This window comes from Nocardia sp. CA-136227 (genome assembly GCF_050955695.1).
Taxonomy (GTDB): domain Bacteria; phylum Actinomycetota; class Actinomycetes; order Mycobacteriales; family Mycobacteriaceae; genus Nocardia.
In genome coordinates, this window is record NZ_CP192081.1 from 1,434,850 (window position 1) to 1,665,535 (window position 230,686).

The 230,686-nt window shown below is 68.9% G+C and carries 193 protein-coding genes, 2 tRNA genes and 3 pseudogenes (2 of these 198 running past the window's edge); 104 read left to right on the forward strand and 94 right to left on the reverse strand.

What is annotated here, in order from left to right:
• Positions 1-136 carry the 5' portion of an AraC family transcriptional regulator gene (locus ACQP06_RS06500; RefSeq protein ID WP_433671181.1) on the reverse strand. It extends 875 nt beyond the left edge of the window, so 136 of the gene's 1,011 nt are visible here — the first part of the coding sequence; it begins with the start codon at positions 134-136; the stop codon falls past the left edge of the window.
• A gap of 70 nt (positions 137-206) precedes the next feature.
• Here ACQP06_RS06500 and ACQP06_RS06505 point away from each other — a divergent pair, with 70 nt between their 5' ends.
• From ACQP06_RS06505 to ACQP06_RS06520, 4 genes are all read left to right on the forward strand, one after another.
• Positions 207-1,697, forward strand: a complete 1,491-nt coding sequence (locus tag ACQP06_RS06505; protein WP_433671182.1) for a flavin-containing monooxygenase — start codon at positions 207-209, stop codon at positions 1,695-1,697.
• Between the two features lie 119 nt (positions 1,698-1,816).
• A complete protein-coding gene (locus ACQP06_RS06510) occupies positions 1,817-2,338 on the forward strand; it encodes an Rv3235 family protein (RefSeq protein WP_433671184.1) in 522 nt (173 codons plus the stop codon).
• A gap of 134 nt (positions 2,339-2,472) precedes the next feature.
• Positions 2,473-2,814: a histone-like nucleoid-structuring protein Lsr2 gene (locus tag ACQP06_RS06515; protein ID WP_213561466.1), complete on the forward strand. Its 342-nt coding sequence runs from the start codon at positions 2,473-2,475 to the stop codon at positions 2,812-2,814.
• A 238-nt stretch (positions 2,815-3,052) separates the two neighbouring features.
• Entirely contained in the window at positions 3,053-3,250 is a 198-nt protein-coding gene (locus tag ACQP06_RS06520; RefSeq protein WP_357095852.1) for a hypothetical protein, read from the forward strand.
• 16 nt (positions 3,251-3,266) lie between these two features.
• Here ACQP06_RS06520 and ACQP06_RS06525 read toward each other — a convergent pair whose 3' ends face one another.
• A complete protein-coding gene (locus tag ACQP06_RS06525; protein ID WP_433671186.1) occupies positions 3,267-3,509 on the reverse strand; it encodes a hypothetical protein in 243 nt (80 codons plus the stop codon).
• A 126-nt stretch (positions 3,510-3,635) separates the two neighbouring features.
• On the opposite strand from ACQP06_RS06525, the gene ACQP06_RS06530 reads away from it, so the two are divergent.
• Both ACQP06_RS06530 and ACQP06_RS06535 read left to right on the forward strand, forming a co-directional pair.
• Complete coding sequence (locus tag ACQP06_RS06530) at positions 3,636-6,215, forward strand: ATP-dependent Clp protease ATP-binding subunit (protein WP_433671188.1); 2,580 nt, start codon at positions 3,636-3,638, stop codon at positions 6,213-6,215.
• A 46-nt stretch (positions 6,216-6,261) separates the two neighbouring features.
• Positions 6,262-6,765 carry a PaaI family thioesterase gene (locus ACQP06_RS06535; RefSeq protein ID WP_433671189.1) on the forward strand — a complete coding sequence of 168 codons (504 nt, stop codon included), beginning with the start codon at positions 6,262-6,264 and terminating at the stop codon, positions 6,763-6,765.
• A 14-nt stretch (positions 6,766-6,779) separates the two neighbouring features.
• Here the strand turns inward: ACQP06_RS06535 and ACQP06_RS06540 are convergent, their stop codons facing one another.
• From ACQP06_RS06540 to glpK (ACQP06_RS06555), 4 genes are all read right to left on the reverse strand, one after another.
• Positions 6,780-8,204, reverse strand: coding sequence for a WGR domain-containing protein (locus ACQP06_RS06540; RefSeq protein WP_433671191.1), 1,425 nt, complete (start codon positions 8,202-8,204; stop codon positions 6,780-6,782).
• Between the two features lie 105 nt (positions 8,205-8,309).
• Positions 8,310-8,780 carry a hypothetical protein gene (locus ACQP06_RS06545; RefSeq protein ID WP_433671193.1) on the reverse strand — a complete coding sequence of 157 codons (471 nt, stop codon included), beginning with the start codon at positions 8,778-8,780 and terminating at the stop codon, positions 8,310-8,312.
• A gap of 254 nt (positions 8,781-9,034) precedes the next feature.
• A complete protein-coding gene (gene glpD, locus ACQP06_RS06550) occupies positions 9,035-10,711 on the reverse strand; it encodes a glycerol-3-phosphate dehydrogenase (protein WP_433671195.1) in 1,677 nt (558 codons plus the stop codon).
• A gap of 54 nt (positions 10,712-10,765) precedes the next feature.
• Complete coding sequence (glpK, locus tag ACQP06_RS06555) at positions 10,766-12,295, reverse strand: glycerol kinase GlpK (protein WP_433671197.1); 1,530 nt, start codon at positions 12,293-12,295, stop codon at positions 10,766-10,768.
• A 173-nt stretch (positions 12,296-12,468) separates the two neighbouring features.
• Between glpK (ACQP06_RS06555) and ACQP06_RS06560 the strand changes: the two genes are divergently transcribed.
• From ACQP06_RS06560 to ACQP06_RS06570, 3 genes are read left to right on the forward strand one after another with little or no spacing between them, the layout of a single operon-like run.
• Positions 12,469-13,233 carry an IclR family transcriptional regulator gene (locus ACQP06_RS06560; protein WP_433671199.1) on the forward strand — a complete coding sequence of 255 codons (765 nt, stop codon included), beginning with the start codon at positions 12,469-12,471 and terminating at the stop codon, positions 13,231-13,233.
• Positions 13,234-13,258: 25 nt separating this feature from the next.
• Positions 13,259-14,773: a glycerol kinase GlpK gene (gene glpK / locus ACQP06_RS06565; protein WP_433671201.1), complete on the forward strand. Its 1,515-nt coding sequence runs from the start codon at positions 13,259-13,261 to the stop codon at positions 14,771-14,773.
• Positions 14,774-14,783: 10 nt separating this feature from the next.
• Complete coding sequence (locus tag ACQP06_RS06570) at positions 14,784-15,617, forward strand: DUF72 domain-containing protein (RefSeq protein WP_433671203.1); 834 nt, start codon at positions 14,784-14,786, stop codon at positions 15,615-15,617.
• Between the two features lie 54 nt (positions 15,618-15,671).
• Here the strand turns inward: ACQP06_RS06570 and ACQP06_RS06575 are convergent, their stop codons facing one another.
• Positions 15,672-16,670 (reverse strand): acyl-ACP desaturase, encoded by a 999-nt coding sequence (locus ACQP06_RS06575; RefSeq protein WP_433671204.1) that lies wholly within the window; start codon positions 16,668-16,670, stop codon positions 15,672-15,674.
• Between the two features lie 291 nt (positions 16,671-16,961).
• Between ACQP06_RS06575 and ACQP06_RS06580 the strand changes: the two genes are divergently transcribed.
• Together ACQP06_RS06580 and fadD32 are read left to right on the forward strand one after the other, a co-directional pair.
• Positions 16,962-18,206 (forward strand): KasA/KasB family beta-ketoacyl-ACP synthase, encoded by a 1,245-nt coding sequence (locus tag ACQP06_RS06580; protein WP_433671206.1) that lies wholly within the window; start codon positions 16,962-16,964, stop codon positions 18,204-18,206.
• 109 nt (positions 18,207-18,315) lie between these two features.
• Positions 18,316-20,196 (forward strand): long-chain-fatty-acid--AMP ligase FadD32, encoded by a 1,881-nt coding sequence (gene fadD32 / locus ACQP06_RS06585; protein ID WP_433671208.1) that lies wholly within the window; start codon positions 18,316-18,318, stop codon positions 20,194-20,196.
• Between the two features lie 64 nt (positions 20,197-20,260).
• On the opposite strand, the gene ACQP06_RS06590 is transcribed toward fadD32, so the two are convergent.
• On the reverse strand, positions 20,261-20,830 hold the full coding sequence (locus ACQP06_RS06590; protein ID WP_433671210.1) for an NADPH-dependent FMN reductase: 570 nt from the start codon (positions 20,828-20,830) through the stop codon (positions 20,261-20,263).
• A gap of 223 nt (positions 20,831-21,053) precedes the next feature.
• Between ACQP06_RS06590 and ACQP06_RS06595 the strand changes: the two genes are divergently transcribed.
• Positions 21,054-22,196 (forward strand): lipase family protein, encoded by a 1,143-nt coding sequence (locus tag ACQP06_RS06595; RefSeq protein ID WP_433671212.1) that lies wholly within the window; start codon positions 21,054-21,056, stop codon positions 22,194-22,196.
• A gap of 61 nt (positions 22,197-22,257) precedes the next feature.
• On the opposite strand, the gene ACQP06_RS06600 is transcribed toward ACQP06_RS06595, so the two are convergent.
• Both ACQP06_RS06600 and ACQP06_RS06605 read right to left on the reverse strand, forming a co-directional pair.
• A complete protein-coding gene (locus ACQP06_RS06600) occupies positions 22,258-23,328 on the reverse strand; it encodes a YeiH family protein (protein WP_433673253.1) in 1,071 nt (356 codons plus the stop codon).
• 85 nt (positions 23,329-23,413) lie between these two features.
• Entirely contained in the window at positions 23,414-23,548 is a 135-nt protein-coding gene (locus tag ACQP06_RS06605) for a hypothetical protein (protein ID WP_433671214.1), read from the reverse strand.
• 168 nt (positions 23,549-23,716) lie between these two features.
• On the opposite strand from ACQP06_RS06605, the gene ACQP06_RS06610 reads away from it, so the two are divergent.
• The gene (locus ACQP06_RS06610; protein WP_433671216.1) at positions 23,717-25,444 is read left to right on the forward strand and encodes a GMC oxidoreductase; all 1,728 of its coding nucleotides are present in this window, start codon (positions 23,717-23,719) and stop codon (positions 25,442-25,444) included.
• A 71-nt stretch (positions 25,445-25,515) separates the two neighbouring features.
• On the opposite strand, the gene ACQP06_RS06615 is transcribed toward ACQP06_RS06610, so the two are convergent.
• Both ACQP06_RS06615 and ACQP06_RS06620 read right to left on the reverse strand, forming a co-directional pair.
• Positions 25,516-26,493 carry an NAD(P)H-dependent flavin oxidoreductase gene (locus ACQP06_RS06615; protein WP_433671218.1) on the reverse strand — a complete coding sequence of 326 codons (978 nt, stop codon included), beginning with the start codon at positions 26,491-26,493 and terminating at the stop codon, positions 25,516-25,518.
• A 56-nt stretch (positions 26,494-26,549) separates the two neighbouring features.
• On the reverse strand, positions 26,550-27,800 hold the full coding sequence (locus ACQP06_RS06620; protein WP_433671220.1) for an oxygenase MpaB family protein: 1,251 nt from the start codon (positions 27,798-27,800) through the stop codon (positions 26,550-26,552).
• A gap of 105 nt (positions 27,801-27,905) precedes the next feature.
• Here ACQP06_RS06620 and ACQP06_RS06625 point away from each other — a divergent pair, with 105 nt between their 5' ends.
• On the forward strand, positions 27,906-28,553 hold the full coding sequence (locus ACQP06_RS06625; RefSeq protein ID WP_404204776.1) for a hypothetical protein: 648 nt from the start codon (positions 27,906-27,908) through the stop codon (positions 28,551-28,553).
• 15 nt (positions 28,554-28,568) lie between these two features.
• On the opposite strand, the gene ACQP06_RS06630 is transcribed toward ACQP06_RS06625, so the two are convergent.
• The 4 genes from ACQP06_RS06630 to ACQP06_RS06645 all read right to left on the reverse strand — a co-directional run bounded on the left by ACQP06_RS06630 (position 28,569) and on the right by ACQP06_RS06645 (position 48,932).
• Positions 28,569-29,243, reverse strand: coding sequence for a DUF6875 domain-containing protein (locus ACQP06_RS06630; protein WP_433671222.1), 675 nt, complete (start codon positions 29,241-29,243; stop codon positions 28,569-28,571).
• On the reverse strand, positions 29,240-46,213 hold the full coding sequence (locus ACQP06_RS06635; RefSeq protein WP_433671224.1) for an amino acid adenylation domain-containing protein: 16,974 nt from the start codon (positions 46,211-46,213) through the stop codon (positions 29,240-29,242). The genes ACQP06_RS06630 and ACQP06_RS06635 overlap by 4 nt, the downstream gene beginning before the upstream one ends.
• Before the next feature lie 204 nt (positions 46,214-46,417).
• Positions 46,418-47,287, reverse strand: coding sequence for an SDR family NAD(P)-dependent oxidoreductase (locus ACQP06_RS06640; protein WP_433671226.1), 870 nt, complete (start codon positions 47,285-47,287; stop codon positions 46,418-46,420).
• Positions 47,288-47,309: 22 nt separating this feature from the next.
• Positions 47,310-48,932 (reverse strand): GMC oxidoreductase, encoded by a 1,623-nt coding sequence (locus ACQP06_RS06645; protein WP_433673254.1) that lies wholly within the window; start codon positions 48,930-48,932, stop codon positions 47,310-47,312.
• A gap of 185 nt (positions 48,933-49,117) precedes the next feature.
• Here ACQP06_RS06645 and ACQP06_RS06650 point away from each other — a divergent pair, with 185 nt between their 5' ends.
• Positions 49,118-50,326, forward strand: coding sequence for a cytochrome P450 (locus ACQP06_RS06650; RefSeq protein WP_433671228.1), 1,209 nt, complete (start codon positions 49,118-49,120; stop codon positions 50,324-50,326).
• On the opposite strand, the gene ACQP06_RS06655 is transcribed toward ACQP06_RS06650, so the two are convergent.
• Entirely contained in the window at positions 50,319-51,182 is an 864-nt protein-coding gene (locus tag ACQP06_RS06655) for an oxygenase MpaB family protein (RefSeq protein WP_433671230.1), read from the reverse strand. The two genes, ACQP06_RS06650 and ACQP06_RS06655, sit on opposite strands and share 8 nt — an antisense overlap.
• 131 nt (positions 51,183-51,313) lie before the next feature.
• Here ACQP06_RS06655 and ACQP06_RS06660 point away from each other — a divergent pair, with 131 nt between their 5' ends.
• Positions 51,314-51,937, forward strand: coding sequence for a TetR/AcrR family transcriptional regulator (locus ACQP06_RS06660; RefSeq protein ID WP_433671232.1), 624 nt, complete (start codon positions 51,314-51,316; stop codon positions 51,935-51,937).
• Between the two features lie 7 nt (positions 51,938-51,944).
• Here the strand turns inward: ACQP06_RS06660 and ACQP06_RS06665 are convergent, their stop codons facing one another.
• The 3 genes from ACQP06_RS06665 to ACQP06_RS06675 all read right to left on the reverse strand — a co-directional run bounded on the left by ACQP06_RS06665 (position 51,945) and on the right by ACQP06_RS06675 (position 56,212).
• Entirely contained in the window at positions 51,945-52,580 is a 636-nt protein-coding gene (locus tag ACQP06_RS06665; RefSeq protein WP_433671234.1) for a hypothetical protein, read from the reverse strand.
• A gap of 135 nt (positions 52,581-52,715) precedes the next feature.
• Positions 52,716-54,515: an alkyl/aryl-sulfatase gene (locus ACQP06_RS06670; protein ID WP_433671236.1), complete on the reverse strand. Its 1,800-nt coding sequence runs from the start codon at positions 54,513-54,515 to the stop codon at positions 52,716-52,718.
• 8 nt (positions 54,516-54,523) lie between these two features.
• A complete protein-coding gene (locus ACQP06_RS06675) occupies positions 54,524-56,212 on the reverse strand; it encodes a SulP family inorganic anion transporter (RefSeq protein WP_433671238.1) in 1,689 nt (562 codons plus the stop codon).
• A 207-nt stretch (positions 56,213-56,419) separates the two neighbouring features.
• Between ACQP06_RS06675 and ACQP06_RS06680 the strand changes: the two genes are divergently transcribed.
• From ACQP06_RS06680 to ACQP06_RS06705, 6 genes are all read left to right on the forward strand, one after another.
• Complete coding sequence (locus tag ACQP06_RS06680; RefSeq protein WP_433671240.1) at positions 56,420-56,962, forward strand: TetR/AcrR family transcriptional regulator; 543 nt, start codon at positions 56,420-56,422, stop codon at positions 56,960-56,962.
• Positions 56,963-57,066: 104 nt separating this feature from the next.
• Positions 57,067-57,924 (forward strand): metal-dependent hydrolase, encoded by an 858-nt coding sequence (locus ACQP06_RS06685; protein WP_433671242.1) that lies wholly within the window; start codon positions 57,067-57,069, stop codon positions 57,922-57,924.
• 31 nt (positions 57,925-57,955) lie between these two features.
• Entirely contained in the window at positions 57,956-58,837 is an 882-nt protein-coding gene (locus ACQP06_RS06690; RefSeq protein ID WP_433671244.1) for a metal-dependent hydrolase, read from the forward strand.
• A gap of 16 nt (positions 58,838-58,853) precedes the next feature.
• Positions 58,854-60,425 (forward strand): flavin-containing monooxygenase, encoded by a 1,572-nt coding sequence (locus tag ACQP06_RS06695; RefSeq protein WP_433671246.1) that lies wholly within the window; start codon positions 58,854-58,856, stop codon positions 60,423-60,425.
• On the forward strand, positions 60,422-61,312 hold the full coding sequence (locus tag ACQP06_RS06700) for an SDR family NAD(P)-dependent oxidoreductase (RefSeq protein ID WP_433671247.1): 891 nt from the start codon (positions 60,422-60,424) through the stop codon (positions 61,310-61,312). Before ACQP06_RS06695 ends, ACQP06_RS06700 begins: the two co-directional genes overlap by 4 nt.
• On the forward strand, positions 61,309-62,352 hold the full coding sequence (locus tag ACQP06_RS06705; protein ID WP_433671249.1) for a 2Fe-2S iron-sulfur cluster-binding protein: 1,044 nt from the start codon (positions 61,309-61,311) through the stop codon (positions 62,350-62,352). Before ACQP06_RS06700 ends, ACQP06_RS06705 begins: the two co-directional genes overlap by 4 nt.
• 17 nt (positions 62,353-62,369) lie before the next feature.
• Here the strand turns inward: ACQP06_RS06705 and ACQP06_RS06710 are convergent, their stop codons facing one another.
• Together ACQP06_RS06710 and ACQP06_RS06715 are read right to left on the reverse strand one after the other, a co-directional pair.
• Entirely contained in the window at positions 62,370-63,572 is a 1,203-nt protein-coding gene (locus ACQP06_RS06710; protein WP_433671251.1) for an amidohydrolase, read from the reverse strand.
• Positions 63,569-64,807 carry an MFS transporter gene (locus ACQP06_RS06715; RefSeq protein WP_433671253.1) on the reverse strand — a complete coding sequence of 413 codons (1,239 nt, stop codon included), beginning with the start codon at positions 64,805-64,807 and terminating at the stop codon, positions 63,569-63,571. Before ACQP06_RS06715 ends, ACQP06_RS06710 begins: the two co-directional genes overlap by 4 nt.
• Before the next feature lie 172 nt (positions 64,808-64,979).
• Between ACQP06_RS06715 and ACQP06_RS06720 the strand changes: the two genes are divergently transcribed.
• The 6 genes from ACQP06_RS06720 to ACQP06_RS06745 all read left to right on the forward strand — a co-directional run bounded on the left by ACQP06_RS06720 (position 64,980) and on the right by ACQP06_RS06745 (position 71,348).
• A complete protein-coding gene (locus tag ACQP06_RS06720; RefSeq protein WP_433671255.1) occupies positions 64,980-66,200 on the forward strand; it encodes a serine hydrolase domain-containing protein in 1,221 nt (406 codons plus the stop codon).
• A gap of 234 nt (positions 66,201-66,434) precedes the next feature.
• Complete coding sequence (locus ACQP06_RS06725) at positions 66,435-68,150, forward strand: thiamine pyrophosphate-binding protein (RefSeq protein WP_433671257.1); 1,716 nt, start codon at positions 66,435-66,437, stop codon at positions 68,148-68,150.
• Positions 68,147-68,806 carry an SRPBCC family protein gene (locus ACQP06_RS06730; RefSeq protein WP_433671258.1) on the forward strand — a complete coding sequence of 220 codons (660 nt, stop codon included), beginning with the start codon at positions 68,147-68,149 and terminating at the stop codon, positions 68,804-68,806. The genes ACQP06_RS06725 and ACQP06_RS06730 overlap by 4 nt, the downstream gene beginning before the upstream one ends.
• Before the next feature lie 2 nt (positions 68,807-68,808).
• A complete protein-coding gene (locus ACQP06_RS06735; protein ID WP_433671260.1) occupies positions 68,809-69,825 on the forward strand; it encodes a 3-oxoacyl-ACP synthase III family protein in 1,017 nt (338 codons plus the stop codon).
• 12 nt (positions 69,826-69,837) lie between these two features.
• Positions 69,838-70,842, forward strand: coding sequence for a pyridoxal phosphate-dependent aminotransferase (locus tag ACQP06_RS06740; protein WP_433671261.1), 1,005 nt, complete (start codon positions 69,838-69,840; stop codon positions 70,840-70,842).
• Positions 70,842-71,348, forward strand: a complete 507-nt coding sequence (locus ACQP06_RS06745) for a MarR family winged helix-turn-helix transcriptional regulator (protein WP_379278945.1) — start codon at positions 70,842-70,844, stop codon at positions 71,346-71,348. The genes ACQP06_RS06740 and ACQP06_RS06745 overlap by 1 nt, the downstream gene beginning before the upstream one ends.
• A gap of 6 nt (positions 71,349-71,354) precedes the next feature.
• On the opposite strand, the gene ACQP06_RS06750 is transcribed toward ACQP06_RS06745, so the two are convergent.
• The gene (locus ACQP06_RS06750) at positions 71,355-72,086 is read right to left on the reverse strand and encodes a hypothetical protein (RefSeq protein WP_433671263.1); all 732 of its coding nucleotides are present in this window, start codon (positions 72,084-72,086) and stop codon (positions 71,355-71,357) included.
• 101 nt (positions 72,087-72,187) lie between these two features.
• Entirely contained in the window at positions 72,188-72,898 is a 711-nt protein-coding gene (locus ACQP06_RS06755; RefSeq protein ID WP_433671265.1) for a Mut7-C RNAse domain-containing protein, read from the reverse strand.
• A gap of 332 nt (positions 72,899-73,230) precedes the next feature.
• On the opposite strand from ACQP06_RS06755, the gene ACQP06_RS06760 reads away from it, so the two are divergent.
• Positions 73,231-73,629: a hypothetical protein gene (locus ACQP06_RS06760; protein ID WP_433671267.1), complete on the forward strand. Its 399-nt coding sequence runs from the start codon at positions 73,231-73,233 to the stop codon at positions 73,627-73,629.
• A gap of 63 nt (positions 73,630-73,692) precedes the next feature.
• Here the strand turns inward: ACQP06_RS06760 and ACQP06_RS06765 are convergent, their stop codons facing one another.
• On the reverse strand, positions 73,693-73,827 hold the full coding sequence (locus ACQP06_RS06765; RefSeq protein ID WP_433671269.1) for a hypothetical protein: 135 nt from the start codon (positions 73,825-73,827) through the stop codon (positions 73,693-73,695).
• Here ACQP06_RS06765 and ACQP06_RS06770 point away from each other — a divergent pair.
• From ACQP06_RS06770 to ACQP06_RS06800, 7 genes are all read left to right on the forward strand, one after another.
• Entirely contained in the window at positions 73,826-75,349 is a 1,524-nt protein-coding gene (locus ACQP06_RS06770; RefSeq protein WP_433671271.1) for a condensation domain-containing protein, read from the forward strand. The genes ACQP06_RS06765 and ACQP06_RS06770 overlap by 2 nt on opposite strands.
• A gap of 50 nt (positions 75,350-75,399) precedes the next feature.
• Positions 75,400-76,743: a glycosyltransferase gene (locus ACQP06_RS06775; RefSeq protein WP_433671272.1), complete on the forward strand. Its 1,344-nt coding sequence runs from the start codon at positions 75,400-75,402 to the stop codon at positions 76,741-76,743.
• Positions 76,740-77,714, forward strand: a complete 975-nt coding sequence (locus ACQP06_RS06780) for an ATP-binding cassette domain-containing protein (RefSeq protein WP_433671274.1) — start codon at positions 76,740-76,742, stop codon at positions 77,712-77,714. The genes ACQP06_RS06775 and ACQP06_RS06780 overlap by 4 nt, the downstream gene beginning before the upstream one ends.
• Positions 77,711-78,544, forward strand: coding sequence for an ABC transporter permease (locus ACQP06_RS06785; protein ID WP_433671276.1), 834 nt, complete (start codon positions 77,711-77,713; stop codon positions 78,542-78,544). The genes ACQP06_RS06780 and ACQP06_RS06785 overlap by 4 nt, the downstream gene beginning before the upstream one ends.
• 13 nt (positions 78,545-78,557) lie before the next feature.
• The gene (locus ACQP06_RS06790; protein WP_433671278.1) at positions 78,558-79,910 is read left to right on the forward strand and encodes a hypothetical protein; all 1,353 of its coding nucleotides are present in this window, start codon (positions 78,558-78,560) and stop codon (positions 79,908-79,910) included.
• A 93-nt stretch (positions 79,911-80,003) separates the two neighbouring features.
• Complete coding sequence (locus tag ACQP06_RS06795) at positions 80,004-81,011, forward strand: AurF N-oxygenase family protein (protein WP_433671279.1); 1,008 nt, start codon at positions 80,004-80,006, stop codon at positions 81,009-81,011.
• Between the two features lie 91 nt (positions 81,012-81,102).
• A complete protein-coding gene (locus ACQP06_RS06800) occupies positions 81,103-82,605 on the forward strand; it encodes a flavin-containing monooxygenase (RefSeq protein ID WP_433671281.1) in 1,503 nt (500 codons plus the stop codon).
• Between the two features lie 75 nt (positions 82,606-82,680).
• Here ACQP06_RS06800 and ACQP06_RS06805 read toward each other — a convergent pair whose 3' ends face one another.
• Entirely contained in the window at positions 82,681-83,388 is a 708-nt protein-coding gene (locus tag ACQP06_RS06805; protein ID WP_433671283.1) for a hypothetical protein, read from the reverse strand.
• Between the two features lie 61 nt (positions 83,389-83,449).
• Complete coding sequence (locus ACQP06_RS06810) at positions 83,450-85,009, reverse strand: carboxylesterase/lipase family protein (protein WP_433671285.1); 1,560 nt, start codon at positions 85,007-85,009, stop codon at positions 83,450-83,452.
• A 67-nt stretch (positions 85,010-85,076) separates the two neighbouring features.
• Between ACQP06_RS06810 and ACQP06_RS06815 the strand changes: the two genes are divergently transcribed.
• The 3 genes from ACQP06_RS06815 to ACQP06_RS06825 are packed head-to-tail and all read left to right on the forward strand — an operon-like array spanning position 85,077 to position 89,275.
• Complete coding sequence (locus ACQP06_RS06815; protein ID WP_433671287.1) at positions 85,077-86,375, forward strand: ROK family protein; 1,299 nt, start codon at positions 85,077-85,079, stop codon at positions 86,373-86,375.
• A 30-nt stretch (positions 86,376-86,405) separates the two neighbouring features.
• Positions 86,406-87,755 carry a M20/M25/M40 family metallo-hydrolase gene (locus ACQP06_RS06820; RefSeq protein ID WP_433671289.1) on the forward strand — a complete coding sequence of 450 codons (1,350 nt, stop codon included), beginning with the start codon at positions 86,406-86,408 and terminating at the stop codon, positions 87,753-87,755.
• The gene (locus ACQP06_RS06825) at positions 87,752-89,275 is read left to right on the forward strand and encodes a YfcC family protein (RefSeq protein ID WP_433671291.1); all 1,524 of its coding nucleotides are present in this window, start codon (positions 87,752-87,754) and stop codon (positions 89,273-89,275) included. Before ACQP06_RS06820 ends, ACQP06_RS06825 begins: the two co-directional genes overlap by 4 nt.
• On the opposite strand, the gene ACQP06_RS06830 is transcribed toward ACQP06_RS06825, so the two are convergent.
• Positions 89,272-89,856, reverse strand: coding sequence for a TetR/AcrR family transcriptional regulator (locus ACQP06_RS06830; RefSeq protein ID WP_433671292.1), 585 nt, complete (start codon positions 89,854-89,856; stop codon positions 89,272-89,274). The genes ACQP06_RS06825 and ACQP06_RS06830 overlap by 4 nt on opposite strands.
• Before the next feature lie 67 nt (positions 89,857-89,923).
• Here ACQP06_RS06830 and ACQP06_RS06835 point away from each other — a divergent pair, with 67 nt between their 5' ends.
• Positions 89,924-91,240: a family 1 glycosylhydrolase gene (locus tag ACQP06_RS06835; protein WP_433671293.1), complete on the forward strand. Its 1,317-nt coding sequence runs from the start codon at positions 89,924-89,926 to the stop codon at positions 91,238-91,240.
• A 15-nt stretch (positions 91,241-91,255) separates the two neighbouring features.
• Here the strand turns inward: ACQP06_RS06835 and ACQP06_RS06840 are convergent, their stop codons facing one another.
• Both ACQP06_RS06840 and ACQP06_RS06845 read right to left on the reverse strand, forming a co-directional pair.
• Positions 91,256-92,248 carry an LLM class F420-dependent oxidoreductase gene (locus tag ACQP06_RS06840; protein ID WP_433671295.1) on the reverse strand — a complete coding sequence of 331 codons (993 nt, stop codon included), beginning with the start codon at positions 92,246-92,248 and terminating at the stop codon, positions 91,256-91,258.
• 104 nt (positions 92,249-92,352) lie between these two features.
• Positions 92,353-92,817 carry a MarR family winged helix-turn-helix transcriptional regulator gene (locus ACQP06_RS06845; protein ID WP_433671297.1) on the reverse strand — a complete coding sequence of 155 codons (465 nt, stop codon included), beginning with the start codon at positions 92,815-92,817 and terminating at the stop codon, positions 92,353-92,355.
• Positions 92,818-92,899: 82 nt separating this feature from the next.
• Between ACQP06_RS06845 and ACQP06_RS06850 the strand changes: the two genes are divergently transcribed.
• Complete coding sequence (locus tag ACQP06_RS06850) at positions 92,900-93,223, forward strand: rhodanese-like domain-containing protein (protein ID WP_433671298.1); 324 nt, start codon at positions 92,900-92,902, stop codon at positions 93,221-93,223.
• Between the two features lie 27 nt (positions 93,224-93,250).
• Here ACQP06_RS06850 and ACQP06_RS06855 read toward each other — a convergent pair whose 3' ends face one another.
• The gene (locus ACQP06_RS06855) at positions 93,251-93,835 is read right to left on the reverse strand and encodes a TetR/AcrR family transcriptional regulator (RefSeq protein WP_387307930.1); all 585 of its coding nucleotides are present in this window, start codon (positions 93,833-93,835) and stop codon (positions 93,251-93,253) included.
• Between the two features lie 100 nt (positions 93,836-93,935).
• On the opposite strand from ACQP06_RS06855, the gene ACQP06_RS06860 reads away from it, so the two are divergent.
• Together ACQP06_RS06860 and ACQP06_RS06865 are read left to right on the forward strand one after the other, a co-directional pair.
• Positions 93,936-94,766, forward strand: coding sequence for a CoA transferase (locus tag ACQP06_RS06860; RefSeq protein WP_433673255.1), 831 nt, complete (start codon positions 93,936-93,938; stop codon positions 94,764-94,766).
• Between the two features lie 5 nt (positions 94,767-94,771).
• A complete protein-coding gene (locus ACQP06_RS06865) occupies positions 94,772-95,932 on the forward strand; it encodes an acyl-CoA dehydrogenase family protein (protein WP_433671300.1) in 1,161 nt (386 codons plus the stop codon).
• Positions 95,933-95,982: 50 nt separating this feature from the next.
• Here the strand turns inward: ACQP06_RS06865 and ACQP06_RS06870 are convergent, their stop codons facing one another.
• Together ACQP06_RS06870 and ACQP06_RS06875 are read right to left on the reverse strand one after the other, a co-directional pair.
• A complete protein-coding gene (locus ACQP06_RS06870; protein ID WP_433671302.1) occupies positions 95,983-97,209 on the reverse strand; it encodes an MFS transporter in 1,227 nt (408 codons plus the stop codon).
• Entirely contained in the window at positions 97,209-97,859 is a 651-nt protein-coding gene (locus ACQP06_RS06875; RefSeq protein ID WP_433671304.1) for a GntR family transcriptional regulator, read from the reverse strand. Before ACQP06_RS06875 ends, ACQP06_RS06870 begins: the two co-directional genes overlap by 1 nt.
• A 152-nt stretch (positions 97,860-98,011) precedes the next feature.
• Here ACQP06_RS06875 and ACQP06_RS06880 point away from each other — a divergent pair, with 152 nt between their 5' ends.
• The gene (locus ACQP06_RS06880; protein ID WP_379278953.1) at positions 98,012-98,473 is read left to right on the forward strand and encodes a PaaI family thioesterase; all 462 of its coding nucleotides are present in this window, start codon (positions 98,012-98,014) and stop codon (positions 98,471-98,473) included.
• Positions 98,474-98,535: 62 nt separating this feature from the next.
• Here the strand turns inward: ACQP06_RS06880 and ACQP06_RS06885 are convergent, their stop codons facing one another.
• Together ACQP06_RS06885 and ACQP06_RS06890 are read right to left on the reverse strand one after the other, a co-directional pair.
• Positions 98,536-98,919, reverse strand: coding sequence for a hypothetical protein (locus tag ACQP06_RS06885; protein ID WP_433671306.1), 384 nt, complete (start codon positions 98,917-98,919; stop codon positions 98,536-98,538).
• A 124-nt stretch (positions 98,920-99,043) separates the two neighbouring features.
• On the reverse strand, positions 99,044-100,276 hold the full coding sequence (locus tag ACQP06_RS06890; protein ID WP_433671308.1) for a cytochrome P450: 1,233 nt from the start codon (positions 100,274-100,276) through the stop codon (positions 99,044-99,046).
• A 209-nt stretch (positions 100,277-100,485) separates the two neighbouring features.
• On the opposite strand from ACQP06_RS06890, the gene ACQP06_RS06895 reads away from it, so the two are divergent.
• A complete protein-coding gene (locus tag ACQP06_RS06895; protein WP_433671310.1) occupies positions 100,486-102,063 on the forward strand; it encodes a carboxylesterase/lipase family protein in 1,578 nt (525 codons plus the stop codon).
• A 734-nt stretch (positions 102,064-102,797) separates the two neighbouring features.
• On the opposite strand, the pseudogene ACQP06_RS06900 reads toward ACQP06_RS06895, so the two are convergent.
• Positions 102,798-102,992 (reverse strand): annotated as a pseudogene (locus ACQP06_RS06900) (MerR family transcriptional regulator); the annotation flags it as partial.
• Between the two features lie 117 nt (positions 102,993-103,109).
• Between ACQP06_RS06900 and acpM the strand changes: the two are divergent.
• Positions 103,110-103,415 (forward strand): meromycolate extension acyl carrier protein AcpM, encoded by a 306-nt coding sequence (gene acpM / locus ACQP06_RS06905; protein WP_433671312.1) that lies wholly within the window; start codon positions 103,110-103,112, stop codon positions 103,413-103,415.
• Positions 103,412-103,612 carry a hypothetical protein gene (locus tag ACQP06_RS06910; protein ID WP_433671314.1) on the forward strand — a complete coding sequence of 67 codons (201 nt, stop codon included), beginning with the start codon at positions 103,412-103,414 and terminating at the stop codon, positions 103,610-103,612. Before acpM ends, ACQP06_RS06910 begins: the two co-directional genes overlap by 4 nt.
• Positions 103,613-103,688: 76 nt before the next feature.
• Here the strand turns inward: ACQP06_RS06910 and ACQP06_RS06915 are convergent, their stop codons facing one another.
• Positions 103,689-104,138, reverse strand: a complete 450-nt coding sequence (locus tag ACQP06_RS06915) for a DUF4189 domain-containing protein (protein WP_387307915.1) — start codon at positions 104,136-104,138, stop codon at positions 103,689-103,691.
• Between the two features lie 213 nt (positions 104,139-104,351).
• On the opposite strand from ACQP06_RS06915, the gene ACQP06_RS06920 reads away from it, so the two are divergent.
• Positions 104,352-104,633, forward strand: a complete 282-nt coding sequence (locus ACQP06_RS06920; protein ID WP_433671315.1) for a hypothetical protein — start codon at positions 104,352-104,354, stop codon at positions 104,631-104,633.
• 58 nt (positions 104,634-104,691) lie between these two features.
• Positions 104,692-104,889 (forward strand): hypothetical protein, encoded by a 198-nt coding sequence (locus ACQP06_RS06925; protein ID WP_433671317.1) that lies wholly within the window; start codon positions 104,692-104,694, stop codon positions 104,887-104,889.
• A 27-nt stretch (positions 104,890-104,916) separates the two neighbouring features.
• On the opposite strand, the pseudogene ACQP06_RS06930 reads toward ACQP06_RS06925, so the two are convergent.
• A pseudogene (locus ACQP06_RS06930) lies at positions 104,917-106,421 on the reverse strand (lipase family protein).
• 265 nt (positions 106,422-106,686) lie between these two features.
• On the opposite strand from ACQP06_RS06930, the gene ACQP06_RS06935 reads away from it, so the two are divergent.
• On the forward strand, positions 106,687-107,262 hold the full coding sequence (locus ACQP06_RS06935) for a TerD family protein (protein WP_433673256.1): 576 nt from the start codon (positions 106,687-106,689) through the stop codon (positions 107,260-107,262).
• On the opposite strand, the gene ACQP06_RS06940 is transcribed toward ACQP06_RS06935, so the two are convergent.
• The 6 genes from ACQP06_RS06940 to ACQP06_RS06965 form a co-directional block, all read right to left on the reverse strand.
• Positions 107,244-108,065: a PLP-dependent cysteine synthase family protein gene (locus ACQP06_RS06940; RefSeq protein WP_357090701.1), complete on the reverse strand. Its 822-nt coding sequence runs from the start codon at positions 108,063-108,065 to the stop codon at positions 107,244-107,246. The two genes, ACQP06_RS06935 and ACQP06_RS06940, sit on opposite strands and share 19 nt — an antisense overlap.
• Before the next feature lie 125 nt (positions 108,066-108,190).
• Positions 108,191-108,985, reverse strand: coding sequence for an SGNH/GDSL hydrolase family protein (locus tag ACQP06_RS06945; RefSeq protein ID WP_379272376.1), 795 nt, complete (start codon positions 108,983-108,985; stop codon positions 108,191-108,193).
• A gap of 76 nt (positions 108,986-109,061) precedes the next feature.
• Complete coding sequence (locus ACQP06_RS06950; RefSeq protein ID WP_433671319.1) at positions 109,062-109,499, reverse strand: nuclear transport factor 2 family protein; 438 nt, start codon at positions 109,497-109,499, stop codon at positions 109,062-109,064.
• 172 nt (positions 109,500-109,671) lie between these two features.
• Positions 109,672-111,435 (reverse strand): oleate hydratase, encoded by a 1,764-nt coding sequence (locus tag ACQP06_RS06955; protein WP_433671321.1) that lies wholly within the window; start codon positions 111,433-111,435, stop codon positions 109,672-109,674.
• Between the two features lie 46 nt (positions 111,436-111,481).
• The gene (locus tag ACQP06_RS06960; RefSeq protein ID WP_433673257.1) at positions 111,482-112,336 is read right to left on the reverse strand and encodes a 3-hydroxyacyl-CoA dehydrogenase; all 855 of its coding nucleotides are present in this window, start codon (positions 112,334-112,336) and stop codon (positions 111,482-111,484) included.
• Between the two features lie 2 nt (positions 112,337-112,338).
• Positions 112,339-112,986, reverse strand: coding sequence for a TetR/AcrR family transcriptional regulator (locus ACQP06_RS06965; protein ID WP_433671323.1), 648 nt, complete (start codon positions 112,984-112,986; stop codon positions 112,339-112,341).
• 109 nt (positions 112,987-113,095) lie between these two features.
• Between ACQP06_RS06965 and ACQP06_RS06970 the strand changes: the two genes are divergently transcribed.
• The gene (locus ACQP06_RS06970) at positions 113,096-115,384 is read left to right on the forward strand and encodes a molybdopterin-dependent oxidoreductase (protein ID WP_433671325.1); all 2,289 of its coding nucleotides are present in this window, start codon (positions 113,096-113,098) and stop codon (positions 115,382-115,384) included.
• On the opposite strand, the gene ACQP06_RS06975 is transcribed toward ACQP06_RS06970, so the two are convergent.
• The gene (locus tag ACQP06_RS06975) at positions 115,353-116,255 is read right to left on the reverse strand and encodes a LysR family transcriptional regulator (protein WP_433671327.1); all 903 of its coding nucleotides are present in this window, start codon (positions 116,253-116,255) and stop codon (positions 115,353-115,355) included. The genes ACQP06_RS06970 and ACQP06_RS06975 overlap by 32 nt on opposite strands.
• A gap of 94 nt (positions 116,256-116,349) precedes the next feature.
• On the opposite strand from ACQP06_RS06975, the gene ACQP06_RS06980 reads away from it, so the two are divergent.
• Positions 116,350-117,585 (forward strand): MFS transporter, encoded by a 1,236-nt coding sequence (locus tag ACQP06_RS06980; RefSeq protein WP_433671329.1) that lies wholly within the window; start codon positions 116,350-116,352, stop codon positions 117,583-117,585.
• 157 nt (positions 117,586-117,742) lie between these two features.
• Positions 117,743-118,834 (forward strand): TerD family protein, encoded by a 1,092-nt coding sequence (locus ACQP06_RS06985; RefSeq protein WP_433671331.1) that lies wholly within the window; start codon positions 117,743-117,745, stop codon positions 118,832-118,834.
• A gap of 6 nt (positions 118,835-118,840) precedes the next feature.
• Here the strand turns inward: ACQP06_RS06985 and ACQP06_RS06990 are convergent, their stop codons facing one another.
• Together ACQP06_RS06990 and ACQP06_RS06995 are read right to left on the reverse strand one after the other, a co-directional pair.
• Positions 118,841-120,085 (reverse strand): TerD family protein, encoded by a 1,245-nt coding sequence (locus tag ACQP06_RS06990; protein ID WP_433671333.1) that lies wholly within the window; start codon positions 120,083-120,085, stop codon positions 118,841-118,843.
• 57 nt (positions 120,086-120,142) lie between these two features.
• Complete coding sequence (locus tag ACQP06_RS06995; RefSeq protein ID WP_433671335.1) at positions 120,143-120,841, reverse strand: haloacid dehalogenase type II; 699 nt, start codon at positions 120,839-120,841, stop codon at positions 120,143-120,145.
• 46 nt (positions 120,842-120,887) lie between these two features.
• Between ACQP06_RS06995 and ACQP06_RS07000 the strand changes: the two genes are divergently transcribed.
• The 7 genes from ACQP06_RS07000 to ACQP06_RS07030 all read left to right on the forward strand — a co-directional run bounded on the left by ACQP06_RS07000 (position 120,888) and on the right by ACQP06_RS07030 (position 133,236).
• Positions 120,888-121,751, forward strand: a complete 864-nt coding sequence (locus tag ACQP06_RS07000; RefSeq protein ID WP_433671336.1) for a class I SAM-dependent methyltransferase — start codon at positions 120,888-120,890, stop codon at positions 121,749-121,751.
• Between the two features lie 146 nt (positions 121,752-121,897).
• Entirely contained in the window at positions 121,898-127,945 is a 6,048-nt protein-coding gene (locus ACQP06_RS07005; RefSeq protein WP_433671338.1) for an amino acid adenylation domain-containing protein, read from the forward strand.
• Between the two features lie 155 nt (positions 127,946-128,100).
• Positions 128,101-129,099, forward strand: a complete 999-nt coding sequence (locus ACQP06_RS07010) for an alpha/beta hydrolase (RefSeq protein ID WP_433671340.1) — start codon at positions 128,101-128,103, stop codon at positions 129,097-129,099.
• Between the two features lies 1 nt (position 129,100).
• The gene (locus tag ACQP06_RS07015) at positions 129,101-130,000 is read left to right on the forward strand and encodes an SDR family NAD(P)-dependent oxidoreductase (protein WP_433671341.1); all 900 of its coding nucleotides are present in this window, start codon (positions 129,101-129,103) and stop codon (positions 129,998-130,000) included.
• Positions 130,001-130,016: 16 nt separating this feature from the next.
• Entirely contained in the window at positions 130,017-130,937 is a 921-nt protein-coding gene (locus ACQP06_RS07020; RefSeq protein WP_433673258.1) for a ferritin-like domain-containing protein, read from the forward strand.
• Positions 130,934-132,400, forward strand: a complete 1,467-nt coding sequence (locus ACQP06_RS07025; RefSeq protein WP_433671343.1) for a flavin-containing monooxygenase — start codon at positions 130,934-130,936, stop codon at positions 132,398-132,400. Before ACQP06_RS07020 ends, ACQP06_RS07025 begins: the two co-directional genes overlap by 4 nt.
• Before the next feature lie 71 nt (positions 132,401-132,471).
• Positions 132,472-133,236 carry a MerR family transcriptional regulator gene (locus tag ACQP06_RS07030; RefSeq protein WP_433671345.1) on the forward strand — a complete coding sequence of 255 codons (765 nt, stop codon included), beginning with the start codon at positions 132,472-132,474 and terminating at the stop codon, positions 133,234-133,236.
• Here ACQP06_RS07030 and rplL read toward each other — a convergent pair whose 3' ends face one another.
• The 3 genes from rplL to ACQP06_RS07045 are packed head-to-tail and all read right to left on the reverse strand — an operon-like array spanning position 133,237 to position 134,435.
• Entirely contained in the window at positions 133,237-133,620 is a 384-nt protein-coding gene (gene rplL / locus ACQP06_RS07035; protein ID WP_357287961.1) for a 50S ribosomal protein L7/L12, read from the reverse strand.
• Between the two features lie 42 nt (positions 133,621-133,662).
• A complete protein-coding gene (locus tag ACQP06_RS07040) occupies positions 133,663-134,052 on the reverse strand; it encodes an acyl-CoA thioesterase (protein ID WP_433671347.1) in 390 nt (129 codons plus the stop codon).
• Positions 134,052-134,435, reverse strand: a complete 384-nt coding sequence (locus tag ACQP06_RS07045; protein WP_357287965.1) for an acyl-CoA thioesterase — start codon at positions 134,433-134,435, stop codon at positions 134,052-134,054. Before ACQP06_RS07045 ends, ACQP06_RS07040 begins: the two co-directional genes overlap by 1 nt.
• A 114-nt stretch (positions 134,436-134,549) precedes the next feature.
• On the opposite strand from ACQP06_RS07045, the gene ACQP06_RS07050 reads away from it, so the two are divergent.
• From ACQP06_RS07050 to ACQP06_RS07070, 5 genes are all read left to right on the forward strand, one after another.
• On the forward strand, positions 134,550-135,527 hold the full coding sequence (locus ACQP06_RS07050; RefSeq protein WP_433671349.1) for a GlxA family transcriptional regulator: 978 nt from the start codon (positions 134,550-134,552) through the stop codon (positions 135,525-135,527).
• A complete protein-coding gene (locus tag ACQP06_RS07055) occupies positions 135,524-136,255 on the forward strand; it encodes a DJ-1/PfpI family protein (protein WP_433671351.1) in 732 nt (243 codons plus the stop codon). The genes ACQP06_RS07050 and ACQP06_RS07055 overlap by 4 nt, the downstream gene beginning before the upstream one ends.
• A gap of 20 nt (positions 136,256-136,275) precedes the next feature.
• Complete coding sequence (locus ACQP06_RS07060; RefSeq protein WP_433671353.1) at positions 136,276-137,469, forward strand: cytochrome P450 family protein; 1,194 nt, start codon at positions 136,276-136,278, stop codon at positions 137,467-137,469.
• 111 nt (positions 137,470-137,580) lie between these two features.
• On the forward strand, positions 137,581-138,585 hold the full coding sequence (locus ACQP06_RS07065) for a saccharopine dehydrogenase NADP-binding domain-containing protein (protein ID WP_433671355.1): 1,005 nt from the start codon (positions 137,581-137,583) through the stop codon (positions 138,583-138,585).
• Between the two features lie 11 nt (positions 138,586-138,596).
• Positions 138,597-139,445 (forward strand): NAD(P)H-binding protein, encoded by an 849-nt coding sequence (locus tag ACQP06_RS07070; RefSeq protein ID WP_433671357.1) that lies wholly within the window; start codon positions 138,597-138,599, stop codon positions 139,443-139,445.
• Positions 139,446-139,451: 6 nt separating this feature from the next.
• On the opposite strand, the gene ACQP06_RS07075 is transcribed toward ACQP06_RS07070, so the two are convergent.
• The 6 genes from ACQP06_RS07075 to ACQP06_RS07100 all read right to left on the reverse strand — a co-directional run bounded on the left by ACQP06_RS07075 (position 139,452) and on the right by ACQP06_RS07100 (position 146,426).
• Positions 139,452-140,633, reverse strand: coding sequence for an N-acetylglucosamine-6-phosphate deacetylase (locus tag ACQP06_RS07075; protein ID WP_433671359.1), 1,182 nt, complete (start codon positions 140,631-140,633; stop codon positions 139,452-139,454).
• A gap of 230 nt (positions 140,634-140,863) precedes the next feature.
• Positions 140,864-141,664 (reverse strand): DUF1460 domain-containing protein, encoded by an 801-nt coding sequence (locus ACQP06_RS07080; protein WP_433671361.1) that lies wholly within the window; start codon positions 141,662-141,664, stop codon positions 140,864-140,866.
• Between the two features lie 33 nt (positions 141,665-141,697).
• Complete coding sequence (locus ACQP06_RS07085) at positions 141,698-143,188, reverse strand: AIM24 family protein (protein ID WP_433673259.1); 1,491 nt, start codon at positions 143,186-143,188, stop codon at positions 141,698-141,700.
• Between the two features lie 174 nt (positions 143,189-143,362).
• On the reverse strand, positions 143,363-143,539 hold the full coding sequence (locus ACQP06_RS07090) for a hypothetical protein (RefSeq protein ID WP_357090651.1): 177 nt from the start codon (positions 143,537-143,539) through the stop codon (positions 143,363-143,365).
• A 55-nt stretch (positions 143,540-143,594) separates the two neighbouring features.
• Entirely contained in the window at positions 143,595-144,884 is a 1,290-nt protein-coding gene (locus ACQP06_RS07095; RefSeq protein ID WP_433671363.1) for a glycosyltransferase 87 family protein, read from the reverse strand.
• Between the two features lie 126 nt (positions 144,885-145,010).
• Positions 145,011-146,426 (reverse strand): nucleobase:cation symporter-2 family protein, encoded by a 1,416-nt coding sequence (locus ACQP06_RS07100; RefSeq protein ID WP_433671365.1) that lies wholly within the window; start codon positions 146,424-146,426, stop codon positions 145,011-145,013.
• Between the two features lie 408 nt (positions 146,427-146,834).
• On the opposite strand from ACQP06_RS07100, the gene ACQP06_RS07105 reads away from it, so the two are divergent.
• Genes ACQP06_RS07105 through xdhC form a run of 3 tightly spaced genes read left to right on the forward strand, consistent with a single transcriptional unit; the run spans position 146,835 to position 151,466 of the window.
• Positions 146,835-148,265 carry a xanthine dehydrogenase small subunit gene (locus ACQP06_RS07105; protein ID WP_433671367.1) on the forward strand — a complete coding sequence of 477 codons (1,431 nt, stop codon included), beginning with the start codon at positions 146,835-146,837 and terminating at the stop codon, positions 148,263-148,265.
• A complete protein-coding gene (gene xdhB, locus ACQP06_RS07110) occupies positions 148,262-150,652 on the forward strand; it encodes a xanthine dehydrogenase molybdopterin binding subunit (protein ID WP_433671368.1) in 2,391 nt (796 codons plus the stop codon). The genes ACQP06_RS07105 and xdhB overlap by 4 nt, the downstream gene beginning before the upstream one ends.
• The gene (gene xdhC, locus ACQP06_RS07115; protein ID WP_433671370.1) at positions 150,645-151,466 is read left to right on the forward strand and encodes a xanthine dehydrogenase accessory protein XdhC; all 822 of its coding nucleotides are present in this window, start codon (positions 150,645-150,647) and stop codon (positions 151,464-151,466) included. Before xdhB ends, xdhC begins: the two co-directional genes overlap by 8 nt.
• A 59-nt stretch (positions 151,467-151,525) precedes the next feature.
• On the opposite strand, the gene ACQP06_RS07120 is transcribed toward xdhC, so the two are convergent.
• Complete coding sequence (locus ACQP06_RS07120; RefSeq protein WP_433671372.1) at positions 151,526-153,142, reverse strand: FAD-binding protein; 1,617 nt, start codon at positions 153,140-153,142, stop codon at positions 151,526-151,528.
• Positions 153,143-153,254: 112 nt separating this feature from the next.
• Here ACQP06_RS07120 and ligD point away from each other — a divergent pair, with 112 nt between their 5' ends.
• Positions 153,255-154,220 (forward strand): non-homologous end-joining DNA ligase, encoded by a 966-nt coding sequence (ligD, locus tag ACQP06_RS07125; protein ID WP_433671373.1) that lies wholly within the window; start codon positions 153,255-153,257, stop codon positions 154,218-154,220.
• Here the strand turns inward: ligD and ACQP06_RS07130 are convergent.
• Together ACQP06_RS07130 and ACQP06_RS07135 are read right to left on the reverse strand one after the other, a co-directional pair.
• Positions 154,217-154,864, reverse strand: a complete 648-nt coding sequence (locus ACQP06_RS07130) for a response regulator transcription factor (RefSeq protein WP_357090636.1) — start codon at positions 154,862-154,864, stop codon at positions 154,217-154,219. The genes ligD and ACQP06_RS07130 overlap by 4 nt on opposite strands.
• Positions 154,861-157,134 (reverse strand): sensor histidine kinase, encoded by a 2,274-nt coding sequence (locus tag ACQP06_RS07135; RefSeq protein ID WP_433671375.1) that lies wholly within the window; start codon positions 157,132-157,134, stop codon positions 154,861-154,863. The genes ACQP06_RS07130 and ACQP06_RS07135 overlap by 4 nt, the downstream gene beginning before the upstream one ends.
• A 281-nt stretch (positions 157,135-157,415) precedes the next feature.
• Between ACQP06_RS07135 and ACQP06_RS07140 the strand changes: the two genes are divergently transcribed.
• Positions 157,416-158,831, forward strand: a complete 1,416-nt coding sequence (locus tag ACQP06_RS07140) for a lipase maturation factor family protein (RefSeq protein ID WP_433671377.1) — start codon at positions 157,416-157,418, stop codon at positions 158,829-158,831.
• Here ACQP06_RS07140 and ACQP06_RS07145 read toward each other — a convergent pair.
• Positions 158,752-159,642: a hypothetical protein gene (locus ACQP06_RS07145; protein WP_433671379.1), complete on the reverse strand. Its 891-nt coding sequence runs from the start codon at positions 159,640-159,642 to the stop codon at positions 158,752-158,754. The two genes, ACQP06_RS07140 and ACQP06_RS07145, sit on opposite strands and share 80 nt — an antisense overlap.
• Positions 159,643-159,708: 66 nt before the next feature.
• Entirely contained in the window at positions 159,709-161,901 is a 2,193-nt protein-coding gene (locus tag ACQP06_RS07150; RefSeq protein ID WP_433673260.1) for a phosphocholine-specific phospholipase C, read from the reverse strand.
• A gap of 321 nt (positions 161,902-162,222) precedes the next feature.
• Between ACQP06_RS07150 and ACQP06_RS07155 the strand changes: the two genes are divergently transcribed.
• Positions 162,223-162,696 (forward strand): GtrA family protein, encoded by a 474-nt coding sequence (locus ACQP06_RS07155; RefSeq protein WP_433673261.1) that lies wholly within the window; start codon positions 162,223-162,225, stop codon positions 162,694-162,696.
• A gap of 4 nt (positions 162,697-162,700) precedes the next feature.
• On the opposite strand, the gene ACQP06_RS07160 is transcribed toward ACQP06_RS07155, so the two are convergent.
• From ACQP06_RS07160 to ACQP06_RS07175, 4 genes are all read right to left on the reverse strand, one after another.
• Positions 162,701-163,033, reverse strand: coding sequence for a transglycosylase family protein (locus tag ACQP06_RS07160; protein ID WP_433671381.1), 333 nt, complete (start codon positions 163,031-163,033; stop codon positions 162,701-162,703).
• A gap of 69 nt (positions 163,034-163,102) precedes the next feature.
• Positions 163,103-164,557 carry a flavin-containing monooxygenase gene (locus ACQP06_RS07165; RefSeq protein WP_433671383.1) on the reverse strand — a complete coding sequence of 485 codons (1,455 nt, stop codon included), beginning with the start codon at positions 164,555-164,557 and terminating at the stop codon, positions 163,103-163,105.
• A gap of 80 nt (positions 164,558-164,637) precedes the next feature.
• The gene (locus ACQP06_RS07170; RefSeq protein WP_433671385.1) at positions 164,638-166,497 is read right to left on the reverse strand and encodes a glycoside hydrolase family 5 protein; all 1,860 of its coding nucleotides are present in this window, start codon (positions 166,495-166,497) and stop codon (positions 164,638-164,640) included.
• A gap of 105 nt (positions 166,498-166,602) precedes the next feature.
• Complete coding sequence (locus ACQP06_RS07175) at positions 166,603-167,553, reverse strand: LysR substrate-binding domain-containing protein (RefSeq protein WP_433671386.1); 951 nt, start codon at positions 167,551-167,553, stop codon at positions 166,603-166,605.
• A gap of 236 nt (positions 167,554-167,789) precedes the next feature.
• Here ACQP06_RS07175 and ACQP06_RS07180 point away from each other — a divergent pair, with 236 nt between their 5' ends.
• The gene (locus ACQP06_RS07180; protein ID WP_433671388.1) at positions 167,790-168,332 is read left to right on the forward strand and encodes an SMI1/KNR4 family protein; all 543 of its coding nucleotides are present in this window, start codon (positions 167,790-167,792) and stop codon (positions 168,330-168,332) included.
• Positions 168,333-168,342: 10 nt separating this feature from the next.
• Here the strand turns inward: ACQP06_RS07180 and ACQP06_RS07185 are convergent, their stop codons facing one another.
• Positions 168,343-169,281 carry a tyrosine-protein phosphatase gene (locus ACQP06_RS07185; protein ID WP_433671390.1) on the reverse strand — a complete coding sequence of 313 codons (939 nt, stop codon included), beginning with the start codon at positions 169,279-169,281 and terminating at the stop codon, positions 168,343-168,345.
• Positions 169,282-169,323: 42 nt separating this feature from the next.
• On the reverse strand, positions 169,324-170,799 hold the full coding sequence (locus ACQP06_RS07190) for a glycoside hydrolase family 5 protein (protein ID WP_433671392.1): 1,476 nt from the start codon (positions 170,797-170,799) through the stop codon (positions 169,324-169,326).
• Between the two features lie 196 nt (positions 170,800-170,995).
• Between ACQP06_RS07190 and ACQP06_RS07195 the strand changes: the two genes are divergently transcribed.
• A complete protein-coding gene (locus ACQP06_RS07195; protein ID WP_433671394.1) occupies positions 170,996-172,534 on the forward strand; it encodes a cellulase family glycosylhydrolase in 1,539 nt (512 codons plus the stop codon).
• A gap of 174 nt (positions 172,535-172,708) precedes the next feature.
• Positions 172,709-173,461 (forward strand): hypothetical protein, encoded by a 753-nt coding sequence (locus ACQP06_RS07200; protein ID WP_433671395.1) that lies wholly within the window; start codon positions 172,709-172,711, stop codon positions 173,459-173,461.
• A gap of 61 nt (positions 173,462-173,522) precedes the next feature.
• Here ACQP06_RS07200 and ACQP06_RS07205 read toward each other — a convergent pair whose 3' ends face one another.
• Positions 173,523-173,741, reverse strand: a complete 219-nt coding sequence (locus ACQP06_RS07205) for a hypothetical protein (protein WP_433671397.1) — start codon at positions 173,739-173,741, stop codon at positions 173,523-173,525.
• A gap of 315 nt (positions 173,742-174,056) precedes the next feature.
• On the opposite strand from ACQP06_RS07205, the gene ACQP06_RS07210 reads away from it, so the two are divergent.
• A complete protein-coding gene (locus ACQP06_RS07210; protein ID WP_433671399.1) occupies positions 174,057-174,764 on the forward strand; it encodes a hypothetical protein in 708 nt (235 codons plus the stop codon).
• Between the two features lie 86 nt (positions 174,765-174,850).
• The gene (locus tag ACQP06_RS07215) at positions 174,851-175,855 is read left to right on the forward strand and encodes an alpha/beta hydrolase (RefSeq protein WP_433671401.1); all 1,005 of its coding nucleotides are present in this window, start codon (positions 174,851-174,853) and stop codon (positions 175,853-175,855) included.
• 402 nt (positions 175,856-176,257) lie between these two features.
• Here the strand turns inward: ACQP06_RS07215 and ACQP06_RS07220 are convergent, their stop codons facing one another.
• Positions 176,258-177,202, reverse strand: coding sequence for a LysR family transcriptional regulator (locus ACQP06_RS07220; RefSeq protein ID WP_433671403.1), 945 nt, complete (start codon positions 177,200-177,202; stop codon positions 176,258-176,260).
• Positions 177,203-177,434: 232 nt separating this feature from the next.
• Between ACQP06_RS07220 and ACQP06_RS07225 the strand changes: the two genes are divergently transcribed.
• The 3 genes from ACQP06_RS07225 (at position 177,435) to ACQP06_RS07235 (ending at position 179,868) form a co-directional block, all read left to right on the forward strand.
• A complete protein-coding gene (locus tag ACQP06_RS07225) occupies positions 177,435-178,334 on the forward strand; it encodes a tyrosine-protein phosphatase (RefSeq protein WP_433671405.1) in 900 nt (299 codons plus the stop codon).
• A 71-nt stretch (positions 178,335-178,405) separates the two neighbouring features.
• Positions 178,406-179,146: a spermidine synthase gene (locus ACQP06_RS07230; protein WP_433671407.1), complete on the forward strand. Its 741-nt coding sequence runs from the start codon at positions 178,406-178,408 to the stop codon at positions 179,144-179,146.
• Between the two features lie 293 nt (positions 179,147-179,439).
• The gene (locus ACQP06_RS07235) at positions 179,440-179,868 is read left to right on the forward strand and encodes a hypothetical protein (protein WP_433671409.1); all 429 of its coding nucleotides are present in this window, start codon (positions 179,440-179,442) and stop codon (positions 179,866-179,868) included.
• Here the strand turns inward: ACQP06_RS07235 and ACQP06_RS07240 are convergent.
• Complete coding sequence (locus ACQP06_RS07240; protein ID WP_433671411.1) at positions 179,858-181,126, reverse strand: YncE family protein; 1,269 nt, start codon at positions 181,124-181,126, stop codon at positions 179,858-179,860. The two genes, ACQP06_RS07235 and ACQP06_RS07240, sit on opposite strands and share 11 nt — an antisense overlap.
• A 246-nt stretch (positions 181,127-181,372) precedes the next feature.
• A tRNA-Leu gene (locus ACQP06_RS07245) sits at positions 181,373-181,454 on the reverse strand.
• A gap of 390 nt (positions 181,455-181,844) precedes the next feature.
• Between ACQP06_RS07245 and ACQP06_RS07250 the strand changes: the two genes are divergently transcribed.
• The gene (locus ACQP06_RS07250; protein ID WP_433671412.1) at positions 181,845-191,183 is read left to right on the forward strand and encodes a fatty acid synthase subunit beta domain-containing protein; all 9,339 of its coding nucleotides are present in this window, start codon (positions 181,845-181,847) and stop codon (positions 191,181-191,183) included.
• 184 nt (positions 191,184-191,367) lie between these two features.
• Positions 191,368-191,790, forward strand: coding sequence for a holo-ACP synthase AcpS (acpS, locus tag ACQP06_RS07255; protein WP_326311540.1), 423 nt, complete (start codon positions 191,368-191,370; stop codon positions 191,788-191,790).
• A gap of 20 nt (positions 191,791-191,810) precedes the next feature.
• On the opposite strand, the gene ACQP06_RS07260 is transcribed toward acpS, so the two are convergent.
• Complete coding sequence (locus ACQP06_RS07260) at positions 191,811-192,449, reverse strand: TetR/AcrR family transcriptional regulator (RefSeq protein WP_357284577.1); 639 nt, start codon at positions 192,447-192,449, stop codon at positions 191,811-191,813.
• A gap of 337 nt (positions 192,450-192,786) precedes the next feature.
• On the opposite strand from ACQP06_RS07260, the gene ACQP06_RS07265 reads away from it, so the two are divergent.
• The gene (locus ACQP06_RS07265; protein WP_433671415.1) at positions 192,787-194,070 is read left to right on the forward strand and encodes a hypothetical protein; all 1,284 of its coding nucleotides are present in this window, start codon (positions 192,787-192,789) and stop codon (positions 194,068-194,070) included.
• Positions 194,071-194,164: 94 nt separating this feature from the next.
• On the opposite strand, the gene bcp is transcribed toward ACQP06_RS07265, so the two are convergent.
• Positions 194,165-194,638: a thioredoxin-dependent thiol peroxidase gene (bcp, locus tag ACQP06_RS07270; RefSeq protein ID WP_433671416.1), complete on the reverse strand. Its 474-nt coding sequence runs from the start codon at positions 194,636-194,638 to the stop codon at positions 194,165-194,167.
• 142 nt (positions 194,639-194,780) lie between these two features.
• Here bcp and ACQP06_RS07275 point away from each other — a divergent pair, with 142 nt between their 5' ends.
• Entirely contained in the window at positions 194,781-195,005 is a 225-nt protein-coding gene (locus ACQP06_RS07275; RefSeq protein WP_357090596.1) for a DUF3618 domain-containing protein, read from the forward strand.
• Positions 195,006-195,093: 88 nt separating this feature from the next.
• Here ACQP06_RS07275 and ACQP06_RS07280 read toward each other — a convergent pair whose 3' ends face one another.
• The gene (locus ACQP06_RS07280) at positions 195,094-195,399 is read right to left on the reverse strand and encodes an excalibur calcium-binding domain-containing protein (RefSeq protein WP_357284238.1); all 306 of its coding nucleotides are present in this window, start codon (positions 195,397-195,399) and stop codon (positions 195,094-195,096) included.
• Positions 195,400-195,717: 318 nt separating this feature from the next.
• On the opposite strand from ACQP06_RS07280, the gene ACQP06_RS07285 reads away from it, so the two are divergent.
• A complete protein-coding gene (locus ACQP06_RS07285; RefSeq protein ID WP_433671417.1) occupies positions 195,718-196,182 on the forward strand; it encodes a MarR family winged helix-turn-helix transcriptional regulator in 465 nt (154 codons plus the stop codon).
• 34 nt (positions 196,183-196,216) lie between these two features.
• Here the strand turns inward: ACQP06_RS07285 and ACQP06_RS07290 are convergent, their stop codons facing one another.
• A complete protein-coding gene (locus ACQP06_RS07290) occupies positions 196,217-197,275 on the reverse strand; it encodes a crotonase/enoyl-CoA hydratase family protein (protein ID WP_433671419.1) in 1,059 nt (352 codons plus the stop codon).
• Between the two features lie 61 nt (positions 197,276-197,336).
• Positions 197,337-197,651 (reverse strand): hypothetical protein, encoded by a 315-nt coding sequence (locus ACQP06_RS07295; protein ID WP_433673262.1) that lies wholly within the window; start codon positions 197,649-197,651, stop codon positions 197,337-197,339.
• Between the two features lie 188 nt (positions 197,652-197,839).
• On the opposite strand from ACQP06_RS07295, the gene ACQP06_RS07300 reads away from it, so the two are divergent.
• On the forward strand, positions 197,840-198,697 hold the full coding sequence (locus tag ACQP06_RS07300) for a GNAT family N-acetyltransferase (RefSeq protein WP_433671420.1): 858 nt from the start codon (positions 197,840-197,842) through the stop codon (positions 198,695-198,697).
• 16 nt (positions 198,698-198,713) lie between these two features.
• Here ACQP06_RS07300 and ACQP06_RS07305 read toward each other — a convergent pair whose 3' ends face one another.
• Positions 198,714-199,160 (reverse strand): MarR family winged helix-turn-helix transcriptional regulator, encoded by a 447-nt coding sequence (locus ACQP06_RS07305; protein ID WP_433671421.1) that lies wholly within the window; start codon positions 199,158-199,160, stop codon positions 198,714-198,716.
• 79 nt (positions 199,161-199,239) lie between these two features.
• Between ACQP06_RS07305 and ACQP06_RS07310 the strand changes: the two genes are divergently transcribed.
• From ACQP06_RS07310 to ACQP06_RS07320, 3 genes are all read left to right on the forward strand, one after another.
• Entirely contained in the window at positions 199,240-199,614 is a 375-nt protein-coding gene (locus tag ACQP06_RS07310) for a cupin domain-containing protein (RefSeq protein WP_433671422.1), read from the forward strand.
• A gap of 96 nt (positions 199,615-199,710) precedes the next feature.
• Positions 199,711-200,532: a thioesterase family protein gene (locus ACQP06_RS07315; RefSeq protein ID WP_433671424.1), complete on the forward strand. Its 822-nt coding sequence runs from the start codon at positions 199,711-199,713 to the stop codon at positions 200,530-200,532.
• A gap of 56 nt (positions 200,533-200,588) precedes the next feature.
• Complete coding sequence (locus ACQP06_RS07320) at positions 200,589-201,338, forward strand: ZIP family metal transporter (protein ID WP_433671425.1); 750 nt, start codon at positions 200,589-200,591, stop codon at positions 201,336-201,338.
• A 9-nt stretch (positions 201,339-201,347) separates the two neighbouring features.
• On the opposite strand, the gene ACQP06_RS07325 is transcribed toward ACQP06_RS07320, so the two are convergent.
• Positions 201,348-202,103, reverse strand: a complete 756-nt coding sequence (locus ACQP06_RS07325; protein WP_433671427.1) for an EI24 domain-containing protein — start codon at positions 202,101-202,103, stop codon at positions 201,348-201,350.
• 56 nt (positions 202,104-202,159) lie between these two features.
• On the opposite strand from ACQP06_RS07325, the gene ACQP06_RS07330 reads away from it, so the two are divergent.
• Positions 202,160-202,807, forward strand: coding sequence for an NUDIX hydrolase (locus ACQP06_RS07330; protein WP_433671429.1), 648 nt, complete (start codon positions 202,160-202,162; stop codon positions 202,805-202,807).
• Between the two features lie 2 nt (positions 202,808-202,809).
• Here ACQP06_RS07330 and ACQP06_RS07335 read toward each other — a convergent pair whose 3' ends face one another.
• Positions 202,810-203,688, reverse strand: a complete 879-nt coding sequence (locus ACQP06_RS07335; RefSeq protein WP_433671431.1) for a LysR family transcriptional regulator — start codon at positions 203,686-203,688, stop codon at positions 202,810-202,812.
• A gap of 242 nt (positions 203,689-203,930) precedes the next feature.
• On the opposite strand from ACQP06_RS07335, the gene ACQP06_RS07340 reads away from it, so the two are divergent.
• Positions 203,931-204,875, forward strand: a complete 945-nt coding sequence (locus ACQP06_RS07340) for a LysR family transcriptional regulator (RefSeq protein ID WP_433671432.1) — start codon at positions 203,931-203,933, stop codon at positions 204,873-204,875.
• A complete protein-coding gene (locus ACQP06_RS07345; RefSeq protein ID WP_433671434.1) occupies positions 204,872-205,018 on the forward strand; it encodes a hypothetical protein in 147 nt (48 codons plus the stop codon). Before ACQP06_RS07340 ends, ACQP06_RS07345 begins: the two co-directional genes overlap by 4 nt.
• 111 nt (positions 205,019-205,129) lie before the next feature.
• On the opposite strand, the gene ACQP06_RS07350 is transcribed toward ACQP06_RS07345, so the two are convergent.
• From ACQP06_RS07350 to ACQP06_RS07365, 4 genes are all read right to left on the reverse strand, one after another.
• Entirely contained in the window at positions 205,130-205,699 is a 570-nt protein-coding gene (locus ACQP06_RS07350) for a hypothetical protein (protein WP_433671435.1), read from the reverse strand.
• A 122-nt stretch (positions 205,700-205,821) separates the two neighbouring features.
• On the reverse strand, positions 205,822-206,220 hold the full coding sequence (locus ACQP06_RS07355; protein WP_433671437.1) for a PPOX class F420-dependent oxidoreductase: 399 nt from the start codon (positions 206,218-206,220) through the stop codon (positions 205,822-205,824).
• Positions 206,221-206,325: 105 nt separating this feature from the next.
• Positions 206,326-206,934 (reverse strand): hypothetical protein, encoded by a 609-nt coding sequence (locus ACQP06_RS07360; RefSeq protein ID WP_433671439.1) that lies wholly within the window; start codon positions 206,932-206,934, stop codon positions 206,326-206,328.
• Positions 206,931-207,812, reverse strand: a complete 882-nt coding sequence (locus ACQP06_RS07365) for a hypothetical protein (protein ID WP_433671440.1) — start codon at positions 207,810-207,812, stop codon at positions 206,931-206,933. Before ACQP06_RS07365 ends, ACQP06_RS07360 begins: the two co-directional genes overlap by 4 nt.
• A 259-nt stretch (positions 207,813-208,071) precedes the next feature.
• Between ACQP06_RS07365 and ACQP06_RS07370 the strand changes: the two genes are divergently transcribed.
• The 3 genes from ACQP06_RS07370 to ACQP06_RS07380 are packed head-to-tail and all read left to right on the forward strand — an operon-like array spanning position 208,072 to position 211,477.
• Positions 208,072-208,809 (forward strand): vWA domain-containing protein, encoded by a 738-nt coding sequence (locus ACQP06_RS07370; RefSeq protein WP_357090559.1) that lies wholly within the window; start codon positions 208,072-208,074, stop codon positions 208,807-208,809.
• Between the two features lie 8 nt (positions 208,810-208,817).
• Positions 208,818-210,338 (forward strand): protein phosphatase 2C domain-containing protein, encoded by a 1,521-nt coding sequence (locus ACQP06_RS07375; protein ID WP_433671442.1) that lies wholly within the window; start codon positions 208,818-208,820, stop codon positions 210,336-210,338.
• Between the two features lie 11 nt (positions 210,339-210,349).
• Positions 210,350-211,477 carry a hypothetical protein gene (locus tag ACQP06_RS07380; protein ID WP_433671443.1) on the forward strand — a complete coding sequence of 376 codons (1,128 nt, stop codon included), beginning with the start codon at positions 210,350-210,352 and terminating at the stop codon, positions 211,475-211,477.
• A gap of 29 nt (positions 211,478-211,506) precedes the next feature.
• Here ACQP06_RS07380 and ACQP06_RS07385 read toward each other — a convergent pair whose 3' ends face one another.
• The 4 genes from ACQP06_RS07385 to ACQP06_RS07400 form a co-directional block, all read right to left on the reverse strand.
• Positions 211,507-212,919 (reverse strand): serine/threonine-protein kinase, encoded by a 1,413-nt coding sequence (locus ACQP06_RS07385; RefSeq protein ID WP_433671445.1) that lies wholly within the window; start codon positions 212,917-212,919, stop codon positions 211,507-211,509.
• Positions 212,920-213,007: 88 nt separating this feature from the next.
• Complete coding sequence (locus ACQP06_RS07390) at positions 213,008-213,232, reverse strand: hypothetical protein (RefSeq protein WP_433671446.1); 225 nt, start codon at positions 213,230-213,232, stop codon at positions 213,008-213,010.
• A gap of 45 nt (positions 213,233-213,277) precedes the next feature.
• The gene (locus tag ACQP06_RS07395) at positions 213,278-215,890 is read right to left on the reverse strand and encodes an AAA family ATPase (RefSeq protein ID WP_433671448.1); all 2,613 of its coding nucleotides are present in this window, start codon (positions 215,888-215,890) and stop codon (positions 213,278-213,280) included.
• A 131-nt stretch (positions 215,891-216,021) separates the two neighbouring features.
• On the reverse strand, positions 216,022-216,888 hold the full coding sequence (locus tag ACQP06_RS07400; RefSeq protein WP_433671449.1) for an IclR family transcriptional regulator: 867 nt from the start codon (positions 216,886-216,888) through the stop codon (positions 216,022-216,024).
• A gap of 192 nt (positions 216,889-217,080) precedes the next feature.
• On the opposite strand from ACQP06_RS07400, the gene ACQP06_RS07405 reads away from it, so the two are divergent.
• The 4 genes from ACQP06_RS07405 (at position 217,081) to ACQP06_RS07420 (ending at position 219,107) form a co-directional block, all read left to right on the forward strand.
• Positions 217,081-217,515: a YdeI/OmpD-associated family protein gene (locus tag ACQP06_RS07405; RefSeq protein ID WP_433671451.1), complete on the forward strand. Its 435-nt coding sequence runs from the start codon at positions 217,081-217,083 to the stop codon at positions 217,513-217,515.
• Positions 217,516-217,615: 100 nt separating this feature from the next.
• Positions 217,616-218,095 carry a hypothetical protein gene (locus ACQP06_RS07410; protein ID WP_433671453.1) on the forward strand — a complete coding sequence of 160 codons (480 nt, stop codon included), beginning with the start codon at positions 217,616-217,618 and terminating at the stop codon, positions 218,093-218,095.
• Between the two features lie 134 nt (positions 218,096-218,229).
• Positions 218,230-218,685 (forward strand): hypothetical protein, encoded by a 456-nt coding sequence (locus ACQP06_RS07415; protein WP_433671455.1) that lies wholly within the window; start codon positions 218,230-218,232, stop codon positions 218,683-218,685.
• Between the two features lie 26 nt (positions 218,686-218,711).
• Positions 218,712-219,107 carry a nuclear transport factor 2 family protein gene (locus tag ACQP06_RS07420; protein ID WP_433671457.1) on the forward strand — a complete coding sequence of 132 codons (396 nt, stop codon included), beginning with the start codon at positions 218,712-218,714 and terminating at the stop codon, positions 219,105-219,107.
• Positions 219,108-219,306: 199 nt separating this feature from the next.
• Here the strand turns inward: ACQP06_RS07420 and ACQP06_RS07425 are convergent, their stop codons facing one another.
• Positions 219,307-219,642 (reverse strand): hypothetical protein, encoded by a 336-nt coding sequence (locus ACQP06_RS07425; RefSeq protein WP_433671459.1) that lies wholly within the window; start codon positions 219,640-219,642, stop codon positions 219,307-219,309.
• A 109-nt stretch (positions 219,643-219,751) separates the two neighbouring features.
• Positions 219,752-219,994: a hypothetical protein gene (locus tag ACQP06_RS07430; RefSeq protein WP_379277485.1), complete on the reverse strand. Its 243-nt coding sequence runs from the start codon at positions 219,992-219,994 to the stop codon at positions 219,752-219,754.
• A gap of 135 nt (positions 219,995-220,129) precedes the next feature.
• Here ACQP06_RS07430 and ACQP06_RS07435 point away from each other — a divergent pair, with 135 nt between their 5' ends.
• The 5 genes from ACQP06_RS07435 (at position 220,130) to ACQP06_RS07455 (ending at position 224,663) form a co-directional block, all read left to right on the forward strand.
• Positions 220,130-221,293 carry an IS30 family transposase gene (locus ACQP06_RS07435; protein WP_433671461.1) on the forward strand — a complete coding sequence of 388 codons (1,164 nt, stop codon included), beginning with the start codon at positions 220,130-220,132 and terminating at the stop codon, positions 221,291-221,293.
• A gap of 116 nt (positions 221,294-221,409) precedes the next feature.
• Entirely contained in the window at positions 221,410-221,859 is a 450-nt protein-coding gene (locus ACQP06_RS07440) for a hypothetical protein (RefSeq protein WP_433671463.1), read from the forward strand.
• A gap of 60 nt (positions 221,860-221,919) precedes the next feature.
• A complete protein-coding gene (locus ACQP06_RS07445) occupies positions 221,920-222,318 on the forward strand; it encodes a DUF4870 domain-containing protein (RefSeq protein ID WP_433671465.1) in 399 nt (132 codons plus the stop codon).
• Positions 222,319-222,412: 94 nt separating this feature from the next.
• Positions 222,413-222,925: a DinB family protein gene (locus ACQP06_RS07450; RefSeq protein WP_433671467.1), complete on the forward strand. Its 513-nt coding sequence runs from the start codon at positions 222,413-222,415 to the stop codon at positions 222,923-222,925.
• A gap of 319 nt (positions 222,926-223,244) precedes the next feature.
• On the forward strand, positions 223,245-224,663 hold the full coding sequence (locus ACQP06_RS07455) for a serine/threonine-protein kinase (RefSeq protein WP_433671469.1): 1,419 nt from the start codon (positions 223,245-223,247) through the stop codon (positions 224,661-224,663).
• A gap of 7 nt (positions 224,664-224,670) precedes the next feature.
• Here ACQP06_RS07455 and ACQP06_RS07460 read toward each other — a convergent pair.
• The 5 genes and pseudogenes from ACQP06_RS07460 to ACQP06_RS07480 all read right to left on the reverse strand — a co-directional run bounded on the left by ACQP06_RS07460 (position 224,671) and on the right by ACQP06_RS07480 (position 230,177).
• A tRNA-Lys gene (locus ACQP06_RS07460) sits at positions 224,671-224,746 on the reverse strand.
• 110 nt (positions 224,747-224,856) lie between these two features.
• Complete coding sequence (locus ACQP06_RS07465; protein ID WP_433673263.1) at positions 224,857-226,665, reverse strand: acetyl/propionyl/methylcrotonyl-CoA carboxylase subunit alpha; 1,809 nt, start codon at positions 226,663-226,665, stop codon at positions 224,857-224,859.
• 816 nt (positions 226,666-227,481) lie between these two features.
• Positions 227,482-228,009 (reverse strand): annotated as a pseudogene (locus ACQP06_RS07470) (FAD-dependent oxidoreductase); the annotation flags it as partial.
• Positions 228,010-228,062: 53 nt separating this feature from the next.
• Positions 228,063-229,520 carry a purine-cytosine permease family protein gene (locus ACQP06_RS07475; RefSeq protein WP_433671471.1) on the reverse strand — a complete coding sequence of 486 codons (1,458 nt, stop codon included), beginning with the start codon at positions 229,518-229,520 and terminating at the stop codon, positions 228,063-228,065.
• A 225-nt stretch (positions 229,521-229,745) separates the two neighbouring features.
• Complete coding sequence (locus ACQP06_RS07480; RefSeq protein WP_357090526.1) at positions 229,746-230,177, reverse strand: MarR family winged helix-turn-helix transcriptional regulator; 432 nt, start codon at positions 230,175-230,177, stop codon at positions 229,746-229,748.
• A gap of 134 nt (positions 230,178-230,311) precedes the next feature.
• Between ACQP06_RS07480 and ACQP06_RS07485 the strand changes: the two genes are divergently transcribed.
• Positions 230,312-230,686 carry the start of an alkene reductase gene (locus ACQP06_RS07485; protein ID WP_433671473.1) on the forward strand. The gene runs 699 nt beyond the window's last position, so the window shows 375 of its 1,074 coding nt (coding positions 1-375); the start codon lies at positions 230,312-230,314; its stop codon lies beyond the right edge, outside the window.

Here is a 230,686-nt window from a genome sequence, read left to right on the forward strand (position 1 = left end):
CGGGGACCAGCAGATCGTCGGTGTCGAGGGCGGCGACCGGCAGGCCGCAGGCGAGCGCCAGCTCCTCGGCGTTCCCGCCCAGCTCGGCCACGGTGGCGCGGAATCCGCGCAGGCCCGCGGATCTGATCACCGACATGTCGTCCAGGATCAAATAGTTGTCGCGTAGTGTCAAGAAACCGAATCCCGAGCCCAACAGACTGGAAGTCATGAACGCCGCGCAGACCCCCGCTGAACACCTCGACGTCGTCATCGTCGGAGCCGGGCTTTCCGGCATCGGCGCGGCGTACCGGCTCCAGACCGAGCAGCCCGGCCGCAGCTACGCCGTCCTCGAGGCGCGCGACGCGCTCGGCGGCACCTGGGACCTGTTCCGCTACCCGGGCATCCGCTCCGACAGCGACATGTTCACCCTCGGCTACCCGTTCAAGCCCTGGCGCGACGCCCAGTCCATCGCCGACGGGCCGTCGATCCTGCGCTACATCACCGAGACCGCGGCCGAGAACGGCATCGACCGGCACATCCGGTTCGGCACCAAAGTCGTTGCCGCCGAATGGAACAGCGGCGAGTCCCGCTGGACCCTGACGCTGGAGCAGCGCACCGGCGACCAGGTGGAGCACCGCACCCTCACCTGCGGCTTCCTGTACTCCTGCTCCGGCTACTACAACTACGACCAGGGCCACAACCCGGTGTTCCCCGGCATCGACGACTTCGCCGGCACCGTGGTGCACCCCCAGTTCTGGCCCGAGGACCTGGATTACGCGGGCAAGCGGGTAGTGGTCATCGGCAGTGGCGCGACCGCGGTCACCCTGGTCCCGGCCATGGCCGAGCAGGCCGAACTGGTGACCATGCTGCAGCGCAGCCCCACCTGGATCTCCGCGGTCCCCGGCCGCGACAAGGTGGCCGACCGGATCCGCGAACTGCTGCCCGCCGATCTGGCCCACCGGCTCATCCGCACCAAGAACATCCTGTTCAACATCGGCTTCTACCAGTACTGCCGCCGCCGGCCCGAGGCCGCGAAGAAGCTGCTCACCGGGCTCACCACCCGGATCCTGAAGGACGAGGCCCTGGTCGCCGAGCACTTCACCCCCGACTACAACCCGTGGGACCAGCGCCTGTGCGCGGTGCCCAACGCCGACTTCTTCAAGGCCATGCGCAAGGGTCAGGCCGAGGTGGTCACCGATCACATCGAAACCTTTGTGCCCGAAGGTATCCGGCTGAAGTCCGGCAAGGTGATCGAGGCCGATGTGGTGGTCACGGCCACCGGCCTGCAGCTGCTCGCCTTCGGCGGCATCGACCTGGTGGTCGACGGGACCCCGGTCGCGCTGTCGGAGCAGTTCGTCTGGCAGGGCACCATGCTCACCGGGGTGCCCAACTTCGCGGTCTGCATCGGCTACACCAACGCCTCCTGGACGCTGCGCGCCGACCTCACCTCGCGCCTGGTGTGCAAGGTGCTCGGCTACATGGAACGCAACGGCTACACCGCGGTGGTCCCGGAGCCGGACCGCGCGCTGCGCGAACGGCCGCTGCTGGATCTCGCGTCCGGTTACGTCCAGCGATCGATCGGCGATTTCCCGCGCCAGGGCGACCGCAATCCGTGGACGGTCCGTCAGAACTATCTGCTCGACACCGCGACCGTCATGCGCACGGATCTGAGCAAAACCCTGCGTCCGGTGGCCGCCAAGGAGTTGCAGCGGGTGTGACGCTGGTCTCACCGGCATCACCGGGTGCGAAGTTCGCGTCCGGCCGGTGGGCTACCCCTACCCGTGCGATTCTGTGTGGCATCCGAACGCGGGGTAGGGGAACTCGAGGGGGAGCAGCGATGGGTACGGAGAGCGGATTTCTGCTGCCCGCACCGGGATTCGAGCCGCCGTTGCCGTCGTCGCGGCGGCCGGGCGGTGGGGCGCCGGGGTGCCGGGCGCGGGTGGGCTCCGAATCGGCGGCGCGGGCTTCGCGCCCGGCCGGTCTGCAACGGGTTTTGCGGTCTTCGCACCCTGCGAATTCCGGGCGGAGTGACGAACGCAACACCGGCGCAGGGCAATTCGCCCGAACCGCCCTGCGATCGGCGCTCGAGGTGTTGGATGGTCGGCGGCCGCCGGGGCAGTTGGCCCCGCTCGCGGAACCCGCGGTCGTGGCCGCGGTGCGCACCCTCGCGGGCGGGCGCGGACTACCCGGGCGTGAGCTCGGGACCGCCACCCTCACCAGGGTCGATGTGATCATGACCGGGACCGCCGGCGGCGAGGTTTGCGCGGCCTACGATCGGGGCGGGCGGCATTTCGCGCTCGCGGCACGCATTGTCCGCGGTCGTTCCGGGTGGCGCTTGGCCGCATTCCGGGTGTGCTGAAGACCGGAGGGTCTCAGCGGTAATAGCTGAATTGTCTGGTGGCACCGAATTCGATTCGCGCCTGGTTTGAATCCTGCATCCCGCGGGATTAGCATTTCGGCGAATAGCGGCACCTACACGTGGAAGGGCAGTCCATGGCGAAGAAAGTCACCGTAACTCTGGTTGACGACTACGACGGCGAATCGAAGGCCGACGAGACCGTCTTTTTCTCGATCGACGGCAACGACTTCGAGATCGATCTGTCGAACAAGAACGCCGGTAAGCTGCGGGAAGCCCTGGAGCCGTGGTCGGAGAAGGCCCGCAAGGTGGGTCGTTCCAAGCGCAAGGTGGCCGCCGGCGGCCGTACCCGTCCTGCGGTGGACCGCGAGGAGAGCACCGCGATCCGGGAATGGGCGCGGGCGCAGGGTCATCAGGTTTCCTCGCGTGGTCGTATCCCGGCCGAGATCGTCGAGGCTTACCAGCGCGCCAAGAATTAGCCAGCGCAAATCCGAGCGCGGGAAATTCGGCGGGCTGATGGGCCGGTTGGCAGCGGCTTCTGACATATCGGGCCAAAACTGACAAATCAGGCCATTAGCTCTCCTGGATTTCTCGCGACAATCGGCGCCGTCGCTATGCGCGGCGACCGCACGGCCACCACCCCGGTCGAAAGTGAACAACAGGTGTCAGGGAGAATGCTTCCGAACAGAAGCAACCTGAGTTCTAGGGGTGATCGTTGTGGGCGAGACCGGTATCGAGCCCGAAAGCACCGGCATGTACGTCGATCGGGACGGTGACATGTGGGAAAAGCGGGATGACGGCTGGCATCTGATGCTGCAGCGCGGGGTGGCGGTGGACCCGGCCTCGTTCTGGGACTGGACCGAGGGCCACGTCCGCGACTACGCCCCGTTCCTCCAGGTACTCGCTGCCCGTTGAGGGCCTTCCTCGCACGCTAGCCCGGCGCCAACGCGCCGCTGAGATGGTCGTAGGCCACCTGCGCGTGCAATCGCACTCCGATGACGAACGTGTCGTCGTCGGCGTAGAAGCGCGGATACCCGATGTAGCCCTTGGGATATGGCGTGACGTGGAAGCCGAACGCCATGGTCGGGGTGCTCGTGGAGGTGTTGCCGCCAGCGCACCACCGTGCGGCCACCGCGGCCGCGCGCGTATCGAGATCTCCGTAGAGGTCGCTCATCGGGGCCGAGGCTACTACTGTGGTCACCGAGTTCGCCATCCGTTAGCTGACGCGTCGGCAGGCTCGTTGTCATTCCGAGTCCTACCGGGTCTGCCGGGGCGTCGCCCGAAGCCGCGAGGTGACCGCATGACGCAGGGCTGGCCCAGTTCGATGGATTCCTTCGACGATATCTTCGACCGCTTCTTCGGATCCGGAATGTCACGCCGGCCACCGGTGCAGCGCATCGACCTGACCCGATTGCTGAGCGAGAGCGCCAAACAGGTCGTCGACACCGCGCGCCAGGCCGCCCACGACTGGGGCAGCACCGAGATCACCCCCGAGCACCTGCTCTACGCGGCCGCGGCCGTCGAGCCGGCGCGCAGCATCATCGCCGAGATCGGCCGCGACCCCGAACAGCTGCGCGAGCACATGCGCACCGCGGCGGGCAGCGGCGCCGGCGCGCACGGCGACGACCACGCCCTGGCCCTGAGCCCGGCCGCCAAGCTGGCCCTGCGCAATTCGCAGCGCAGCGCCGCCGAGGCGGGCAGCAGCTACATCGGACCCGAGCACATCCTGCTGGGCATCGCGGGCCTGCACGACAGCGCGGCCGCCCAGGCCCTGGCGGGCGCGAAGATGCCCGCGGCCACCGGGGGCCCGACGGCCAAGGAGCCCTCCGACACCCCGACGCTGGACGAGTACGGCCGCGACCTCACCGCGGAGGCCCGCGCGGGCCAGGTCGACCCGGTGGTCGGCCGCGCCGAGGAGATCGAGCAGACCGTCGAGATCCTGTCGCGGCGGCGCAAGAACAATCCGGTGCTGATCGGCGATCCGGGCGTCGGCAAGACCGCCATCGTCGAGGGCCTGGCCCAGCGCATCGTCAACGGCGACGTGCCCGCCACGCTGGCCGACCGCCGCGTGGTCGCCCTCGACGTGAGTTCCATGGTGGCGGGCAGCAAATACCGCGGAGAATTCGAGGAACGGCTCACCAAGGTGCTCGACGAGGTGCGCGCGCACTCCGACGAATTGGTGGTGTTCATCGACGAGCTGCACACCATCGTGGGCGCCGGCGGCGGTGGCGAGGGTTCCATGGACGCGGGCAATATGCTCAAGCCCGCCCTGGCCCGCGGCGAATTGCACGCCATCGGCGCGACCACCATCGACGAGTACCGCAAATACATCGAGAAGGACGCGGCGCTGGAACGCCGTTTCCAGCCGGTCATGGTGTCCGAGCCGTCGGTGGCCGACACCATCGAGATCCTGCGCGGCCTCGCCGACGTGTACGAGGAGCACCACCAGGTCCGCTATCTGGACGAGGCGCTGATCGCGGCCGCCGAACTGTCCGACCGCTACCTGACCGACCGGTTCATGCCGGACAAGGCCATCGACCTGATCGACCAGGCCGGTGCCCGCGTCCGATTGCGCACGCGCACACCGGATCCCAAGGTACGCGAGCTGGAAGAGCAACTGGCGCACCTGAATCGGGAGAAGGACGCCGCGGTCAAGGGCGAGGACTACGAGAAGGCCAACAAGATCAAGGCCGAGATCGCGAAGCTGGAGCGGAAGACCGCCGACGAGGTGGACCGCACCGAGATCCCGACGGTCACCATCACCGATATCGCCGAGGTGATCTCGCGCCGCACCGGCATCCCGGTCGCCGACCTCACCACCGAGGAACGCGCGAAACTGCTGAAGCTGGAACAGGATCTGCACCAGCGGGTGATCGGCCAGGAGGAGGCCATCGTCGCGGTGGCCGAGGCGGTACGCCGCGCTCGCGCCGGGCTCAAGGATCCCAACCGGCCGATCGGCTCGTTCCTGTTCCTGGGCCCCACCGGCGTCGGCAAGACCGAACTCGCGAAGGCCTTGGCGGCCGCGGTGTTCGGCGACGAGGACCGGCTCATCCGCTTCGACATGAGCGAGTTCCAGGAGAAGCACACGGTGGCCCGGCTGGTCGGCGCCCCGCCCGGATACATCGGCTACGACGACGCCGCCCAGCTCACCGACAAGGTGCGCCGCCAGCCCTATTCGGTGATCCTGTTCGACGAGGTCGAGAAGGCGCACCCGGATGTGTTCAATGTGCTGCTGCAGCTGCTCGACGACGGCCGGGTCACCGATTCCAAGGGCCGCACCGTCGATTTCAAGAACACCATCGTCATCCTGACCAGCAATATCGGGTCCGATCTCATCCTGTCCGCCAAGGACGGTGACCTGGATTCGATCAAGCCGCAGCTGGAGGAGCGACTACGCAAGCAGTTCCGCCCGGAGTTCCTCAACCGGCTCGACGAGCAGATCATCTTCCACCGCCTCGACAAGAACCAGCTGCGCACCATCGTCGGCCTGGTGCTCGACGGCACCCGCCGCCGGCTGCACGCCCAGGACATCGCCCTGGATGTGTCCGACAAGGCCATGGATTGGCTGGCGGACACCGGGTATCAGCCCGAGTTCGGCGCCCGGCCGCTGCGTCGCACGGTGCAGAAGGAGCTGGACAACGCCCTGGCCAAGAAGCTCCTGGAAGGCGCCCTGGCTCCCGGCGACACCGTGCGCATCGACGCCGACGACAACGGGTTGAACATCCAGGCGTTGCACCACAGCGGCGGCAAGAAGACCGACGCCAAGATCACCGAGGAATCCATCCTGAGCGTCGGCAAGAGCGGCAAGAAGAGCGCCGACGGGCACAGCAAGAACGGGGTGAAGCCGTCGCGCGGGAAGTCGGCGTCGGGCAAGAACTGACCCCGGGGCTTGCGCGTCCGACGTGAACCTGCGTTAACTTTCAGGTATGGAGAACGATCGCGACGCCGCGCCGTTGCCCCTCGGCGACCTGTTCGCCGAGGGGCCCTTCCCGCCCCATCACCCCGGCTGCTTCGGCTGCGGCCCGGCCAATCCGGCCTCCCCGACCATGGCCTTCGAACGCCACGGTGACCTGGTCCGCAGCACTTTCGTACTGGACGAGCGGCATCAGGGCGCGCCCGGCGTGGCGCACGGCGGCATCGTCTCCGCCGCCCTGGACGAGGCCTCCGGTTCGGTGCTGATGCCGCTGCGGCTGCCCGCCGTGACCGTGAAACTCGAGGTCGACTTCAAGGTGCCCGTCCAGCTGCACCGAGAATTGACGGTCACCGGGAAGCTGGTCGGCCGTGAGGGTCGCAAGCTGTTCATCCACACCGAGCTGACCGACGGCGACACCGTGGTCGCCATCGGCCGCGCGATCTTCGTCGAGGTGAACGCCGCCCACTTCCACCGTTTCGGTGCGACGCCGGGCGAATTGTCCAGCGTCGGAGCCTGATTCGGGATTTCGGCTCAGCGCAGCCGGCGGATGTCGCCCCGCACCCGGTAGAACCCGCCGCGCGCCGACTCGGTGACCGCGTCGACCACGTAGCGCGCCCCCGCTTCGCGAACCTCCCTGGGGAACTGCACATTCCAGCCGCGCTGGTACCCGGCCGAGAGCACGTGCACGCGGAGGTTGCCGTTCTCCTGGACGCATTCGACCACGATGCCGTCCCCGGCGTCCGCGATCACCTCCACCGTGGAGCTGGGCACCACCGCGGAGATCTCCGGTGCCTTGATCGACAGCGTCTGCGGCAGCACGCCCAGCTCGGCGTCGCGGATGGCCGCTTCGCTGACATCCAGGCAGGCCAGGGTGCCGTTGGTGGTGACCAGGTAGAGCTTCTCGTCGTGGTACTGCATGGAGTACGCCGAGCCGCAGCCGGTGGCGAGCTTCCACAGCCGGTTGCCCGCGGCGTCGAAGCAGTACACCGACGAGTGGTTGTCGCCGGCGAACACGAAGCGCCCGTCCGGTGACGTGGCGCAGGAGAAGACGGCCGCGTCGCACTGGTAGGTGCGTTCGGCCTGCCCGTCCTTGGCCACCATGCGCACCTGCCGGGTGCCGGTGCCGGCGTACACGGCGTCGTTCTCCTGCCAGCCGAACAGCACCGCGCCGCCGGTGCCGACCTGCCAGCGGGTGTCACCGGTGGCCAGGTCGTAGGTGGTGACGCCGTTCGAATGTCCGTGGTACACACCGGATTCGTCGATGCGCACCATCCAGCCGGAGTCGCCGGTGCTGCGCCGCGTCCACAGCGATTCCTCCTCGTGGTCGATGACGGTGAGCCCGCCCTGCCGGTCGGAGACGCCGAGGATGCCGTCGTGGATGTCGAGCCAGTAGATGTCGACATTGGCGGCGATGTCGTAGGCCGCGCGCGGCACTTTGCCGGTCAGGTCGTAGACGCGGCCGTCGTCGCAGCCCGCGTAGATCCAGAAGTCATCGGCGACAATGCATTTCACCGCGTCGGGCAGCCGGAACCGGCCGGTCACCGTGCCGTCGGGGGTGAGGGTGAAGACGTCGCCGTGCTCATTGCCGACCCAGCAGCGCTCGTCGTCGACGAAGATGCCGAACGCCGCCGCGCCGGAGTCGAAGCTCCACAGCACCGGGGCCTTCTTGGCGGTGGAGCGCTGACTGACGATGGCGCGCCGGGTGACCGGCCGCGCCGCGCGGGCGCCCATCACCGCGGGCGCGTAGCCCTTGCGCATCTTCTCGCCGACCTTCTTGGCCGCCGCCGCGCGGGCCTTGTCCGCCGTCGGGAACGAACTCACCTGTCGTTGCCCGGCGTCGCCGATGCGCCCGTACCGGATCGTCACCTGCGTCCCGGTCACGATGACCTCGTAGAACTTGTGTGCCGTACCGCTGTCCTGGGACAGTTCCAGGTACGTGGTCTCCCCGCCGCTCATGTCTTGCTCCAAGATTCACGTTCAACTCGATGTGCGGCGAAAACTAACAAGGCCCACCGACATTCGGCGTTCGCCGAGGTCGATGGGCCCGTGCGGCGTTCGGGGCTACAGATACAGCTGGGCGACGAGGCCCGCGAGCGCGCCGCCCACGAGGGGGCCGAGGACCGGCACCCACGCGTAGCTCCAGTCGGCGCTCTTGACGTTCGAGGTCACCGGGTCGCCGGGGCTGTCCTCGACGACGCGCCGGGCCGCGCCGCTCGCGCTGACCCCGGCCGGAATCCGTTCCGGGACAGCGTGCGCCGAGTGGCGGGTGGGCAGCAGCGCGTAGGCGATGCGGGGCCCGAGGTCGCGCTTGCGACCCTCGTCGGGCTCCTCGTCGAAATGCGGCTTGTAGGCGATGTAGGCGGCGTACACGCCCGCGAAGACGGCGATGCCCCACCCGAAGCTGATCAGCAGCCAGCCGCCGTCGAAGCCCTTCGATTTACCCAGCACAACATTGGCTACCACGCCCGCGCCGAACAGGATCAGGATCCCGGTGCCCAGGGCCTCGCTGACAAAAATAGAGCTGAAGTCCATTGATTCGCCTCTCGATCGGCGTCCGGTGCAACTCTGGACCCGACTCTACGGTCTCCAGTTCAGCAAACCTCTGGAAACACGCTAGAGGGGTGGGCCCGGCACGGGCAAGGGCGAACGTCCTGTGGATCGGTGAATCGAAATACGCAACGCCGTGCCGGAAACTGTTTCGGCACGGCGCTTTTCGTGAACGAGAATGCGGTCTTTCACCGCGCGGGAAGACTCCCCGCGCGGTGTCGGAACCATCGGATCCGTCGTCAGCCGACGGCGATCATGCGGGCCGCGTTGGCCGCCTCGTCGTCCTTCGCCTCGTTGGCGGCCAGTTCGGCGTGCACGCGGTCGAAGTACCGGTTGATCTCGGCATTGGTGCGCTCGTCGTCCCACTCCAGGTACGGGGCGATGAGCCGGGCGATCTCGCGCGCCGCCTTCAGTCCGCGATCGGGCACCTCGATGGAGATGCGGGTGCGCCGGGTGAGCAGGTCGTCCAGGTGCAGCGCGCCCTCGTGGGTGGCGGCGTAGACGGCTTCCGCCCCCAGGTAGTCCTCCGCGCCCGGAATCGGTTCGGCCAGTGCGGGAACCGCCGCGATGAGGTCGAAGATCTCGTCGGTCAGCGAGCCGTAGCGGCCCAGCAGGTGGGTGACGGTCTGCTCCGGCAGCCCGGCGGCCGCGGCCACCTCGGGCACCCGGTCGAGCAGTTCCTGGTAGCCGACCGCGCCCAGGATGGGCAGGTTCGCGGTCACCGAGGGTGCGACGTCGCTGCCCAGGCGTTCGGCGGCGGCGTCGACCACGTCGGCGGCCATCACCCGGTAGGTGGTGTACTTGCCGCCCGCGATGACGAACAGTCCAGGGGCGGGCTCGGCCACCGCGTGTTCGCGCGAGAGCTTCGAGGTCTCCTTGGACGCGCCGGTCATGAGCGGCCGCAGGCCCGCGTAGGTGCCGACGATGTCGGCACGGGTGAGTGGTTCGCGCAGCAGCGAATTGACGTGGTCGAGGATGTACTGGACGTCCCCGGCGGTGGCGGTCGGGTGGTTCTTGTCCAGCGACCAGTCGGTGTCGGTGGTGCCGATGATCCAGTGCTCGGCCCACGGGATGACGAACAGCACCGACTTCTCGGTCTTCATGGCGATGCCGGTGCCCAGGTCCAGCTTCTCGCGCGGCACCATGATGTGCACGCCCTTGGACATGCGCACGTGGAACGGGAACTCCACGCCGGTCATCTTGATCATGTCGTCGGTCCACACGCCGGTCGCCGAGATCACGGTGCGGGCCCGGATGCTGTGCTCCAGACCGGTTTCCAGATCCACGACCTTCGCGCCGGCGATCCGCTCACCGTCGCGCAGCAGGCCGGTGACCTTGGTGCGGGTCAGGACGGTCGCGCCGTGCTGGGCCGCGGTGCGCGCGATCATCATGGTGTGGCGGGCGTCGTCGACCTGCGCGTCGTAGTAGCGGATGGCGCCGGTCATGGCGTCTTCCTTGAGCGCGGGCGCCAATTCCAGTGCGCGGGAACGGCTCAGGTGCTTGTGCATCGGCACCGAGCGCGCGCCGCCCATGGTGTCGTAGAGGGCGATGCCCGCGCCGATGTAGAAGCGCTCGTAGTGCTTCTGCAGCGGGAACAGGAACGACACCGGGTGCACCAGGTGCGGGGCCAGCTTGTTGAGCAGCAGGCCGCGTTCCTTCAAAGCCTCACGGACCAGGGCGAAGTCGTACTGTTCGAGGTAGCGCAGGCCGCCGTGGATGAGCTTCGAGGACCGGCTCGAGGTGCCGGCGGCGAAGTCGCGCGCCTCGACCAGGGTGACGGACAGCCCGCGCGAGGCGGCGTCGAGGGCGGCGCCCGCTCCGGTCACTCCACCACCGATCACGAGCACGTCGATTTCGGTGTCGCCGAGCGAATCAATCGCCCGGGCGCGGTAGGCGGGATCCAGTTGTGCGGACACGAAACGCTCCTTGCTATCGGTAATTTCAGGCTTGTGATGGGGGCCGGTCACCGCTCAGTCCTCGTCGTCGTCGAGGTCGACCCAGTCGAGGGTGCGGGACACGGCTTTGAGCCAGCGCGCGTAACCCCGGCGCCGCTGCTCCTCGGTCATGGTGGGTTGCCAGTTCTTGTCCTCGTGCCAGTTGGCGACGAGTTCGTCCGTGCTGCTCCAGAATCCGACCGCGAGCCCGGCGGCATAGGCCGCGCCGAGCGCGGTGGTCTCCGAGACCACCGGTCGCGAGACCGGGACGCCGAGGAAGTCGGCCTGGATCTGCATGGCGAGTTCGTTGGCGGTGACGCCGCCGTCCACGCGCAGCGTGTCGAGGGTGACGCCGGAGTCCTGCTGCATGGCCTCGACCACGTCGCGGGTCTGGTAGCAGATGGATTCCAGTGTGGCCCTGGCGATATGGGCATTGTTGCTGTAGCGCGACAGGCCCACGATGACGCCACGGGCGTCCGCGCGCCAGTAGGGCGCGAACAGGCCGGAGAAGGCGGGCACGAAGTACACGCCGCCGTTGTCGGAGACCTGCCGGGCCAGCGCCTCGACCCGCTCCGCGCCGGAGATGATGCCGAGCTGATCGCGCAGCCACTGCACGGCCGAGCCGGTGACGGCGATCGAGCCCTCCAGCGCGTACACCGGTTTGTCGTCACCGAACTGGTAGGCGACGGTGGTGAGCAGCCCGTGCTTGGAGCGCACGATCTCGGGACCGGTGTTCAGCATGAGGAAATTGCCGGTGCCGTAGGTGTTCTTGGCCTCGCCGGGCCGGAAGCAGACCTGGCCGACGGTGGCGGCCTGCTGATCGCCGAGCACGCCCGCGATCCGCACCTCGCCCTTGAACGGGCCATTGGGGTTGGTGGTGCCGAAGCTCTCGGGATCGGCCGAGGGCGCGATGCGCGGCAGCATGCTCCGCGGCACGTCGAACACCGCGAGCAATTCCTCGTCCCAGTCCAGGGTTTCGAGATCCATGAGCATGGTGCGCGAGGCGTTGGTGGGGTCGGTGATGTGGACACCGCCCTGGACGCCGCCGGTGAGGTTCCAGATGATCCAGGTGTCGGGCGTCCCGAAGAGGGCGTCACCGGCCTCCGCGTCCTCGCGGACACCGGGCACATTGTCGAGGATCCACTTCAGCTTGCCGCCGGAGAAGTACGGCGCGGGCGGCAGTCCGGCGCGTTCGCGGATCAGATCGCCCTTGCCCGCCTTCTCGACCTCGGCCACGATGCGGTCGGTGCGGGTGTCCTGCCAGACGATGGCGTTGTAGTAGGGGCGTCCGGTGCGGCGGTTCCACACGATGGTGGTCTCGCGCTGATTGGTGACGCCGACGGCGGCCAGGTCGCTCGCGGTGAGACCGGCGCCGGCCAGGGCGCTCTTGATGACGGTGCGGGCGCGCTCCCAGATCTCGTCGGGATTGTGCTCCACCCAACCGGCCTGCGGGAGGATCTGCTCGTGTTCGAGCTGATGGCGGGCAACCACATTGCCGCCGTGGTCGAACACCATGAAGCGCGTGGAGGTCGTGCCTTGATCGATGGCTCCGACATACTGCGTCATCGCGGTCCTTTCGGGAAGCTCGCCATTGAGTCCGATATCCCTGGTGGAGAGGGTGGAACCGGTGCGTATCCGGGCCGATGTCAACGCTACGAAGTGGAACGTCGTCCGCACAGGGGACGCGTTCGACAATGCCGAACGGTTAGCCGGCGGGTTACGGCTGATAGGTTTCAAGCGTGCCGGGACCGATTCAGTCGATCGAGCGCGCCGCGGCCATTCTGCGGCTGCTGGCCCGCGGTTCCGGGCGGATGGCGGTCGGCGAGATCGCCGCGGCGCTCGGCCTGGCCAAGCCCACCGCACACGGCATTCTCCGGACCCTGCAGGGCGTCGGATTCGTCGATCAGGACCCGGTCAGCGGCAAATACCTGCTGAGTCCGGCGCTGCAGGACCTCGGGGCCGGGCACCTGGACGCCAATGAACTCCGCTCCCGCGCGATCAATCGGGCCGACGCCCTGGCCGCGCGCAGCGGTGAATCGGTACGCATCGCCGCGCCGGTGGAGGGCGGCGTGGTGGTGGTCCACCACGTCTTCCGGCCCGACAACACCGAGCAGGAACTCGCGGTCGGCGAGGAGTTGCCGCCGCACGCGACCGCGCTGGGCAAGGTGCTGCTGGCCTACGACGGCGACCTCGCCGACGGCATGCGCGACGGCGCGCTGCCCGCCCTGACGCATCGCACCATCACCGATCCGGCGGCGCTGCGGCGGGCGATCACCGAGGTCCGGCGCGCCGGATGGGCGGGCGATATCGGCGAATACCGTTCCGGCGAGGCGAGTGTCGCCGCGCCGATTCGCTCCCGGGGTGGTTTGGTGGTCGGAGCCATCGGCATCACCGGGCCGATCGACCGGCTCTGCGACGGACAGCTGCGCATCCGGTCCGCACCGGTCACCCAGGTCCGCGACGCGGCGACCGCGGTCTCCCGGGATCTCGGTGGCGCGCAATGACTTTCCCCGACAGGAGCAGTCACGCATGACGCAGCGGTTCGTGCTCGCCATCGACCAGGGCACCACCTCGACCCGGGCCATCCTCTTCGATCAGCGCGCCCGCCTGAGCGGCGTGGCGCAGCGCGAACACCGCCAGTACTACCCGCGGCCCGGCTGGATGGAGCAGGATGCGGTGCAGATCTGGCGCAATGTGGAGCGCATCGTGCCCGCGGCCCTGCGGGATTCGGGCATCACCGCCGATCAGGTGGCGGCGGTGGGCATCGCGAACCAGCGCGAGACCACCGTGGTGTGGGACCGTGCCACCGGCGTGCCGGTCGCCCGCGCCATCGTGTGGCAGGACGTGCGCACCGAGGACCTGGTCGAGCGCATGCGGGAAACCCCTGGGGCGGAACGCATCCGGGAACTCTGCGGCCTGCCGCTGGCCACCTACTTCGCCGCGCCCCGGCTGCGCTGGCTGCTGGACCGCACACCGGGTCTGCGGGATCGTGCCGAACGCGGCGAGGTGCTTTTCGGGACCATGGAGACCTGGCTGATCTGGAACCTCACCGGGGGGCCGGACGGGGGAGTGCACGTCACCGACGTCACCAATGCCGGGCGCACGCTGCTGATGAATCTGGCCACGCTGCAATGGGATTCGGAGCTGTTGCGGTTCTTCGACATTCCGCGGGCCATGCTGCCGGACATCCAGCCGTCCACCGGTGACTTCGGGACCGCGGCGCAGGTGCTGCCCGGCGTGCGCATCGCGGCGGCGCTCGGTGACCAGCACGCGGCGCTGTTCGGCCAGACCTGTTTCGCGCCCGGCGAGACCGAATGTACTTACGGCACCGGTGGATTCCTCTTGATGAACACCGGCAAGGAGCTTGTGCGGTCCGAACACGGGCTGCTCACCACCATCGGCTACCAGGTGGGTCCGGAACCGGTGTACGCCCTGGAAGGCCCGATCGCGGTGACCGGCTCGCTGGTGCAGTGGCTGCGCGACAATATCGGCCTGATCGCGAGCGCTCCCGAGATCGAAACCCTCGCGGGCACAGTGCAGGACAATGGCGGCTGCTACCTGGTGCCCGCCTTCTCCGGCCTGTACGCGCCGCACTGGCGCAGCGACGCGCGCGGGCTGCTCATCGGGCTCACCTCGTACATCACCAAGGGGCACATAGCGCGGGCCGTGCTGGAGGCGACGGCGTGGCAGACCCGCGACGTGCTCGAGGCCATGAACGCCGACTCCGGGCTCCGGGCCGCGTCGCTGCGGGTGGCGGGCGGCATGACCTCGGACAACCTGCTCATGCAGATCGTCGCGGACGTCCTCGACATCCCGGTGCTGCGGCCGATCGTGGCGGAGACGGTGTCGCTGGGCGCGGCCTACGCGGCGGGCCTGGCGGTCGGTTTCTGGCCGGATCTCGAGGGCCTGCGCCACAATTGGCGCGTCGCGGCCCAATGGCTGCCGCGCATGGACCCCGCGCTGCGCGCCGAGGAGTACGACAACTGGCGGCGGGCGGTGGAGCTTACCTTCGGTTGGCTGCGCCCCAAGAAGCCCTTGACCTAACGTGGCAGGTATGCGGCTCTACGTCGGTTGCGCAATGTGGACACACCCGGACTGGCAGGAGAAGCCGATACCCCCGGCCGAACGCCTGCGCACCTACTCCTTCTGGTGCAACGCGGTGGAGGGCAACACCACCTTCTACGCGGTCCCGCAGCGCCGCACCGTCCAATCCTGGGCCCGGCAAACCGATCCCGATTTCCGGTTCGTCATGAAGCTGCCCCGCACCATCACGCACGACCGCCGCCTCACCGGCGTGGACGACGAGATGTCGGGCTTCCTCGACGCCATCGAACCGCTGGGCCGCCGCCTGCACGCGTTGTGGATCCAGCTGCCGGGCTCGTTCACCAACCTGACCGCGCTGGCCGACCTGCTCCAGGCCATCCCGTCCCACTACCGCTGCGCCGTGGAGGTGCGCCACCCTGCCTTCTTCGAGAACCAGCGCGCCACAGCGCAACTCGAAGCGGTGCTGAACGCGGCCGGGGCCGAGTGGATCCCTTTCGACACCACCGTCCTGTTCGCCGCCCCGCCCACCAGCGCCGCCGAGTACGAGGCGTCGTCGAAGAAGCCCAACAACCCGCGCCGCACCCGCGCGCTCACCGAGTTCCCGATCGTCCGCTATCACGGCCGCGACGACGCCGCCGCCACCGTGGCGGGCTGGCAGCCGTGGATCGACACCACGGTCGACTGGCTGCGGGAAGGCCGTTCCCCCACGGTGTTCATCCACACGCCGGACAACGCGGCCTCCCGGACCCTGGCCCGCCGCTTCCACGCCGAGGTGGCCGCGCGCGTGCCCGATCTGGCGCCCCTGCCCACCCCCGAACCCACCGATCCGATGACGCTGTTCTGACGGGCCGGCGGCACCCGGCGGACGTCGTCCGGCCACCGTGTGCCGCCGGGTGATTCAGCCGATCAGCAGCGGCGGGTTGCCGGTGCGCCGGGCCTCGCGGGCCAGCGACTTGTCCCGCTGTTCCTCGAATCGGACGACGTCCTTCTGGAGCTTGTCCAGGTACACCCCGACCTCGTTGCGGCGGCGGTCGCCCTCGGGCCCGAAGTCGTTGCGCTCGAAGATGCTCCACTTCTTGAGGTTGGGCAGCAGCACCTCCTCCAGGTGCTGGCGCAGATCGTAGATGCCGTGCTTGGCCATCAGCACGCCGTTACGGCGGAAGTTGGGCATCCCCAGGCCGGGCATCTGGAAGCGGAGCACGACATTGGCGATGGCCTCCATGGCCTGGTCCGGCGAGAGGTCCAGGGCCGCGCCGCACATATTGCGGTAGAAGATCATGTGTAGGTTCTCGTCGGCGGCGATGCGCTGCAGCATGCGGTCCGCGATGGGGTCGTCGCAGGCTTTGCCGGTATTGCGGTGCGACACGCGCGTCGCCAATTCCTGAAACGTCACATAGGCGACGGAATGCATGAAACCGGCATCGGCGGGCACGTAGTCGGTTCCGGAGTGTTTCTTGATCAGCTGGGCGGCGTTGTAGCCGCTCGTCATGTGCGTCATCCGCGCCTGCTCCAGCGCCACCGGATCCACGCCCCGGGTGACCACCAGGTAGTCCCGGATCACGATGCCGTGCCGGTTCTCCTCGGCGGTCCAGCGGCCCACCCAGGTGCCCCAGGGGCCGTCCTGAGAGAAGTTCTCGGCGATTTCCCGGTGATAGCTGGGCAGATTGTCCTCGGTGAGAAGATTGGTGATCATTGCCGCCTTGGCGACTTCGCTGAGAGCCGACTGTTCCGGCTGCCAGTCCGTGCCGTCCATAGCTGCGAAGTTGCGACCCTGGTCCCACGGGACGTAGTCGTGGGGGTGCCAGTCCTTGGCCATCGATAGATGGCGGTTCACGTTCTGCTCGGCAATCGGTTCCAGCTCGAGGAGCAGCTCCAACTGCGTGAGACTCCTGGCCACGATCGTATGCCCTCCCTTGAAATGGCTCGGCACTGCGGGAATGATGCTCGGGAGATCCGGCGATCGGCCGCCGTGTCGAGTAGGACTCTGGGATTGAAAGGGATGCCCGCGTGTCGCTTAATGGGACTGGTCGGCTTCGCCTCGGATAATCTAGCCCAGTTCGCCGAATATTGTCTTCATCACCCGCCGGAGTCTCTACAGCCGGGCCCGCTCGTCAGTTTCCACCTGCCCTTGACAGCCCACGCGGATCGAGAACCGATTCGCCGAAGCATTGCTACGGAGAGTGTGAACATGCAGACGCCCAACCGCCGGAAATACCCCAGTGTCGTCGTCACCTCCCTGGCTGCGACCACCTCGATCGCGGGAGACGTCGACTCGACGTGGAAGGGGCTACTCAACGGCGAGAGCGGGATCGACGTCCTCGAGGACAGCTTCCTCGACGACTTCGGCCTCCCCGTCCGGATCGGCGGGCACCTCAAGGTGTCGCCCACCGACCAGTTGTCCAAGGCGGAGGCTCGCCGCCTGTCCTACGTCGAGCAGATGGCCGTGGTGCTGTGCCGCGAGGTCTGGGCCAACGCCGGATCCCCGGAGGTGGACAAGGATCGCCTCGCCGTCTCCATCGGCACCGGTCTCGGCGGTGCGGAGATGCTCATCACCACCCGCGACAAGCTGATCAACGGCGGCTACCGGAAGGTGTTGCCGCACACCGTGCAAGCCGTCATGCCGAACGGCGCGGCCGCCTGCGTGGGTGTCGAATTGGGCGCGAGGGCTGGCGTGTCGACGCCTGTTTCGGCGTGTTCGTCCGGTTCCGAGGCGATCGCGAACGCCTGGCGCACGGTCGTCATGGGCGATGCCGACATGGTGGTCACCGGGGGCGTGGAAGGTTCCATCCAGGCGCTGCCCATCGCGGGCTTCTCCATGATGCGCGCCATGAGCACCCGTAACCACGACCCCAAGGGCGCCTCCCGCCCCTTCGACATGGAACGCGACGGGTTCGTCTTCGGTGAGGCCGGGGCGCTCATGGTGATCGAGACCGAGGAGCACGCCAAGGCGCGCGGGGCCACCATCCACGCCCGCATCATGGGCGCGGGCATCACCTCCGACGGGTTCCACCTGGTCGCCCCCGATCCCGAGGGCACCGGCGCGGCCCGCGCCATGAGCCGCGCGATGGAGTTCGCGGGCCTGGCCAAATCCGATGTCACGCATATCAATGCGCACGCCACCGCCACCCCGATCGGGGATACCGCGGAGGCCAACGCGATTCGGCAAGCGGTCGGCAATCATGCCGCGGTGTACGCGCCCAAGTCCGCGCTCGGACATTCGATCGGCGCGGTCGGTGCGCTGGAGTCGGTCATCACCGTGCTCAGCGTGCGGGACGGAATCATCCCTCCCACACTGAATCTCGAGAATCAGGACCCGGAGATCGACCTCGACGTGGTGAAGGGCCAGGCTCGGCCGGGACGCTACGAGTACGCGCTCAACAACTCGTTCGGCTTCGGCGGGCACAACGTCGCCATCGCTTTCGGCAGGTACTGACCCTCTGCTAGAGTCCCGAAGCCCCCAGCTACATTCGGGCTTTCGTGTCGATCTTTGTTCGGTGTCACTGCGCGGTTCTGACGGACCGCGAGCTGAAAAAGGATAGGGAATGATCGGCGAGACCTTCGATGACTATCTGGACGAGCACGGCCACATCAAGATCCCTGACAACCAGACCATGGTCGACCTGGTCGACAAGCATGCCGCGGCCAACGGGGACGAGCTCGCCTACCGCTATATCGACTATTCACGCGAACGCGACGGGGAGTACCACGACATCACGTGGAACCGCTTCGGCGTCCGGCTGCGCGCGGTAGCCGCCCGGCTGCAGCAGGTCACGCAGCCGGGGGACCGCGTCGCCATCCTGGCGCCGCAGGGCCTGGACTACATCGTGTCGATGTACGCCTCGGTGTACGCGGGCAATATCGCGGTGCCGCTGTTCGATCCGGACGAGCAGGGCCACACCGACCGGCTCCACGCGGTGCTCGAGGACTGCAACCCCGCGGCCATCCTGACCGTCGGGTCGGCCGCGGCCGGGGTGCGCGAGATCTTCAAACACCTGCCCGCGCCGCAACGTCCGCGCATCATCGCGGTCGAGGCCATCCCGGACGGGGTGGGGGAGAGCTGGGTGCGCCCGCACCTGCAGATGGACGACGTCGCCTACCTGCAGTACACCTCCGGATCGACCCGCACCCCCGCCGGTGTCGAGATCACCCACCGGGCGGTCGGCACCAACCTGCTGCAGATGATCGACGCCATCGGCATCACCGAGAAGGCGCGCGGCGTCACCTGGCTGCCGCTGTTCCACGACATGGGGCTGCTGACCGTCATCCTGCCCACCCTGGGCGGCAAGTACATCACCATCATGTCGCCCAGCGCCTTCGTGCGCCGGCCGCACCGCTGGATCAAGGAACTGGCCGCCCAGGAGGACGGCGCCGAGATCTTCGCCGCCGCACCCAATTTCGCCTTCGAACACGCGGCGGCGCGCGGATTGCCCAAGCCCGGTGAGGAATTGGACCTGTCCAATGTCATCGGCCTGATCAATGGCAGCGAGCCGGTGTCGGTGACCTCCATGCGGAAGTTCAACGACGCCTTCGCCCCCTACGGCCTGCCCAAGACCGCCATCAAGCCCTGCTACGGCATGGCCGAGGCCACCCTGTTCGTCTCCGCCACCAAGCGCGAGGACGAGGCCCGCACGGTCTGGGTGGACCGCACCAAGCTCAATGCCGGGCGCATGGTGGAGGTCGACGAGCACGCGGACAACGCTGTGTCCCAGGTGTCCTGCGGGTACGTGGCGCTATCGCAGTGGGCGGCCATCGTGGATCCGGAGACCGGCGCGGAGAAGCCCGACGGCGAGGTCGGCGAGATCTGGCTGCACGGCGCGAACATCGGCCGCGGCTACTGGGGCCGTCCCCAGGAGAGCGAGGCCACCTTCCACAACCGGATCGTCGCCCGCCAGCCCCGGAGCCACGCCGAAGGCGCCGAGCCGGAGGCGAACTGGATGCGCACCGGTGACTTCGGCGCGTACTACGACGGCGAGCTGTTCATCACCGGCCGGGTCAAGGACCTGGTCATCGTGGACGGGCGCAATCACTACCCGCAGGATCTGGAGTACTCCGCCCAGGAGTCCAGCACCGCGCTGCGGCCCGGATTCGTGGCCGCCTTCTCGGTCGCGGGCGACCAGCTGCCCGGCGAGCTGGTCACGGTCAACGGCTCGGATCCGGCCACCGGCGCCGAGCAACTGGTCATCGTGGCCGAACGCGGAACCGGCGCGGCCAAACTCGATCCGGAGCCGATCACCGAGACCGTGCGGGCGGCCATCGCCAAGCGGCACGGTGTGACCGTCCGAGACCTGCTGCTGGTGCCCGCGGGGTCCATTCCCCGCACCTCCAGCGGCAAGATCGCGCGCCGCGCGTGCAAGGCGGCCTATCTGGAGGGCACCCTCCGGGGCGGCCATCGCCAGCAGGCCTTCCCCGACCACGTCGACTGATTCCGGCGCGCGTTGCCGAGGGGCACACCGGTGGTGGTGTGCCCCTCGGCGTGTCCGGGGGTGTTCAGGTGTCGAGCCGGACCGTGGTCGCGGAATCGGCGGGGCGGGCGGCGTGTTCGGCCAGCGCGCGGGCTGCGGCGTTCAGGCGGGCGCGGGCCTCGGTGTCGGTAACCGATCCTTCCGGTCCGACGGCGCTCTGCAGAACCGTGATTCGGCCGCACGCCGCCTCGACCAGTTCGGCACCGACATAGCCGAGCACCGTGCGCAGCGTCGCCACCGCCGCCTCGCCGCGGCCCTCGTAGGCGACGTTCACATAGGCGACCGGCTTGTCGCTGAGATCGGCATTGCCGACCGTCCACTCCAGCAGGTTCTTCAGGCTGCCGGGGATCATGCCCGCGTATTCGGGGGTGCAGAACAGCACCGCGTCGACCTCGGCGAACTGCCGGTGCAGGTCCTCGACCACGGGCGGTTCGGGATCGGCGCCGGGCACGAAGGCGGGCAGGTCGAGCAGGCCCCCGTACCGGACGGCCACGAAATCGGATCCGGCGTCGGCCGCTATGGTGCGCAGCGCGGCGGTATTGGTCGAGGCCTCACGGGTGCTGCCGGAGACCAGCAGGATGCGTGGAATGGTCACGGCTTCGGCAACCCGCGGCGGGGCCGGAGTATTTCGGGTGATCTGGACGGTTGTCTCGTATGCGCCGTCCCACCGACTGGGAGTTGTTGTGACAACAGGTGTCGTTATCTCGCATAGTGGGTATGGTTTCGATCAGCCGGACTGTCCGGGACAGCTGATGCCCCCTGGATCCGGTTGTGCGACAACTGCATAACGCGAGTTAGTGCGAGAAGGGCAGGCAACGATGACTGCGAACGCCAACCGCTTCGATGAGGCGGCGGTCGGTGCGTTCGGACCCGGCAGACTGCTGGCCGCCGAACCGATGACGGCGAGAATGCTGCCCGGACTGAAACTGCCCGCGCGCGCCTGGCGCATCAGCTACACCTCGACCACCGCCACCGGAGCTCCGACGCAGGTCAGCGGCACCGTCCTGGTTCCGAACACGCCGTGGCGCGGTCCCGGCCCCCGCCCGCTCGTCGGCTACGCGGTCGGCACCCAGGGTTTGGCGAGCACGGTCGCCGCCGCCTCCTGGCAGCTGCGCTTCGGCGTCGAATACGAGTCGGTCTTCCTGCGTGTCGCCCTGAATCGCGGCTGGGCCCTGGCCGTCACCGACTATCCCGGACTCGGCAATCCCGGCCTGCACCCGTACGTGATGGGCCGTGCCCTCGGCCCCGCTGTCCTGGACAGCGTTCGCGCCGCGCGGCATGTGACCGGAGCGGACCTGGATCCGGACGGTCCGGTCGGCATCTACGGCTACTCCGAGGGCGGCAATGCCGCGGGCTGGGCCTTGCAGCTGGCGCCCACCTACGCCCCCGAGCTGCGGATCGCGGGCGGCGCGGTCGGCTCGGCCCCCGCCGACATGCTCGACATGGTGAAGTTCCTGGACGGCACGCCCGCGGCGTTCCTCCTCTTCTACGGCGTCCTCGGCATCGAGGCCGCCTACCCGGAACTGAACGTCCTGCGGCACCTCAACACCCAGGGCCGCGCCCTGGCCGCGCTGTTCCGCCGCACCCACATCGCCGCCGCCGGCCTGCTCGGCGTCGGCGCGGGCCTGCTGGTCCCGACCCGCGTCTCCACCTACTGCCACCGCCTGCCCTTCGAGGTGCCCGAGGTGAAGGCCCGGCTGCTGGAGAACCGGCTCGGCGGAATCGCGCCCACCGCACCGGTGCTGGTCGCGGGCGGCACCGCCGAGCAGGTCATCCCGTATCCGCAGGCCGTGCGGCTGGCGGAGGACTGGACGGCGCTCGGCGCGGACGTCACCATGCGAACCCTGAAGGGCCGCGAGCACATCGGCGGCGCGATGGCCTTCGCCGGACCGGCCATGCGCTTCCTGTCCGAGCGGCTCGCCGAAGACGCCGCCGCGCCCGCGCTGCAACGCGGCGCGTAATCCGCGACATCGCGAAGGGCCGGGATCCGCATCGGATCCCGGCCCTTCGTCATATCCGGTCTCAGCCCGCGACACCCCAGTGCAGGACGCGCGAGGTGAACAGCACCAGCCCCAGCGACACCACCGCGACCGTCACCAGCCCGACCACCGCGACCACGAGCGGCCGCCAGCCGGTCCGGGCCAGCTCACGAATATTGGTGTTCAACCCGACGCCCGCGAAGGTCAGCAGGAACGCCCACCGAGACACATTGGCCAGGTTGGTCGTCTGCTGCTTGGACAGCCAGTGGAAGGTGGCCACCGCCGACACCGCCAGGAAGCCGAGCACGAACTTCGGGAACTTGGACCACACGAACGCCGCCTTGGCCCGCACGCCCGGCGCGATCGCATCGGCCTCGCCCCGCGCGGCCCAGTAGGCCGCGAATCCCAGCACCACGAACCCGATCAGCGCGTTCCGCGTCGACTTCACCAGCACCGCGACCTTGCCCGCCTCATCGGAGAACAAGTACCCGGTGGCCGTGGTCTCGGCCGTATTGTCGACCGCCAGACCGGCCCACAACCCGAACTCGTGATCACTGAGCCCGATCGCGTGCCCGAGCGGCGGCAGCGCGAACAGCGCGACCGCGCCGAGCGCCAGAATCGCCGCGATGGCATAACCGACCTCGGAGTTCCGCGCCCGAATCGCGCCCTTCCCCGCGATGATCGCCGACACCCCGCAAATCGAGGTGCCGATGGCCAAGAGCGACCCGAGCTTCCCCGACAGCCCCAGCCACCGTGCCACCGCGAGAATGATCGCCCCCGACACCGTCATATCGATCAGGATCTGCAGAAAACTGGTCCCACCCAGCTTCGCCACATCCCCGAGCACGAACCGCGACCCCAGCGCCACGATCCCGATCTTCAGCCAGAACTCGTACGTCCCCACCCCCGGCCGGAAGATCGGATGCAGCCCAACGGTATTGGTGATCACCAGCCCGATCAGAATGGCCCACAGCACGAACTCGATATCGGGAACAGTCCAATGCTGATGCTTGGCGGCACTGTTCCACCAGATCTGCGCATACTTCCCGAGCACGCCGACCGCGATCAGCAGCACTACACCCGGAACGTAACCGAGCAGCCGCGCGAGCGTCAGCGGCCCCGAAGGCTGATCGAATTCCTCCGCACCGGAACCGGATCCGACCTTCTCACCCGTGTTGACAGCGATGTCACTCATCCCGTCACCACGGAATCTTCGGCAGCACGCCGAGCACAGCGAGCGCGACCACCACGCCCGACACGATCACGGACCACCAGTCGGCCCCGAGCCGCCCGAGGGCATCCAGCCTCGACGACGGGGGAGTGGGACTGTTCACCAGGAACCTCCAGGTCATAACGCGATACAGCGTCGTGAACTATGAGCCCACCGGAGGTTTTCGGACACCCTTGCACTCGCCCTGATTCCAGGTCTTGTGGCCGAAAGTGTGGATTTTGTGGCCGTCGGTCTGTCATGTGGTCATATCCGCTGGTCGTAGCGTCGGGGTATGCGATTCGACTACGACGTCATCGTGATCGGCTCCGGGTTCGGGGGCAGTGTGAGTGCGCTGCGGCTGACCGAGAAGGGGTATCGCGTCGGCGTGATGGAGGCCGGGCGGCGGTTCGAGGACCATGAGTTCGCGAAGACGTCCTGGCGGCTGCGGCAGTATTTGTGGGCTCCGGCGTTGGGGTGCTTCGGGATTCAGCGGCTGGCGCTGTTGAACGACACGTTCGTGATGGCCGGGGCGGGGGTGGGCGGTGGCTCGCTGGTGTACGCCAACACGCTGTACGAGCCGCCGGACAAGTTCTACGCGGACCGGCAGTGGGGGCACATCACCGACTGGAAGAGCGAGCTCGCGCCGCACTACGACCAGGCCAAGCGGATGCTGGGGGTGACGGCGAATCCGGCGACCACGCCTGCGGACCGGGTGCTGCGGGACGTGGCGGACAGTATGGGGATCGGCGACAGTTATCAGGCCACGCCTGTCGGCGTCTTCTTCGGCGGGGCCGGTCGGCGTCCGGGTGAGGATGTGCCGGACCCGTTCTTCGGCGGGGCCGGGCCGAGCCGGCGCACCTGCACCCATTGCGGCGAGTGCATGACGGGGTGCCGGCACAATGCCAAGAACACCCTGGTCAAGAACTATCTGTATCTGGCCGAAAAGGCAGGGGCCGTGGTGCATCCGCTGACCACGGTCACCGATGTGCGGCCGTTGAACGGCGGCGGGTACGCCGTGGAGACGGCGCGCACCGGGCGGCTGTTCCGTAAGCAGCGGAGCGAATTCACCGCCGAACAGGTGATTTTCGCGGCCGCCTCGCTGGGCACGCAGCGCCTGCTGCACCGGCTGCGGGACAAGGGCTCGCTCACCGGGATCTCCGATCGGCTCGGTTATCTGTCCCGCACCAACTCCGAGGAGCTGCTCGGCGTGCGCAGCCGCGACCCGCAGGCGGACTACACCAAGGGCGTGGCGATCACCTCCTCGATCCACCCCGACCACGACACCCACGTGGAACCGGTTCGATATGGCAAGGGCAGCAATGCCTTCGGCGTCATGAGCACCCTGATGGTCGACGACGAGGGCGATACCCCGCGCTGGCGGCTGTGGCTACGGGCGGCCCGCCGCCACCCCCGTGACGCGGTGCGGGTGCACAATTCCCGCCACTGGTCCGAGCGCACCATCGGCCTGCTGGTCATGCAGTCGGTGGACAACTCCATCACCACCTACACCAAGCGCGGGCCCTTCGGCCGCCGCATGACCACCAAACAGGGTGACGGCCAACCCAACCCGACCTGGGTACCGGCCGGACACGAGGTCGCCCGCCGGGTCGCCGACGCCGTCGACGGCATTCCGATCGGCGCGAGCTCGAGCATCCTCAAGATTCCGATGACCGGTCATTTCCTGGGCGGCTGCGCCATCGGGGACTCGCCCGCCACCGGCGTCGTGGACGCCTACCACCGCCTCTACGGCCACCCTGGCCTGCACATCGTCGACGGCTCCACCATCTCGGCGAACCTCGGCGTCAACCCGTCGCTCACCATCACCGCCCAGGCCGAACGCGCGATCTCCTTGTGGCCCAACAAGGGTGAGCCCGATCCCCGCCCGGAGCCGGGTGCGGCCTATCGGCGGATCGACCCGACCGCACCGCGCAGTCCCGTGGTCCCGCCCACGGCCCCGGCCGCGCTGCGCCTGCCGATCGTGGAGATCACGATGCCCCGGGTCGACGTGCCGGGGATATAGCTTCCGGGAAGCGAGAGTTCCGGAAAACACGAAGGGCGGGCGCGAAACATGCGCCCGCCCTTCGCATTCGATCAGAGCGCCAGCAGACGCGCCTTGGCCTCGTCGTACTCGCGGATCAGCCGCTCGACCAGGTCGGCGGCCGGGAGGACCGCGTCGACCGAGCCGATGCCCTGGCCCGAGCCCCAGATGTCCTTCCACGGCTTGGCGCCGGGCGTGGTCGAATCCGATTCGCCGGTGCCGAAGTCCATGGCCGACGGGTCGGACTGGCCCAGGTTGTCGGGGTCCATGCCCGCGGCGGTGATGCTGCCGCGCAGGTAGTTGCCGTGGACGCCGGTGAACAGGTTGGAGTAGACGATGTCGCCCGCGGCGGAGTCGACGATCATCTGCTTATAGCCGGGGACCGCATTGGCCTCGTCGGTGGCGATGAAGGCGGAGCCGATGTAGGCCAGGTCCGCGCCCGCGGCCTGCGCGGCCAGGATGGACCGGCCGTGCGCGATGGACCCCGACAGCAGCAGCGGCCCGTCGAACCAGTCCCGGATCTCCTGGACCAGCGCGAACGGCGACTGCGGCCCGGCGTGCCCGCCCGCGCCCGCCGCCACCGCGATCAGGCCGTCCGCGCCGCGCTCGACGGCCTTGTGCGCGAACACATTGTTGATGATGTCGTGCAGCACGATGCCGCCGTAGGAGTGCACGGCCTCGTTCACGTCCGGGCGCGCGCCCAGCGAGGTGATGACGATCGGCACCTTGTGCTCGACCACCGTGGCCAGGTCCTCGTCCAGCCGGTCATTGCTCTTGTGCACGATCAGGTTCACCGCGTAGGGCGCGGACGGCCGGTCCGGATTGTCGGCGTCGTGCTTGGCGAGTTCCTCGTTGATCCGCACCAGCCACTCCTTGAAGAGCGACTGCGGGCGCGCGTTCAGCGACGGGAACGAACCCACGATGCCGGCTTTGGACTGGGCGATCACCAGTTCGGGCCCGGACACGATGAACATCGGGGAGGCGACCGCGGGCAGGCGCAGGCGCGAGGACAGGATGGGCGGCAGGCTCATGAACCAGATTCCTTCATCAAGGGGTTACCCGACGAACCTTACTCGTCGGTAATAACTCACGCCGCGCGGGTTTCGGCCAGCCGGTCGTGGCGGGCGTAGCTGTGATCGGGCCGGTTCGCGCGCACGATCCGGGCGTGCATGCGCTCGGTGATCCGGCGTCCCACGGTCTCGCTGAGCCGGGTCGCGCCCGGGATGATCCGGCGCGGAACCTCCAGCGCCCCATTGATCCCCGCGGTGGCGAAGATGGCCGCCATGAAGAACCGGCTGCGCGGCATCTCCAGGAAGTCGGCATTGGTGCGGCCCACCATGATTCGGCCGTAGGACGCGGCGTAGAGGGTGTAGGCCCGGCTGATCAGGCGGGAACGCAGGTCGCGGCCGTCGAACCCGTAGATGCTGCCGAGCGCCGAGATGAGCGCCTTGGACAGTGCGCGCGAATCCTCGTCGGGCAGGAATTCGTAGTCGGCTTGCAGCCACAGCAGCCGCCAGGTGTCGGTCTCGTCGGCCGGCACGACCTCCGGGTCGAGTCCGATCAGATGCCCGACGTAGCGCCACAGGTGGTAGACGGCCGCTTTCTCCTTGCGGGAGAACGTGAGTCCGACGGTATTGCAGCCCGCGATGGTGGCCAGCGAGAAGAGCATGAGGGTGCCCGCGGTCAGCGACTGGTTCACCGGCTCGTCCCACTGCTCGTAGTCCCAGTCGGGCCGCTGCTTCATTCCGGCGCGGACCTGCGCGTGCATGATCCGCACCCGCACCGTGTTCTTGAACCCGGGCGCGAACCGCTCGAGCCCGCCGCGCGCGGTGGCGTCCATCCACCAGCCCACGGTCTCGGCGACCCGGCGCGGGGCCATGTTCCGCGCGGACAGGCCGCCGGTGCCGATCAGCACCTTTCCTGCGCGGGAGGCCAGATAGCCGCCATTGAGCGCGAACATGGACAGCGCCAGATTGGTCGCCCACGGACCGACTCGTCCGCTGACCCGGGCGGCGAGGTCCAGCTTGTCCCGGTCGAGCCAGAACGGCAGCGAATCGAGTTGTGCGAAAAGGGCTTTCAGTTCCGTGGGTGCGTCGGGCACCTGGTCGATGCCGCGTTCCAGGGCCGTCTCGAACATGGCCCGGCCCTGTCCGGTGGGCAGTCGCTTGAACATGGCGACCACGTCGTCGGCCAGCGGATCGCCCAGGGCGGTGAATTTCCGGTACGCCGCCTGCTGTTCGGGGGTGGGCCGGATATCGCCGGGGCCGAGAACCTTGACCCCGAAGTTGAAGGGGAACTCCCGGAAGATCACCGGATCGGGCAACTCGGAACGCGTCATTGCGTGCCTCCTGGGTGCACTGAGTTTCTGGTGAAGGATGTCACCAGAACTTTGGTGATAGTCTTCACCAAACTGTGGGGGCATGGCAAGAGACAGGGCGAAACCGTGGAAACACCTCGTGGGCGCTACGCCGGGCTCAGCGCGGACGAACGCCGGAACCAGCGCCGCGAACGCCTGCGCGAGGCCGCCCTCGAAGCCATCGCCGAGGAGGGCATCGCCGGTCTGAAGGTGCGCGCCCTGTGCGCCCGCGCCGGTCTCAACGACCGCTACTTCTACGAGACCTACGGCCACACCGACCGGCTGCTGTTCGAGCTGGCCGACGAGCAGCTCGCCGAGGTCGTCGGCGCGGTCATGACCGCCATCACCACCGCGCCCGCCGACACCCGCGTCCGCCTGCGCGCGGTGGTGGAGGCCGGGATCACCGCCATCGCCGACCATCCGGCCCGGCGCCGGCTCACCATCGACATGCAGCTCACCGACGAATTGCGGCACCGCAGAACCGAACTCGTCAATGTCGTCGCGAACGTCATGCTCGACCAGGGCCGGGAACTGCTCGGCGAGGAGGCGGTCGCGGGCCTGCACGCCGAGCTGTCCGCCCGCACGGTCGCCCACGGCGGCCTGGAGATCCTCACCGAATGGCTGCGCGGCGAACTGGCCATCGACCGCGCCCAGCTCGTCGACTTCCTGGTGGCCATGATCCTCACCGCCGCCGAGATCACCACCACCGTGCAACGCGAAATGGCCGCCGGCTGACGATGTTCGGAGCGATCAGTTGGCGCTCTGCTGATCGTCGGGTGTCTGGACGAGCTTGTCGGACATGGCGCTGGCGATGAACTTGGGGATGCCGGGGGCGAAGATCTGCAGGTAGAAATCCATCCAGTCGTGGCGCGAGTTGAGGAACGGGAAATCGGTGGGCGCCATGTAGCGGATGGCGAGCATGGGCAGCGGCGCGTCGAGGGCCGGGAACGACGGATTGTGCAGCCCCGGAACGGTGCAGCCCGGATAGAACTGCCCGAGCATCAGACCCTGCTGGACGAACTTCGTCTTCTGGTCGTGCTGAACGGATTCGATGTCGGTGTACTCGGTGAGGTCGGGGAACACCGCGAGGACGGCCTTGAGTCTGGAATCGGGTTCCTTCAGGGGCGGCAGGGAGGGGAAGAGGTCGTACAGGTCGGCGATGATCTCGCTGATCCGCGAGCGGTCGATCTCACGGCCGGTGATGAACGCCGCCCACAGGGAATTGATGGTGATGGCGTGGCTGGTGTAGGGGCAGACCGCGCCCGGACGGCCGAGGTCGGGGTGGGAGTGACACAGGTAGTCGACCATCCACCGGCGCAGTTCGCCCGCACGTGGATACACACCGTTCCCCGCTGCGATATCGGGGTCGAACAGGTTGACTGGTTCGACGCCGGAACGTGTTCCGACGAATCGGTCGGTGTTCATGATCGGCTTGTCCTTGCTGGTGTTTGTGACTCTGTGGGGACAGTGCGGGTGGACCGGAAGTGCTCGGTGAGCACGAAGCCGATGGCGCGCAGCGCCTCTCGTTCGGTCATCCGTTCGTGCCGGACGGGAATCCGATGCTCGATGATTCGCCCGGTGACGTGGTCGGCCCAGGCGTGTGCGGGCGAGGATCCGTCGCCGGGGTCGTCGTCGGCGCCGAAGTAGATCAGCTCGCCGTCGAACGATCCCGGCCGATGCTCCCAGGTGAGGTCGATCAGCCGGGTGTAGTCGTGTTGCAGGCGCACGACGTGCTCGGCGGTCACCGCGGTGAAGAGTCCGCCCTGCTGGTGCAGCAGCTCGGTCGCGGCGTCGACGGTCAGCTCGGTGGAGCCGTCCGGAACCGCGATGCCGCCGAACTCGGTGAGCATCGTCGCCACCGACGGTGTCGGAGCCCGCACGCTGTCGGCCGAGACGACGCGGGTGTCCATCATGGCCAGGGTGGCCACGGACTCGCCGGCGCGGCGGAGCTGGACGGCCATCGCGTGCGCGATGGTGCCGCCGAGCGAATAGCCGAGCAGATGATAGGGACCGTGCGGTTGGACGGCCCGGATCTCCCGCACGTAGCGGTCCGCCAGCTCGTCGAGGGTCTCGAACCGCACGGTGGGATCGGACAGCGCCGGGGATTGCAGCCCCAGGACGGGACGGTCGGGATCGACGTACTGCACCAATCCGCTGAAACCCCACGCCAATCCGATCGCCGGGTGGACGCAGAACAGTGGCGGTTCGATGCCGTCCGCGCGCAGGGGCAGCACGACCGCGAGCGCCTCGGCGAGATCCCCTTCGCCGGCCTCCGGTCCCTCGCGGCCGTCGCGGCGGTTCTCGATGCGGCGGGCCAGCGCTCGCGGTGTCGGATCGGTGAACAGCCACTGCAGTGGCGCGGTGACACCGGTCGACTCGGCGAGCAGCGCGACCAGTCGGGTCGCGGCCAGCGAGTTGCCGCCGAGCGCGAAGAAGCCGTCGTCGACGCCGACGCGTTCGGTGTCGAGGGTTTCGGCGAAGGCCGTGCAGACGGCGACCTCGATCGGGCTGGAGGGCGGGCGGTACGGGGCCCGGCGCAGGTCGGGGACCGGCAGGGCGTTGTAGTCGAGTTTGCCTGTGGCCGTGAGCGGTAACCGGTCGAGCGTGACGATGGTGGTCGGGATCATGTGGGTCGGCAGTCGGGTGGCGAGGTGCCTGGTCAGCACCGCGGCATCCGGCGTGGAATGCGGGGCGGGCACCACATAGCCGGTGAGCACGTCGCCGCCGCCCGGCCGGGCGTGGACCGCGATCGCCGCCCGGGAGACGTCGGGGTGACCGCGCAACGCGGTTTCGATGTCGCCCGGTTCGATGCGATGACCGTTGAGCTTGATCTGGAGATCGCTGCGGCCCAGGTACCGCAGCCGCCCGTCGCCGTTCCACATGACCAGATCACCGGTCCGATACATGCGCGTCCCCGGCGGCCCCCACGGGTCGGGCACGAATCGGGCTGCCGTGAGGGCGGGTTGCCCGTGGTAGCCGCGGGCGATGCCCGGTCCGGACAGATACAGTTCGCCCGCCACTCCGGGCGGAACCGGGCGCAGCCCGCGGTCCAGGACCACGGCCGAGAACCCCAGGCCCGGGCCGCCGATCAGCGGCGCCCTGTCCGTCATCGTGGTCACGGCGGTGTCGCCGCAACTGAAGATGGTGGTCTCGGTGGCCCCGTACGTGTTGATCAGCGTGCGGCCCGGGACCCATCGGTTCACCAGATCCGCCGGGCAGTTCTCGCCGCCGAGGATCAGGGTGCGCAGGGAGTCGAGTTCGCCGGCGGGCAGGGATTCGAGCACGGTCGGTGTGAATGCCGCATGCGTGGCCCGCGCGGCCGTGATCCGTTCGGCCAGTTCGGCGCCCGCGACCGCTCGCTCCGGCGCGACCACCAGGGTGGCTCCGGCGGCGACGGCGCAGACCCATTCGAGGATCGAGACGTCGAAGCTCGGCGAGGCCGCGGCCAGCATGCGAGACGAGGAGGTGAGGCCGAACCGCTCCCGTGCTTCGGTGGCCAGGTTCGAGAGCCCGGCATGGGTGACCATGACGCCCTTGGGGATTCCGGTGGAACCCGAGGTGTAGATCAGATAGGCGGGATGCTCGGGCCGGAGCGTGGCGGTGCGCTCGCCGTCGTCGATCGCGGTGGCGCGCGCGAAGGCCGCCTTCGTGGCGAATCCGGGACTGTCGAAGCTGAGCCACGGGGTGGTGTCCGGCAGTTGGTCCCGATAGGACTCGGCCGTCAGCCCGACGATCGGGCCGGCGTCGGCGAGGATGTCGCCGATCCGGTCCAGAGGCTGGTCGGGGTCGATCTGGACGAAGGCCGCACCGGTCTTGGCGACCGCCCAGATGGCGATCATGGCGTCGGGGGAGCGCGGGAAGCCCACGGCCACCAGCGTTTCCGGTCCGGCTCCGGCGTCGATCAGGATGCGCGCCCACCGGTTCGAGGTCTCGTCGAGTTCGCGGTAGGACAACACCTCGCCGTCGCAGATCACCGCGTCCGAGCGGGAGTCCGCCGCGGCCGCCAGCAGCTGCGGCAGCGTCGAGGTCGGCGCGCTGGGCCCGCCGCGCACGGGGGCCAAGTCGGCCAGCTCCTCCGGTGACAGCAGCGGGACGCGCAGGAGCGGGAGATCGATGTCGTCGGTGATGGCGTCGAGCACCCGCCGCACCCGGTCGGCGAGGGCGTCGATCTGCTGCCTGCTGAACGAATCGGGCAGGTATTCGAAGGTCAGCTGCAGTCGGGCGCCGAGATGGGCGATCAGGCCGAGCGGGTAGTGCGCGGCGTCGCGTCCGTGCACGTCGAGGACGTGCATCCCGGCGATGTCGGTGTCCTCGGACAGACCTGCCGTGTCGACCGGGTAGGACTCGAAGACGGTCACGGTGTCGAACATCGCGCCGGCCCCGGCCGCCTGCTGGATCCGGGCGAGGCCGAGGTGGTCGTGGTCGAGCAGCCCGGATTGTTCGGCCTGGATCCGCCGGAGCAGCTGGGCGAGGGTTTCGCCGTAGTCGAGCCGGACGCGGACCGGCACGGTGTTGACGAACAGGCCGACCATCGATTCGATGCCGGGGAGCTGCGGGGGGCGTCCGGAGACGGTGGCGCCGAAGACGACGTCCTCGCGCGCGGTCGCGCTGGCGAGCACGATCGCCCAGGCCGCGCGAACGATGGTGTTGAGGGTGGTCTCCTGCCGGTGGGCCACGGCGACCAGGGCCGCGGTGCGGTCTTCGCTCAGCCGCACCCGGACTTCGCGTGCGGCGTCGGTGCCCCGGTCGCTGTCCGCGCGGGCCAGCAGCGTCGGCTCGGTGACGCCCTCGAGCGCCCGGGTCCAAGCCGCTTCCGCCGCTTCCTGATCCCGGGTTTCCAGCCACGCCAGGTAGTCGCGGTAGGGGCGGGCCGGGGGCAGCGCGGCGGGGTCGCTGTCGGCGGCGTAGAGGATCAGCAGTTCCCGGATCAGCAGTGGGGTGGACCAGCCGTCGATCAGGATGTGATGCATGCTCAGCAGCAGCGTGTACCGCTGCGGCGAGGTGTCGACCAGGGTGAGTCGCAGCAGCGGCGCGGCGGTCATGTCGAAGTGCCGGTCGGCTTCCATGAGCTGCTCGAGCGCGGCCGCGGCGTCGGCGCGCTCGGTGAGGTCGATCCTGGTGAACGGTACGTCGACTCGGCGGTGGACCAGCTGCACCGGTTCGCCCGTGCCGTCGCGCGCGAACGAGGTGCGCAGGTTCGGGTGTCGTCCGATGAGGGTCTGCGAGGCGCGGCGCAGCCGGTCCGCGTCGACCTGTCCGCCGAGTTCCATCCGGAGTTGCACGATGTAGTCGTCGCGGGCGCCGTCGGCGAGCTGGGCGTGGAACAACAGACCCGCCTGCAGCGGCGTGAGCGACCAAATATCTTCCAGCTCAGGGTATTCGGCCTCGATTCGGTCGATCGCGGGCTGGTCGAGGTCGACGAGGTCGAGGTCGGAGGGCGTCAGCCCGCCCGCGCCGGGCCGGGACGCGTGCGTCGCGAGGGCGGTCACCGCGTCGCTCCACAGTTCCGCGAGGTCGGTGACGTCGTCGGCGGTGATCAGCCCGGCCGGGTAGTCCCAGGCGGCGGTCAGGGCGGGTCCGTCCGGAGTGTCCATGACGGCCGCGTTGATGCCCAGCACGGCCGCGGCCGACGCGTCGGGGGGCTGCGCACCGCCCGCGGCATCGGCGCCGGCGGGCATCCACCCGAACTCGAGCGCCGCCTCGGGAATCGTGTCGAACCGGCCGAGATAGTTGAAACTCACCTGGGGGTCGGGCAGTGCGCCCAAGACGCGGGCGCTCTCGGCGTTCAGGTAGCGCAGCAGCCCGTAGCCGGTCCCGTCGCCGGGGACCCGCCGGAGTTGTTCCTTCACCGACTTCATGACCGCCCCCGCGGTTGCTCCCGCGTCGAACGCGTCATCGATGTCGATGTCGGACAGGTCGATTCGCACCGGGTACGTGGTGGTGAACCACCCGACCGTGCGAGTGAGGTCGGCGCCGGGCAGCGTGGTGTCGTCGCGGCCGTGGCTCTCGAGGGTGAGCAGCGTTTCGGTGATGGTTTCGCCGCGGCTTCGACGCCACCGGGTCAGCGCCAGGGCGAGCGCGGCGATCAGGGCGTCGTCCACCTTGCCGTTGAACGCGTGGGGCAGGGCGGTGAGCACGGCCCGGGTCACCGTGGCGGGCAGCGTGACCTGGACGGTGGCCACGGTGGCCTGCTTGTCCACCGCCGGGTCGAGCGGGCGCGTCCCGATCGGTGGATCGGCGGCGGCGAGCGTGGCACGCCACCGGTCGAGTTCGTCGAGATTCGCGGCGGCGGTGTCGAGGGCGTGCGCCCAGCGGCGCATGGACGTACCGACGGGCGGGAGCTGCGGCGGCTGCCCGGCGGTCACTTGGCCCCCGGCGACCGCGAAGTCGGGCACGAGGATCCGCCAGGACACGCCGTCCACCACCAGGTGGTGGACGACGACCAGCAGCCGGCCGGGACCGGCGGCGCGGTCGAACCAGACCACTTGCAGCACAATGCCTTCGGCGGGGTCGAGACGCTCGGCGGCGGCTCGCGCCTCCACATCGGCGATCACGGCGAACGCGGCGCTGTCCGGCTCCGCCTCCACCGACACGTGCCGGATCAGGTCGGCGGCGGACACCCCGGTCGGCCGCACCTCCACCGCCCAGCCCGACGGATGCGCGGGATCGGGCGCCAGCCGGGCCCGCAGCATGTCGTGATGGTCGAGCACGGCCTGCACGGTCGCCTCGATGACGGTCCGGTCGACGCCGGTCGGCAGGGTGAGCATCACCCACTGGCAGAAGGACTCGAATCCGCCGCGCTCGAACATCCAGCACATGATGGGCGTCAACGGCATCGGCCCCACACCCCCGCCGGGCAGTTCCTTCGGAAGGGCGACGCTGTCGCGGACGGCGATCCGGGCCAGTCCGGCAACCGTCTTGCGCTCGAACACCTCTCGTACGGAGAGCGTCAGACCGGCCGCCTTGGCCCGGGTGACCAATTGGATCGACATGATGCTGTCGCCGCCGAGCGCGAAGAACGAATCGTCGAGCCCGATCGTGTCGATCCCCAGGACTTCCGCGAACAGCCCCGCGAGCGTCTTCTCCGTCTTGGTGACCGGCGCCCGGAATTCGACTCGGCCCGTGCTGAAGTCTGGTTCGGGCAGCGCGCGGCGGTCGATCTTGCCCGTCTCCGTCGTCGGCAGCGCGTCGAGCACCATCACGGTGGCGGGCACCAGGTGCGAGGCCAGGCGCTGCCCGGCGACCGTGAGGATTCCGACCGGGTCCAGTTCGGCGCCGGGTTCGGGCACGACGTACCCGATCAACCGATCACCGGCGGACCCGTGGTGCACCGCCGCCGCCGCGCGGGCCACTCCCGGACAGGCCAGCAGTCCCGATTCGACCTCGCCGAGTTCGATCCGGAAGCCGCGAATCTTGACCTGGAAGTCCGTCCGCCCGACGTAGTCCAGCGTCAGACCTCCCTCCGGCAGCCGCAGCCACCGCACCAGGTCCCCGGTCCGGTACATGCGCTGCCCGGGGCCCGCGAACGGATCGGCGACGAACCGGGACGCGGTCAGACTGGTCCGGTTGCGGTATCCGCGCGCCAATCCCGGTCCGGTGAGGTACAACTCGCCGACGACTCCGACCGGCACCGGACGCAGCCACGCGTCGAGCACGATCTCGCCGACGCCGCGGATCGGTCCGCCGATGGTCGCGGTCTCACCCGGCACCATCGGCGCGCCCGCGTCGGTCTGGATGGTGGCCTCCGCCGGACCGTAGGTGTTGAACAGCTTCCGGCCCGGCGCCCACCGCGACACCAGGCCGGGCGGGGGCGCTTCGCCGCCGATCACGACCGTCCCGAGGTGCCGCAGCCCGGCCGGGTCGACCGTGCCGAGAGCGGTGGGAGTCAGCGCGGCGTGGGTCACCGCGTGCTGCGAGATGAGCTGCGCCAGTTCGATTCCGCCGAGGACCGCCGGCGGCGCGATGACGAGGCGTCCGCCGGACGCGAAGGCCCAGAGGAGTTCCAGGATGGCCGCGTCGAAAATGGGCGACGCGGCGTGCAGCACCCGCGCGCCCGGCCCGATGTCGAACCGCGAGCACTGCTCGGCCGCCAGGTTCGCCAACCCCCGGTGCGAGACCACCACGCCCTTGGGCACTCCCGTCGAGCCGGACGTGTAGATCACGTACATCGGATGGTCGAGTCGAACCGGGCGGATACGCTCGGCATCGGTCACCGGCAGCGCGGGTGACCGCGCCACCTCCGCCGCGAAGTCCGGGTCGTCGAGGACCAGCCACCGCACCGAGCCGGGCAGCCGATCCTTCCACTCGGACAGCGTGATTCCGACCGCCACACCGGAGTCGGCGAGCATGTGCTCGACCCGTTCCCCGGGCGTGCGCGGATCCACCGGGACGAATGCCGCCCCCGACTTCGCCACCGCCCATACCGCGAGCACCGACTCGTAGCAGCGCGGCAGTCCGATCGCGACATTCGTCTCCGGTCCGGCGCCGAGACCGATCAGTGTGCGCGCCAAACGATTCGACTCCATATCGAGTTCGTCGTAGGTCCACTGCCGGTCCCCGCACTCCACCGCCACCGCACCCGGATCCCGGGCGTGCGTGGCCGCGAGCAGTTCCGGCAACACCCGCTCCGGTACCGCGGGATCACCCGAGACCGGTGCCAGCTCGCGGTATTCCCGTGGCGCGAGCAGATTCAGCCGGGCGAGCGGCACGTCCGGGTCGGCGGCCAGATCGCCCAGGACGTCCAGGATCCGATGCAGGGTCGCCGCGATCGTGTCCCGGTCGAAGAACTCGGGCAGGTACTTGATCACCAGGTGCAGTCGCTCGTCGACGCGCCCGACCACGCCCATCGGATAGTGGGCCGCGTCGGAACCGGTCATGTCGACCAGCCGCATGCCGGCGATATCGGTGTCCGCGGTCAGCCCGTAGCGGTCGATCGGGAAGGACTCGAACACCGTCATCGTGTCGAAGACCGCCCCCGGCCCGACCACTCGCTCGATCTCGGCCAGCCCGACGAATTGGTGATCGAGCAGCGCCGCCTGCTCGGCCTGGACACGGTCGAGCAATTGCCCGACCGTCTCACCGGCGTCGAGGCGAACACGCACCGGCACCGTGTTGACCAGCAGCCCGATCATCGATTCGACGCCCGCGAGCTGCGGCGGCCGCCCGGAGACCACGGCGCCGAACGTCACGTCCTTCCGAGATGTCAACGCGCCCAGCACGATCGCCCACGCCACCTGGATCATGGTGTTGAGGGTGATGCCGCGGGACCGCGCGCGGCCGATCAACGCGGCGGTCTCCGCCTCGCCGAGTTCGCCTGACAGCTCCCGTGATTCGGTGTAGCGGCGGCCGGGATCGGGTGCGGCCACCAGGGTCGGCTCGTCGGCGCCCTCGAACGCGCGCGCCCAGGCGTCGAGCGCGGCGGCCGGGTCCTGCCGGGCGACCCAGGTCAGGAAGTCCCGGTACGGACGCACCTCCGGCAGCACGGTGGTGTCGCCTTCGGTGGCGTAGAGGACCAGCAGCTCCTTCAGGAGCAGCGGCGTCGACCAGCCGTCGAGCAGCAGGTGATGGTTGGTCAGCACCAGCCGGTACCGCTCGGGTCCGATGGTGGCCAGCATCCAGCGCAGCAGCGGGGGACGGGCCGGGTCGAACCGGGTGGTGCGGTCGGTGGTCAGGAGCCGCGTCCACTCGCGCTCGCGGGCGTCGGCGTCCAGCCCGGACAGGTCCGGTTCCGACCAGGGCGCCTCGGTGGCGGCGTCGTCGACCACCTGCACCGGTTCCGGGTCGGTGACGAACGCGGCGCGCAGGTTCGCGTGCCGGTCGAGCAGCAGTCGCGTGGCCCGCCGCAGCCGCTCCGCGTCGACCCGGCCGTGCAGCTCGAGCACCAGTTGTGTGATGTAGGCGTCCACCGACTGCTCGGACACCAGCGCGTGGAACAGCAGACCCTGTTGGAGCGGCGCCAGGGGCCAGACGTCGCTCAATGCCGGATACCGGTGCTCGAGTCCCTCGATGTCGGATTGCCCGAGCTCGGCCGTCAGATCCGACGGCGTCCGTCCACCGCTCCCGGCGCGGCGGACATGCGTCGCCAGCGCGGTCAGTGCCGAACGCCAGTCCTCCGCGATCTCACGCACCGTGTCGGCGGTGAGCGCCCCTGCGGGGTGCGACCAGATCGCCTGCAGCCGGGGCTCTTTCGTGTCGTCGAGGACCGTGACTTCGATGTCGAGGGCCGCGGTCGCCGGCATGTCCGGGGGCCGGGTACCGGGGAACTCCGCCTCGGCTGTCCCGGTGGCGACGCGGCCGCGGTAGGTGAACGCGATCTGCGGCGGCACGGTCGCGAGGGTTGGTCCGGCGTCCTCGTCGAGATACCGCAGCAGGCCGTAGCCGATCCCCTGGTCGGGGATGGCGAGCAGTTGTTCCTTGACGGACTTGACCGCGGCCGCCAATGCGGGCCCGCCCGTGTGGGCCTCGTCGAGATCGATGCCCGACAGGTCCAGGCGCATCGGATAGCTCGTGGCGAACCAGCCGACCGTATGAGCCGGATCCGAGCCCGGCGCAACGTCTTTCGCGCGGCCGTCGCCTTCGAGACGGATCGTGACGTCCGCGGCGGCTGTCGTCCCGTGCTCGCGCCGCCATTTCGCGATCGTGACCGCCAGCGCGGTCAGCAGCCCGTCGTTCACACTGCCGTGGAAGGCCGCGGGCACGGTGGTCAGCAGGGTCTCGGTCACGTCGGGGTCCATGTCGATCCGGACGGAGCGGGTGGTCGCGGCCACGTCGATCGCCGGGTCGAGGGGCCGTGTTCCGAGCGGTGGATCTTCCCCGGCGGTCATCGCTCGCCAGAGTTCGAGCTCGGTGGCGCGTTCCGGTCGCCGGGCCGCCTCGACCAGCCCGTGTGTCCAGCCGCGCATGGACGTTCCGGTCGGGGCCGGATCGGGTGGTCCGCCGGAGTCGCTCGGCGTCCACGCGGCGGTGAGATCCGCCGCCAGCACCTGCCAGGAGACGGGATCGATCGCCGAACGATGAACCACCAGCAGCACGGTGCCCGGTTCGGCGGAGCTTGCCGGGTCGAACCAGACCGCCTGCGTGACGATCCCGGCTCCCGGATCGAGCCGGTCCGCGGCGGCCTCCAGCTCTGTCGCCGCCAGCGCACGGAGTTCGCCTCGCCCCAGCCTCGCTTCCGTCGGTACTCGCGCGATGAGGTCGTCTGCGCGAATCATTCCGGTGGGCAACACCTTCCAGGACCACTGCCCGTCGCTACCCTGGTTCAGTCGCGTACGCAGCATGCCGTGCCGATCGAGGACCGTCTGCACGGCGTCGGCCAGCCGCCGCCGGTCGATCCCCTCCGGCAGTGGCAATATCATCGCCTGGGCGAAGCGGGCGCACGCGGACCCCGTCCGTTCGAGTAGCTCTCGCATGATCGGTGTCAGCGGTAGCGGGCCCACGTCGGGTAGTTCGGCCGAGAGCTGTGTCACGGTGTCACTGTCACGGGTGGCGACCAGGGCGAGTCCGGCGACGGTCTTGCGCTCGAACACATCGCGTGGCGAGAACACCACGCCCGCGGTCCTGGCCCGGGTCACCAGCTGGATCGACATGATGCTGTCGCCGCCGAGGGCGAAGAAGGAATCGTCCGCGCCGACCCCGTCCGAGCCCAGGACGTCCGCGAAGCAGCGGGCGATGATCTGCTCGGTCGGTGTCGCGGGCGCTCGGAAAGGCTTGTCCGGAGCGAACACCGGCTTCGGCAACGCCTGCCGATCCAGCTTCCCCATCGGCGTCAACGGCACCCGATCCAGCACCATGATCGACGCCGGAACCATGTAGGACGGCAACCGGTCGCCCAGATACTCGGCCAGCACCGACGGATCGATCGAACATCCCGGTGCGGCAACGACGTACGACACCAGCGACTGCGCCCCCGACTCGGCCTGGCTGCCGACGGTCACCGCGTAACTCACCGCCGCGTGCGCCGCCAGCGCCGCGTCGATCTCGCCCAGTTCGATGCGCAGACCCCGGATCTTCACCTGGAAATCGGACCGACCCACGTGCTCGACCGTCCCCTCGGGCGTCCACCGAGCCATATCCCCGGTCCGGTACATCCGCTCGCCCGGCGCCCAGGGACATGCGACGAAACGTTCCGCCGTCGCGCCCGCCCTGCCGTGGTATCCGCGCGCCAGACCGGCACCCGCGAAATACAACTCGCCCGCCACGCCGACCGGAACGGGCTGCAGCCGCTGGTCCAGGATCCACCCCGACACACCACGAATCGGAGTACCGATGGTCACCACCTCGTCAGCCGTCAACGGGGTGCTCAGCGTCGCGACAATGGTCGTTTCGGTGGGCCCGTAGCTGTTCAGCATGGCGTGGTCGACACCCCAGCGCCGCACCACGTCGGTGCCGTAGTCCTCGCCACCGACCGCCAGGTGGGTCAAATCCGGTAGCGGCCAGCGGGTGTGGTCGATGGTCGAGAGCGTGGACGGCGTCACGAAGACATGGCTGACCCGTTCGCGGGCGATCAGGTCGGCGAGTTCGTCACCGCCGTAGACGTCGCCGGGCGCGATGACCATGGTGACGCCGCAACCCAGCGACAGCAGCAGTTCCAGGACCGAAACGTCGAAGCTCGGTGAGGCCATATGCAGTGTGCGCGAATCGGATTCGACACCCATGGCCTCCCGGTGCACGATGGCGCAGTCGTACAGTCCGCGATGCGTGACTTCGACGCCTTTGGGCAGTCCGGTCGATCCGGAGGTGTAGATGACGTAGGCGAGATCGTCGACCCGCAGTGGACGTGTCCGTTCGTGGTCGGTGATGGGTCGGCCATCGGCGGCGTCGGTGCGGTCGAGGTTGTCGGGTGTCAGCCAATCGATTCCGTCGGGCAGCCGGGTGCGCACGGACGGCACGGTCACCCCGAGGACCGCCCCCGACTCGGTCATCATGTGCATGATGCGGTCCCTGGGATGACCCGGATCGATCGGCAGGAACGCCGCACCCGATTTCGCGATCGCCAAGACGGTCAGTACCGAGTCCAGGGACCGCGGCATCCCGATCGCGACGATGTCCTCCGGGCCGACACCACGGCGAATGAGTGATCGTGCCAATCGATTCGAACGCTCATCCAGCTCGCGATAGCTCATCAGCTGTCCCGCGAACACGATCGCCGTGGCGTCGGGATCCCGTGCGGCCGCCGTGGTCAGCAGGTCCGGCAGCGTGATCGGCGCCGCCGCGACCGCACCGCTGTGGCTCAGCAGATCGACGCGCTCGGCGGGCTCGAGCACCTCGATCGCCCCGACCGGAATCGTCGGATCGGCGACCACCGACTCCAGAATCCGGATCCACCGGTGGATGAGGGAATCGACCGTCGCGGCATCGAACAGGTCGGTGGCATAGGTGACCGCCACCGTCATGCCGCCGCTGTCGTGGTCCGGCGAGAGGATGAATTGCAGGTCGAAACGGGACGCGGTGCCGGGCAGGTCGACCACCGACAGTTCGAGACCGGGGAGTTCCAGCGTCACCGGTTCCAGGTTCTGGAATGCCAGCAGCACCTGGAACAACGGATGCCGAGCCTGGGACCGCTGGGTGACCAGCTGGTCCACCACCTGCTCGAACGGGATATCGGCGTGGTCGAACGCATCCAGATCCACCCGCCGGACCCGGCCGAGCAGATCGGCGAACGACCGCCCCGGATCGACCTCGGTCCGCAATACCAAGGTATTGACGAACATGCCGACCATATCGTCGAGCGCCGCCACGCCGCGCCCCGCGATCGGGGTGCCGACCGGTACATCGGTGCCGCCGCTCATCCGTGCCAGCAACACCGCCAACGCACCGTGCACCACCATGAACAACGTGGAATCGTGCTGCCGAGCGCAATCCTCCAACCCCTGGACCAGGTCGGTGCTCAACGAATAGCCGACGGTAGCGCCACGATTCGACATGACCACCGGCCGCGGCCGATCGAACGGCAGCGGCAGTTCCTCGATCACTCCGTCCAGGGTCGCGGTCCAGTAGCGAAGTTGCCGGGCGCTCAGCGACTCCGGTTCGTCCGGCGAACCGAGCACGTCTCGTTGCCAAAGTGCGTAGTCCGAGTACTGGACGGACAGCGGTGTCCACGACGGTGTTTCACCGCGCAGCCGGGCGGCGAAGGCCGTCGCCACATCGCGCGCCAGCGGCGCCATCGAGAAGCCGTCCGCGGCGATGTGATGCACCACGACGGCCAGCAGGTATTCCGGTTCCTCGGCGTCGGCCACCCGGAACAGCCGGGCGCGCACCGGCGCCCGGGTGCTCACATCGAAGCCCTCGGTGACGAATTCGGTGACCGCCGGGATCAATTCGCCGAACGGCACCGTCGTCAGCTCGGGATCCGAGTCCAGGTGATCGACGGATTCGACCACCTGGATCAGGACGCCGTCATGGTCCGGGTACCGGGTGCGCAGCGACTCGTGTCGGGTCAGCACGTCGATCATGGCCTGTCGCAGGGCGTCGATGTTCAGTTCGCCACGCAGCCGCAGGACGATCGGCATGTTGTAGGCCCCGGAGGCGGTGTCGTACTGGTTGAAGAACCACATGCGTTGTTGCGCCGGGGCCAACGGCACCAGGTCGGGGCGCGGACCGGCGATCAGCGGTGGGCGGGGCCGCCGACCCGGCGCGGTCTCCTGCTCGATGCGGGTGGCCAGTTCGGCGGTCGTGGCCGCCTCGAACAGCAGCCGCACCGGAATCTCGGCGTCCAGCGCGGCGCCCAGGCGCGCCGCGACCCGGGTCGCGACCAGACTGTCCGCGCCGAGCGCGAAGAAGGAGTCGTCGACGCCGATGGTGTCGATGTGGAGCACATCGGCGAAGGTCTCGGCGATGAGACGTTCGATCGGTGTTCGCGGCGCCCGGTAGGGCTTGTTGTCGGCGAACACCGGTTCGGGCAACGCTTTTCGATCGAGCTTGCCCGTCGGCGTCAACGGGATCCGGTCCAGCACGACGATCGCGGCCGGAACCATATAGGGCGGCAGGTGATCGGCGAGATGGTCCGCCACGAGAGCGGTATCGATCGTATGGCCGGGCGCGGCGACGACATACGAGACGAGCTGCTGAGCTCCCGAATCGGCGTGATGGCCGATCGTGGTGGCATAACCGACGCTCGGGTGACCCGCGAGCACGGTGTCGATCTCGCCGAGCTCGATACGCAGACCACGGATCTTGACCTGGAAATCCGATCGCCCCAGGTGCTGGACCGCACCGTCGGCCGACCAGCGGACCACATCCCCGGTCCGATACATGCGCTCGCCCGGCAACCACGGACATGCCACGAACCGCTCCGCCGTCAACCCTGCCCGGTGGTGATATCCCCGAGCCAGGAGACCACCGGCGACATACAACTCACCCGCCACACCGACCGGCACGGGCTGCAATCGCTGGTCGAGTATCCAGGCGGAGACGCCGCGGATCGGCCGGCCGATCGTGACGAGCTCACCCGCCGCCAAAGCGGCCAGCGTGACCGCGATCGTGGTCTCGGTGGGCCCGTATTCGTTGAACAGCAGACGGGTTCCGCTCCACCGTTCGACCAACTCGGTGCCGTAGTCCTCGCCACCGACGACCAGATGCCCCAGATCCGGTAACGCCCAACGGGTGTGGTCGATGGTCGAGAGCGTCGAAGGCGTCATACACGCGTGGCTGACGTGTTGGCGATCCAGGAGTTCGGCGAGCTCGTCGCCACCGAAGCTGTCGCCGGGTGCGACGACCAGCGTCGCGCCCGCACACAGCGCCAACAGCAGTTCCAGTACCGAGACGTCGAAGCTCGGTGAGGCCAGATGCAGTGTGCGGGAAGATGGTTCGATGCTCAGGGCATCCCGGTGTTCGACGGCGCAGGAGTGCAGTCCGCGATGGGTGACGGCGACGCCCTTGGGCAGCCCGGTCGATCCGGAGGTGTAGATGACGTACGCGACATCGTCGGCCCGCAGCGGGCGCACCCGATCACCGTCGGTAATCGGCCGATCGTCGCCATCGTCGAGGTACTCCGTTGTCAGCCAGTCGATGTCATTGGGTGAACGGGCGCGGGCGACTGCCATGGTCAGGCCGACCGCCGCCCTCGAGTCGGTCAGCATGTGGGCGACGCGTTCGACCGGATGGCCCGGATCGATCGGCAGGAAGGCGGCCCCCGTCTTGGCCACCGCCCACACTGCCAGCACCGATTCGGCGGAACGCGGCATGGCGATCGCGACGATGTCCTCTGGACCGATGCCCCGCTCGATCAGCTTCCGCGCCCACCGATTCGAGCGTTCGTCCATCTCCCGGTAGCTCGCTTCCCGCCCCCCGGCGACGATCGCCGTCGCCTCCGGATCCACCGCGACCGCGGCGGCCAGCAGTTCGGGCAGGGTGATCGGCGCGGCCGCGGGTGCGCCGCGGCGGGTCAGCAGATCGGCGCGTTCGGCGGATTCGAGCACGTCGATCGCCCCGACCGGAATCGTCGGATCGGCGACCACCGACTCCAGAATCCGGATCCACCGACGGACAAGGGAATCGATCGTCGTGGCATCGAACACGTCTGTAGCGAAGGTGACCGCGCCGGCCGTGTCGCCGTCACCGTCGGGCGTAGACAGGTTGAATTGCAGGTCGAAGTCGAACATTTCGCTGACCAGGCCAACTGCCAGCAACACTTGGCACAGGGGATGTCGCGACAGCTGCTCCGCCACTTGTCCGAACGGAATATCGGCATGGTCGAAAGCGCTCGCATCCACCTGCCGCACCCGGCCGAGTAATTCGGCGAACGATTCCCGTGGATCGATTTCGGTCCGCAACACCACGGTATCGCCGATCGCATCGTCGACCGGTGTGCCGACCGAAATATCGGTGCCGCCGCTCATTCGCGCCAGCAACACCGACAACGCACCGTGCACCACCGTGAAGAACGAAGAATCATGCTGCCGTGCACAATTCTCCAATCCCCGCACCAATTCCGTGCCCAGGGAGAAGTCAGCGATCGCATGCTGATTCGACATCACCGCCGGGCGTGGCCGGTCGAATGGCAATGGAAGCTCTTCGGGCAGATCGGCGAGCGTCTCACGCCAGAACGCCAGATTCTCACGGCGGCGGCGGATCCCGGCGCCCTCGGCGGCGCTGCGGGGGTGGACCTGCCCGAGCTCGGCGTCCGATGCGGCGGCGAACTCGTCGAGGAACTCCGCGAATCCGGTGCCGTGTGCCGACAGTTCGTGGTCGGTGTAGAGGTTGGGATTGGCCAGGAACTGGAGGATCGTGCGCGGCGGATCCCCGGTCCGATACACATCGAGCAGCAGATCGTCGACCGGGCCGGAGCTGAGGATATGGAACTGTCCGGTCACCGAACCGAATTGCAGCTTGTGGTCGAAGAGCATGACGTTCACGACCGGGCCCGCGAAGCGCCGCTGGGCGCCAGGGATCCCCAGGGCGGCGCGAATGTCGGTGAGGCCGCACCGCTGGTGCCGCAACACGCCCACCAGATCGGACTGCACCCGCAGCGCCAGCGTCGCGACGGTGTCGGCCGGCTCCAGGGCGATCGGCAGCGGCGCCACATTGACGAAAACCCCTGCGGATCGCCGCAGCACGGCGGTCGTTCGACCCGATACCGGAATGTTGACCAGGACCTCGTCGCGGCCGGTCTTCCGGGCCAGGTAACAGCCGAACGCGGCGATCACCAGCGCGGCCGAGCTCGTTCCCACCGCATTCGCCGCACGGTCGATCCGCTCCATCGTCGTCGCCGGTAGGTCGGTGATCGAGACGGCGCTGTCCGCGCACGCGGGTGCCTGTCCGGCGGCCAGACTGGACTCCTCGCCGACGCCCGCGAGCCGGGTCGTCCAATAGGCCTGGTCGTCGGCGAATCGCTTCGACTCCCGGTAGCTGCGATCGGCCTCGTACAAGGCGCGGATGTCCGCGGGCTGATTGGGTTCGGCCGGTTCGCCCCGCACCGCCGCGGTGTACAGCGCCGCGATCCGGTTCACGTTCATCATCGCGCCGTAGCCGTCGAGCGCGACGTGATGACACCGGCTGTACAGCAGATAGCGCTGCTCTCCCACCTGCACGATCGCCGTCGCGACCAACATGTCCCGGGTCATGTCCAAGGGCGCCGTGTACTCCCGGCGCATCCACTCCAAGCCCGCCGCGATCGGATCCGGTGCGTCCCGGACATCGATCAGCGTTGTCTCGTAGCCGAGTGTCGGGTCGTACACCAGATACGGCGCACCGTCGGTCTCGACCAGTCTCAGATACCCCGATTGGAACTCGTGACCCGCTCGAATCGCTGCCGTGCGCAGCGTTTCGATGTCGAGGTCGCCGTCGAACTCGATAAATTGTGCCTCGGATATCGGCACATCGGGACTCAATTTCTGGGCCAGCCACAATCCCTGCTGACCGGTGGACAGCGGTATCGGCTGTGGTCGCGGTGCAGTCATGGTTTCCCTCGAGCTTCGACCGCGCATTATTCGCGCATTACTTACTGCAAAACCCCGACCGCCGACAGTATATGCCCAGCGGTCATAGCTGTATACGAACCAGCTCCGCGGTTGGTTCTGGCTGGAAGGGCGTCGATTTGGTCGATGGCAACGATTCGGCGACATTTGGTCTTCGATCGGACCACCGAATCAATGTCTGTTCATTCAGCGTTGGAGCCGATGCTCCATGAAGCGCTGGACCCGATCGCGGTGGACCGCGGACCAGGCCTGGACCCGCACCGCCCACCAGGGCGCCACCTCACCGGGTTTGACGGTGACGGCGTGCGCGATGAGGTCGGAGGCTTCGTCGACGGTCAGGGCGGGGATCCGACGGAAGTCGGTGGGGGCGCTCATCCTGGTGTGGACCAGTGGCATGTAGACCGAGGTGGTGCTGACGCCGTCGGCGGCGATCTCCGCGGCGACGCTGCGCAGCCAGACGTCGAAGGCCGCTTTCGAGGCGCCGTAGGCCGACCAGCGCGGACTCGGCGGCATGAGCACGCCCCAGGTGGAGACATTCACGATGTGCCCCCGCCCGCGTGCGCGCATGGCGGGCAGCAGGCTCAGCAGCAGCCGCACCGGGCCGAGGTAGTTGATGTCCATGGTGCGGGTGAAATCGTGGAAGCGGTCGTAGGACTCGGCGATCGGGCGGCGAATCGACTTGCCCGCGTTGCTGATTACGACATCGATGTGCCCGTGCTCGGCCAGCAGCGTCGCGCCGAGCAGGCCCACGGCGTCCATGTCGGTCAGGTCGGTCGGGTACACGTGGGCGACCCCGCCCGCGGCCGTGATCTCGGTGGCCAGCCGTTCCAATTCGGTCCGCGAACGCGCTACCAGCAGCACCTCCGCCCCCGCCGCGGCCAGCTTGCGCGCACTGGCCTTGCCGATGCCGTGCGAAGCCCCGGTCACCAGCACCACCTTTCCGGTGACAGCCGTCCGCAACGACTCCTCGGCGGGCCGGAATGTCGGGTACAGCAGCCGGATCGCCACCCGCTCGGCGCGCGAACGCCGACGGTGTGGGACCGGAGTCTCCTCCACGAGTCGACTGTATCGCTCGGGGCTATCCCCCGGCACCGATGATCTTTTCGATATTGCGCTCCGCCAGCGCGGCGATCGTCAGTGAGGGATTGACAGTTCCGGTGCTGCCGGGCACCGCCGCGCCATCCATCACATAGAGGTTCCGGTATCCGCGCACCCGGCCGTATTCGTCCGTCGCGCGTCCGATTACCGCGCCGCCCAACGGGTGTGCGGTGATCGAGGCGTTCGCTTCCAGGTCGGGTCGAGCGATCGGCTCGCAGTGACAGGTCATGGAGTCGTTGACCTCGCGTGCCCGGGCGAGATACCCGGCGGCGCCGTCGACCGGCCAGAGCAGATCCACGCGCCCGTCGTCCGCGTAGACGAACCGGCCACGGGTGTCGTCGAGCACCATGCCCAGCGATCCGAGCAGGCCGGTGTCGAAGGGCGTGGTGCCGGGGATGAACCAGCTCTCCAAGGACACGGGCGCGCCCCTCTCGTCCAGGATACGGCTCGCGGAGGGCGTGCCCTGGGTGCCAACTTCGAGCGTGGTGAGCGGCCGGGCCAGGGCGACATCGCCGTTGCTGCCCCAGCCTTCGCCGACGTGCTCGTTCAGGTTCGGCAGCGCGCCGGTCGCCCGGGCTCGCACCAGGAGTTCGGAGGTGCCGACCGAGCCTGCGGCCAGGAACAGCATGTCGCAGGTCAGCGTCCGGGTGCGGAGCGCTTCGCCGGTCGGGGCGAGGGTGGTCACCGTGACGGCGTAGCGGCTCGGCTCCGCGGCGATGGCGTCCACGCGCTGGCCCGGGTAGATCCGGGCGCGGCCGGTGTCCTCGGCCCAGCGCAGGTAGTTCTGGTTCAGATCGAACTTCGCGCCGTTGGAGTTGCCGAGGTCGGAACAGCCCACCGTCGCCGACGGCAGCGATCGCCCCGCCAGCTCGTCGCGGATGATGTCCCACCGCCAGGTGCCGTCGAGGGGCTGCGGCGAGTATCCGGCCGCGCGGGCCTGTTCGTCCCAGGCGCGGGAGTGCGCGAACGCGGGGGAGCGGAAGATGTCGTCCGGTATCGGGCTGGGCCGCAACATCTCTCGAACCCTGGGGTAGTAGATGTCGTGCATCTCGCGGTAGTCGACCACGCCGCGGAACACGTGTTCGAAGAATCGCTGTTCCGGCGCGATCATCACCCCGGTGAACACGACCGAGCCGCCGCCGACACACGCGGCGCGCCATACGTCGATCCCCGGGTAGTTGCACACGTCGAGGACGCCGCCGAACGAATCGACGGCCACCGGGATCCGGGGCGCCCCGGTGAAGCTGGTGCGATGCCAGAAGCCGCGGCCGTCGGGAATCGTGTCGACGGCGAAGATGTCGCGCCACGGATCGTTAGGCCAGCGTGATCCGCGCTCGAGTACCGCGACATCGATCCCTGCCTGCGCCAGGCGCAGTGCGGTGACCGCCGCCCCGAACCCTGATCCGACGACGATCGCGGGTACGTGATCGGGCGGATCGGGCAGCGGCGCGAAGATCTCCGGCACCAGCGCGCGGTAGATCGGCGTATTCGGGCTCTGACCAGCAATATCCGCGCGCGCGACGGACGTGGCCGAACCGGTGCTCGCGAGGCCCAGCAACGCCGCGGCCGAGCCGACGCCCGCGAGGAAACGGCGCCTGTCCATGGCGCGCCGGTCGCCTGATCCGACCGTCATACCAGCGCCTGTGGCAATCTCATAGCGAATCATTATCATAAAGAGCAGGTCAGGGGGTGAGGTGACAGATGTTGACTCGCACATGGACTCGGTGGTTGCTCACACACGGCTTTCTGCGGACCTACCTCCGGTGGTCGGCGCGCCGGGGTGAACCCTTGGGAAACCTGGCCTTCGGGTCGGACCGCCTGCTCGGCTCGTCGCCGTATCTCGAGGAGATCCGGCGGCGGGGTCCGATTCCCCGGATGTCGGGTGTGTACATCACCACCGATTACGAGGTGTGCCGAACCATCCTTCGCGACCGCAGCTTCGGCGTGGTCACGCCCAATCATCCAGGTCTGCCGAAGCCGATCCGCTGGATGCTGGCCAAAACGGATCTGGGACTTCCGAACCTGGGGGAACCGCCCTCGATGCTGGTGACCGATCCGCCGGATCACACCCGATATCGACGCACCGTCGGGCAGGCTTTCGGCCCGAAGGCGATCGCGACCCTGGAGCAGCGCATCGCCGAGGTGGCCGATGACCTGATCGATCGCCTGGAATCGAAGCCTCGGCCCGATCTGATCAGCGATTTCTCCGCGCAGATGCCCGTCACCATCATCGCCGAGATGCTCGGGCTGCCCGCCGACATGCATTCGACCCTGCTGAAGTGGGGCGACTCCGGTGCACCGCTGCTCGAGCGAGGTCTGGACTGGAGCACCTACCGTGACGCCATCGAAGACCTGGTGGAGGTCAAAGAATACTTCGATCGGCACCTCGACGGGCTCGGCGACGAACCGGGCAATGACGTGCTCAGCATGCTGGTGACAGCCGGCGACATGACCCGCCGTGAGCAGGTGGCCAACGCGGCCCTGCTGCTGGACGCCGGATTCCTGACCACCATCAACATGCTCGGCAATGGAATCGCCCTGCTGGCAGGCAATCCGGACCAGCTGGAACAGCTGGCCGCGCAGCCGTGGCTGTGGCGCAACGCGGTCGAGGAGATCCTGCGCTACGACGGTCCCGTGCGGATGACCGGCCGGGTCGCGAACTGCGACGTCGACCTCGATCATCAGCGGATCCCATCGGGTTCCCTGGTCCTGCTGTCCCTGGCCGGCGCCAACCACGACCCCGCGGTCTTCCCCGACCCCCACCGATTCGATGTGACCAGAGACAATGCCGCGGAACATCTTTCGTTCGGCAGCGGAATCCACGGCTGCCTGGGATCCCGGCTGGCCCGGCTGGAAGGCTCCATCGCGCTGCCCGCCCTCTTCGATCGCTACCCGAACCTGCGCCTGGACGGCCCACCGATCCCGCACCCCCTGCGCAACCTGCATGCCTACCGCTCCATGCCCGTCGAGCTGGGTGTGGGTAGGGCCGCTAGTTGAGGCCCTGCTCGGCGGCCCGGATCTTGCGATAGACGCGCCGGTCGTAGCGCAGCGGCCGGGGGAGCAGCGGCCACGCGGTCCGGACCGTGCCCGCGAAGACCCGGAAACCGAACTCGTCCAGTCGATTCCAGTCGATGCCCAGGATCTCCCGGCCGCGCTCGGGCATCATCGCCGCGAGCAGCCAGACGTTGAATTCCATGAAGGGCCGCCGGATCACCGCCCACGCCCAGGTCGGCACCCCCGGTACCGGGGGGATCGGGAGGCCGGCCGCCCGTAGTGCGAAGTCGGTGGTCTCGTTGGCCTCGAGCTCGTCTGCGAGCATGTGCTCCCAATATGCCTGGAACTCTTCGTAAGTCCCGAACACCGGCTGCATCGAGAGCCCGTAGCGCTCCCACCAGGTGACGCCCTCGGCCCAGAGCTGCTGTTTCTGGTCGTCCGTCAGCGGGGTGCCGAAGTGCTCGTTCATGGCCATGACGGCCTCGACGAAGGTGACGTGCGTCCACCAGAAGACGTCGGGATTCAGCGCGTGGTAGCGCCGGCCGTGATGGTCGACGCCCTTGATGTCGCGGTGGTAGTCGCGCACCCGTGCGGCCGCGGCGGATTCGGGCGGGTCGTAGATGGAGTCCTCGATCCGTGGCACCGAGCGCAGCAGCCGATCCCACGGGTCGTCGAAGAAGTTCGAATGCTGTTGCAGCGCCGCGGAAACGGCGGGGTGCATGTTCTGCAGGGTGCCGGAGCGCCCGAAGAACAGTTTGAGGCGATGGTCGCCGAAGTACTCCCACAGCAGTGAGCCGGGGCCCAGGGGCGCGCCCCGCGGAACGATTGTCGGCTGCTCGATCTCTGCTGCGCTGCTCATGGCACGGCCTCCACGTCATTGGGAACTCCTGCCAAAGAGTGCAACACATTGTCTCTCTTTGTCGCAAGACTATGCGACAAATTGTGTCGTACTGTCGCAACCGACTAGACTCCGGTCAGGAGGTGCGCCCGGTGGAATCCCCCTTGTCGTTGCAGGCTCTGCTCACGGCCGTCGAACCCGACGACGCCGTGGACACCCGCATCAAAGAGGCCGCCCTGGAACAGTTCTCGCTGGTCGGCATCCGCCGGACCAGCGCCGACGACATCGCCAAGCGGGCCGGGGTGAACCGGGCCACCCTCTACCGGCGGATGGGCGGGCGCGAGGAGATCACTCGGGCCGCGTTCGCCCACGAGGTGCGTCGGACCCTGGCCGAGATCGAGCGTGGGATCGGGGATATCGCCGATCCGCTGGAACGCCACACCCGTGGCTTCGTCGTCACCGTGACCACGCTGCGCGACCATCCGCTGCTGCGGCGGCTGTTCGCCGTCGATCGTGACGAGGTGCTCGGCTGGCTCACCCTCGAGGCCGGTGAGATTCTCGGTATAGCTACCGTGTTCGTGACCGAGCAGGTGGGCGCGGCGCGGGCGCAGCTCGGACTGTCGGGGGACGACCAGACGGAGTTCTACGCCACCACCATTGTGCGGCTGATCCATTCGCTGGTGCTGACCCCGGACGCCCCGCCGCTGCTGGACTCGGAGGAGCGGCTGCGCGACTACGCCGTCCGCTACCTCCAGCCGTTGTTGACCGCGCCCTGACTTCGATTCACTCGGCGGCGAGATGCTTTCGCCGCGAGACGATGTGGATGCCGACCACCAGGGCCCACGCGGGCAGGACCCAAGCGATGCGGATCTCCGTGGTCACCGCGATCAGCATGAAAAGCGCCGCGGCCATGGACAGCAGGCTCAGCCAGCGCGGGAACGCGCCGGTGACGCGACCGAGATTGGCCAGGGAGAGCATGAACACCGCGGAGATGCGCGGTGCGATGACGGTGATCAGGGTGATGCCCAGGCCGTGGCTGGCCGGGTAGGCGTCCGCGGCGATCGCCGGGCTCGCCTGCTGGGCGAGGGTGGCCGGCACCGCGAAGGCGGCCACCGAGGTGAGCAGCAGTGCGATGAGGAGCACTCCGCTGCCGAGGAAGACCGTGGCGAACAGCTGATCTTCGCCGGTGCCGAGGCGGCGCCGGAGGGTGCCGATGAACCACAGCAGCGCGATCGACGCCACCACCATGATCAGCACGACGGCGGTGAGCCGGGTGCGATGACCGGACTGGGAGAGCCACTGCTCCACGGTCGCGTGATCGGCGCTCCAGCCGGGCATGCCGCGCAGCAGCTCCACCCCGACCAGCGTCAGGATCGCGAATACGATTCCGGTGAAGCCCATGGCTTCGATCGAGGCCATGCGGCCGGTTCCCCGTGCGGTTGGCGCCGTCACCTTGATGTCCTCGCTTCTTGTCGGTTCGGGTGAATCCGGTTTGGGTGAAATCCCGTCCGGATCGTGTCGGAGCTGGTCGATGCGATCCGGACGGCCGCAGTATCAGGGGGTGACGATCGCGAAATCGGGATCGGATTTGTCGAGCAGTCCGGTGAGCCGCTTCCACACCGTCGTGTCGCCCTTGGCCTGTACGTTGTCGAACGAGCCGGTGCCGATCAGTTGCAGCAGGCCGAGCTTGGTGAGGGTCACGTCCAGATCCGAGGTGTGGTCCCGGGTCGTGGGGTAATGGATCAGCGCCCCGTGGCTCAGTTCCATGCGGTAGTTCTCACCGCTGTCGGTGAAATGCCAGCTGATGCTGAACTTTTCGGACCAGGCCCGCTCGCCCACGACATTCAACGAGAGAGTGTCGAAGAGCTGGGTGATGCTCATCGCCTTCGCCATCTCGGGGCTGGGCGTGAGCAGGGTGTGGGGGATGGGGTTGCGCAGTTCGAACGCGCCAGTGAGGAAACAGTTGCGCCAGGTGGCGTTTTCGGACCCGTAGGCCAGGCGTTCCAGGATCAAGGCGAGCGCCTTCTTCGCCTCGGCGTGGGACGGGTCGGCGAAGACCGCGTGACTGCCCAGTTCCGCCGCGAACCGCAGGTCGCCAGAGCTCGCGAACTCCTTCACTTTGGCCACAGTCGCGTCCACACCGCCGAGCAGCTGCACGTACCGAGTGGCCTGTTCCTGTGGCGGATGCATCCACAGGTGTGCCGGGTTTGCGTCGTACCAGCCGAGGTAGCGCTGGTAGATGGCCTTCACATCGTGGCTGATCGAGCCGTAGTAGCCCCGGTTGTTCCACTGCGCCGCCAGATCCGGCGCGAGCGGGAAGTCCTCGGCGATCTCGCTGCCGGTCTCGCCCTGGTTCATCCGGCGCACGGTCTGGTCGTGCAGGTAGGCATAGGTGTCGCGCTGCTGGGTCAGGAACTCGACGAGGTTCTCCCGGCCCCAGGTCGGCCAGTGATGCGAGGCGAAGACGACGTCGGCGCGCTCGGCGAACAATTCGATGGCCTCGGCGATGTAGCGCGACCACATGCGCGAGTCCCGAACCTGCGCGCCGCGCAGGGTCAGTATGTTGTGCAGGGTATGGCAGGCGTTCTCGGCCATGCACAGCGCGTTACGGTCCGGGAGCAGGAAGTTCATCTCGGCGGGGGCCTCGGTGCCGGGCGTCATCTGGAAGATGAACCGCACGCCGTCGATGTCCTCCTCCTGCCCGGTCGCGGTGATGTCGAGGGTCGGTGGCAGCAAACCGAATTCACCTGCCGACGCGATCGGGCCCAGGCCCATGCCGACCACGCCTTCGGGGTTACGCGGCAGGTTCGCGCCGGAGTAGTACATGCCGCGGCGCAACATGGCGGTGCCGGCGTACACGTTCTCGGAGATGGCGTGTTCCATGAAATGCTCGGGCGCGATGATCGGCACCGTGGTGTCCGGGTCGACCACGCCGAGCACGCCGCCGAAGTGGTCCGCGTGCGGGTGGGTGTAGATCACCGCCCGCACCTCGCGGTCGCCGCGATTCGCGCGGTAGAGCCCCAGCGCGGCGGCCGCAGTCTCCGTGCTGACCAGCGGGTCGACGACGATCACGCCGTTGTCGGACTCGATCAGGGTCATGTTCGAGATATCCAGGCCGCGAACCTGATATACGCCCTCGCACACCTCGTACAGGCCGTGGATGGCCGTGAGCTGGGACTGCCGCCAGAGGCTGGGCGGTACGGTGTCCGCGCCCTTGCCCTTCAGGAAGTCGAAGGAGTCGGCGTCGTACGCCGTGCCGCCGTTCTTCGCCGGAATCACACCTGGTATCAGACGGGCGATGAGTCCACGCTCGGCGTTCTCGAAATCGGTGCGGTCAACGGGTGCTGCTGTCATGTGTCACCTCACTGTTGGGTTTTCCGACTCTCGATCCAGTTGGTTCCGAGGTCGACGGCCTTGGCGACGGGCCCGAAGATTTCGGGTTCGGCCGCGACGATGCCGCCGACGCCGAGTTCGTCGGTGAGCCCGGTGTGCTGCAGGACCCGCGCCAGTTCCGGCTCGACGCCCGCGAGCACGAGTCGTCCTCCGGCGGTGTGCAATTCGCGGTTGTAGCGTTCGAGCAAACGCAGGATGGCGGAGGAGGGGATGTCGGGCATGGCGCGCAGGACCAGCACCAGCACCGCGTTCCGGGCCTCGGAGACATCGGGCAGGGCGGCTTCCAGGCGGGGGAGTTCGGCGAAGAAGCTGGTGCCGCGGTAGTCGAGGACGGTGACCTCGCCGGGCGGAAGAGCTTGCGGCACAAGCGAAGTACACCAATTGCCCGCCTCGTTGCGAGTCAGCCCGACCAGTTGCACCTGTCCGGCCGCCTGCACGCAGTACAGCAGCAGCGACAGCATCGCGCCGATCACGATGGCCTGCTGCAATGGCAGCTGGGTGGTGGCGGCGAAGGTGGCGATCATGGCGGCGGTGGACAGCTTCGAGGTGCGGGCCACCAGTTTGATGTCGTTGACCTTGCCCCAGATCAGCTCGCCGCCGACGACCAGGATGAGCCCGCCGATGACCGGCATCGGGATGCGCTCGGCCAGGCTGCCGCAGACGACCACCACCAGCGCCAGGAAGACGCCGGAAATGATGCCGGCCCAGCGGGTTCGGGCTCCGACCCCGGCCGCGACGCCGGTCCGGGACAGTGAGCCGCCCGACGGCAGCGAGGAGAACAGGCCGCCGCCCAGATTGGCGATGCCCTGGGCGGTGAAGTCGGCGTTGACGCTCGAGCGGCTGCCGTCCGGGTTGGGCATGGACGGCGCGACACTGGCGGCCTGTGCCAGCGCGACCAGCGCCACCGACAGCGCGCCGGCGGCCAAGTGCGGCACGGCGTCCCAGTTCGGTAGCGACAGCCCGGGCAGCGCGCCGGGGATGCTCGCGATATCGGAGACGAGTTCGACGTCGGTGCCCAGGATCGCGACGGCCACGCTGACCACCACCATGGCGACCAGCAGCGCGAGGGCCTCGATCCTGGGTATCAGCCGGGCGACCGCCCAGACCAGGATGGTGCCGACGGCGACCCAGGTGGCCGAGGACTGCCAGTGCCCGATGCCGGTGAGCCAATTCCATACCTGCACAAGCTTGTTGTGCCCGGGCGGCTTGTAGCCGGTCGCGTCCTCGAGCACGCCGGTCATGATCTGCAGGGCGATGCCGGTGGAGAAGCCGACCATGACGGCGTTGGACACGAAGCTCATGACCACGCCCAGGCGCAGCACGCCCATGAGCACCATGACCACGCCGACCAGCAGGGTCAGCGCGGCCAGATTGCCCGCGTCGTGCGGATCGAGTCCGGCGGTGGCGATGGCGGATTGGCCGGTGAGGGCGATGGCGCTGGTCAGGGTGGTGACCATGAGGACGGTGGAGGCGGTCAGCGAGCCCAGGATGGGTGGCACCACGCCCGCGTAGAGTCCGGCCACCGGATTGAATCCGGCGATGGAGGCGTAGGCCATCCCCTCGGGGATGCTGAACAGACCGGTTGCCATACCGGCGGTGACATCTTTGGTTGTTGGTTTGCCAATGCGTTGCCGAATACGTGTCACGCTTGCGCCCACGCGTGTGTCTCCTCGCTGCCCGATCAGCCGTCGACAAGCTTGAACCCAGATCAAGTAGAACGCGCCGCACCGCGTCCGGAAACAGCCTTACATAGACAGGGCGAACTTCCGGCAAATTGAGACCGGTCTGTTGCTCAGATTGACCCCTGGACGAATCCGGACGTACGTCTCAGGATGAGACCTGATCTTCACCGGTGAGGAGTGGGCATGGTGGCCGAGCAGCGCGTGGACTGGCTGACGGGTGGGGTGCGGCGATCGGTCGCCTCGGATCGGATCGTCGTGGTCGCCTCGGAACTGTTCCAGACGCGGGGCTTCGACCGGGTGGGCATGGATGATGTCGCGGGGGCCGTCGGCTGTTCGCGGGCAACGCTCTATCGGCACTTCCCCGGCAAGGCGGCACTGTTCGACGCGGTCATGGCCAAGTCGGCGGTGGGGGTCGCCGAGCGGGTGGCCGCGACCGTGCGGCGCTACGAGGGTTCGCGCCGGATCGTCGAGGCGATCCTGGCCTCGGTGGCGGCGGTGCGCTCGGATCCGGTGCTGGCCAAGGGATTCGCCGGCACCCGGGCGGGCGGCAGTGACGGCGCGTTCGCCAGCTCGCCGGAACTCGGACGGATCGCGACCCTGCTCACCGGCGTGGCGCCGGATGACGAAGCGGTGCAATGGATTGTGCGCATCGTGCTCTCGCTGCTGACCTGGCCGCTGGCCGATGCCGCGAGCGAGCGGCGGATGGTGGAGCGCTTCATTCGCTGAAACCGGGCCCGGACGGGCCCTTGTCTACTGTCTGGGACAGTTCTACACTTGGTATATCGAACACGCGGTACTAGGTACTTCGTGTCGCACCAAGGATGGTCCAGATGGCGAATACCCTTCCGGCGCAGACCTATCCCCGGGCCCGCCGCATCAGATTCCGATTCGATCGCGCTTCCAGCGACAAGTACTTCATCGAGAACGACATGGTCTACAGCCATTTCGTGGCCGGCATGTCCGGCGGCTTCCCGGCGGGGGAGGAGTCCTTCATCCGCTCGGTTCGCCGGGTGGCCGACCGGGTCACCGATCCGGTGCTGAAGAAGCGGGTGACCGGCTTCGTCGGACAGGAGGCCATGCACGGCCTCGAGCACCGCAAACTCAACGAAAAGCTGGTCGAGCTGGGCTATCCCATCGCCTGGCTGGACTCGCCACGGGCGGTCGAGCGCATGCGGTGGATCGAGGAGCGGGTGTCGCCCGAGGTGCACCTGGCCATGACGGCGGCGGCCGAGCACTACACGGCGGTGCTGGCGCAGCGCATCCTGTCCAGCGATGAGATCCAGGCGATTCCCGGCGATCCGGAAGTCTGGAATCTGCTGAATTGGCATGCGCTGGAAGAACTCGAGCACAAGTCGGTGGCCTTCGACGTCTTCCGTGCGGTCGGCGGCAGCGAGCGCACCCGCATCGCGGTCATGCTCGCCATGTACTCGCTCACGCTGCCGCTGACCTATGTGACGCTGGCGCTGGCCGTCGGGCGCGATCCGGTCGCGCGGCAGCAGCCGATCCGCGTGGCGCGCGAGGCGTATCGGCTGTTCACCGGTCCGGTCTTCCATCGGCTCATGCCGGAGCTGGGCAAGTATCTGCGCCCCGGCTTCCACCCAGACGACATCGACACCTCCGCCCTGCTGTCCCGGTGGCAGTCAGAGCTTTTCGGCGACGGCGGCCAGCTCGTCGACCACCTGAAGTAGTCACAACTCCATTGCCAGAAAGGACCGGCCAATGACGATCGGTCGGCAGGACTCCACGTCCCTCATGCCCTACCCGAAGGTGCGGCGCATGCGTTTCCGGTTCGGCGATCCCGAGCCGATGGCGCACCAATTCGTCCGGGGCGACATCCCTTTGACGCATCTGATCGCGGTGCTCTCCGGCGCGTTCCCGCCGGGCGAGGAATCGTTCATCCGCTCGGTGCGCAAATTCTCCGGGCAGGTCACCGATCCGGTGCTCAAGAAGCGGGTGGCCGGGTTCATCGGACAGGAAGCGGTGCACGGACAGCAGCATCGGCGGTTGAACGAGCAGCTGGTCGAGAACGGCTTCCCGATCGTGCGGCTGTTCACCTTCACGCCGGGCGCGCTGCGCGAACTCGGGGTGATGGCGATCGAGAACGCGGTGCCGCCGGAGGTGCATCTGGCGTTCACGGCCGCGGCCGAGCATTACACGGCCACACTGGCCAAACGGATTCTGAGCAGCCAGGAGATCCAGGACATTCCGGGGGATCCGGAGGTGTGGCATCTGCTGAACTGGCACGCCTTCGAGGAACTCGAGCACAAGTCCGTGGCATTCGACGTCTTCCGGGCCACCGGCGGGACCGAGGTCGTGCGGATCGGGGTGATGGCGGGGATGTACGTGTTCACCATCCCGGTGGTGTCGCTCGGCGTGCTCGCCTCGATCCTCAGCGATCCGCGCAGCTGGCGGCCGTGGCAGGTGGCGCGGCAGACGGTGCGGCTGGCGCGCGGGCCCATCGTGAAGGGCCTGCTGAAGGAGATGCGGCCCTATATGCGGCCGGGCTTCCATCCCGACGACATCGACACCGACGCGCTGCTCGCGCAGTGGCAGCGAGAGCTTTTCGGCGCGGACGGCGAACTGTCCGACCGCATCGGCTGAGCCGGAGGAGACCGACATGGCAACACAGCGCGGTGGCACGGGTGCGCCGTCCGCCGTCCGGCCCGACCACGAGGTCATCGTGGTCGGCGCCGGATTCGGGGGCATCGGCAGCGGAATCGCACTGCAACGGAGGGGAATCCACGATTTCGTGATCGTGGATAAATGGGATCGGGTCGGCGGCACCTGGCACGCCAACACCTATCCCGGTGTGGCGGTGGATATTCCGTCGTTCATCTACAGCTTCTCCTACGAGCAGCGCGGGGACTGGTCGCGGATCTTCGCGCCCGGCACCGAGCTGCGGGACTACGCCGAAGGCATGGTCGACAAGTACGGGCTGCGGGAGAAGCTGCGGCTGAACACCACCATCATGGCGGCCGACTTCGACGACCGGAACAGCTTGTGGCGCTTGCACACCGATGGCGGTGAGCAGCTCACCGCGCGCTACATCGTGCTGGCCATCGGCGGGCTGGAACGGCCCAAGATGCCCGACATTCCCGGACTCGACGACTTCGGCGGGACGCTGGTGCACACGGCGCTGTGGGATCACGATGTCTCCCTGGCAGGGAAGCGGGTGGCGGTCATCGGCACCGGAGCCACCGCGCTGCAACTGATTCCGGCGATCGTGGACCAGGCCGAGCATCTGACCGTGTTCCAGCGGACGCCGATCTGGGTGTTCCCGAAGAACGACGCCGAGGTCGGACCGCTCGGGCGGATGGTGTTGGGCAATACCCGGATTCGCACCGCCTTGCGGCTGGCCGGAAATTTCGGCACCGAGGTCGCCATGAGCGGCATGGTGGCCGGACCGGCCTGGCTGACCTCGACCATGCGCCTGGCCGCCGAGGCGCCGATCCGGCGCTGGATGCGGTCCCAGGTCCACGATGCGGACCTGCGGGAAAAGCTCACGCCGCGTTACGGATTGGGCTGCAAGCGGCCGTCCATGTCCAATGACTACCTGCGGACCTTCAACCGGCCCGACGTCAGCCTGGTCACCGACTCCATCGCGCGGATCACCGAGCGCGGGGTGGTCACCGTGGACGGCGCCGAGCACGAGGTCGATGTGCTCGTCTGCGCCACCGGGTTCAAGCTGTGGGAGAAGGGCTCGATTCCGCCGTTCCCGGTGCGCGGGCGTGGCGGGCAGGATCTCGAGAAGTTCTGGGACGAGCACCGGTACCAGTCCTACCAGGGTGTTTCGGTGCCCGGATACCCGAACTCGTTCACCATCACCGGGCCGTACGGGTTCGTGCTGGGTTCCTACATCTGGATGATCGAGGCCACCTCGGCGCATCTGGCGCGGGTCATCGCCGAGTCCAAGGCGCGCGGCACCACCGAGGTCGAGATCCGGCAGGAGGTGCACGACGAGTACTTCCGGCAGTGCCTGCGGCGGCAGCGGAAGAACTTCCTGTTCACGCCGGTGTGCGAGGGCTCCAACACCTACTACCTCGACAATCACGGCGATTCGCCGTTCCGGCCGTCCACGCACGGCGAGATGTACTGGCAGAACCGGCATTTCGATCTGGACGTCTACCGCTACACGGTGGGTGCGCCGGTCGCGGCCGAGACGGTCGCGCTCTCGGAGGAGGTCTCGTGAAACTCAATGCCATCGATCCGAAGCTGGTGGTGGTCACCGGCGCGGGCGGCGGGATCGGGCGGGCGACGGCACTGCGGTTCGCGCGCATGGGATCCCAGGTGATCGTCTCCGATATCGACAAGGACGCGGCGCTCTCGACGGTGGCGCTGATCCAGGCCGAGGGTCGGCGGGCGATCGCCGCCCAGCTCGACGTGACCGATCCGCACGCGTGGGCGGCCTTCGCCCGGGACGTGCACGCCGACCACGGCGTGCCGGACGTGCTGGTCAACAATGCCGGAATCCTGGTCAGCGGGGCGTTCCTGGATCTGGAACCCGACGACTGGGAACTGCAGCTGGACGTGAACCTGCTCGGGGTGGTGCACGGCTGCCGGTCGTTCGGGCGGCTCATGATCGACGAGGGCAAGCGCGGGCACATCGTGAACATCGCCTCCGCGGCCGCGTTCACGCCGACGCCGGTCATGTCGGCGTACTCGGTGTCCAAGGCCGGGGTCAAGATGCTCACCGAATGCCTGCGGCTGGAGTTCGCGCCGAAAGGCGTGGGGGTGAGCGCGATCTGCCCGGGCGTGATCAACACCGATATCGCCCGGCACGCCACCGCGGTGGGGGTGGATCCGCGGCTGGTGGAGCGCGGACAGCAGCTCACCGCGCAGATCCAGGAGCTGGCCGAACGCCTGCCGTTCTCGCCGATGAGTCCCGATCTGGTGGCGCGCGCCGTGGTCCGTTCGATCCGCTACGACCTGGCGGTGGTCCCGGTCCGCACCGAGGCGTGGCTGGGCTACTTCATGCTGCGGTTGGCGCCGGGCGTGAATCGTCGCATGACCCAGGCGCTGTCGATGGACCGCATCCAGGCGGCCGGTGAGCTGGTCTTCGGCAGGAGAGCGCCGTGACCGCTCGCGCCCACCAGCTGAAGGTGCGTGAAGTCATCAGCGAGACCGCCGACGCGGTCTCGCTGATCTTCGATATCCCCACCGACCTCACCCCCCGCTTCGCCTATTCCCCCGGCCAGTACTTGACCCTGCGCGTCCCCAGTGACCGCACCGGGTCCGTGGCCCGCTCCTACTCCCTGTCCAGCAGCCCCCACTGCGACGAGCGGCCCACCGTCACCGTCAAACGCACGCCGGGCGGCTACGCCTCGAACTGGCTGTGCGACAACGTCTCTCCCGGCGACATCCTCACCGTCCTCGAACCCGCCGGCGCCTTCGTCCCCCGCGCCTGGACCCACGACCTCCTGCTCTGCGCCGCCGGCAGCGGCATCACCCCGATCATCTCCATCCTGAAATCCGCCCTCGCCCTGGGCTGCGGCGACATCGTGCTCCTGTACGCCAACCGCGACCGCGGCTCCGTCATCTTCGGCCCCCAGTTACAGGACCTGACCCGCCGCCACCCGGGCCGCCTCACGGTCACCCACTGGCTCGAATCCGACCGCGGCCTCCCGACCCCCCGCGCCCTCGCGACCTGGGCCCGCCCCTACCGCCGCCACGACGTATACCTCTGCGGCCCAGCCGGATTCGCCGCGACGGTCCGCCAGGGCCTGGGCCAACTCCGCATCCCCGACCGAGTCATCCACCGCGAGGACTACCGCTCCCTGACCGACAACCCCTTCGAACACCACACGCCACTCACGACCACCCCACAATCCGTCGACCCGACGGCCGCCACCGTCCGAGTCGACATCGACGGTGAATCCCACACCCTCCCTTGGCCCCGCACCGAGAAACTCCTCGACGTCCTCCTCGCCCACGGCATAGACGCCCCCTACGTCTGCCGCGAATCCGCCTGCGCCACCTGCGTCTGCACCGTCAGACAAGGCCGCACCCGCATGCTCCAGAACGAATCCCTCATCGAGGAGGAACTGGCCCAAGGGCAAACCCTCGCCTGCCAAACCCTCCCCGAATCCGACGACCTCCACATCTCCTTCGACGAGTAGACCGGCCGCGGTACCCGTTACGGGCGGGTGAGTTCGGCGCGGGCCGCCGTCAGCATGGTGGTGATGGCGGCGGGGAGGGCTTGGGCGGGGTCGGGGGCGAAGTGGGGAGAGTGGTTGGAGGGGTAGTGGGGTGGGAGGGCGGATTCGGTGAGCATGTAGTGGAGGTCGTCCTGGGTGAAGCGGGCGGGGTCCATGCCGCCGATGTGCCAGAAGACGGAGGGGACCTGGGCGGCGGTGCCGAAGGCGCCGAAATCCTCGCTGCCGGTGATGGGGTTCTGCATGGGCATGACGGGGAGGTCGGCGGCGGTGAGGGCGGCCAGCACGCGTTCGGTGTCGCCGGGGGTGTTCTCGGTGACCGGGAAGTGGTCGTAGAACTCGACTTTCGGTTCCTGGGGCGCGCCCGCGGCGGCGGCCTCGGCCTCGGCGAGGCGCTGGATGCCCTCGATCAGGCGGGCGCGGGAACCGTCGGTGAAGGTGCGCAGGCTGAGCAGGACCTCGGAGCTGTCGGCGATGATATTGGGGCGGGTGCCCGCGTGCAGCGCCCCGGCGGTGAGGACCGGGGTTGCGGCGGTGGCGGTCTGGCGTGCGGTCAGCGCCTGCATGCGCACCACGAAGGTGGCCGCCATGAGCAGCGGGTCGATGGCGGTGTGCGGCTGGGAGGCGTGGCCGCCCTTGCCGAGGAAGGTGATGCGCACCGAATCCGAGGCGGCCATCAGGGTGCCCGGGCGGCTCAGGATCAGGCCCGCGGGGAGCGGGCCGACATGCTGGCCGAGCACGATGCGCGGCTTCGGGAACCGGTCCAGCAGACCGTCGTTGAGCATGCCCTGCGCACCCGCGCCGGTCTCCTCGGCGGGCTGGAACAGCGCGACCACGGTGCCGGGCAACGGATTCGCGGACAGTTCCGCGCACGCGCCCAGCAGCGCGGTCACATGCACGTCGTGGCCGCAGGCATGCATCACCCCGGGCACGGTGGAGGCGTAGTCGAGGCCGGTCTCCTCCTGCACCGGCAGACCGTCCATGTCCGCGCGCAGCCACACCACCGGTCCGGGCCCGCTGTGCAGCACCCCGACGACGCCGGTGCCGCCGACGTTCTCGGTCACCTCCCAGCCGGGCAGCGCGCGCAGCTCGTCGGCCACCAGTCGCGCCGTGGCCCGCTCCTCACCCGACAGCTCGGGGTGGGCGTGCAGATGCCGGTAGACCTGCTGCCAGTGCTCGATCATGGGAGACGCTCCTTCGACGGGACGGCCGCCGCGGCGCGCCGGGACACCATCGTCCGGAACGCGTCGGCGGTTTGCGGAACCACCAGCGCCGCCAGCAGTGCCAGCAGCGGCCCGATGGCCATGGATTCGAAAGCCGTTGTGTACGAAACATGATCGGTGATGACCCCGAAGGCGAGCGGGCTCGCCACGCCCGCCAGCTGCCCGCCGAAGATGATCACGCCGGTGGCCGCGCCGATGTAGACGCTGGGCAGCGCCCGCAGCGGCACCGAGAACGCCGGCATGTACGCCAGCCCCGCGACCAGGCTCATCAGCACGCCGAGCACCACGAACAGCGGGAACGATTCCGCCCGCGGCAGCGCGAACAGCATGGCGGCGGTGAACGCCATGGCGGGCACCACGATCACCCGCGGCCGTCCGCCGAGCCGATCCGAGAGCCGCGCCCCCAGCACCACCCCGGCCGCCGCGGCCAGCGTGGTCGGCACCGCCGCGAAAGCGATGCCCGCCATGGAGATTCCACGCTGCTCTTCCAGGAAGGTCGGCGTCCACGCGGTCACACCCCACACCAGCACGTCGTAGCCGAAGAACATGACCGCGAAGCCGAGCAGCGCGGGGGAGAACAGCACCGAGCGGCGTTCGGCCGCGGTGACGGCGGGCGCGACCGGAATCTCGTCCTGGGTCAGCGGTTCCGGCATCCACCGCCGCCAGGCCAGGATGACCGCCACCCCGAGCACCGAGATGACCGCGAACATCACCCGCCAGCCCACCGTGGGCAGCAGTACGCCCGCGATCACCGCCGCCAGCAGCAGGCCCGCCGCGTTGGAGGAGTTGGTCCAGCCGGCGGCCGTGGTGCGCTGATCGGGATGGCTGCGTTCGGCGAGCGCCTTGATGGCCGCCGCCGGGAACACGCCCTGCACCAGACCGAACAGGAAGCGAATGGCGAGCAGCACGCTGAACGACCAGGCGAGCGCGGTCAACCCGGTGAAGATCGACCAAGCGGTCAATCCGATGATCCCCACCCGCAAGGCCCCGTACCGATCCGCGAGCAGACCCCCGGGCACCTGGATGATCGCGTACGCGACGAAGAACACCGACACCAACAACCCCTGCTGCGTGTGGTCCAGCCCCAGGTCCGCACCGATCGCCGGCAACGCGAAATTGATCACGGTCCGATCGATGTAGTCGACAACCCAGGCCGCGAACAGCAGCATGACGGTTATCCGTGTGGTGCGCGGCATCAGGCCCCTTCACAACGGGAGTGGCTGCAGGCCACAGTGGCCCCCGAATCCGAGAATAGGGGCGATTTGCCCGATATTGCCATAAGAACCGGGCCCCGCGACCGGCCCGGCGGCGGCTGACCCGCCGAGGCCGCTACCGGCCCCGAAGCCGGTCCCCGTAGGCTCGCCGACGATGAGCGAGACGATGACGCACGGGTACGTGGCCGAGGGCTACGGCCGGGTCGCCGACGCCTTCCGGCGCAATTTCCGGCACGGCGAGATCGGCGCGGCGGTCGCGGTCTTCGACGGCGACACTCCCGTGGTGGACCTGTGGGGCGGCTCGCGCGACCCGGTGCGCGGACTCCCGTGGGAGCGCGACACCATCGCGCCCGTCTTCTCGTGCACCAAAGGCGTCGCGGCGCTGATCCTTGCCATGCTCGTCTCGCGCGGACAGCTGGACTACGACGAGCCCGTGGTGCGGTACTGGCCGGAATTCGCGGCCCACGGCAAGGACGAGGTGACCGTCCGCCAGCTCATCGATCATCAGGTGGGCCTGCACATCCTGCGCGACACCCGGATGACCCTCGACGACCTGCACGATCTGGACGGCGTGGCCGCGGTCCTGGCTGCTCAGCGTCCCGGGTGGGCGCCGGGCACGCGGCAGGGCTATCACCCGGTCAGCATCGGGCTGTATCTCAATGAACTGGTGCGTCGCGCGGACCCGGCCGGGCGCAGCATCCGGATGTTCCTCGCCGAGGAGATCTCCGGTCCGCTGGGCGTCGATTTCACCCTCGGCCTGGACGCGGACCTGGGCGGCGACCGGATCGCCCACCTGACCCGCACCACCGGCCTGGACCTGCGGCACGAGCGGAACCTGCCCTGGAATCAGGCGATTCCGGCACTACTGCGCCGCGGTCAGCTCTTCCGCGCCCTGTCGGTGCCGGAACTGGGGATGCCCGAGGATTTCGTGCGCCCCGAGGTCATGTCGGTCGAGCTGCCCGGCAGCAATGGCGTCGGCTCGGCGCGCGGCCTGGCCCGCATCTACGCCGCGGGCCTGACCGGCGAACTTCCGATCGCGCCGGAGGTGCGGGCCCGCATCGCGGACCCCGGTCCGGTGCCCGCGTCGGACGCGGTGCTGCGCACCCCGACCCGATTCCACCTCGGCTTCCGGAAGTCGTGTCCCGCCTTCCCCTTCGGCTCTCCCGACCACCGCGCTTACGGCACGCCCGGTCTGGGTGGTTCGCTCGGTTTCGCCGATCCGGCGACCGGACTCTCCTTCGCCTACGTCCCCAATCGGCTGGGCCTGACCCTCAATGGCGACCGGCGCTGCCTACGCCTGGCCCGCGCGGTGTTCGACTCCTCGACACGCCGAACGGGCACGCGCACTGAACCGCGGCGAACCGCCGATCGTTGATCCGGATGAACCGGCCTCCGAGCCGGTAGCCGTCCAGATGCAGTCCGGATTTCCCCCTGTGCCCGGACCGGGGCCCCGCCGGGACATCCCCGGTGGGGCCTTCGCATGGCCAAAACGCCTGTACAGCAGCATCTTTCGGGCAAGTGTGTGACCTGAGACACATTGATCGAGTTCGTTCCGGCCGGATACCTTGTGTGCGATGTATCGCGGACAAGGCAATACGAACGGGGGATCGTGACCCAGAGCGAACACGCGGCCCGAACCGTCGCCGACCTCATCGTCGAACGGCTCGCGATCCACGCCGACCACGTCTTCGGCGTCGGCGGGGCCAATATCGAGGACGTCTACGACGCCCTGCACCGGCATCCGGAACTCACCGGCGTCATCGCCAAACACGAGTTCGGCGCGGCCACCATGGCCGACGGGTACGCCCGCGTCACCAACCGGCTCGGTGTCGTGGTGGCGACCTCCGGCGGCGGTGCCATGAACCTGCTTGCGGCCCTGGCGGAATCGTTCGACTCGCGGGTCCCGGTCCTGGCTCTGGTGGGTCAGCCACCGCTGGGGCTGGAGGGCCGGGGCGCCTTCCAGGACACCAGTGGGGTTCCCGGCCGCATCGACGCCGAGCAGCTCTTCGCCCAGGTCGCCCGCTACTGCGTGAAAGTTCGGCGACCGCAGGACATCTTGCTGGAGCTCGACCGGGCGATCGCGGCGGCGCTGGCCGGTGGCCCGGCTGTCCTGCTGCTGCCCAAGGACGTTCAGGCGACTCCGCTCGTCGAGGGCGACGAGGTGACTGCCGAACCGCAGGATCGGGGAAGCGACACTGCCGCAGCGCAATCCGACGATCGAGCGCCGCTGCCCGATGACGTCGTGGACCTGCTGGCATCACTGCCGCAGGGGAGTTCCGCGGTAGTCATCGCCGGACCCGAGGTCGCCGCGGCCGACGCGCGTGCCGAACTGGCGACCGTGGTGCGGGCCCTCGAAGCGACGGTCCTGGTCACCCCGGACGCGAAGGACGCGTACTCGAACGCGGATCCCCGCTTCGCCGGTGTGGTCGGCGTGATGGGTCATCCGAACGCCGCCCGCCTGGTGTCCGAGGCGGAACTCTGTCTGCTGGTGGGAGCCCCGCTCTCGCTCACCGCCCGCGCCGGACTGGACGCCGCCCTCGCCGTCTGTCCACGGGTCGTATACCTGGGCATCGAGCAGCCTTTCGTCCCGGTGCACGCCGAGGCGCGTGGTCCGCTGGTCGCCGCGCTGCGCGGTGTCGCGAACTCGATCCACGGGCCAGAGGGCGCGCACCTCGTGCCGGGATCCGCTGGCGCACAACCCGATCGCCTGCCTCTACCCGAGTTACCCGTGCCGCCCGCGTCCGGACCCGGCGTCCGGTACCGCCCCGCCGTGGCGGCCATCGAAGCGGCACTGGATCCCGGCACCGATGTGGTCGCCGACGCCGGGAACACCGGCGCGGCCGTCGTGCACCACCTCGGAATCCCGGAGGGCGGACGGTTTCTCATCGCGCTGGGCATGGGCGGCATGGGCTATGCGTTCGGCGCCGGGATCGGCTGCGCGCTGGGCCGGGGCCGCCGCACTGTGGTGATCGCCGGGGACGGAGCGTATTTCATGCACGGCCACGAGGTGCACACCGCGGTCGAGTACCAGGCGCCGGTCACTTTCATCGTGTTCAACAACAATGCCCACGCCATGTGCGTGACCCGCGAGCAGGTCTTCTACTCCGGCGAGTACAGCTTCAACAGATTCCGCGCGTCGGAGATCGGCGCGGGCGTCGCCGCCCTGTTCCCGGAGCTCCCGGCCTGGACCGCGCGCACCCTCCCCGAATTCGAGCAGGCCCTGGACAAGTCGCGGGCAATACCGGGACCCGCGTTCATCGAACTGCAGTGTGACCCGGACGAGATCCCACCTTTCGCACCGTTCCTGAAGGAGTCTTTCGCATGACCGAGACCGTCGCCGACGAGCCGATCGAAGTCCCGGAGCTGGACGTGCCGGGCGTGTACCGCATCGAGACCACGGCCCTCAAGGAGGGCATGCCGCTGGTCCTGGACATGACCCGCGCCGTGTATCCGCACGACGAGATCTACGGCCAGTACTGCACCGTCACCGAATACGTGGCCGCGCCGCCGGACGAGGTGTACGCCTACCTGGCCGACACCCGCAGCCTGTGCGAATGGACGTACAGCATGCGCGGTTTCGAGCGCACCGCCGATCCCGAGGTGTGGGTGTCCGACGACCGCATCGGCTCGCACACCCGCATCTTCACCCGCACCGTCGCCAACCCCGAGGCCCGCACCGTCGACTACCACTGCGCCTGGGACCAGGCCGACCACCTGTGGATGGTCTATCTGATGCGCGTGGTGGACGCGCGGGTGGTGCTGAACAAGCCGGGTTCGGTCGTCACCTGGACCAATTGCCACCACCCCTTCTACGAGGACAACGCCTACCCCGAGTCCGCGCCCGAGGGCCGCCCGGTGTGGGTCGGCGACTTCTGGCACCTCTTCGCCGCCGGGCACCTGCTGGAACTGCGCAATCTCAAAGCGATCTGCGAACACCGGCATGCCGCCGGGCAGCCGATCAAGCCGGAATGGATGGACTGATCATGAGCGCCGACACCGTGAGCCTGCTCGACGTCGCCGGGTATCTGCCCGAGACCATCGTCTCCGCCGACTATTTCGCCCAGTACGCCGACCCGGACGAGGTCACCTCGAACCTCATGTTCAAGGCCCCCAAGTTCCGCCGCCACGTCGCGGCGGGCGAGACCCCCGCCGATATGGCCGAGCGCGCGGTCGCCCCGATCCTGGAACGGCACGGCCGGGACGTGTTGCGCGGCATCGACATTCTGATCGTGCACACCCAGCTGCCCGATATCGGCATCGTCGGCAGCGGCGGGGAGGTGGCGGCGCGGCTCGGCATCGCGCCGGAGTGGCTGATCGATCTGCACAACGGCGGCTGCGCGTCGTTCGTATACGGCATGAAGCTGGCCCGACAGATCCTGCTGTCCTCGGACGCCCGCTCGGCGCTGGTGGTCACCATCCAGAACGTGGCCGGTCAGGTCTTCACCCAGGAGCAGGTGCGCGGCAAGGCGCAGGCCGCCATTCCGGGCGACGGCGCGGGCGCGGGACTGCTGGTGAAATCCGGTGATTCGCCGATCCTCGATATCGAGACCCGCCACCTGCCCGAATTCGCCGGGCAGATGACCGTGATCGCCGACCCGCCGCGCCGCTACTGGGAGGCCGGCAGCGGCGAGATGCACGTCGGCTTCACCGAATCCAAGATCGCCAAGGTGCTGCAGCGCGGCAACCGGCTGGTCCCCGAGGTCGCGTCGGCCGTGTGCGGCCGGATCGGCGTGCCCACCCAGGACCTGGACTTATTGGTCACCAATCAACCCAACAGAGCCTTCCTGCGCAATTGGCGAGACGCCCTGCAACTGCCGCAGGAACGGCATCCCGACACCTTCGACGACTGCGGAAACCTGTTCGGCGCGGGCATTCCCGTCACCTTCGACCGCGCGGTCGACGAGGGCCGGGTGCCGGCCGGATCGCTGGTTATGTTCGCGGGCTTCGCGCACGCGGGCGATTTCGCGGGGGCCGCCGCCCTCCGCTGGGGCGGACGCTGAGGGGGCGGCGCCGTGAGCCCCCTGGTGACGGCCGGACATCGGCTGCAGCTCAACGAGATTCCCTACGGCCCGCCGCCCTCGGTGCAGGAGGCGCTCAGCGCGGCGCTGGCCTCGGCCAACCGGTATCCGGAATTCCTGCCGCGCCGTCTGCCCGGGCTGATCGCCGAACGGCTCGGCTGCCCGCCGGATCGGATCGTGGTGGGCGCGGGCGCGACCGGCGTGATCATGCACATCGTCCAGGAATTCGGGGCGGGGGGCGCCGAGGTGGTGATGGCGACGCCCACCTTCGACGGATTCCCCATTCTGACCAGCATGGCGGGCGGGCGGCCGATCGCGGTGCCGCTCACCGATTCCGGGTGCCAGGATCTCCCGGCGCTGACCGCCGCGGTGACGGAGAGAACCCGGCTGCTGGTGGTCTGCAGTCCGCACAACCCCACCGGAACCCTGGTTCCGGCAAGGGAATTCGAGGATCTCCTGAGGGAAGTTCCTGACACCGTCACCGTAGTACTCGACGAGGCGTACGTGGACTTCGTGTCGGGCGCCGATCGCATCGATGTGTTCGATCTGTTGGATCGACATCCGAACCTGCTCGTCCTGCGCACCTTCTCGAAGGCGTACGGTCTGGCCGCGCTACGGGTCGGCTACGCGCTCGGGGCCCCGCGGCTGATCGCGCGAATTGCCCGCTGGCAGTTGCCTTTCGGCATGACCGCGCTGGCCGAGGTGGCGGTGCGGGCCTGCTACGAGGCCGAATCCGAGATCGAGGCGCGGGTCGCGACCCTGGCCGCGCACCGCGACCGGCTCACCACCGGACTTCGCGCGCTCGGCCTCTCGGTGCCCGACAGCTACGCCAATTTCTCCTATCTGACCCTGCCCGGTCCCGAGGCCGATCGGGTCGCGACCGCGCTGGCGGGCGCGGACATCCACGTCAAGTCCTATCCCACCGGTATCCGCATCACCGTCGGCGATCGGGCGGCCACGGACGCCGTGCTCGCGACTGTGCGCAGTACAGTGCAGTAATGCAAGAACATCCGCCTTCCGCACCCGCTGGGGCCGGAGCGGACGAGGAGATCGATTACGCGCTGCTCTCGCTCAATGCCCAGCTGTGCTTCGCGCTGTACTCCACATCGCGATCCATGACCGCCGCCTACCGGCCGTTCCTGGACGATATGAACCTGACCTACCCGCAATACCTGGTGCTGCTGGCGCTCTGGGAGCGTCCCGGTATCGCCATGAAGGACCTGGGCGAACAGGTACACCTCGACTACGGCACGCTCTCGCCGCTGGTCCAGCGACTGCAGGCGCGCGGCCTGGTGGAGAGCGTGCGCAGCGCCACCGACGGCCGGGCCGTGGTCCTGCACGCCACCGAGTCCAGCCGCGAACTCCAGCAGGGCGCGCAGCAGATGATCCGCACCGTGCTGGATCTGGTGGGAGTTCCGGTGGAGGACATCGAAGTCCTGCGCGACCAGGTCAAGGCCCTCGGCGCGCGCCTGGACGCCGCCGCGGCCGCCGCCCGCGCCCGCTGACTCCCGTCACCGCACGGAGTCGGCGAGCGGATGGCGCTCCACGCTGAAGTAGGTCTTGTCCTGGCGCAGCAGCCAGTCCGGGCCGACGAAGTAGCGGGCGGCGTCCGGATCGCCGAAGCCCAGGTAGCGCAGCCATGCCACGGCGGTGCCGGACGAGCGATAGGCGTCCGTCCCGTCGACCGGCGAGAAGTGTCTCACGCCACGGGCATTCGCGATCCAGGCCGGGGCGTTCCAGCAGATCCCCAGGGCCAAACCGGCGGCGGGGACATAGGCCAGCGAGTTGAACCACTCGTAGGGGATGGTGACGACGAAACCCTGGCTCGCCCATTGCCGCGCGAGTCGGTCGTACATGCCGGGATTGGCGTCGATGCCGCCGGTCAGCACGATCAGCGGGGCACTCGGCAGCTCGGCGATATCGGCGGGGAAGTAGGTGTTCACGCCGGCGGGGGAGTCGAGGCCGTTGGGGAAGGCCGCGGTGCAGGTCAGGTCGTCGGTATTGCCGAAGATGTGGACGGCCACGTTCTGGACGAAGCCGACGATCGACGCCTGGCACGGACCGACCTGCGCGTTCGTCGCGACGGGATGCGGTCCGGTGCCGCCGTAGCGGGCCTGGGCCGTCGGTTCCGGACCGGGCGGCTCCTCGGCCGAAGCCGTTGCGGCCGTCCATGATCCGGCCGCCGGCACGAACGCCGTGAGTGCTGCTGCGAGCGCGCGCCGACCCACCCGAATCCTCCGCATCGAGGTCCCTCCGTTCCCTGCACCATCCGAGCTGTGTGAGACCGGTCAGTGTCAGAGGAGCGTAAGCGAGTGTGGCGCAGGACACAACAGTCCTGGATCGATCAGGCGAATTTGGCCAATGCGTCCGCCACGATGGCGTCCAGGCGCGCGTGGTGCGCGCCCTTCCAGTAGGTCTGGCCGCAGTCGACGCACTCGGCGAAGGTGTCGTAGCTCTGGCCGGTGTTGTCGGGCAGGCGGTCGCGGACCGTGGCCGGGTCGGCGGGGCGGAGCGCGCCGTTGCAGGAGGTGCACCGGGTCCATGGGGCCAGCCGCGGGGCGAAGCGGGACAGGATGTCGTCCAGCTGCTCGGCGGGGTGATGGCTGTAAACGTAGGCGCCGGAATAGATTTCGCGGCGGCGCAGCAGGCCGCGGTCACGGGAGAGCAGGACCCGCTGCTCGGCGGCGGACCGGGAGGCCAGCGCGGCGTCGCCGATATCCGGATTCTCGTAGGCCGCATCGATTCCCAGCAGGCGCAGGCGGCGCGCCAGGGTGCCCAGGTGGATGTCGAGCAGGAAGCGCAGCGGCTCGGCGCACACCTGTGGGCGGGCCACGGCCGATACGGTGATCTTCTCACCGCCGCGCGGAATGTGGCCGGTGGCAACGGATTCGCCGTCCACCAGGACCGTCCCCACCTCGGTGAGCGGCACGCCCAGCGACTCCACCACGTGCCCCAGCGTCGAGGTGCCGTCCACCCGGACCGGCGTGCGGTCCCGTTGACCGACGAACACGCGCAGCTCCGGCGCGAACTCGACGGTGATTTCCCCTGCGTTCACCAGCCCAGGATCCCAGAAATCGGGTACCCGCGAGCAACTCGTTTTCCGCCCGGGCCGTGGCAGCGGTCGGCGGCCGAATGTGAAGTGGAGGCGAATTTCACCGGTGCAGTGGCCTGAAGCACAGGGGAAGGGTGTGAGAACAGTCCGTTAACCAATTGTTTGCGATCAGGCTGGTTGCGAAGTTGGTCGGTTGATGATTTTCTTGGGTTCGCAGGTCATCTACCCATCGGGTGAAAATCCTCGGCAGCGTCGCCAATCACAATTCGGACCTGCCTGCCCAAGTCGCCGCTCTCGGCGCGCTTGTCCTGATGAAGGTGAAAGGAAATCGGGCCATGTCTGCATTCCGATCCGCTCGTGCGGCCGCAGTCCTGCTGGCGGGAATCGCCGCTCCCCTGCTCGTGCCCGTCCTGGCTACCGCCGCACCGGCGGGCGGTGACACCCCCGCTGGTGTGAGCCCCGCCCCCGAACAATCGATATTGCCGCAGCTCGGAACCGGTAGCGCCGCCGTGGGCACCGGGTCCGCCACCGCCGCCGGACTCGCCGGGGCGCTCGGCACCGGCAGTGCCGCGGCCGGCAGCCTGGCCGGGCTGGTGCCCGGACCCGGGTCGGTGCTCGGTCTGCTCGGCACCGGCAGCGGCGCGGTCAGCGGGTCCGCCCAGGCGGGTGGCACCGCGGCTCAGGCCCTGGGTTCGGGCAGCGCCGCAGCGGGCGCCGGATCCGCCGCGAAATAGTGCTCGACAGCACAGTGGGCGGGGGGATTCCGATGTGCCGCATCACCGTCGAGCGGTATATCACTATTCAATAGCTTCCAATTCGCCGGATAGCTCATAAACGGGTTCGATCGCGCTGGTTTGGCGCACCGTGAATTCTCTACGGAAATCGAACGGCCGCACCGGCACCGGCGAAGTCTCGATGAGGGAGACGGTCATGGATTACACCCACCTATCCGAATTCGCGGTGCGCCCGGGCGCGCTCACCCTGTGGCGGGCCGAACTGGCCCCCGGCGCGGCGTGGACCGCCGACGTCCGGCCCCTGACCAGCGTGCACGTCCACCACTGCCGGGCGACGGACGCCGCGGACCCGCGGCCGGGCCGGGGTCGCTGGATCGGAACCATCTTCGAAATGGACGCCCCGTTCCACGCCGCGCACTGGCGCGAGACCGCGCGCCGCTGGCACGCCCGCCACGAGGGCCTGCGCACCACCCTGGCCCGTCACGACGTCCCCGAACCCGAGCGGCTGGTCTGCGCGGCCGCCGACGTCGACGTCACCGCCGAGCCGATCCCCGGCATCACCGGCTCGGGCGCGATCAACGAATACCTCACCGCCACACTGGAATCGAGACTCTCGCCGCTCCAGTGGCCGCACTGCCTGCTCGCCACCGTGGAGCACGCCGACACCGGCGACTTCACCGTCCTGGTGGCCGCCGACCACTCCGTCCTGGACGCCTACTCGCAGGCCATCGTCATCCTCGAACTCCGCGCCCTGTACGCCGAGGTCACCCGCGGTGAGCCGCCCCGCGAATCGCCGACCTTCGGCAGCGCCGCGGACTTCGCCCAATGGGAACGCGACACCGCCGCCGCCCTCACCCCCGATTGCGAAGCGGTCCGCTACTGGCAGCGCTTCCTCGACGGCTCCGGCGGCATGCTGCCTCGCTTCGAACCGGCGATTACCGCCCAGGGCCGGGCGAGTGCGATCGCCATCGGGGGGACGGGGACGGTCGTCGGCGGGCTCGCGGCGCTCCCTCAGACATCCGTGTCGCGAAAGCTGTTGTCGCTCAGTGAACTCGAACACGTCGAGCGCGCGGTGACCGAGCGCGGCCACCGCCTGTCGGTGGCGGTCTTCACCGCGCTCGCCATCGCCTACCGCCGCGCGTTCGGCTACATCTCGCTGCGCGCCGTCATGCCGATCGCCACCCGGCCCGACCTGCGCTTTCTCGAATCCATGGGCTGGTTCGTGAACGTCGTCCCCCTCGACCTCACCCTCGCCCCCGACCTGGACCTCGACAGCGCCCTGGAGTCCACCCGCACGGTCCTGCGCCGCTCCCGCACCGCCAACGACGCCACCTGGACCCGCGTCCTGGAACTCCTGAACTGCGCCGACCAACCCCGCTTCGGCATCTCGTTCCTCGACATCCGGGCCCTCCCCGACCACGAGCTCGTCGAATCCCTGCGCGGCCACACCCTCCGCGCCGAGTCCTACTCGCCCGACGAGGTCTTCTTCTGGATCGTCCGAGCCACCGACGGCCTCCGCCTCTCCACCCGCTTCCCGGCCACCTTCCCGGAGGTCGAGATGGACCGCTTCCTCGCCGAATTCACCCGCGCCATGCGCGAATTCGCCGGTACCGGTGACCGAACGGCCACCGCACGAGCGCCTTTCGCGCTCCCGCCGGCCGTGCACGACCGCGCGTCCGCCCCCGCATCCTTGCGGGTCCCGGCTCCGGCGCAGGTGTGACGCATGCGCGCGCCTGGCGACATTTCGAGCAACCGGACGAGGAGGGCGTCATGAGGATTCTGCTCGCCTTCGCCGGTAGTCGGGGCGATGCCCAGCCCGGCGTGCTGCTCGGCCGGGAACTGCTGGGCCGCGGTCATGACGTGACCATGGCGGTATCGCCGAATCTGGTCGAATTCGCCGAGCGCCACGGTGTTCCGGCCGTGCCGTTCGGTCTCGACAGCGACGTACTGCTGCGCACCCAGCGGGATGATCGGCGCTTCCGGCACCCGAACCCGGTCCAGCGCGTGCGCGCCGTGCTGGATCTGCAACGTCGCGGATTCGTCGAGGCCGCGGCGGATCTGCTCGCCGTCGCGGGTGGGCACGACTTGCTGGTGACCGGCATGGCGGGTGAGGAGGCTGCCGCCGAAGTCGCCCGCCACCAGGGTGTTCCGCTCGCGGCCGTGCATTTCTTTCCGATCATTCCCAACGGCAGCGTCCCGGTGGTGCCGTCGGGGTGGGGTAAGCGGATGCCGCCCACCGCCAACCGTGCGGGCTGGCGGGCCCTGACCGCGGCTCGTGCTCGCGCGCTGGCTCCCTGTGCCGGGGCGTTCCGCGAGTCGGCGCTCGCGGCGCGGCGGCCCGGGCTCGGCGCACCGGCGTATACGGCGATTCAGGCCTACGACGCCGCGCTGTTCCCAGGGCTCGCGGACGAACTGTGTGGCGTGCCGTTCACCGGGTTCCCCGTTCCTGCCGACAACGGTGCCGCACAGCATGGTCCGCAGTGGCCCGCGCCGGGAACGAGCGCGGTCGAGGAACGAAGCACCGGCCTGGGAGCCGAGCTGTTCGAGTGGCTGATCGCGGGTCCCGCCCCGGTATACGCGGGTTTCGGGTCCATGCCGGTGGCCGAACCGGTGGCGTTGGAGTCGCTGGTCCGGGAGGTCGGACGGCGGCTCGGACGGCGGATATTGCTGGTGGGACCCATGTTCCGGGGCCGGATCGGTGACCAGCTGGCAGTGGTGGATCAGGTCGACCACCGGGCGGTGTTGCCGCTGTGCGACGCCGCTGTCCACCACGGGGGAGCGGGGACCACGGCAGCCGTGCTGCGGGCCGGGGTGCCGTCGGTGATCTGTTCGGTGCAGGCGGATCAGCCGTACTGGGGCAGGCAGCTGGAGGCGCTCGGGCTGGGCGCGACCGCGCCGTTCGCGGGACTGACCGCGAATCGACTGGAGCGGTTGCTGATTCGCGCGACCACGCCGGAGGTTCGCCTGCGGGCCGCCGCCTACGGTGCGCGGTTCCGGGACGACGGCGTGCAGCGGGCGGCGGATGTCGTCGAATCGCTGTCGCCGGAGAGGCCACGGCCAGTGCTCGATACAGGGGAACCATCGGCTTCGACCATGATCGGAGGTGCGCGATGAGCGGTGAGATCGCCATCGAGACACGGGGACTCGGAAAGAGCTTCGGATCCATGACCGCGGTGGACGCCGTCGACCTGAAGGTCCGGGCGGGCACGGTGTTCGCGCTGCTCGGGCCCAATGGCGCGGGGAAGACGACCACCGTGCGGATGCTGGCCACCCTGCTGCGGCCGTCACGCGGCACCGCAACGGTTTTCGGGCACGATGTCGTGTCGCAGGCCACCGCGGTGCGGTCGATGATCGGCCTCACCGGCCAGTACGCGGCCGTGGACGAGAACCTGACCGCGTGGGAGAACCTGCGCCTGTTCGGGCGGCTGCTCGGCCTCGGCCGGCGCGGAGCGCAGGACCGGGCCGCGGAACTCCTCGACGAGTTCGAGCTGACCGCCGCCGCCAACCGCCGGGTGGGATCGTTCTCGGGCGGCATGCGGCGCCGACTGGATCTGGCGGCGACGCTGATCACGGTGCCGCCCTTGATCTTCCTGGACGAGCCCACCACCGGCCTGGACCCGCACACTCGCGAGCGCATGTGGTCGGTGGTTCGCGGCCTGGTCGGCCGCGGCGCGACCATCCTGCTCACCACGCAATACCTCGAGGAGGCGGACGCCCTCGCGGACCGGATCGCCGTCATCGACCACGGCACCGTGGTCGCCGAGGGCACGGCGGGGGAGTTGAAGTCCTCCATCGGCGAGGAGATGCTGCGCCTCGACCTGGCCGATCCCGCCCAGCGCCCACTCGCCGACGCGGTCGCCGAAAGACTCACCGGCACAACGCCTCTGCACGGCGACAACCCCGCCACCGTGACGGTGCCGCTCACCGATATCGGCGCCGCCGCCGACATCGTCGCCGCCTGCCGCGACACCGGGATCCGCCTGCGCGGCTTCGGGGTCGAACGCCCCGACCTGAATTCGGTGTTCCTGGCGCTCACCCGGCGCCCGGCCCGCACCACGCCTCCGGCCGAAAGGCGGACCGCATGACCGTCCTGTCCGACACCCCGGTGCTACTGCACCCCACCGCCCGCATCGCCCGGCAGCCGCGCCTCACCCGGGTCGGCCTGCGCGCGGGTCTGGCGCAGTCGCTGTTCATGGCCCAGCGCGGCCTGCTGACCTTCCGGCACAGCCCGCAGCTGCTCTACGACGCCGTGCTGCTGCCGATCGTGGGCCCGCTGCTGTTCGGCAGCGTCTTCGGCAAGGCCATCGCGGGCAGCCTGGACGCGTACCTGCCCACGCTGATTCCCGGTGTGCTGGTGCAGATCGTGCTCACCTCCTCGGTCGCCATGGGCGTCCAGCTCTCCGAGGACATCCGCTCCGGCGTCTTCGACCGCTTCGTCTCCATGCCGATCGCCCGCTTCGCGCCGGTGGCCGGCGGCCTGCTGGCGGGGGCGACCCGCTACGTGATCGCCGCGCTCATGGTGCTGCTGGTCGGCTTCGGCATGGGCTACCGGCCGGACCACCCGCTGGGCCTGGTGGCTGGCGCGGCCCTGGTGGTGTTCGCGACCACCGCCATGAGCTGGCTGTTCGCCTTCATCGGCGTGACCGTGGCCAAACCCGCCGCCGTGCAGGGCATGTCGATGCTGGTGCTCACCTTCGCCAGCTTCGCCTCCAATGCCCTGGTCCCGGAGGCGGCCATGCCCACCTGGCTGCGCCATGTCTCCGACTACAACCCCGTCTCGCATCTGGTGGCGGCGGTGCGCACCCTGGCCGAGTCCGGTTCGGTCGGCTCCGACTTCGCCTGGTCGGTGGGTTCCGCGCTCGTCGTCGCGATCGTGTTCGCGCCCTTGACCGTTCGCACCCTGCGTGCCCAGTGATCCGGAGACCGTCATGCCCGCAGTCCTGAACCGGCTCACCGCCGACGACGACCTGTTCCTGAAACTGCACGACCTGTACGGCAACGCGTTGGTCAACCAGCTGGCCTGGCGCTTCGACGAACCGCTGGATCCCGGTGCGCTGGAAGGCCTGCACGCGCACCTCGCCCACGGCTTCCTGGCGCGGCGGGTGATGACCACGTCGGTGCCCTTCGCCCGGCCGTGGTGGGTTTCGGCCACGACGGCGGAACCGCTCGCCGTGCGACAACAGCCGGTACCCGAAACAGGTGTCCTGGATTGGCTTTTCGAACAGAGTCAGGTGGAGTTCGACCCGGTGGCGGGCCGGGTGTGGCGACTGTCGGCCGCGCCCACCACCTCCGGGGGCACCCTGCTGTCCCTGGTCACCTCGCACGTGGGCGCGGACGGCGGCGCGGTGCTCTACGCGCTGGGTGACGCGCTGCGCCGCCTGGACGCCGGGGACACACCGGATATCGCCACGAGTTCGGGTCGTCTGGTGGGTTCGATCCCCACCGGTGGCCTGTTCCGCGCGCACCTGGCCGACGCCGTCGGCCAGGTGCGCGCCGCCGCCCGCGGTATCCGCGCGGCGATCAAAGCCCGCGACGTCCGCGAGCCCGACCGCAACCCGCGCCCCGCCGAACCGCGGCTGCCGCTCCCGGAACGCCACTCCGCCGCCGACCTCGTCGTGGAAGTCGATGCGGCCGAATGGAATGCCGTCGCCGCCGCCCACGACGGCACCGACAACGGCCTCATGGTCGGCGTCGCCGTCGGCCTGCTCGGCCGCAGCGGCCGCATCGAGGACGGCGCAGCGGTCCGCGTCGACATTCCGCAGTCCCTGCGCGGCCTCGACGATCCCCGCGGCAATGCCACCACCGGCCTGCCCATCGCCGTCTCCTACCGCAAGGGCGAGCGCACCGACCTGCGTCAGGTCCGGACCGCCGTCAAACAGGCGGCCCGCGCCTACTCCGATCCGGCCACCACCCCCGCGCTGCAACACCTCCAGCCGGTCCAGATGATGCTGCCGAAGTTCGTCCTGGGCTTCTTCTCCCGCACGGCCAAGGCCCCGGAATGCCTGTGCACGAATCTCGGCGAGACCGGTCAGGGCGTGGCGACCATCGCGGGGGTGCGCGCCCGCTCGGTGCTCATGCGCCCGGTTGTCTGCACCGCCGACACCGATCTGTTCCGTCGCGTGGAGGTCGGCCTGAACCTGTCCTGGTCGAGCGACGGCGACACCGTAACCCTCGCGATCACGGGTGCGGATCCGGATCGCTTCCCGACCCGGGAAGCCCTTCGCGACCTGGTCGGAGACGAATTCGAGGTATGGGGACTGCGTCCTCGCTGCTGGAACTGAACCCTACTGGTCGGTACCTGTTGACGCGGCGCCAATGTACGCGTAACCATGGATTACAGATACTTAGGTCCATTTCCGAAAGAGGCTCTGACAATGACGTCAGCACACGCGACGGACGACCCCACGGTCGCGCTTGCCCGGCAGTACGCCGACAAGCTCATGCTGCTCTCGCAGGGGTCCGTCGACAAGAATTTCGATCCCTTCACCGATATCGATTGGGACCACCCCGATTTCGAGGTCAAGGCCGACGACAAGCGCTGGATCCTGCCCGTCTCCGGTGACATGTTCGCCCGGCATCCCTGGTATCAGGCCCAGTCCGAGGCGCGCAAGATCGCCATCGGCCTGTGGCGGCAGGCCAATATCGCCAAGGTCGGCCTGCAGTTCGAGACCCTGCTCATCGGCGGCATGGTGCAGCACACCTTCAAGCTGCCCAATGGCTCGCCGGAGTTCCGGTACTGCACCCACGAGGTCATCGAGGAGTGCAACCACACCCTGATGTTCCAGGAGATGGTGAACCGCATCGGGATCGACGTGCCCGGCATGAGCACGATCCTCAAGCAGCTCACCTACCTGGTGCCGCCGCTGGCCTCGGTCTTCCCGAACCTGTTCTTCATGGCGGTGCTGTCGGGCGAGGAGCCGATCGACCACATCCAGAAGGCGATCCTGCGCGCCGGTGAGGACATCCACCCGATCATGCGTGGCGTCATGGCGATTCACATCGCCGAGGAGGCCCGCCACATCTCCTTCGCGCACGAGTTCCTGGAACACCATGTGCCGCAGGCGAACCCGTTCGACAAGTTCGTGCTGTCGCTGGCCTTCCCGATCGTCATGTGGATCGGCGGACGGGCGATCCTGGTGCCGCCGCGCGCCTTCTTCGAGGAGTTCGGCATCCCGCGCGAGGTTCGCAAGGAGGTGTTCTTCGGCTCCGCCGACTCTAAGGAGGCGTTCGCGGGCTTCTTCGGTGACGTGCGGTCGCTGGCCAAGAAGATCGGGCTGATGAACCCGGTGTCCAAGCGGGTCTGGAACGCCCTCGGCATCGGCGGTCCGAGCACCCGCTACCGGTCGGAGCCGGATCGGCCGGGCCAGGTCCGCGCAGCCTAGCCCGACCGGTTGTAGACGTTACCGGAAATAACATGTAATACTCGGTACGCCCGGACGCCGGTGTCCGGGCGCGACCAGAAGCGAGTTCCCCATGACGCGGCATGTCGACGTACTGATCATCGGCGCGGGCCTGTCCGGTATCGGCATGGCCTGCCACCTGACCAGGGAGAAGACCGGGCGCAGCTACTTGATCCTGGAGCGCCGGACCGCCATCGGCGGCACCTGGGACCTGTTCAAGTACCCCGGTATCCGATCCGACTCGGACATGTACACCTTCGGCTACGGCTTCCGGCCCTGGCACGGCACCAAGGTGCTCGCCGACGGACCGCACATCCGCCAGTACATCGAGGACACCGCCGCCGAATACGGCGTCACCGACCACATTCGCTTCGGTCGCAAGGTCACCAAGGCGTCCTGGTCCAGCGACGACAGCATCTGGACCGTCGAGGTGCTCGACGAGCGCACCGGCGAGACCGAGACCTACACCAGCGACTTCTTCATCGGCTGCACCGGCTACTACGACTACGACACCGGCTACCGGCCCACGTTCCCCGGCGAGGAGAGCTTCGGCGGCCGGATCGTGCACCCGCAGCACTGGCCCGCGGATCTCGACTACAAGGGCAAGAAGGTGGTCGTGATCGGCAGTGGCGCCACCGCCATCACCCTGATCCCGGCCATGAGCAAGGACGCCGCGCACGTCACCATGCTGCAGCGTTCGCCCACCTACATCGCCGCGCTGCCCGCCGACGACCCGGTCGCGGTCGGCTTCAAGCTGGCCAAGATCCCCGCGGCCATCGCCTACAAGGCGGGCCGGGCGCGCAATATCGGACTGCAGCGGGCCAGCTACCAGCTCTCGCGCACCAACCCGAAGCTGTCGGCCAAGCTGATGCTGGCCGCGGTGCGCGCGCAGGTCGGTCCCAAGATCGACATGAAGCACTTCACCCCCAGCTACAACCCGTGGGACCAGCGCCTGTGCGTGGTGCCCAACGGCGACCTGTTCAAGGTGCTGAAGCGGGGCGAGGCGTCGATCGCCACCGGCACCATCGAGACCTTCACCGAGAAGGGCATCCGCCTGTCCTCGGGCGAGGAGCTCGAGGCCGACATCGTGGTCAGCGCGACGGGTCTCACCGTGCAGATGCTCGGCGGCGCGGCGCTCGAGGTGGACGGGCAGACCCTGGCCACCCGGGATCTGGTGGCCTACAAGGGCGCGCTGCTCGGCACCGTCCCGAACATGATGGTGATCCTCGGCTACACCAACGCCTCCTGGACCCTCAAGGCCGACCTGGCCGCGGAGTACTTCTGCCGCCTGCTGAACCACATGCGCGACAACGGTTTCAGCGAAGTGGTCGCGGTGCCCGAGGAGGGCGACCGGTCCGAGGCGTCGCTCATGGGCGGCGCGCTGACCTCCGGCTACATCCAGCGCGGTGACGGCGTCATGCCGCGTCAGGGCACCCGGGGGCCGTGGCTGGTGATCAACAACTACTTCCGCGACCGCGCCATGCTGCGCAAGGCTCCGCTGGAGGACGGTGTGCTGCGGTTCCGCCGCGGCGCCCGCAAGGCGGCTCCGGTCGCGGCCGAAACCCGTTCGGCCTGATCGGATTCCGGATCTCGAACCCGGCCGTGCAGGGTGCGGCCGGGTTCGTCATTTTCCGGGACCGGGTGGGTGGCCCTAGACCGGCTGGAAGCCGCTGCCCACGCCCTTGCCGGCGTCGACCGCGGCGCGCACGGTGTCGAACGCGACGGCGATGACGGGGGAGTGCAGCGGATTGTTGGCGTCGGTGCAGCTGAATCGGAGATTGCGGGTGTCGCTGATCAGCGGCGCGGAGATCATGCCGACCAGCCTGTCGCCGCTGGTGACCGGCGCGCCCGAATCGCCGTAACTGGAGCAGGCCTGCTCCAGCAGCCCCACCGGGCTCGACGTCCACACCACGCCGCAGGCGTGCCCGCTGGTCCGGCCGTTCTGGCACACCACGCTCCAGGCGGGCGGCGTCGGCGCGAACCCGGCGATGGTGGTGCCGTCGAACGAGCGCAGCGGGGTGACCGCGGCCGGATCGAATTCGATGACCGCGTAGTCGAGTTGCGCGTCCGCGGCGCGGACCACCCCGACCACCCCGGCGTCGGGGAACTGCTCGCCCTGCACCGGCGTGCCGGCCTCGGCACAGTGCCCGGCGGTGAAGCCGACCAGTCGCCCGGCGGCGTCGTAGCCGATGGTGGTCAGACTGCACTTGGCGGTGTGGCCGCCCTTGCCCAGCACCAGACCCGAACCGCCGCCCAGCGCGGCCTGCGTGTCACCCGGCGCGGCCTGTGCGGCCGGGACGGTCGGCAGCCCGCAGGCCACGGCCACCGCGGCCGGTGCGATCCAGCGCTTCACCTGCATTGACCGACCCACCTATCAACGATTCGACTAGACGCGTATTGCTCCACGGTAGCCCGCGGGTTCAGCGCAGCCAGATCGGGCGCTGTGCGGCGAAGGGATCGGACTGGACGTGCGGCGAATTCGACCAGATCATGGTTTCGCGCCGGTCGAGAGTGTAGCGGGGCCAGTCGGCGCCCGGGTCGGCGTTGCTGATGAACGCGACCCACGCCCGGTGGATCGCGTCGGCCAGCGCCTGTGGCGGATGCTCGCCGGTCACCGTGGTCACGCCCTGGGCCTGCAGCAGGTCGAAGACGAACGGGACGTCGAGGCAGTGGAAGGACATGCCCTGGAACTGGGAGGCGTTCGAGGTCCAGGTGAATTCGTAGAGCCAGGTCGGCTGCCCGTGGCCGGCCCGCATCTCGGCCACCCGGTAGGACGGCATCCGGATCACGGCATCGCTCTGGGCCTGTCCCGCAAGCTGATTCGCCGACAGCCCCGGGTAGGCGAGGTGCCAGTCGGCGGCATGGGAGGCGTCGAAACCGAGCGCGCCCAGCGCGGCGGGCAGCGTGGTGTCGGTGACCGGCGGTCGTTCGCCGGTCAGCGGCGCGGCATTGAACTCGTGGGCGGTGAAGCCCAGCATGAGTGGAACATCTTGGTCCGCACCGGATTTCAGCACCTCGGCGCTGGTGGCTGGGATGAGCGTGCCGTCGGCCCACGGGGCCAGGCCGAGCAGGGTGGCGGCGCTGCTGTCGGGTCCGGGCATGCGCAGCTTGTCCTCGAGGTCCTGCAACCCGGACTTGCTCAGGTCCCGCAGCGCCGCGGCGGTGGCGGGCAGGCCGGTGCGCTTGGTGAACAGGGCCGACATGGCCAGCGCGGTGGCGCGATCATTGGGCTGGGTGACCGCGCCGGACTCCGAAATACCCGCGCGGAAAAGGCCTTTCGCGGACGGGGTGTTCATGAGCGCCCACACCGCGCCGCCGCCGGCCGACTGGCCCGCGATCGTCACCTTCGCCGGATCCCCGCCGAACGCGGCGATATTGTCGCGCACCCAGGCCAGCGCGGCGATCCAATCCAGCACGCCGCGATTGTCGGGGGCATCGTCGAGATGCAGGAAGCCTTCGATGCCCAGGCGGTACCCGACCGACACCAGCACCACGCCGTCGCGATTGAACGCCGCGCCGTCGTACCAGGGGCTGGCCGGGCTGCCCGCCACGAACCCGCCGCCGTGAATCCACACCAGCACAGGCAGTTTCGCGTCCGGATCCGGCTTCGGGGTGAACACGTTCACCGTGAGGATGTCATCTCCGGGAATCGACGGCTCCGGAATCGCGGTCACCTCGGACAACTGCTTGACCTGAGCGGTCGGACCGTACCTGGTGCAGTCCCGGGTCTCGGCCCACGCGGCGGCGGGCACCGGCGCGGCGAACCGCAGCGCGCCCACCGGCGGCTGCGCGAACGGGATGCCGAGGAAGGCGGCGCCGGTCTCCCGCCGCACCCCGCGCACCGCTCCCGCCGCGGTGGTCACGACCACCGTCTCCGTCGACTTCTCGGACTCCGACGTCCCGCGCGCGCACGCCGCCGTGAAGGCCAGCGCCCCCGCTCCGAGCAGCAGAGTTCGTCGTCCGATCCGTTCCACGCCCATGCCAACCTCTGATCCCGAATTAACGTCAACACTTGAAATAATTATCTGACACCATAATCTCGATCCCGTGGATCCCACACCGCCCACCCGACGGCCCGCTACCCCCGGCGGCCCGACCGTGTCGCCCCCGACCGACGCGGCCGCCATTCGCCGTCGCAACCTGGGGCTGGTGTTGCGTCACCTCGCCGACCACGGCCCCTGCCCGCGCACCGAGGTGGCCGCCGCCACCGGACTGGCGCACGGATCGGTCACCGCCCTCGTCGCCGATCTCGCCGACCGCGGCCTCGTCGCCGAGGACGACGCCCAGCGTTCCGGCACCCGCGGCCGCCCCGGCCGCCCGCTGCGACTGGAAGCCGGTCGCGCCGCCGTGGCCGCCGTCCAGGTCACCTCCGAGCAGCTCCGCGTGGCCGTCTGCGACCTCGCCGGAAGCATCATCCGGCGCGACACCGTCGCGCACGACCTGGCCCCCGGCGCACCCGACGCCATGGCCGCCGCCATCGCGTCCATCATCGCCCGCGCCGCCGCCACGCTCCCCGACTCGGCCCCTGTCCCCGTCCTCGCCCGCGCGGTGATCGCCATGGCCGGCCCGGTCCTCGACGACCCCGGCCAAACCGTGGTGGTGGCACCGAATTTCGGCTGGCTCGAATCGGTCCCCCTGCGCGACTTGATCGCCGCCCACCTCCCGCCCCCCGCCGTGGCGGTCGACGTGATCAACGACGCCAATGCCGCCGCCCTCGCCGAATTCCACGCCCGCCCTCACGATTCCCGCGGCCTGGTCCTCATCGAGGCCGGCACCGGCATCGGCGGCGGCGTTGTCCTCGACGGCCGCATCCACACCGGCAGCCACGGCATCGCCGGCGAGCCAGGCCACGTCCCGGTAGCCATGAACGGCCCCGACTGTGTCTGCGGCGCCCGCGGCTGCCTGGTCACGTTCGCGGGCCCCGAAGCCGTTCTCGAGTCCGCCGGCCTCACCGCTCTACTCCACGGCCAGGGTCTGCAAGCCGCCCAATCCGAACTCGTGTCGATGCTGAGACAGTCCGAACCCCAAGCACTCTCGGCAATGGACGTCGCCGCCGCTGCCATCAGCACGGCGATTCTCTCGATCACCGCCCTCCTCGATACCGACGAAGTCGTCCTCGGCGGCCTGCTGGCGGACTGGTTCCCTTGGATCGCGCCGACCATCGAGAATCATCTCCGTGGCCGCCGGGCCCTGGCTCCCACGCTCGGACTTCGGATCGCACCGGCGGTGCTCGGCGACGATGCCATCCTCGTCGGTGCCCTCGGCTTCGCCCGCCGCGCGGTCCTGGCCGACCCCGCCGTGGTCCCGCCGCTGCCGATCCTGCGTGTCGCTGAAGATTCGCGGTGAACTGACGGCGGGTGGTGGTTCGATGACGGAATGGACCTGCGCCAGGATCTGAGCGGTACTGTCGACGGACTCATGCCGGAGTTGAAAATACTGCTCGGGCAGCTGGTCGAGATCCCGTCCATCGCGTTCCCGGACTATCCGAAGGAGAATGTCCAGCGGGCGCACGATCTGGTCGCCGAGGAGTTGCGGAAGTCCGGGGTGGGGGAGATTCGGGTGTTGGATCTGCCCGACACCTCGCCGGTGGTCTACGGGCGGATTCCGGCTCCGGAGGGGGCGCCGACCGTGCTGTTGTACGGGCATTACGACGTGCAGCCCTCGGGGGATGAAAGTCTTTGGCACACACCGCCGTTCACGCCTACCGAGAAGGACGGGGCGATCTACGGGCGGGGTGCGGCGGACTGCAAGGCCAATGTGGTGGCGCATATCGGGGCGTTGCGGGCGTTCGGAGGTAGGCCGCCGGTGGGGGTGACGGTGGTGATCGAGGGGCAGGAGGAGTACGGGTCGGTCTTCGACGACTATCCGGCCGAGCATCCGGAGTTGTTCGCAGCCGACGCGTTGTTGATCTGCGATGCGGGCAATATTCGCGCGGGGCAGCCGACATTGGTGACCGCTCTGCGTGGGGTCGCGGATGTGTTCGTGGAGGTGCGCACGCTGGCCGCGCCGGTGCACTCGGGGCAGTTCGGCGGTGCGGCGCCGGATGCGCTGCTCTCGTTGATCGCCGCGTTGGCCACCCTGCACGACGCGGATGGCAATGTCGCGGTGCCGGGGCTGCGTCGCGATAACTGGTCGGGCGCGAACTACACCGACGCCGAATTCGCTCGGGTGACGGGGATGCAGCCGGGGATGCCGTTGCTCGGGACCGGTCCGATCGGCGAGCGGATCTGGTACGGCCCCGCGATCACCGTGATCGGGTTGGACGCCCCGCCGACGAAAACCGCTGCGTCCGCGGTGGTTCCATACGCCAAGGCGTACCTGAACGTGCGCGTGCACCCCGAACAGGACCCGGCCGAGGGGCAGCGGGCCGTCATCGAGCATCTGAGGAAGGCCAAGCCGTTCGGCGTCGAACTGGAGGTGACCGGCGGCGATATCGGCACCGGATTCGCCGCGCGCACCGACGGTCCCGCGTACGCGGCCATGGGGGAGGCCATGACCAAGGCGTGGGGTGTCGATGCCGTCGATTCGGCCATGGGCGGTTCCATTCCGCTGACCAATTCCATGGCCGCCGCCAATCCCGGTTCCGAGGTGCTCATGCTCGGTGTCGAGGATTCCGAATGCAATATGCACGGCTTCAACGAGCGGGTGCTGCTGAGCGAGTTGCGGAATGTGGCGCTGGCCGAGGCCGAGTTCTTCCAGCTCTTCGCGGACCGGATGCGCGAATGAGCGAGACCGCGACGATCGAGGACACTCCGAAGCCCGTGCGGCACAAGAAGAAGCGCGGGTTCCCCTCCACGTACACGATCCTGGCCGGGGTCACCCTCGCGGTGTGGCTCGCGGCCTTCGTGATTCCGCCGGGCGCCTACGACCTGGACGCGCAGGGCCGTCCGATCGCGGGCTCCTATCACCGCATCGCGGAGGCCAAGGAGTTCTCGGCGTGTATCCGGGACCTGTTCCTGGCTCCGGTGAACGGCCTCTACGGCATTCAGGACTCGAAGACCTCGCAGGTCGCCCCGGATCTGAGCGGCTCGCTCTACGGTGCGGCCGCGGTGTTCCTGTTCGTGCTGGCGGTGGGCGCGTTCATCACCGTCGCCTTCGCCACCGGCGCACTGGACAGCGGGATCGGACGCTTGGCGTTCAAGCTGCGCAACCGGTCGATCCTGCTGATCGTCGGCATCATGGTGGTGTTCGCGATCGCCGGCACGGTCGAGGGATTCGCCGAGGAGACCCTGGGCTTCTACGCCCTGCTGGTTCCGTTGACCCTGGCCCTGGGCTACGACCGCATGACCGCGGTCGGCGCGATCATCTCGGGCGCGGGCATCGGCGTGCTGTGTTCGACGGTGAACCCGTTCGCCACCGGCACCGCGTCCTCGGCGGCGGGCATCGCCATCGGTGACGGCATCGTGCTGCGCCTGGCCATGCTGGTGGTGCTGACGACGGTCACCGTCGCCTACGTGATCTGGTACGCGCGCCGCGTCAAGGCGGATCCGAGCAAGTCGTGGTCCGGCTGGCAGCCCGGCGACAGCGAGGTGAAAGCCGATGAGCACGAACCGGATCCGATGACCCGCCGTCAGGTGGCGGTGCTGTGGCTGGTCGGCGTCACCTTCGCGTTCATGATCTTCTCGATCATCCCGTGGGGCACCGTCATCAAGGGCCCGGACGCGAAACCCTACAGCTGGGAACTGGGTTGGTACTTCCCGGAACTGACCGCCCTGTTCCTGCTCGGCGCGATCGTGGTGGGCCTGGTGGGCGGCCTGGGCGAGGCCAAGATGTCGGAGAACATCGGCAAGGGCTTCAGCGATTTCGTGGGCGCGGGCTTCGTCATCGTGCTGGCCCGCGGCGTCACGGTGATCATGAACAACACCCAGATCACCAGCACGGTGCTGCACGCGCTGGAGGGCGTGGTGTCGGGCACCTCGTCGGCGGCGTTCGCGGTGGCGGTGTTCCTGGTGAACGTGCCGCTGGCGTTCCTGATCCCGTCCACCTCCGGGCACGCCACGCTGGCCATGCCGATCATGGCCCCGCTGGCCGACTTCGCGCACGTGCCGCGGTCGCTGGTGGTGACGGCCTGGCAGTCGGCGTCGGGCTGGGCGAATCTGGTGACGCCCACGACCGCGGTGGTCACCGGCGGTATCGCGCTGGCCAAGGTGCGCTACGACCGCTACGTGAAGTTCATCGTTCCGCTGATGGGCATCCTGTTCGTGCTGATCTGCGTGTTCCTGGCGATCGCGGCCTGGCTCGGCTAGCCGACGTCGGGCTCGACGCCGGTGAACTGAGTCCAGCACTGCCGCAGGTAGAACTCCATGTCGATGGTCGGGTCGATGAGCCATCGCGCCTGCAGGCCGTCGGTGAGAGCCATGAACGACGTCGCCATCACGTCGGGGTCGACGGTGGACGGGACCTCCCCGGCGCGCTGCAGCCCGCGGATCAGTTCGGCGAAGGCGGCGGTGCCGAGTTCGTAGTGCACCCGCATGTATTCGTGGGCGGGATGATTGGGGTCGGCGGCCGCGGCCTGCATGTGGGTGAAGAGTTCGATGAGTCCGGGGACCTGGGTGTTGTGGCGGATGAGCCGGATCAGGGCCTCGGGCGTGGCCTCGTTCAGATGGGCGGCGGCGTCGACCTGATCCCGTTTGAGCAGCACCGCGACGAACAGTTCCTCCTTGGAACCGAAGTAGTGCAGCAGCCCGCTCTGGCTCAGCCCGACGGCCTCGGCCAGTTCGGCCACCGAGGTCGCGAGGAAGCCGCGTTCCGCGATGGTCTTCAGGGCGGCTTCGAGGATCTGCTCCCGCCGTTCGATGCCCTTTCCGTAGGGTCCGCGTTTCGCCATCGCTCGAGTCTAAGGGGATTGTGAGAGATCCTTGTTCGTCAAAACCGAGCAGTGTACGGTTTTCGTCATGCGATTCCGCCGCCCCACCCTCGCCCTGCTGGTCATGGCCGCCTCCGCTGGAATGACCGTGACCGCCGCGCCCGCGTTCGCCCGGCCCGAGCCGCCCGCGCGGATCGCGCCGCTGGGCCCGGATTTCCTGTGGGGCGTCGCCAATTCCGGGTTCCAGTCCGAAGGCCACGCGCCGGACAGCAACTGGTCGCGCTACGCCGCCTCCGGGCGGACCGAGGACACCTACCGCGACTCGATCGACTTCTACGACCACTACGAGTCCGATATCGAGCTGGCGCGGCAGCTCGGCGTGAAGGTGTACCGGATCAGCGTCGAATGGGCGCGGGTGCAGCCCCAGCCGGGGGTGTGGGACGAGAACGGACTTCGCTTCTACGACAAGGTGATCGGCGCCATCCGGGCTGCCGGAATGCGGCCCATGCTCACCCTCGACCACTGGGTGTACCCCGGCTGGGAGGCCGATCGCGGCGGCTGGAGCAACCCGGACATCGTGTCGGACTGGCTCGCCAACGCCCGCACCGTGGTGGATCGCTACGCCACCGCCGACCCGCTGTGGGTGACGTTCAACGAACCGACCATGTACATGCTCAACGAACTCCGGATGGGCAATGTGTCCGCGGCCGCCATGCCGGTCATGCAGGATCGAATCGCGCAGGCGCACAACGCCGTCTACGACTACATCCACCGGGTACAGCCGGGCGCGATGGTCACCAGCAATGTCGCCTACCTGCCGAGCGTCGAAGACGCGGTGGACGGGCCGCTGATGAGCCGGATCGCGGCCAAGCTCGACTACATCGGGATCGACTACTACTACGGCATGTCCCCGGACGCCCTGTACTCACCCGACATCGCCTCGATGTGGAAGAACCCGCTCCAGCCCGAGGGCATCTACTACGCGCTGGACCACTACGCGCGCACCTTCCCCGGCAAGCCGCTCTACATCGTCGAGAACGGCATGCCCACCGAGAACGGCGCGCCCCGCGCCGACGGCTACGCCCGCGCCGACGACCTGCGCGACACCATCTACTGGGTCCAGCGCGCCAAGGCCGACGGCATGAACGTGATCGGCTACAACTACTGGAGCCTCGCCGACAACTACGAGTGGGGTTCCTACACGCCGCGATTCGGCCTCTACACGGTCGATGTCGAGACCGATGCGACGCTCACCCGCCGTCCCACCGACGCGGTTCCGGCGTACACCGCGATCACCGGCGCGGGCGGCGTTCCCGCCGACTACCGCCCGACCCGCGAACCCGAGACCTGCTCGCTGCTGGACGCGCCGTCGAGCTGCACCGACCCGGTCGTGTTGCCGCGCTGACCCGCTCGTCGTGCGTCAGCGCAGCGCGGGAATCACCTCGCGCTCGAACAACTCCGCACCCGAGGTGTCATAGGCGGTCTCGGGGAAGTAGTGGATGGAATACCCCAGCCCCAGATCCTTGACCTGCGAGAGCCGTTCGACGATCTGCTCGGGCGTGCCGACGGCGGGGGAGTTGCGGAACAGATCCTTCACGTGCTGGGCCGCGCCCTCCGCGCCGACGAACGGGGTGAGCCGGGACTCCAGCTGCGTCAGCCGCTCCTCGACCTCGGCCTCTGTCGCGCCGACCAGCGTATTGAAGTTGGAGCTGCGGGTGATGGCGTCGAAATCCGTTCCGACCGCGGCACAGTGGCCGCGCAGCAGCTCCGACTTCTGCGCGAAGGTCTCCGGGTCGCCCGCGAAGTTGGTGTACTGCGCGTACTTCGCGGCGATCCGCAGCGTCACCTTCTCACCGCCGCCCGCGACCCAGATCGGAATCCCGCCCTCCTGCAGGGGCAGCGGCCGCACGATCGCGCCGTCCACCTGGTAGTGCTTGCCCTCGAGGGTCGCCGTACCCGTCGTCCAGGCCTGCTTGAAGATCTGCACGCCTTCGTCGAGCCGGCCCAATCGCTCACCGGCGGAGGGGAATCCGTACCCGTAGGCGCGCCATTCGTGCTCGTACCAGCCGCCGCCGATGCCCATCTCCACGCGTCCGCCGGAGATGAGGTCCACGGTGGCGGCGACCTTGGCCAGGTAGGCCGGGTCGCGGTAGCTGATGGCGGTGCACATCTGCCCCAGCCGGATTCGCGAGGTGCTCGCGGCCAGCGCCGACATCAGCGTCCACGCCTCGTGCGTGGCCTCCTCGGTGGGCACCGGGACGGTGTGGAAGTGGTCGTAGACCCACAGCGATTCCCAGGCGTCCCCGGAATCCGCGCGCGTGGCCAGGTCCCGCATCACTCCCCACTGCGCGGCCGGGTCGATGCCGACCAGGTCGAGCCGCCAGCCCTGCGGGATGAAGATGCCGAAGCGCACGAGATGTCTCCTCTGTTCGAATCCGGTCCGATCGAATCGATTCCGGCATCCACTGTTCCCGTCACCCCGCCCGGCGGCAACCGTTCTGTACAGCCCGCGCCGAACTACCGCGTGCCGCCCTCTGGTCCGGCGATATCGGCCGGGGCCAGCACTTTCCGCAGCGCGGACGCGACGGTCTCGAGCTCCTTCGCGTCCAGCTTCTCCCCGAAGCGCCGTTCGATGCCCGCGAGGTAGTGCGGCGCGGACGCCCGGAATCTCCGCCGGCCCTCGTCGGTGATGGCCACGAACGCCGACCGTCCGTCGTCGGGATTGGCTTCGCGCCGGACCAGCCCTTGCATCTCCATCTCGGTCACCAGCCGGCTCACCCGGGTGCGGCTGAGCACCACCCGCTCACCGAGATCGCTCATCCGGAGCCGGTGCGGCGCATCGAGTTCCAGCAGGACGTCGTACCAGCTCAGCGGTAGACCGGTGGCGTGGCGCAGTTCGGCGTCGAGCTCGGGCACGAGCAGGGCGTGGACCTGGAGCAGGGCGGCCCAGGCGTGCACGGCCGGATGGGATCGGGAGGACACCGCCCCATCTTAACCGGTTGCGTGCGCGCACACCTAAGTAGTAGCGTGCACACGCACATAAAATTCCGTGAAAGGAACTCCCATGACCGCACTCATCACCCGCGAGGAACTCGCTCAGGAGATCGCCGCCGGAACCGTCACCGTGCTCGACGCCCTCGGCGGCGTGTACTACGAGAAGGCGCATCTGCCCGGCGCGCTCGCGCTGATCGAGGCCGACGTGGAAACCGAAGCGCCGCGCCTGCTTCCGGACCGCGCCGCCGCCATCGTCACCTACTGCTCGAACGCGGCCTGCCCCAACAGTCAGAACGTGGCGACCAAGCTGGAACGGCTCGGCTACACCAATATCCGCAAGTACCGTGACGGCATCCAGGACTGGACCGACGCGGGCCTGCCCGTCGAAAGCTGATCGGCCCCCGGGGAATCCGCCGGGGCCTCAGTCTTTGACGGTGATCGACAGCCGGGGCCGGGTGGGGTTGTCGGGGGAGACCCGCTCCCAGACGGCGTCCAGCATCGGGGCCAGCAGCAGTTCGCCGAACTGGCGCAGCAGCACGGCGACGATCTGGTCCGACTCCGGCTTGTCGGTCGAGGCCAGACCCGCGGCGCGGAGTCCGGCGACCTCGCTGCGGGTCAGTTCGACCACCGCGTCCAGCAGGTGGATGCGGGTCTCGGAGGGTTCGAGCAGCGACCGGCGGATGTAATTCACCACGGCGGGGTTGGCGTGCAGCATGTTCCGCACCGCCTCGTCGCGGGCGGAGGCGACCTCGGCGTGGGTGCCGGTCGGCGGGATCGAGGCGACGGCCTGTGCGAAGTATTCGACGACCAGTTTGTCGACCGCGTCGCGCAGGCCGTCCTTGGTCTTGAAGTGGTGCTGAACCAGTCCGAGGGTGACGCCGGCCTCGGCCGCGACCGCGCGCAACGACACCCGGGAGTCGCCGTACTGGGCGAACAGGTCCATGGCGGCATTGCGGATCCGGGCCTTGGCGGTCAGGTCCTCATTGGTGGCTCGTGGGTTCAGCATCGCCCCTCAATTTAGCGGTTCCGGGCCGTGTGCCCGGCAATTGATGCGATTGACCGGTTCACGATACAACTGTATCGTTCGCGATATGGAGGAACCAACGCTGCGGCCTCTCGCCGGAGTCGAAGTCGTGTCCCTGGCCGTCAATCTGCCCGGCCCCCTGGCCGCCGCGCGGCTGGCCGAGCTGGGCGCGCAGGTGGTCAAGGTGGAGCCGCCGACCGGTGATCCGCTGGCCGCCGCCGCGCCGCAGTGGTACGAGCACCTGGTCGCGAGCCAGCAGGTCGTCACCCTCGACGTGAAGCAGGACGCCGACCGCGCCAAGCTCGACGAGCTGCTGGCCACCGCCGATCTGCTCATCACCTCCATGCGGCCCTCCGCCCTGGCCCGCCTCGGCCTGGCGCAGCCGCAGCAGCGCTTCCCCGAGCTCTCGCTCATCGAGATCGTCGGCCACGCCGACGAACCCGAGGTCCCGGGCCACGACCTGAATTACCAAGCCGTGCACGGCACCCTGACCCCGCCGCACATGCCGAAGGTCCCGATCGCCGACATGCTCGGCGCGGAGCGCGCGGTGTCCACCGCCCTGGCCGCCCTGGTACGCCGGGCGACGACCGGTGCGGGACAGCCGTATCGGGTCGCCCTGGAGGAAGCCGCGGCCCGCGCGGGCGACGCCGTGCGTTACCGCCTCATGGGCGACGACGCGGTACTGGGCGGCGCGTTCCCCGGCTACGGCATCTACGAATGCGCCGACGGCCACGTCGCGCTGGGCGCGGTGGAGCCGCACTTCTTCCTGGGCGCGCTGGCCACCTTCGGCGCCGACGGGACCCACGAGGCCTTCGAGAAGGCCTTCGCCGACAAGACCATCGCCGAGCTCGAAGCCATCGCCGCTCGGGAAGACCTGCCGCTCAACGGCATCCGACGCAACAACGGAGAGTGACACCGATGTCCGAACTGTTCCCCGACTATCGGCCCACCTGGGAGACCGATCAGCACCGCGAGCTGCGCAAGCACGCCGCGGAGTTCTTCCGCAAGGAGGCCGTGCCCAATCGCGAGCGCTGGACCGCCCAGCACATGGTCGACCGCGAGTTCTGGAACAAGGCCGGCGCCGCGGGCCTGCTCGGCCTGGACCTGCCGGAGGAATTCGGCGGCGCGGGCGGCGATTACGGCATGCAGGCCATCGTCCAGGAAGAGCTGGTCTACGCCCACGACAATGGCTTCGGCTTCTCCGTGCACTCGCCGATCGTGTCGCACTACGTCTACAACTACGGCAATGACGAGCAGCGCGCGAAGTGGCTGCCGGGCATCATCAGCGGCGACCTGGTGCTGGCCATCGCCATGACCGAGCCGGGCACCGGATCGGATCTGCAGTCGGTGCGCACCACCGCGATCCGCGAGGGCGACCACTACGTCATCAACGGCTCGAAGACGTTCATCTCCAACGCCACCCACTGCGACCTGCTGGTGATCGTCGCCAAGACCGACCCGTCCAAGGGCGCGGCGGGCGTCTCGCTCATCGTGGCCGAGACCGAGGATCTGCCGGGCTTCGAGCGCGGCCGGGTGCTGGAGAAGATGGGCCAGCACGCGCAGGACACCCGCGAGCTGTTCTTCTCCGATATGCGCGTCCCGGTGGCGAATCTGCTGGGCGCGCAGGAGGGTCTGGGCTTCTACCAGCTCATGGAGCAGCTGGCCCGGGAGCGGCTGATCATCGCCAGCCTGTGCTCGGCGCTGGCCGAGGCCGCGGTGCTGGAAGCGCTGCGTTACTCCAAGGAGCGCGAGGCGTTCGGCCGCCCGATCGGCAAGTTCCAGCACAACGCCTTCACCCTGGCCGAGGTCAAGACCGAGGCGCTGGCCATCAAGACGCTGGTGGACTACGCGATCCAGCAGTACATCGACGGCAAGAACGACCCGTCGACCGCGTCCATGGCCAAGCTGTTCGCCGCGGAGACCTGCGACAAGGTGGTCGATCGCTGCCTGCAGCTGTTCGGCGGCTACGGCTACATGATGGAGTACCCGATCGCGAACATGTACACGGGTTCTCGCGTGAACCGCATCTACGGCGGCACCAGCGAGATCATGAAGGAGATCATCTCCCGCTCGCTGTGAGGCGGGGCCCGGCGGCGGGCGGTTGGGGGCCGCCGCCGGGACATCCGAGTTCAGGCCGGCCGGGACCGGCTCACAGTGGCCAGGCACACCGCGCAGGCGGCGGCGAGGACGCCGAACATGGCGGGGTAGCCGACACCGAGGCCGTTGTGGCACACCGCCATCAGGGCCGGGACGCCGAAGCCGAGGTAGCTGACCGCGTAGAACACCGCGGTCAGCCCGGCCAGGTCGTCGGGGCGGGCCATGCGCTCGATCTCCAGCAGGCCCGTGACCAGGCCGCTGCCGAATCCCATGCCCAGGGCGATCGCGGTCAGCACGGTCAGCCACAGGGTGAGGGTGGCGGAAGCGGCTGCGGCGAGCAGCATTCCGAGGATGACCAGGCTCAGCGCCAGCAGCGGCAGCCGCAGGGAGCCGGGTCGATCGATCTTGCGCGCCACCGACTGGATACCGAAACCGCAGCCGAGGGTGATCACGGTGATCAAGGCGGAGAACGCGATCGGGGCGTCGTGCACCTTGGGCATCATGAGCGTCGGCATGATGGCGTACGCCGCCGCCGACGAGGTGAACAGCCACAGGCACACCGGCAGCGCGATGGTCCGGAAGCGGTGATGCGCACCGACGGGGACCTTCAGATCGTCGAGGAGTCGTCCCGGATTCACCTGCGGCACGATGGTTTCCGGCGCGCGGAACAGCAGCACAGCGGCCGCCGCGCACAGCGTCACATTGATCAGATAGGCGAGCGAGTCCGGCCACGGACCCCACTGCGCCAGCACGCCCGCCACGCCCGCGCCGACGCCGAAGCCGCCGGTGAGGCTCATGGCCGAGCGGCGCGCCCCGGTGCCGGAGGCGGTGCCGGCGGTGAACGGCGGCTGCGACAGCTCCTTGAGCCAGCTGCTGCCCACCGCCATGGCCAGGCCCAGCGCGATGCCGCACAGCACCCGGCCCGCGGAAAGCATGGGGACCGAATGGGATCCGAAGGCCAGCAGCGTCGAGCCGGTAGCCGCGATGAACGGCGCGGGCCGCATGAGCGGGCGGCGGCCGTAGCGGTCCGACAGCGGGCCGCCGATGAGCAGCGCGGGCACGATGCCCAGCACGTATTCGAACAGCAGCAGGTCGACGGTGGTGACCGGCAGCCCGTCGCGCTTGTACATGACCAGCAGCGGCGTGAATTCGTTGCCGCCCCACGCGATCGCGAAGATGGCCGTCGCGACGGCGAGCCACGCCTTGGGGTGCGTCCCAAGTCGGGTGGGGCGGGTTTCGAGGGTGGTCAGGGTCGCCATCACAGGCCCCTCGGGGTGACGCCGTGCACGTCGGTGAGGTGTTCGGCGAGGGCCTCGGCGAATCCGGCGCCGTCGGCGGCGTCGATCAGATCCGTGAGGCGGGTGTGCTGCTCGATGATGCGGTGCGGGTTGGTCTCGCCGCGTTGCAGCGCGACGCTGTTCATCCGGCGCTGCCGTTCGCGCAGCGAGTCGTAGAAGCCGATGAGCAGCGGGTTGTCCGCGGACACCACGTATTCGCGGTGGAAGTCGGCGTCGGCGATGGCGAATTCCTCGAGGTCGCCGGCGTCGGCGAGTTCGCGCTGGCGGTCCAGGGATTCGCGCAGCCGGGGGATGAGGCCCGCGCGGGCGATGCGGGTGAGCGCGTCCACCGCACCGGTTTCCACGATGTAGCGGGCGTGGATCACGTGGTCGGCTTCGTGCGAGGGGACGGGCACCACGAGGGCGCCGCGCTTGGGGTAGAGCCGCATCCAGCCCTCGGTCTCGAGCCGCAGGAAGGCCTCGCGGACGGGGGTGCGGGAGGTGCCCAGCTCGCCGGCCATCTCGTTCTCGCTGACCAGCTCCCCGCCGGGGAGGTCGCCACTGAGTATGCGTTCCTTGATTTCGCGGTAGGCCCGCTCGGCGGCGGAGAAAGTCTTGGACACGACTTGCATACTAGAGGTGTCGTGGGATGATTTGCCTGGATGTGGCGGGTTTCACGGACTGTGATGAAAGAGTTGCGCGGTAACCCTCTCACGCGGAATGATTCACCTTGTTGGCAGCACGTCAGTAAGTTGCCATTAACTTCTGGGACGAGGAGGTCCGCATGGCGAACGATGCCCCCGCGCTGAACGAGGTCGTGAACGGCGGTCTGGAGTTCACGATTCCGATCGCGCACAAGATGGGGGTGCGGGCCGAGGAGGTGCGCCCCGGGTTCGCGGCCACCACGGTCCCCATCGAGGGCAACGGCAATCACTTCGGCGTCATGTACGCCGGTGTGCTGTTCACGGTCGCGGAGATCCTGGGCGGCGCGATCGCCATCTCCAGCTTCGACACCGCCAAGTACTTCCCGTTGGTGAAGGACCTGCACGTGTTCTTCCGCAAGCCCGCCGCCACCGATGTGCGCGCCGAGGCGTCGCTGTCGGAGGAGGAGATCGCGCGGATCACCGAGGAGGCCGACGCGAAGGGCAAGGCCGACTTCACCCTGACGGCGAAGGTGACCGACGCCAATGGCGTGGTCGTCGCCGAGACCGAGGGGCTGTACCAGCTGCGCGCCCACGGCAAGTAGGCCGCGAAAAACGATCGAGCCCTGGGAATCGCTCCCGGGGCTCGATCGTTGTCGGCCGCCGATCAGGCGACGATGATCCAGCCCTTGCAGCCGGTGCCCATGCTGCCCGGCCAGTCCGAGCCCGACACCTCGAACGGGATGGCGCCCGGCATCGGGGTGCCCAGGTCGACGGTCGTGGTGACCGCGCCGTAGGTGTCGGGCAGCGGGGTGCGCTTCCCGGCCATATCGATCTTGGCGTCGTCGGTGAAGTTGCTGGAGGTGGTGATCTCCAGCGTGGTGGGCGTGAACGAGTGCGCCAGCAGCGTGGTCTGGCCGCACAGGCCCTTGGCGTAGTCGAGCGTGATCTTCTGCGGCGCGACGTCGGCGGCGGCCGGCGCGGCCAGCGCACCGGACAGGGCACACGCGGTTGCCGCCAGGGTGATGCGGCGGACGTAGACGGTCTTCACGAACAAAACCCCTTTCCTGTGGTCACAGCTGTGGATCCCCCCTGATCGATCGACGACGATCATGCCGTGACCGCGCCCCCGGCACGCGGCGGACGCGCGGAAGAATCCGGGCGAGTCCGCGGCCTCAGGTGTTTCGGATGTGGAGGCGCAGCGGCAGGGTGCGATGGCGGCGCACGAAGATGCTCGGAAACCACTGCGGCGGGGCGTCTTCGACGAGGGTGAACGCGGTGGTGCGTTCCAGCAGGGCGGTGAGCGCGGCGGTGGCCTCCAGCTTGGCCAGCGCCGAGCCGACGCAGAAGTGGATGCCGCGCCCGAAGGCGAGATTGTTGGCGCCGCTGCGGCGGTCCAGGTCGAGGGTGTCCGGATCGTCGAAGCGGGCCGGGTCGCGATTGGCGGCGCCCCACTGCAACAGCAGGTGGCTGCCCGCGGGAATCTCGATGCCGCCCAGCGCGGTATCGGTGGTGACATGCCGATGATGGCCTCGGAACGGCGATTCCAGGCGCAGCGCCTCGTCCAGGAAGGCGGGCAGCAGGGCGGGTTCGGCGCGCAGCTCGTCCTGGAGATCGGGGCGGGTGGCCAGCAGGCGGGCGGCATTGGCGATGAGGCCCGCCGTGGATTCGCCGCCCGCGCCGACGAGTTGGACCAGGATCAGCACGGCCACCACGTCGGTGATCTCCCCGGCCGCGCAGGCGCGGGCCAGCACGCCGAGCAGGTCGTCGCCCGGGTCGCGCTGGGCGGCCGCGAATTCGGTGTGCAGGTAGCCGGTGAGTTCGGTGGCGGCGGTGACCAGGTGTACGAAACGGTCCGAGTCCACCACGCCACCCAGCATCTCGGTGCTGTCGTAGGCCCAGGTGAGCAGTTGCGGCACAGCGGCGTCGGGGAGTCCGATGATGTCGGCGACGAGTGCCAGGGGGAGGCGGTCGGCCATGCCGGTCGCCCAGTCGATGCGATCGCCGTGCAGTTCCTCGGTCCACAGGCGGTCCACCAGTTCTTCGGCGGTCGGTCCGAGGCCGCGAATCCGCTTGGCCAGCAAGGGTTGCACCAGTTTGCGCTGTGCCTGGTGGCTCGGGTCGTCGGCGGTGGCGAGCACATGGACGGCCTGGCCGCCGCCGTCCATGTCGAAGGTGACGGGCGGCTGCCCCTCCTGTCGCAGGAGTGCGCCGGTGAGGTTCGAGGAGAACTCGTCACCGCGATTCACGGCTTCGGTCACCAGATCCCAGGACGTCACCAGGTAGAAGTCGGTGCCCGGGATGCGGTAGACAGGGGATTGCTCGCGCAGCCGCCGGTACAGCGGGTAGGGGTCGTCGATGTGCGCGGGATCGAACACATCGAGCGCATCGGGGGAGGTGCGGGTCATGGGGCCACCGTCGTCCCGACCTGAATCGAGTGTCAACAAGCGTCTCGCCGTGAGACGGATTCGCGGCGCGGACTCGTCCGTACGCAGGAGTTTTCCCGGTTTCGTGAGACTTCGGACCCCCGTCCGGACCGGCCGACTAGTATCGAACGACTACGCGATAGCGCTTGCTGGCCCAGGAGGCTCGGGTGATCGTGCGTGCACAGGGGTGGATGAGGCGGGGATCCGGCGCGGTGTTCGCGGCGGTGGCGCTCTTGGTGGTGATCTTCGCGGTGAACGGCCCGGTGGCGCGGGCGTATTCGGGGCCCGCTCCCGATACTGTCACCATCGATAGTGGTGCGTTGCACGGTGTCTCGACCCCGTCGTATCGCCTGTTCAATGGAATCCCTTACGCCGCACCGCCGGTCGGTGCGCTGCGCTGGCGGCCGCCCGAGCCGGTCGCGCCGTGGCCCGGAGTTCGTGAGGCTCGCGATGCGGGCCCGAACTGCGCCCAGCCGACCGGGTTGGGCGGCCTGCGCACCACCGTCGAAGACTGCCTGTACCTCAATGTCTGGACGCCGCCGACGCTCCCCGCCGACGGCCGCGCCCTGCCCGTCATGGTGTGGATCCACGGTGGCAGCCTGCAGACCGGCACCGGAAGCATGTACGGCGCAGCCCCTTTGGTGTCCCAACCCGACGGTGACGTCATCGTCGTCACCATCAACTATCGCCTCGGGCTGTTCGGCTTCCTGGCCGCCTCTGCCCTGGACGACGGTTCCGGCTCCGGCGACTACGGCCTCATGGACCAGCAGGCCGCCCTGCGCTGGGTTCACCGCAATATCGCCGCGTTCGGCGGCGACCCCGATCGCGTCACCCTGGACGGCGAATCGGCCGGCGGCGTCTCGATCTGCGCCCACATGGCCACCCCGTCCTCCAAGCCCCTCTTCCAGGCCGCCATCCTCCAGAGCGGTCCGTGTGCGAGCCAATCCCTCCCGGACGCGGAGGCCGAAGGCGACGCCTGGGCCGCCGCCGCGGGTTGCCCCGCCACCGACGACGCGACCTGCCTCCGCACCCTCTCACCCGACATCCTGGTGGACCGCGGCCCCGACGACACCAATATCGTCCACGGCAACGCCTACCTCCCCGAAAGCCCGCTGACCCTGCTGAAATCCGGTGGCATGTCCCGCATTCCCACCTTCGTCGGCTCCAATCACGACGAGGTGGCCCTCTGGGTCTGGATCAAATACGGCATCCCCCTCGGCCCCGTCATGACCGCCGCCGACTACCCCCGCCTCCTCGCCGCCAAGATCCCCGACCTGACCCCAGCCCAAACCGACCAGGTCATCGGCGAATACCCCCTCACCGACTACCCCCAACCGGCCCTGGCTCTCACCCGAGCCTGGACAGACCAACTCGTCTGCAAACTCATCTCCCAGGTCTCCGACCTCTCCCACCACAACCCCACCTACGTCTACGAATTCGACGACCGCGGCGCCTTGGCCCCACCCAGCACCTTCCCCATGGGCGCCTACCACGCCGCCGAACTCCCCTCCCTCTTCGACCTGGTCCAAGCCGGCTTCGCCCTCGACGGCGTCATGACCCCACCCCAACGCCGCCTCCAATCCGACATCCGCCGCTACTGGACCCGCTTCATCAACACCGGCACCCCCGACCCCGCCACCCTCCCCGCCATCCCCCAATACACCCCCACCACCCCCACCTTCCTTTCCTTCCGCCCCACCGGAAACCAGTTCTCCACCACTTTCGCCACCGACCACCGCTGCCCCTTCTGGAACACCCTGTTCCAATAGGCCATGCGTACGGGCTCTTTCAGTCCTATTCGGCCCTTGCCGCTGACGTCTCGGCCAGTGCGGTGTACAGCCAGTCGTGGGCGCGGCCGATCGTGACTCGGGGGCCGAGGAGTTGGTCTGTCAGGGACCAATAGCGGTGGATTCGGGGGGTCGGAGTCGGTTGCGTCGCGTAAGAGGTGTTCGCGGAATTGTCGGGTGTCGCGTTCGCCGCGGGCGGTGGCGTGGGCGGTGACGAATCGGTCGAGTTCGTTGCCGGAGTGCGGGGGGATGCCGTCGGCTACGAGGGGCACGACGTCGATCATTATCTCGCCCATCTCGTGGTAGAGGGCTCGCGGGTCGCGGATCAGGTCGGGGCGATCTCGCCAATATTGGTGTCGGACTGCGTTGTTCAGGTCGGGGCTGGAGGCGAGGGCGGCCAGTTCGGCGTAGGTGACGACCTCGTCGACTGATGGGTCGGTGGGCGGTTCGGGGACGTTCCAGCACACCCAGCCGTCGCTGTCGGACCGCGGAATCGGTGTGAGAATGCGATGCCAGAAGCGAATGAGGCTCTCGTGCAACGCATTACCGTCCTGGGCTGCGGCCAATAGTGCGAGCCGTTCGGCGCGTTGTGCCGGGGCGGCCGCCTCCATGGCCCGTACCGATGCGCGACGCCAGGCCAGTGAGCTGAATTCGATATCGAGCTTGGCGCTTTCGGCGGCGATGGCCTCTTCCATCGACTGTTCTCCGCGCAGCACGCCGGTGATCGAGTCCAACCCGAGTCCGAGTGCCCGTAATCGCCGCAGCAGCAGCAGTCGTTCGGTCGCGCTGTCGGCGTCGAACATTCGATGTCCGCCGCCGCTGCGCTGGGATTCGAGAATGCCTTCGTCGCAGTAGAACCGGATTGTGCGCACCGACAGCCCCGAGTTGCGCGCCAATTCCCCGATGCTCATGAGCGCAGCGGGCTTTGTGTCGTCCGTCACAAGTTCTTGAACCTCCACCCCACTGGAGCTTTTAGCGTACTGGCACTGCCGTTCAGGTATGTGTCGTCACAGCGAGGAGAGTGTTTCGTGGCCAGCACGCAGGAAGAAATTGTCAGCGGGATCGCGGAGATCGTCGAAGAGGTGACGGGAATCGATGCGTCCGAGGTGACGATCGAGAAGTCCTTTGTCGAAGACCTGGAAATCGATTCGCTGTCGCAGGTGGAGATCGCGGTCCAGTTGGAGGACAGGTACGACGTGAAGGTCCCCGACGAAGACCTCGCCGGCCTGCGGACCGTCGGTGACGCGGTCGCGTACGTCCAGAAGATGGAGGCCGAGAAGCCGCAGCTCGCTGCGGAAATGGAGGCGAAATACAAGGAAGGTCAGGCGAATTGAGCGATCCACGGGCCGACTACCCCACCCGATGGATTGTCGGCTGGGCGCTACACCCGCAGGGCCATGGCACCCGACTCCTGCTGACGCAGACAGGTTTCGACATCGAGGACCGCCGCCAGAAGATGGCCCGCAACGCCGTCGAACGCAGCTGGAAACGACTCCTGCTGCCCCGCCTCGGCCAGGTGATCCTCCACTGACCTCGACCGGCTGACATCCGGTGTCGCAGGCGATCGCGCCGCCTGCGACACCGAACTGTCCCGAGGACTCGAACCCCTAACCAGCGTTAGCGGTGCAAACCACCTTGCTGATCCCCGTCGCCGACAGATCCGCCGACCCGACATTCGCCAGCATCGCGGGCGGGTAGTACTGGGAGAGGCTCTCGTAAGCGCTGCGCAATGCGGTCGCGCGATCGCGCCCCGTGCCGGTGCCCACCGCGAGATTGTCGGTGTCGTCATTGCGATACACCAGCGCGCCACACCCGTTCGCCCAGGTGATCATCACCTGGCAGTCGGTGGCCCCTTCCCACCCGCACTGATCCAACGCCTCGGCCATCGCCGCGTCCGCGCTCGGCGCATTCACGCTGCTGCCATAGATCCAGTTGTCACCGCTGAACGCGATCGACCCATACAGTCCGGCCGCATCAGCGGTACCCGCACCGATCGCCGACCCCGCCGCAAGACCAACCGCCGCGACCGCGACAACGGCCTTACCCATGAACTTCATCTAACTCTTCCCTCTTCGAACAAGCACCAACACAAACTTGACGAATCATGTCCGATCGCCCCGAATTCGCCCAATGCATATCGGACATAACGCCCATACCTCCACCGGCGATCCTCGCCGCCGCCCGGCACGGGATGATCTGATCGCCTCATGGAGAAGTTCGACGCATGGCTCGACTAAATCCGTGATGACAGCGACGAATTCTCGTACCGCGTGATCTATTCCGCCTATCTGAAGGCCTCGAGCGGCTTCGAGTCCCAAGGCGTCGAGTCCTCGAGCCGACGACTCCCCGACGGTGGTTATGAGATCCGCGCAGGTCGAACATCGATAGTCCTGGCCGACGACGCCGAGCGGGAGGCCCTGGCCGCCTACATGGAGCGCCGCTACTGTGGCGACCGCTACCCGAACATGCAAGCCTGGGAAAGTCAGCAACACGACTGGTACGTCGAAGACCTCCACAACTGGACAAGCGACGGCTGGTCCGGCCCCGGTTGACCAGCCCGCCTGGCTCGACCGGCTGCTGGCGCAGGGGTATTCGGGGCTGGCGGAGCCGATGATCGATGCCGATGATCAGATGGCTGCCATGTTGGCCGCCATTGCCGTGCGGGTGACCGCGGCTCCCGGCTTCTATCGGGGGACGGGAAGTGCCGCAATACCGTTCATCACGTTCGGTCCGGTCACTCTTACCGCGGAAGACGGGACGAGTTCGACCTTCCGGAATGATATCGAGGTGGAGTCCGCCGCGGAATGAGGGCGGCGTGACTCCGCCGTCGAGGGGTCAGATGCCCAGGAAGGTGCGGACGGGGCCGGTGAGGATGCCGGTGGTGAGGGCGTCCAGGGCGGCGGGGTCGGTGGCGGTGGTGGGGACGGTTCGGGTGTCGCAGGTGGGGTGGGCGGTGGGGGTTTCGGCTTGTTGTTGGAGCCAGGCGAGGGCGGCGGGGGCGCCCAGGAACCATTCGCCGGTGTGGGCGGAGGCGGGCATGGCGAGTTGTTCTCGGCGGTAGGTGACGGGGGTGCCGGCGGCGCAGTAGGTGGCGACCAGGGTGTCCATGCTGGTGATGAGGCTGCCCTCGTCGTCTATGGCGTTGTAGATGTAGAGGGGGTGGTGGGGGCGGTGGCGCCCAGGGCGCGTTCCTCGAGGGCGGCGTTGATGGCGGGGTCGGTGAGGATCTGCTCGATGGGTTCGGTGAGGAACTGGTCGGCGTCGAGACCGAGGCTGGACACCATGTTCTGGGGTGTGCAGTTGTCGGCGGCCTCCGCGATCTTCTGTTTCCCAGCGGGAGTGAGGTAGCGGTTCATGGCGGCGGTGAACGCGGGGGAATCCTGCATGACGCCCATCAGCGCGACAGGAAACAGAAGATCGCGGAGGCCGCCGCCGACGGGCGTGCCGTTCATGGCGAGCATCGCGACACGAGGGTCGGCGACCGGTGCGCCGGCTGCCGTCCCGACCAGATTCAGTTCGGGCGCGTACCGCGGCTGTTCCTGTGCGGCCCAGGTGCTCGCGATGCCGCCACCGGAGTAGCCCCACAGGAGCGCGGGGGTGCCGGGTCCCGACAGGGCGGCCGGTTCGAACGCCTCGACAGCCCGAATACCGTCCAGCACGGTGTAACCGGGCTCCTTCGGCGTCGAGTAGTGGTTGTCGACGCCACCGAAGTCCGGCACCGAGACCGCCCAGCCGCGAGCCAGCCCGGCGGCGATAAACGCGGTCTCACCGGACATCGTGGTCAATTGCAGCGGACCGGATTTCGACGGATCGATCCAGGGGACATGGCCCTGGAACAACGCCTGGGACGGCTGGCACTGCGGCGCGATCGCGTCGGTCATGTTCTGGAACGACAGCAGTGCCGTCGGCCGAGTCGTGTTCGCGGTCTTCAGGACCGTCGTCACCGCGGCATAGGGCTGACCGTTCGCCGCGGTGGTCCGATACAGCAACTGCCACGCCTGGACCGGCCACGGGACCAACTGTGAATAGCTGGCTTGGATCGGTCGCACGCGGAGGATCGTCCCGGGCTGTTGCGTCGCATAATCTTCGGGCGGCGTGTAGAAGGAGTCTGCGGTATTGGGTACCGCCGACGCCGGTGCCGCCATGACGCTCGTGGCCCCCATCAAGGCTGCGATCGGTATCGCCACTCGCGCGAATCGCGTGAAAAATGTTGTCCGGTAATGATATTTACGGCTCGACGACATCGGCCACCTCCCCTTCGGCGCTCGAACTGTAACAGGTTTCAATTCGAACCGGGTTGCTGTTCGCGAGCGTTTCGAAGGACTGCCGGACGAGTACATTCGAGGAGTGACGCTCGGTATGGGGGAGCCGTTGGCGGGCGCGCGATTGCGGGCCGCGATCCGGGAAGCGCATGCCGAGGCGATGCGGGCGGTGGCGGCGGCGGAGCCGGGGGAGCCCGCGGTGCCCCGGGATCTGATCGAGTTACTGGCGTTGCAGCGGCGGGTGGCCGTGATCGCCGAGCAGCTGGACGCCGAATCGGTGGCTCTGCGGGTGCGACGCGAGGACGATTGGGGATGGGATCGACTTCGGAGGGAAGGTAGTTCGATGAGTGTCAGTCTGGCCAAGGGTGGGAATGTCTCGCTGTCGAAGCAGGCGCCGAATCTGACGAAGGTTTCGGTGGGGCTGGGGTGGGATGTGCGCAGCACCACCGGGGCCGATTTCGACTTGGACGCCAGCGCCATGGCGTGCGGGCCGAATCAGCGGGTGGTGTCGGACAAGCACTTCGTGTTCTACAACAACCTGCGCTCGCCGGAGGGGACGATCGAGCACACGGGCGACAACCTGACCGGCGCGGGGGAGGGCGACGACGAGGTGATCAATGTGGACTTGGCGGCCATGCCGCCCTCGATCACGAATATCTTCTTCCCCGTATCGATTTACGAGGCCGAGGCGCGGCGGCAGGCGTTCGGGCAGGTCCGGAACGCGTACATCCGGGTGGTGGACGCGGTCACGGGGACGGAACTGGCCCGGTTCGATCTGACCGAGGATGCCTCCACCGAGACGGCCATGGTGTTCGGGGAGTTGTACCGGCACGGCGCGGAATGGAAGTTCCGGGCGATCGGGCAGGGGTACGCGTCCGGATTGGGCGGAATCGCACGGGATTACGGCGTCAACGTCTGACCCTGCTTCAGGCCGGAGTCCGGTAGCAGCGTGACCACGCGGGCTCGCGGACCCAGGCGAAGCCCCACGCGGATGGCCGCGACCACATTCGCGCCGGAGGAGTTTCCGGCGCGCAGGCCCTCCTCGCGGGCCAGCCGATGCGCCATGGCCTCGGCCTCGGGACTGGAGACCGGCACCACCTCGTCGACCAGGGTCGGATCCCACAGGGGCGGAGGATAACCCAGGCCGATGCCCTCGATCCGGTGCTCACCGGGCGGGCCGCCGGACAGCACGGGCGACTCGGCGGGCTCCACCGCCACGACGTGGATCCGCCGCTGCTTGTGATAGCGGAGCAGCGCGGCGCTGCCGCGGAGCGCGGCGGCACTGCCGACCGCCTGAACGAACGCGTCCACCCGGCACTCGGTCTGCGCCCAGATCTCCTGCCCCAGACCGTGATAGCCGGTGATGGCGTCGGTGTTGTTCAGGTGATCGGGCCAGAAGGTGCCGGGCTCCCGGCTCACTCGCTCGGCCGCGGCGGTGGAGTCGACCAGTCGCAGCCGGTACCCCTTGGCCGCGCACACCAGCCCGAGCGCGGAACCACTACTGCCGCGCGCGTATTCGACCACCGTGTCACCGGGTCGCAGCCGCCCGTCCCGCTCGGCCACCGCGATCATGGCCTGGGCGGCCCGATCCTTCATGCTGCCGGACGGATTCTGTCCCTCGAGTTTCACCAGGATCTCCGCGCACCCCTCGGGCGTCACCCGGTGCAATCGCACCAGCGGAGTATTGCCGATCGCCGCCAAGACGTTGTCGCCGATGAACATGATCCGCGCCGACCCTTCCCGGGCCCCGACTGGGCTCAGGTTCGATTGTCCGGCAGCGGGGCAGGCCCGCGGGCCGGATCGGCGCAGGTTCGGCCCGCGACGAGGATCAGGCGTGCGCTGGAGGTTCAGTGCGCGAGCGGCGCGCCGATCACCGGCAGCGGCTGCGGCCGCTTGGCGACCCGCTGGTCACCGGAGGAGATTCCCCGCAGCCGGCGCATGGCCCACGGCCCCAGCGCGGTTGCCGCCCACTCGAGTTCGGCCGCCATCGACCGCAGCAGCCCCTGCTGAGGCAGTGCGGGAATGAGCGGACGGGTCCAGGTGTCGTCGGAGCCGGGCAGCCGCAACGCCTCGGCCATGGCCTCGGCGATGCGCTGATGCCCGAGCGGACTGGCGTGCAACCGGTCGGGACTCCACAGCCGCGGATCGGTGACGACGGCGTGATGCCCGGTCTCCGCGATCAGGACCCCGTGCCGCCGGGCCGCCGCCCGCAACCGCTCGTTGAGGATCGACACCCGCCCGCGCAGCGGCCGGGCCAGCGGAATCGTCTCGGCGACATCGGGAAAGGTCAGGGTGGCCACCACCGCGCCGGTCGCGGTGAGCGCGGCGAACATCGCCTCGACGTCCGCGACGATGGCGTCCGGATCGAAGTTGGGGCGCAGCAGGTCGTTCATGCCCGCGAGCACGGTCGCCAGATCGGGCCGCAGCGACAGCGCCGCGTCCAACTGGTCGGCCCGGATCTGCCCGGCCAGCTTCCCGCGCACCGCCAGATTGGCATACGACAGGCCCGGATTGGAGGCGGCCACTCGCTCGGCCAGCCGGTCCGCCCAGCCCCGCAGGCCGGTCCGGTCGTCGCCGTCGCCGACGCCCTCGGTCTGGCTGTCGCCGAGCGCGACGTAACGGGTGTAGGTGCCATCGGTCATGGCGGATCGGCCTTTCGGTGACTGTCCGTGGATCATCCCAGGAAACCGGCGGCTACGGCGGCCCCCGCGAACACGTTCACGCACCCGCCGCCTGGCGTTCGGCCGCCGCCGCCTCCCGTTCGATTTGCGCGACGGCCTCGGCCTGGATCTGCGCGAACTGGGCGGCCATGGCCTCGGCCAGCGCCTGCGCACCGGAGAGCGGGCGAACCATGACGGTGAACTCGTCGATCTTCCCGTCGGCGTCGAGGTGCAGGAAGTCGCACCCGGTGATGCGCTTGCCCGAGACCGTCGTCTCGAACACCAGCGCGTGATCGGCGGCGTCGGGCGCGCCGATCTCCTTCACGTACCGGAAGTCCTCGAACACCCGGAGCACCCCGCGCAGGATGGCCGCGGTGATGGCCTTACCCGGGTACGGCTTGAAGGCGACCGGGCTGGTGAACACGACATTGTCGGCGAGCAGCGCTTCGATGGCCGCGGCATCGCGGGCCTCGACGGCCTGACGGAACGCGTGCATGATCCCTCACATCCTGGTAGTCAAATCATTGCCTATTGATTCGAACGGTAGCTCGTGGCCGCATGAACTGTCCAGGGTTCATATAGACAATTAGTTCACTATCCAGCTCGCGGCCGGGTGTGGAGACGACGACGGCCCGATCCCCTGCGGAACCGGGCCGTCGCGGCGGGCGCTATGTGCCGATGACCCCGTACCGGGTCAGCAGCTCGCCGATCTCGTTGTTGCCGAGCCGCTTCGCCACCCCGCGCCACAGCAGCTCCGGCCCGGGCAGGTCGATCGGATCGCCGTCGCGCAGCCGGGTCATGGCGGTCAGCAGCGTGCGGATGTCGTAGGTGGAGTTGAACACCTCCGGCACACCCCGCTCGATGTCGAGCAGCTGATACGCCGCCTCCATCCCGGTGCGCACCGAGTACTCGGTGGTGAAGATGCAGTCTCGGCTGGTCTCCGCGAACTGCCCGATGAACGCGAAGTTCACCGAACCCGCGGGCACCACGTCGGGCCGGTCACCGGCCTTGCGCGGCATGAAGAAGGCGGTCACGTACGGCATCATCACCGGCACGCAGCGCGCCGCCTCCGCCGCCAGTTCGGGGATGTCGGACTCGGGCACGCCCAGGTGGTACAGCCATTCCTGGGTGATCTCCTCGCCGGTGCACTCCTGCATGGTCTTCTTCACGTAGTCGCCGGGCTTGTCGGCGAACAGCGCGTACACCCAGACCACGATCTGATCCTTGGGCTGCTGCTTGAAGTGCGGCTGCCGGTTCACCGTCCAGCTCATCAGCCAGCTGGAGTCCTTCACGGTGACGATGCCGCCGGTGACGACCTTGCCGCTGAAGGGATCTCGCTTACAGATCTTCTGAATGTATTCGGGGATGCGCTGATCCAGCGTGGTGACGGTGGCCGACTCCCACTTGGTCTCGGGGATATGCGACCCGAACACGTCCGGCCGCCCGAAAGCCTCGTCCTTGGCCGCGATGCGCCGCCACAGATCCCACGCCGGGGCCGGGCCCTCGTTCAGCTTGGCCGGCGTGTGCTGGTCGCCCTCGTCGGAGTTCTCGGTCAGCGACCCGATGGTCATCAGCAGCAGATCGTCCGGACCCAGATCCACCCCGCCGTCGACGCCCTCGGAGGTCCAGTGAATCCGGGTGGCCTGCTTGCGATCCCCGCTGATCTCGAAGTCGACGTCGGTGACGGTGGTGTCGAACTTGAACGTCACGCCCTGGTCCAGCAGCCACCGGTACAGCGGCAGCACCAGCGACTCGTACTGGTTGTACTTGGTGAACTTCAGCGCCGAGAAGTCCGGCAGCCCACCGATGTGGTGCACGAACCGGTGCAGGTACAGCTTCATCTCCAGCGCGCTGTGCCAGTCCTCGAAGGCGAACATGGTGCGCCAGTACATCCAGAAGTTGCTCTCGAAGAAGTCCTTCGAGAACACCTCGTTGATGCGCTTGCCCTCCATCTCCTCCCGGGTGGCGAGGAAGATCTTGGTGACGTCCTTCTGCGCCTTGTCGTTCAGCGTGAAGAGGTTCTTGGTCTGCGCACTCTGCCCGCGATCGACGGTGGCGCGCTCCAGCGAGAAGTTCGGGTCGTCCTTGTTGAGCCAGTAGAACTCGTCGAGCACGCTGGCGTCCTCGACCTCCAGGGACGGGATGGACCGGAACAGGTCCCACAGGCATTCGAAGTGGTTCTCCATCTCGCGGCCACCGCGAATGACGAAGCCCTTCTTCGGTTCCTTGATGCCGTCGAGCGCGCCGCCGGGGATCTTCAGCTCTTCCAGAATGGTGATCTTGTCACCGGGCATCCGGCCGTCGCGGATGAGGAAGGCCGCGCCGGACAACGAGGCCAGACCCGACCCGACGAACCAGGCCGTCTTGCCGTCCACGCCCGCGGGCTTGCGGGGTCGCGCGAAGGCTTCGTAGTTGCCGCTGGTGTACTCCATCAGAACTCCTGTCCCTTGGGGATCGGTCCGGAAAAACGGTGTGCGCCTAGGCCGTGTACTTGTAGAAACCCTCTCCGGTGGCGATGCCGAGTTTGCCCTTGTCGATGTAGTTGTCCTTGAGCCACTGCGCGATTCGCTGCCTGGTGGCGTCGCCGCTCATCAGGATGTTGTAGGGCGTGGTGAGCCCGATGATGTCGAGGATCTGGAACGGCCCGGCCGGAGCGCCGGTGCCGATGCGCCAGGTCTTGTCCACCGCCTCGGGCTCGGCGTAGCCGCCCTCGGCGAGGTTCATGGCCGCGTTGAGCAGCGGCACCAGCAGCGAGTTGAGGACGTAGCCCGCCTTCTCCTTGTGCAGTTCGATGGGCACCATGCCGATGGCGGAGGCGAAGCCCACCACCGCCTGATAGACGGCCGGATCGGTGTCGTCGGTGCCCATGATCTCGGCGGTGTTGAAGTGCCACACCTGATTCGCGAAGTGCAGCGCCAGGAACCGGTCGGGCCGGCCGGTGAAATCCTTGATGGCGCTGGGCAGCAGGGTGGAGGAGTTGGTGGCGAAGATGGTGCGCTCGGGGGCGAGCTTGCCCAGCTTCTCGTAGATCTCCTGCTTGAGCGAGAGCACCTCCGGCACCGCCTCGATCACCAGGTCGGCCTCCGAAACCGCCGCGCCCAGATCGGAACTGAGCGCGATGCCCGCCGCGGTCGCCTCGGCCTCGCCCGCGCCCGGCACCTGCTCGCGGTAGGTGGCGGCCAGTTTGTCGAAGCGTCCGCGGGCCGCGGTCAGCGCCGCGTCGTCGATGTCGTAGCCGGTGACGTCGAAGCCGCGGAACGCGGTCTGGAACGCGATCTGGGAACCCAGCACTCCGGTGCCGAGCACGGTGACCTTGCGGATCTCGATGCCCATTGTCATTGCCTCCCTGTGGATGTGAAGAATCCGGTGATTATCTGTGTGATCTGCGCCCGCAGATCCGCCATGGCGTCGTGCCCGGGGTGCGCGCCGGTGGACGGCCGGGCCAGGGCCAGATGCAGCACCGCGAAGACGCTGCGACCGGCTACTCGCGCCTGCTCCTCGACCTGCTGCGACCCCGTCGCGCCGGAGTCGGCGACGAGCCGTTCGGCGATCATGGACTCCAGCCGGGCCACCAGGGCCAGGCCCTCGGAGCGGTACTTGTCGGTGGGTGAGCCGAAAAGCAGTTCACGCTGGTAGACGATGGTGTTCTCGGGCCGTTGCGCGGCGGTCCGCAGCAGCGGGCCCAGCATCTCGCACACCGCCGCGACGGTATCGGCCTGCGCGCGAGCCTGATCCGCGCCGACCTCCAGCGCGGTGCGCAGCTCCTCGTTGTAAACCATCAGCAGCAGTTCGCCTTTGGTGGCCGCGTAGCGGAACAGCGTGCCCGCCGCGATATCGGCGCGATCGGAGATCTGCTGGGTGGTGACCCGGTCGAAGCCCTGTTCGGCAAACAGGGTCGCGGCCGCCTCGAAGATCCTGGACTGTTTGTCGTGCATCTCGCGTTGCCGTCGTCCGACATGCGCCGATGTGGCCGTCGTGGCCATCCGACACCTCCAACCCTACCTGCGTAACTGAGTGGACTCAAAAATGAGCGTACTCCGAGCTACCGATTGCGCAACCCCGCCCCGACCGGCCGGGCGTATGTTGAGGGGCATGGCCACGCACCTCACCCACTGGGGCGTTCTCGAAGCGGACAGTGACGGCGAACGGCTGACCGCGGTCCGCCCGTGGCGCGCGGACCCCGAACCCACTCCGCTCATCGAGAATGTCGCCTCGGCTCAGCATCATCCGGCTCGCATCGACCAGCCCTATGTGCGGCGCGGCTGGCTGGAACACGGCCCCGGGCCCGGGCCGCGCGGTGCGGAGGAGTTCGTGCCGGTCTCGTGGGAGACCGCGCTGGATCTGCTGGCCGGTGAATTGTCCAGGGTGTACCGGGAATTCGGTGCGGGCGCGGTCTACGGCGGCTCCTACGGCTGGGCCAGTGCGGGCCGATTCCATCACGCGCAGAGCCAGGTTCACCGATTCCTGAACTGCCTCGGCGGCTACGTTGCGCACCGCAACAGCTACAGCCTGGGCGCGTCGACGGTGTTGCTGCCGCACATCCTCGCCGATATGGGCACCATCATGTCCCGGGCCACCACCAAGTCGGTACTGGCCAGGGAGGCCGAGCTGATCGTCTCCTTCGGCGGACTGTCGCCGAAGAACGTCGTCGTCTCGCCCGGCGGGGTCTCCAAGCACAATGGCCGCGGCTGGATCGAGACCGCGCACACCAACGGCTGCCGCTTCGTCACCATCGGCCCGCTGCGCGACGACAGCCCGGCCGAGGCGCACGCCGAATGGATCGCGTCCCGGCCCGGCAGCGATGCCGCGCTGATGCTCGCGCTGGCCCAGGTGCTGGATACGGAAGGGTTGGCGGACAACGCTTTCCTGGACCGCTACACCGTCGGTTACGACCGCTTCCGCGACTATGTGCGCGGCGCGGAGGACGGCATCGTGAAGGACCCGGAGTGGGCCGAGCCCATCACCGGTGTTCCCGCCGACCGGATTCGCACCCTGGCCCGCGAGATGGCCGCCGCCCGAACCCTCGTCACGGTGAGCTGGTCGCTACAGCGGGCCCGCTACGGGGAGCAGCCCCTGTGGCTGGGCGTGGTGCTGGCCGCCATGCTCGGTCAGATCGGTATGCCCGGAGGCGGATTCGGCCACGGCTACGGGTCGGCCGGGAATGTCGGCCTGGCCGTGCGGGTCACCTCGCCGCCGAAACTGCCGCAGGGGCGCAACGCGATCCACGACTTCATCCCCGTCGCGCGCATCGCGGACATGCTGCTGAACCCGGGTGAGCCGTACGAGTACAACGGCGAGCATCGCACGTATCCCGCCATCCGCCTGGTCTATTGGGCCGGCGGCAACCCCTTCCATCACCATCAGGACCTGGCCCGGCTGCGCACCGCGTTCGGCCGCCCGGACACCGTGGTGGTGCACGATCCGTTCTGGTCGGCCACGGCCCGGCACGCCGACATCGTGCTGCCCTCGACCATGACCATCGAACGCGACGACTACGGCTCGGGCGAGGGTGACCGCTACCTGTTCCCGATGCCCGCCCTGACCCGGCCGCACGCGCAGGCCCGCGATGACTACTGGATGTTCGGCGAACTGGCCGAAAGGCTCGGCGTCGGTAAGGAATTCACCGAGGGCCGGACGGCCGGGGAATGGCTGCGCCACCTCTACGACGAGTGGCGCGACCGATTGAGCGCCCGCGGTCACCAGATGCCCGACTACGACACCTTCTGGGCCGGGGAAGCCCTGGACCTGCCGATCGAAGCCGAGGAGCACGTGGCCTTCGCCGACTTCCGCGCCGACCCGGACGCCCACCCGCTGCACACCCCGAGCGGGCGGATCGAGATCTTCTCCGAGACCATCGCGGGCTTCGGCTACGACGACTGCCCCGGCCACCCGGTGTGGCTCGAACCGGACGAATGGCTGGGCGGCCCGCTGGCGGCCCGGTTCCCGATCCAGTTGGTGGCCAACCAGCCTCGGACCAAACTGCACAGTCAGCTCGATATCGGCGCGCACAGCCAGTCCTCGAAGATCCAGGGTCACGAGCCGGTCCGGCTGCACCCGGACGACGCGGCCGCGCGCGGTCTCGCCGCGGGCGACATCGTCCGGATCTTCAACGATCGCGGCAGCTGCCTGGCCGGGCTGGAGATCAGCGATTCGGTGCGCCCCGGCGTCGCGCAGTTGTCCACCGGCGCCTGGTACGACCCCGACCCGGACGACGCCACCTTCTGCCGCCACGGAAACCCCAACGCCGTCACCCGGGATCGCGGCGCCTCGCGCCTGAGCCAGGGGTGCACCGGCCAGTTGTCGCTGGTGGAGATCGAGCGCTACACGCAGCCGCTCCCGCCGTTGACGGTCACCGGCCCGCCCTCGATCGCCCGGCCCTGAGCGCGTCGCCGGTGCCGGTCAGCGCGCCGATGACGGTGCGCGCCGCATTGGACGGCGTGCGCGCGGCCGCGTGCCCGACGCACAGTCGCCAGGGCAGCGGATACGGCCGGTAATCGGCGAACGGGACGCCGGGGGAGAGCCGCGCGACCGACAGCGGGATCAGCGCGACCCCGAAATCCTTGGCCGCCAACTCCAGTGCGAACGCCTGATCGGCCACCTCGATGACCGGGTAGCGGCCCGGGAACAGCTCGTCGGCGATGGTGCGGATGCCCCAGCCCGGCGGGAAGTCGATGAACCGCACCCCGTGCAGGTCGGCGGCGTGGAAGGGACGGCCCGCCAGCGGATGCCCGGGCGCGGTGCACAGCACCAGCGTCTCCTCGGCGATGAGATGGGTGGTGAGGCCGGGGAATTCGTCGCTCATGCCCGCGAGTAGCGCCAGTTCGAGCGAATTGTCCAGCAGCCCGGCCACATTGCCGGCCATGCCGGAGATGCTCTGGCGCATCCGCAGGGTCACCTCCGGATACCGCCGGTGCAGTTCGGCGATGATGCCCGCCAGGTCGATGTTGTGGATGTTCATCAGATTGCCGACGACCACCTCGCCGCGGATCTCCCCGCGCGCGGCGTCGATGGCATCCACGATGTCGCCGCGGGCGCGCAGCAGGGTGCGGGCGGGCGCGACCATGGCCCGGCCCGCGACGGTCAGCTCGAGGGTGCGCGGGGTGCGGTCGAACAGGCGCACCCCGAGTTCGTGCTCGAGTTTGGCGACGCTGGTGGAGACCGCCGACTGCACCAGGTTGAGGTGGCGGGCCGCGGCGGTGAAGGACCGGTGGTCGCAGCAGGCCAGGAAGCACTCGATCTGACGCAGTTCCATGGGTCGAGCCTAGCCCTGTCATCTATTCGATAGATGGCAGTATCGAAAACCATCGCTTTTATAGATCGGAATCCCGCCTCACGATGAATCGGTGATGGTTTCCACGCTCCGCGCCCAGATGCCCGCACCGATCGCGCCCGAGACGTCCGCGACGCTGACCCGGACGACGGTGCTGGTGTTCGCGGTGACCGCGGGCTCCTCGGCCGCGGGCAACTACTACCTGCAACCCCTGCTGCACCAGGTCGCCGGTGACCTGAAGGTGTCCACCGCGAGCGCGGCCCTGCTGGTGAGTGCGGCCCAGATCGGCTACCTGTGCGGCCTGGCGTTCCTGGTCCCGCTCGGCGACTTCCTGCGCCGCCACCGCATGGTGCCGGTGCTGCTGCTCGCCTCGGTGGCGGCCCTGCTGGTGTCGGCGTTCGCGCCGAACTACGCGGTGCTGGTCGCCGGTGTGGTGGCCACCGGGGTCGCGGCCTCGGCGGCGCAGGTGGTCGTGCCGTGGGCCTCGGCGCTGGCCGATCCGGCGCGCCGCGGGCAGGTGGTCGGCACCGTCATGAGCGGCCTGCTGCTGGGCATCCTGTTGTCGCGCGTGCTGGCCGGAGCGGTGGCGCAGCTGGGCGGCTGGCGCGCGGTGCTGCTGGTGGCGGCCGGATTGCAGGTGGTGATGGCGATCAGCGTGTACCTGCTCGCGCCCGCCACCCCGCGCGCGGCGACCGGGGAGAGCTATCCGCGGGTGCTGGTGTCGATCCTGGGTCTGATCCGCCGCCACGCGGTGTTGCGGCAGCGCATGCTGCTCGGCTTCATCCTGATGGGGAGCTTCTCGCTGGTGTGGACCGCGCTGGCGTTCCAGCTGTCCGGCTCGGGCGGAAGTTCGTACCACTACGGCGAATTCGTGATCGGCCTGTTCGGCCTGGCGGGCGTGGTCGGGGCGTTGGGCGCGCCGGTGGTGGGCCGGCTGGCCGACCGCGGGCACCTGCGCCGCGTCACCACACTGACCTGGCTGGTGTTGCTGGCCAGTTGGGCGCTGGTGATCTGGGGCGGGCACAACGTGGTGGCGTTGATCGCGGCGCTGGTGGTCTTCGACTTCGGTATCCAGGGCGCGCATCTGACCAACCAGTCGGCCATCTACACCCTGGATCCGGCCGCGCGCAGCCGCCTGACCACGGCCTACATGGTCACCTACTTCCTCGGCGGCGTGACCGGATCGGTGACGGCCGGGGCCGCGTTCGAGGCGGGCGGCTGGACGCGGGTGTGCGAGATCGGTGTGGCCGCGACCGTGGTCGGCCTGGTGCTGTGGGCGGTGTTCGCGCTCCGTCCGCGGCTCGCCCACTGAACATGCGACCGATTCACCCTGTGGCATACAACGATTCGCCGGAAGATGGCCAAATGTCCACATATGCCCCAGGGTTCGCGCGCACAGAGTGCCACGCGCGAAACAGATATGGGTTCGTTTCATCCGGGTGACCGGCCGAACCCATAGAGTGGTGAGCGTGGCCGCACTTCTCACCCAAGGGCAGACCGGTGAACTGGGCGTCTCGGACATCACCGTGACGGTGCACTTCAGCGCGGGAGTCGATCTCGCCGCGCTGCTCCTGACCGATCGCGGTGCGGTACGCGACGATACCGACCTGATCTTCTACAACCAGCCCACCGGCCCCGGCATCCAGCTGGTGCCCGGGCAGCACGCCGTCGCGGTGAATCTGAGCGCCGTGCCGCCGGGCGTGGCCCATATTCGCATCGTGGCCAGCCTCGACGACCGCGACAGCCGCTTCGGCGACCATCCCGCCCCGCACATCGGCATCGCCGACGATCGCGGAAACCCGCTGTACGAGTACGTGATCGACGGCCTCGGCAACGAGACCACGGTGGCGGCGGTGGACCTGGACCGCGGCGAGGACGGCTGGTACGCCCGTGCGGTCGGCTTCGGCCACCCCCGCGGCTTCGCGGCGCTGGTCGCCGATCACGGTGTGTCCATCAGCAATTCACCGAACGCGGCCCGGCCCGCCGCGGTGATCGCGCCGGTCATGAAGTCCGGCGACACCGTGGCCCTGCGCCGGCAGGGGCAGGACCTGAGCTTCGTCAAGATGGGCCTGGGCTGGGATCCGGTGCACGTCCAGCACAAATGGGGTTCGCGGCCGGTCGAGATCGACCTGGACGCCTCGGCCCTGGTCTACGCGGGGCACGATCTGATCGACGCCGCCTACTACGGTCAGCTCGTCACCAAGGACGGCGCCATCCGGCACTCCGGCGACAACCTGACCGGTGAGGGCAAGGGTGACGACGAGACCATCACCGTGGACCTGACCCGGATCGGCCCGCAGGTCACCGCCATCGTCTTCGTCATCACCTCCTACGCCGGCCACACCTTCGAACGGGTCCGGAACGCGTTCTGGCGCTTGACCGACGGCACCACCAGCACCGAGCTCACCCGCTCCAACCTGAGCTCGGGCGGCGCGCACACCGGCATGGTGGTGGCCAAGGTGCATCGCGAGGACGGCATCTGGAAGGTGTCGGCGCTGGGCCACCCGATCGAGGCCGGGCACCCGGTCGAAGCGGCCTCCCAGGTGGTCGGATTGCTGTGAGCCGGTTCAGTCCACGGTGATGAACCGGCCCAGCTGCGGCACCGCCTCGCCGGGGTGCTTGGCCTGGAAGCCCTCGCCGATGGCCTGCAGTTTCCATTCGCCGCCCGAGCGGAACACCTTCGCCATGGCGATGGCCGTGAACGGCATGCCGCCCGCCAGCGCGTAGCGGGCCAGCTCGGCCTGCGTGGTGTCGTCCACCAGCCGGCAGTAGGCATTGCTCACCTGCTCGAAGGTGTGGCCCTGGTAGGAGGTGACGATGAAGAGCAGCGTATTCACATGGCGCGGAATGCGACTCAGGTCGACCAGGATCACCTCGTCGTCCCCGGCCGCGCCCTCGCCGGTCAGGTTGTCGCCGGAGTGCCGGATGGACCCGTCCTTCGAGATCAGCTGGCCGTAGTAGGCGACGTCCACCAGGTGCCGGTCGGCGAACATGGCCACCCAGGCGTCCAGGTCGATGTTCGCGGCGCGGCGGCCGAACAGTCCGCCCTGTTTGGCGGGGTCCCAGCCCAGGCCCATGCGGATGCGGGTGAGCGCGACCCCGCCCTCCTTGCGCAGCGTGACGCGTTGGCCCTTGGACAGATTCACCGGCTTGGCGCCCGAGAGCCCGCCCTCCGTGGGCTGCGGCGGATAAGGGGCCGGCTGGGTGCGGTCGGCCGGTGTCGGCGGGACCGGTGGCGGAGCGATCGGCGGCGGGTAGGCCGACGGCGGCGGTGGGGGAGCGACGGGCGTCGACGCGGGCCGCGGCGCGTCCTCGACGGTCACGCCGTGATCGCTGACCAGGGCCGCGAATCCGCCCGCGTACCCCTGTCCGACCGCCCGCACCTTCCAGGCGCCGTAGCGCCGGTACAGCTCGATCGCGATGACGATGGACTCGCTCTGCAGGTCCTCGATCTTGTACTCGTAGAGCGCGTTTCCGCCCGGGTCGGACACCACCGCGATCGGCGGGGCGATCCGCCCGAAGGTGGCCCCGGTCCCGTCGAGGGTGATGACCGCCCGGATCTGGGTGATCTCGGCGGGCACCTGCGCCAGTGAGACCGCCAGGTCGGCGGGCTGCCCGGCCACGCCATTGCGTAGCCGCACTCCCGGACCGGTCGGTTGGTTGTAGAACACGAAGTCATTGTCCGAGCGCACTTTCCCCTGCTCGGTCACCAGCAGCGCCGACAATTCGGCGGTGGCCGCCACCCGGACGGAGACCACCACCTCCGCCGCGGCCAGTGCGCCGTTCTGACCCTTCACCAGTGTTGTGGACAAGGCCGATCCTCCCGTATCGAAAACGCCCACCTGCCACTCTAGGAGACCGATCGGCGCTCAGCAGGCGAGCTGGTCGGCCAGATCCAGGAAATCCACGGCATTGATATCGAACTCGGCGGAGAACTCGGCATCGGCGAGCGCGGGGTCGCCGTATTCGAGCGGCCGGGCCACGAACGCGGTCCGGAAACCGAGCTCGCGCGCGGCCCGGATGTCGTACTTGTGGCTGGCCACCATCATGATCTCCGACGGCTCCAGGCCCAGGTAGCGGGCGGCCAGGCCGTAGGTGCGCGGATCCGGCTTGAACGCGCCCACCATCTCGGCGGCGAAGACCGCGTGCCAGGGGAGGTCGCCGTGGCGCGTAATCTCCACCACCGCACTGACATCGGCATTGGACAGGGTCGCGAGGGTGAAGTTCGCGCGCAGGCGGCGCAGGCCGGGGACGGTGTCGGGCCAGGGATCCAGCCGCGCCCAGGCGCGGGCCAGGTCGTCGCGGGCGGCGAGCTTCAGATCGATGGCCTCGGACTCGAGCAGCGGGTCGAGGGTCTTGCGGTAGATCGACGCCACGCTCACCCACCCGCTGTCCGCGGGCTGCCGGGAGGTCTCCGCGAAATAGGCCGCGCGCCAGTCGTTCACGAACTTCCCCCAGTCCTGGTCCGGGCTCAGCTCCCCGGCGGCCGCGACGGCGGCCCGCACGATGGTCGAGTGGAAGTCGGTGGCGGTTCCCTGGACATCGAACAGCAGTGCTCTAGGCCTCATCGCGTTCACGGCGAAAGCCTACGAGATCGGTTCTAGGCTGGCGGGCATGGAGATCGGTCGGGCCAGCAGAACCGCCTTGGCGACCGCGTACGCGCGCGCCTACCACCAGCTCTCGGGCGAACCACGGGTCTTCACCGATCCGCTGGCGGCGAAGATCGTGGGCGTCACCGCCGAGCGGATCGCCGATCTCGACACCGCGACCCTGGACCGGCCCGGCGGTGCGGACACCCGGCAGCGGATCCGGCGCTATTTCCTCGCCGCCCGGGCTCGATTCGCCGAGGACGTGGTGGCGAACGCGGTCGCGGCGGGAACCGAGCAGGTGGTGATCCTCGGGGCGGGGCTCGACACCTTCGGATACCGCCATCCGTATCCGGGACTGCGCGTGTTCGAGGTCGATCACCCGGACACCCAGAACTGGAAGCGCGACATGCTCGCGCAGGCCGGGATCGACATCCCCGAGTCGCTCACCTTCGTGCCCGTGGATTTCGAAACCGATACGCTGGCAGCGGGTTTGGCCGCCGTCGGCTTCGACCGCGAGCGGTCCGCGGTGTTCGTGTGGCTCGGCGTGGTCATGTACCTGACCCGGCCCGCCATCGAGGACACCCTGCGTTTCATCGCCGGACAGGGACGGCCGGTGCACCTGGTGCTGGACTACCTGAGCAGCGGCAGCACCGACGAGGAACGCGCGTCGGTCCGCGAGCGCGCCGCCCGGATCGCCGCCATCAGCGAGCCCTGGCTCAGCTACTTCGAGCACGAGGACATCGAGGCGCTGCTGCGGTCCTGTGGCTTCGACACCGTCGAGGCGCGGCCGCTGGCGGAGCTGTTCACCGACTACCTCGGCGAGCCGCTCGCGGGCCTGCCGGTCCGGCGCCGGCCCGCGCCACTGCTGCACGCCGCGGCCGGGGCGTGAGCCACCGCACTCGCCCGTTTGCCCGGCATTTGCGCTGGTAGCCTCGGCGCGGGGGCGCTCGACCGATGTATTGCCCGATCAGCTCCGGACCGGTAATCAGTTCGCTCGGGTGGGTACGCGAGTCGAGGCTTTGAAGGTAGGAACCGGTGACCGTCGATCTTCCCGCGGCACGCCGGGCGCCGGGTCCCGGCGGCCGAAGACGGGTCCACACGCTGCCGCGTCTGCTGGCCGCCGCGGTCGAGAGCAGACCGGACGGCATCGCCCTGCGCGCGGGCGGACGCTCGCTCACCTATGCCCGGCTCGACGCCTACTCCACCCGGGTGGCCCGGCTGCTCATCGCCCGCGGACTCGGTCCCGGCGACCGCGTGGTGCTGGCGCTGCCGCGTTCGGCCGAGGCCGTCGTCGCGGTCTGGGCGGTCGCCAAATCCGGGGCGGCCTTCGTGCCCGTCGATCCCGCCTACCCGCCGGACCGGGTCGCGCACATGCTCGCCGACGCGGGCGCGGCCTGCGGACTCACCCTCACCGCCACCCGCGAGCGGCTCGGTGACGGACTCGACTGGCTCGAACTCGACGCCCCGGACTGCCGCGCGGAACTGGCCGACATCTCGGCCGAACCACTGCACTACACCGACCGCACCCGCCGCGTGCACGGCGACGACATCGCCTACGTCGTCTACACCTCCGGTTCGACGGGCCTCCCCAAGGGCGTCGCGGTCACCCACACCGGATTGGCCGGGCTCTGCGGCGAACTCACCCGCCGCTTCCGGGTCGCCCCGGATTCCCGCACCCTGCACTTCGCGTCGCCCAGCTTCGACGCGGCCGTCCTGGAACTCCTGCTGGCCGTCGGCTCGGCGGCCACCATGGTCGTCGCGCCCGCCGACTGCTTCGGCGGCCGCGAGCTCGCGGAGCTGCTGCGGGCCGAGCGGGTGACCCACGCTTTCATCACCCCGGCCGCGCTGGCCGGGATCGATGCCTCGAATTTGCCGGACCTCGCGGTCGTGGTCGCGGGTGGTGAGGAATGCCCGCCCGATCTGGTGGCCCGCTGGTCACCGGGGCGCGGGTTCTTCAATCTGTACGGACCCACCGAGACCACCGTCGCCGCGACCATCAGCGACCCGCTCACCAGCGCGGACACCGTCACCATCGGCGGACCCATTCCCGGCGTGACCGCCCTGGTGCTCGACGCGCGGCTGCGGCCGGTGCCGACCGCAGTGGCCGGCGAGCTCTACCTGGCCGGGCCGGGGCTCGCGCGCGGCTATCACCGGCGGGCCGGGCTGACCGCCGCGCGCTTCGTGCCGCACCCGAACGGCAAGGGGGAGCGCATCTATCGCACCGGAGACATGGTGCGGTGGGTGCTCGGTCGGGACGGGGTGCCGGGACTGCAATATCTGGGGCGCAACGACTCCCAGGTACAGATCCGTGGCATCCGGGTGGAGCTCGACGAAGTCGACGCGGTGCTGTTCGCCCACGAATCCGTCGCTTTCGCGACCACGCTGGTGCGACGGCTGCCCAGTGGAGTCGATGGGCCGGTGTCGTACGTTGTGCCCCTCCCCGGCACCGATATCGATGCCGCCGCGCTGACCGACTATGCGCGGCAACAGCTTCCGCGCCACGCGGTGCCGGCCGCCATCACGGTGCTCGACAGCCTTCCGCTGACCCCGTCCGGGAAGCTGGATCGCGACGCGCTGCCCGAGCCGGTCTTCGCCGCCCGGCCGAACCGGCGGGCCCTGACCGCGACCGAGCGGGAGGTGGCGGCGGCCTTCACGGAGCTGCTCGGTGTCCCGCGAGTGGGAGCGGTCGACGACTTCTTCGACCTCGGCGGAAACTCCTTGCTCGCCACGAGATTGGCGGGACGGCTGGGAGCGGGCCGGGCCGTCCGGGTGCCCGTGCTGCTGGTGTTCGAGCATCCGACGGTCGCGGCGCTGGCGGCGGCCATCGACGGGCTCGGCACCGGTGATCGGCCCGTGCTGACCTCGGCCCGACGGCCGGAGACGCGGGTCCCGCTGTCGCTCGCGCAGCAGCGCATGTGGTTCCTGGCACGCCTGGATCCGGAGTCGGCGGCCTACAACATTCCGTTCGCGCTGCGATTGACCGGGGAACTCGACGTGGCCGCGCTCGCGTGGGCCCTGCGGGACCTGGTCGAACGGCACGAGGCCCTGCGGACCGTCTATCCCGAGGACGGTGGCGACGGGTATCAGGACATCCGCCCGGCGGACGCCGTGCCGGTCGACCCGGTCGCGGCCGACTTGACCGAGTCCGGAGTGCGGAGCGAACTGATGGCTCTGGTGGGCACGGGGTTCGATGTCACCGCGGAGGTTCCGCTACGGCTGCGGCTGTTCCGGATCGCGGAGCGGGATCACGTGCTCGGGGTGGTCATCCACCATCTGGCCGCCGACGGCTTCTCCATGGTCCCCTTGACCCGCGACCTCATGACCGCCTACGCCGCCCGCACCCGGGGCGTCGCCCCGGACTGGACACCGCTGCCGGTGCACTACGCCGACTACGCGGTGTGGCAGCGCGAATTACTCGGCGCGGCAGACGATCCCGGCTCGCTGCATGCCGAACAGCTCGGTCATTGGCGGACCGCGCTCGCGGGATTGCCGCCCCTGCTGGACCTGCCCGTCGACCGACCGCGCCCGGCGGTCGCCTCGCATCGCGGTGCGGCACAGCACTTCCGGGTGGACGCTATCCTGCATCGGGCGGTGGAGGAGCTGGCCCGCTCCCGGGGCGTCTCGCTGTTCATGGTGGTGCACGCCGCGCTCGCTGTCGTCCTGGCGCGGCTGGCCGGAGTGGACGATGTGGCCGTGGGCGCGCCGGTGGCGGGCCGCGGGGAACCCGAACTCGACGATGTCGTGGGCATGTTCGTCAACACCCTGGTCCTGCGCACCCGCATCGACCCGGCCGAGCACTTCACCGACCTGCTGGACCGGGTGCGTGACACCGACCTGGCCGCCTTCGCGCATGCCGAGCTGCCCTTCGAACGGCTGGTGGCCGCACTGGATCCACCCCGCACCCAGGCCCATCACCCGCTGTTCCAGGTGGCGCTGTCGTTCCAGAACTTCGGCGACCAGGTGCTGCGACTGCCGGGGCTCACCGTCACCGGAATCGATCTCGGCGAGACGGTGTCACCGATGGATCTCCAGCTGACCGTGGTGCCGCAGCAGGATGCCGAAGGTCCTGCGGGACTGCACTGTTCGTGGCGGTACGCCACCGACCTGTTCGACGAGAGCACGATCGTCCGGCTCGGCGCGCGGGTGGTCGCCGTGCTCGCCGCCATCGCCGCCGATCCGCACGCACCCGTCGGCGACCTGCCCTTCACCGATCCCGCCGAACTCGCGGCCCTGCCGACGACGGGTCCGCGGCGCGAGGTGCCGCAGAGGTTCCTGTTCAGTGGCTTCACCGATCGGGCGGTGCGCACTCCCGAACTGGTGGCCGTGACCGATGACGGCACCGCGCTGACGTACGGCGAACTCTTCGAGCGGTCGAACAGGTTGGCGCGCAAGCTGATCGCGTCGGGCGTCGGACCCGGCACGGTGGTCGGCGCGGCCGTGCATCCCGGATCCGATCTCGTGATCTGCCTCTACGCCATCGTGCAGGCGGGCGGCACGTATCTGCCGATCGACCCCGACCAGCCCGCCGAACGCACCGCCGACATGCTCGCCACCGCGGAGCCCGTCTGCGTTGTGACCGCCGATCTCGTGAATGCCCCGGAGCTGGAGAGCTTCTCACCCGCACCGATCACGGACGCCGACCGGTCGCGGCCACTGCGCGAACAGGACCTCGCGTACCTGCTCTTCACCTCCGGGTCCACGGGCCGCCCGAAAGGCGTCGGCATCTCGCACGCCGCCATGGCCAACCACATCGCCTTCCTCACCGCCGAATACGGTCTGTCCCAGAGCGATACCTACATCCAGCTGGTGCCGAGCACGTTCGACGCCTCCCTCATCGGCTACACCGCCCCGCTCGCCGTGGGCGGTCACCTGGTGGTCCCGTCGACCGCTCGTCGCACCGATCCGGACCACCTCGCGGACCTCCTGATCCGGCATCGAGTGACGTCTTTCCTCACGGTCCCGTCCCTGCTGCGAGCGCTGCTGGAGTTCGCGCCCGACGGCGCGCTGTCCGGCCTGCGGGTGGTGTGCGTCGGCGGCGAGCCCCTGCCCGCCGAGCTGATCGCGCGGTTCCGGGCCGCGAGCCCGGCCCGGTTGCACAACCTCTACGGGCCCACCGAGGCGACCATCTCCATCACCGGAGCCGATGTGACCGACCACGACGGCGGCCCGATCTCCATCGGTGCGCCGCACTGGAATTCCCGCGCCTACGTGCTCGACGCCCGCCTGCACGCGGTGCCGCCTGGCGCACCCGGGGAACTGTACGTCGCGGGCACGCAGCTCGCCCGCGGCTACCTCGGCCGCCCCGCGGGCACCGCCGACCGCTTCGTCGCCGACCCCTTCGGCGGGGTGGGGGAACGTATGTACCGCACCGGCGACCTGGTCCGCCGCACCCGCGATGGTGGACTGGAATACTTGGGCCGCACCGACTTCCAGCTCAAACTGCGGGGTCAACGGCTGGAGCCGGGGGAGGTGGAGGCCGCGTTGCGCGCCCACCCGGACGTGGCCGAAGCCGTGGTCGCCATCCGCCGGGAGCGGCTCGTCGGATACCTGCGCGCCGTCACCGGTACCACCCCGTGCCCGGACGAGGTTCTGGCAGCGGCCCGAAAGCGGCTGCCCGGCTACATGATTCCCTCGGACCTCCTCGTCCTGGATGCCTTCCCGCTCGGCTCGACGGGCAAGCTGGACCGCGCCGCCCTCCCCGACCCGGAACCGTCGTCGCGGGCGTACACCGCGCCGGAAACAGCCGACGAACACGCGGTCGCGGACGTCTTCGGCGCCGAACTGTGTGTCGAGAAGGTCGGACGCGACGACGACTTCTTCACGCTGGGCGGAAACTCCTTGTCCGCCATCCGGGTCCGTGCCGCACTGGCCGGCCGGCTCGGCCTTCACGTGCCACTCGCGTACCTGTTCGCCCACCCGCGCGTCCGGGATCTGGCGGCCGCCTTGCGGGCGGAAACACCCATGGTCGGCGCCGGACCGGACCCGGTGGCGGACGCCGTGCTGGATCCGGAGATCACCGCGGCCGGTCTTCCGCCCCGCCGTCCGGGCTCGCGGTCGGCGGTACTACTCACCGGCGCAACGGGTTTCCTCGGCAGCTTCCTGCTCCGGGAGCTGCTCGAACGAACCTCCGCCACCATCCACTGCCTCACCCGTGCACCCGGCGTATCCGAGGCTCGCCGCCGCGTCGTCGCCAATGCCGACCGCTTCGGCATCGACCTCGTCCCGCACATCGATCGAATAGTTCCGATCCCAGGCGATCTCGCGCAGCCCGGTCTCGGCCTGAGCGCGAACCAGTTCACCGACCTGGCCGAGCGGATCGACGCGATCTACCACAACGGCGCGCTCGTCAACCACCTCGAACCGTATGCCCGCATGCGCGCCGCCAATGTCACCGGCACCGCCGAGATACTCCGGCTGGCCGCCACACACCACGTCACACCGGTCCACTACATCTCCACGGCCTCGATCTCGAACGGCCCGCTCCCGGACGGCGTGCCCGGCTATATCGCCACGAAATGGGTTGGAGAACAGTTGGTTCGAGCCGCCGCCGAGCGCGGTGTGCCGGCCCGCGTCTACCGTCCCGGCCTCATCACCGGCGATTCCCGGTGCGGCGCGGCCGGGGCCGACGACGCCTGGTGGACGATGCTGCGCGCCATGCTGGTCCTCGGCCTCACCCCAGAGCTGCCCGATGCCGAGGTCGCCATGGTGCCCGTCGATCAGGTCGCCGCCGCGATCGTCTCCGCCGCCCGGAAACCGGCCGAACCCGGTGGCGTCGAAACCGTCACCCTGCTGCCCGCCCGGACGGTGTCCCTCACCACCGTGCGAGACGAAATCCTCTATCACGGTTACCGTCTCGCCCCGGTGGCTCCGGCGGAGTTCGCCGCCGCCCTGCTCACGGCGGCCGAACGGCCGGACGCCGACGCCCGTCTGGTGCGCGCGGCCGCCCTCAGCGTCAATTATTCGGCCGAGGTCACCGGAATGGCCGCGCGCGATCCCCGATCGTCCTGTCCGGGAGTCGATCGCCCCATCCTGGCCCGCTACCTCGACTACTACGTGAAGACCGGTTTCCTGCCCCCGCCCTAGTCGGCGAGCGGGTGCAGCTCGACAACCGTTCGAACGCCGTAGCCGAAAAGTGCCAGGTCGCAGGGCCTTGTTGTGACAGGGCTCACTATACAGATGACTAGGACGTTACTAATGTGCCATTGACAACTGGCACATTGAATCGCGATGCTGTGCCCATGAGGACGAGGTCAACGGCGACCTTCCCGCCGGCGGCGGTCCCCACCCGGGCGGCGACGCGGACGCGACTCGCGGCCGCGGCGTCGGTGGTGGGGGTACGCCAGGTCAATCGGTGGTTGCCGAACAATCGAATCGGGATCGATGCCGGGCGCGCGCTCATCGCCGCGATCATGGCGGCGGGCGGACCCACCCCGGCGGGGACCTCGGTCACGCCGGTGCGCTCCGGCGGCGTGCGCGGCGAATGGGTCCGCGCCGCCGGTGTGCGGCACGGTGATCGGGCGGTCTACTACCTGCATGGCAGCGGCTACGTGGTGTGCTCGGCCAAGACCCATCGCGGACTCGCGGCCCGGCTGTCCAAGGCCACCGGGCTGCCGGTGTTCGTGGTCGACTACCGGCTCGCGCCCGAGCACCCGTTCCCCGCGGCCGCCGACGACGCCGCGGCGGGCTACCGATGGCTGCTCGAACACGGGTATCGCGCCGGCGATCTGGTGATCGGCGGCGACTCGGCGGGCTGCCATCTGACCCTGGACCTGCTGTTGCAGAACGCGATCGACGGCACCGCGCAGCCCGCGGGCGCGTTCATGTTCTCGCCGCTCATGGATCCCACCCTCACCCTCGCCGAACGCCGCGACCGGGTGCTGCCCGATCCCATGGCCCCGGCGCGCACCGGGCGTCGGCTCATCGAGCTGTACACCGCCGCCGAGCCCGCCGATTCGCCGCGACTGCGGCTGACCATTCCGGCCGGGACCGTGCTGCCGCCGCTGTTCGTGCAGGCCAGCGCGGGGGAGATGCTCGCCGACGACGCCCGCCACCTGCGCGACATGGCCGCCGCGGCGGGCGTGCCGTGCGAACTGGAACTGTGGCCCGGGCGCATCCACGTCTTCCAGGCCCTGCCGCTGCTGGTGCCCGAGGCCGGGCCCGCCCTGCGCCGCGCCGCGGGATTCGTGACCTCGGCACTGGCGCAATCGGATTCGACTATCGGAAAGCGGGTGGGCTGACATGTGGCCGATCGACGAGGTGATGTTCGCACTGGGCGGCAAGCGCCGCTCCCAGCGCGCCGAGGCCGTGGTGACCGGCGCGGGCAGCGGGATCGGGCGCGCGTTCGCGCTCGAGATCGCCGCGCGCGGCGGTGAGGTCGTGTGCGCGGACATCGACAAGGACCGCGCGGACGAGACCGTGCGACTCATCGAGAGCACCCACGGGCGGCCCGCGCACGCGGTCTTCTGCGATGTGTCCCGGCGCGAGGACGTGGAGAGCCTGGCCCTGCACGCGGAACTGCTGTTCGGCGGCGCGCCGAGCTTGGTGATCAATAACGCGGGTGTCGGCATCGGCGGAAAACCGGTGGGCGACATCGGATTCGGCGACTGGGAATGGGCGCTCGGCATCAACCTGTGGGGCGTCGTGCACGGGTGCGAGATCTTCGCACCCCAGCTGCGCGCGGCCGGACGCGGCGGCATCATCAATGTGGCCTCGGCCGCGGGCTTCGCCGCCGCGCCCGGCATGGCCGCCTACAACGTGTCCAAGGCGGCGGTGGTGTCGCTGTCGGAGACCATGGCCGCCGAGCTGGCGGGCAGCGGGGTCGCGGTCACCGCGCTGTGCCCCACCTTCGTGCGCACCAATGTGGTGACCGACGGCCGGATCACCTCGGGCTCTTCCCGATTGGCGGACGGGCTCATGCGCTGGACCGGGTTCTCGCCCGAGTCGGTGGCCCGCACCACCCTCGACGCCCACGACCGGGGCGCGCTGTACGTGCTGCCGCAGCTGGACGCCCGCGTGGTCTGGCACCTCAAGCGGCACTTCCCGGCCCTCTACACCCAGGCCCTCGGCGTCCTGAATCGCGTGCTGCCGCAGCAGGACGCGGCGGCGACCGGCACGAACCTCCAGAAGACAGGAGTCTGACATGTCCGCGAAAACCATCTCCTTCGACTTCGACAACATGCTGGCCAAGATCAAGTCCAAGCAGTGGGCGCTGGCCGACATCGACTGGGACGCACCCGGCGCCGAGCTCATCGACCCGGCCCTGCACGCCAAGCTGAAGCCGTTCATGGCCGATCTCATGTGGATCGAGAACGTCGGCGCGCGCGGCTTCGCGGCCATGGCCAAGAAGGCCCCGACGCCCGCGCTGGCCGAGATCTACCGCTACTTCCACGCCGAGGAACAGCGGCACGCCAATGCCGAACTGGCGCTCATGCGTCGCTGGGGCATGCTCGAGGGCGACGAGATCCCCGAGCCCAATATCAATGTCAAGCTGGTCATCGACTTCCTGGACAAGTACTCCGACGGCATGTCGCTGTCCTTCCTGGGCACCGTCATCCCCATGCTCGAGGTGGCCCTCGACGGCGCGCTGATCAAGTTCGTCACCGACGAGATCGCCGACCCGGTCGCCCAGGAGGTCTTCAAGAAGATCAACAACGACGAATCCCGGCACCTGGCCACCGATTACGCGGTCATGGAGCTGCTCGGCCACGCCAGTGCCCGCAAGCTGGCCATCGACCTGGTGGGCGGCTGGATCAAGCCGTCGCTGTTCATCGGGCTGCTCAGCTACATCCCCCTGCTGAACAAGATGCGCGACAATATCGTCGAGATGGGTGTGAGCGAGGAGAAGCTCTACGCCGCCATGGCCCGCTTCAAGCAGGTCGGCGAGCGCGCGCCGATCGTCAACCGGCTGCCCATGTACCGGATCGTGAAGATGCACTCCGACTGGGTCGTCAACCGCGACAACCCGTATCACCTGTTCGCGGACGCCATGGTCAAGGTCACCGGGGCCATCCCCGACCGCCTGCTGCCCACGCAGCCGACCTGGTCCAAGGAACTCACCTACGAGCCTGTCGCATGAGCGCCGTGAGCAAGCCACTGGACGTGGCGATCATCGGAGCCGGATTCGCGGGCATCGGCGCGGCCATCCGCCTGCGGCAGAAGGGGATCGGCGACTTCGCGGTCTTCGAGCGCGGCGACCGGGTGGGCGGCACCTGGCGTGACAACACCTATCCGGGCGCGGCCTGCGACATTCCGTCGCGGCTGTACTCCTACAGCTTCGCCCCGAACCCGGACTGGTCGCGGACCTACTCCGGCAGCGCGGAGATCCTCGGCTACATCGACACCATGGTCGCGGATTCGGGCATCGCCCCGCACATCCGCTTCGGGCACACCGTGACCGGCATCGTGTTCGACGACGAGACCGGGCTGTGGACGCTGTCCTTCGGCGCGGGGCGGCGAAAAGTGCGGGCGCGCACCGTGATCCTCGCCTCCGGCCCGCTGTCCAACGCCGGGTTCCCGGATATCGCGGGCATCGACGACTACGAGGGCCACAAGATCCACAGCGCCCGCTGGGATCACGACTACGACTTCACCGGCAAGAAGGTGGCCGTGGTCGGCACCGGCGCGAGCGCCGTGCAGATCATCCCGGAGCTGGTGAAACAGGCCGCCTCGGTGAAGGTCTTCGAGCGCACGCCCGGCTGGGTGCTGCCGCGGGTGAACCGCCGCACCAACGGTCTCACCAAACAGGTGTACCGGCAGCTGCCGGTCACCCAGTCGCTGGCCCGCGAGGCCTGGTTCTGGGGCCACGAGTCGGTGGCGCTGGGCGTGGTGTGGAATACGCCGCTGACCCGGGTCGTCGAATCGGTCGCCTTGATGCACCTGCGTTCCCAGGTGCGTGATCCGTGGCTGCGGCGGCAGCTCACCCCCGATTTCCGGGCGGGCTGCAAGCGGCTGTTGATGAGCAGCGAGTACTACCCGGCCCTGCAGGCCGACAACTGCAAGCTCATCACCTGGCCGATCGCGGAACTATCGCCGCACGGCATCCGCACCGCCGAGGGCATCGAGCATCGCTTCGACTGCATCGTGTTCGCCACCGGATTCGAGGTGTCCAAACAGGGCGCGCCGATTCCGGTGACCGGGCGCGGCGGCCGGGTGCTGGCCGACGAATGGCGCGGCGGCGCATACGCGTTCAAGAGCGTCACGGTCGCCGGATACCCCAATCTGTTCCTCACCTTCGGACCGAACTCGGGGCCGGGGCACAATTCGGCGCTGGTCTACATGGAGGCGCAGATCGAATACCTCACCGACGCCATCAAGATCGTGCTCGATCGCGGGCTGCGCACGCTCGAGGCCCGGCAGGATCGGCAGGACCGCTACAACCGCGGCCTGCAGCGCCGGTTGACCGCCACCACCTGGAACTCCGGGTGCAGCAGCTGGTATCTCACCGAGGACGGGTTCAACGCCACCATGTACCCGGGCTTCGGCAGCCAATACGCCCGGCAGCTGGCCAGGGTGGAGCTGACGGATTTCCACCTGCGCTAGTGTTCCGAACAGCTGCGCTAGTGTTCTGGCGGAGACGGGGGTCGCCGGCGGAAGGGACGGGAACAGGACGAATGGCGGAGTACCGCATCGACGATCTCGCCCAGGCCGCCGGCACCACCACGCGCAATGTGCGCGCCTATCAGGAGAAGGGGCTGCTGCCCACGCCCACCCGCCGCAGCGGGCGCGCGCTCATCTACGACGACACCCACCTGGCCCGGTTGCGCATCATCGACGCGCTGCTGCAGCGTGGGTTCACCATCGCCCACATCGCCGACTTCATCACCAGCTGGGAGACCGGCAAGGATCTCACCGAGATCCTCGGGCTGCAGAGCGCGGTCACCGACACCTGGGGCAAAGCCGAAGAGCCGGTGGCGATTCCGCGCGAACTGGTGGACACCTTCTTCGGTGACACCGACGAGCATCAGGTCGACTCCGACCAGCTGGCCCGGCTCGAACAGCTCGGCATGGTGCGGCTGCGTGACGATACCGTCGAGCTCGCCCGGCCCGAACTGCTCGGCATCTTCGCCGATCTCAGCTCCTACGGATTCGGGCTGCCCGCGCTCATCGACCTGCACGCGGCCATCGCCGAGCGACTCGAATCGATCGCCCGGCTCATGGTGGTGGCGGCCAAGGACCATATCGTGGCCGCGCACGGACCCGGATGGCTGCCCGAGACCGATGCCGAGATCGCCGAAACCGCCGGGATGCTCAAGCATTTCCGGGAACTCGGGACCCGCTCGGTGCACGACAGCCTCGATCAAGCCCTCGACAAGGTGCTGCAGGCCGAACTCGGCGAGTACCTGGAAGCGGCCGCCCGCCGCCACGCGCAGGAGTGATCAGCGCAGGGCGGCGCGGGCGCCGGCCGCCTCGAGCTTGATCCGCGCGGCCTCGGCGGCGTCCTTGTCGACCTTCTCCAGCACCGCCTTCGGCGCGGCCTCGACCAGGTCCTTGGCCTCCTTGAGACCCAGCCCCGGGATGATCTCCCGCATGGCCTTGATGACCTGAATCTTCCTGTCTCCGAAGGATTCCAGGACGAGATCGAACTCATCCTGTTCGTCGGCCGCCTCGGCCGGCGCCGAATCCGCGGCGACCTGGACGGCCACCGGGGGCGCGGCGCTGACGCCGAACTCCTCCTCGAACGCCTTGAGGAACTCCGAAAGTTCCAGCAGCGTCATACCTTTGAACACGTCGAGCAATTCGACGACGGTCATCTTGGCCATGATGTAACCCCTTGCAACGCTGACCAGGCGATACAAGTAAGTCTAAGCGCCGGGGACCGCCAAGGTCATCAGATATTCGCGCTCCCCGCGTGTCAGCGGGCGTGGCGCGCCGTCGGCGATGGCGACCAAGGTGGAAGTCGCGAAAAGATAAAGGAATTCGCCGTCGCGCACCTCGTGCCGCAGGGTGAACGAGGTGGTGCCGAGCTTCTCCACCTGGGAGGTGACGGTCACCGGCGCGGCCCGGAAGACCAGCGGCATACGGTAGCTCAGCCGCTGACCCGCCACCACCACGCGCCACGGACCGCCGTCGGAGTCGTAGCGGTCCAGCAGATCCGCGCGCGCCTCGTCGAGGTACTGGGCGAAGACCACATTGTTGAGATGCTGCTGCGCGTCCATATCGGTACGGCGCAACTGGATGTCGTAGGTGTGCATCAGGCCTCCAGGTCCTTCAGGAGCACGCGCTGGTCCTCGGGCAGCGCGCGGGACCGCTGGGTCTCCTGGTCGAAGGCGACCATCGTGCACACCGCCGTCGAATACACCACGTCGTCGTCGCGGATCTCCTGCTCCAACACGAACGAGGAGGTGCCGACCCGGCTCACCCAGGTCTCGATCCGCACCGGATCGGGCCGGTACCGCAGCGGCGTCAGATAGTCGATATCCATCTGCGCGACCACGTTCGCCCCGCCGAACCCCTTCTTCCAGAACAGATCGATCCGGGATTCCTCGAGGTAGCGCAAATGCGCGGCATTGTGCACGTGCCCGTCGGCGTCCATATCGGACCACCGCAGCGGGCACTGGAAAAGGTGTCGGGCCACCCCGCATTCATATCAAGCGGACGGCGGCGGCAACCTCGCGGCCATCGCCGCGATGGCCGAATCTGCAAGAGTCGTGGCGTTGACGCCGTCGCCCGCGGGCCGCAGGCTGAGGGCATGCGGGTGGTGCTGATCGTGGTGTTCGACGGGTTCCAGCTGACCGATCTGGCCGGGCCCGCGGACGTCTTCTCCGGGGCGGCCGCCCTGCTCGGCGACGGCGGCGGCTACCGGGTCGAACTGGCCGCGGCGCAGGCCGGTCCGGTGCGGTCCTCGTGCGGCATCGAGGTGACCGCGCGGCACGGGCTCGACACCTGGACCGGACCGCTGGACCTGCTGCTGGTGGTGGGCGGGCTGGCCTTCTGGGCGGCGTCCGGCGACGCCGAACTGGTGGCCGGGATCCGCCGGGTGGCCGCGGTGGCCGACCGGGTGGGCTCGGTCTGCTCGGGCACCTTCCTGCTGGCCCGCGCCGGACTCCTGGACGGCCGTCGCGCCACCACCCACTGGGCGGGCGGCGAGCTGCTGGCCCAGCAGTTCCCGGCCATCACCACCGAACCCGACCGCATCTACGTGCGCGACGGCCCGATCTGGACCTCGGCCGGGGTGACCGCGGGCATCGACCTGGCCCTGGCCATCGTGGCCGCCGACCACGGACCCGAGCTGGCCCGCGAGGTCGCGCGCTGGATGGTGGTGTACCTGCACCGGCCCGGCGGGCAGAGTCAGTTCAGCGCACCGCTCACCGGCAATTCGCCCCGGCGCGATCCGCTGCGCGAACTCCAGGTGTGGATGGAGGAGCATCCGGCCGCGGACCTGTCGCTGCCCGCGCTGGCCCTGCGGGTCGGCATGAGCACGCGGCACTTCTCCCGCGTCTTCGCCGGCGAGACCGGGACCACGCCCGCCCGCTATGTGGAGCGGGTGCGGATCGCCGCCGCCCGGCGCCTGCTCGAGACCACCGACCAGCCCATGGACCGGGTCGCCGCCGCGGTCGGACTGGGCAGCCCCGAGACCCTGTACCGAATCTTCCACCGCCACCTGGGCATCCCCCCGGGCGAGTACCGCGCCCGATTCAAGAACTCCGAAGGAGAGCGTGTCTCATGACATTCCAGATCGCCATCGTGCTCTATCCCGGCATGACCGTGCTGGACGTGGTCGGACCCTACGAGGTGCTGCGCGGCATCCCCGACAGCGAGATCCGGTTCGTCGCCGGGGAAGTCGGCCCGGTAGTGGCCGACAGCGGGGTGCTGGCGCTGGGCGCGACCCACACCTTCGCCGAGACGCCCGCACCCGATCTGGTGCTCGTCGGCGGTGGGGAACAGGGCACCACCGGCGCGATGGCCGACCGCGAGCTCATCGACTGGCTGCGGGCGGTGCACCCCACGACGCAGTGGACCACCTCGGTCTGCACCGGATCGCTGATCCTGGCCGCCGCCGACATCCTGCGTGGTCAGCCCGCCACCACCCACTGGCTCGGGCAGCCCGCGCTAGCGCCCTTCGGCGCCGAGTCGCGGCCGCACGACCGCATCGTGCACAGCGGCAAGATCGTCACCGCCGCAGGCGTTTCCGCGGGCATCGACCTCGGACTGTGGCTGGTCGGCCGGATCGCGGGGGAGGAGCGGGCGCAGATGACCCAGCTCTACATCGAGTACGACCCGCACCCGCCCTACGACACCGGCCACCCCGACAAGGCGAGCCCCGACCTGCTGCGCAAGACGCGCCTGCTCGCCACCAAACGATCGGCCAAGCCGCGGGTGCCGCTGGAGGTGGCGACCGCCGTGTGGCGGCTGACCCTCAACCGCATGCGGGATCGGGCCGCCGCCAAACGCTGAATTCCCGTACCGTCGGAAGGGTGACCGAGCTGCTCGGCGATCACTTCTTCGCCAATCCGCATGCGTACTACCGGCTTTGGCGCGAGGACGGGCCGGTGCTGCGGGTGCGGTTCGGGGACGGCGTGGAACGCTGGCTCGTCATCGGCTACGAGGAGGCCCGCGCCGTGCTCGCGGATCCACGGCTGCGCAAGGACATCGACCTCCTCGAATCGGTGATCGCCCGCAAGCACACCGGGCCCTGGGAGGGGCCGCGCACCCACGACGGGCTGCGGCACATGCTCAATGCCGACCCGCCCGACCACACCCGGTTGCGGCGGGCGGTCTCGCAGGCGTTCACCGCGCGGCGGGTGGCGGCGCTGCAACCGGTCATCGAGCAGACGGCGCGAGAACTGCTGGACGCCATGGCCGATCGCGACGAGGTGGATCTGCTGCGGGCCTTCGCGGTACCGCTGCCCGTCGCGGTCATCTGCCACCTGCTGGATGTGGACATCGAGGACCAGGGCACCTTCCGGGAATGGACCAAGGCGCTGGTCGGCACCCTGGAGCCCGGGGTGGACCCGGCCCGGGCGCACGGCGAGATGGTGGCCTTCCTGCGGGACCTGTTGCGGCGCAAACGGGCAGAGCCGGGCGAGGACCTGCTCTCGGTGCTGGTCACCGACGCCGACGCCCGCCTCGACGAGGGCGAACTGATCGGGATGGCGCTGCTGCTCCTGGTCGCCGGGCACGAGACCACGGTGAACCTGATCGGCAACGGCATGCTGGCGCTGCTGCGCGACCGGCCCTGGCTGGACCGGCTGTGCGCGGCCCCGGAACTGATCCCCGCCGCCGTCGAGGAATTCCTGCGCTTCGACGGGCCCGTCGACCTGGCCACCCTGCGGTTCACCGCCGAGCCGATCACGGTCGGCGACACCGTCATTCCCGCGGGCGAACTGGTCGTGGTGGCGCTCGCCGCGGGCAACCGGGACCCGCGCCACTTCACCGACCCGCACCGCCTGGACCCGCTGGCCGAGCACGTCGCGCACCTGGGCTTCGGCCACGGCGTCCACTACTGCGTCGGCGCGCCGCTGGCCCGGCTCGAGGCCCGGGTCGCGTTCACCCAGCTGCTGGACCGGTTCCCGGACATCGAGCTGGCCGTGGACGATGCCGAGCTGCGCTGGCACCCGAACCCGGTGATCCGCGGCCTGAAGCGACTGCCGGTGCGGCTGCGGAAGTAGATCCGGGGCAGGAATTTCCGGCCCGCGAGCGATGAATTTCGGGCGGCGGTGAGGTCTATACCTGTGAACAGACGTTCGAGTTCACCGTCGAGTCAAAAGAGTTGATCTTTCATGACCGTATTCGCCATCTACGGGGCCACCGGTCACACCGGCCGCCTCGTCGCCGCCGACCTCATCGCACGAGGGAAGGAAGTCGTTGTGTCCGGGCGCGATCCGGATGCCCTCGCCGCCCTGGGCCCCGCGCGGGTCATGCCCGCCGCACTCGATGATCCGGCGGCCTTGCGGGCGCTGGCCGAGGCCGCCGACGTGATCATCCACTGCGCGGGGCCCTTCGCCACCACCGGACTGCCCGTGGCCACCGCCGCCGTCGAGGGCGGCTGCCACTATGTCGACCACGCCGTGGAGGTGCACCACGTGAAGCGGCTGTTCGACGACTTCACCGAACCCGCCCAGCGGGCCGGGATCACCATGATGCCGAGCGTGAGTTTCTATGGGGGACTGGGTGATCTGCTCGCCGGGGCCGTCGCGCGCGCAGCATCGGGCATCGACCGGATCACCGTGGCCTACCACGTCACCAACTGGATGATGACCCACGGCGCGGTGGAGACCGCGCGACTGCTGTTCGCCGACACCGACCGCATCGGCTACGAGGACGGGCAGCCCCGATACGGATTCGTGGAACCGCGGCAGGCGATCTTCGCGTTCCCGCCGCCGGTCGGACCGCGGCCCATGATCGCGCCGGTGCCGTTCCCCGAAGCCGTCACCGTGCCCCGGCACACCCGCACGAAAGCGGTGGAGGCGCAACTGACCGCGCATACCTTCGCCGAGGACCAGGCCTTCACCAGTGAGCAGGTCGACCCGGCCGCCCGCGCCGACAGCCGCTTCATGATCGCCGCCCAGGTGCTCGCGTCCGGCGGCTCGGTGTCCGGGACGCTGACCGGGCGAGACCTGTGGTCGGCCGCCGCGCTGGCCTCGGTGGAGGCGGCGGTGCGGCTCACCGAGGGCGCCGCCAAGAGCGGAGTCGCCAGTCCCGCCGAGGCTTTCGAGGCCGTCGGCTTCCTGCGGGATCTCGCCGCGCGCGGGGCCTTCGAACTCCGGTTGCCGGAACACGCGTGAGGAGCACGACCATGGAACCGATTCTCGTCACCGGCGCGGCCGGGGGCAGTCAGGGCGGCACCGGCCGTCGCGTCGCCGAGATCCTGGTGCGGGAGGGCCTGCCGGTGCGCGCCTTCGTGCACCGCGACGACGGCCGCGCGGCCGAGCTGAAGGACCTGGGCGCGGAGGTGGTCACGGGCGATCTGCGCGAGATCAGCGCCGTGACACCCGCTCTCCAGGGCGTGCGCCGGGCCTACTTCACCTACCCGGTGACCGCCGGAATGCTGGACGCCACCGCGGTGCTCGCGGCCGTCGGCAAGCAGGCCGGGCTGGAGCGGGTGGTCGCCACCTCCCAGCTCGGCTCCGATCCGCAGGCGGGCACCCCGCACATGCGGCGGCACTGGGTGGCCGAACAGGTCCTCGACAATGCCGGGATCGGCGCGGTGCACCTGCGGGCCGCGGTGTTCTTCGAGAACCTGCGGGTGGCCATCGGGGACCGGGGTGAGCTGGCGCTGCCGCTCGGCTCGCCCGACACCGTGCTGCCGCTCATCGCGGGCGCGGACGTGGCGGGCGTCGGGGCCGGGGTGCTGCGCACCGCGGGCCCGGTGGATCCGGTGCTGTGGCTGGCCGGGGAGATCATGACCGTCGGCGAGGCCGCCGAAATACTCGGCGTCCCTTACCGGAACGTGGATCCGGCCGAATGGTCCGCGTGGGCCATGACGGTGTACCGCGACGAAGTGGCCGTGGAACACCTGACCCACCTGTGGACCATGTTCGCGGCCATCGGTTCCGGGCACGAGCTGTTCCGGGTCACCGAATCCATCGAGCGCTTCACCGGGCGACCGCCGATCACCCTGCGGGAGTTCACCGCCGGGGCCTGAGGCCGGTCAGGCCAGCCAGCGTCCGCGCCGCAGCACCCGGCGCAGGCCCAGCTGGTCGTCGAGCACCACGGCGTCGGCGTACATGCCGGGACGCAGGTCGCCGACGTCGCCGAGGCCCGCCGCGTCCGCGGGGGTCGAGGTGACGGCGGCGACCGCGTCGTAGAGCGGGATGCCGCAGTCGCGCACCGCCCAGCGCAGGCAGTGCAGCAGCGTCGCGGTGCCGCCCGCCAGCGAGCCGCCCGGCACCCGCGCCACCCCGTCGGTCACGGTGACCGGGCGCGGCCCCAGCCGGTACTGGCCGTCCGGCATGCCCGCCGCCTGGGTGGCGTCGGTGACCAGCACCACCCGGTCGGGGGCGGTGGCGAAAACGAGTGCGCCGAAACCGGAGTCGACGTGCACGCCGTCGCCGATCACCTCCACGAACGCCTGTCGCTGGGCCGCCGCCACCAGGCCCGCCGCCACCGGGCCGGGCGCGCGGTGATGTAGCGGCGGCATGCCGTTGGCGAGATGGGTGACCAGGGTGCCGCAGCCCTGCGGGCTCAGCGCCGCCCGGAAGCGGGCAAAACTCGAATCACTGTGCCCGACCGCCACCACCACGCCGCTGTCGGCCAATTGTTTGGCGGCGGTATCGAATCCGGGGCGCTCGGGGGCCAGGGTCATGACCCGCAGCTGACCGTCCGTGGCATGCAGGAGGCGGTCGATGAGCTCCGGGTCGGGATCGGTCAGATAGCCGAGATCGTGTGCGCCGCAGCGGGTCTGCGACAGGAACGGGCCCTCGATGTGGACACCCGCGATCACGCCGTCCGCAGCGAGCCGGCGCAGCACGGCCGCCTGCGCCACCATCGTGTCGGGGGCCGCGGTCACGATGCTGGCGAGCACGCTGGTCGAGCCGCGCCGATGATGGAAAGCAGCGGCCTCCTTCGCCTCGGTCGCGTCCTCGGTGTCGAAGCGATATCCGAAACCGCCGTGCGTGTGGATGTCCACCAGACCCGGCACCACCGTGCCCGCGTACACCGGCGGCAATTCCCTGTGTGTGGTGGCCCATTCGGTGGCGGGCCGGACCGCGGCCACCCGCTCACCCCGCACGGTGATCACACCGTCCTCGAGCACACCGGCGCGGGTCACCACGCGGCCGCGCAATTCCAGGCCCCGCCGACCGCTCGCCAGACCCGTTGCCGCGTCAGCCATCACGCCACACCCATCAGCTCAGAATGACCGATCGCGGGACGGTGCGCGGGTGTTCGGTCCTGTCGATTTCCTGTTCAAACGAATCACATTCGGGCGGTCGCCGCGTTAGATTCGAGAGATACCAATCATTCGGCCCGAAATTCCGCTCTCGGCAACACTTTCGATTCAGCAGACGGCGAATTGAGGGGCGTCGCCTGCTCTCGCACCCGCTGAATCGGGCGCCACCCGATTCAGATGGGTCGCAGCACCACCAGGCCCGGGACCGTGGTCAGATACTGGGTCAGCGGGGTGTCGACGACCTGCTCGTTCGCGGCCAGCGAGGACGCGTTGCGGAACATCGGCCCGTTCGGGGTGTCGATGAAAATGCCCACGTGGGTGACGTCCAGGCCCGCCTCATCGGTGTACGCGCCCAGGAAATCGCCGGTGCGAAGTTTTCCGATCACCGTATTGTCGACCGCCGCGGCCGGCACGAAAGCGATGTCGCGGTCCACCATCGGCAGGCCCGGGAGATAGTTGCCGCCATCGGCTTTCGCGTTCAGATGCTTGGTGACGGTGACCGCTGCGGGGGTGAGGCCGCGCGTGATATCGGTGGCGGCCGTGCGGTTCACCGTCGCCCAATCGGTGAAGAAGTGCTTGCGGCTGGTGAATTCCACCCGGGAATCCGCGTAGCGGGTGGCCACCAGGTTCCGCACGAACTGGGCGCGGTCGGCCGAACGGCTCAGCGCGTCCACGTAATCGAGATAGGTGAAGCAGTCGACCCGGCGGAAGTCGACCACCAGCTGCTCGGCCCGGGTGGCCGAACCGATCAGCATGTTCGCCCCGTACGGGGTGCCGAGGAAGCGGGCGGACAGTTGCGCGATCGCATCGGTCCGGGCGCCCGGGATCGAGTTGCGCAGCGCGAGCAGCTCGTCCAACTGCCGGGAGGTGGACTCGTCCAGCCCTGGTTCGGCCGGCGCGGCCAGCGCCTGCGGCACCGCCAAGGCCGAAACCAGCGTGACCAGCATCAGCAGTAGCCGGGTCAGTGTGCGCACGAGCCCTCCCTCGGAACGAGACTGCCCCCGACGCTACCCCAGCAGCCCGCCCAGCAACCCGCCCTGCTGTCCGGCTTCCTGTCCGCCGCCGGTCCCGCCGATGAATCCGCCCGGCGGCAGCTCCGACGGCTGCACGATCACGAAACCGCGACCCGAGAACGAGAGCGTCAGGCCCTCACCGGTGCTGCGGCCGATCAGGCGGGCGAAACCCATGGAGTCGTTGCGCTTGATCCCGGTCTGCAGACTCGACGACCACGCCACCGCCGCCTGCGGGTCGGCGTAGGTCGGCTGATCGACGTTCAGCACCACCGGCTGGCCGTGCGTGGTGATGGCGATCCGGCCGCGACCGGTGAACACGCAGTTGAAGAACCCGGCATTGCTGGCATAACCGGCCGCGCCCTGCACCCGCTGGATGTTGTACGACAGCGAGGAGTCGAAGGCCAGCACGTTCGCGCCGTTGATGGTCAGTCCGTCGGTGCCGTCCAGATCCACGACGTGCACATCGGCGGCGGCATTGGCCAGGAACAGATCCCCGCGCCCCTGCACCTGCATGAGCGGCACGCCCTCACCGGTCAGCCGCTGCTGGATGGCCCGCCCGATCCCGCCGGACCCGAGCGCCTTGAACCGCAGATCACCCTGATAGGCCACCATCGACCCGGCCCGCGCCAGCGTCTCCCCGTCCACCGCGACGCGAATCATCTTGCCGCCCTGCTTCTGGATGCCGAGACCGCTGACCTCGGCGTGTTGCGGATTGAACAGCTCGCTCTGCACGGGCGGAACTCCTTGTGATGCGGGGGGATTCGGAACGGGGGCCGCCGGCGGATACGCGGGCGGCGAGAAGGACTGCGGGGCGGCGGGCATCGGCTGCGGAGGCGGCATCGGCTGCTGGTACGGCTGCGGCGGCACCGGCTGCTGATAGGACGGCGCGGGCACGGGCTGCTGGTAGGGCTGAGCGGGCATGGTGGGCGGCGGCATCTGCTGCGGCGCCGGGTTGGGCTGCGTCGGCAGGTAACCCGCGGGCTGGGGCGGCGCCGCGAAGCCGGCCGCCGGGGGCGCCGGCGCGGGTTCCGGTTCGTCGTCGATGTTCACCCCGAACGCCGCGGCCAGACCCGCGAGCCCGTCGTCGTACCCCTGGCCGACGGCGCGCACCTTCCAGCCGTCCCCGCGCCGGTAGATCTCGACGCACACCACGGCGGCCTCGCTGGTCAGACCGTTCATCGGGAATGTCAGTGTCCCCGCGTCGGATCCGATGGTGGCGGTCAGCGAGCCCGCCGCCCCGGCGAAGGTGGCGGGCCCGCTGCCGTCGAGGCTGGCGGTGATGGCGATCTTGTCCACGTCGGCGGGCAGCGCGGCGGTCATCACGTCGACCATGTCGCCCGCGCCGCGGCCGTGCCGGTACACCACGCCGGGGCCCACCGGCTGGTTGAAGAAGATGAAGTCACCGTCGGACCTGACCCGCCCGTCCGCGCCCAGGAGCAGCGCGGACACGTCGACCGCGACGGAGCAGGTGACGGTGACCGTCATCCGGTCGGCGGGCGCGGGCCGGTTCTCGCCGCGCGCGAGGGCGGTCACCGGTGTCCTCCGCGGTGGGCGCGGACCCGTTCGGGCGATAGACGATTCACGGCATCCAGTGTGTCGAAACTCGGCCGCCAGGGCCATCCGGGGATACCCGGACTCCGCGTGGCGTCCGGTGCGTCGTCAGGCCGCGCGGTCCGTGCGCTCGGTGTGGTCCGGGCGCGGCAGGTCGGCCTCGTACTGGGCGCGGTGCAGCGCGCAGCGGTATTTCGGGCCCGGCTTGATGTAGGCGGGGTCCAGCCGCTGGGTGAAGCTGAGGTTGTCACGCCGCCAGCAATCGATGCACATCGGCTCGGTCATGGCGTCCTCCTCTGTCATCGCTTCCGCGAAGGGTATGCGGGAGAGGGATTCCCACTCACGGCCTGTTTCGGATATAGGTCCGGGCACTCTTGCGTAACGGATGCGGCCTGTTTGCCGACCGGTCGGTTGCTTTATGGGTGTCACGGGCGCGCCGCACGGACGCGATCAGACATCCCGCGATCACCGCGTACACGATGATGTAACAGTTCAACAGGATCGGGGAGATCGGCCACGACGGCGGGAACAGGAACCAGCCGACCACCACCCAGGTGTCGGTCCAGTGGTAGGCCCACGCGCCGGTCGCCACGTAGACGCCGCCGGCCGCCGCCCACCAGCGCGGGTCCGACACCGCGCGATGCACCAGGTAGACGAACAGCGGCAGGAACCACACCCAGTGGTGATTCCAGGAGAACGGCGACACCACGCACGAGGTCAGGCCCGCGAGTGTGACGGTCAGCAGCTTCTCGCCGCGCCGATAGAGCTCCGCCGCGAGCAGCAGCCCGCCGATCGCCACCGGCGCGGCCAGCAGCAGCCACAGCCATTGCGGCACTTGGCCGCCCGTGAAGTGCGCGATCGTGCCGCGCAGGGACTGGTTGGCGGGCTGGGTATCCGGGGCGATCCGGTTCGACTGGAAGAACGTGCGGGTCCAGTACTGCCGGGAATCCGAGGGCAGCACCGCCCCGGCGAGCCCGATGGTGAACACGAAGGTGGCCGCGGCCATCACCGCCGCCGCCCACTGCCGCAACACCACGAACTGCGCCACGAAATACAGCGGCACCAGCTTGATCCCGGCGGCCAGCCCGACCCCGACCCCGCGGATCCGGCTGTTCGGCGGGCGCGAGAAGTCCCACAGGATCAAGGCCATCAGCACCAGGTTGATCTGGCCGTAGTAGAGGGTGGTGCGCACCGGCTCCAGGAACATGCAGGTGGCCGTGAGCAGCGCGCTCAGCCCGGCCAGCCGCCAGGTCAGGCGGTAGCCGAGCACCCGCCAGCACAACAGGACGCACCCGTAGAGCACGCAAATATTCAGTGCCAGCCAGGTATTCGTGACGGACGCCCACGGGATGGCCAGCATCGGCAGGAAACTCAGGGTGGAGAACGGGGTATAGGTGAACGACAGCCCGCGATGGGTGGTCTCGGTGTAGAGGGGATGCCCGTTGTAGATCTTCCAGGCGCCGTCGCGGTAGACGTGCACATCGAAACCGCCCGCCAGGAAACCCACCTGGTCCAGCCAGGGGTCGACGGTGGTGAAGATCAGTGCCAGGGACAGCGCCGCGCCGCAGGCGAGCACCCACGCCGTCGTCCGATTCCACGGTCGCGGTGGCGCACCGGAATCGCTCGCCACCGCTTGGTCTTTCGATCTGACCGCACCGTCTTTTGTTTTAGCACCGATCAACACCCAACCCACCTCAGATGTGCGATACCCCCTCCCGGATGTTCTGAACCCTACCGGCAGGGTTTGATGGTTTCGTCACACCACGGTCCCGCCCGGCGGAACCGGTCGTTTCCCCGCGCCCCAGTGGTTGAAGACCAGGTTCAGCACGAAGACCACGATCACCGCCGAGGTGATCGGGCTGCCCGCGATCATCTGGAAGTCGGTGGGGAACTGCTTGTAGATGTTCGGGGCGACCGCGGGCAGCAGCGCCACCGACAGGGTGACCGCGATGATGAGCATATTGCTGGTGCCCTCGAACTGGACCTTGTGCAGAATCCGCAGGCCGACCGCGGTGACCATGGCGAACATGACGGTGGCCGCGCCGCCCACCACCGGACCCGGCAGCGCCGCCACCACGCTGCCCACCTTCGGCACCAGGCCCAGCGCGACCAGCATGCCGCCGCAGGCCGCGACCACCCAGCGGCTGCGCACCCCGGTCAGGCCGACCAGGCCGACATTCTCGGCGAAGGCGGTGTCGGGAAAGGAGTTCATGAAGCCGGCCAGCACCGCGGAGAAGCCGTCGGCGGCCAGACCGCGCGCCAGATCGGGCGGTTCGAGCTGCTTGTCCACCATTTCGGCGACGGCGACCATATCGGCGGTGGACTCGGTGAAGGTCACCAGCATGACCACGCACATGGAGATGATCGCGCCCAGATGGAACTCGGGCGCGCCGAAGATGAACGGCCGGGACACGGCGAACCAGCCCGCCGACCCCACCCCGGACATGTCCACCAGATGCATGGGCACCGCGACCAGCGTGCCGATCGCGACGCTGAGCAGCACGGCCAGCTGGCTGACCAGACCGCGGCCGAACCGGTGGATCACCACGATCAGCGCGATCACCAGACCGGCCAGCGCGATATGCGAGATCTGGCCGTAGTCGGCGGCTTTCGGGTCGTCTCCGGCGATCAGCCCGGCGTCCGCGCCGATCAGCGACAAACCGATCACGCAGATCACGCAGCCCGACACCAGCGGCGGGAAGAAGCGCACCACCATGGCGAAGAAGCGGGCGATGATCAAACCGAACACGCCCGACACCAGGATCGCGCCGTACACGGTCGGCAGCCCGGCCTCGCCGCCGCCGAACTCCTGCGCGATCAGGATCATGGGCGAGACCACGGTGAAGGTCGCGCCGGCGACCACCGGCAGCCGCACACCCATGATGCGGCCGATACCGACCGCCTGGATGATGGTGACGATGCCCGAGACGAGCAGATCGGCATTGACCAGCAGGGCGATGGTGTGGGCGGGAAGCTTCAGCGCCCCGCCGACGAGTAGCGGCACCGCGACCGCGCCCGCGTACATGATCGCCAGATGTTGCAGGCCCAGCAGGAAGAGCTTGGGTGGCGGTGGTATCTCGTCGACGGGGTGACGGGCCTTGACGAGTCCGGTGGCGGCATCGATTTCGGATTTACGGGAGGGGCGCACTTTTGCGAGAAAGCGCATTTGCATGACAAGCCTCCTGGAACACGTGGATCACCGGCCGGGGGAGGCCGTGACCACGAACCGAATGATGGCGCAGGAAATACCGGGTCCGCAGCGGATTGTTCGATTGTCCAGCCGGTTCGGCGTGGCTCCCGGCCGCCTTCGTATTTTCCTACAGAATCACACGGTCAGCGGCGTCCCGTGTTGACCGAATATCCCGCCGGACGTAGGTTCAGGCCACATAACCCGTGGTCACAGACAGGAGGCGAGCGGATGTCCACCAACTCCGATCTGCGTCGCCTGGCTCACCGCACCGCGTGGGTGCCCGGGCGCGTCGCCCACGGCTGCTGAGCCGGCTTTCTCGACGAGCGGAATTGATCCGCCGACACTGGATAGTGCACTCGACGACGAAAGCGGCCGGCAATGGCAATTTTCATGACGGTGAACGGAAAATCGACACCGATTTCTCCCGCGGCGACGCACACCACCCTGCTGGACTTTCTCCGGGAGCACGGGCTCACCGGATGTAAGGAAGGCTGTGCGGAGGGTGAATGCGGCGCGTGTTCGGTCCTGGTGGCCCGGCCGGGCCGGATCGAGCCGACCGAATGGGTGGCGGTCAACGCCTGTCTGACCCCGGCCCTCGCGCTGGAGGGGCAGGAGGTCGTCACCGCGGAGGGGCTGGGCACCGTGGCCGCGCCGCATCCGGTGCAGCGGGAGCTGGCGGTGCGCGGGGGCTCGCAATGCGGTTACTGCACACCGGGATTCGTGTGCAGCATGGCCGCCGAGTACTACCGGCCGGATCGGACGGTCACGGACGACGTGTGCGCGCACGGCGAGACCGGGCCCAATGGCTTCGATCTGCACGCGCTGAGCGGGAACCTGTGCCGCTGCACCGGCTACCGGCCGATCCGCGACGCCGCCTACGCGGTCGGCGCGCCGGCTGAGGACGACGCCCTGGCCCGGCGGCGCGAGGCCGACGCGCCGGAACCGGCGGCGACCGACTTCAGTTCCGAGGGACGGCGATTCGTCCGGCCCGCATCGCTGGCCGAGGCGCTACGGCTACTGCGCGACCATCCGGACGCCACCGTGCTCGCGGGCAATACCGACCTGGGCGTCGAGGCGAATATCCGTGGGCTGCGGGCGGAGTACACGCTGGCCGTCGACCGGCTCCCCGAATTGCGCGAGCTCTTGATCGGCGCGGACCGGATCGAGCTCGGCGCGGCGCTGACCCTCACCGAGCTCGAGCGCGGGCTCGCCGGACGGGTGCCGCTGCTGTCGGAGTTGTTCCCGCAGTTCGCTTCTCGGCTCATCCGCAATGCCGCCACGCTGGGCGGCAACCTCGGCACCGGATCGCCCATCGGCGACGCGCCGCCGGTACTGCTCGCCCTGGAAGCCTCGGTGGTGCTCGCGGCTGCCGAGGGGGAGCGGGAGGTCGCACTCGCCGACTACTTCACCGGGTACCGGAGTTCGGTGCGGCGGCCCGGGGAGCTCATCCGTTCGGTGCGCATCCCGCTGCCGCTCGCGCCCGTGGCCGCCTTCCACAAGATCGCCAAGCGCCGGTTCGACGATATCTCCAGTGTGGCGGTGGCTTTCGCGCTCGATATCGACGACGGTGTGGTGCGCCGGGTCCGCATCGGGCTGGGCGGCGTGGCCGTGACGCCCGTGCGCGCCTACGCGACCGAGGCGGCCCTCGAAGGGCGGCCCTGGACCGAAGCCGCCGTCGCCGCGGCCTCGGACATCCTGCACGGCGAAGGCACACCGCTCGACGATCACCGCGCCAGCGCGCGATATCGCAGCGCGATGCTGGGCGAGAGCCTGCGAAAACTGTTCTTCGACACCACCGAGACCGAGGGGGTGCTGTCATGAGTCACCTGTCGCAACGACCCGACGATCCGGTCGTGGGGATCGCGCTCCCGCACGAGAGCGCCGCCCTGCACGTCACCGGGACCGCGCTCTACACCGACGACCTGGTGTACCGCACCAAGGATGTGCTGCACGCCTACCCGGTGCAGGTCCCGCACGCGCACGCGCGGATCACCGCCCTGCGCACCGAGCCCGCGCTGCGGGTGCCCGGCGTGGTGCGGGTGCTCACCGCCGCCGACGTGCCCGGCCTCAACGACGCGGGCGTCAAACACGACGAACCGCTGTTCCCCGACGAGGTCTGCTTCCACGGCCACGCCGTGTGCTGGGTGCTGGGCGAGTCCCTGGAAGCCGCGCGGCTGGGGGCCGCCGCGGTGGAGGTGGAGGTCGAACCACTGCCGTCGATCATCACCATCGAGGAGGCGGAGGCCGCCGGGAGCTTCCAAGGCGTACAACCCGAAGTCCGCTGTGGCGACCTGGAAGCCGGGTTCGCCGCCTCGGCGCACATCTTCTCCGGGGAACTCCTGTTCGCCGACCAGGAACACTTCTATCTCGAAACCCACGCCGCCCTGGCACAGGTCGACGAGGCCGGGCAGGTGTTCGTGCAGTCGAGCACCCAGCATCCCTCCGAGACCCAGGAGATCGTGGCCCACGTGCTCGGGCTGCACAATCACGAGGTCACCGTCCAATGCCTGCGCATGGGCGGCGGATTCGGCGGCAAGGAGATGCAGCCGCACGGCTTCGCGGCCATCGCCGCGCTCGGCGCGACCCTCACCGGACGCCCGGTCCGGCTGCGGCTCAACCGGACCCAGGATCTGACCATGTCCGGCAAGCGGCACGGCTTCCACGCGCGCTGGCGGGCCGGGTTCGACGCCGACGGGCACGTGCTGGCCCTCGACGCCACGCTGACCTCGGACGGCGGCTGGAGTCTGGACCTGTCGCAGCCGGTCCTGGCCCGCGCGCTGTGCCACGTCGACAATCTGTACTCGATTCCGAACGCGCGCTTCCGCGGTCGCATCGCCAAGACCAACAAGCCGTCCAATACGGCCTTCCGCGGATTCGGCGGACCGCAGGGCATGCTCGTGATGGAGGATCTGCTCGGGCGGTGCGCGCCGCTGCTCGGCCTGGACCCGCGAGAACTGCGCCGCCGCAACTTCTACCGCCCCGGGGAGCGCACGCCCTACGGGCAGGAAGTGCGCCACGCCGAGCGCATCGCCGAGACCTGGGATCAGGTGCTGGCCAACGGTGAGATCGATTCCCGCACAAGGGAGATCGCCGCCTTCAACGCGTCGCACCGGCACGTCAAGCGCGGGCTCGCGATCACCGGCGTCAAATTCGGCATCTCGTTCAATATGACGGCCTTCAACCAGGCCGGGGCGCTGGTGCTGATCTACAAGGACGGGTCGGTGCTGATCAATCACGGCGGCACCGAGATGGGGCAGGGCCTGCACACCAAGATGCTGCAGGTGGCCGCCACCACGCTGGGCATCCCGCTGCACAAGGTGCGGCTGGCGCCGACGCGAACGGACAAGGTGCCCAACACCTCCGCGACGGCCGCGAGTTCCGGGGCCGACCTCAACGGCGCGGCGGTGAAGAACGCCTGCGAGCAGCTGCTGGAACGGCTGACCCGGGTGGCGGCGACGCGGCTGGGCGTCAACGCCTCCGATATCCGGATCGCCGACGGCGTCGCCCGCGCCCTCGGGGCCGGTACCGACGGGGTCGCGTGGGAGGACCTGGTGCGCACCGCCTACCTGCAGCGGGTCCAGTTGTCGGCGGCCGGTTTCTACCGCACCGAGGGCCTGCACTGGGACGCCGAGACCATGCACGGGTCGCCGTTCAAGTACTTCGCCTACGGGGCCGCGGCCACCGAGGTGGAGGTGGACGGGTTCACCGGCGCGTACCGGATCCGCCGGGTCGACATCGTCCACGATGTCGGCGACAGCCTGTCCCCGCTCGTCGACATCGGCCAGATCGAGGGCGGTTTCGTGCAGGGCGCGGGCTGGCTGACCCTCGAGGACATTCGCTGGGACACCGGCGACGGACCTGGGCGCGGCCGGCTGCTCACCCAGGCCGCCAGCACCTACAAGCTGCCGAGCTTCTCGGAGATGCCCGAGGAGTTCAATGTCAGCCTGCTGGCGCACGCGCACGAGGAGGGCGTGGTCTACGGGTCCAAGGCGGTGGGGGAGCCGCCGCTCATGCTGGCGTTCTCGGTGCGGGAGGCGCTGCGGCAGGCGGCCGCCGCCTTCGGACCGGAGGGCGTGAGCGTGGAACTCGCCGCGCCCGCCACCCCGGAGGCCGTGTACTGGGCGCTCGACGCGGCGCGACGCACCGGCGAATCCGCGATGGAGACAGGCGAATTCGCCGCCGGGGAAAGCGTGCCCGCCGGTGCCTGACCTGACCTGGGTGACGGCCGTCGCGCGACTGCGCGAACGCCGGGAACCCGGTGTGCTGGTCACCGTGGCGACGGTGCGTGGCCACGCGCCCCGCCGCGCGGGCGCGAAAATGGTGGTGGGACAGAGCGATACCTGGGGTTCGATCGGCGGCGGCAATGTCGAGGCCGTCGCCGTCGAACGCGCCCGTGAACTGATCGCCCACCTGCCCGCCGAACCCGAGCTGATGGATTTCGCCCTCAACGACAAGGTCGTCAACCAGCACGGCGTGCAGTGCTGCGGCGGTACGGTGACCGTCCTGCTGGAACCGCTGCCGGTACCTCCGGCCGTCGCGATCTTCGGGGTCGGCCACGTGGGCCTGGAACTGGCCCGCATCCTGGCCCGCCACGAACTGGACCTGCACCTGATCGACACCCGGCCGGACATGCTCGCCGCCGGTCGGCTCGCGGCCCTGGACGACGCCATCGCCGTGATCCACACCCACCGCGTCGCGCTGCTGCCCGAGGAGGTGCTGGGCCACCTGCCGCCCGGCACCCACGTCCTGATCATGACCCACGATCACGCCGAGGACGCCGCGCTCTGCGACGCCGCCCTGCGCACCGACGGGCTGGGCACCATCGGGTTGATCGGGTCCCCGGCCAAATGGGCGCGCTTCACCAAGCGGCTCACCGCTGAGGGCGGGCACCCGCCGGAAGCGTTGGCGCGCATCAAGACGCCGATCGGGCTGGCCGACATCACCGGCAAGGAGCCCGCGGTCATCGCCGTCAGTGTCGCGGCGGATCTGTTGCGCGCCTTCGAATCCGACACGACCGACTGAGCCCGGAGGCGGTCACCGGCGGGCGGCCTCGTCGAAAGTCCGGGACCCGCCCGCACCCGTCAGTGAGTGGCGGCGAGCTCCACGCTGTGGGTGCCCGCGCGGCGGCCGGAGAAGACACAGTCGGCCAGCGACAGACCGCTCACGTACGAGTTCGAGCACACGCCCACCGCCGCTCGTCCCGCCGCGAACAGGCCCGGGATCGCCGCGCCGGATTCGGTGCGGACCGCACCGGTCTCCTCGTCCACCACCAGGCCGCCGAGGGTCAGCATCGGCATCGGGTAGGTGAGCCGCGCCTTGAACGAGATGTCCAGCAGCGTGAAGGGTCCCGAGTGCAGCGGGCGGCGCAGATCGTCGGGCTTGCCCATCGGATCGGGCAGCGACTGCTCGATGGCGCGATTGTGTGCGTCCACGGTCTTGCGCAGCGCCGCCGGTTCGATCCCGGCGCGGGCGGCGACCTCCTCCACGGTCCGGCCGCTCACGCTGCCGACCCGCAGCAGCCGCTCGGCCTGCATGCGCTGGAACCACACCGACTGCTCGGGCAGCTGGCGGCGCGCCTCGGTGAGCAGCCGGGCATCGGCCAGCAGCCAGGCCCGATTGCCGGGGCTGGTCGCGATGGCCGCGCCCAGGGCCGCGCCGTAGCGGGATTCGTCGATCATGCGCTGTCCGTTGGCATCCACGGCGATCGCACCGAAGAAGGCGCTCGGCGGGGCGATGAAGCGCCAGGTCGACAGCACGTCCATGCGATCGGTGGCCGCGCCCGCGGCCTGGGCCATGGCGATACCGCTGCCGTCGTCTCCGGCTGTGCCCAGCGGCAGGCCCTCGGCCCAGGGGTAGTCGGGGGCGTGCTTCCCGACCATCTCGCCATTGGCGATGAAGCCGCCGGTGGTGAGGATGACACCCGAGCGCGCCTGAATGCGCACGGGCACACCGTAACGCCGCTCGATCCGGGCCAGCAGCGCCTGCACCGCCTTGCGCAGACCCTGGTGGTACACACCGGGTTTCGCCGAGATCTTGGCCAGCGCCGCGAACCGGCGTCGCACGGCCGGCGGGGCGCCGGCGATCGTGGTGGCCTCGATGCCGACCACCCGGCCGTCCTCGATCACGAGACTCGTTGCCCTGGTGCCGGTCTGGACCCGGACCCCGTGCTTCGCGGCCGATGTGGCGAGCGGTCCGAACAGCTTCTTGCCCGACACCCCGCGCCCGTGCGCGCGATGCCCGCGCTGCCGCGGCTTCGCCAATTCCCGGAAGCCGCCGGAGTTCTCGCTGCCCGAGTAGTACAGGTAGTAGTCGTCGGTGGGGTAGGAGGTCTTGAACGGGCACAGCGACGCCTCGAACGGAACCCCGTGTCCGGTCAGCCAATCGATGAGCGCGGGCGATTCCTCGCAGAACCGCCGCAGTGTCTGCTCGCTCACCGTGTCGCCGACCTCGGCCCGCAGGTAGGCGAGCATGTTCTCGACATCGTCCTCGACGCCCGCGGCCTGCTGCACCCAGGTCCCGCCGCCCGCGTACACGATGCCGCCGGAGAGCGCGGTCGCGCCGCCGCCCAGGTAGCGGTCCAGCGCGAGCACCTCCGCTCCGGACTCCCGCGCGGCCAGTGCCGCCGCGACACCCGCGCCGCCGTATCCGACGACCACCACATCGGCCGAAGAGTCCCAGGTCCGCACCGTTGCGACCACCTTCCCGAGCGAAGAAATACCCAGCGCCGAGAACTATAACTTGTTCTAGTTCGGCGGGTGGTTCGCGGCGAGCCGGTCGCGGCTGACCGAAATGCCGGTTACCGTCGGACAGATGGCCGGCAAGTCAGCCGCCCCGGCGATCGAGCTGCCGGTCGGCGAACACACGGTGCGCGTGTCCAATCCGGATCGGGTCTACTTCCCCGAGACCGGAGCCACCAAACTGGATCTGGTCCGGTACTACCTCAGCGTCGGCGACGGCATCGTCAACGCGCTGCGCGACCGGCCCTGCATGCTGCACCGCTTTCCCAAGGGCCTGCCCGGCGGCAAGGTTCACCAGAAGCGGCTGCCCGGCGGCGCGCCCGACTGGATCCCCACCGTTCAGCTCTACTTCCCCCGCTATGGGCGCACGGCCGACGAACTCTGCGTGGAGAAGCTCGCCGACGTGATCTGGGCGGTGCAGATGTCGACCGTCGAATTCCATCCCTGGAACTCCCGGCGCTTCGACACCGAACTCCCCGACGAATGGCGCATCGACCTGGACCCTATGCCCGACTGCCCGTGGTCGCGGGTACGGCGGGTGGCCGGGGTGGTGCACGAGGTGCTCGACGAGCTCGGCGCGGTCGGCTGGCCGAAGACCTCCGGCGGCAAGGGATTACACGTCTACGTCCGGATCGCGCCGGAGTACGGCTTCCAGGACGTGCGCCGCGCCGCGCTGGCCTTCGCCCGCGAGGTGGAGCGCCGCGCGCCCGCCGACGTCACCACCGCGTGGTGGCGCAAGGACCGCGATCCCGCGCACCTGTTCGTCGACTACAACCAGAACGCCCGCGACCACACCATCGCCGCCGCGTACTCGGTGCGCGGCGTCCCCGAGGCGACGGTCTCGACTCCGGTGCGCTGGAACGAGATTCCCGACATCCACCCCGGCGACTTCACCATGAAGACCGTCCCCGCCCGCTACGCCGACCTCGGCGACCTGCACGCCGGCATCGACGAGGCGGTCTTCGACCTCGCGCCCCTGCTGGAGTGGGCCGACCGCGACAAGATCGACGTCGACCTCGACGCGGACACCGGCGACTAGAGCTCGTCGGTGCTGATCAGCCCGTCGCGGATGGCCCGGGCGACCAGGGCGGCCTTGGTCGGGGCGGAGCGGCCCACCGCGGCGTACTTGGCGCGGATGCGTTCGAGGTGGGTGTTGACCGTGCCCGGCGTGATGTAGAGCTGTTGCGCCACCAGGGCTTTGGACTCGGTCTGGAACCAGGCGAGCAGGACCTCGCGTTCGCGCTGGGACAGTTTCGGGCGGTCGTCGCCGTCGGTGCTCATGGCCCGGGCCATGGTCGGGCTGAGGTAGGGCCGCACCTCGGCGGCGGCGTGCAGGGCGGCGATCAGGTGTTCGCGGCCTTCGGTTTTCGACAGGTAGGTGACCGCCCCCAGGTCCAGGCAGTCGCGGACCAGATGGGGTTCGGTGTGCTGGGAGTAGACGACCACGCGGTGGCCGCGCGCGCAGATGGTGGCCAGCGCGTTCAGATCCGGTGCGCGCTGGTCGAATTGGAGATCCAGGACGATGGCGTCCAGGTCGCCGCGATCGGGGCCGGTGGCGGCCAGGAAGGCCGCCGGGTCGGCGTGGTCGGCGGTCACCTCGAGCCGGGGTTCGGCGGCGGCGCACCAGCCGCGCACGCCGTCGCGGATCAGCGGGTGGTCGTCGACGATGGCGATGCGGATCATCGGGCGTTCTCCAGCTCGAAGCGGTGATGCAGTCGCGCCCACAGCAATTCGCCGGCGGTGACGACCTCGGTGTGCACGGCGCCGGTGGGGTCGGCGGCCGCGGTGGACAGGGCGGACAGGCGGTCGACGGTGTCGGCGGGGCAGTCGCCGAGCGCGCTGACCGTGCAGCCGGTCGCGTCGGTGGTCACCACCACCCGGGCCCGGGAACGACTGGCGTCCAGCATGATCCGGGTCGCGGCCACCAGGTGCCCGCGCACCGGGTCCGGGAGTTCGCGGCCGGGTTCGGGACGGGCGTCGGCCTCGGCTTCGACGGTGACCGCGACCCCGCGCCGCTCCGCCGCGTCGATGCCGCCGCGCAGATCGGCCAGCAGCGGATGGCCCAGGCCGTCCTGCTGGGTGAACAGGCGGCGCAGGCGCGCGTACTCGGTGCGCGCGGCGACCTGCACCGCGGGCTCGGCGGGATCGAGGGTGCCGTCGGCCAAACCCCGCAGTAGCGGCGTGAATTCGCTCAGCAGTTCTCGGTAGCGGCGCAGGCATTCCTGTTCGGTCATGTGGCCGACCGCGTCGGCGGTGCGGTGGCGCAGGCGTTCCCGGTGCAGGGCGGCGGCGTCGCGGGCCACGCGGTCGAGGGTCGCGGCGAAGCGGGCGGTGAGGAACTGCAGGAAGAAGATGGCCGCGGTGTGATACCCCAGCACCCGCAGGCTGTCCAGGCCCGGCGCCCGGACCAGGACCAGCGCGCACACCAGCACCCACCAGGCGGTCAGCGCGGTCAGCGACAGTCGCGGCGACAGCCGGAAGCCGAGCGCCACCACCGTCCAGCCGGACGCGCCGATCGACCAGTTCGCGCCCGCCAGTACGGCATTCGCGGGCAGCAGGGCGATCAGGGTCAGCGAGGCCGCGATCGCCAGCGCCATGAGCGTGAGCGTCACCGATTCCCGGCGGCGCGGGATCAGCGCGGCCAGCGCGCATCCCACGTTCACCGCCACCAACGCCGCGTTGACCGCCGCCGGGGGTGTCGCCGCCGCATCGGTGAGGGTGGACTGCAACAGGGTGTCGGCGACCGCGACGCCGACGATGCCGTACCCGAAACTGCGGCCCAGCCGTTCGATGCCCGCGGCCGGGGCGTCGAACGAGTGCTCCTCGGCGGCACCGGGTTCGGTGGTCGGCCAGCTCAGCCGCACCCGCGTCCCGTGGCCGGGGCGGCTGGTGACCTCGGCGTCGCCGCCGACGGCCCGCATGCGCTCGATGATCGAATGGCGGATGCCGTATCGGTCCTCGCCGGGGACGCCGTCGAAGCCGACGCCGTCATCGGTGATCACCAGCGCGCCCGGCCCGGCGCCGATGTCGACGGTCGCGGCGCGGGCGTGGCGATCGACATTGGTGAGCGCCTCACGGACGGCGGCCGTCACCGTCCACGCGAGGGTGCCGCGCACGGGCAGCGGGCCCGGGGTGCGCAGGGTGAGCGGCGTCGCGCAGCCGTTGCTCACCTCCCGCAGCAGGACCGACAGGTCGGCCCGGGTGTCGTCGCCGGGCAGCGGAATCCCCGAATCCAGCACGGCCAGATCGCGGGCGGCCTGCCGGGCGATGCGGTCCCGATCCCCGGCCGCGCCCTGCCCGACCATCAGCAGGGTGGCCGCGGCGGTGTCGTGCATGACGGCCCACTGCTCGCGTTCGTAGCGGCGGCGCGCGTCCGCCACCTCACTCGCGATCCGGGCGTCGGCGGCGGCGGTCACGGTCTGGTCGTGCACGGTGGCCGCGCCCAGCACCACCCGGCGCACCCCCACGGCCAGCAGCCACTCCACCAGCAGGTAGCCGACGGTCAGATCGGAGAGGAAGTTCCACGGGGTGAGCCCCGGCGTGGCGCGATTGGCGTAGTAGAGCAGCAGCAGGACCAGACCGGTCACCGCCGCCGACACCCGCACCCGCTCCGCGATTCCGACCGAGATCACCGTTGCCGCCACGACCTTCACGTCGATGAGGTCTCCGGTCCCGATTCCGGACGCGGCCACGCTGGTCGTCCCCAGAAGGTAGATGGCCACCACCGCGACATCGGCCGCGGTCCACCCGGGCCCGAGCCGGCGACCCCACAGCCGGCTCGCGGACCACACCGCCAGCCCCAGCGTGACCGCCTGCCCCAGCCCCGGCTCGACCGCCCCACTCGCCAGATGCACCACCGTCAGCAGCAGGCAGGCGGCGTGCCGGAACCGGACGGCCAGCCACGTCGCCTCCTGCGCGACCGCGGCGTGGGTCGGGTCGGCTTCGCGCAGCACCCGGTCACGGTACCGAACCGGATTCGGCCCAGCATCCCATCCCTTCCGGGGGCACGGGTGTCCGTCGAACACCCGACAGACAGACCCGTCCGACTACGGAATCGTGGAGGGCGCGGCAAGGGGTGCGAGGGTCCGTACCGCTGCCGTGGCCGCGGCCGTTGGCGGGCGGGGAGTCAACGGCCGCCGGGTCACCCGGGCCGGTGCGCGCGAGGGATGACTACGCTTCTGAGTAGGAGCGGACTAGCCCGGCTGAGGCGACACACCGGCGCAGGAGGCGCGGGATGGAGTGGTTCAGCGCACCGGAATACTGGCTCGCGCGACAGGTGGTGACGCGCGGGGTGGCCTTCGTCTATGTGATCGCCTTCGTGTCGGCGGCCCGGCAGTTCCGGGCGTTGCTCGGAGAACACGGCATGCTGCCGATCCCGCGCTGGGTCGCGCGGCGGTCGTTCCGGGCGACGCCGAGCATCTTCCACCTCTATTACTCCGACCGGTTCTTCGCGGCCGTGGCCTGGGGTGGCGCGGCGGTGGCGGCGGCGCTGGTGTGCGGGGCCGCGGATCTGCTGCCGCTGTGGGCGGCCATGCTGGTGTGGCTGCTGCTGTGGGTCCTCTACCTGTCGATCGTGAACGTGGGGCAGGTCTGGTACTCGTTCGGCTGGGAGTCACTGCTGCTGGAGGCCGGATTCCTGGCCGTGTTCCTCGGCAACGACCGGGTCGCGCCCCCGGTGCTGGTGCTGTGGCTGGCGCGCTGGCTGGTGTTCCGGGTGGAATTCGGGGCCGGGCTGATCAAGATGCGCGGCGATCGGTGCTGGCGTGACCTGACCTGCCTGTACTACCACCACGAGACCCAGCCGATGCCCGGTCCGCTGAGCTGGTTCTTCCACAATCTGCCCCGGCCGTTGCACCGGGTCGAGGTGGCGGCCAATCACGTGGCCCAATTGGTGGTGCCGTTCGGACTCTTCGCTCCGCAGCCGGTGGCGAGCATCGCGGCGACGATCATCATCGTCACCCAGACCTGGCTGGTGCTGTCCGGGAACTTCGCGTGGCTCAACTGGCTGACCATCATCCTGGCGTGGGCGGCGATCTCGAATTCCGCCGCGGCACGGGTGTTCCCGGTGTCGACGCCGAGTAATCTCCCGGAGTCTCCGCTCTGGTTCACGGTGCTGGTGTTCGCGTTCACCGGCGTCACGCTGACGCTCAGCTACCTGCCGGTCCGCAATATGCTGTCGCATCGGCAGCGAATGAACGAGTCCTACAACCCCTTCCACCTGATCAATACCTTCGGCGCGTTCGGCGTCATCGACCGCATCCGCTACGAGGTGGTCATCGAGGGCACCGACGAGGCGGTCCTCACCCGCCACACCCGGTGGCGCGAATACGAATTCAAGGGCCAGCCCGGCGATCCGCGCCGCATGCCGCGCCAGTTCGCCCCGTACCACCTGCGCCTGGACTGGCTGCTGTGGTTCGCCGCCCACTCCTCCGCGTACGCGCGACCCTGGTTCGAGGGCTTCCTGCGCCGCCTGCTGCGCAACGACCGCGACACCCTGCGCCTGGTGCGCCGCAACCCGTTCCCGGACGACCCGCCACGGCACGTCCGGGCGCTGCTCTACGAGTACCGCTTCACCGGCCCACGGGAACTGCTCGAAACCCGGGCCTGGTGGGTCCGCGACGTGGTCGGCTCGTACGTGCCGCCGCTGTGACCGCCCCCGGCTCCCTGAGATGGGTTGAGCCCCGGACGATTTCGGCCTCCCGCCAGATGGCCGGGCGCAGGGTGTCCGGGTCCGCCGGCGCATCGGCACGCGAAAGCACTTGCGCGCGAGCCCGACCGGCGACGCTCACCATCGGGCGGAAGCGGCGGAAGATCTGGATCTCGCCGTCGTAGCCCCGGTCGTAGGGGCCGAGGTAGGTGTAGTCGGTGCCGTACGGGCCGGACGCGTCCAGGCCCGTGGCGCTCAGCGCCCACGCGCGGGCTTCGTCGGGAGTGGACGGGGTGAGCACGACCAGCCCGTGACTGCGGGTGACCCGGCCGCGATGCTCCCGGTGGCGATACCGGCTCCACCAGTCCTTGAGGGCGGCCGGTTCCAGGGTCCGGTCCAGCCCGAAGGTCTGCCAGCGCACGGTGCCCTCCGGCTTCGCGAACGGCAACCGCCGCTTCAGCTGTCCCGCGATCCGGTCGTCGAACGGCGTGCACCAGCCCGGCACCAGCAGGATCGGATCGGGCGGTTCGGCATCGAACGGATTCGGCGTGAGGAAGGCCTGATCGATGAGTACGACGGTCCCCGGACGCGCCTGATACGACAGCCCCCACAGCAACCGCCCCAGCAGCCGGGAACCGTGATCGTCCGAGAGCACGTGCCAGGTCTCGTGGAATCGGTTGGTGCTGAACCGCGCATGCGTCCCGGGTCGCAAGGTGATCACCGTGTGGGCACGACCGGGCGACCGCACCACGTGGCGGTGCAGTTTGAGGCCGTCGGTGACGGATCGGGCGGTACCCGTGCGCTGTTGCTTCATCGGTTCTATGACGCCATAGCGGTCGAGCCCGGATCAACCGGATTTCGGCTAGCCGCCCCCTATCGATCACGCGGTGGTGCCGGCGCTGCCGTTCTCCAGGTGACCGGCGAAGTGCCTGCGCCAGTTGCCGTTTCCGGACGCGGTCAGGGTCAGGTCGTACCAGCCCTGATCGAGCGGGGCGGTGATGTCACGGGTGGCTCCCGCGTCGACCGTGGTGCGGGAGCCGCCGGCGTCGATCGTCGCCGCAGTGGAACCGGAATTGCGCACGGTGACAACGAAAGTGGGACTCGAGGCCGTGCCGCCGATGGCCGCGGTGGCGGTCAGCGCGGCGTCACCGTCGCCCGAGGCCTCGGCGAGGAAGCCGTTGGGCGCGTGCACGGCGAAGTCGTAGGCGCCGCTCACCGGGAAACGCTCCTCGGCGGTCGCGCCGGGGGCGACGACCGTCTGCCGGATCGAATTGCTTTGGTAGGCATAGGTTTGGAAGGGCATGGGAACCGAGCCCTGATTGCCGAAGCGGACGGTCGCGGAGGAGCCGGAAACCTCGATCGAGGCCAGCGGCTGATAGGGGAGGGGCCGGGCCTTGGCGCGGCCGGGCTCCTGGGCGGGCATCTGCTGACCGCCCGGCGACGGCGGGACCGGCTTGGGCAGGTTCTTCTGCCCGGCGGCCCGGGCGCGCTCGGCATTGGCGTCGGGCAGCGTGGGGATGCTGGTGTCGCGGCGGCTGAAATCGAAGCAGCTGGTGAGGTCGCCGCAGACGGCGCGCCGCCAGGCCGAGATATTGGGTTCGGCGACACCGGTCCAGGCCTCGAGGAAGCGCAGTACCGACGTGTGGTCGAACACTTGGGAATTCACGTATCCGCCGCGGCTCCACGGGGAGATGACCAGCATGGGGACGCGCGGGCCGAGGCCGATGGGGGCGTTGCCGCTCAGCCCCGAGGCCGCCTTGGTGATCAGATTGCCGATGTTCGCCGAACCCGAGCTCGACCCCAGCGTCGCCGACCCGGAACTCAGGTCGCCGCCGATATCGCCCGCCGCGGGCAGGATCTCGTCGGGGGTGCCGGGTGGCGCGGTCGGGGGCACCATGTGGTCGAAGAAGCCATCGTTCTCGTCGTAGTTGACGAGCAGGACGGTGGACTCCCACAGTTTCGGGTTGTCCCACAACGCTTTCAGGACGCGCTGGATGTAGGCCGCGCCGTCCGCGGGACGGTACGCGGGGTGCTCGGAGTAGCCGGCGGGCGCGACGACCCAGGACACCTGGGGCAGATTTCCGGCGGCGCAGTCCGAGATGAACCGCTGCAGAACGTAATCGATATCGCTGCCGTCGACCCCGGACGGCGGGGGCGTCATGCCGCCCGCGGTCACCATGGCGCGGTCGGCCAGCTGCCGGACGGCGGGATCGGAGGATTTCGCGGCATTGTGGTAGTTCTGGAACAGCCACAGCGGGTTGTCGCCGTAGTCCGCGAGGAACGGGCCGCCGCTGTGCGAGTCGGCGTACACCTGCCACGAGATCCCAGCCTGCTGAAGGCGTTCCGGGTAGGTGGTCCAGTGGAAGGCGGGCCGGTAGTCCGGCGGATTGGACACCGCGGGCCCGCCCGCGCGCCCGGCCGGGTCGATGGTGCCGGTCCAATGGTAGAGCCGGTTCGGGGTGGTCGGGCCCTGGATCGAACAGAAGTAGTGGTCGCAGATGGTGAACGCGGACGCCAGCGCGCGATGGAACGGGATGTCGGCCTCGGTGAAGTAGCCCATCGTCATCTTGGACTTGGCCGCGATCCACGAGTGGTACGCGCCGTCGGCCCACGCCACGTGGGTGGTGTTCCAGTCGTGCGCGAGATCGCCCATGTCCTGGCCGTCCACGCGGGTGGTGTCCACATGCCAGGGCAGCAGGAACCCGGTGCTGCTGAAGGCATCCGGCTGCTGGAAGGCGTTCCGTTCCGCGGCGCCGCCCGACCCGCTGCTGCTCCCGGTGCCGGATCCGCTGCCGCTCCCGCTGGCCGAACCGCTCGCACTGCCGGTGCCCGCCGACCCACTGCCCAGGTCGGTGCCGAGCCCGCCGGCCAGCGCCGCGTCCATGGCGGCCTGCAGCACCGGGTTGTAGCCGCCCGCGGGCAGCCGCACGGCGCGCTTGTCGCCGAAACCCCGGACACCGCTCATGGTTCCGAAGTAGTGGTCGAAGGACCGGTTCTCCTGCATCAGGATCACCACGTGCTGCACCTGATCGAGGCTGCCCGAGCGGCCCGGTTCCGCCAGCGCCTCCGCCATGCCCTCGGGCAGCCCGGCCACGCCCGCCGCACCCGCCGCGCCGGCGGCGAGCATGCCGCCCAGCACCTTCCGCCGATTCGCGGTTCCGAATCCACGCCCCATCAGGAATCTCCATTCAGCATGCCGGTCGACACTTCCGACTCACGTCCCGTCGAGGTCTCGGGGACGCGCCGAAGGATGCTATGGCACAGCGAGATCGCGCGGAAACACTGATTTCCGAGCGATTGACAAGCACAGGTTGTCGATGGCGAATCGGCCAGCGGAAGTTGGTCCACTGATCATCTTCGGGACATGCGGGGGTGTCAGGGTGGCCGGGTGGGTATGCAGACACAGCCGCGACCGGCGCGCCTGGTGCGCTGGTTCCACGCGCTGTGCGACGGGGCAGTCGCGCTACTGCCGGCCCGGCTGCGCCGCTTCGTGGCCCCCACCTTCGTCGGCTATCTGCTGGTGAGCGCCTTCACCTTCGGCGTGGACCTGCTGCTGCTCACCGCGCTGCACTCGGTCGCGCCGCTCCCGGTCGCGGTGACGGTCGCCTACTGCACCGCCTTCGGCCTGAGCTACCTGCTGAACCGGGTCCTGAACTTCGAATCGCACGCGGCGGTGGGCCCCCAGCTGGCCCGCTACATCGTGGTGGTGGTCGTGAACTACCTGGCGTTCATCCTCGGCGTGACGAGCGGCGTCGCGGCGCTGGGCGTCGACTACCGGATCGCCCGCATCGTGGGCAGTCTCGGCGAGGGATTGTTCATGTACGCGTCCATGCGCTGGATCGTCTTCCGGACCAAGGCCGCCGGGTAGCGGTTCAGAGGAAGGCGCCGCAGGTGGGCCAGGCGCCCGGACCCTGCCGGGCGAGGACGCGTTCGGCGACGCGGATCTGTTCCGCCCGGGTGGCATCGGCCGGATTCCCCCTGCCGCCGTATGCCCGCCATGTGCTGGGGCTGAATTGCAAGCCGCCGTAGTATCCGTTTCCGGTGTCGGCGGTCCAGTCTCCGTCCGCCTCGCACTCGACCACGGCGTCCCAGTCGTGCCGTGGCCGGGCCTCCGCTGTGGCGGATAATGCGCAGGTCAATGCTGTAAGGCCCAGTGTGAGAGCGAGGGTGCGAACGGGTCTTCGAAACTCGTGCTGTCCGATCATGGCGTATCTCCGCCCTGGTAGACGAACGCGCGGGCAACAATCAGACGATGGTAACTGAAGATTCGCTCATTATTGGAAATTGAAGTCCGCGGGATCCGGTTCGGCCAGCATCGACTCCATGGTGGCGCGGTCGAACGGCAGCAGGTCGATACTGCCGCCCTCGGTGAAATACCAGGAGTTGCAGCCGGTGTTCCACACCGTCGGGCCCATGGCCGCGGCCACCTCGGACTCGAAGCGCTCGGTCGCCGCCTCGGTGACCTCCACGGTGTCGAATTCGCCCGCGCTCCACCGCTGGATCCAGCGGGTGATGTAGCGCGCGGTCACCTCGGCGGCGTGGTGCAGCGGGATCGAGCCGGTGGGGGAGTGCGGGCCCAGCACGGTGAACAGGTTGGGGAAGCCCGGGATCGCGGTCATCCGGTAGGCGCGCGGTCCCTTGGCCCAGGCGTCGTCGATCGAGACGCCGTCGCGGCCGGTCAGATTCATCGGCCGCATGTAGTCGTGGGCGCGGAAGCCGGTGGCCAGCACGATCACGTCGACCTCGTGGTGACGGCCGTCGGCGGTGCGGATGCCGGTCGGGGTCACGGCGTCGATGCCCGTGGTGACCAGCTCGGCATTGCGGGCACGCAGGGCCCGGTAGTAGGTGCCCGACAGCACCTGGCGCTTGCACAGCGGCTCGTAATCGGGGGTGAGCTGTTCGCGCAGGCCCGGTTCCGTGACCTGCGTGCGCAGGCTCATGCGCGCGTACCCCTGCACCGCGCGCCGCCGCCAGCTGGGCCGGGTGACCACGTCGGTGAACAGCCGCGCGCCGGTCATTCCCGCTTGGTAGAGCGCGCGATTCACCTGCGGCAGGCGCTTGAGGGCTGCGCCCACCAGCGCGGGCTGCGGCAGCCACATCGGGGCCCAGATCACCCACTGCGGGCTGCGCACGAAATGCGTGATGCGCTCGGCCTTCGGCTGGAGCGCCGAAACCACCTGGACGCCAGTCGATCCGGTGCCGAGCACCGCGATCCGCTTGCCGTCGGTCGCGACGGTGTCGTCCCAGCGCGCGGTGTGCACGATGGGGCCGGTGAACTCGCCCAGGCCGGGGATGTTCGGCACGGCCGGATGATGCAGGACGCCGGTGGCGGCGATGACGAAATCGGCGGTGTAGGTGCTGCCGTCTACCGTCTCGACCTGCCATTCGGAGCCGGAGAAGGTCGCGGCGACCACTTCGGAATTCACTCGCACGTGCGGTCGTAGCTCGTACTGCTCCACCACGTCGGCGAGGTATCCCTGGATTTCCGGGCCCGGTGCGAAGATGTGCGACCAGTCCGGCTTCGGCGCGAACCCGAACTGGTACAGCTGCGAGGGCACGTCGCAGGTCAGGCCGGGATAGCGGTTCCAGTGCCAGACGCCGCCGACGTCGGACCCCTTCTCCAGCATCACGAAGTCATCGAACCCCTTGCGCTGCAAGGTGATCGCGGTCGCGATTCCGGACACGCCGGCCCCGATGATCACGATCCGAGGCTGCCGCCGCGTGCCCATCCCAACCTCCTTGTTGGATACCCCAGGAATTCAAATACTGACGGTATTTGGAACTCCCGGGGTATGTCAACCGGCGGCCGCTACGTCAGCTTGCGGCAGTACAGGGCGTCCGGATGGCCGCCGCGGGCGTTGGCCCAGGAGAACGCGATGCCCGCCGCGTACTCGTCGGCGTTGCACTGGCCCTTGTACCAGCCGCTGGCGTAATCGCCGCCCTCACCCGAGGCCGGGCGATTGTCGCCGCGGTCGTCCCACACGGTCCGGCCCGCCCCGGCCAGCGCGCGCCGGGCGGGGGCGCACAGGATGGCGGACATGCCGTCGCCGCGCAGGCTGTAACCGATCATGAATTGACCTTCGGTGCACTGGTACTTGGTGAATCCGCCCGCCCAGTCCGTCGTCACCTTCTCGCTGGAGACCTTGGTCGCCGAGGTGCCGGGTTGCCAGAGGTCACCCTCGGTGGCGTTGGTGCACAGGCCGCCCTGCCCGCGCGAGCTGATACCGATCAGCCGCTGGTCGTCCGGACAGACCAGTTTGTGGGCACCCGAATCCCAGTCGGCGGCCGCGCGCAGTGACGCGTTGTGATCGTCGTGGATGGCGTTGAGCATCGACCAGCTGCGCACCGGCGCGATCTGGCCGGTCTGTCCCGCCGCGTCCAGCAGCCGCCGCACGTGCGCGCCCCGCCAGTCGTCGCTGTCCATCACGCTGCGCTTGCTGCCGTCGGTGTCATAGCGGAGCAGACCCCAGTCGTTGCCCTTGTCCTGATGCTGGAACCCGACGATCGGCCAGTACGCGAAGTCCAGGTCGCGGTCGATCAGATAGTCGACCATATTCGGGAACCACGCCTGGTCCGCACCGGTCGCACCCTTGCCGATGCCGAACTCGCTCACCCAGACCGGCGCGGTGAAGTGCTTGTCCGGTGTGGTCGCGATGGACCCGGCCAGCTCGTCCATGGACTTGAACAGGTCACTGCGGGACATGTCGCGGAAGCGCGGATCGTGGGTCTCGCCGCCGCTGATGCCGCTGCCGCCGGTGTGGTTCGGGCCGATGTAGCCGTAGAAATGCGCCGCGTAGACGACCTTGTGCGACCGGATCAGCGTTTCCGAGAGCGTCTTGACCGGCTTCAGCATCGGGCGCTCGTGCCAGGTCAGGTCGGTGGGGATGCCCATCCAGTTGAGGCCCTCGACCATGATGAGCAGATTCGGGTTGGCGTCCTTCAGGATCCGGTCACCGGCCTCGTGCGCGGCGGCCTCCCAGTCGTGGCCGTCGCCCATGCCCCAGTTGGGGTTGTCCCAGGTGTCGCGACGTACCTCGTTGCGCAGGTCCGCCCCGATGACGCCCGGATCGCCCTTGTAGCGGGCGGCCATGAACGCCCAGTCGCTCACCCACTTGGCGGTGTCCTGCCCGGAATTCCAGCGCTCGTTGCCGTCCACCGCACAGCACCACCGCGTGGAGGTGGTGTGGTTGTTGAGGATGACGCCGAGCCCGGCCCCGGTCAGCGCCGCGACCGCCCGGTCGTAGACCTCCAGCGGTTTGAGCCCGTTCAACGCCGGATTGGCGGTCAGGCCCTTGACCGGACGGCTGTCGGTGATCATCTCGTTGGAGAAGGGCAGCCGGATGCTGTTGAGGCCCAGCTCCTTGAAGTCCCCGACGATCTTGTCCAGCGGCACTCGATCCAGGCCCAGCGGGGCGCGATGCCCGGTCTCCTGGGAGAAATTGTTCGCCGGATCCTCGTCGTCGCCGCTGCCGGTCCAGGTGCCGCTGGAGCCGTGCCAGTTGCCGGACTTCAGCTTCACCCGATTGCCGGACTCGTCGACGATGTAGCGGCCTCGGGTGTTCAGCGGGCCTTTGAGACCGGCGGGCGCGGCCTGCACGACCGGTTCGAGATGAACGGCCGGGGCCATCAGCAGCCCGGCGGCCAGTAGTAGAACAGTGAAAACCCTCATCGGCCCTCGAATTCTCTTGCTTAACGATTGCTGAGAAACGTTAGTTCGCAAGGAAATCGAGGAGAAATCAGTGTTTCTCGGACTTTGACAAGATTCGATTGTCAATCAGAGGTGCGGCGGCACCGTGCAATCCGTGAAATCCGGTTTTTCCAGTTGGGTGACCAGATCGGGATGGGTGTCGCGAACGCATCGGGCGACCTCGACGAACGACCGGACCAGCGCGGATTCGTGGGCGGTGCGCCAGCCGACCGCGACGTCATTGGGCTGGACATCGGCGATCGGCAGCAGGCGTACGCCCGGGAAGGGGATCCAGCGCGCGCAGGCCACGGTCAGCACGACGCCGACACCGGTCGCGACCTTGTGTAGTTCCTCCAGCAGGGAGTTCGACCGGGACACCACCGGCGCCGGGGTTCCGCTGCGGTAGGAGTCCAACTCCCAGAACGCGTTCCACACCGGATCGGTGGTGGCGGCCCCGAGGATCGGCTCCTCGAGCAACTCATGGGCGAACACCTGCTGACGGTTGGCGAGTCGATGTGTGGTCGGCACCATCACCATGAGCGGTTCGGAGAACAGGGTCTCGAACTGCACGCCGTCATCGATGAACGGCCTGCGGGCGAATGCGACATCCACCGACCCGCTGGCCAGCCCCGCCGAGGGATCCTCGTAGGTGAAGTGTCGCAACTCCACAGTGATCCCCGGATGGCGTTGCCGGAAGGCCGACAGGATCGGCTCGGTGAGGGTCAGTGCCGCCCCCTCGAGCGCGCCCAGCACCAGGCGGTCCTGTTCGCCGCGGTGCACCGAGCGGGCCCGCTCGACCGCCACGTCCAGTCCGGTCAGCGCGCCCCGCACATCGCGCAGGAAGACCGCGCCGGCGGCGGTCAGTTCGACATTGCGGGTGGTGCGGGAGAACAACACCATGTCCATCGCGTGTTCCAGCTGTTTGATCTGGGTGCTCAAACCCTGCTGCGAAACGTGTAATCGCTGCGCCGCGCGGGTGAAACTCAGCTCCTCCGCGACAGCGATGAAGTATTGCAGCTGGCGGGTGTGAACTTCCATGGCGCGCAGTCTAGATTGACTTTCCATCCAGGTGGAAGCTTTTCCGGAAGCCTCCACGGTCATTGACAAATCGGGGTTGTGAATCGCCGCCTCGGAATGATTTCTCTTCCGCACCACCATGCACTACCGTTTACCGGGCGTTCACCGCGGCCGGAATAGGAAGTATTCAGTATCCCATTCGCGCTCCGGTTCCCTTGCACATTTGTTCCTGAGCGATCCGGTAGCGGAGGAAGCCTGTGACGAATTGGAATGCCCTGGTGGGCAAGCTGTTCACCCTGCAGTGCGACGTCGCGGAGCGCCTCGGCGAACCGGACCTGTCGGCTGCCCCCAATCCGCCCGCCACCGACGCCGAGATCGACGCGGCCGAGCAGCGGCTGGGCGTCTCCTTCGACGCCGCCTACCGCGACTTCCTGCGGTGTTGTGACGGCTGGTCGCGGTTCGGGAACATCCACCTCTTCGGCGCCGGCGAACTGGCCACCTCCGAGAAGTGGCGCCGGGCTTCGGCGTTCGCCGAGGTCTACTTCGCCACCGCGGCTTCGGGCTCGCTGGTCGTGCCGCAGGGCTACCGGCGCGTCGTGGTCGGGAAAACCGCTGTGCCGCAGCGCTTCATCGTGATGCTGTTCCCGGTTCGGCCGCCGCGCGGCGCCAATGCCTGCTGGGACTGCTTGTCCGGCGCGGACCTGTGTTACCCCGGCTTCGGCGTGTGGGCGCGAGAGGAAGCCGCCGCGATCTCCAACGCGCTGTGCGAGGAGATCGCGGACGAGCGTTGCCTGCGCTGACCCGGCCGGATCAGACCAGCAGCTTCGCCCGCAGCGCGTCGATGGTGGCCTGATCCAGGCCCAGCCCCTCGCGCACGTACTTGTCGACACTGCCGTAGAGCCGGTCCACTTCGGCGAAAGCGGCGTGCAGCCAGGACAATTCGACGGCGTCCGGGTTGCCGAGCTCGGTATTGCTGGCCAGGAAGTCGGCGTTCACCACATCGCGCGGCACCCCGAGCAGGGTGAGCAGCACGGCGGTCGCCCAGCCGGTGCGGTCCTTGCCGTCCATGCAGTGGTACATCGTCGCGCCAGTGTTGCCCGCGATCGAGCGCAGCAGCGTGCCGAAGGCGACGTCGGAACCGTGGAAGTTCACCATGAACGGGTACTGGATCGACAGGCCCATGTTCGAGGAGCCGTTGATCAGGCCGTCGATCACCGCGCGCCCCAGCGTAATCGGCGGGAGCTCGTGGAAGCCGATGCCGCTGTCGAAGCTGACCACGTCGGCGACCTTGTAGGTCGCGCCGGTCGGCACCCGGTCGGGCGCGCTGCTGCGCTCGGAACCATTGCGCAGGTCCACGTCCAGGGTCACCCCGGCCGTGACCAGCTTGGCCAGATCGGCGTCGGTGAGCTTGTCGATGCGGTTGGTGCGGAACACCACGCCGGAGCGCACCGTGTGGCCGTCCGTCGTGCGGTAGCCGCCGATATCGCGGAAGTTGCGCGCTCCGTCCAGCCGGATGGCGGTGACGGCGGGGGCGGGCAGCGTGGATACCGGGTCGTCGACCTTGGCCGAACCCGAATCGGCAGAGCCCGAGGAGCCGAAACTCCCTGAGCCGGAACCGGATCCGGATCCCGAGGCGATATCGCTCGGCTGCGCGGTCGCCGGCGCGGCGCCCAGGGCCGCGCCCAGCGCAATCAGACCGGCCATGGCGACAGCCGCGGTATCGGCGCGGAGCTGCTTGTGTGAAGACACAGAGGACCTACTAACTGTGGGGAGCGCCGGGACCGGGCTCCGTCAGGACTGTTTGATCGAGTACGCGCCGACCGTGGTGCCGATCAGCTGCCAGCCGCCCTCCACCTGGGTGAGGGTGAGGTCGGAAACGTTGGTGGACTGGACATTCGGGCGCGCGGTGCCGGGGTACCAGGCTTCCACGCGACCGGTCCCGGTGCCGGTGAAACCGGTCGCCGTCACGGTGGCGAGAGTGCCGGGCACCGCGCGCGGATACGCGCGCGACACCGGGCGGGCGTAGCCGGGAGCCAGGCCCAGCGGAACGCCGGAGGGGCAGTCGATGCGGTTCAGGTTGCCCTGCACCTTGTTCGTATTGCCGTCACGCACGCTGTGCGGATCACCGCACGCCTGCTTCCACGACCACCAGGTGCCGCCCACGCGGTTCGCGTTGAGCTGGTCGATGAACCGATCCACCTTGGGCGCATCGGAACTCGGGTCGCCGAACCAGCCCCATTCGCCCGTCCACAGGGGCGCTTTGTATTTGGCGGCGGCGTCCAGGCCGATCTTGAAGCCCAGTTCGATGCTCGGGAAGGCGTTGACGATATTGATGGATTCGCTGTACAGGTGCGGGGAGAACACCGCCAGCGGATCGGTGATGTACTTCGCGGGCGGCGTGGCGTCGATCCCGAGGGCCGACCAGATGGCGGACGGCTCGAAGATCGCCAGGTGCGGCGCGCTGCCGTGCTCGGCCTGCCGGATGGCCGCGATCACCCGCTGATAGAACTTGCCGAGCTGGTCCGCCGCCGAAAACGGGTCGCGCAAACCGGGATTGGGCTCGTTGAGCAGGTCGTACCCGGCGATCGCGGGCTCGTCCTTGAACTCCGCCGCCAGCTTGGCCCAGGTGTTCACCAGGTGCCCCTGGATGCCCTGGGTGTCGTCGTAGAAGTTCTGGAAGGAGCGCGCCACCGCCGGCGCGGTCTCACGGACCCCGCCGAAATTGCAGGTGGTCCAGCCGTCGGTGAGGGTCGCCCATGCGGGCGCGCCGTCCCAGCCGATGCCGGGCTTCATGAAGATCGGGCAGCCCTGGCCCTTCGGCGTGCCCACGGCCTTGCCCCACGCGTCCTGGTGCATGTCCAGCACGGTGTAGATGCCGTTCGCCTTGGCGTCGTTCACGGCCGTGTGGATCCGGGCCAGGTACGCCTGGTCGAACGCGCCCGGCGTCGGTTCCAGCGCGGACCAGGCCAGGTTCAGCCGGACCACATTGAAGCCGAGGGCCGCCATCTGCTCGAAGTCGGTGTGATCCAGCGGCGCGGCGGTCGGCAGCGGCTGATCGTTCTGCGCGTAGTCGTTGAGCTGATTGACATTCGTGCCGCGCAACAACACCGTGCGACCGGTGACATCGGTGATCACGCCGTTCGAGACGGTGAGTTGAGGCAGGGTCCACCCGCCGGGTTCCGCGGCGGCATCGGGCGCCTGGTGCGCCGCGATGCCGGTGAATGCGAGAGCCGCCGCGGCGACCGGGGCCAGTACTCGGCCTCTCATCAGCATATGAACCTCTTCGTGAATGAACAGTGCGGCGTCTCGTCCGCGGGGCTGCCGGTCGGCCGCACGAAAAACCTAGCGGGACTGCGGCAGCGAGTGGAAACAGTAGTTCCCCGGCGATTGACAAGGTCAGCTTGTGAATGAATGGGAGAATTGGGTTGAACTTCTCTTCTTCGGTGCCCTAGCGTCTCCCGGCGTGCGCAGACGCTATTCGACATCCATCATTTCGCTCGTCGCCGCCGCGATTCTGTTCGCTGTGACGCCGGGTGTGCCGGGGTCGTCGCTTCCGGCCGCCGCGGCCGCGACCGACAGCCTCCCGGCGTTGCATATCGACGGCTCCCGATTCGTCGACGAGAACGGTCGAGTCGTTCTGTTGCACGGCGTGAACAGCGTCAACAAGGAACCGCCCTATTTCGCGCCGGAAACCACGATCACCGCCCAGGACGCGGAGCTGCTGTCCCGGCACGGGTTCAATACCGTGCGTCTCGGCGTCAACTTCGACGGGCTCATGCCGACCGAGGGCGTCGTCGACACGGCCTACCTGGACCGGGTCGCGGCCGCCGTGGACATGTTGGCGCAGTATGGAATACACACCGTCCTCGACAACCACCAGGACGGGTTGTCGAAGATCTGGGGCGGCAACGGCTTCCCGGAATGGGCCATCCACGCCCGGCCGGCCGCCGGTGAACCCAACCCCGGCTTCCCCCTCAACTACCTGATGCCCACCATGAACGCGGGCTGGGACGAGGTCTGGAACAACACCTACGGCGCCCTCGACTACCTCGGCCAGGCCCTCGCCGCGCTCGCGGACAAGATGAACGGCCATCCGGGCGCGCTCGGGCTCGAACTGCTCAACGAGCCGTGGCCCGGCACCGCGTTCCTGTCCTGTTTCCCCAACGGCTGCACTGGATTCGACGCCAAGTACCAGGCCGCCATGCAGAAGCTGACCGACGCGGTGCGCGCCCGCAACGCCGGCCTGATGGTGCTGTGGGAACCCAATGTCACCTGGAACGAGACCATGCCCAGCAATCTGGGCAAGAATCCGCCGATCAGCGCCCCGAACATCGTGTTCGCCCCGCACGACTACTGCATCCCCAGCCAGATGGCCATCTACAGCGGCCTGCCCACCTTCCTGCGCGGTCTGTGCCCACTGCAGCAGGGCAAGACCTGGGGCAATATCGACGCCTTCACCCACCGCACCGGAATCCCCTCGCTGGTCACCGAATTCGGCGACGGCGACGCGACGGTGCTGAGCAACACCCTGATCAATGCCGACGACCGGTTCATCGGATGGCAGTACTGGCAGTACGGCGCGGGCCGCGGCGCCGACCCGTTCCTCGGCGAGATCGGCAACCAGCTGGTCCGCACCTATCCACAGGCCACCTCCGGCACCCCCGGCCGCATGATCTTCGACCCGGCCACCGGTGACTTCGCCTACCGGTACACGCCGCGGGCCACGGGCAAGCCGACCGAGATCTACGTCTCGGATCTGCACTACCCCAACGGATATCAGGTGCGGGTCGACGGCGGCACGGTGACCTCGGCGCCCGGTGCGCGCGTGGTGACCGTCGAGGCGAACGGCTCCACTCCGGTGTCGGTCTACATCAACCGCCCCGGTTCGAAGGGCGCGAGCGTGCCCGACGGCCCGGTGGGCACCGGCTCGGCCTCGGGCTCCGCGTCGGGTTCGGCCAGCGGCTCCGGCGGCTCGGGCTCGTCCTCCGGCTCGGGCTCCTGATTCGTACCGGTATCCGGCAATTCACCGAACCGATTGACACCCAGACATTGTTAGTGGCTTCGAAATTGTGATTTCTCTTGTCTCCCAATGTGTCCTAGCGTTTTCGGTGCGTTCTGGTACGGAATGCCGAGGCCGAAAAGGCTTTTCGCATTCGCGAGTCCGAGGAGTACACCCATGAAATCCACTCTTGTCACCGCAGCCGCTCTCGCGCCCCTGGCGCTGCTGCCGCTCGGCCTCGCGGCGGGCCCCGCTCAGGCGGATCCGCTCCCGACCACCATCAATTTCCAGTGCCAGGCCACGCCGCCGATCGGCGGCGCGCAGACCTTCACCATGGCCCTCGGGGTGACCGGCGCCGCGCCGAGCACCGCGAAGACCGGTGACGCCGTGGCGATCACGCTCACCCCCGCGGCCATGCAGGTCCCGGCGACCGTCTCCGGGCACCCCCTGCGCAGCATTCGCGGCATCAAGCTGATCATGCCGGTGCCGGCCGATTCGACCTACGTGTCGTCCTCGGTATCCGGCGGCACGGTCACGGCGACCGTCGCCCAGTCGGCGGGCAAGATCACCCTCAACGCCCCCGGCTCGACCGCGGCGGGTGCGACCTTCACCCTGCCCGCGGTGACCGTCAACCTCACCGCGTCCGCCGTCGGCACCCTGACCAGCACCATCGCGGGTACGAGCTACGACGATCCGGGCCTCACCTTCACCGCCTCGGTGGACTCCGGAACGATTCTCGGCGCGGTGGACGTGCCGGTGAAGTGCTACCCGAGCCCCGCGCCGACCCTGACCACGACCACCGTGTCCGCGGGCACCCCGGGCGGCAATCCCGGCGGCACCCCGGGCGGTGACTCCGGCTCCGGCAGCCTCGGCTCGGGTTCCGCGCAGCTTCCGTGGCTGCAGACCCTGACCGGTTCCGCCGGCTCCTAGCCCGAGCCGCACCGAAAAGGCCCGGAATCAACGGTTCCGGGCCTTTTCGTCGTGCGCTGTGTTACTTGCTGGAGCCGGTACCGCCGAGCAGCGAGGTCAGGGCGTTGAGCGGGGCGGGCAGGTTGCTGCTGCCGGAATTGCCGCCGCCGGGCGTTCCGCCGACCGTGATCGAGGGACCCTTGGTGGTGTCGCTGTCGACGACGCCCCAGGTCGCCTGGGAGTAGGCGATCCCGGTGGTCAGGGGGGTGCCCGCGGCGGTGTTTTTCACGGCTCGTCCCATGGCGAATTCCCTTGTGTCTCTGGAACTTCATTCGACCGTGAGCCTTTTCGCTCACGCCGGAAAATGCTAGGACGGTGCAGGTCGCGTGAGAAATCACAATTCACGGTTCGTCTACAACCTGTCGTTGTAGTTCGTGGCAGGCTGCGGGCCGGCACGGTGGCGATTCACAAGCCAGGGTTGTCAGTGGTCCCGAAATTCGGATTTAAGTTCTCTTCCGTTGTGCTCTAGCGTTTCTCGGCGTGAGCGAAAGCTCGAATTCCCCACCGGCTCACTAGCTATCGGTTCCGCGCTCGGCCGGAACTGCTGGAAGGAATCATGAGTAAGACCCCGAAATTGGCTGCCGGAGTCGCGGCGGCCGCATTGGTGATGTCGGGGGCGGGTATCGCGCTCGGCACCGCGCCCGCCACCGCCGATACGCCGTCCTGTGAGCAGTCGAAGCATGTGGACTACAACCCGGGCATCTCCAGCGTCTGGATCACCCACACCTACGACAAGTCGGTCGACATCAAGACCGCCGCGGCGGGCACGCTGGTCACCTACTCGCTGCGGGTCGGTACCACCAGCATCGGCAACCCGTACATCAACGGCATCGTGGACTTCCCGCCGCCAGGCTTCGAGAAGCCGGTCAAGGTCGTGGTCACGGCGTATCACTTCGGGCAGGGCGAGCAGCCGGCCGAGGTATCGCCCGAGCCGGACAACGGTGGCTGGCGGGTCAACAGCACCGGGTGGTTCGTCAACTCCGGCAACCCGGTCACCGCCGCCTTCACCTACCGGGTGCCCGCCTCCATCACCGATGGACAGACGGTCCTCAGCGGCGGCATGCAGGTCCACGGCACCGTCGGCTCGGGTTCCGAGCAACCGAGCATGGGCGTGTGCTTCACCGGTCGCGGCGCGAATCCCGGTGAGGCCCTGCTGGGCAGCCTCGACCAGGGCGGCTTCGGTTCCTCGCAGAACGGGCTCAGCTCCACCGGGTCGGTCAGCGACACCATCGCCAATGTGATCCGGCGCCTGATGGGCAGCTGAGTCACCGGCTCGAAAACCCCTGGGCCGCGGTGTGCGCGCGGCCGCCGCGGCCCAGGACCTTTCATCGCTTCCCCGAGGAGTCAGTGGTGTCGCCCTGGCGGACCGTATCGTCGCTCGTTCTCTCGTGTGCCGCCGCCGCGGCTCTGCTCACCGTCGCCCCGGGCGTCTTCCAGGTCTCGCGGGCCGATGTCGCGTCCCATCTGGACCACATCGATCGCGCGGGACAGCGGCAGCAGATGTTCTACGTGTATTCGGCTGCCATGCAACGAGTTATACCGCTGCAGGTGATGGCCGCCGCGAAGCCCAACGCGCCGACGCTGTATCTCCTCAATGGCGCCAGCGGCGGAACCGATATCACCAATTGGTACAGCCGGACCGACATCGCGGCGTTCTTCTGGGAGAAGAACGTGAATGTGGTGACGCCCGTCGGCGGTGAATTCTCCTATTACACCGACTGGCAGCGTGACGATCCGAAGATCGGGCGCAATCGGTGGGAGACCTTCCTGACCCGGGAACTGCCGCCCATCATCGACGCGACGCTGCACGCCTCGGGCGTGAACGCCATTGCGGGCGTATCCATGTCGGCCACCTCGGCGCTGGATCTGATCTCCGCCGCACCGGACGTGTACGCCGGGGTCGCCGCGTACAGCGGGTGCGCCTCCACCTCCGATCCGGCCGGCCGCGCCTACATCCGGCTCGTGCTCGCGCGCGGCGACGCCGATCCCAAGAACATGTGGGGCCCCGACGACGATCCGGCCTGGCGCGCCCACGACACCGTTCTCAACGCGGACAGCTTGCGCGGCAAGGCCATCTACCTCGCCAGCGGCACCGGTCTGCCCGGCCCGGCCGAGTCCCTGGGCGCGCAGCCCACACCGGACCAGGTCATCACCAAGGCGAACCAGATGGTGCTCGGCGGACTGATCGAGGCCGCCACCAACTCCTGCACCCATCAGCTCGCCGATCGCCTTGCGGCACTCGATATCCCGGCCCAGGTCGACTTCCGGCCCGTCGGCACCCACACCTGGGCCTACTGGGAGCGCGACCTCCACAATTCGTGGCCGCTGCTCGCCGCCGCGCTCGGGGTGGACTAGCGCCGTTCACCGGGGCTGATCCCACAGCTTCGCGCAAGGCAGGCAGGGCGCGGGCCGGATCTCGATGAATCACTTGTATCGGTGGATCGACAATTGTCGATTGTCAGTGTTTTCCGTCAAAAGAAGGGGCGGTGCCGGGTCGCCCTGATGTTCGACTCGGCACTGCCCCTTCGATATCGCGCGTGAAGCGCGATGATCTACTTTCCAGCGGAACCGCTGAAGAGCTTCTTGGTCAGCTCCGAGATGAGAGCGTCCAAGAGGAAGTTGGCGACGGAACCCATGTGTTCTTCTCCTTCAGATGTTTCCAGAATGAGCTTTCGCTCACGCCGAGAAACGTTATGCGACAGCGGAAAAGAACTGAAATCAATTGTTCTGGATTATCGACAAGCGGAAGTTGTTGATTCAGGACGACATCGCGGGCACGGCATGATGAAGCTCCTGCAAGCGCGCGACCAGGTCCGGGTTCTCGTCGCGGACCCGGCGGGCCACCTCGACGAACGAGCGCACCAGCGGGCTCTGGTTGCCCGCACGCCAGCACACCGCGACCTCGTTCGGGGCGGCGTCGGTCACCGGAATCACGCGCACGCCAGGCCATTTGATCCAGGCGGCGCACGGGACCGTCATGGCGATGCCCATGCCCGTCGCGACCTGGTGTAGTTCCTCGAGCAGCGTCTTGACCGGGTGGACGACCGGGGCGGGACGGCCGTCGCGGTGGGACTCCAAGCGCCAGAAGGCATTCCACACCGGGTCGGCGGGGCCGGAGGTCAGGATCGGTTCGTCGAGCAGTTCCGCGGCGCTGACCTCGGTGCGGGCGGCGAGGCGGTGGCGGGTCGGCAGCATGGCCATCAGGGGCTGGCGGAACAGCGGCTCGAAGCGCAGGCCGTCATCCACGAAGGGGCGGCGCACGAACGCCACGTCCACCTCGCCGTTCGCCAGTCCGGCCGACGGGGTCTCGTAGGTGAAGTGACTCAGCTCGATGGTGACCTCGGGGTGCCGTGCCCGGAAGGCGGCCAGGATCGGCTCGGTGAGGGTGAGCGCCGCGCCCTCGAGGCAGCCCAGGACCAGTCGGTCGTGTTCGCCGCGGTGCACCGCGCGGGCTTCCTCGAGTCCGGAACTCAAGGCGGCGAACGCATTTCGGACATGCTTCAGGAACGCGGCCCCGGCGGCGGTCAACTCCACCTGCCGGGTTGTTCGGGAGAACAGGGTGACGTCCATGTCGTGTTCGAGCTGTTTGATCTGGGTGCTCAGGCCTTGCTGGGAGACGTGCAGTCGCTGTGCGGCGCGGGTGAAGCTCAGCTCCTCCGCGACCGCGACGAAATACTGCAACTGCCGGGTGTGGACCTCCATGCGGGAAGTCTAGGCAGGTCAGGCGACTGAAATGGGTGGTTTTACCAAAGCTTCGGAGAACATCGGCAAATTTGCGGCAGTACTGCAAGCGCTCATAGGCGTCACCGCGACCTCGAACCAGGGGATGTCCCACTGAACGAGACCGGCCGGACTGTTCTCTGTCTGGTTTCCGCTGGTTCACTCCGCCCGCGTAGATCTGTCGGCGATCAACACGCGATTAGGAGTGAGTCAGTTGTCAGTTTCGTGGCGTCGTACCGCCGTCGTTGTCGCGCTCAGCGGTGGGCTGCTGGTCAGCCCGCTGCTCGGAAACCTGGCCGGCGGTGAGCTGTCGGCGCTGCCGGCCGCCGTCGCCAAGCCCAGCCAGGATCAGGGCGCCGACGCCCCCCGCCTCGCCAGCGTCGACAACTTCCGCGACGTCGCCGGCACCGGCGCGGGCTACGACGCGCAGGGCAGCCATCGCGTCAACAAGGGCGTCTTCTACCGCTCCAACGCGCTGACCCCCAACGACGCCGACCTGGCGACCCTCACCGGCCTGCACCTCGGCACCGCCTTCGACCTGCGCACGAGCGGTGAGATCGCGGCCAAGCCGGACCGCCTGCCGACCGGCACCTCCTACGTCAACATCTCGATCCTGAGCGGCGACCTGTCCGGCTCCATGGGCAACCTCACCAGCCCCGAGGCCGCCCGCGAGGCCATGCGCGCCCTCAACCGCCAGTTCGTCACCGGCGCCTACGAGCGCGCCCGCTTCGCCGACCTACTGACCCAGCTCGCCGACCAGCAGGGCCCGGCCGTCTTCCACTGCACCGCCGGCAAGGACCGCACCGGCTGGACGTCCTACCTGCTGCTCAGTCTCGCGGGCGTCGACCAGCAGACCATCATGAACGACTACCTGCTCACCAACGAGTACTCCGCGAAGTCCATCGCGGCCACCCTCGCGCAGATCACCGCCGCCAAGGGCGCCGGCGCGGCCGCCGTCTACCAGCCGCTGCTGGGTGTCGAGGCGAGCTTCCTGCAGGCCGGAATCGACCAGCTCACCGCCGATTACGGCTCGGTCGACAAGTACCTGAAGGACGGGCTCGGCCTGAAGGGGCAGACCATCGAGCAGCTCAAGCACAAGCTGATCCAGAAGTAGGGCTCCGGCTCCGGCGGGTCCCCCGAGGCAGCGCTGCGGGGGACCCGCTTCGGTCCTGCGATCATGTACCGATGAGTAACCGGTCACGGGACGTGCGGTTCGGGCGCGCCGAGCTACGCGCCGACGCGGAACGGCCGGGCGGGTGGCTGCTGACCGTCAACGGCATCGCCCAGTCCTACATCGACCTGGACGACCCGACCTATCTCGAACTCGAGTACGTCCGCTACTTCGGATACGTGGTCGACTCCCTGGAACCCGCCGACGCACCCCTGGACGTGGTGCACATCGGCGGAGGCGGCTGCACCTTCCCGCGCTACCTCGCGGCCGTGCGGCCCGGCTCCCGCCACCTGGTGATCGAGGCCGACGAGGCGCTGGCCGAATTCGTCGACGAATGCCTCGGCCTGCGCTCGGTGCCCGGCCTCGACCTGCGGCTCGGCGACGGACTCACCGAAATCTCCACCCTGCCAACGGCTTCCGCGGATGTGGTGGTGGCCGACGCCTTCGAAGGCCTGCGGATCGCCCAGGGCATCACCGGCCCCGCCTTCACCGCCGAGGTGGCGCGAGTCCTGCGCCCGGACGGCCTCTATCTCCTGAACCTGGTCGGCACCCGCCACCATTTGGACGACATCCGCGCGGCCTTCCCGTACCGGGCAATGCTCGACGGCGACGTCTTCGCCGGATACACCGGCAACCAGGTCCTGGCGGCCAGTCGCGTCCCGCTGCCGCTCGAATCCCTCTATCGGCAAGCGGAACACGCATTTCCGCCGGTGCGCGTCGCGGCCGAAGCTCCCGACCCGCTGCCCGGGCGGTGAGCCACCTCACAGGGTTTGCTCCGACTTCGGGGGACACAGCTTTACAGTCGGTCATCGAAACGCCATCGCCGCGTCACCGCCCCGGCACCCGCGATCCCGAGACTATTCCTCGCACCCGGTGCCGGTCGTCGAGCCTCCACTTCGCCCGGTGTCCGCTCTCGACGCGACACCTCCGTTCATGCCCTCGCGTCGGCCACGGACCGCGGACACCTTCGGCACCGGGTGCAACCCCTACCGTGCGTCCGGAGGTCCCGATGTTCGAATCGTGTTGTTCCCCACGTGAATCGGCTCACGTGCTCCGCGCCCGCTACGGCCTACCCGTCGAGCTCTACGCCGACCGGCCCCTGCTCACCCTCGGCGCGGCCGTCGAAGCCCTGACCCTCCCCGAACCACTCGGCCGCCAGGTCCTCGACCGCCTGTCCGAGCTGCCGTCCACGCCCGTGATCGCCGACCCGCGCGACCGCCACTGGACCTTCCTGGTCGCCCCGCCACTCCCGAATCACCGTGTACCCCAGCGGCTTCGCACCTTCCTCCAGGGCTACTCGGTGACGCTCCCCGCGCCCGGCACCCGAATCATGTTGCCCACCAGCGACCAGCCCGGCGGCTGGCATTGGGCCGACGAGCCGGAACCGGGCGGACTCCGCCTGCCCCACCGCGCCGTGGTGCTGTCCGCGGTCCGCCTGGCGATTCTCGAAGGCCCGCTGTCCCGCCTCACCGGGTAGCGGTCGGCGACTTCCAGTCCGCCGGAAGGTGTCCCAGGCGGACGCGCTGCGGGTGGTCGCCGACCGGCACCGAGGTGATCTTCGCGCCGGTGGCGAAGTCGATCGCGGTGACCTGGTCGGCGGCGCTCTCGGAGATGAGGCACGCCTTCCCGTCGCCGCTCACGGTGGCCCAGTACGGCTTGGCGGCGGGGATCAGCGGACCCGCCGACAGATCGGCGAGGGTGACGACGGTGGCGTAGTCGTCCATGGTTCCCGCGACGCACAGCTTCTTGCCGTCCGGGTCCATCGAAAGCCCGTGGTGGCGTGAGTCGTTGACCCAGGTCGTGCGGTCCGGGCTGGTGGCCGGATTCCTCGGCAGCTCGGCGACCCGCAGGATCTTGTCGGCGGCCACGTCGTATTCGAGGAAGCCGTTGAAGAACGACACCTGGAAGTAGAGCTTCGACTCGTCGGGCAGGAACGCGACCGGGCGGATGGCATCGGACAGGTCCTTGCGACCGAACGCGTCCAGCCGCTCCCGCATATCGATGGTCCTCACCACCCGATAGGTGGCGGCATCGGCGACGGTGATCTTGCGATCCCCCTTCGTCCAGTCCAGCAGCGGATCGTCGAACGGCGTGTTCACATCCCCGATCGCCATGTTCCAGATGGTCCCGTCCTTGGCGAAGACGTTCTCGTGCGGCTTGTCGCCGGTCGGGAACCGCCCGAGCTCGACCCCGGTCTCGATGTCCAGCACATGCACGACATTGCCGGTCGAAGCCGACACCGCGACCCGCCGCCCATCCGGCGACACCGCCATGTGATCAGCACGATTCCCCGACACCGCGAACCGCCACTTCACCTTTCCGGTCGCGCTGTCGACGGACACCACATCGGCGAAACTCGGCCGCGACGCCACCACCGCCGACCCGTCCGGCGTCGTATACATGTCATCGACGTACTGGTCGTGCCCCTCGCCAACGGTCAGCCGAATCCCGAGAAAGTAAGCCAGCTTCACCGGATTCAGATAGATCTCCCGCAGCCGCTCATCCTTGTCCGGAATCAGGTCGATCGACCCGATCTTCCCGAAATCCCCACGAGCCCTGATGATGTCGGCCGTCCCCTGCCAATTGCTACCGACCAACATCACCTCCCGCAATCCAGGATCCGCGCTCGCGGGCGCGATCCCCGCGCCGACTGATGCCGCGACGACTGCCGCGGCCAGGCCGGCCGCCTTGCGCCGCATGCGGCCGCGTCGTGAGGTGCGGGATGGAACTCGCATGGAACGCCCTTCGGTTGCGAATCTGGGTGCGGGTAAGGCTATTCGGTCCCCGATATTCCAGCCCGGGAAAGTTCGTGACGGAAGGCCTTTTCCGGTCGGGGAGGGGGCGGGACCGGACAGGGGCGGACGAGAGCCGCAAAGGGTTTGCTGATTGGTTGCGGTGTCGTGCGCGGAGATCGTTGGCTAACCCGGTGATTCGGGCAAAGTGGACGTCCCGGCCGGGGGTGGCCGGGACTGCGGAATGTGTGCGCGAGGCGGGACTTGAACCCGCACGTCCTAGGACACCAGAACCTAAATCTGGCGCGTATGCCAATTTCGCCACTCGCGCTAACGGTACGACCGTCCAAACTTTACCGGGTCCAACGGGGATCGCGAAGCATCGGGGACGTGTGGCGTACTGGTCGGTAACCTCACCTGCGATTATAACGATTTGATAAATGCCAATGTGAGGGAGGCTCACGTTTCCTACACCGGCGTAACCGAGCTCACCAGCGGCTTCAAACATGAGGGAGGGTCATGTTTCTGATTATTCTGGTACGGACGTACATAAATACTCGGCGGTAAACCCCTGGTCGGCGGGCCAAACATGAGGAGATCCTCATGATTTTGTGCGATCCTCGGCATCTACCAGGGCCTGCGGGCCGGAGGGATACCTGCGCACCGTGAGCGCGGTCCAGTCCTGTGGAGACGGGCCGCCAGGAGAAGGAAGTCGAACGTCTTGACGATCAACGAGAGCACCGGGACCGGATCGAAGTCCAGGGCGGCGGGGAAGTCACGGGAGAGCGGGATCAGGTCGTCGCTGCTGGACCGGTTGCTGGACGGCGCGCCGTACGCGCTCGCCTTCGGCGGCCAGGGCGCGCAGTGGCTCACCGAGCTGGAGGAGATCGGGCGCGACTCCGCGCTCGAGCCCGAACTGACCGCGCTGGTCAACGAGGCCGCCGCCGCGCTGGAACCGATTGCGGCGCAGCTGCTCGTGGTCCGGCCGGTCGGGTTCGACCCCATCGCGTGGATGCTGGAAGAAGAGATTGCCGACCCGGAGCAGGGGGAGGTCTCGGGAGCGCCGTCAGCGCAGGTGTTGCGCTCCGCCGCCGTCTCCATGCCGGGTGTGCTCCTGACCCAGATCGCCGCGCTGCGCGCGCTGCGCCTGCAGGGCCTCGATATCGTCGCGCACGCGCCGACCGCCATCATCGGCCACTCGCAGGGCCGCCTGGCCGCCACCGCCGCCGAGGCCCACGGCCGGCGTGACGCCGAACTGCTGGCCATCGCCCAGCTGGTCGGCGCCTCCGCCAGCCTCGTCGCCCGCCGCCGCGGCCTGCTGCCGATCGGTGAGAAGTCCCCGATGGTCGCCGTCTCCAATGTCGACCCCGAGGCCCTGAAAGCCGTTGTCGCCGAGGTCATGACCGGTGTCGCGCCGGAGAAGGCCGCCGTGCTGTCCATCCGCAACGGCCGCCGTCGCGTCGTGCTCAGCGGCCCGGTCGCCCAGCTCGACCGCGTCCGTCAGCGCGCCGCCGAGATCAATGCCGAGCAGGCCGCCGAGCGCGACGCCAAGAAGCGTGGCGGCGCGGTCTTCGCCCCCGTCTTCGAGGACATCCCGGTCGAGGTGGCCTTCCACCACCCGGCGCTCGCCGAGACCGTGGACCTGGTCCGCGGCTGGGCCCAGCAGTGCGGCCTGGACGCCGACCTGGCCGCCACCCTCACCCAGGAAGTGCTGGTCGACCCGATCGACTGGGTCGGCATCGTCGACGAGACCGTCACCGCGGGCGCGCAGTGGATCCTGGACCTCGGTCCCGGCGACCTGCTGACCCGCCTCACCGCCGGTTCGCTCAAGGGCACCGGCGTCGGCGTGCTCGCCGCCTCCACCCGCCCGGGCCAGCGCAGCCTGTTCACCCCCGGCGCGGCCCCCGAGGTCGCCTCGGCCTGGAGCGAATTCGCGCCCAAGCCGATCCGCCTGCCCAACGGCCGCGTCGTCGTGGAGACCTCCTTCACCCGCCTCACCGGTCGTTCCCCGATCCTGCTGGCGGGCATGACCCCCACCACGGTCGACGCGAAAATCGTTGCGGCCGCGGCCAACGCCGGCCACTGGGCCGAGCTGGCCGGTGGCGGTCAGGTCACCGAGCAGATCTTCGCCGACCGCGTCGAGGAGCTGAAGAGCCTGCTGCAGCCCGGTCGCGCGGTGCAGTTCAACTCGCTGTTCCTGGACCCGTACCTGTGGAAGCTGCAGCTGGGCGGCAAGCGCATCGTGCAGCGCGCCCGCACCGCCGGTGCGCCGCTGGACGGCGTCATCGTCACCGCCGGCATCCCGGAACTCGAAGAGGCCGTGGGCCTGATCGAGGAACTGTCCGAGGTCGGCATCACCCACGTGGCGTTCAAGCCCGGCACCGTGGCGCAGATCCGCGCCGTGCTGCGCATCGCCGACGCGGTCCCCGGCTACCCGGTGATCATGCACATCGAGGGCGGCAAGGCCGGCGGTCACCACTCCTGGGAAGACCTCGACGACCTGCTCCTCGACACCTACGCCGAGCTGCGCGGCCGCGACAATGTCGTGGTCTGCGTCGGCGGCGGCATCGGCACGCCCGAGCGCGCCACCGAATACCTCACCGGCGTTTGGTCGCAGCAGCACGGCTACCCGGCCATGCCGCTGGACGGCGTCCTGGTCGGCACCGCCGCCATGGCGACGCTCGAGGCCACCACCGCCCCCGAGGTCAAGCAGCTGCTGGTCGACACCCCCGGCACCCCCGACTGGGTCGGCGCGGGCACCGCGGTCGGCGGCATGGCTTCCGGCCGTAGCCAATTGGGCGCGGACATCCACGAGATCGACAACGCCGCCTCCCGCACCGGCCGCCTGCTGGACGAGGTCGCCGGTGACGCCGACGCCGTGGCCGCGCGCCGCGCCGAGATCATCGAGGCGCTCGACGGCACCGCCAAGCCGTACTTCGGCGATGTCGCCACCATGACCTACCTGGAGTGGCTGGAGCGCTACGTCGAGCTGGCCGTGGGCCTGGACCGCCGCAAGGACTTCGACTGCGGCGCCGACTTCGCCGACGCCATCGCCGACGCCACCCGCTCGGTCTGGCTCGACATCACCTGGCGCGACCGGTTCGCGGAGATGGTGCGCCGCACCGAATCCCGCCTCAACCCGGCCGACCGCGGCGAGATCGCGACCCTGTTCGCCGACGACTCCGCCTTCGAGACCCCGGTGCAGGCCATCTGCACCCTGAAGGCCGAATACCCGGCCGCCGCCGACACCGTGCTGCACCCGGCCGACGTGCCGTTCTTCGTGTCGCTGTGCAAGATCCCGGGCAAGCCGGTCAACTTCGTCCCGGTCGTGGACCAGGACGTGCGCCGCTGGTGGCGTTCGGATTCGCTGTGGCAGGCCCACGATGCCCGCTACACCGCCGACCAGGTCTGCGTCATCCCCGGCACCGTCGCCGTCGCGGGCATCACCCGCGTGGACGAGCCGGTCGGTGAACTCCTCGACCGCTTCGAGCAGGACACCGCCTTCACCCTGGTGCGCGCGGGCGTGGTCCCGGCCGCCGTGGACGGCCGCCGCCGCACCGAGGTCGCGGGCGGACTGCTCGACATCGTGCTGGCCGCACCGGATGTGCAGTGGGCCGGCCGCACCACCGTCAACCCCATCCACCGCCTCGGCGATCTGGGCGAGTGGGTCATGAACGGCAAGGGCGCCAAGCACCCGCCGACCGGCTCCACCCTCTCGGCCACCGATGGCCCCGAGAGTGATTGCGCCTACCTGGAATTGGCGGTCCCGCTGCTGGGCCAGGACGCCGTCCGGATCCGTATGACCGTCCCGGTCTCCGTGTACAACGGTGGCGCGCCGGTCATCACCGAGGACGACGCCGAGGCCGCCATGTCGGCGCTGCTCGCGGTCGCCGCGGGCAAGTCGCTGCCCGAGGTCAAGTCGGTCGACGGCGCGCAGGTCGCGCACGTCAACCTGGCCTGGAGCCCGGACCTGATCGCCGACCACGCCGGTGTCACCGGCGCCGGCCTGCCGGACAGCCTGTCCACCCTCGGCCGCACCGCCCCCGACGTGCTCGTGGGCGCTTGCTGGCCCGCCGTTTTCGCGGTTCTGGGCGCGACCCGCACCGCGGACTCGCACTCCGTCATCGAGGGCATGCTGGACCTGGTCCACCTCGACCATCAGATCGAGTTGCTGGGCGCGCTGCCCGCCGAGCACGCCGTGCTCGCGGTCCGCGCCGAGTCGGCCGAGGTGCTCGACACCGACCTGGGCCGCGTCGTCGAGGTCAAGGTCACCGTCGGCGTCATGCGGGATCACGGCCTGGAGACCCCGGCCGTCGCGACTCTGGTGGAGCGCTTCGCCATTCGCGGCCGCACCGGCCAGGCCGAGCTGACCGACCCGCCGCGCGCCGCCGGTTCGCTGTCCGACGACGCCACCGACACCCCGCGTCGCCGCCGCCGCGACGTGGCCCTGGTGGCCCCGCGCGCCATGGGCGCCTTCGCGCACGTGTCGGGTGACTTCAACCCGATCCACACCTCCGAGAACGCCGCTCGCCTGGCCGGTCTGGGCACCCCGATCGTGCACGGCATGTGGCTCTCGGCCGCCGCGCAGCACGCCGTCTCGGCGATCGACCTGGGCGACAAGGTGCCGCCGCGCACCATCACCGCCTGGACCACCCGCTTCCTGGGCATGGTCCGCCTCGGCGCGCAGATCGACGTGCGCGTGGAACGCGTTGCGGTGGACCACGGTTCGGAGATCGTCGAGGTCTCCTGCCGCATCGACGGCAACCTGGTGATGACCGCCACCGGCCGCATCGCGCCGCCGAAGACGGTCTACGCCTTCCCGGGGCAGGGCATTCAGGCCAAGGGGATGGGCCTGGACGCACGCACCCGGTCCAAGGCCGCCAAGGAGATCTGGGACCGCGCAGACAAGCACACCCGTGAGGCCCTGGGCTTCTCGATCCTGGCCGTGGTGCGCGACAACCCGACCTACCTCAAGGCGCGGGGCGTGGAATACCGCCACCCGCAGGGCGTGCTGCACCTGACCCAGTTCACCCAGGTGGCCATGGCCACCCTCGGTGTGGCCCAGGTCGCCGAGCTGCGCGAGGCGGGCGCCTTCATCGAGGGCGCGATGCTGGCGGGCCACTCCGTCGGTGAGTACAACGCCCTCGCCGCCGCGGCGGGCGTGCTGCCGCTGAACGCGGTGCTGGAGGTCGTGTTCCAGCGCGGTTCGGCCATGCACGAGCTGGTGCCCCGGGATGCCCAGGGCCGCAGCGACTACCGCATGGCCGCCATCCGCCCCTCGCAGATCGGCATCGCCGACGACGAGGTCATCGGCTGGGTCAAGGGCCTGGGCGAGCAGGCCGGCGAGTTCCTCGAGGTCGTGAACCTGAACCTGCGGGGCGCGCAGTACGCCATCGCGGGCACGGTGAAGGGCATGGAGGCGCTCGAGGACGAGATCGAGCGTCTGCGCGCCGAGACCGGCGGCAAGCGCGCGTTCGTGCTCATCCCGGGCATCGACGTGCCGTTCCACTCGACCGTGCTGCGCGCCGGCGTGCCGGAGTTCCGCACCAAGCTGCTCGACCTGCTGCCCGCGGACCTGCAGCCGGAGCTGCTGATCGGCCGCTACATTCCGAACCTGGTGCCCAAGCCGTTCAACCTGGAGCGTGAATTCGTCCAGGAGATCGCGGATCTGGTGCCGTCGGAGCCGCTGGCCGAGGTGCTGGCGAACTGGGCCGACTGGTCTTCCGAGGCCAAGCGCGTCGAGCTGTGCCGTGTGGTCCTGGTCGAGCTGCTGGCCTGGCAGTTCGCCAGCCCGGTCCGCTGGATCGAGACCCAGGACCTGCTGTTCACCGATGTGGAGCACGGCGGCGTGGGCGTCGAGCGGTTCGTCGAGATCGGTCTGGCCGCGACGCCGACCGTGGCGAACCTGGCCTCGAACACGCTGAAGCTGCCGCAGTTCGGCAGCGCTGTCGTCGAGGTGCTCAATATCGAGCGCGAGCGCGGCATCGTCTACTCGACCGACACCGACCCGGCCCCCGTGGAGGAGCCGGAGGAGACCCCGGCCGAGACCGCTTCCGCCGCACCGGCGCCCGCCGCCGCTGCCGCCCCGGCCCCCGTGGCCGTGCCGACCGGCGGCCCGACGCCGGACGACATCGCGTTCTCCGCCGCCGACGCCACCCGCGTGCTGATCGCGCTGTGGACCAAGCTGCGGATGGACCAGATCGGCCCGGTGGACACCATCGAGGGCCTGTGCGACGGCGTGTCCTCGCGCCGCAACCAGCTGCTCGTCGACCTCGGCGCGGAGCTGTCGCTCGGCGCCATCGACGGCGCGGCCGACGCCGACATGGGCGCGCTGTCCAACACCGTCGACCGCCTGGCCCGCACCTACAAGCCGTTCGGTTCGGTGCTGTCCGACTCCATCGGCGACCACCTGCGCAAGGTGTTCGGCCCGTCCGGCAAGCGTCCGGCGGCCATCGCCGACCGGGTCAAGAAGACCTGGGGTCTGGGCGACGGCTGGGCCAGCCACGTCACCGCCGAGGTCTCCCTCGGCACCCGTGAGGGCCAGTCGGTCCGCGGTGGCGACCTGGGCGGCCTGGTGGCGGGCGGACTGTCGGACGCCGCGTCCGTGGACGCCGCGATCGACGCCGCTGTGCAGTCCGTGGCCGCGCGCCGCGGAGTCGCGGTCTCCATGCCCTCCGCCGGTGGCGGTGCGGGCGGCGCGACCGTCGACGCCGCCGCGCTGGGCGAGTTCACCGAGCAGATCACCGGCCGCGACGGCGTGCTGGCGCAGGCCGCCCGGGTGATCCTGGAGTCCCTCGGCCACGCCGAGCAGGCGTCCGCGCCGGAGGCCACCGAGGACACCCTGGTGGATCTGGTGTCGGCCGAACTGGGTTCGGACTGGCCGCGTCTGGTCGCGCCCGCGTTCGACGCCAAGAAGGCCGTCCTGATCGACGACCGGTGGGCCTCGGCCCGTGAGGATCTGGCCCGCCTGTGGTTCGGCAACGACGGCTCGCTGCCCGCCGAACCCGCCGTCGAGGGCTACCTCGGCGCCGGTGAAGCCGTTGCGGCGCAGGCCACCTGGTGGCGCAACCGCGCGATGAAGGAGGCCCGCTCGGTGCTGGCCGGCGTCTACGGCGCCATCGCCGAGGCCGCGCTCAGCTCGGCCGAGCCGGGCATCTGGTCCTCCGACATCGCCGTGATCACCGGCGCCAGCAAGGGTTCCATCGCGGCGGCGGCCACCGGCCGGCTGCTCGCGGGTGGCGCGACCGTCGTGGTCACCACCTCCTCGCTGAACGACGACCGCATGAGCTTCTACAAGCAGCTCTACCGCGACAACGCCCGCAAGGGCGCCGCGCTGTGGGTGGTTCCGGCGAACATGGCCTCCTACACCGACATCGACGCGCTCATCGACTGGGTCGGCACCGAGCAGGTCGACAATGCCGGTGGCGCCAAGATCCTGGTCAAGGAGGCGATGACCCCCACCCTGCTGCTGCCGTTCGCCGCGCCCCGCGTGGTCGGCGACCTCTCCGACGCCGGCGCTCGCGCCGAGATGGAGATGCGGGTGCTGCTGTGGTCGGTGGAACGTCTGATCGGCGGCCTGTCCGCCATCGGCGCCGACCACGACGTGGACGCGAAATTGCATGTGGTGCTGCCGGGTTCGCCCAACCGCGGCATGTTCGGCGGGGACGGCGCCTACGGCGAGTCCAAGGCCGCCCTGGACGCCATCGTCGCCAAGTGGCGCGCGGAGACCTCCTGGTCCGAGCGGGTCACCCTGGTGCACGCGCTGATCGGCTGGGTGCGCGGCACCGGCCTGATGGGCGGCAACGACCCGCTGGTCGAGGCCGTCGAGAAGGCCGGCGTGCAGACCTGGTCCACCATCCAGATGGCCGACGAGCTGCTCAAGTGGTGCACCTCGCGGGCCCGCGTGGTGACTGCGTCCGGACCGCAGCAGATCGACCTCACCGGCGGTCTGGCCGGGGCCAAGCTGGATCTGCCCGCCCTCGCCAAGGAGGCGCGCGAGCAGGCCGAGGCCGCGGCCGCCGACTCCGAAGGCGTTGACGGCGCGACCATTTCCGCCCTGCCCGCTCCGCCGACCCTGAGCTCCAAGCTGGTCACCCCCGAATGGGGTTCGGTCACCGCCGATCTCGACGACATGGTCGTCATCGTCGGCGCGGGCGAGCTCGGCCCCTACGGTTCGGCGCGCACCCGCTTCGAGATGGAGGTCTCCGACCAGCTCTCCGCCGCGGGCGTGCTGGAGCTGGCCTGGACCACCGGCCTGGTCACCTGGGAGAACGACCCCAAGCCGGGCTGGTACGACACCGAATCCGGTGAGTACGTCGAGGAATCCGAGCTGGCCGACCGCTACCACGACACCGTGGTGGAGCGCTGCGGCGTCCGTCGCTACGGCGACGACGGCGCCATGATCGAGAACGCGGCCCCGCTGCTCACCTCGGTGTTCCTGGACAAGGATCTGTCCTTCGTGGTCAACACCGAGGCCGAGGCCCGCGCCTTCTTCGCCGCCAACCCGGAGCAGACGGTCGTCACCCCGGTCGCCGGAACCGGCGACTGGCAGGTGACGCGCAAGGCGGGCACCGAGATTCGCGTGCCCCGCAAGGCCAAGCTGACCCGCACCGTCGGCGGCCAGATCCCCACCGGCTGGGACCCCACCAAGTGGGGCATCTCCGCCGACATGGTGAGCTCGGTCGACCGGGTGGCGCTGTGGAACATCGTCTGCACCGTGGACGCGTTCCTGAGCTCCGGCTTCAGCCCCGCCGAACTGATGAGCTGGGTGCACCCGGCCATGGTGGCCAACACCCAGGGCACCGGTATGGGCGGCATGTCGTCGATGCGCTCGCTCTACATCGACAACCTGCTCGGTGAGCCGCACGCCAACGACATCTTGCAGGAGGCCCTGCCCAACGTCGCCCTGGCGCACGTGGTGCAGAGCTACGTCGGCTCCTACGGCGGCATGATCCACCCGGTCGCGGCCTGCGCGACCGCGGCGGTCTCCGTCGAGGAGGGTGTGGACAAGATCAAGCTCGGCAAGGCCGACCTGGTCGTGGCCGGCGGCTACGACGATCTCGGCATCGAGGGCATCGTCGGCTTCGGCGACATGTCCGCCACCGCCGACTCGGCCGTCATGTCCGCCAAGGGCATCAGCGACCGCTACTTCTCCCGCGCCAACGACCGTCGCCGCGGCGGCTTCGTGGAATCGCAGGGTGGCGGCACGGTGCTGCTGGCCCGCGGTTCGGTGGCCCTGGAGATGGGTCTGCCGGTGCTGGGTGTGGTCGCGTTCGCGCAGTCCTTCGCCGACGGCGTGCACACCTCGATCCCGGCTCCGGGCCTGGGCGCCCTGGGCGCGGGCCGCGGTGGCCCGGAGTCCAAGCTGGCCAAGGAACTCGGCAAGCTGGGCGTCGGCGCCGACGAGATCGCGGTCATCTCCAAGCACGACACCTCCACCGCCGCAAACGATCCCAACGAGTCCGAGCTGCACGAGCGGCTGGCCTCGGCGATCGGGCGCTCGGAAGGCGCTCCGCTGTTCGTCATCTCGCAGAAGACCCTCACCGGTCACGCGAAGGGCGGCGCGGCGGCGTTCCAGATGATCGGCCTGTGCCAGGTGCTCGAGCAGGGCGTCATCCCGCCCAACCGCAGCCTCGACTGCGTGGACGAGAAGATGGCCCAGTACCCGCACCTGGTGTGGCTGCGTGAGGCGCTGACCGTGGGAGATCGCTTCCCGCTCAAGGCCGGTCTGGTCACCTCGCTCGGCTTCGGCCACGTCTCCGGCCTGGTCGCCATCGTGCACCCGCAGGCCTTCGTGGAGGCCATCGCCGACGCCGAGGCGCGAGAGGCGTACCAGCGCAAGGCCGAAGAGCGTCAGCTCGCGGGCCGTCAGCGCTTCGCCGAGGCGATGTGCGGTGGCGCTCCGATGTACGAGCGGCCCGCCGACCGCCGCCTGGGCGGCGACGGCACCCCGGCCAAGCAGTCGCGGCAGCTCGAGGCCGACATGCTGCTCTCGCAGCAGGCGCGGCTGGGCTCCGACGCCGTCTACGTGACGGCGCCGCAAGGACCGGCCTGCCGGTAAGTAGCTCACGGCAGGTTCGACACGGCGGGTTCGTGTCCTGTGCTCCGCGCGAGCACCGGACGCGGGCCCGCCGTTCCATGTCGGTGATCCGACGGTAGAAGCGCGGAGCCTACGGTGCCGTAGGTCCGCTGGTATGTTCGCAGCCAATTCGACTGCACTACGAGGAATCTAGGAGTCCCGCACTGTGACGATCCTGGGTATCGGCCTGGACTTGGTCACCATCTCCGAGTTCGCCGAGCAAATGGAACGCACCGGAACCACCATGCTCCGGGAGAGTTTCACCGCTGGGGAGCGGCGCTATTGCCAAAGCAAGGGCACCGACCCGGCACGCAGCTATGCCACCCGCTGGGCCGCGAAGGAGGCGGTCATCAAGGCGTGGGCGTCATCCCGCTTCGCCCGCAGCCCGCAGATCGGCGACAATCCGTATCCGCTGATCGAGGTCGTCAACGACGCCTGGGGACGGCCCAGCATCAAATTGCACGGGCTGGCAGCGGAATTCCTGCCGCGGGTGCGAGTTCACCTGTCGCTCACCCACGATGGCGACACCGCCGCCGCCATGGTGGTGCTCGAGGATCCGGGCGAGCTCGCCGATCTGATCCGCGACTGACGCGGTTTCGCGGGTGCGCGCTACTCCGGATCGAAGGTGGTGCGCTGCCCGCCGGATCGCGATTCCTTCTCCGCGATCAGCAGATACGCCACCATGAGGCGCTTGAGCTCGGCGACGGCGTCCTCGTGGGCCAGGCCGTCCTGGACCGAGAAGTTCAGCATCGAGTACACGACGTGCACCAGCACCTGCGCCATCATGGAGCGGCGGCCGCGGGGGGTGCGCGGCATCAGCGGGCGCAGCATCTGCGAAACCGCTTCGGCGAACTCCTTTTCGTGGATCGCGCCGGTGGCCCGGGTGGACGGGGTGGACTGCATGGCCAGCCACACCTCGCGCCGGGAGGGGTCGGTCATCCACAGGTCGGCCAGGTGGTCGACGAGCTGGGTCATGTGCCGCAGCCAGTCCATGGACGGGATCTCGCCGTGGAAGTCGGCCAGCTCCTGTGAAACCGCCACCAGGTCTTGGCGATTCAGCTCGCAGACGATGACGTACTTGTTGGCGAAGAACTGGTAGAGCGTGCCGATCGGCACCTCCGCGCGGGCCGCGACCTCTTCGCAGGTGAACGATTCGAAGCCGACCTCGACCAGTAATTCGCGGGAGGCCTGCAACAGGGCGTCGAACTTGCGCTTCGATCGTTCCTGCGTCGGGCGGCGACGGGGCATCAGCTCCTGTGGGTCGTCCTGCAGCTCCAACGCAGGGTCCGGTCGTCGCGCCGACCTGGTTCCCGTGCGTGCTTCCACGCTCAACAGCCTACGGGTTACGACACGCGCATGACACGCTGCGGTAGTTCGTGTGTCACCGAATCCGACCCATCCGAGCCGTCGTCGGCTCCGAAGAATCATCGCAGCTGCCTCTCAGCTGCGGTTCTCCGTTGAAAGGGGCCCGGCCTCTTTCGAACCCGTTTCGTCCTCGGTTCTCCTCTCTCGACCGCGTGATCCTCGCCTGTACGTCGACGTTGGAAGGCTGATTGTGGTTGCTTCTACCCCTGTTCGTACCGCGGTGACGCTCGGCGTCGCCACCGAGCGCGGCACGGTGCGCGCCGTGGCCCTCGCCGACACGGGCGACAAGCTGACCGATCGCGTGGTGCTCGAGCGCATCCTGCCGATCGGCGGAGATGCGAAGGCCGACTTGGCGGTCGCGGTGGAGACGGCGCTCGAGGACATCGCCGACAAGATCGGCGCGGATCGGGAGATCATCGGCGCGGCCGTCACCTACCGTGACGCCGCCGAGCGCCGCGCCATCGTCACCAAGCTGGCCGCTGGTCCCTGGCACGACGCCTCGCTGGTGTCCGCCAAGGCCTCGCACCTGGCGGTGGCCCGCGCCATGACCTGGGTGGACGAATTCGAGGATCTCGCTATCTGCGAGGTGGTGCCCGGCTTCCAGGCGTTCTCCCTCATCTCGCCGGACCGCGCCCGGGTGCTCGCCGCGGTGACGCTGACCGGCGGCGCGGCCACCGACGACGCCATGCGTTCCGCGGTCACCGCCGCCTGGGACCAGTTCGACGCGGCCGGGGTGAAGCCGGACGCGGTGGTGCTGATCGGCTCCGCCGCAACCGAATCCGCCGTGGTGGCGGCGCTGGAGTCCGGCTTCGGCGCGCCCGTGATCCCATGCCAGGTGGCGGCGGCCGCCCCGGCCCTCGGCGCGGCGCTGACCGCGCTGCCCGAGGCGGAGTTCGTCGGGGAGGTGGCCGAGCGCATTCGCCGGGCCCGTGGTTCCGCGGCGCTGTTCGCGGCGGCCAGCGTGCTGGCGGGCGGCCTGGTGGTGGGCGGCGTCCTCGCCTCGGGCAGCGAGTCCAAGAAGGTGCCCGAACCCGTCCTCACCGATTCCCGGGTCACCGCCGACGGGAACAACGGCGAGCACCGGATGGGTGACGCGGCCGTCCCCGGCCAGGACTCGGGTTCCGTCCTCGGGGCCGACGGCCTGCCGATCGGCCCGGTGGCAGGGGAGGACGGTGTGGCCCCGAACGCGGACCCGCAGCCCGCGACCGAATTGCAGCCCGGCGATGTGTGGAGCGTCGACCCGGCCACCCTGAACTGGGGTCCCGCGCGTTCCGGTGGCAAGCCGCGGCCGCTGATCAAGGCCGAGCCGGAGTCCACGATGGCCTCGAGCCCGGAGTCGATCATCCCCGCTCCGACCCGCACGGCGGGCTCCCCGGGCGCATCCGGCTTGTTCCCGGGCGAACTCGCGCCACCGGCCCCGGGCACCGCGGAGTTCGCCTCCTGGTGGGACAACCACTGGCGCATGATGCTGCAGTGGGCCGCCCAGATGATGCCCAAGGCCTAGCGGGTCGACACCCGAAGTCCTGACCTGACGAGCCCCGATCCGCGACGCGGACCGGGGCTCGCTGTGTTCGGCGGCGGTGTCCGCCGGGTCTCGCCTAGACCGACAGGTCTCGGCGCAGCTTGGCTACGTGGCCGGTGGCCCGCACGTTGTACTGGGCGACCTCGACCTTGCCGTTCTCGTCGATCAGGAAGGTGGACCGGATGACGCCGGTCACTTTCTTGCCGTACATCATCTTTTCGCCGAAGGCGCCGTAGGCGGCCAGCGTCTCCTTCTCCGGATCCGACAGCAGGGGGAAGGTGAGCTGTTCGGTGTCGCGGAACTTGGCCAGCTTGGCCGGCTTGTCGGGGGAGACGCCGATGACGTCGATGCCCGCGCCGTCGAGATCGGCCAGGTTGTCGCGGAAATCGCAGGCCTGCTTGGTGCAGCCGGGAGTGCTGGCGGCCGGGTAGAAGTACACGATCACCTTGCGGCCGCGGTAGTCCGACAGCGAGACGTCCTTGCCGTCGGCGTCGGGCAGGGTGAAGGCGGGCGCGGTGTCCCCGGGACTGAGTCGGTGATTCTCGGTCATGCCGCCACGCTAGTCGACGGGCTCGAGCCGGTGTTGGCGATACACTCTCGGCAGGTCGGCTCGCCTGCGCGTGCGTCGCGCGAGAGCGGCCCCGATTCGACGGCGCCGCGGATTCCGCGCGGCTTTCAGACAGGAGTGTGACGTGGCGAGAGATACCGAGGCGATCGAGCGGGAGATCGAGGCCGCACGCAACCGGCTCGCGAGCACCCTCGACGAGCTGGCGGTACGCGCCGACCCTCAGCGGCTGGCGGAGAACGCGAAACAGTCCCTGGTGGCCAAGATCAACGAGCCGAAGATCAAGTACAGCCTGATCGGCGCGGGCGCCCTGATCGCGACCCTGGTCGTGGTGAAGATCTTCCGCCGCTGAGCGGCAGCGGTACCCGGGGGACAGCCCTCCGACCCGAACATGAATGTGGCCCGGTCCAATTGGACCGGGCCACATTTTTGGGTCTCGCTCAGACCGTCGGGCAAGCCATGCCGGTGCCGTCGGGGTCCAGGTGCGGGCTGTAGCCGGGCTGGCCGCGGAACAGCGGAGCGGCGCCGGCGGCGCGGGCCTGGTCGCAGTTCTGGTACACGGGGCCGCCGGCGGAGCCGGTCTGGCTGAGACCCGCGGAGCCGGTGGCAGCCGAACCGGTGTCGATGGCGGAGGATCCGGTACCGGCGGATCCGGTGATGACATCGGCGGTGGCGACGGCGGTCTGGGCTGCGATGGTCGTCAGGCCCGCGACGCTGGCGGTGACGAGTAGCCGGCGAACGTTCATGTATTCCTCAATGTCGGCGCGGTTAGGGTTAGCTGGCCCGAGTGTTCTGGCGCAACGTTGCATTGTCAACCGGATGAGCTATGCATAGAGGTGAATTAGGGGATTTACCCCGAATGCCGGAACCTCTTCTGCCACTATGTCTCTCATTCGTCCTGACCGAAATGCGCTCGGGCATTGACGATTTCCGCCAGAACTACGCAAATCGAACGGTCAGTACTGTACCGAAGGTTGCATGCCGGGGGTGGCACGGATTCTCCGTGAACTTCCTGAGGATTGTCATGGTGTCCATGTCAACTATTTCCCGATATCATGGATGTCATGACGCGCTGGCTGACCGATGAGGAACAGACGACCTGGCAGTCCTTCATCCGCATGCGGCAACGCCTGGACTCGGCGATCGCCGCCGGACTGACCCGGGACGGGCTGTCGTTCTCCGACTACGAAGTGCTGGTCGCGCTGTCCGCGGCCGATGGCCAGCTGCGCGCCAAGGAACTTGGCGCGGAGATCTGCTGGGACAAGAGCCGCCTGTCCAAGCATCTGTCCCGGATGGCGACCCGCGGCCTGGTGGACCGCTGCCAGGCCGCCGACGACGCCCGCGGCCGCGAGATCCGGCTCACCGACGCGGGCCGCGCCGCCCTCGAGGCCGCCGCGCCGAATCACGTCGAGCTGGTGCGTCGGCTGCTCATCGACGAGATGACCGCCGAGGAGGCGAAGGCCGTGCGCTCGCTGGCCGACCGGGTGGTCGCCGAGGTCGAGCGCACGGATCCGGACGGGATCGACTGAGCCGCGATCGGGCGGGGTCGCCGACCCGGCCCGGCTACGCCTCGGGCTCGGCCGGTTTCGACTCGCCCGCGGGCTTCTCGAATTGCGCGCGCTTCCAATCGCCGAACGGTTCGTCGCGCTCCCGCACGGCCTCGCGGAAACCGGCGGTGGCCGAGCGCAATTGGAAGGCGTAGCCCTCGCGGGTGTGCCGTGAGATCCCGTCGAACACGGTGCTGACCATGCCGGAGTTGGCCACGCCCTGGCTGAGCAGCGCGCTGTTGAGGGCCAGCTTCGCCATGATCAGCTGGTTGATCGGCACCATCGAAATGCGTTCCAGCAGTTCCTCGGTGCGCGCGTCCAGTTCGTCGGCGGGCGGGGCCTCGATGGCGAGGCCCCATTCGAGGGCCTGTGTGCCGCTGAGGCTGTCGCCGGTGAACAGCAGGCGCTTGGCCCGCTGATCGCCGACGCGGTGCGCCCACATGCCCGCGGCGGGGATGCCCCAGGTGCGGGTGGGCGGGTAGCCGAAGCGGGCGTCGTCGGCGCAGATGATCTGGTCGGCGAACAGCGCGATATCGGTGCCGCCCGCGATGGCGAAGCCGTGCACCTTGGCCACGGTCGGCTTGTTGGCGTGCAGCAGGCTGGAGAAGCCGCGGTTGAAGCGCGACATCATGGCGTAGTCGACCATGGGATCCCAGGTGGCCCAGGGATTGTGATTGCGCGCCTGCACGACCGGATCGAGCACGCTGCCCTCGGCGGGCTGGGCGCCCTCGGCCGGTTCGAGGCCGTTCTCGGCGAAGATCGACAGGTCGTAGCCGCCGCAGAAGCCCTTGCCGCGCCCGCTCACCACGATGACGTGCACCCGCGGATCCAGGTCGGCGCGTTCGACGGCCGCGGCCAGTTCGATCGGGGTGTCGACGGTGATGGCATTGCCGCGCTCGGGCCGGTTGAAGGTGATGCGCGCGATCCGGCCGGTCACCTCGTAGGTCAGGGTGCGCCCGGTGTATTCGTTCACCGGTTCCGGGCGGCCCGCGAACAGCGAGTCGTCGCCAGCGGTCAGGTCGTCGCGCCAGGCGGCCGGGCGGGTGCCGGCGTGGTTCTCATAGTCGGGGGACACTCAAGCAGTGAACCCTGGTTCATTTCTTGCTGTCAAGAGTTCACGGGCGACGGGTTTGCCGCTACTCCCAGGGCTTGACCGGCGGTTTCACCCACAGGATCTTCTCGTCCGCGTGATCGCGCACGGCCGCCGGATGCCCCGGATTCCGGGCCGCCCAGGCGTCCTTCTCGCCGAGCAGCCGGGCCACCACCTGCCAGGTCTCCTCGGTGCTGGGCGGATTGGTGTCCGCCGCCCGGGCCAGTTTCCGCCGCTGCGCCACCGGGAGTTCGAGCAGTTCGTCCCCGCTGATCCCGCGTGCCCAGACATACGCGGCCAGCCGCCGAGCCTTCTCCTCGCGGCTCCGGCTGGCGTGATCGGAATGTGCGTAGTCGGCCATCTCTTCCTCGAACTCCGCGCAACCTCGCAGGTCGCGGGCCATCACACACCGACCCTACCGGAGTTCCGACCCCGATCGGCCGCCCGCTCGGGCCCCCGCCGGCGCGACCGGCCCGCGCTGCTGTCGCTCTGTGCCGGGCTCCGCGAATCCTGCCGAGTAGCAGCGGTTTTGCGACTACCGTTGATCGCATGCCGGAGACCGTGCGCATCGATGATCTGGTCGTTTCCCGGGCGACGCCGGGGGAGTGGGCCACCGTGGTGGAGTGGGCCGCCGCCGAGGGCTGGAATCCGGGGCGGCGGGATACCACTTCGTATTTCGCGCAGGATCCCGACGGGTTCTTCCTCGGACGGGTGAACGGGGAGCCCGCGTCCGCGGTCTCGGTCGTCAACTACGGCGCGGACTACGCCTTCCTGGGTTTCTATCTGGTGCGGCCGGAGCTGCGCGGGCGTGGATTCGGGCTGGCCACCTGGGAAGCCGGGTTGAAGCACGCGGGAAACCGGGTGGTCGGCCTGGACGGGGTGCCCGCACAGCAGGACAACTATCGGCGCAGTGGATTCGAACTCGCCTACAGCAGTGCGCGATTCATCGGGGTGCCGCGACTGCCGTTGCCCGACAACGCGGTCACAGCGCTCTCCCCGGCGGATACGGCGGAACTGCTGCCGTACGACTCCGCGTGCTATCCGGCGGATCGCCCGGCATTTCTCACCGCCTGGCTCGACGAGCCGGGGCATCGGACGTTCGCGCGCATTGTCGACGGCACGCTCACCGGGTACGCCGTCCTGCGCCCGGCCCGGGACACCCTGCGGGTCGGACCCCTGTTCGCGGATACGCCCGCTGACGCGCGTCAGCTGCTGGCCGCGCTGGCCGCGCATGCGGCGGGAATGCCGCTGGCGGTGGATGTTCCGCTGGTCAACGAGCCCGCGGTGCGCCTGATGGAGGAGGCCGGTCTGACGCCGAGCTTCGAGACCGCGCGCATGTACACCGGGCCGGTGCGGGATTTCCGGCTGGATCGGGTGTTCGGCGCGACCACCCTCGAACTGGGCTGAGTGCCAGGCGGATCGGTCACCAGGCCGAGGGTCGCACGCGGCCCGGCGTGACCACGCGCGCGAGGGCGTTGCGCAGCCCCACCGTCGCTTCGAGCCCGAGTGTCGCCGCCCACTGCTCGGTGAATCGGGCCGCGGCCGCGTCGGCGGCGCGGGTGCAGGCCCAGCCGCGGTCGGTGAGCGTGACGAGCTTGGCGCGGGCATCCGTGGGATGTGGATTGCGCTGCGCGTAGCCCTTTTTGACGAGTTCGTCGACCAGCTGGCTGGCCGCCTGCTTGGTGACGCCCAGGTGTTCGGCGATCTCGCCGACCGTCGCCCCGGACGGCGCCATGCGCACGAAGGCGAAGCCGTGGGTGGGCCGGATGTCGGTGAACCCGGCCGCCACGCAGCCGTCGTTGATGGCGTCGGTCACCTCGGCGGCGGCCGCGAGCAGCAGCAGCGGCAGGTCCTGTGCGGGTCCGGGCATGTCTGAGATCTTGGCACTTGACAAAGAAGTCAACAAGCTTGACTATATGGTCAAGCTACTTGACTAAAGGAGAGTGCTCATGCCCGTCGTCCACGCCGCCGATATCCAGTCCCACGAGATGCACGGTTCCCGCTTCACCCCTTTGATCCGCCCCAGCGCCGGCAGCAGCGAGCTGTGCGTGTGGCGCCTCGAGATCGCGCCCGGCACCCAGGGTGTCGCGCACCGCATCCACCGCGAGGAGGGCTTCGTGGTGCTGGCGGGCTCGATCACGCTGACCATTCAGGGGGAGTCGGCGCGCCTCGCCGCCGGTGACGCGGGCGTGGCCCCCGCGGATTCGGTCATCCGCCTGGACAACCCGTCCGACCGGCCCGTCGAGGTGCTGGTCACGGCCCCGGTCGGCTTCACCGGCGAGCTGCTCGACGGCACCGTGGTGAACCCGCCCTGGGTGAACTGACCCCGCCCGCTGCCCGCTGATCGGGACGCGCGCCTTCCCCCGCGTTTCTGACACGTGTTCTAATTTGGAAGATCACCACCAGGCAGGGGAGGCATCATGACCGCGTTCTTCACTCGGGAGGACGGTCGCTACACGGCGACCCGCATGGCGGTCAGCGCCTGGTCTTCCAGCCAGCTCGCGGGCACCGCCGTCTGCGGGCTGCTGGCCCACGAGCTCGAAACCCACAGCCCCGGCCCGGAGTTCGTGCCCGCCCGTTTCACCGTCGACATGTTCAGCCCCGTCCTGAACGAGCCGATCGAACTGCACAGCTCGATCGTGCGCGACGGCAACCGCATTCGCGTGGTCGACGCCTCGATCGTCCAGCAGGACCAGGTCCGGGCCCGCGCGACCGTCCAATTCCTGATCGCCGCGGCCGAGCCGCCCGGCGAGATCTGGCAGCCCACCCAGGACCTGCCGGTCCCCGACCAGCGGCTCGACCGTCCCGAGGGCGCGCCACCGCTGTTCAAGTCCGGATCCGCCGACTGGACCCACGATTTCGCCTCCGGTGTGAACCCGCACCGCAAGACCGCCTGGAACAATGTCCCGCCCCTGATCGCGGGCGAGCCCATCACCCCGTTCGAGCGCGCGGCCTTCGCCGCCGACACCACCAACCTGGTGTGCAACTGGGGCACCGCCGGCGTCGGCTACATCAACACCGATGTCACCATGACCCTCTCGCGCCTGCCGGAGGGCCCGGAGATCGGCGTGCACGCCCGGGATCACGTGTCCGCGAACGGCATCGCGGTCTCCACCGCCACCCTCTACGACCGCACGGGGGCGCTGGGCGTGTGCACCATCACTGCGCTGTCCAATGCCCGCCGCATGGTCGACATGGCGGCGTTCGCCGAAGCCCAGGCCCTGCCCGTCGTCACGAGCTGAGTCGCCCATCGGCCGGTCGCGCACCGTCGGGCCGGATCCGGTGGTAGTCACTGGACATGGGCACTGTGGTCGAGGCGGGTGGCTGGGGGCTGCTCGCGGGCGCGGCATTGGTGATGGGCGCGGGTCTGGGCTACCTGGTCCAGGTTCCCGCCAAGCTGGTGGCGACCGTCATGGCGTTCGGCAGTGGCGTACTGCTGTCGGCGGTCTCGTTCGAATTGATCGACGAGGCGCACGCGCGCGGCGGTCTGGCGCCCACGACTGTCGGCGCGCTGGCCGGGGCCGTGGTGTACACCGGCGCGAACAGCGCGCTGGCTCGCCGTGGCGCTCGGCATCGCAAACGGTCCGGTGATCAACAGCCTTCGGAGGCCGATCAGGAAGGTTCGGGCACCGCGATCGCATTGGGCGCGCTGCTCGACGGCATCCCCGAATCGATGATCATCGGTGTGGGCATCGCCTCCGGCGGCGCGGTCAGCGTCGCGACCGTCGCAGCGGTGTTCATCAGCAATATCCCCGAGGGCCTGTCCAGCGCGACCGGCATGCGCCGCGCGGGCCGCACTCCCGCCTACATCTTCGGCCTGTGGGGCGGCATCGCCGTGCTCAGCGCGGCGGCGGCCATGCTGGGTTTCACCTTGTCGGACGTGCTGTCCGCGTCTGTCCTGGCCGCGATCATCGCCCTGGCGGCGGGCGCCATCCTGACCATGATCGCCGACACGATGATCCCCGAGGCCTTCGAAAACGCTCACCTGGTCACGGGTTTGGTCACCGTCGCCGGATTCCTCACCGCCTTCGCCCTCTCGACCCTGTGAGCGGCGGGGTCAGACCCGGGTCGGTTCCCCCAGCAGCTGGCGGCTCAGCAGCGTGGCCCCGGCGACCGCTCCGGGCATGAGGAACACGGCCACCACCGGGATGAGGAACGCGGCCGCGAGTGGTGCGCCGAATCCCCAGGCCACGGCCTTGCGGGACCGCAGCATGGCCATCTGCTGGTTCAGGTGCACCCCGCGTCGTTGCAGCGCAACCGAAGTCAGTTCCTGGGTCAGGAAGAATCCGGTGACGAACACCGCGAGCACGGGGATCACCGTCTGCCCGATGACGGGTACGAACCCCAGGACGAACAGCAGTACCGCCCACAGCATGGCTCGCACCAGGATTCGGGCGCTGTCCCGCACGGATATCCACAACTCGACCCACCAGGCCAGCCCTGATTCCGGGGCGCTCCCGTCCGGCGAGACCGACCGGTCGACCCGCTCGGAGATCACGTCGTAGAAGGGCGATCCGATCAACAGGGTCACCGCGGTGAAGGTCAATGCCGCCACCAGCACCGCCAGTGCGATCAACGCCACCATCAGCGCCCCGCGGAACAACCCCAGCCAGGGACTCGGCCATCCGTTCGCGAACGGCGTCAGCGTCTCCGTCACGTCCCCGCCCCAGGCGATCACCCCGACCAGCGCCGCCCCGTAGATCACCAGCGTGATCAGCGCGGGCACCAGTCCCAGCCCGTACTCCCGGCGATGCCGAGCCGCCCACCGCTGCCCCGCCAAGAACTGGGCAAATCCCATCCCGAAATCGCGCATGCCGGAACGATACTGGCTGCTTGACGCTGCCCGCCGCCGCGATCTAGGTTCGGCGCATGGCCGTCGATCAAGATCGCAGCGGATACCGCTGGAACGACGTGCCCGCGAATCGGTTGCGGGCAGCGGTCGCCCAGGCGATGGACGCGTTTCCCCGCCGGACCGTCGACCCGGAGGGCCGCAAGCCCGCCGCGGTCCTGATCGCGATCGTCGATCGCGGTGCGGAACAGGGTATTTGGCTGACCGAGCGGGCGCCTAGCCTGCGCGCCCACGCCGGCCAGCTGGCCCTCCCCGGCGGCAGACTCGACCCGGGCGAGGACCCTCAGGCCGCCGCCTTGCGCGAGCTCCACGAGGAACTGGGCATCGCCCTGCCCCGATCGGCCGTCCTCGGCCTCCTCGACGACTACCCGACCCGATCCGGCTACATCATGACCCCCGTCGTGGCCTGGGTCGCCGATCCGCCGGCTCTCGCCCCGAACCCCGCCGAAGTGGCTTCCGTGCACTGGATCCCACTCGCCGAACTCGACGTGGACCCACGCTTCGCCACCGTCCCCGGTTCCGACCGCCCCACCATCCAGCTCCCCCTGCTCGGCGGCCACCTACACGCCCCCACCGCCGCGATCCTGCACCAGTTCCGCGAAGTGGCCCTGCACGGCCGCGCGACCCGCGTCGACCACTTCGACCAGCCCCGTTTCGCCTGGGAGTAGGCCTATGCGCCGCGCAGGTCGGTGAGGACCTGGGCGAGGGCGCGGATGGGTTCGGTCTCGCCCTCGGCGCGCCAGCAGAGGTGGTAGGTGAGTGGCGGCAGGTCCGGGATGGGGATGAAGCGGACGTGCGACATCTTCCAGAACTCGGTGACGTGCGCGGGGAAGGGGTGGATGATGTCGCCGTTGAGGACCCATTCGATGAGGTCGTCGACATTGGTGACGGGACGCAGGCGGTTGATGGGGCGGCCGCCGGGGGTGGTGAAGGGGAGATAGGTCTCCTCCCATTCGCGGGGGTTGCCGGGCGGCATGGAGTGCGGGTGGTCGGCGAAGTCCTCGACCGACACGGTGTCGTGGTCGGCGAGGGGGTGGTCGTGGCTGACCGTCAGGACGCGGTCGTCGCTGAAAAGGGCTGGGCCGATGGTGATGTCGTCCGGGACCGGGCCCCACACGGCGATCACGTCGTAGTCGCCTTTGCGCACGGACCCGAAGACGTCGGTGTAGGGAAGTCGGTGGACCTGGAGCTCCCACTGCGGGTGGCGGGCGCGGAATTCGTTCCAGTAGGTGTGGAATTCGGCGATATTGAACGGCAGCAGAGCCAGTTTCAGGACCGCGGTGTGCCCGCGGGCGGCCTGCTTGGCGCGCCGCACACTGCGTTCCAATCCCTCGAACAAAGGTCGCAGGTCGTCGCGTAGTTGCTCGCCGACCGAGGTGAGCCGCACCGTGCGATTGGTGCGTTCGAACAGCAGCGCGCCGATCTGCCGCTCCTGCTTCTTGATCGCCTGCGTGATGCGCGCCGGGGTGACATTGAGTCGCTCGGCGGTCCGGCCGAAGTGCAGTTCTTCGGCCAGCGTCAAGAAGATCTCGATCTCGCGCAGCTCCACGGAATCCCTGTCTCGTTAACTCCGCGGTTAATGCGGCATTGCTGGTTCTGTCGTTGTTCGGCGGTGGCCGGGCGACCACTCTAGTACGTGAGCCCCTGATGTCCGGCGTGAGCAGGGGTTCCGTCTCGGTGACCGGTTCGGTCGCGATCCCTTTTCGAGGAGTTGTCGAATGACGTCCGTTGTCGGTTCTCCGACATCAGATTCGGTGGCGGAACGTGTTCCGCTGCACCGGTGGCCGCGGGATGTCTGACCCAGCGGATCGGCCACCGGACGGCCGTCCCCGCTCGGTGCTGCCGGAGTTGAACATGCGTCAGCTCGAGTCGTTCCGGGCGGTCGCGGAGGAAGGCAGCATCACGCGGGCGGCGGTCCGGCTGCACACCACCCAGCAGACGCTGTCCGCGCAGATCAAACAGCTGGAGCGGGCGCTGGGAGTGATGCTCCTGGTGCGAGACTCTCGAGGGGTGAGTCTCACCGCTGCCGGCGAGATCTTCGCGGACGGCGCGAAAACGATGGTGGCCGGGTTGATGGAACTGTCCGCACGGATGAATACCGTTGCGGGGCAGTCGATCAACCAGCTGCGGGTGGTGTGCAGCCCCCGTTCGACCTCGTCGTTCCTGATCCGGATCGCCGACCGGCTGGAGGAGGCCGATCCCGGGCTGCGGGTGGTGCTGGTGAGTGTCCGGTCGATGCCGGAGAGCCTGCGCGAACTCGAGTCGGGCCGGGCGGACGCGGGCCTGATGTGGCTGCCGCTCGAAGGAAACGGCCTGCGCTACAGCGTGATCGGGCAGGACTCGTGGGTGGCGGTGCTCGCACGAGATCACCGGCTCGCCGGGCGGGAGCGGCTGCCGCTGGCCGACCTGGCCGCGGAGACCCTGGTGCTCCCGGCCATCTTCTTGTCCGATCCGGTCGAACGGTATTGGGCCGCCGCCCTGCGTCCCGCCGCCGGACGTCCGGAGCCGACGGTCCTCGACACCGCGGACGGGCCGATCATCGCCGCCCGGCGGCAGGGCATCTGGCTCGCACCGGAGTCCCTGGGCCGCCATTACGCCGACCCCGCCACCAGCGTGGTCCCGATCACCGACGCGCCGCCCATCGACGCGGCGGTGGTCTGGACCGCGCGGGCGTCGGAACCCCGAGTAACCGAATTGATCCGCGCCGTGCGCGCGGCCGTGGAAGAGAGCTCATGATCTGGCGTTCCAAATCCTGTTTGTACCAGGAACCCGAAACCTCGGAACCGGTCGTCGATGAGGACCCTGCCCTGGAGTCGATGCGGCCCGCCTCGAACGGCTACAGCCAGACCGCGGGCGAAGTCCCGCTCGCCACCGACTGATACGAAAGGCACTGAGCGACAATGGGTGTGGAAATCGCCTGGGCGCCCCGATGACCCACTGAAACGCGTCATGCCCCGGCAAGTGATTGCCGGGGCATGACGAGGGCTCGGTCAATAATTCCAGGGGCCGGGTTGACCCGGACCGGGGGAGGGCGGCGTGCTCTCCGGGGCGGGGCGGAAGTAGGCGCTGGATTGTGTACCCCACCACAGGATTACGATCGCCAGATCGATCACCCAGCTGAGGGAGTTGATGACGATCGTGGGCACGGTGCTGCTGTCCGACGTTATCGAGAACAGAATGCTGAGCGTGTCCACGCCGAACAGGACCGTTCCGGTGATCCGCGCCCAGTTCTTCCCGGCACGGCTCGCGAACGCAATCCAGATCCACAGCACAACGGTGATCACCGAGATCACAAACCCGATACCGATGCCGATGGTGACGATGGTCTCGAGCGTGCTGCCGGTCAGACTGCCGGCTTCCATTTCCCGCGCTTCCCGGCGAATCTCCGGTAGCAGGGTCGCGCCGTATACCATCCCGACGACCGTCAGCACGGCATTGGTCAGCATCAGGTAGTACGCATACATCACGGTCCGAGGTGGTTCGGCCGATTGGAATGGCCCACCCCTGAACGGATCGTAAGCCTCCGGCTTCGGATTGGACTGAAACTGCTCGCTGGTCACGTCGACTCACTCTCGAACTCCCGGACCCACCGGGGCGATCCACCCCCGATGAACCGCGAGAGGATCGTACCGACCCAACCCCCGTCCCGCCGGGCGGCGAGGGGATCGCCTCCGCCGCCTGATTACTCGGCGCGGCGGCTGGTGAAGTCGAAGGAGGCGCCGTCGATGCCCCAGGAGATGATGCGTTCGGGGTGGATGCGGATGATGGCGCGTTCCTGGACCGGGAACGGGGGATCGATGTCTTCGATCGTCTCGGCCGTGCCGCGGACCTCGATGCCGCGAATCTCGTACGGGTCCAGCGAAACCTGTTCGTCGACAACGAATGACACGCGGCTGCCGGCCTGGATATTGCGGTACTTTCGAGTGGCGACCATTCGCATGCCGCCGATGTCGATGGTGCCGTCGGCGTTGACCCGGTAGCTGGTCGGGTTGTTCTGCACGACCCCGTCGGGCGACACCGTGGCCAGTCGACCGAGCCCGGCCTCAGCGAGGAACTTCTGTTCATTGGTGGTGAAGCTCATGGCGATTACTCCTCGTCGGTTACCTTGAATCTAGCAGCGCTAGATTCTGGAGCAACGGTAACACTGATCGCAGGGCCTGTCTAGCGTTGCTAGATTTTCGGATCGCTACCGCGGGCGTGGGGTGCCGGTTCGAGGGCTCGGGCCCGAGAGGGTTATCGGGCGACGGAGGTCGAAGGCCCTCGAGGTCTGGAATGTGTGGTCCCGCACCAAGATCGGCCCGAGGTCCGGCGTGCCGATCGATACGGTCGCGGTGCAGTCACCGGGGCCGAGTTCGACGAGTCTGCCGCCGCGCACGGTCGCCTCGAGCGGCAACACGCGCAGCGAGATGTCGACCGTGATCTCGAATCTGCTGACCTGCTGGTCATCCACATAGACCTCGAGGGCCGGGTGGTAGGTGTGCGAGATTTCGTGTTCGAGCAGCGGGACCTTCTCGGAACTGCCGCCGCGGCGGGTGCGATCCGCGGCGCGGAGCAGCTTGTCGTAGCGGCACCAGCCCTCGACAGCGACCTGTGCCAGGCTGATATTGAGCAACCCGTCGATCGCCTGGGCGATCTCGGCGAGGGCCGCCGTGCGCAGCGGCTCGGTGATCGCGATCGCTCCGCGCAGCGCGATGCGGTCGATTCCGCTGGAACGCAGGTAGTTCGCGAGGTCGTCGGCGGCGGGCGCCGAGTAGCCGAGTGTCACCGTCCGCGCCGAGATCAACGGGGTGGTCATCGTGACAGCTCCCTGACGAATACCTCGGGTGTGCCGAGGTGCATGCGGACGTGGACGGTGAGCGGACGTGTCGGACGGCCGATCTCGCGAATGCCCGTCTGCGGGTTCATATCCGGTGAGACCGACACTCGGACCGTCGGCTGACGGGCCGACGCCCGATGCGGCGGCTGCTGGTAGAGCTGTTGCGGGGCGGCGGGTCGGCGGCGCCGGACAATCACGGAGGTCAGGGCGATTCCGGCCACGGCGATGACGCCGATCACGGCCGCCGGCACGACCGGCGGGGTGGAATCCGGCCCGCCCGCGTCGGTCGAGCTGGGCGGCGGCGCTATTTCGACCTGCGGTGGTGTTCCGCCGTGGTTGCCGCCCGTGGGCCCGTTCGGCACCGGTGGATCCACGTGCGCCGCTTGGATGGTGATGGGCGCGCTGCGGGTGATGGTGTCCGAGCAGCAGGGTGCCGCATACCCGGGCGCCGTCGTTCGCACATTCACGTAGGTGCAGGTGGCGGTGACTGTCTGCGGCCCGAGCGGCACGTGATCGGAAATCGCGAGGCGGGTTGCGAAGGAGTAGTTCGTCACCTTCGTGGTTGCGCTGCTCGACCAACTCGTGGTCAGGGTGAGATCGCTGGTGCAGACCCAGTTGTCGCCGGAGACGGAAATCGTGGTTCCACGCCGCGCGGTCGCCGGGACGATGAGTGACGGGCCCGGTCCGTCGTGGGTACCGCCGCCCTGGGGCGGCACCGACGGGGAGCTGGGAGTCGTTGTCGGAGCGGCGATCGCGACCGAGCCGGTGCCCACGCACAGCAGGACCGCGACGACGGCGAGCAGCAGCCGGGCACTGTCGAGGCATCGATGGCGGCGGTGCGAGTTCGCCTGTGGCATCCCGGGTTCCTCCCCGGCCGGTTCACGGCCATGACCCATGGTGGGCCGGTCCCTGTCCGGATACGGAGGTAGTGCGCTACCTCATTTCCGGTGCCTGCCGGTCGGCACGGATCGGTTCGGGCTGGAGTAGTCGCCGTCCCGAAATCGAGTAGTCCGCTACCTCCGCCGCCGTCGGCGATCGGGGGCATGGTCGACGAAGAGGCGCGCCGAGTGGCGCGGGAAGGCGACTCGGGCATGAGGCCGTGGCGGCGGTGGTGTGATGCGTAGCGAATCTCGTTTCGGGGTGACCCAGGCCGGTGTCAGCGCCCGCCGGGTGTTCCCGTTCTACATCGTGTGCGACGTCTCGCGGTCGATGTGGGATCCGGATTTCAATCCGGGACAGCCGATCACGCCCTTGGACACCATCGAGCAGTCGTTGCCCGACATGCTGGGTGTGCTCGCGGACGACCCGACCACCTACGACACCGCGCATCTGAGTGTGATCGCGTTCGGCGATTCCCCGGTCCCGGTGCTCCCGTTGACCCCGCTGCGGTCCGATCCGGCGCTACCGCGCCTGCCCAGGCAGGGCTCGACCGATTACGCCCAGGTGTTCTCGTTCCTGAACCGGATGCTCCGCGATGATCAGCAGCGTTTCGCCCGTGCGGGACTGCAGTCCTACACGCCGGTCGTGTTCTTCCTGACCGATGGGAATCCACAGGTCAACGGCCAGTTGCAGCGGGACGAGGTGTGGCTGCCGGTCCGGCACGCGCTGGAGGCGCCGGGACATCCGTTCCGGCCGGTGGTGGTGGCCCTGGGCATCGGTGAGGTCACCGAGGGCACGGTGCGGCAGCTGCGGTCGATCGACCCGGTCGGTGCGGCCTGTGTGGCGACGGGCGGCGTGGCGCCGGGAGATCTGTTGCGCGCCATCATCAACAGCATCAAGTTCTCGATCAGCAGCAGCGTGGGACAGGGAGCCTTCCTGTTCCGCACACCCGCGGGAATGCGGCGGCTGGAGTGAGGAATTCGATGACTCGACCGAGGCGACCCGGTCTGCGGCGGCGGTTCGCGCGGGTGCACACGACGTCGCTGGTGGTGCTGGTCGCGACGATCGGCTTCTTCCTGGTGGCGCTGATCGTCCAGTGGCTCGGTGATTCCTCGCCGAAACCGGTGGACCAGAGCGCCGTATCCGCGGCTGCGAGTCGCCCGCCGGTCAGCGGTTGCCCGGCCGGCTCGGTGCCGCCGGCGGGGTCCACGGAGAGCAATCCGAACGGCCAGCCTTCGACCACTACAGCGGCGGGCGAGATTCCGGGGCTGCCCGGCGGCGTTGTGGGACTGGTCTTTCCGAATCCGAACCGGGCGGATAGACCGCCGAACGGCCGTGATGTGCCGTGCGTGACACTCGGAATCAGCTCTACCCAGAAGAACCCGGCCGCGTATCTGAGCCGAACGGGCAACAACGGCGACGTGATGCTCGTGCTGGCGGACCCGCCGCGCACCGCGGACCGAGGGCTGCTCCCGGCGGCGCTGGTGGCCGCCGCGGCCGCCCTGGTGACGGGAGGAGCGGTAGTGGTGTTGTCCGCCATCGGTGATCGGAGTCCGGCTCCGGCCTCCGGTTCCCTGCCCGGGGAGACCCCGCGGCCTTCCGCGGCCGAACCGCCTCCGGTCGCCAAGGCCGCCCGGCCGGTCGAGTTGGCGGCGGTCACCACCTCCGGTGTCAGCGGATTGACCGTGGATCGCGGTCGAAGCGGAAGTTTCGAGGTCTATGCCGCGACCCAGGTCGGATTGCAGCACGCGCGAAACGGGCACACCCGTGAGGACGCCTACGCTATCGGCGGTGCACCGGACCACAATTGGGTCTTCCTGGCGGTCGCGGACGGCCTCGGTTCCGCGGAGAATTCGCATGTCGCGGCGCAGCGGGCGTGCCGCGTCGCCATCGAGGCCCTGCACAAGCGCGTGCCCGGGTACCGTCCCGGAGATGTGGCCGCGCAGTGGTCCGTGCTCGCGCGCGACGTCGCCGCCGAGGTCGCGCGCAATCTGGGCGCCGAGGACCTCACCCGCTTGGCGGCCGAGATCGGCTATCGCGATCCGCACGGCACCGCGGAGGGCAAGCGGACCTCGGTTCCGGCCTGCACCTTGACCTTCGCCGCGCTGGGTCCGGTGGGTCCCGGCGGCTATCCGATGCTGTGGGCAGCGGTCGGTGACTGCGACGCGCTCACCGTCGATCTCGGTACCGGGGCGACGAACTGGCTCACCCGCAACGACACCAAGTCCGGCGGCCGGGTCAGCAATGTCACCGCGTCACTGCCGCGCAATGCCGACCGCCTGGTCACCGGCGCCGAGGTGTTGTCCGGCCGGCGCATGGTGGTGCTGGCGAGCGACGGTATGGCGGACGCGATTCGATTGGTGCCGCAGCAGTTTTCGACGATCCTCCCGGAGCTCGCGGGCCCCGCGCCGGCCGAGCACGTCTTCGCCGAGATCGTCGGTTTCCAGCTGCCCGGCCTGCACGACGACCGGACGATCGTCGCGGCCTGGCCGGTCGGCCGATAGCCGGGGTGTCGATGACTGCGGCCGAATCCACCGATGGCCAGGCGTGGTACCGACTGCGCAGCCTGCGCCTGGATCCCGGTGGGCCCCTGGGGGAGGGCGGCGCGGCGGAGATCTGGCGGTGCACGGTGCCGGATCGGGACCACCTGGTATTCAAGCGATTCCGGGACGAGGCCCGCGCCGACCTGGACGGCGACCGGTTGCGGACCCTGGTGGCCTGGCCGCGGCGGCTGGCCCCCGAGGACCGCGAACGACTGCTGGCCCGATGCGCGTGGCCGAGCGCCGTCGTCACCGACGGCGCGGAGATCGTCGGAGTGGTGCTGCCCGAGGCCCCGGCCATGTACTTCCACAATCCCGGAAGCGGTTGGAAGCCGAGGCATTTCACTCGGTTGGCGGTGCCGGAGCAGGTGGCGACGCGGCGCGGATTCGAGTACTACGACTTCCCGCACAAGCTGGCCCGGCTCGGGCGGCTGCTCGGTGATCTGGACTTCCTGCACGACAACGGGATCGTGATCGGTGATCTGCAGCCGAACAATATTCTCGTCACCGGCGCCGCGCCCGCCGGGCAGCCGGTCGTGACCGAGAACTACTTCCTGGACTGCGACTCGTTCCTGATCGACGGCCATTCCGCCATGCCGAATCTGGATCCGCTGCCCTGGCGGCCGCAGTACGCGAACGGGGACGGTTTCACGCCGACCACCGACCTGTTCAAGTTCGCACTGCTCGCGATCCGCTGCCTCGCGGAGGATCTGGCGGCCGACCGGATCGACTACGGGCGCTTCGGCCAGCTGCTGCCGATGTCGGATTTCGAAGCCATCGATGCCCTGCTGACCTCGCCGGCGCCGGCGCCGGCGCTGACCTCGGCCGACCTGCGGTCGCTGGCGCGGGCCTGGCAGTCGGTGGTGCGTCCGGACGGGGGGACGTTCCGGCGCACCGACACGGTGCTGCTCGAACGCTGGTCGCCCGCCATGCGCGTCGCGCACCTCGCCGAGATGACCACGGTGGCGGAACCTGTTGCCGCAGTCCAGGATCTGCCGGTCGAGGCTTCCGACCGGGCGTCGAAGCTGGTGCCGGTTCTGCTGGCGGCGGCGCTGGCCGCCCTGATCATCCTGGTGGTTCTCGGGATCGTGATGCACGGCTGACGACCCGCCACGACGCCGGAACTGACGATTCAGTGGCCGGTGAGCAGCCGGAGCGCCACCAGGACGCTCAGTACCCCGACGAGCAGCCCGGCCACGCCCACCAGGGTCGCGAGCCGGGTTCGCTGCGGCGGTTCGGCATACGCCCGGCGGGCGTACACCCGCGCTCGGGTCGCCTGGACGAGCGCCGCCGGTCCGAACAGCAGGCCGAGCGGCGGGATCAGCGAAATCCACGCCAGGGGAAGGTAGGTCGGCACCCGGCTGCGGCGTGCCCGCTGCCGCGATGCCGAGCCCGACCGGTCGGTCGCATGCGATGGCCGCAGCCGCTGGGACGAAATCGGCTGGGAAGGACCGTCATCGGTGACGACGGTGGACGGCACGGTCGCCGCGGGATCGGGTGCGGGTGGTCGCGGGGCGCTGTGCACCACGGTGGGATCGGTGTGCACGACGGTGGGATCGGTGCGGCGAGCCGGATTCAGGAGGGTGGTGTGGGGGAGCGGAACCGGGACCGTGTCCGGCAGATCGGCGGGAGCGAGGTAGGTGAGCCACGGGTCGGCCAGCTCGGTAGGTTCGGAATCCCGTGGTCTGGAATCGATCACGACATGATCCGGCGGCGTGGCGGGCATCGGGCGGCGTGGCGGACTCGGCCGCGCGAAGGCCGTCACCAGGTCCTCGGCGGTCGGCCGCAGTTCCGGATCCTTGCTCAGGCTGACCGCCAGCATTCTCTGGTACTTGCCGCTCAGCCCGTCCAGATCCGGTGTGCCGCGCACGATCCGGACCATCACCGACGAGACGTTCTCGCCATTGAACGGAATCCGGCCGGTCGCGGCGAAGGCGACGCACGTGCCCCACGCGAAGATGTCGACCGGTGGCCCCGCGTCCCCGGTCCCGAACTGTTCCGGGGCCATCCACGCGATCGTGCCGATCACCACGCCGGGCGCGGTGATCCGGGTGCTGTCCGGCGTGAAGGCCAGCCCGAAGTCGATGATCTTCGGCCCGTCGAGGGTGAGCAGGATGTTGCCGGGCTTGAGATCCCGGTGCACCACGTCGGCCCGATGCACGGACGCGATCGCCTGTGCCAGTCCGGAGGTGAACTCGTCGAGTGCGCTGCCGGTGAGCGGCCCGCGCCGGGCCACCACGTCCTGGAGGGGTTCCCCGCCGATGAACGCGCTCGCCATCCACGGCCGGGGCGCGTCGACGTCGGCGTTCACGACCTCGGCTACGAAGTCGCCGTGCACTCGGCGGGCGGCGGCCACCTCGTGCCGGAAGCGGGCCCGGAATTCGCGATCGTGCGCGAGTTCGGGCTTGGGCACTTTGATCGCGACGACGGTGCCGTCGGGCCCGAAACCCTGGTACACCACGCCCATCCCGCCGGCGCCGAGCCGTCCGTGCAGTACGAACGGCCCGATCCGGCCCGGATCGCCGGGCAGCAGCGGTCCTAGCACGCCGCCTCGCTTTCGCCTCGTCCTGTGGCCCTCGGACGGGACCGACCTCATCGTGCGTGCCCGCGCCGTCGCGGGCTGGCGTAGTGCGCTACTCCAATTCCCAGGCCGTCTCCCTCGATCCGTCCGGTTGGAGCGCACACGTGAGTTTCGCCTCCGCGATGTCCAGCAGCGGGGCGAGCGCCTCGGGTTCGATGCCGAGGTATTCACAGATCAGGTCCGGTTCCACCCCGGCCTCGCGGAGCCGGAGCGCCAGCGAGTACGCGGTGGGCAACCGCCGGAGCGCGGCCTCACGTGGGTCGACCGAATCGTTCACCGTTCGATGGTGCGCCCGGTCGGGCGGCCCGCCTGGGGTAGTCCACTACGCCAATCCCGGCGTGGCGCCGACACTTCCGGTCTGGCGGCGGGCGGCGCGGTAGCGGTGTCCCTCCACCGTGCGGACCGAGACGTTCAGCTGGGCCGCGATCTCGCGGTTGGTGAGGCCTTCACCGACCAGCGCGATGATCTCCCGCTGCCGGTCCGTACGGGTGGACCGGTCGTCCGCCGCGTTGAGAGCCGGTGTGGCGAAGGCGCATTCGTCGGCGAGCCGGTGTGCGCGTTCCAAGGCCGACATCGCCGATCCGCGCAGGCCGCGGCGGCGGAAGACCGCCGCGGCCTGGGCTGCCACGTCGATCGCGGTGGCCCGGTCGCCGCCCGCCTCCGCGTCGGCCGCGCTGGCCAGCAGGCCCTCACCGTCCCCGGCGGCCCAGGCCCGGGCGTGCGCGGCGGCGGTCCCGGCCCGGGGGCCGCCGACGAGGGTCGCGAGTTCGGTCAGGCGTGCGGCCGCGCCACGGTCTCCGAATCGGGTGGCGACCTGTAGGCAGACCACTTCCTGTGCGGGAGTGTGTAATTCGGCCGCGCGCCCGGCGGCGGCCCGGGCGGTGTCGACGGCTACGGTCCTGGCCCCCTGCGCGGCGGCGGTCCACGCCCGCGCCAGCAGCAGGGGCGGGTCGAGGATCGGGAACGGGTTCGGTTCGGCGGTCAGCTCGGCGAGTACGGCGTCGGCCTCGTCGGCGTGCCCCGACATGGCCAGCCCGGTGGCGAGATCGATCCGAGAGTCGATGAGCCCGAACGCGTTCGAACCGTCGCGGGCGTACACGTCCACTGCCCGGCGCAGCGCGGGGACGGCGGTGCCGAGGCGGCCCGAGGCCAGATCGGCGTGGCCGCGGAGCTGCACGGCGAATCGGCCGAACAGCGCGGGGAGCCCCACGGTGCGGATCTCGATCCGCTCGGCGATCCGGTCGGCGGCCGCGAGCCGCCCGGCGAGCAGCAGCGCGCGCAGGTGATGCCAGGTCAGGAAGAACACCAGCGGGGCCGCGGCGGCGGACCGGTTCAGCAGTTGCGCGCCGCGTTGGGCGACGGCGTCCGCCGCCGCGACATCGCCGGTCGACGCGTGGATCGTCAACAACGCGCACAGCCCGGTGAGGCGCGCGAAGTCCGGGAGCTCCGGGTGGTCCGGCAGACCGGCCACCGCGTCCGTGGGGAGTCGGCCCGCCATGGCGTCGACTCCGGCCGCGAACGCGTCGAGCACGGGTGCGCAGGCGGCGGGGAGTTCGGCTCGGGCGGCGGCGAGAATCTCGGCGGCTCGGGCGGGTTCGCCGGCGCCGTAGGTCAGGTTGGCGGCCCGGCGCACGACCAGGTCGGCGGTTTCCCAGGGCCCGATGCCGATCTCGTCCGGATCCAGGTCGGCGACCAGGCTCTCCACGTTCTCCGGGGAGCCGATCAACTGGGTGGCCGACAATTCGAGCAGGATCGCGTCGTAGCCGCCGCCCGCCACCCGCGCGGCTCCGGCGAGCCGTGCCGCGCCGGCACCGTCCAGCAGCTGCATCGCGGCGCCGGCGCCGGCGGTGAACAATCCGGAATCCGGTGGCAGATCGGAGTCCAGCGCCATGAGCGCCTGCCGGACCAGTGCGGTGGGCCCGTCGGCCGCGACCGTGCCGCCGGCCGAGGCGATCCGGCCGCGCAGGCGTCGCAGCCGAGCCGGGCTGGTGCGGTCCCGGCGAATCTCCCCGTAGAGGGGATGGCCCAGGAGCACCAGTTCGCGGCGGCCGGTGTGGTCGATGCGAACCAGTCCGCGGGCGAGCGCGAGATCCAACGCCAGTTCGTCGACGACGTCGACGAGGACGGTGGCGTCGACCGGTTCGCTGACCGCGACGCTGTCGACCACCAGCGCCAATTCCGGTGACAGCGAGCCCATCTGCGCGTCGATCAGTTCGCCGAGGGTGCCGGAGATCACCGGATTGCCGGTCCACACCGCTGATCCGGGCCGGGTCAGCAGCCGTCCGGCCTCCCGCTCCTGCTCGACCAGATGACGCAGGAACAGCACATTGCCGCGCGTCAGCTGCCACAGCCGGTGTGCGGTGGGCGGATCCGGCGGCTGGCCGAGCACCCGGGCCACCAGGCGGTCGGATTCCTCGCGGGCCAGCGGCAGCACCTCGAGCCGCTCCACCCGCTCGTTCTTCCACAGGCCGACGACGGCGTCGGGGGCGGGTTGCCCGGATCGCACGGTGAGGACCAGGCGGGCGGCTCGGCGATCGACGAGCTGTTGCAGGACCAGCGCCGACAGATCGTCGACCAGGTGGGCGTCGTCGACGCCGACGATCACCGGCCGATTCTCCGGGCTCGCCGACAGTGCGTTCACCACGGCGTGGACCTGTCGGATCGGATCGGTGCCCGCGGTGGCGGGTACCCATTCGGCGAAGACGCCCAGCGGCAGTGACCGGGCCGAGGCGGTGGCGGCGGCCCAGCGCACCTCGTAGCGGCCGGAGAGCGTTTCGAGTAGTTCCCTGGAGAGCCGGCTCTTGCCGACCCCGGACGCGCCCGCGAGCACGACCCCGGCGCGCGGGCCGCGTACCGCCGCTTGGGCGCGGCGCAGTTCCTCGGTCCGCCCGATCAGTGGCCAAACGGACTGCACCAGAGCGTTATCGGTCGTCATGGACACCGCGACCTCCCCCACGGATTCTCAGGTGTGGCGCATCGGCTTCCGTCGCCGCCGGTGTATCGGCGGTGAATTGCGCTGCGCAGCACGAGTATCGGCCGCACCGGGCGGCAGCGCACCACACCGTGTCATTCAGTGACTCGGGTAGCCGTGGGCAAGGCGGGCCAGGTGTATCCGACCCCGGATCGGAGTCGTAGATAGGACGGCAGCACTGTGGCGGGGTCTGGCACCCTTCCGACGATTTCGCGGATATCGCGTTCGAGACCGTCGGCTGATTTCGACAGCGCGGTCCGCAGGTCGGCGGCGGTCACCGAGTTCGTGCAGCCGGTGACACCCACCACGCCGGTGAGCCGACCGGCGTCGTCGCGCAATGCGGCCGCGGCGCACCGGTATCCGAGCGCGACCTGCTCCTGTTCCTCGGTGTATCCGGTGTCGTAGGCCTGTTTCAGTAGGTCGGTCATGGTGTGCCGATCGGTCACGGACTGCGGCGTCATCGGACTCCACCCGGTGGACAGCACCCGGTCCGCGCGGTCCGGCGCGTGCGCGAACTGGAGCCGACCCGAGGCGAACAGCACCGCGCTGTTGCCGAACATCTCGAGATTGGGCCACCATCCGCGCTGCATGGCGGCCGCGTACCGCGGTCCGAAAGCGGCGCCGACCGTCACCAGACTGCCATCGTGCACCGTCGCGTACCAGGCGATCTCACCGCGCGAAACATAGTGCAGCTCTTGTAGATACGGCTGCACGGTCATTGGCATCCGCTGCTGGTAGGCGGACTGCAGCCCTTGGTTCATCAGCCGTGACCCGGCCCAGTAGCCGTCCTCGGTGCGCACCAGCATGCCCCGCGCGACCAGGTCGTTGGCGATCCGCCGGACGGTGGGTTTCGGTATCCCGGTCCGCCGGGTCAGCTCGCGCAGCGGCAAGGGTGCCGGCGCGTCGGCGACCGCGTCCAGAATCGCGACCACCCGGCCGACCACCGTGTGATCATCGGTCATCTGCCGACTCCTCCCAGGTACGGGACGACCATCGATCCGACTGTCGCACACACCGCCCCTGTTCTCAGGAAAACACAATCCAGAGGTGAGAGTGCCCGGCGCGGCGCGGGACCCAGCGCTTCGAGGCTCCGCGATGATCTTGGTGTAGGAAATGGGAGCGGCCATCGGAGCCGGAGCAACGGGAGACCCACCATGAAGTTTCGAGCCATCGTCGAGCCGCCAGAGCCCATGCGAGGCTTGGAGGTTCCCCCCGAAGTGGTGGAAGCGCTCGGCGGCGGCCCCCGCCCGCCCGTGACGATCACCCTCAACGGCCACTCCTGGAAGAGCCGAGTAGCCATCCTCCGCGGCCGAAACCTCCTCGGCCTCAGCAACGCCAACCGCAAGGCCACAGGGGTGGAGATCGGCGAAGAAGTCGAAGTAGAGATCGAGCTCGACACCGAGCCCCGCGTGATCGTCGAACCCGACGACTTCGCCCAAGCCCTCGACGCCGACCCCCTCGCCCGCGCCGCCTACGACAACCTCTCCCACAGCCGCAAACGCGAACACGTCCACGCCATCGACAGCGCCAAGAAGCCCGAAACCCGCCAACGCCGCATCGAGAAAGCCATCGCCACCTTGCGAGGTTGAAGTACCGGCATTTCAATTCGTACGCGCAGGGCCTCGCCACGCGGTTACCGTCGGAGCGGCACTCAGGTGCCGGCAACGCCACTCCAACGGGAAAGTACAGATGAAGCAATTGAGTTGGGCCGCCGCCACGGTGGCCATGCTGGCGATACCGGTCGTCGCGGCGGCATCGGCGTCGGCCACGGTCGACAATGTGAATCTGACACAGATCGACACCGGCATCGGAGGATGTGAAGGGGCAGGCAATACCTGCACGATCTTCGTGTCCACGAGCGGCGCGGACGCCCTGGCGCCGGTCACGGTCACCTTGGGCGGGCTGAACGTCGGCACGTTCACCCCGCAAGCCGGATCCACGGCCGGCACCGGGACCATCCAGTACGTCTATCGCTCGAAGCTCCCCGAAGGCGTCTACAGCCTCACCGCCACACAGGGTTCGTCGACCAAGTCCATGACGGTCCAGAACTGCGGCAGCCAACCGACCGGCAGCTCCAGCGCCTCGGCCCAGTGCACCGGAAACGACATTCTCGGTGTTCTGATGATGCCCCTGATCATCCTCACCGGCTCCGGGCACACACAACTCTGACCGCCCTTACGCAGCAATGGTTTTCGTCCTATCGGTCAGGTTGGTCTTCTAGCCGGATCGAACCAGCGACCCTGTGACGGAGGTCGAAGCTGGCCTTTTGCTCCATTTTCGGTGCCTCCGAGTCAGGAAACTGCTTGAAACCACTCGAGAATGGAGCAGCAGGCCAGCCCACCGCCACGGACCCGCCGCCAGGCGCTGGAAGCCAGCGGCCCCATGCAAACAGAGGTGCCACGAATATGCCTGCTAGGTGGATCAAGTTCGATCGCTACACCGATCCGTACGAGCAGTGGAAGGCGATCGATGACTTCACCTCCAGCAAACCAGTCGTCGTCATCGAGTACCGGGGCGACGAACGGGACAGCCTGCTCTGCGGTCGGCACGGGCGCGCTCACTGGGATCGATACTCCGACATCGCGTTCGGCACGGTCTACTACACAGACGTTCGTCATGCGGCCGCGCGCGAGCAGGTCATAGCCTCGGGCACGATCGTCGAACGTTCGCTCATGCCGATGAGCGTGAATCTGGGCACTGACACCGCTTTCGAATCGCGAAGTCGGAATCCCGCCAGCGTGGAGGATCAGTCGCTGTGAGGATCGGGAGAATGTCAGTTGATGTGATGACCACTATGCAGGCCTTCTATGCGGCCGAGGCCGCGTACCTCACCGAGGGCGCCGAGTTCGAGCAGATGGCTGCGCACTTGGCCTCGGACGTCGTTATGTACCAGGCATCCAGTCTGCCCTACGGTGGCGAATGGCGTGGGCACGAGGGCTTCCGGAAGTTCATAGCCGCCATGGGCGAGAACTGGGACGGTCTGTGGTTCGACGAACAGCAGTTCCTCAGCGATCAGAATCGGGTCGTGGTCTACAGCCGCGGCCGACTGCGCGCACGACGCACCGGCCGAACACTGAAAACGTCACTACTGCAATGGATCAGCTTTCGAGACGGCTTGATCACCGAGTTTCGCCCGTACTACCACGACACCTCCGCGGTACTGGCCACGCTGACCGAGTGATCGAATCCTAGGTCCTGCACGATATCCGCTCATGCCGCTGACCGGGCGGCTCTTGCCACTGCGGGAATTGAGACATGGACCAGGTACGGCGTGGAGCTCCGTTGCGAGGTGGGTGCCGACCGATCGGTCGATGGGACTTGGGACAGCTGAGTCGGGAACGGCTCCCATGCCCGGCCGGTTTGTCCGCGCCCCAAGCCGATCAGGTTTGTGCATCGTCGATGGGTGGGTTTGACTCGGGGCGTGCGCGTTCGGCCTCGCGGCTCGTCCACGAGGCGCGCCAACTCTCTATCAATCGCTCGGCTGACTCGGCGGAGATCTCCTCGTGAGGCTCGTCCGTTCCGGGGTTGTAGCGCTGGAGGTACTCGGTAGGAGACCATTCGAAGTCCCTGCCAAGCGCTTCGTCGGTCGGCACAGGTCGGGTGGCGGTCCGGCGCACAAGCCCGGTAATCCGACGCGCGCGCCAGCCATCGGGGTAGCCTCTCTCGTCATCGATCAATGCGTAGTAGCGCACTGCGGGTTCGTTACTGTCAGACATCGCTCGTTGTCCTTCAATGGGATTCGCGCCGTCGCGGAACACCGGTACGCACCATAAATGCCGATTACCGCGTCCTCTACGGCTGCTGGCCGCACCGTAGCTTCGAAAGTTATGCCCGGCGCTCACCGCGACAGCGGTAACCACCGTTGCGCCGATCAGACCTGACGGCCCATGCCAGTGCAGCGCAGAGGCCGCCGAACATGATGCCTCCAGCCAGCAAGATTCCCACCCCGACAATGGCGGTAGCGAGCGCAGGAGTGCCGAAGCCGAAGTACACGGCGAACGGACTCGACAGCATTGCGCCGATGAAGCCCCCGATCAAGGCCACGACGAGAACGGGTCGGTCTTTCATGAATCCGACTTTAGCTTCGAGCAGTCATTCACTCCGTCCAAGACACCCAGCATCACAGACATCCGCTCATGCCTGTGGTCTCAATGGGTTAGCGCAACACTGAGTTGGTCCTGGTGAACGAGGATGTGATGCGCGATGGCCTCGACAAGACCGTTGTCGGAGAAGAGAACACCGTTGTCCGAAGCCGAGGTCGAGGAGGTGTGGCGGCGGTGGCGATCGGGCCAGGCGATCAAGGTGCTGGCTCGGGAGATGCGTCGGCATCCCTCGACGGTGCGCGAGCTACTCAAACGATGCGGCGGGGTGCGTCGCCCACCGCGGCTTCGGAACACGATTCGACTGAGTCTGGCCGAGCGAGAAGAGATCTCGCGAGGGTTGGCCGCCGGCGAATCGCTGCGCGCCATTGCCCGGCAGCTGGGGCGGGCGCCGTCGACGATCTCGCGTGAGGTCGCCGGTCGAGGTGGACGCTTGGCCTATCGGGCTCTTGCCGCCGACCGGGCGGCCTGGGCTCGGGCGGTGAGACCGAAACCGACCATATTGTCGAAGAATCCGCAGCTGGCGCAGTGGGTGGCCGACAGACTCACTCAACATTGGTCGCCGCAGCAGATCGCGGGCTGGCTGCGCCGAAATCCACAGGCCAGCATGGGTTATGTGTCGCACGAGACGATCTATCGTTCGCTGTTCATTCAGGCCCGTGGCGAGTTGCGTCACGAGTTGACCCGGTATCTGCGCAGCCACCGCGCAATGCGCCGGCCCCGCGCAGCACGCCAGCCCGACGGACGCGGACAGCGCCGCGGCGTGCTCAATATCAGCGAACGCCCCGCCGAGGCCGCCGATCGAGCGGTGCCGGGGCATTGGGAAGGCGACCTGGTCTTCGGTCGGGGAATGTCTCCGATCGCCACCCTGGTCGAACGCTCCACCCGGTTCCTCATGCTGGTCGCGTTGCCCGAAGGGCACCGCGCCGACCTCGTCGCGGCCGCACTCGCCGCCAGGATCGGCACCTTACCGATCGCATTACGGCGCACTCTGACCTGGGATCAAGGCATCGAGATGACCGAACACGCCGCCTTCACCGTCGCCACCGGTGTCCCGGTCTACTTCTGCGACCCGAAAAGCCCCTGGCAGCGCGGCAGCAACGAAAACACCAATGGCCTGCTCCGTCAATACCTTCCCCGCCACCTCGACCTGCGCACCTACAGCCAAGCCGATCTCGATGCCATCGCCGACGAACTCAATGGACGCCCTCGACAAACCCTCGGATTCCGCACACCATCAGAAGCACTCGACGAAGTGTTGCGATGACCGCCTGAGCCCGCACCGCATACCGCGCTGACCGAACCGGCCAGCGCGGTGCGATGGAAGCAATCTGGTGCTGTCGATTTGAGCTGGGGTTGGTTTGAGTCGGTCACGCTGGCTCCATGTACATTCCGTGCTCGGAGTTCAGGCGCACGCCGCTGGAACGATTCGACCAAGATCTCGCGTGGCATCGAGACGACCAATGGTTCTTTGCTGCCGGTGCCTGCCACATCCTGGCCTACGTCTTCCTCGAACAGCATCGGGGCCGCTTCGCCGCGTTCGGGTTGTGGCCGTGTATGGCTGACGATCCGAGCCATGTTTACGCCGGTGACGGCATCTGGGCCTTCGACCACAGCGGATGGACACCTGTGGGCGAACTACCAGGGGCCGGCCAGGCGGCAGAGCCCGGCGCGGACTATCGCTCGCGGCCAATCGAAATGGATCTTGACGAGTTCTGTGCGCGGCACTGGCATCGCAGCCCAGCGGAGTTCATCTATGACCCGCGGCCACGTGCCCGCGCATACATCGCCAAGTTCCGGCTGCCGGCGTCGCAGCCGTTCGCTGGCCTGTGACCTGCGGGTTCGGCAGGAAGTTGGGATCGGTAGGGGGTGGGGGCGGCATTTACTTACGGCATGACATTTTCTCAGCCTTCCGCAAACCAGCCGCAGTCCACCGGGTTGGACAAGAAGACCCGTGCGATTCTGTCCTACGCGCTGGGGTGGCTCACCGGGGTCATCTTCCTGTTCGTGGGGAAGAAGGATCCGGATGTGAAATTCCATGCCTCGCAGTCGATCGTGTTCTTCGGGGCGGTGTCGGTGGTCAACTTCGTTCTGAGCATCGTCGGGTCGCTGCTCGGGGCGCTGGGGATCATCTTCAGCCTCGCCGGGCTCGTGGTCGGACTCCTGGCGCTCGTCGTGTGGATCATGGCGATGGTTCAGGCCAACAACACCGGCGGTGTGCGTGCGCCGCTACCGATCGTCGGAAAGTTCATTGCCCCGTACGCCGATCAGCTGGCCAACTCGGTCAAGTAGCGGCGAAGATCAACGGCCCGAGGGGATCTCGGGCCGTTCGGCATTTTCGGGGAAGGTTCGGGCGGGTGGCGCTCGAACGGGCGAGAATGGCCGGATGAAGTCGAGCCAGCGGGCCGAGACGCCTCAGATTGCCGGAGAACGCGAGACGCTCACCAGTTTTCTGCAGTTTCAGCGAGATACGTTGGCGTGGAAGTGTTCGGAGCTGCCGGCCGCACAGTTGCGGCGGCGGGCGGTGTCGCCGTCGAAGCTGTCGCTGCTCGGCCTCGTGCGTCATATGACCGACGTGGAGCGCGGCTGGTTCGCCCGCACGCTCGGGGGTGTGGATGCGCCCGCGTTCTACTGGGGTAACGAGCGGTCGGAGGATGTCGACTTCGACGTCGACGATGCGGACGTCGATGAGGCGTTTCGCTTGTGGCACGAGGAGTGCGCTCGCTCGCGGGAGATTGTGGACAGCTGTGAATCACTCGACACGGTCGGCGATCACCAGTCCGACGATGACGGCTACAGCGTGCGCTGGATCCTCACCCACATGATCGAGGAGTACGCCCGCCACAACGGCCATGCCGACCTGCTCCGAGAACGACTCGACGGTCAGACTGGCGAATAGGGCCGGTCGTGGGTTCGCTCTAAGGTTCAGTCATGTCGTTTTCGCCGGTGTCGTCGTTGAGTCCCGATGCCTATCTGGGTGGACCCTCGGCTCGGCGAAGTCGACTATCCGGAGCTGTACCGCAGCCCAGCCCGATCCATCGTCGACACACTGTCGAAGGCGAGCGACATACTCGCCGTCTATGACGGGGGACTGCCGTCGGGTCTCATGGATGCGAGGGCGATCTGACCGTCTGGTTGCGGGCTCCGTGGGCACCCGTATTCGAGTACGGTTGACTGACTCCGAATGTTGCTGGGGCACAGAACCGCTGGGAGCAGTCATGTCTTCGCTGGGACGACCGGGCTGGGTTCTCGGCGGCCGCTACCGGTTGATCGAGAAGCTGGGCAGTGGCGGATTCGGGACCGTCTGGAAGGCACGCGACGAGCGGTCGCGGGTGGATGTCGCGGTGAAGGAAGTGCTGCTCCCGCAGGCCGAATCCAGCGCGCAGCACGCGGAGCGGGTCGCGCGGGCGGAACGTGAGGCACGCAATGCCGGGCGGCTGCGCGATCATCCGAATATCGTCGGTGTCCTCGATGTCGTCACCGACAGCGGGACGCCCTGGATCGTCATGCGCCTGGTGGCCGGCCGCTCATTGAAGCAGCGCATCGACAGCGACGGGCCGGTCGACGTCGCGGAAGCCGCCACCGTCGCCGCCTCCTTACTGGAGGCCCTGCGGGCCGCCCATGACGCCGGCGTGGTCCACCGCGATGTCAAGCCGGGCAATATTCTGCTCGCCGCCGGTGGCGAGGTGCTGCTCACGGATTTCGGAACCGCCCGCCATCACTCCGATCACACGCTGACCGCCAAGGAGGCGCTCATCGGTTCGTTCGAGTACATGGCACCCGAACGCGTCGACGGCGACGACACACCCGCCGGTGACCTGTACGCCCTCGGCGTCACGCTCTACCACGCGGTGGAAGGGGTTTCGCCGTTCCGTCGTGACACCATTCACGGAACCATGAAAGCGGTCATGTTCGGTGCGGTTCCCTCGCCGGTGCATGCCGGGCAACTCGGTCAGCTCATTACCCGGCTGATGGACAAACGGCCCGAGTCACGTCCGTCCATCCCGCACGCACTGGCCATGCTCACGGCCCCGGCACCGCCGGACCTAGCGACGAAATCTGAAGTCCCCAGAGAAAATTCACGATCGTCGGGCACCGGCCGCAGGCGCGGCGATGTCAGCCAATTGCTGGCCCGGGCCCGTGATCATCAGAAGCGCGGCGACATCGGCGAAGCCGAACGACTGCTCCGCCAAGCCGCGGCCATGAACGACGCCCTCGCCATGTCCTTCCTGGCGCGACTTCTCGAAAACCGGGGCGCCCGAGCGGAAGCCGAACGCTGGTACCGGCGGGCCGCCGAGCGCGGCGAAACACTCTCGATGCTGACCCTGGGCCATATGTGCATGAAGACCGGTGACCTCAGCCAGGCCGCCTACTGGTACCGCCGCTACATCGACAATGGCCACACTCTCGGAAAGGTGCACTTGGCAACGGTTCATGAGGCCCGAGGCGAGGGCGACCGAGCCGAACTCCTCTACCGCGAGGTCGAACAAGACGGCGACATGGTCGCGCTGAAAGCCCTGGGTGACCAATGGAAATCCCTCGGGCGCACCGACGCCGCGAAACGCGTTTACCTCAAATCCGCTCGAGCCGGCTACGCCCCGGCTCGAGACGCCCTCGGCGGTCTGACCTCGCGTTAGGTATTTGTGGTGCGCCATCAGGGACTTGAACCCCGAACCCGCTGATTAAGAGTCAGCTGCTCTGCCAATTGAGCTAATGGCGCTTGCTACTTCGTTGCGGGAAGGAACTTTAGCAGGGTGGGGGCTGGAAATGGAAACGGGTTTTGTGGGGGAGGGAGACGGCCCCGGCTGGGTGCCGGGGCCGTGCCCGGGGTTAGTTGATTTCGGCCAGGACGGTGCCCTGGGTGATGGCGCTGCCGGGCTCGACGGTGAGGCCGGTGATGGTGCCGGACTTGTGGGCGGTGACCGGGTTCTCCATCTTCATGGCTTCGAGGACCACGACGAGGTCGCCCGCTTCGACGGATTGGCCCTCTTCGACGGCCACCTTGACGACTGTGCCCTGCATGGGGGCGGTGACGGCGTCGCCGGAGGCGGTGCCCGCGCCCGCGCCGCCGCGCTTGCGGGGCTTCGACTTCTTGCGGATCGGGGTGGCGGCGGAGGCGGAGAATTGGGCGGGGATGGAGACTTCGACTCGGCGGCCGCTGACCTCGACGACGACCTTCTGGCGCGGGGCCTCTTCGTCCTCTTCAAGGGGGACAGCGCCGGTGTAGGGCTCGATCGGGTTGTCCCACTCGTTCTCGATCCACTTGGTGTAGACCTCGAACTTCTCGCCGTCACCGATGAAGGCGGGGTTGGTGACGATGTGGCGGTGGAACGGGAGGACGGTGGCCAGGCCCTCGATGTGGAATTCGGCGAGGGCGCGGGCTGCTCGTTGGAGGGCCTGGTCGCGGGTTTCGCCGGTGACGATGAGTTTGGCCAGCATGGAGTCGAATTGGCCGCCGATGACAGAGCCCTCGACCACGCCGGAGTCGACGCGGACGCCGGGACCGGTCGGTTCGCGGTAGGTGACGACCGGGCCCGGTGCGGGGAGGAAGCCGCGACCGGCGTCCTCACCGTTGATGCGGAACTCGAAGGAGTGGCCGCGCGGGGCCGGATCCTCGGTCAGGGTCAGGGCGTGGCCCTCGGCGATACGGAACTGCTGACGCACCAGGTCGATTCCGGCGGTCTCCTCGGTGACCGGGTGTTCCACCTGGAGGCGGGTGTTCACCTCGAGGAAGGAGACCGTGTCGCCCTGGACGAGGTACTCGACCGTGCCCGCGCCGTAATAGCCTGCCTCGCGGCAGATCTGCTTCGCCGACTCGTGGATCTGGGACCGCACGGAATCGGACAAGAAGGGTGCGGGGGCTTCCTCCACGAGCTTCTGGAAGCGGCGCTGCAGCGAGCAGTCACGAGTACCAGCGACGACGACATTGCCGTGCTGGTCGGCGATGACCTGGGCCTCGACATGGCGGGCCTTGTCCAGGTACTGCTCCACGAAGCACTCACCACGACCGAACGCCGCGATCGCCTCACGAGTCGCGGACTCGAACAGCTCCGGGATCTCCTCGATGGTGTGCGCGACCTTCATGCCACGACCACCACCACCGAACGCGGCCTTGATGGCCACCGGCACACCGAACTCCTTGGCGAACGCCACCACCTCATCAGCGTTCTTCACCGGGTCCTTGGTACCCGCGGCCATCGGCGCCTGCGCACGCTCGGCGATGTGACGGGCGGTGACCTTGTCACCCAGATCCCGGATCGACTGCGGCGACGGACCGATCCAGATCAGCCCAGCGTCGATCACAGCCTGCGCGAAATCGGCGTTCTCCGACAGGAACCCATAGCCGGGGTGGATCGCATCGGCGCCTGACTTGGCGGCGGCATCCAGGATCTTGTCGAACACCAGATAGGACTCCGCCGAAGTCTGCCCGCCCAAGGCGAAGGCTTCGTCGGCGAGCTTCACGAACGGCGCGTCGGCGTCGGGCTCGGCATACACCGCGACGCTGAAGATTCCGGCGTCCTTGGCGGCCCGGATCACCCGCACGGCGATCTCGCCTCGATTGGCTACCAGGACCTTCGTGATTCGCGTGGTGGGCACAGCGGTTCCTGTCTTCTTGCCGGGTTCGGAGGCGGCCAGCATCTCGTCGCGCTCCACGACCTTGACGCGTTCGCGGCCCTGCGGTTCGCCGAGGGCGCGTTCGTGGGCGTCGAGGCGGTACCAGCCCGCCCAGGTGGTGAACGGGATGCCTTTGCGTTCCAGGAATTCGATGACGGCATCGGGGTCGGGCTGGGCGGCGGGGGTGAAGGCAGGGGCGTCGTCGAGCAGGCACGCGATGGTCTCGTTGGCGTCGCCCTTGGTGTGGCCGATGAGGCCGACGGGGCCGCGTTTGATCCAGCCGGTGACATAGGTGGCGGCCAGGCCGGGGATGCGGCCCGCGGTATTGGGGACCGTGCCGCTGTCCTCGTCGAAGGGCAGGCCCGGAACCGGCTGGGAGAGATAGCCGACCGCGCGATAGACGGCCTGGATGTCCCAATCACGGTATGCGCCGGTCGGTTTCACCTTCCCGGTGCCATCGAGTGCGGTGCGCTCCGTTCGCAGACCGACGACCTTGCCGTTCTCGCCGAGGATCTCCGACGGGTTCTCGAAGAAGTGCAGGAACAGCTTGTGCGGGCGGTCGCCGACATCGCGAATAGCCCACTGCTCCAAGGTGTTGCAGATCATGTCGACCTGCTTGGAGGTGCGGCGCGCGGCTTCGGAGCCTTCGTCGTAGTCGATGTCCTCGGGGTCGACGATGACCTCGATGGTGGGGGAGTGGTCGAGTTCGCGCAGTTCGAGGGGCGTGAACTTGGCCTGGGCGGGACCGCGGCGGCCGAACACGTGCACTTCCAGCGCCTGGTTGGCCCGCAAACCCGCATAGACGTTCGGCGGAATCTCCGTGGGCAGCAGCTCGTCCCCGGTCTTGGCCAGCACCCGCGCCACATCCAGCGCGACATTGCCGACCCCGAGCACCGCGACCTTCTCCGCCTCCAGCGGCCAGGTCCGCGGCACATCCGGATGCCCGTCGTACCAGGACACGAAGTCCGCCGCACCGTAGGACCCGTCCAGGTCGATCCCCGGAACATCCAGTGCGCGATCGGCATTCGCACCGGTGGAGAAGATGACCGCGTCATAGAACCGACGCAGATCCTCCAGGGTGATGTCCACCCCGTAGTCGATATTGCCCAGCAGCCGCACCTGCTCCTTGTCGAGCACCTTGTGCAAGGCGGTGATGATCCCCTTGATCCGCGGGTGATCCGGCGCGACGCCGTACCGGATCAGCCCGAACGGCGCGGGCATCCGCTCGTAGAGGTCGATGCTCACCCCGTCGAACCCGGCGTGCCCATCGGATTTCATCAACGCGTCGGCGGCGTAGATCCCGGCCGGTCCCGCCCCCACGATCGCAATGCGTAGTGGGCGGGTCGCTGCACTCTGTTCGGTAATCATGGTTCCCTTCACGACTTTTCGGTCACCGACAGGCGCCGCGACCCGCCGGTTGTTCACGCGTCGATCTCGGCCGTCGCGATCCGCGAGCGGTAGAGCGTGCGGCTGAGCACGGCGTAGACGGTGGCCGCGACGGCCGGCCCGGCCAGCGCCGACAGGTCGGCGCCACCGAGGGCCGAGGCCACCGGTCCCTCCCACGAGGTGGTGTGGATGCACAGCCCCGCCGAGATGCCGCCGGCGATGATGGCCGTGACACCGGCGAGGTTGAAGCCCGCCGTGTACCACTGCGCGCTGCCGGGGTGTTCGTCGTTGAGCGACACCCCGTCATACCGGTTGCGGCGCAACACGATATCCGTCACGTAGATGGCGACCAGCGGCCCCAGCACCACGACGGTGAGTTCCAGCCACCGGCTCAGGGTCGCGAGGAAGTCCTCGGCGATGAACAGCGCGTAGAAGGTGATCGCGCCGCCGAGCACGCCGTCGATGAACACGGTCTGCGAGCGCCGCATCTTCACGCCGAGTCCCTGCAGGCACAGGCCGGACGAGTAGGTGGTGAGCACATTGGTGGTGATCGCGCCGACGACGATCACGGCCAGGAACACCGGGTAGAACCACCCGGGCAGGATGCCCTTCAGCGAGGTCTGGGGATCGGTCATGTCGACGCTGGTCCCGGCGACGACGCCGATGACGCCCAGCGCGACCGCGGGCACGAACCCGCCGAGTGCGGTCCACCCCATCACCGCGCGCTTCGACACCGATTCGGGCAGGTAGCGCGCGTAGTCCGCGCCGACGGTCCACGACAGCGGAGCCGACGCGACCAGTGCGATCCCGACCAGCAGCGCCGACCACAGCGAGGACCCCGTGAGCGGCTGCGCGGGAACGTAATCGAACTTGGCGTGGCCGAACACGAAGACGCCCAGCAGCACACAGCAGAGCACCAGGGCCGCGGTGAAGAACGGGCTCAGCCGCACGATCGTCGCGTGACCGTAGATGCTGATCGTGAAGGTCGCGACCGCCATGACCGCGACGATGACCAGCTTCACCGGCGTCGACACCGTCACGCCCAGGTGCCCGGCCAGCGCGAACGCCGCGAGCGAACCGAACGACAGGTTGATCGCCTCGTAGGAGATGGCGATCAGCCAGTTGAGCCCCGCGCCGAAGAGCCGGTTACCGCGAATGCCGAACATGGAGCGCATGATCACCACGCTGGGCGTGCCCGCCGCGGGGCCGCTGACCGCGAGCGCGCCGACGCCGAGCCAGAACAGGTTGCCCAGCACCACGACCGCCAGCGCCTGCCACAGCGACAGGCCGAGCAGCAGCGCCGTGCCGCCCAGCACGATGTAGATGTACGCGACATTGGACGCCGCCCAGATGGTGAACAGCTCACGCGGCGTGCCGCGGCGCTCCTGCGGGGGGACGAAGTCGATGCCGCGAACCTCGATGTGCCCGAACGCATCCCCCGATGGCTCCGGTGCCGGGTCCCTGGTTGTGATGTCCTCTTGCTGACTGGTCACCGCGCGCCTCCGAATACCTTGTGCAGCTTCCGTATCCGACGTGTCCACGACACGTCCGCGGCGAAACTATCGCCGCGAGCGTCATCGCCCGGTCATCGCCGGGACATCAGGGAGCATTCGCGCAGGTCAGAGCGGTGCGCCTGAGATCGTCACGCGTTGATCAGAGGGTTTGCCCACGGGTAGCGTTGGGCCGCAATGAGTTCGGTGTGTGCGCCGCCGGTGTGGTCACCGGGGCGGTGTGAGTGCTTTGCGGAGAAGGTCGGCCAGTTGCTGTTGTTCGTCGGGGGTCAGATTGGCGACCGCGCGGCGGGGGAAGTCGAAGGAGTCCTCGAACGCGTCGTTGACGGCTTCGCCCTCGGGGGTGCGCTGGATGCGCCGGAAGCGCCGGTCGGCGGGGTCGGGTTGGCGCAGGACCAGGGAGCGGGCCTCGAGCCGGGTGACGATCTGGGTGATGTTGGAGGCGTCGCAGCCGAGTTCCTCGGCCAGTTCGCCCATCCCGCGGGGTGTGCCGACCCGGCCGAGCACGCAGGCGTGGGCCATGCTCATGCCCTGGTCACGGGCGGCGTCCTCGAAGGCGTGGTTGTAGGCGTCCACGAATTCGAACATCACGCGCTCGACGTCGGTGGATGTGCTCACGGGACCTGCCGGTACTGCCATGCAGAAAATTCTAAGCCAAGACTTGACGAAGGTACTTGATTGGATAAATCACATGTGCCAGCATGGTGCTTGATCCAATCAAGTAACTACGCGCACCAGTCCGGCGCGCGACTCGATCCAGCAAGGAGTACAAGGTGAGCACTCTGTTCGAGCAGGTCTCGATCGGTCAGTTGCAGCTGCCGAGCCGTCTGGTGATGGCGCCGATGACCCGCAACCGGGCCACCCTGGATGGGCTCGTCACCGAGCTCACCGCCGAGTACTACACGCAGCGCGCGAATGCCGGCCTGATCATCAGCGAGAGCATCCAGCCCAGCGTCATCGGCCAGGGCTACTTCCTGACCCCGGGCCTGCACAACGAGGCCCAGACCGAGGCCTGGCGCCAGGTCACCGACGCCGTGCACCGGGCGGGCGGCCGCATCATCGCGCAGCTGACCCACTGCGGCCGCATCGGCCACCCCATGCTGTACCCGGACAACGCGCTGCCGCTGGCCCCGTCCGCGGTGGTCTCC

What these genes read in the sequence shown, in the direction of transcription:
- ACQP06_RS06505 (WP_433671182.1), top strand. Translation starts at nt 207, where the DNA reads ATGAACGCCGCGCAGACCCCCGCTGAACACCTCGACGTCGTCATCGTC.
- ACQP06_RS06510 (WP_433671184.1), top strand. Translation starts at nt 1,817, where the DNA reads ATGGGTACGGAGAGCGGATTTCTGCTGCCCGCACCGGGATTCGAGCCG.
- ACQP06_RS06515 (WP_213561466.1), top strand. Translation starts at nt 2,473, where the DNA reads ATGGCGAAGAAAGTCACCGTAACTCTGGTTGACGACTACGACGGCGAA.
- ACQP06_RS06525 (WP_433671186.1), bottom strand. Translation starts at nt 3,509, where the DNA reads ATGAGCGACCTCTACGGAGATCTCGATACGCGCGCGGCCGCGGTGGCC.
- ACQP06_RS06530 (WP_433671188.1), top strand. Translation starts at nt 3,636, where the DNA reads ATGACGCAGGGCTGGCCCAGTTCGATGGATTCCTTCGACGATATCTTC.
- ACQP06_RS06535 (WP_433671189.1), top strand. Translation starts at nt 6,262, where the DNA reads ATGGAGAACGATCGCGACGCCGCGCCGTTGCCCCTCGGCGACCTGTTC.
- ACQP06_RS06540 (WP_433671191.1), bottom strand. Translation starts at nt 8,204, where the DNA reads ATGAGCGGCGGGGAGACCACGTACCTGGAACTGTCCCAGGACAGCGGT.
- ACQP06_RS06545 (WP_433671193.1), bottom strand. Translation starts at nt 8,780, where the DNA reads ATGGACTTCAGCTCTATTTTTGTCAGCGAGGCCCTGGGCACCGGGATC.
- glpK (WP_433671197.1), bottom strand. Translation starts at nt 12,295, where the DNA reads ATGACGCAGTATGTCGGAGCCATCGATCAAGGCACGACCTCCACGCGC.
- glpK (WP_433671201.1), top strand. Translation starts at nt 13,259, where the DNA reads ATGACGCAGCGGTTCGTGCTCGCCATCGACCAGGGCACCACCTCGACC.
- ACQP06_RS06570 (WP_433671203.1), top strand. Translation starts at nt 14,784, where the DNA reads ATGCGGCTCTACGTCGGTTGCGCAATGTGGACACACCCGGACTGGCAG.
- ACQP06_RS06580 (WP_433671206.1), top strand. Translation starts at nt 16,962, where the DNA reads ATGCAGACGCCCAACCGCCGGAAATACCCCAGTGTCGTCGTCACCTCC.
- fadD32 (WP_433671208.1), top strand. Translation starts at nt 18,316, where the DNA reads ATGATCGGCGAGACCTTCGATGACTATCTGGACGAGCACGGCCACATC.
- ACQP06_RS06595 (WP_433671212.1), top strand. Translation starts at nt 21,054, where the DNA reads ATGACTGCGAACGCCAACCGCTTCGATGAGGCGGCGGTCGGTGCGTTC.
- ACQP06_RS06610 (WP_433671216.1), top strand. Translation starts at nt 23,717, where the DNA reads ATGCGATTCGACTACGACGTCATCGTGATCGGCTCCGGGTTCGGGGGC.
- ACQP06_RS06615 (WP_433671218.1), bottom strand. Translation starts at nt 26,493, where the DNA reads ATGAGCCTGCCGCCCATCCTGTCCTCGCGCCTGCGCCTGCCCGCGGTC.
- ACQP06_RS06620 (WP_433671220.1), bottom strand. Translation starts at nt 27,800, where the DNA reads ATGACGCGTTCCGAGTTGCCCGATCCGGTGATCTTCCGGGAGTTCCCC.
- ACQP06_RS06630 (WP_433671222.1), bottom strand. Translation starts at nt 29,243, where the DNA reads ATGAACACCGACCGATTCGTCGGAACACGTTCCGGCGTCGAACCAGTC.
- ACQP06_RS06635 (WP_433671224.1), bottom strand. Translation starts at nt 46,213, where the DNA reads ATGACTGCACCGCGACCACAGCCGATACCGCTGTCCACCGGTCAGCAG.
- ACQP06_RS06645 (WP_433673254.1), bottom strand. Translation starts at nt 48,932, where the DNA reads ATGGACAGGCGCCGTTTCCTCGCGGGCGTCGGCTCGGCCGCGGCGTTG.
- ACQP06_RS06655 (WP_433671230.1), bottom strand. Translation starts at nt 51,182, where the DNA reads ATGAGCAGCGCAGCAGAGATCGAGCAGCCGACAATCGTTCCGCGGGGC.
- ACQP06_RS06665 (WP_433671234.1), bottom strand. Translation starts at nt 52,580, where the DNA reads ATGGCCTCGATCGAAGCCATGGGCTTCACCGGAATCGTATTCGCGATC.
- ACQP06_RS06670 (WP_433671236.1), bottom strand. Translation starts at nt 54,515, where the DNA reads ATGACAGCAGCACCCGTTGACCGCACCGATTTCGAGAACGCCGAGCGT.
- ACQP06_RS06680 (WP_433671240.1), top strand. Translation starts at nt 56,420, where the DNA reads ATGGTGGCCGAGCAGCGCGTGGACTGGCTGACGGGTGGGGTGCGGCGA.
- ACQP06_RS06685 (WP_433671242.1), top strand. Translation starts at nt 57,067, where the DNA reads ATGGCGAATACCCTTCCGGCGCAGACCTATCCCCGGGCCCGCCGCATC.
- ACQP06_RS06690 (WP_433671244.1), top strand. Translation starts at nt 57,956, where the DNA reads ATGACGATCGGTCGGCAGGACTCCACGTCCCTCATGCCCTACCCGAAG.
- ACQP06_RS06695 (WP_433671246.1), top strand. Translation starts at nt 58,854, where the DNA reads ATGGCAACACAGCGCGGTGGCACGGGTGCGCCGTCCGCCGTCCGGCCC.
- ACQP06_RS06710 (WP_433671251.1), bottom strand. Translation starts at nt 63,572, where the DNA reads ATGATCGAGCACTGGCAGCAGGTCTACCGGCATCTGCACGCCCACCCC.
- ACQP06_RS06715 (WP_433671253.1), bottom strand. Translation starts at nt 64,807, where the DNA reads ATGCCGCGCACCACACGGATAACCGTCATGCTGCTGTTCGCGGCCTGG.
- ACQP06_RS06720 (WP_433671255.1), top strand. Translation starts at nt 64,980, where the DNA reads ATGAGCGAGACGATGACGCACGGGTACGTGGCCGAGGGCTACGGCCGG.
- ACQP06_RS06730 (WP_433671258.1), top strand. Translation starts at nt 68,147, where the DNA reads ATGACCGAGACCGTCGCCGACGAGCCGATCGAAGTCCCGGAGCTGGAC.
- ACQP06_RS06735 (WP_433671260.1), top strand. Translation starts at nt 68,809, where the DNA reads ATGAGCGCCGACACCGTGAGCCTGCTCGACGTCGCCGGGTATCTGCCC.
- ACQP06_RS06745 (WP_379278945.1), top strand. Translation starts at nt 70,842, where the DNA reads ATGCAAGAACATCCGCCTTCCGCACCCGCTGGGGCCGGAGCGGACGAG.
- ACQP06_RS06750 (WP_433671263.1), bottom strand. Translation starts at nt 72,086, where the DNA reads ATGCGGAGGATTCGGGTGGGTCGGCGCGCGCTCGCAGCAGCACTCACG.
- ACQP06_RS06760 (WP_433671267.1), top strand. Translation starts at nt 73,231, where the DNA reads ATGTCTGCATTCCGATCCGCTCGTGCGGCCGCAGTCCTGCTGGCGGGA.
- ACQP06_RS06770 (WP_433671271.1), top strand. Translation starts at nt 73,826, where the DNA reads ATGGATTACACCCACCTATCCGAATTCGCGGTGCGCCCGGGCGCGCTC.
- ACQP06_RS06765 (WP_433671269.1), bottom strand. Translation starts at nt 73,827, where the DNA reads ATGACCGTCTCCCTCATCGAGACTTCGCCGGTGCCGGTGCGGCCGTTC.
- ACQP06_RS06775 (WP_433671272.1), top strand. Translation starts at nt 75,400, where the DNA reads ATGAGGATTCTGCTCGCCTTCGCCGGTAGTCGGGGCGATGCCCAGCCC.
- ACQP06_RS06780 (WP_433671274.1), top strand. Translation starts at nt 76,740, where the DNA reads ATGAGCGGTGAGATCGCCATCGAGACACGGGGACTCGGAAAGAGCTTC.
- ACQP06_RS06785 (WP_433671276.1), top strand. Translation starts at nt 77,711, where the DNA reads ATGACCGTCCTGTCCGACACCCCGGTGCTACTGCACCCCACCGCCCGC.
- ACQP06_RS06790 (WP_433671278.1), top strand. Translation starts at nt 78,558, where the DNA reads ATGCCCGCAGTCCTGAACCGGCTCACCGCCGACGACGACCTGTTCCTG.
- ACQP06_RS06795 (WP_433671279.1), top strand. Translation starts at nt 80,004, where the DNA reads ATGACGTCAGCACACGCGACGGACGACCCCACGGTCGCGCTTGCCCGG.
- ACQP06_RS06800 (WP_433671281.1), top strand. Translation starts at nt 81,103, where the DNA reads ATGACGCGGCATGTCGACGTACTGATCATCGGCGCGGGCCTGTCCGGT.
- ACQP06_RS06805 (WP_433671283.1), bottom strand. Translation starts at nt 83,388, where the DNA reads ATGCAGGTGAAGCGCTGGATCGCACCGGCCGCGGTGGCCGTGGCCTGC.
- ACQP06_RS06810 (WP_433671285.1), bottom strand. Translation starts at nt 85,009, where the DNA reads ATGGGCGTGGAACGGATCGGACGACGAACTCTGCTGCTCGGAGCGGGG.
- ACQP06_RS06820 (WP_433671289.1), top strand. Translation starts at nt 86,406, where the DNA reads ATGGACCTGCGCCAGGATCTGAGCGGTACTGTCGACGGACTCATGCCG.
- ACQP06_RS06825 (WP_433671291.1), top strand. Translation starts at nt 87,752, where the DNA reads ATGAGCGAGACCGCGACGATCGAGGACACTCCGAAGCCCGTGCGGCAC.
- ACQP06_RS06830 (WP_433671292.1), bottom strand. Translation starts at nt 89,856, where the DNA reads ATGGCGAAACGCGGACCCTACGGAAAGGGCATCGAACGGCGGGAGCAG.
- ACQP06_RS06835 (WP_433671293.1), top strand. Translation starts at nt 89,924, where the DNA reads ATGCGATTCCGCCGCCCCACCCTCGCCCTGCTGGTCATGGCCGCCTCC.
- ACQP06_RS06850 (WP_433671298.1), top strand. Translation starts at nt 92,900, where the DNA reads ATGACCGCACTCATCACCCGCGAGGAACTCGCTCAGGAGATCGCCGCC.
- ACQP06_RS06855 (WP_387307930.1), bottom strand. Translation starts at nt 93,835, where the DNA reads ATGCTGAACCCACGAGCCACCAATGAGGACCTGACCGCCAAGGCCCGG.
- ACQP06_RS06865 (WP_433671300.1), top strand. Translation starts at nt 94,772, where the DNA reads ATGTCCGAACTGTTCCCCGACTATCGGCCCACCTGGGAGACCGATCAG.
- ACQP06_RS06870 (WP_433671302.1), bottom strand. Translation starts at nt 97,209, where the DNA reads ATGGCGACCCTGACCACCCTCGAAACCCGCCCCACCCGACTTGGGACG.
- ACQP06_RS06875 (WP_433671304.1), bottom strand. Translation starts at nt 97,859, where the DNA reads ATGCAAGTCGTGTCCAAGACTTTCTCCGCCGCCGAGCGGGCCTACCGC.
- ACQP06_RS06880 (WP_379278953.1), top strand. Translation starts at nt 98,012, where the DNA reads ATGGCGAACGATGCCCCCGCGCTGAACGAGGTCGTGAACGGCGGTCTG.
- ACQP06_RS06890 (WP_433671308.1), bottom strand. Translation starts at nt 100,276, where the DNA reads ATGACCCGCACCTCCCCCGATGCGCTCGATGTGTTCGATCCCGCGCAC.
- ACQP06_RS06895 (WP_433671310.1), top strand. Translation starts at nt 100,486, where the DNA reads ATGAGGCGGGGATCCGGCGCGGTGTTCGCGGCGGTGGCGCTCTTGGTG.
- ACQP06_RS06915 (WP_387307915.1), bottom strand. Translation starts at nt 104,138, where the DNA reads ATGAAGTTCATGGGTAAGGCCGTTGTCGCGGTCGCGGCGGTTGGTCTT.
- ACQP06_RS06925 (WP_433671317.1), top strand. Translation starts at nt 104,692, where the DNA reads ATGATCGATGCCGATGATCAGATGGCTGCCATGTTGGCCGCCATTGCC.
- ACQP06_RS06935 (WP_433673256.1), top strand. Translation starts at nt 106,687, where the DNA reads ATGAGTGTCAGTCTGGCCAAGGGTGGGAATGTCTCGCTGTCGAAGCAG.
- ACQP06_RS06940 (WP_357090701.1), bottom strand. Translation starts at nt 108,065, where the DNA reads ATGTTCATCGGCGACAACGTCTTGGCGGCGATCGGCAATACTCCGCTG.
- ACQP06_RS06945 (WP_379272376.1), bottom strand. Translation starts at nt 108,985, where the DNA reads ATGACCGATGGCACCTACACCCGTTACGTCGCGCTCGGCGACAGCCAG.
- ACQP06_RS06950 (WP_433671319.1), bottom strand. Translation starts at nt 109,499, where the DNA reads ATGCACGCGTTCCGTCAGGCCGTCGAGGCCCGCGATGCCGCGGCCATC.
- ACQP06_RS06955 (WP_433671321.1), bottom strand. Translation starts at nt 111,435, where the DNA reads ATGGAGTACACCAGCGGCAACTACGAAGCCTTCGCGCGACCCCGCAAG.
- ACQP06_RS06960 (WP_433673257.1), bottom strand. Translation starts at nt 112,336, where the DNA reads ATGGGCATCGAGATCCGCAAGGTCACCGTGCTCGGCACCGGAGTGCTG.
- ACQP06_RS06965 (WP_433671323.1), bottom strand. Translation starts at nt 112,986, where the DNA reads ATGGCCACGACGGCCACATCGGCGCATGTCGGACGACGGCAACGCGAG.
- ACQP06_RS06970 (WP_433671325.1), top strand. Translation starts at nt 113,096, where the DNA reads ATGGCCACGCACCTCACCCACTGGGGCGTTCTCGAAGCGGACAGTGAC.
- ACQP06_RS06975 (WP_433671327.1), bottom strand. Translation starts at nt 116,255, where the DNA reads ATGGAACTGCGTCAGATCGAGTGCTTCCTGGCCTGCTGCGACCACCGG.
- ACQP06_RS06980 (WP_433671329.1), top strand. Translation starts at nt 116,350, where the DNA reads ATGGTTTCCACGCTCCGCGCCCAGATGCCCGCACCGATCGCGCCCGAG.
- ACQP06_RS06995 (WP_433671335.1), bottom strand. Translation starts at nt 120,841, where the DNA reads ATGAGGCCTAGAGCACTGCTGTTCGATGTCCAGGGAACCGCCACCGAC.
- ACQP06_RS07000 (WP_433671336.1), top strand. Translation starts at nt 120,888, where the DNA reads ATGGAGATCGGTCGGGCCAGCAGAACCGCCTTGGCGACCGCGTACGCG.
- ACQP06_RS07010 (WP_433671340.1), top strand. Translation starts at nt 128,101, where the DNA reads ATGAGGACGAGGTCAACGGCGACCTTCCCGCCGGCGGCGGTCCCCACC.
- ACQP06_RS07015 (WP_433671341.1), top strand. Translation starts at nt 129,101, where the DNA reads ATGTGGCCGATCGACGAGGTGATGTTCGCACTGGGCGGCAAGCGCCGC.
- ACQP06_RS07025 (WP_433671343.1), top strand. Translation starts at nt 130,934, where the DNA reads ATGAGCGCCGTGAGCAAGCCACTGGACGTGGCGATCATCGGAGCCGGA.
- ACQP06_RS07030 (WP_433671345.1), top strand. Translation starts at nt 132,472, where the DNA reads ATGGCGGAGTACCGCATCGACGATCTCGCCCAGGCCGCCGGCACCACC.
- rplL (WP_357287961.1), bottom strand. Translation starts at nt 133,620, where the DNA reads ATGGCCAAGATGACCGTCGTCGAATTGCTCGACGTGTTCAAAGGTATG.
- ACQP06_RS07040 (WP_433671347.1), bottom strand. Translation starts at nt 134,052, where the DNA reads ATGCACACCTACGACATCCAGTTGCGCCGTACCGATATGGACGCGCAG.
- ACQP06_RS07050 (WP_433671349.1), top strand. Translation starts at nt 134,550, where the DNA reads ATGCGGGTGGTGCTGATCGTGGTGTTCGACGGGTTCCAGCTGACCGAT.
- ACQP06_RS07055 (WP_433671351.1), top strand. Translation starts at nt 135,524, where the DNA reads ATGACATTCCAGATCGCCATCGTGCTCTATCCCGGCATGACCGTGCTG.
- ACQP06_RS07065 (WP_433671355.1), top strand. Translation starts at nt 137,581, where the DNA reads ATGACCGTATTCGCCATCTACGGGGCCACCGGTCACACCGGCCGCCTC.
- ACQP06_RS07070 (WP_433671357.1), top strand. Translation starts at nt 138,597, where the DNA reads ATGGAACCGATTCTCGTCACCGGCGCGGCCGGGGGCAGTCAGGGCGGC.
- ACQP06_RS07075 (WP_433671359.1), bottom strand. Translation starts at nt 140,633, where the DNA reads ATGGCTGACGCGGCAACGGGTCTGGCGAGCGGTCGGCGGGGCCTGGAA.
- ACQP06_RS07085 (WP_433673259.1), bottom strand. Translation starts at nt 143,188, where the DNA reads ATGACGGTCACCGTCACCTGCTCCGTCGCGGTCGACGTGTCCGCGCTG.
- ACQP06_RS07090 (WP_357090651.1), bottom strand. Translation starts at nt 143,539, where the DNA reads ATGACCGAGCCGATGTGCATCGATTGCTGGCGGCGTGACAACCTCAGC.
- ACQP06_RS07100 (WP_433671365.1), bottom strand. Translation starts at nt 146,426, where the DNA reads ATGCAAATGCGCTTTCTCGCAAAAGTGCGCCCCTCCCGTAAATCCGAA.
- ACQP06_RS07105 (WP_433671367.1), top strand. Translation starts at nt 146,835, where the DNA reads ATGACGGTGAACGGAAAATCGACACCGATTTCTCCCGCGGCGACGCAC.
- xdhB (WP_433671368.1), top strand. Translation starts at nt 148,262, where the DNA reads ATGAGTCACCTGTCGCAACGACCCGACGATCCGGTCGTGGGGATCGCG.
- ligD (WP_433671373.1), top strand. Translation starts at nt 153,255, where the DNA reads ATGGCCGGCAAGTCAGCCGCCCCGGCGATCGAGCTGCCGGTCGGCGAA.
- ACQP06_RS07130 (WP_357090636.1), bottom strand. Translation starts at nt 154,864, where the DNA reads ATGATCCGCATCGCCATCGTCGACGACCACCCGCTGATCCGCGACGGC.
- ACQP06_RS07140 (WP_433671377.1), top strand. Translation starts at nt 157,416, where the DNA reads ATGGAGTGGTTCAGCGCACCGGAATACTGGCTCGCGCGACAGGTGGTG.
- ACQP06_RS07145 (WP_433671379.1), bottom strand. Translation starts at nt 159,642, where the DNA reads ATGAAGCAACAGCGCACGGGTACCGCCCGATCCGTCACCGACGGCCTC.
- ACQP06_RS07150 (WP_433673260.1), bottom strand. Translation starts at nt 161,901, where the DNA reads ATGGCGGAGGCGCTGGCGGAACCGGGCCGCTCGGGCAGCCTCGATCAG.
- ACQP06_RS07155 (WP_433673261.1), top strand. Translation starts at nt 162,223, where the DNA reads ATGCAGACACAGCCGCGACCGGCGCGCCTGGTGCGCTGGTTCCACGCG.
- ACQP06_RS07160 (WP_433671381.1), bottom strand. Translation starts at nt 163,033, where the DNA reads ATGATCGGACAGCACGAGTTTCGAAGACCCGTTCGCACCCTCGCTCTC.
- ACQP06_RS07165 (WP_433671383.1), bottom strand. Translation starts at nt 164,557, where the DNA reads ATGGGCACGCGGCGGCAGCCTCGGATCGTGATCATCGGGGCCGGCGTG.
- ACQP06_RS07170 (WP_433671385.1), bottom strand. Translation starts at nt 166,497, where the DNA reads ATGAGGGTTTTCACTGTTCTACTACTGGCCGCCGGGCTGCTGATGGCC.
- ACQP06_RS07175 (WP_433671386.1), bottom strand. Translation starts at nt 167,553, where the DNA reads ATGGAAGTTCACACCCGCCAGCTGCAATACTTCATCGCTGTCGCGGAG.
- ACQP06_RS07190 (WP_433671392.1), bottom strand. Translation starts at nt 170,799, where the DNA reads ATGAGAGGCCGAGTACTGGCCCCGGTCGCCGCGGCGGCTCTCGCATTC.
- ACQP06_RS07200 (WP_433671395.1), top strand. Translation starts at nt 172,709, where the DNA reads ATGAAATCCACTCTTGTCACCGCAGCCGCTCTCGCGCCCCTGGCGCTG.
- ACQP06_RS07205 (WP_433671397.1), bottom strand. Translation starts at nt 173,741, where the DNA reads ATGGGACGAGCCGTGAAAAACACCGCCGCGGGCACCCCCCTGACCACC.
- ACQP06_RS07210 (WP_433671399.1), top strand. Translation starts at nt 174,057, where the DNA reads ATGAGTAAGACCCCGAAATTGGCTGCCGGAGTCGCGGCGGCCGCATTG.
- ACQP06_RS07220 (WP_433671403.1), bottom strand. Translation starts at nt 177,202, where the DNA reads ATGGAGGTCCACACCCGGCAGTTGCAGTATTTCGTCGCGGTCGCGGAG.
- ACQP06_RS07230 (WP_433671407.1), top strand. Translation starts at nt 178,406, where the DNA reads ATGAGTAACCGGTCACGGGACGTGCGGTTCGGGCGCGCCGAGCTACGC.
- ACQP06_RS07240 (WP_433671411.1), bottom strand. Translation starts at nt 181,126, where the DNA reads ATGCGAGTTCCATCCCGCACCTCACGACGCGGCCGCATGCGGCGCAAG.
- ACQP06_RS07260 (WP_357284577.1), bottom strand. Translation starts at nt 192,449, where the DNA reads ATGCCCCGTCGCCGCCCGACGCAGGAACGATCGAAGCGCAAGTTCGAC.
- bcp (WP_433671416.1), bottom strand. Translation starts at nt 194,638, where the DNA reads ATGACCGAGAATCACCGACTCAGTCCCGGGGACACCGCGCCCGCCTTC.
- ACQP06_RS07280 (WP_357284238.1), bottom strand. Translation starts at nt 195,399, where the DNA reads ATGAACGTTCGCCGGCTACTCGTCACCGCCAGCGTCGCGGGCCTGACG.
- ACQP06_RS07285 (WP_433671417.1), top strand. Translation starts at nt 195,718, where the DNA reads ATGACGCGCTGGCTGACCGATGAGGAACAGACGACCTGGCAGTCCTTC.
- ACQP06_RS07295 (WP_433673262.1), bottom strand. Translation starts at nt 197,651, where the DNA reads ATGGCCGACTACGCACATTCCGATCACGCCAGCCGGAGCCGCGAGGAG.
- ACQP06_RS07300 (WP_433671420.1), top strand. Translation starts at nt 197,840, where the DNA reads ATGCCGGAGACCGTGCGCATCGATGATCTGGTCGTTTCCCGGGCGACG.
- ACQP06_RS07305 (WP_433671421.1), bottom strand. Translation starts at nt 199,160, where the DNA reads ATGCCCGGACCCGCACAGGACCTGCCGCTGCTGCTGCTCGCGGCCGCC.
- ACQP06_RS07310 (WP_433671422.1), top strand. Translation starts at nt 199,240, where the DNA reads ATGCCCGTCGTCCACGCCGCCGATATCCAGTCCCACGAGATGCACGGT.
- ACQP06_RS07315 (WP_433671424.1), top strand. Translation starts at nt 199,711, where the DNA reads ATGACCGCGTTCTTCACTCGGGAGGACGGTCGCTACACGGCGACCCGC.
- ACQP06_RS07320 (WP_433671425.1), top strand. Translation starts at nt 200,589, where the DNA reads ATGGGCACTGTGGTCGAGGCGGGTGGCTGGGGGCTGCTCGCGGGCGCG.
- ACQP06_RS07325 (WP_433671427.1), bottom strand. Translation starts at nt 202,103, where the DNA reads ATGCGCGATTTCGGGATGGGATTTGCCCAGTTCTTGGCGGGGCAGCGG.
- ACQP06_RS07330 (WP_433671429.1), top strand. Translation starts at nt 202,160, where the DNA reads ATGGCCGTCGATCAAGATCGCAGCGGATACCGCTGGAACGACGTGCCC.
- ACQP06_RS07340 (WP_433671432.1), top strand. Translation starts at nt 203,931, where the DNA reads ATGTCTGACCCAGCGGATCGGCCACCGGACGGCCGTCCCCGCTCGGTG.
- ACQP06_RS07345 (WP_433671434.1), top strand. Translation starts at nt 204,872, where the DNA reads ATGATCTGGCGTTCCAAATCCTGTTTGTACCAGGAACCCGAAACCTCG.
- ACQP06_RS07355 (WP_433671437.1), bottom strand. Translation starts at nt 206,220, where the DNA reads ATGAGCTTCACCACCAATGAACAGAAGTTCCTCGCTGAGGCCGGGCTC.
- ACQP06_RS07360 (WP_433671439.1), bottom strand. Translation starts at nt 206,934, where the DNA reads ATGACCACCCCGTTGATCTCGGCGCGGACGGTGACACTCGGCTACTCG.
- ACQP06_RS07365 (WP_433671440.1), bottom strand. Translation starts at nt 207,812, where the DNA reads ATGCCACAGGCGAACTCGCACCGCCGCCATCGATGCCTCGACAGTGCC.
- ACQP06_RS07370 (WP_357090559.1), top strand. Translation starts at nt 208,072, where the DNA reads ATGCGTAGCGAATCTCGTTTCGGGGTGACCCAGGCCGGTGTCAGCGCC.
- ACQP06_RS07375 (WP_433671442.1), top strand. Translation starts at nt 208,818, where the DNA reads ATGACTCGACCGAGGCGACCCGGTCTGCGGCGGCGGTTCGCGCGGGTG.
- ACQP06_RS07380 (WP_433671443.1), top strand. Translation starts at nt 210,350, where the DNA reads ATGACTGCGGCCGAATCCACCGATGGCCAGGCGTGGTACCGACTGCGC.
- ACQP06_RS07395 (WP_433671448.1), bottom strand. Translation starts at nt 215,890, where the DNA reads ATGACGACCGATAACGCTCTGGTGCAGTCCGTTTGGCCACTGATCGGG.
- ACQP06_RS07400 (WP_433671449.1), bottom strand. Translation starts at nt 216,888, where the DNA reads ATGACCGATGATCACACGGTGGTCGGCCGGGTGGTCGCGATTCTGGAC.
- ACQP06_RS07405 (WP_433671451.1), top strand. Translation starts at nt 217,081, where the DNA reads ATGAAGTTTCGAGCCATCGTCGAGCCGCCAGAGCCCATGCGAGGCTTG.
- ACQP06_RS07410 (WP_433671453.1), top strand. Translation starts at nt 217,616, where the DNA reads ATGAAGCAATTGAGTTGGGCCGCCGCCACGGTGGCCATGCTGGCGATA.
- ACQP06_RS07420 (WP_433671457.1), top strand. Translation starts at nt 218,712, where the DNA reads ATGACCACTATGCAGGCCTTCTATGCGGCCGAGGCCGCGTACCTCACC.
- ACQP06_RS07425 (WP_433671459.1), bottom strand. Translation starts at nt 219,642, where the DNA reads ATGTCTGACAGTAACGAACCCGCAGTGCGCTACTACGCATTGATCGAT.
- ACQP06_RS07430 (WP_379277485.1), bottom strand. Translation starts at nt 219,994, where the DNA reads ATGAAAGACCGACCCGTTCTCGTCGTGGCCTTGATCGGGGGCTTCATC.
- ACQP06_RS07435 (WP_433671461.1), top strand. Translation starts at nt 220,130, where the DNA reads ATGGCCTCGACAAGACCGTTGTCGGAGAAGAGAACACCGTTGTCCGAA.
- ACQP06_RS07440 (WP_433671463.1), top strand. Translation starts at nt 221,410, where the DNA reads ATGTACATTCCGTGCTCGGAGTTCAGGCGCACGCCGCTGGAACGATTC.
- ACQP06_RS07445 (WP_433671465.1), top strand. Translation starts at nt 221,920, where the DNA reads ATGACATTTTCTCAGCCTTCCGCAAACCAGCCGCAGTCCACCGGGTTG.
- ACQP06_RS07450 (WP_433671467.1), top strand. Translation starts at nt 222,413, where the DNA reads ATGAAGTCGAGCCAGCGGGCCGAGACGCCTCAGATTGCCGGAGAACGC.
- ACQP06_RS07455 (WP_433671469.1), top strand. Translation starts at nt 223,245, where the DNA reads ATGTCTTCGCTGGGACGACCGGGCTGGGTTCTCGGCGGCCGCTACCGG.
- ACQP06_RS07465 (WP_433673263.1), bottom strand. Translation starts at nt 226,665, where the DNA reads ATGCTGGCCGCCTCCGAACCCGGCAAGAAGACAGGAACCGCTGTGCCC.
- ACQP06_RS07480 (WP_357090526.1), bottom strand. Translation starts at nt 230,177, where the DNA reads ATGGCAGTACCGGCAGGTCCCGTGAGCACATCCACCGACGTCGAGCGC.